Here is a 230,686-nt window from a genome sequence, read left to right as displayed (position 1 = left end):
GCCGCCCGGCCCGAGGGCGGGCGGGGCGCCGCCCCCGCCCGCTCCGCCGGACGCCCCGCGCCCCCGGTCGGGCACGCGAGCGGTCAGCTCTTGCGGCCGATGCCCCCGTACATGTGGACATGGGCGTCCGGCACCTCGGACGCCGCCCGGTCGGGGTGCCACTGGTTCACGAGCACGATGCCCGGGTCGAGGATCTCCAGGCCGCGGAAGAAGCGCTCGACCTCGGGCTTGGTGCGCGCCACCAGCGGGATGCCGTTGGCGTTGTAGGCGGCCACGCCCGCGGCCACCTCTTCCGGGGCGCTCTCGGCGGTGCAGGTCGACAGTGCCAGCATGCTGCCCGGGGCCAGGGGTTCCAGCAGGCGGTCGATGATCCGCTGGACCTCCGCGTCGTCGGGGATGAAATGCACGATCGCGATCAGGCTGAGTGCGACGGGCAGGCTCAGGTCGAGGGTCTCGCGCAGGTGGCCGGAGCCCAGGATCGCGTCGGGGTCCAGGAAGTCGGCGTCCAGGTAGGTGGTCCTGCCCTCCGGAGTGCTCGTGAGCAGGGCGCGGGCGTGCACCAGGACGATCGGGTCGTTGTCCACGTAGACGACCCGCGACTCAGGCGCGACCTCCTGGGCGACCTCGTGCAGGTTGGGAGAGGTGGGCAGCCCGGTCCCGATGTCCAGGAACTGCCGGACGCCGAACTCGCCGGCCAGGTGCCGGGTCATCCGCGCCATGAAGTTCCTGTTGGCGCGCATGGACTTCGGGAGGTTGGGCCAGTCGGCGACGATGTTCCCCGCGGCCGCCCGGTCAGCGGGGTAGTTGTCCTTGCCGCCGAGGATGTAGTCGTAGACCCGAGCGGAATGCGGGATCTCGGTGTTCAGTTCCACCTGGTCTTCGGTCACGTCTGCCCCTCGGATCGTCCGCCTGCCGCCCAAGATCACTCTAGATGGCGCACCGGCCCCCTTCGCAGGGATTCGGCCGCACCGGGGGCCGTTTCCGCGCGCGGGGCGATGCCGGGCGTGCTGTCATGCGGGGCGCCCGGTGGCAGGGCTCCGGCCACGCCCAGCCCGAGCCGCTGAACATCTCGGTCGCGGCCGCGATGAGAGCCGCCGCAGGAGCCTCTTTCAGATCCGTCCGAAAAGACACGTGATGCTTTGGGAAGCCTTAGGTGCAAAGCGGCCAGAGAACGCGGTAATTGAGCGAGAAACAATCTCTGTCTTCGATGATCCAGCCGTCTCGCCCCGGACGCGCCCCTTGATATCGGATCGGCCGAATTTTGTGGAATGTTATGGAGAATGGACCGTGTTCCGTCGAGTCCGGGCGCGGCACACATGTCCTTCCTGCCAGCTCACGAGGATGATTGCGGACGCTCTGATCGATGGTCCTCGACCGCCGCGTGACCGGCGAACCGCGTTCGGTCGGCGGTGCTCCTAGCTCGGGCATACGGAGTAATCGACTCAAATCAAACGCCCTTTTAGGGGTCGGCGGCGGCTTTGCGGCGCACTCGGGTCAGTTTCGGAAGATCTGCGTTTTCGCCTCTTCAAACAATCTACCTGCGTCCAGTAATTGATCGTCAATTCCTGGCTATAAGAAGAGTGTCCGCCCGGCCCCTGGAAGCGGGAAGGCGGCGCCCCCGACCCGCGGCGGCCGATCGGCCGCCTCCAGCAGCCGAGCAGGGCGACCGGAGCCAGGCCGGCCAGGAAGGACGCGACCTTCGATGATCCCCACCCTCACCCCCGGCGCCCTCGACCCGCGCTCCGCCGCCGGCCCGATCCTGACCAGAAGGCGGGGCGAGGCGACGTGACCGCTCTCGAAGCCGTCAAGGTCGGTGCCTGCGACGTCGTGCCGAACCACCGGTTCGGCGGCACCGTCCGGGTGCTCCTGTCGCCCGGCACGGCCCGGACGACGGCGGGCTTCATGGCGCTCCTCGAGCTGGAGCCGGGCGAACGTGTCAGCGAGCACTACCACCCGTACACCGATGAGCACGTCTACGTCTCCTCCGGGCGGCTCACCGTCGCCGTCAACGACGCCGAGCAGACCGTGGACGCCCGGGAGTCGCTGCTGATCCGGAGGGGCGCCCGGCACCGGTACGAGAACCGCGGCGAGCGGACGGTGACGGCCGTGCTGTTCCTCGGGCCGCTGGCACCGAGTCCGGAGATGGGGCATGTGGAGACCGCGGAGCCGCCCGGCGACGGGCCGCCGCCGTCGGTGGACGCGCAGCCGTCGCGAATCGCGGAGCCGCCGGGGGAGACGGTGCCGTCCGCCGCCAGCGCGCGGGAGCCGGCATGAGCGCGTGCTCGGCCCGCCCCGTCGCGATCACCGGGATCGGGGTCCTGACACCGGGCGCTCCGGGCACGGACGGCTTCTGGCAGACCGTCACGGGCGGCAAGCCCGCCTTCCGCACCATCACCGCGTTCGATCCGGGGCCGTACCGCTCCCAGGTGGCGGCGGAGATCGACTTCGACGCCGGCAGGCACGGGCTGACGCCCCGGCAGCGGCGCCGGATGGACCGCGCCGCGCAGTTCGCCGTCGTCACCGCGCGCGAGGCCCTGGGGGCCTGCGGGCTCGGCCCCGGTGACCTCGACCCGGCCCGCACCGCCGTGGTCGTCGGCAGCGCGGTCGGCTGCACCGTCTCGCTCGAACGCGAGTACAGCGTGGTCAGCGACAGCGGCCGCCTCCCCGTGGTGGACCCGTCGTACGGGTCGCCGCACCTGCCCGACTACCTCGTCCCGTCGTCCCTGGTCCGGGAGGTGGCCTGGGACGTCGGCGCGGAGGGGCCCGCCTGCATGGTGTCGACCGGATGCACCTCCGGGCTGGACGCCGTCGCGCACGGGGTGGAGCTCATCCGCGAGCGCGCCGCGGACGTGGTGCTGGCGGGGGCGTGCGAGGCCCCCATCTCCCCGATCACCGTGGCCTGCTTCGACGCGATCCGGGCGACCTCCCCCGACAACGACGACCCCGAGCGCGCCTGCCGCCCCTTCGACGCGACCCGGGCGGGGTTCGTGCTCGGCGAGGGCGCGGCGATGCTGGTGCTGGAGGACCCCGAAGCGGCCCGCGCGCGGGGGGCGCACGTCCACGCGGAGATCCGCGGCTTCGCGTCCCGCTGCAACGCCTACCACATGACCGGGCTGCGGCCCGACGGGGCGGAGATGGCGGCGGCGATCAGGGCCGCGCTGGACGAGGCGGGCGTCCCGCCCGGCGGCGTCGACTACGTCAACGCGCACGGGTCGGGGACCAGGCAGAACGACAGGCACGAGACGGCCGCCTTCAAGCTCGGGCTCGGCGCGGAGCACGCCCACCGGGTGCCGGTCAGCTCCATCAAGTCGGTGGTGGGCCACTCCCTCGGCGCGATCGGCGCGATCGAGGCGGCGGCGTGCGCGCTGGCGATCGAGCACGACCTGGTCCCGCCCACCGCGAACCTGCGGCATCGCGATCCCGAATGCGACCTGGACTACGTCCCGCTGACGGCGCGGGAGCAGCGGGTCGACACGGTGCTCACGGTCGGCAGCGGGTTCGGCGGCTTCCAGAGCGCGATGGTGCTCAGCGCCCCCGGACGGTGGCCGGGATGACCGGGGCCTCGGGGCCCGCGGACGCGGCGGTCGTCACCGGGCTCGGCGTGGTGTCGCCGAGCGGCCTCGGCACCGAGCGGCACTGGGCCGCGACGCTCGCCGGACGCGTCGCGCTCGGCCCCATCACCCGGTTCGACCCGGGCGGGTACCCGCTGCGGCTGTCCGGCGAGGTCCCCGGTTTCGTCCCGGGCGACCACCTGCCCGGGCGGCTGCTGCCGCAGACCGACCGCCTCACCCAGCTGGCCCTGACCGCCGCCGACTGGGCGCTCGCCGACTCGGGGCTGTCTCCGTCCGCGGAGGACTCGATGCGCTACGGCGTCGTGCTGTCCAACTCGGCGGGCGGGTTCGAGTTCGGCGAGAACGAGCTCCGCAAGCTGTGGTCGACGGGGCCGAAGAAGGTCAGCGCGTACCAGTCGTACGCCTGGTTCTACGCGGTCAACACCGGCCAGGTCTCCATCCGGCACGGGCTGCGCGGCCCGTGCGGCGTCCTGGTCAGCGGCCAGGCCGGGGCGCTGGACGCGATCGGGCAGGCCGGACGCGTACTGCGCAAGGGAGCCCACGGAGTCCTGACCGGCGGGTTCGAGGCCCCGCTGTGCTCCTACGCGATGACCGCGATGGCGGCCGGGCGCGGCGCGCCGGCCGCTCCGCACCTGTCCGCGGGCGCGGACCCGGCGACCGCCTACCGGCCGTTCGCCGCCGACGCCTCCGGGCATGTGATCGCCGAGGGCGGAGCGGTCATCGTCGTGGAGCGCGAGGACCGCGCCCGCGCCCGCGGGGCCCGCCACCGCTACGGGCGGATCGCCGGATACGCCGCGACGATGGACCCGCCCCCCGGATCGGGGCGCCCGGCGACGCTGCGCAAGGCCGCGGCGCTCGCGCTCGCCGACGCGGGCCTGGCCCCGGAGCGCGTCGACGTCGTCTTCGCGGACGCGGCGGGCAGCCCGGCGCGCGACCGCGTCGAGGCCGAGGCGCTCACCGGCCTGTTCGGCGCCGGCGGCGTGCCGGTGACGGCGCCCAAGGCGATGACCGGGCGGATGGCGGCGGGCGGCGCCGCCGTCGACGTCGCGACCTGCCTGCTGGCCATGCGCGACGGGCTGATCCCGCCGACCGCCGACGTCCGGCCCGACCCGTCCTACGGGCTCGACCTGGTCACCGGGCGGCCGCGGCCCGCCCGCATCGAGCACGCGCTGATCCTCGCGCGCGGCGAGGGCGGGTTCAACAGCGCCCTCGTCCTGGCCGCCTGCCCGCCCGTGGACCCCTCCGCGGGCGGGCAGGCCGCCGGGGCAGGCGATCGCCGCGCGTCCCGTGCCCCTTCCGGAACCGAGCACTGGAGCTGAGATGGCCCCTGACGGCCCGATATCCCTGACCGACCTGGTGAGCGTGCTGCGCGACTGCGCGGGCGAGACCGACGGCGTCGACCTCGGCGGCGACATCGCCGACCGGGCGTTCACCGACCTCGGCTACGACTCCGTCGCGCTGATGGAGGTCTCCGCGCGGCTGGCCGAGCGCTTCGGCCTGGAACTCGACGAGGACGCGGCGTTCGACCTGGGGACCCCGGCGGAGATGCTGCGCCGCCTCAACCGCGCCGCGGCCGCCGAGGGGGAGGTGCTGTGACCGCGTGCACCGACAACCACATCCTGGTGGACGCCCCCATGGACCTCGTGTGGGAGCACACCAACGACGTGGCGGGGTGGCCGCAGCTGTTCACCGAGTACTCCGCCGCGGAGATCCTCGAACGGGACGGCGCCTCGGTGACGTTCCGGCTCACCACCCACCCGGACGAGCAGGGCAGGGTCTGGTCGTGGGTGTCGCGGCGCACCCCCGACCCGCGGACGCGCACCGTCCGCGCCCACCGGCTGGAGACGGGGCCGTTCGCGTTCATGAACATCCGCTGGGAGTACCGCCAGCAGGCGGCGGGCGTGCTGATGCGGTGGACGCAGGAGTTCGCGATGAAGCCGGACTCGCCGATCAGCGAGGACGCGATGCGCGACCGCATCAACCGCGGCACCGTCGAGCAGATGGCGCACATCAAGGCGGTCCTGGAGGGCCGTGCCCGCGCCGGCGCGAACGGCGCGGGCACGGGCGGCGGGTCCGGCGGGAGCGGGCCCGGCGACCTGCACGCGCAGCGCCTGCTCTACCTGACGTGCGGGATGCGGCTGGCCGCGGTGGTGAGCACGCTGGCGGAGCTGGGGGTCGCGGATCTGATCGCCTCCGGGCCGCGTACGGTCGCCGACCTGGCCGCGGCGACCGGCACCCGGCCGGACGCGCTCTACCGGCTGCTGCGCTGCGCCGCCTCCGTGGGGATCATGGCGGAGGAGCCGGACGGGCGGTTCGCCGGCACCCCGCTGGCCGACGGGCTGCGCGCCGACGACCCCCGCAGCCTGCTGCCGCTGGTCCTGCACAGTTCCCGGTCGTTCGTGACCGAGCCGTTCGGGGCGCTGGCGCACAGCGTCCGCACCGGCGAGCCCGCGACGGTCCCCACGCTGGGCTCCGACATCTGGCGCTATTTCGAGGACAACCCCGAGGACGGCGCGCACTTCGACCGCACCATGACCACGCTCGGCCGCTGGGAGACCGACCGGCACCTGGACGTCGTCGCGCCCGAGCGGTTCGGCCGGATCGCCGACCTCGGCGGCGGGCGGGGCCACTTCCTCGCGGCGGCGCTGCGGCGGGCGCCGGACGCGACGGGCGTGCTGTTCGAACGGCCGGCCGTGGTCAAGGCCGCGGCGGAGGTGCTCGAGGCGCAGGGGGTCGCCGAGCGCGTCGAGAAGGTCGCCGGCGACCTGTTCACCGACCGGCTGCCGGACGACTGCGACGCGTACGTGCTCAAGGCCGTCCTGCACAACTGGCCGGACGAGCGGGCCGCCGAGCTGCTGACCGCCGTGCGCGAGGCCATCGGAGACCGCCGCGAGGCGCGGCTGTTCATCGTCGAGCACGTGGTGGCGGAGGGGAACGGGTGGGACCACGCCAAGTTCCTCGACCTCGACATGCTCGTGCTGTTCGGAGGGCGGGAGCGGCGGCTGGGGGAGTGGCGGCGGCTGCTGGCGGGGTGCGGGTTCGGCCTGGCCGGCCGTCCGGCCGAGGGTCCCTGGACCGTTCTGGAATGCCGCCCGGAGGAGGCCGCCTGACCGGCCGTCCCGCGCCCTCGCCGACGACTCGGCGCCACCGGCCGGCGCCCGCCGGTCCCCGATGCCAAGGAGGACGAGCATGCTCCCGTACGCCCCGGCCCCGACCCACCGCGCGCTCATGGTCCGGAAGATCGCGCCCGGTGCCCGGGACGCCGTGGCGGCGGCGTTCCGCGAGCACGACCGGACCGACCTGCCGCGCCGTATCGGCGTCACGCGCCGTACCCTGCTGACCTACCACGACCTGTACATCCACCTGGTGGAAGGCGACGCGTCGTTCGAGGACGCGCTCTACGCCGCCGCCGGCGACCCGCTGTTCCGCGAGATCGACGCCAGGCTCGCGACGCTGCTCGTCCCGTACGACGAGGAGTGTCCGTCGATGCGCCAGGCAAGGGCCGAGGAGTTCTACCACTGGTCCGACGACCGGCCCCGCGCCACGTACCGGCTGCTGCTGGAGATCCGCGTGGACGAGGCGCGCGGCGCCGAGTTCGAGCGGACCTGGCCCCGGGTCTCGGCCGCCGCCGAACGGCACCCCGGGTTCGTTTCGCAGTCGCTCTCGCGCGACCTCGCGGACCCCGGCGCCTACCACCTGGTCAGCGACTGGATCGACGAGACGGCCCACAGGAGCTTCATCGAGTCGCCCGGGCACCGGGCGGTCGTCGCCGTGTTCCGCGACCTGGACGCCACCGTCCGCGCGACCCGCACGCACATCCACTGCGGCCCCGGCAGCCCGTCCGAAGACCGGACCACCGAGGCGACGGCCGGGGGGCGGCAGGAGCGATGACCCCCGCGACACCGCCGCCGATCAGTGAGGTCCGCACGCCCGGACCGGTCGCGCGCGTGCGGATGCCGACGGGCGACATCGGGTACGTGGTGACCCGGGCGGCCGAGGCGCAGCACGTGCTGTCCGACCCGGCGTTCAGCAGCGCCGCGTCGTTCCTCCCCCGCACGGCCGCCGACCCGGGCGACGACCCGGTCGGCGCCGGCAGGGTCCTGTTCGACATGGACCCGCCCGAGCACACCCGGCTCCGGCGGGTGGTCGCCCGGGCGTTCACCCGGCGCCGCGTCGAGTCCATGCGGGAGGGCATCGCGACCGCCGTCGACGGGCTCCTGGACGAGATGGCCGCGGGCGGGCCGCCGGCCGACCTGGTCCAGGCGCTGTGCGCGCCGCTGCCGCTCACCGACATCTGCGAGCTGCTCGGCGTCCCGCTGGAGGACCGCGCGCCCTTCCGCGCCTGGGCCGAGACGATCGTGGCGGTGCGGGGCCGCACCCAGCAGGAGATCGACCGGGTGCGCGCGGAGATCTACGGCTACATGGTCGGGCTCGTCGCGGCCAGACGCGCCGAGCCCGCTGACGACCTGCTCAGCGAGATGGTGTCGGCGCGCGACCGGGAGGAGCGGATCACCGAGCGGGAGCTGGTCGGCCTCGCGGTCACCCTGCTGATCGCCGGGCACGGGCCCACGATGAACCAGCTCGGCCGATGCCTGCACGCCCTGCTGGCCGACCCGGGGATGTACGCCGCGCTCCGGCGCGACCCAGGGCTGGTGGAGCCGGCGGTCGAGGAGCTGCTGCGGACGGTGCCGTCGGTGCCGGTCCCCACCCCGCGCCTCGCCCTCCGGGACGTGGAGGTGGGCGGTGTGGCGATCCCGGCGGGGAGCGTGGTCGCGGTGTCGGCGGTCGCGGCCAACCGCGATCCCGCCGTGTTCACCGACCCGGAGGTGACGGACCTCGGGCGCCCCGACAACAGGCACCTGACCTTCGGTCACGGCCCGCACTTCTGCATCGGATCCCACCTCGCCCGGACCGAGATGCGGGCGGCCCTCGGCGCCCTGGCGCGGCGCTTCCCCGATCTGCGCCTGGCCGTCGCTCCGGCTGCGGTGGAGTGGCGGGCGGACTCGCTCTTCCACGGCCCCCTGGAACTGCCCGTGACCTGGTGAGGAGATCGCGCCCGCGCCGGAAACGGCGCGGGCGCGAGGAGCCCGCCTCCGCGACGGGGGCGGCGCGGAGGCGGGGTGCCTTGGGGCTGGCCCGCGGAGGGCGGGAGCCTCAGACCCGGGTGCCGGTGACGGCGAACTTCCCGAACACGCCGGTCTTGACCTTGCCGCTCATCGCGTCGTCCGCGAGCGTCGTCCAGAAGGTCAGGGTCATCTTGACCGGCTTGGTGATCTTGAACTTCCAGGTCAGCTCGGTCCCGTCCACGGAGCCCTCGAACAGTTCGGAGTCGATGTCGCCGTCGTCGTCCTGGAACCTGCCGTCCAGGATCTTGCCGTCGGTGCGCAGGGTGAGGTTGCCGTACTGCTTGCCCACGGGTGTCCCGATGGCGAGCCGCCACGTCCCGTCCGCCTTCATATCAACTCCTCGGCCGTAGCCTGTCATCACGCGTGTCAATGCCTCGCCGTCAAAGCTAGGCGCGGGGGGCCGGGGCGGCGACCCCTATTCTCTCCGGCGCGGCGAGGAGCTCGCTGATCAGGCCGATGAGCGCTTCGGCGTGGTCGTTCAGGTAGAAGTGGCCGCCGGGGAAGATCTCCAGCCGGAAGCCGCCGGTCGTGCACTCGCGCCAGGCCGCCGCCTCCTCGCGGGTGACCTGCGGGTCGTCGTCCCCGGTGAGCGCGACCACCGGGCAGGAGAGCACCGTGCCGGGGCGCCTCCGGTAGGTCTCGGCGGCGCGGTAGTCCGCCCGGACGGCCGGCAGGATCATGCGCAGTACCTCGTCGTCGTCGAGCATCTCGGCGCTGGTCCCGCTGAGCCGCCGCAGGTCGGCGATCAGCCGCGCGTCGTCGGCCAGATGCACGCGCTCGTCCCGGTGGCGGGTGGGGGAGCGCCGCCCGGACGCGAGCACCGCGGCCGGGACCGCGCCCTCCCCCTCCAGCCGGGCCGCGACCTCGAAGGCCAGCGTCGCCCCCATGCTGTGGCCGAACAGGGCCAGCGGCCGCCGCGACCAGGGGAGGAGTTCCGCCGCGACGAGGTCGGCGAGCCCGTGCAGGTCGTCGACGGGCGGTTCGGCGCGCCGGTCCTGCCTGCCCGGGTACTGGACGGCCAGCACGTCCACTCCCGGCGAGAGCCGCCGGGAGACCGGGAAGAAGTAGGAGGCGGCGCCGCCCGCGTGGGGCAGGCAGACCAGTCGTGTCGGCGCGCCGTCCGCGGGGTGGAAACGGCGTATCCAGGTGCTCTCGGCCATCGGTGTCCTTTCGGTTCGGCGGCGGGTCCCGGCCTTCCGGCCGGCGGGTGTCAGCCTTCCGGCCAGCGCGGCCTCGACGTCCATGCCCCGGCCGGGCGGTGGCGGCGGACGCCGAGCCGGCGGGCGTCCCGCGCGTCGCCGGCGGGTGCGGCGCGACCCGCCGCCTGTGCCCGGGCCCGCAGCACGGCCGCGAGCGCGGCGATCCCGTCGTCGTCGAGCGCGCCCCGCACGACGGTGAACCAGGGGCCGCCCTCCTGCGCGGTCACGTCGGCGGGTTCCCGTGCTTGCGCGACGGCAGCGCCGCGTGCTTGGCGCGGAGCATCGCCAGCGCCCGCACCAGCGCCGCCCTCGTGTCGGCGGGGTCGATGACGTCGTCCACGAGACCGCGCTCGGCGGCGTAGTAGGGGTGGATCAGCTCCTCGCGGTACTGCTTGACGCGCTGGGCCCTGGCGGCCTCGGGGTCGGGCGCGGCGGCGATCTCCCGGCGGAACACCACGTTCGCCGCGCCCTCCGCGCCCATGACGGCGATCTCGTTGGTGGGCCAGGCGAGCGACAGGTCGCAGCCGATCGAACGGGAGTCCATGACGATGTACGCGCCGCCGTAGGCCTTGCGGAGGATCACCTGGACGCGCGGGACGGTCGCGTCGCAGTAGGCGTACAGCAGCTTCGCCCCGTGCCGGATGATCCCGCCGTGCTCCTGCCGCGTGCCGGGCAGGAAGCCGGGCACGTCCACGAGGGTGACGATGGGGATGCTGAACGCGTCGCACATCTGGACGAACCGCGCGGCCTTCTCCGAGGCGTGGATGTCCAGCGCCCCCGCCATGCTGAGCGGCTGGTTGGCGACGACGCCCACCACGTGGCCGTCGAGCCTGGCGAGCACGCACAGCACGTTCGTCGCCCACGAGGCGTGCAGCTCGAACAGCTCCCCGCGGTCGACGACCTCCTCGATCACCGCGCGCATGTCGTAGGACCGGCCGGTCTCGGTGGGGACCAGGTCCAGCAGGGCCTCGCAGCGCCGGTCGGGCGGGTCGCCGGTCGCGGCGACGGGCGGCAGCTCGCGGTTGTTGGACGGCAGCAGCGACAGCAGGTACCGCACCTCCTGGAGGCATTCGGCCTCGTCGTCGCAGACGACCGACGCCGCGCCCGACACCGCCCCGTGCACCTGCGCGCCGCCGAGCCCCTCGTGCGTCATGGTCTCGCCGGTGACCGCTTGCACCACGTCCGGGCCGGTGACGTACATCTGCGAGATCCCGCGGACCATGAAGACGACGTCGGTCAGCGCCGGCGAGTAGGCTGCGCCGCCCGCGCAGGGGCCGAGGATCACGCTGATCTGGGGGATGACCCCGGACGCGCGCACGTTGCGCCGGAAGATGCCGCCGTAGCCGGCGAGCGCCGTGACGCCCTCCTGGATCCGCGCGCCGGCGCCGTCGCTGAGCCCGACCAGCGGGGCCCCCGCGGACTCGGCCAGGTCCATGATCTTGTGGATCTTCTCGGCGTGCGCGCGGCCCAGCGAGCCGCCGAAGACGCGGAAGTCGTGGGCGTAGGCGAAGACGGTGCGGCCGCCCACCTCGCCCCAGCCGGTGACGACCCCGTCGGTGGCGGGCCTGCGGTCCTCCAGGCCGAAACCGGTGGACTGGTGCCGCCTGAGCTGCTCCACCTCGGTGAACGTGCCGGGGTCGAACAGCAGGTCGAGGCGCTCCCGGACGGTCAGCCTGCCCCGCTCGTGCTGGGCGCGCGTCGCGCGCGCCGACGGGCCGGCCACGGCCTCCTCGCGGGCCGCCAGCAGCTCGGCGACGCGGGCGCGCATGTCGCCCGCGCGCCGCCGCGCGCCGTCGCCGTCGTCCTCCCGGCCGGTGATGGTGTGCTCGGCAGTGGTCACTCTTCCTCGCCTCCCTCCACCGATTAGAGCCGGACCGTGCCCGGAGTCGGAGTGCCGGCGTCCCCTAAGCCCGCCTCCCCACCCCCTATTCGTCCCGGACCCCCAGCTCTGGGGTTGGTGCCGGTCAGAGGCGTGGTTAGCGTTTCCCCCGGTTTCTTGTGGTTCCGGGGAAAGGTCGTCGATGGACAACGAGAAGCGCCTTCTCCAGTACCTCCGGCGGGCGACGAGCGACCTCCGGGAGTCCCGGGCGCGCATCGCCGAACTGGAACGGCTGGGCCCCGGCCGCGACGGCGAGCCGATCGCGATCGTGGGAATGGCCTGCCGCTACCCGGGAGGGGTGAACTCTCCGGAGGACCTGTGGAGGCTCCTGGACGAGGGCGGCGACGCGGTCGGCCCGTTCCCCGCCGACCGGGGCTGGGACCTGGAATCCGTCTACGACCCTGAGCCCGGCCGGGCCGGCCGGACCTACGTGCGCCACGGCGGCTTCCTCGACGGCGCCGGCGACTTCGACGCCGGGTTCTTCGGGATCTCGCCGCGGGAGGCCGTCGAGACCGATCCCCAGCAGCGGCTCCTGCTGGAGGTCGCCTGGGAGGCCTTCGAGCGGGCGGGCATCGACCCCACGTCGGTGAAGGGCAGCCCCACCGGCGTGTTCGTCGGGATGATGTACCACGACTACGTCGACAACTCCAACGTCGGCTCGGTCGCCTCGGGCCGCATCGCCTACACCCTCGGCCTGGAGGGGCCGGCGTTGACGGTCGACACCGCGTGCTCGTCGTCGCTGGTGGCGCTGCACCTCGCGGTGCGGGCGCTGCGGTCGGGGGAGTGCTCGATGGCGCTGGCGGGCGGCGTCGCGGTCATGGGCACGATGCACATGTTCGTGCAGTTCAGCGGGCAGCGGGGCCTCGCGCCCGACGGCCGCTGCAAGTCCTTCGCGGCGGCCGCGGACGGGGCGGGCTGGGCCGAGGGCGCCGGCCTGCTGCTGGTCGAGCGGCTGTCGGACGCCCGCCGCCACGGGCATCCGGTGCTCGCCGTCGTCCGGGGCATCGCCACCAACCAGGACGGCGCGAGCAGCAGCCTCACCGCCCCGAACGGCCCCGCGCAGCAGCGGGTGATCCGGCGCGCGCTCGCCGACGCGGGGCTGGCGCCCGCGAGCGTCGACGCCGTGGAGGCGCACGGCACGGGCACGACCCTCGGCGACCCGATCGAGGCGCAGGCGCTGCTCGCCGCCTACGGCCGGGACCGGCCGGAGGGGCGGCCGCTGTGGCTCGGGTCCGTCAAGTCCAACCTCGCGCACACCCAGGCCGCCGCGGGCGTCGCCGGGATCATCAAGATGGCCATGGCGATGCGGCACGGAACGCTCCCGCGCACCCTGCACGTGGACGAGCCGACCCCGAACGTCGACTGGACGGCGGGCAGTGTCCGGCTGCTGGCCGAAGCACGCCCGTGGCCCGGCGGGAGCGGACCGCGCCGGGCGGGAGTGTCCTCGTTCGGCGCGTCCGGGACGAACGCCCACGTGATCCTGGAGGAGGCCCCGGCCGAGCCGGCTCCCGAGGCGGCGCGGACCGCCGCGCCGCCGCTTCCCTGGGTCCTGTCCGCGAAGACGGCCGAAGCCCTGCGGGACCAGGCGCGGCGGCTCCGGGACTTCACCGCCGAGCGCCCGGACGAGAGCCTCCTGGACATCGGGCACACGCTGCTCACTGGTCGGGCGGCGCTGAACCACCGCGCCGTCGTGCTGGGCGCCGACCGCGACGACTTCCTGGCCGCGTTGGCGAGCGTGGCGGAGGGCGAGCGCGATGCGAACGCCGTGACCGGCGCGTGCACCCCCAGCCGCAAGGCGGCGTTCGTCTTCCCCGGGCAGGGCTCGCAGTGGCCGGGGATGGCCGTCGGGCTCCTGGACGCCGAGCCCCGCTTCGCCGAGCGCATCGACGAATGCGCCAGGGCGCTCGGGCCCTTCGTGGACTGGGACCTGCTGGAGGTGCTCCGCGGAGCGCCGGACGCACCCGACCTCGAGCGGGTGGACGTGCTCCAGCCGGTGCTGTGGGCCGTGATGGTCTCCCTCGCCGCCCTGTGGCGGTCGCGCGGGGTCGAGCCTTCGGCGGTGGTGGGGCACTCGCAGGGCGAGGTCGCGGCCGCGGTCGTCGCCGGCGTGCTGTCGCTGGAGGACGGCGCGCGGATCGTCGCGCTCCGCAGCCGGGCGTTGCGGAGGCTGACCGGCGGGGGCGGCATGGTCTCGGTGGTCCAGCCCGTCGAGCGCGTCCGGGAGTACCTGGAGCCCTATCCGGACCTGATCTCGGTGGCGGCCGTGAACGGCCCGAGATCGGTCGTCGTCTCCGGCGAGCCCGGAGCGCTGCGCTCGTTCGTGACCGATCTGGCGAAGGCGGGGGTGATGCGCTGGGCCGTGCCGGGCGTCGATTTCGCGGCCCACTCCGCCCAGGTCGAGAGCCTGGAGGGCGAGCTGGCGGAGCTGCTCGCGGGCATCGCCCCGCGGGCCGGGAGCGTCCCGTTCTACTCGACGCTCACCGGCGGGATGCTCCCGGGCGAGGAGCTGGACGCCTCGTACTGGTACCGCAACCTCCGCCACCCCGTGGAGTTCGAGGCGGCGACGCGGGCGCTGCTCGCCGACGGCTTCGACATCTTCGTGGAGTGCGGCCCGCACCCGATCCTGCGGCCGGGCCTGGCCGAGACGCTCGAGGACGTCGAGACCGGCGCGGCGCTGGTCGGGTCGATCCTGCGCGAGGACGGCGGCCCGCGCCGGTTCGCGGCCTCGCTCGCCGAGGCCTGGGCCGCCGGGGCGCCGGTGGACTGGTCCGTCCACTACGCCGGGACCGGAGCGGGCCTCGCCGACCTGCCGACCTACGCCTTCCAGCACCGCCGGTACTGGGCCGAGGCGGCCTCGGGCGCGGCGGATCCGTCCGCGCTCGGCCAGACACCGCTGTCCCATCCGCTGCTCGGTACCGCCGTCCCTCTCGCCGACGGCGCCGGTGTGGTGCTCACCGCACGGCTGTCGCGTGCGGCCCATCCCTGGCTCGGCGACCACGGGGCCTTCGGGAAGGTCCTGGTCCCGGCGACGGCGCTGCTGGAGATGGCGGTGTGCGCGGGCGACCAGGTGGGCTGCGAGACGCTGGAGGAGCTGACGCTGCGGGCGCCGCTCGTCCTGCCCGAGCGCGGCGGCCTCCAGGTCCAGGTCGCGGTGGGCGGCCGGGACGGGTCCGGGGGCCGCCCGGTCACCGTCCACGCCCGTCCCGACGAGCCGGACGCGCCGTGGACGCTGAGTGCCGAGGGCCGCCTGGCGCCCGGCGCCGCGGCCCCCGGCTTCGACCTCGCGCAGTGGCCCCCGGCCGGCGCGAGCCCGATGGACGTCCGCGACGCCTACGAGGTCCTCGGCGCGCGCGGGTACGACTACGGCCCGGCCTTCCGGGGTCTGCGGGCCGCGTGGCTGCGCGGCGACGAGGTCTTCGCCGAGGTCGCGCTTCCGGAGGGGGTGAGGGCGGACGCCGAGCGGTTCGGCCTGCACCCCGCCCTGCTGGACGCCGCCGCCCACGCCGCGCTCCTGGCCGGCGACGACCGGGAGACCCGGCTTCCGTTCGCCTTCTCCGGGATCACCCTGCACGCGTCCGGGGCGGCCGAACTGCGGGTGCGGATCACCCGGGGCGCCTCCGACGCGGCGACGATCGAGGCGGCGGACGGCACGGGCGCTCCCGTCCTGGTCGTCCAGAGGACCGCCTCCCGGCCCGTGTCGCCCGACCGGCTCGCGACGGGCGGCGCGGCGTTCCACGACTCGCTCTACGCCGTCGAGTGGTCGCCGATCGCCGGGACGCCCGCCGCAGGGGAGGCCGCCGACGCGGTCGTGCTGGAGGTGACCGGCGGCAACGACGTCGCCGCCGTCCACGACGCCGTCGACCGCGTGCTCACCGTCCTGCGGGAGTGGTCGGAGCAGGACCGGTTCGCCGGCGGCAGGCTGGTCGTGGCGACCAGCGGCGCGGTGGCGCTGCCCGGGGAGCGGGTGGACGACCTCGGCGGCGCCGCCGTCTGGGGCCTGGTCCGCGCCGCGCAGCGGGAGAACCCGGGCCGGATCGTGCTCGCCGACGTGGACGCCTTCGCCGACGTGGACGCGGCGGAGCTGCTCGCGACGGGCGAGCCGCAGGTGGTGTGGCGCGCGGGCGTCCCGCACCGGGCGAGGCTCGCCCGCGTGCCGATGCGCGGGCCGGACGCCGCCGGGCCTCCGGCGACGGTGTTCGACCCGGACGGGACCGTCCTGGTGACGGGGGGCACGGGCATGCTCGGCCGCCTCGCCGCCCGCCACCTCGCCGGGCGGCACGGCGTGCGGCGGCTGCTGCTCACCGCGCACCGGCCGCCCGCGGCCGGGGACGCCGACCGGCTGCGCGCGGAGCTGGCCGAGGCGGGCGCGGAGGCCGTGATCGCGGTGTGCGACGTGGGCGACCGCGACGCCCTCGCCGCGCTGCTCGCCGGGATCGACGGCGAGCACCCGCTGCGGGGCGTCGTCCACACCGCCGGAGCGCTCGCCGACGGCGTGATCGGTTCGCTGACCCCCGAGCGGATGGCCGCGGTGCTGCGCCCCAAGGCCGACGCGGCACTCCACCTGCATGAACTCACGCGTGACCTGGACCTGACGGCGTTCGTGCTGTTCTCCTCCGAGGCGGGCGTCCTCGGCAACGCCGGGCAGGGCAACTACGCCGCCGCCAACACGCTCCTGGACGGTCTCGCCGCCCACCGGCGGGCGGCGGGGCTGCCCGCGCAGTCGCTCGCCTGGGGCATGTGGGAGGGCGCCAGCGGCATGACGGCCGCCATGACCGAGGCCGACGGCGCGCGCCTGCGCCGCTCCGGACTGGTCGCCCTCACCCCCGAACGGGGCCTCGCCCTGTTCGACGCGGCCGCGACCGTGGACGCCGCGCTGCTGCTGCCGATGGGCCTGGACCTGCGCGCCCTCGCGGCCGACGCGGCCGAGCCGCACCCGCTGCTCCGGGGCCTGCTCGGCGGGACGCGCAGGCGCGCCGCCGCGACGGGCGGCGACGCCGCCGAGACCCTGCGCCGGAGGCTGGCATCCCTCTCCGAGACCGAGGGGGACGCGCTGCTGGCCGACCTGGTCCGGACGCGCGTCGCCGCCGTCCTCGGGCACGCCTCCGCCGACGGCGTCCCGGCCGACCGCGCCTTCCAGGACCTCGGCTTCGACTCCCTCACCGCCCTCGAACTGCGCAACGACCTCGCGGCGGTGACCGGGGAGCGGCTGCCCGCCACGCTGGTCTTCGACTACCCGACCGCCCGGGCGGTCGCCGGGCACCTGCGCGAACGCCTCGCCGCGGGCCGCACCGCCGCCGCGCCGCGCGCGGTCCCGGCGAGCGCCGGTCCGGCCGTGGACGGCGAGCCGATCGCCATCGTCGCGACGGCCTGCCGGTTCCCCGGCGGCATCGACTCGCCCGAGGCGCTCTGGCGCGTCCTCGCCGAGGGCCGCGACGTGATCGGCGGCCTGCCCGCCGGGCGGGGCTGGGACGCCGACGCGCTCTACGACCCCGAGCCCGGGAAGGCGGGCCGGATCTGCACCCGCTCCGGCGGGTTCCTCGGCGGCGCCGCCGACTTCGACCCCGGCTTCTTCGGGATCGGCCCGAACGACGCGGCGCAGATGGACCCCCAGCAGCGTCTCCTCCTGGAGACGTCCTGGGAGCTCCTCGAAAGGGCAGGGATCCGGCCCTCCTCCCTCAAGGGCAGCCCGACCGGCGTGTTCGCCGGGATGATGCACTCCGGCTACCCCAACGGCAGCGCGGCGGGCGCGATCGCCTCCGGTCTCATCGCCTACACCTACGGCCTGGAAGGGCCTGCGGTGACGGTGGACACGGCGTGCTCGTCGTCGCTGGTGGCGCTGCATCTGGCGGCGCAGGCGCTGCGGTCGGGGGAGTGCTCGCTGGCCCTGGCGGGCGGCGCGACGGTCATGGCCACCACGGAAGTGCTGAAGTACTTCAGCCACCAGCGCGGGCTCGCCGGGGACGGGCGGTGCCGGTCGTTCGCCGCTTCGGCCGACGGCACAGGCCTCTCCGAAGGCGTAGGGATGCTGCTGCTGGAGCGGCTGTCGGACGCTCGGCGTCACGGGCATCGGGTGCTGGCGGTGGTGCGGGGTTCGGCGGTGAACCAGGACGGCGCGTCGAACGGGCTGACGGCGCCGAACGGTCCCTCGCAGCAGCGGGTCATCGGCCGGGCGCTGGCGAACGCCGGTCTGGACGCGTCCGAGGTGGACGCGGTCGAGGCCCACGGGACGGGGACGCGGCTGGGCGACCCGATCGAGGCGCAGGCGCTGCTCGCGACGTACGGGCAGGGGCGGCCGGAGGACCGTCCGCTGTGGCTCGGGTCGGTGAAGTCGAATCTGGGGCACACGCAGGCGGCGGCGGGCGTGGCCGGGGTGATCAAGATGGTTCAGGCGCTGCGGCACGGGGTGCTGCCCCGGTCGTTGCACATCGACGAGCCGTCGCCGATGGTGGACTGGACGTCGGGCGCGGTGCGGCTGCTGACCGAGGCGCGGGAGTGGCCGGTGGACGGTCGCCCGCGTCGTGCGGGGGTGTCGTCGTTCGGGATCAGCGGGACGAACGCCCACGTCGTCATCGAGGAGTCCGCTGAGGAGCGGCCGCGGGCCGGTACGGCAGAACCCCGGAGGCTTCCGGCGCTTCCGTTCCTGCTGTCGGCGCGGAGCGGCCCGGCGCTCGCCGCGCAGGCCGCGCGGCTCGCGGACGCCGTGGACGCCTCGCTCCTCGACGTCGCGTACTCGCTCGCCGCGAGGACCCCCTTCGAGCACCGGGCGGCGATCGCGGCGGATGATCGCGACGGGCTCCTGACCGCTCTCCGGACCACCACCTCGGGCCTCCGAGCCGGGAACGGAAAGACCGCGTTGCTGTTCTCGGGTCAGGGGTCGCAGCGGTTGGGGATGGGCCGGGAGCTGTATGAGGCGTTTCCGGTGTTCGCGTCGGCCTTCGATGAGGTCTGCGGTGGGCTGGGTGAGCCGGTGCGTGAGGTGGTGTGGGGTGATGGCGCCGGTCGTTTGTCGGAGACGTTCTGGACGCAGACGGGGTTGTTCGCGTTCGAGGTGGCGCTGTTCCGGTTGCTCGAGTCCTGGGGTGTCGTGCCGGATTTCCTGGTGGGGCATTCGGTGGGCGAGATCGCGGCCGCGCATATCGCGGGTGTCCTGTCGCTTGAGGACGCGTGCGTGTTGGTGCGGACGCGTGCGCGGTTGATGCAGGAGTTGCCTTCGGGTGGGGCGATGGTGGCGGTGCAGGCCTCCGAAGAGGAGATCCGGCGGCGGTTGGCCGATGGTGTGGAGGTCGCGGCGGTGAACGGGCCGCGTGCGGTGGTGCTGTCGGGTGACGTGGACGCGGTGCTGAAGGCGGCCGAGGCGTCCGGCGCCAAGACCCGGCGTCTCCAGGTCTCGCACGCCTTCCACTCGCACCTGATGGAGCCGATGCTGGACGCCTTCGCCGAGGCGATCGGCGAACTGGACTTCCACGCTCCGCAGATCCCGGTGATCTCCAACCTCACAGGACAAGCCGAAAGCGACTTGGGTCCGGAGTATTGGGTGCGTCAGGTGCGTGGCACCGTCCGGTTCGGGGACGCGATCGAGTATCTGTCCGGCCAGGGTGTCGGCACGTTCATCGAGGTCGGCCCGGACGCGGCCCTGACCCCGATGGTCGAGGACGGCGCCATCGCGTTGCTGCGGCGCGATCGCGGTGAAGGCGAGCGCCTGGTCGCGGGTGTCGCGCAGGCGTGGGCGCAAGGGACCGCCGTCGACTGGGAGGCGTTCTTCGACGGCACCGGCGCGCGGCTGGTCGACCTGCCCACCTACGCCTTCCAGCACCAGAGCTACTGGCTGATGCCCGAGGCCGGCGCGGATCTCGCGGGCGTCGGGCTGGAACGGACGGGCCATCCGATCCTGCGCGCGATGATCGGCCTTCCGGGGACCGACGAGATCGTCCTGACCGGGCGCCTGTCCACGACCGCGCAGCCCTGGCTCGCGGACCGCGACGTCCACGGGACCGTCATGTTCGCCGAGACCGGACTGGTCGAGATGGCGCTCTACGCGGGCGAGCAGGCGGGCGCTACCGGACTGAGGTCGTTCGAGGTGGGGTCGCCGCTGCCGTGCCCGGAGGACACGGCGGTCGTGGTGCGGGTGACCGTCTCGGCGCCCGACCCGACGACCGGTGACCGCGCCGTGCGCGTCCACTCCCGGGCGGAAGGGACGGACGGGCCCTGGACCCCCAACGCGGAGGGGGCCCTGACGGACGCCGGTCCCGCCGCTCCCGTGCCCGTCCTGCGGAACTGGCCCCCGCCCGGCTCGACCGCCGTCGATCCGTCCGACGTGTACGGCCGGCTGCCGGGCGCCGGCCACGGGCGCGGTCCCGCGTTCCAAGGCGTCGAAGCCGTCTGGCGGTCCGGGGACGACCTGCACGTGGAGGTCGCGCTGCCCGCCGACCTCGGCGCCGAGGGGTTCGTGTTCCACCCGGCCCTGCTGGACGCGGCACTCCAGCCGCTGTGGGCCATGGACGGCCGGACCGGCGCGAACCTGGCCACGAACTGGCGGAACCTGACGATCGAAGGCTCTGTGCCCACGACGCTGCGAGTGAGCCTCACGCGCGCCCCTGGCGGCGACGGCCCAGCCTTGGCGGCCTTCGACGAGATGGGCAGGCCGGTGCTGCGGGCCGAGTCGGTCGAGTCGCGTCCCGTGTCGGCGGACGAGCTGGCGTCCCTCGCCGGTGTCCGGCAGGGCTCGCTGCTCCGCCTGGACTGGGTCCCGGTCACCGCCGAGCCGGCCGCGACCGGATGGACCGTGCACGGAGCAGACTGGTTCGGCCACGACATCCCGGCGAACGACGACGACTCCGGTCCGGTCCTGGTGCCGGTCACGCCTCCCGCCGGGGAGGTCCCGGACGCGGTCGGGGCCGTGCTGGAGAGGACGGCGTCCTTGCTGCGCGACCGGCTCGCGGCCGAGGACACCTCCGCGTCGAGGCTGGTGTTCGTCACCCGGAACGCGGTCGCCCCCGAAGGCGGGCCCGTCGACATCGCGTCCGCTCCCGTGTGGGGGCTCGTCCGGGCGGCCGCGGCCGAGCACCCGGGCCGGTTCGGGCTTCTCGACCTGGACGATCCCGCAGTGCCCCGCGAGGTGCTGGCGGCGGCCCTCGCGTTGGAGGAGGACGAGGCCGCCGTCCGCGGCGGGCGCGTTCTCGTGCCGCGCCTCGCCCCCGCGAGCGAACGGCTCGGGCCGCCCGAGGCGTGGCCCCGGCCCGGCACAGTGCTGATAGCAGGCGACGACCCCGGGACGGGCGCCGCCCTGGCCGAACACCTCGCGGAGAGGCACGGCGTCACCCGCCTGCTGCTGGTGGGGACCGGGGACCTCCAGGCACCGTCCGGCCTGGACGCCGAGGTGGCGGTGGCCTACTGCGACCTCACCGACCCGGACGCGGTCGCGACGGTGCTCAAGGGCGTCCCGCCCGAACAGCCCCTCGTCGGCGTGGTCCACACCGGCGGGGAGCGAGCAGGGCTCTGGTGCCTCCACGAGCAGACGAGAGGACTCTCGCTCGCGGCGTTCGTCGCGGTGTCCTCCTCGGCCGGGGTGATGCACGGGCTGGGGCAGGCGGACGGCGCGGCCTCGGCGGTCTTCGCGGAGGCGCTCGCCGTGTCCAGGCGCGCGGCGGGCCTCCCCGCGACGACGCTCGCGTTCGGCCCGTGGGAGGCCCGGGCGGGCGAGGACGCCGCCTTCCGGGAGCGGATGCGGCGCGCGGGGGTGCCCGCCTTGACCGTCCCCGAAGGGCTGGAGCTGTTCGACCGGGCCATGCGGACCGGGGAGCCGGCGCTGCTGCCGATCCGCCTCGACACGACGGTGCTGCGCTCCCTGCCGGAGCTGGTTCCGGCGAAGCTGCGGGAGGCCGTCCGGGTGCGGGGCGCCCGGACGCCGGACGGCAGGTCGCTGCGCGACGGTCTGGCGAAGCTCTCCGCGGGGGAGCGGGAACGCGCCCTCCTCGACCTGGTGCGCACGCACGTCGCCGCCGTTCTCGGACACGCGTCCGCCGACCCGGTCGAACCCGACCGGGCGTTCCAGGAACTCGGCTTCGACTCGCTGGCGGCGGTGGAGCTGCGCAGGCGGCTCGGCGCGGCGACCGGGCTCGCGCTGCCCGCGACGCTGGTCTTCGACCGGCCGACGGCGCGGGCGACGGCGCTGTTCCTCGCCGAGTCGCTCGCCCCGGCGGAGGCCGACCCCGCCGCACCCGTGCTCGCCGAGGTCGAGCGGCTCGACGCCGCGCTGCGCGGGTTCCCGGACTCCCCGCAGGGACGGGACCGGATCGCGGCACGTCTGGAGGCGGTGCTCCGCAGGCTGCGCATCGAGTCCGGCGCCGGGGCGGACGGCGGCGCGGTCCGCCCCGGAGGCGCGGAGGACGTCGAGGGCTTCGCGACCGCCACCGACGACGAGTTGTTCAGGGCGCTTGACGACGAACTCGGAGCCTCCTGACCGGAGGCCGGGCCACCAGCGAGGTGTGGGGGCGATGGAGACCAACGACAGGCTGCGCGAGTACCTCAGGCGCGCGACCGCCGAGCTGAAGCAGACCCGGCGGCGGCTGGCCGAGAGCGAGGCGCGGCACCACGAGCCGATCGCCATCGTCTCGATGGGCTGCCGGTTCCCCGGCGGCGTCGACACCCCCGAGCGGTTCTGGGACCTGGTCGCCGCCGGCGGCGACGCGATCACCGGGTTCCCCGAGAACCGCGGCTGGGATCTGGACGGCCTCTACGACCCGGCACCGGCGACGCCCGGCCGGACCTACTGCCGCGAGGGCGGCTTCCTGCACGACGCCGACCGCTTCGACGCCGACTTCTTCCGGATCAGCCCGCGCGAGGCCAAGGAGACCGACCCGCAGCAGCGGCTGCTCCTGGAGACGTCCTGGGAGGCGATCGAGGCCGCCCGCATCGACCCGCACTCGCTGCGCGGCTCCCGGACCGGCGTCTTCGTCGGAGTGGTCTACCACGACTACCCGTCCGGCGGCGGCACGGGCGGGCTGGCCAGCGTCGCGTCCGGGCGGATCGCCTACACCCTCGGCCTCGAAGGGCCCGCGGTGACGGTCGACACGGCCTGCTCCTCGGCGCTGGTGGCGCTGCACTGGGCGATCCAGGCGCTCCGCGCCGGAGAGTGCGCGCTCGCGCTGGTCGGCGGAGCGACGATCATGTCCGGCCCGGTCGCCTTCGTCGGGTTCAGCCAGGACCGGGGCCTCGCCCCGGACGGCAGGTGCAAGTCGTTCGCGGCGGCGGCCGACGGGACCGCCTGGGGCGAGGGCGTCGCCATGCTGCTCGTCGAGCGGCTGTCCGACGCCCGGCGCAACGGCCACCCCGTGCTCGCGGTGGTGCGCGGCTCGGCGGTGAACCAGGACGGCGCGTCCAACGGGCTGACCGCTCCGAACGGCCCGTCGCAGCAGCGGGTGATCGGGCAGGCCCTGGCCGACGCCGGGCTGAGCGCGGGCGAGGTCGACGCGGTGGAGGCCCACGGGACCGGCACCACGCTCGGCGACCCGATCGAGGCGCAGGCCCTCCTCGCGACCTACGGCCGGGACCGCCCCGGCGACCGGCCGCTGTGGCTCGGGTCGGTGAAGTCCAACATCGGGCACACCCAGGCCGTCGCGGGCGTCGCGGGAATCGCCAAGATGGTCGGGGCCATGCGGCACGGGCTGCTGCCGCGCACGCTGCACGTGGACGAGCCCACGCCGAACGTCGACTGGACGGCGGGCGACGTCCGGCTGCTCACCGAGCCGGTCGCCTGGCCGCGGACCGGCCGTCCCCGCAGGGCCGCGATCTCCTCGTTCGGGCTGAGCGGCACCAACGCCCATCTCATCCTCGAAGAGGCCCCCACCGTCGAGGAGCCCGCCCGGCAGGACCTCGGGACACCGCCGGCGCCGGTCGTCTGGCCGGTGTCCGGCAGGGACGCCGCCGCGCTCGCCGCGCAGGCGGGCCGGCTCGCCGACCGCCTGGAAGCCGAGCCCGGCGCGCGGCCGGTCGACGTCGGCTATTCGCTGGCCGTGTCGCGGGCGGCGCTGGACCGCCGCGCCGCCGTCGTCGGCGACGACCTGTCCCAGCTCACGGCAGGGCTTCGCGCTCTGGCACTCGACGAGGCCCCCGGCACGGCGGCGTCCGGCGGCCCGCTCGCGTTCCTGTTCTCGGGTCAGGGTTCGCAGCGGTTGGGGATGGGCCGGGAGCTGTATGAGGCGTTTCCGGTGTTCGCGTCGGCCTTCGATGAGCTCTGCGGGGCGCTGGATGAGCCGGTGCGTGAGGTGGTGTGGGGTGATGACCTCGGTCGTTTGACGGAGACGTTCTGGACGCAGATGGGGTTGTTCGCGTTCGAGGTGGCGCTGTTCCGGTTGCTCGAGTCCTGGGGAGTCGTGCCGGATTTCCTGGTGGGGCATTCGGTGGGCGAGATCGCGGCGGCTCATGTGGCTGGGGTGTTGTCGCTTGAGGACGCGTGCGTGTTGGTGCGGACGCGTGCCCGGTTGATGCAGGAGCTGCCTTCGGGCGGGGCGATGGTCGCGGTCCAGGCATCGGAAGAGGAGATCCGGCCGCTGTTCACCGATGGCGTCGAGGTCGCGGCGGTGAACGGCCCGCGTGCGGTGGTGCTGTCGGGTGACGTGGACGCGGTCGTGAAGGCGGCCGAGGCGTCCGGTGCCAAGACCCGGCGTCTCCAGGTGTCGCACGCGTTCCATTCGCACCTGATGGAGCCGATGCTGGAGGCCTTCGCCGAGGCGATCGGCGGGCTGGACTTCCGCGCTCCGCGGATCCCGATCGTCTCGAACGGGACGGGGCGGCCAAGCGACGACTTCGGGCCGCGGTACTGGGTGCGTCAGGTGCGCGGCACCGTCCGATTCGGGGACGCGATCGAGCACCTGTCCGGCCAGGGCGTCGGCACGTTCATCGAGATCGGTCCCGACGCGGCCCTGACCCCGCTGGTCGAGGACGGCGCCATCGCGTTGCAGCGACGCGACCGCCCGGAGGCCGAGCAGCTCGTCACCGGCCTCGCGCAGGCATGGGCACGCGGAACGGCCGTCGACTGGGAGGCCTTCTACGCGGGCACCGGCGCCCAGCTCGTCGACCTGCCCACCTACGCCTTCCAGCGCCGCTCCTACTGGACCGACCATGTCCCGGCCTCCGCCGCCGAGAAGGCGGACGGCCAGGAGGACGGCTCCCTTTGGGCGGTCCTCGACTCCGCGGACATCACGGAGCTGGCCGCGCAGCTGGACGTCGAGCCAGGGGCGCTCGGGTCGGTGCTCCCGGCACTCACCGCATGGCGCGGACGGCTCCAGGAGCAGGCATCCCTGGACGCCTGGCGCTACCGGATCGAGTGGCGGCCGGTCGCCGCCCCCGAGGGGGCGAGGCTGGACGGCCGGTGGCTGGTCGTCCTGCCGGAGGGAACGGCCGCACCTGCCATCTGCGAGGCTCTGATCGACCACGGCGCGCAGGTGGAGACCCTCGAACCGGGCGACGCCGACCGCGCGCGACTGGCAGGACTCCTCCGTGGACGCGGCGACGCGGGCGAGGCCTTCACCGGCGTCCTGTCGCTGCTCGCGCTCGACGAGACCCGCCACCCGGGGCACCGGGCGTTGACGCGCGGTCTCGTGGCCACGGTCGCCCTCGCCCAGGCGCTCGCGGACGCGGGGATCGGCGCACGGCTGTGGTGCGCGACGTCGGGTGCCGTCGCCGTCAAGCCGGACGACGACCTGCCGAGCCCGTGGCAGTCGCCGGTCTGGGGCGTCGGCTCGACCCTGGCGCTCGACGAGCCCGACACCTGGGGCGGCCTGGTCGACCTGCCTCCCGGAGGCACCGACCTCGACGCCGGCACGGCGGTCCGCATCGACGCCGGCACGGCGGTCGACATCGACGCCGGCACGGCGATGCGGCTCTGCGCGCTGCTGGCGGGCGGTACCGGCGAGGACCAGGCGGCCGTCCGTCCCGGCGGGCTGTTCGGCAGGCGGTTGGTGCGCGCCCGTCCCGCCGGGGGACCGGCCGCCGGGGTACGGGTCCCGGCGGGCACGACATTGATCACCGGTGGCACCGGCGGGCTCGGGGCGGCGGTGGCGCGGCGGCTGGCGGCCGCCGGCGCGCGGCGGCTCGTCCTCACCGGACGCCGCGGCCGGGACGCGGCCGGCGCCGACGAGCTCGCCGAGGAACTGCGCGGGCTCGGGGCGGAGGTCACGGTGGCGGCCTGCGACGTGACCGACCGCGACGCCCTCGCCGGGCTGCTGGCCGAGATCGACCGGGACGGGGGGCTCGGCGCGGTCGTGCACGCCGCGGGCGCGGCCCAGGGCATCGCGCCGCTCGCGGAGCTCGCGCCGGAGGACTTCGCCGCCGCGGCCGACGCGAAGGTCCTCGGGGCGGTCCACCTGGACGAGCTGCTCGGGGACCGGCCGCTGACCGCGTTCACGGTGTTCTCGTCCGGCTCGGCGATCTGGGGCAGCTCCGGGCAGGCCGCCTACGGCGCGGCCAACGCCTTCCTCGACGCCTTCGTGCGGAACCGCGTGGCGCGGGGCCGCCCGGCGCAGGCGATGGCATGGGGCCCCTGGGACGCGGGCATGGTCGGCTCCGACCTGGCGGGGATGCTCCGGCGGATCGGCACGCCGCCCATGGCCCCGGAGCGTGCGGCGGAGGTGTTCGCCCAGGCCTTCGGGGGCGGCGAGCCGCAGACCGTGGTGGCCGACTTCGACTGGGCGCGGTTCGCGCCGACCTACGCCCTGGCCCGGCCGCGTCCGCTGCTCGACGCCCTGCCCGAGGCCGGCGAGGCGCTGCGGGAGGACGAGCCCGACCCTGGAGCGTCCCGGCTCGCCGCGGAACTGGCCGGGCGGGACCCGGCCGACCAGCTCCGGGCGCTCCTGGACCTGGTGCGCTCGCACGTGGCGGAGCTGCTCGGATACGACGACCCGGCGGGGCTGGACACCGCGCGCGCCTTCGACGACCTCGGCTTCGACTCGGTCGCGGCCGTCGACCTGCGGACCAGGCTCAGCGCGGCGACCGGCCGCAGGCTGCCGAGCACCATGGTGTTCGACCACGCCACCCCGGCCGCGCTCGCCGGGTTCCTGCGCGGCGAGCTCTGCGGGGGAGACGGGGGCGACCCGGTGCAGACCGCCCTCGCCGACCTGGACCGGCTGGAGACCTCCCTGGCGGCCCTGCCGCCCGGCGAGATCGAGCGCGGGCGGATGGCCGCGCGGCTGAACGCCCTCGCCGCGCGCGTGTCCGAGGCCGACGGCGACGAGGCCGCGGACGGCCGCGGCGGCCAGCGGCTGAGCGACCGGCTGGAGGCGGCCTCGGCCGAGGACGTCTTCGAGTTCATCGACAACGAGCTCAGGCTCTCCTGACCGGCATGCGACCGGCCTTCGGATCTCGACAGACGTGAGGCGGAGATGGCGAACGACGAGAAGCTCCTCGGCTACCTGAAGCGGGTCACCGCCGACCTGGACCGGACCCGCCGCAGGCTCCGCGAGGCCGAGGCGGCGGACCGGGAGCCGATCGCGATCGTGGCCATGGGCTGCCGGTATCCCGGGGGCGTCGCCTCGCCGGACGACCTGTGGCGGCTGGTCGAGGACGGCGCGGACGCGATCTCGGAGTTCCCCGCCGACCGGGGCTGGGACCTCGACGGCTACGGGAGCGGCGCGGACGCGGGAGACCCCGCGTTCGTCCGCACCGGCGGGTTCCTGCACGACGCGGGCGACTTCGACCCGGCGTTCTTCGGGTTCAGCCCCGCCGAGGCGGTGGCGACCGACCCGCAGCAGCGGCTGCTGCTGGAGGTGTGCTGGGAGGCGTTCGAGCGGGCCGGGATCGACCCCGAGGCGCTGCGCGGCCACCGGGTGGGAGTGTTCGCCGGGTCGGGCGCGCAGGACTACCGCGACATCGACGGCGACCCCGCGGTGACCGAGACCTACATGGCGACGGCGACGTCCGGGGCCATCGTGTCCGGCCGCGTCGCCTACACCCTCGGCCTGGAGGGCCCCGCCCTCACCGTGGACACCGCGTGCTCGTCGTCGCTGGTCGCGGTGCACCTCGCGGCGCAGGCGCTGCGGCGCCGCGAGTGCGTGCTGGCGCTCGCGGGCGGGGTGATGGTCATGTCCACCCTCGCGCCGTTCGTCGCGTTCGCCCGCCAGCGCGGGCTCGCCCCCGACGGCCGCTGCAAGGCGTTCTCCGACTCGGCGGACGGCACCTCATGGGCCGAAGGCATCGGAGTGGTCCTGCTGGAGCGCCTTACGGACGCGCGCCGCAACGGGCATGCGGTGTTGGCGGTGGTGCGTGGGAGTGCGGTGAATCAGGACGGTGCGAGTAATGGGTTGACGGCGCCGAGTGGTCCGGCGCAGCAGCGGGTGATCCGGCAGGCGCTGGCGGATGCGGGGGTGTCTGCGGGTGGGGTGGATGTGGTGGAGGGGCATGGGACGGGGACGAGGTTGGGTGATCCGATCGAGGCGCAGGCTCTGTTGGCGACTTATGGGCAGGATCGTCCTGGTGGTCGGCCGTTGTGGTTGGGGTCGTTGAAGTCGAACATCGGGCATGCTCAGGCGGCGGCGGGGGTCGGCGGGATCATCAAGATGGTCATGGCCATGCGCCACGGCGTCCTGCCGAAGACCCTGCACGTGACCCGTCCCAGCACCCACGTGGACTGGTCGGCCGGCGGCGTCCGGCTGCTCACCGAGCCGGTCCCCTGGCCGGACGGCGACCGGCCGCGCCGGGCCGGGGTCTCCTCGTTCGGTGTCAGCGGCACCAACGCCCACGTCATCCTGGAGCAGGCCGACGAGCAGCCCCTCGAGCAGGACGCCGAGCCGGCGGTGTCCGCCCCGGCGCGGGACGACGCGCTCGGCTCGCGCGTCGTCCCGCTGGCGGTGTCCGCCAGGTCGGCCGGGGCACTGAGCGGGCAGGCGGGCCGCCTCGGCGCGCTCCTGCGCGAGGACGACGAAGCCGACCCGCGCGACGTCGGCCGGGCGCTGCTCGCCCGCACCTCCTTCGACCACCGCGCCGTGGTCCTCGGTGAGACCCGCGACGAACTGCTGGAGGGCCTGGACGCGCTCGCCGCGGGCGACCCCGACCCCCGCGTCGTCCAGGGGCTCGCGGCGCGCGACTCCCGCGTGGTGTTCGTCTTCCCCGGCCAGGGGTCGCAGTGGCAGGGCATGGCCGTCGAGCTGCTGGACTCCGCGCCCGCGTTCGCCGAGCGCATGCGCGACTGCGCGCGGGCACTCGCCCCGCACGTGACCTGGGACCTGCTGGACGTGCTGCGCGGACGCGCGGGCGCGCGGGCGCTGGACGAGGTCGACGTCGTCCAGCCCGCGCTCTGGGCCGTGATGGTGTCGCTGGCCGGACTGTGGCGCTCGTTCGGCGTCGAGCCGTCGGCCGTCGTCGGGCACTCCCAGGGCGAGATCGCCGCCGCCTGCGTCGCCGGGGCGCTCACCCTGGAGGAGGGCGCACGCGTGGTCGCGCTCCGCAGCCGCGTCATCCGCGAGGACCTCGCCGGGCGAGGCGGCATGATGTCGGTCGCGCTGCCCGCCGAGCGGCTCGCCGAGCTGCTGCCCGCCTGGGGCGGGCGGCTCCAGCTCGCCGTCGTGAACAGCCCGGTCTCGGCCGTGGTGTGCGGCGACCCGGCCGCGCTCGAGGAGCTGGCGGCCCGGCTGGCGGGCGAGGACGTCCGGGTGCGCCGTATCCCCGTGGACTACGCCTCGCACTCGGTGTTCGTCGAGGAGATCCGGGACCGGCTGCTCGCCGAACTCGACGGCATCGCGCCCCGCGAGTGCGGCGCGGCGTTCTACTCGACCGTGACGGGCGCGCCGCTCGACACGGCCCTGGACGCCGAGTACTGGTACACCAACCTGCGGCGGACCGTCCGGTTCGAGGACACCACCCGGGCGCTGCTGGCTGACGGCCACACGGTGTTCGTCGAGGCCAGCCCGCATCCAGGCCTGCTCAGCGCGATCGGGGAGACGGCCGAGGCGGCGGGGGCCCGGGCCGTCACGGTCCCCTCGCTGCGCCGCGGCGAGGGCGGCCCGGCCCGCTTCCTGCTCTCGCTCGCCGAGGCGCACGCGGGCGGCGCGACCGTGGACTGGACGCCGTTCCTCTCCGGCGGGCGGGGCCGCCGGGTCGAGCTGCCCACCTATGCCTTCCAGCGGGAACGGTACTGGCTCGACCCGCTGCCGGGCGTGGGCGACGTCGCCGCCGCCGGGCTGGAGGCCGCCGGGCACCCGCTGCTCGGCGCCGCGGTGACGCTCGCCGGATCCGACGGGGTGCTGATGACCGGCCTGCTGACCCCGGTGACGCAGCCGTGGCTCGCCGACCACCGCCTGGGCGAGGCGGCGGTGCTGCCCGCCTCCGCCTTCGTGGAGCTCGCCGTGCGCGCGGGCGACCAGGTGGGCTGCCCCGTCCTCGCGGAACTGGCGGTCGAGGCGCCGCTCCGGCTGCCCGAGCGCGGCGGAGTGCGCGTCCAGGTGGACGTCACGGCCCCCGACGGGTCCGGGCGGCGCGCGCTGCGCGTCCACGCGCGCCCGGCCGGGTCCGACGCGCCGTGGACGCTGCACGCCACCGGTGCGCTCGCCGCGGACCCCGAGCCGGCGGCGGCCTTCGACCTGGCAGAGTGGCCGACGGACGGGGCCGCCGCGATGGACGTCGCATCGGCCTACACCGTCCTCGGCGATGCGGGCCTGCGCTACGGGGCGGCCTTCCAGTGCCTCAAGGCCGCCTGGCGCTCGGGACCGGACCTGTACGCCGAGGTGGAGCTCCCGCCCGGCGAACGGGACCGCGCCGACGGCATGGCGGTCCACCCGGCCCTCCTCGACGCCTGCCTGCACGCGGCGACGCTCAGCGGCCTGTTCGGTGACCACCCGGTTCTCCCGCACGCGTGGAGCGGCGTGGCGGTGCACGCGGCGGGGGCGACCTCGCTGCGGGTGAGGATCGGTCGCGGCGGCGAGGACGGGACCGTGACCCTCCAGGCGGCCGACCCCGCCGGTTCGCCCGTCCTGTCCGTGGACGCGCTCACCGTCAAGCCGGTGTCGCCCGACGACCTGGCGGACGCTCAGGCGGATGTGCACGGGTCGCTGTACCGGGTCGACTGGACGCCGGTTCCGCTCACGCAGCCGGTCCGTGACGTCCCCACCGCGGAGTGGGACGCGTTGGGTGAGGGTGATGTGCCTGAGGTGGTGACGTTGGGTGTCGCTGCTGAGGGGGTTGGCCCTGGTGCGGTGCATGGGGCGGTGTGTCGTGTGCTGGGTGTGTTGCAGCGGTGGTTGGGGGAGGAGCGGTTCTCTTCGTCGCGGTTGGTGGTGTTGACGCGGGGTGCGGTGGGTCTGCCGGGCGAGGACGTGACCGATCTGGCGGGCGCGGCGGTCTGGGGGCTGGTCCGCTCGGCCCAGGCCGAAAGCCTCGACCGCATCGTCATCGCCGACGCCGAGCCCGCCGACGTGCCCGTGGTCCTCGCCGCCGGTGAACCGCAAGTGATCGTGCGCGACGGCGCCGTCCGCGCCGCCCGGCTGGTCCGCGCCGAGGTCCCCGCCGACCCGGCCCCCCTCTTCGGTCCGTCTGACTCGGTGTTGGTGTCGGGTGGGACGGGTGCGTTGGGTGCTGTGGTGGCGCGGTATCTGGTGGGTGTGTGTGGGGTTGGCCGGTTGGTGTTGGTGGGTCGTCGGGGTGGGGCGGCTGCGGGTGTGGGGGCGTTGTGTGCTGAGTTGCGGTCGTTGGGTGCGGGGGTGGTGGTGGAGGCGTGTGATGTGGGGGATCGGGAGGCGGTTGCGGGGGTGTTGGGTCGGCATGGGGTGTCGGCGGTGGTGCATGTGGCGGGGGTGCTGGATGACGGTGTGATCGGTTCGTTGACGCCGGAGCGTGTGGGTGGGGTGTTGCGTCCGAAGGTGGATGCGGCGTGGCATCTGCATGAGTTGACGGCCGGGCGGGGGTTGTCGGCGTTTGTGTTGTTCTCGGCGGCTGCGGGTGTGCTGGGTGCGCCGGGGCAGGGGAGTTACGCGGCGGCGAACGCGTTCCTGGATGGTCTGGCGGCTCATCGCCGGGCCAACGGGCTGCCCGCGCAGTCCCTCGCCTGGGGACTCTGGGCCGAGACCGGGACCATGACCGGATCGCTCACCGAGACCGACCTCTCCCGCATCGCCCAGAGCGGCATGGGCGCGCTCGGCAACGACGAGGGCACCGCCCTCTTCGACCTCGCGCTCGCCTCGGACGAGGTCGCTCCAGTCCCGGCGAAGCTCGACCTCGCGGCGCTCCGCGCCCAGGGCCCCGCCATGCCCGACATCTTCCGGGCCCTGGTGCCGACCGTCCGGCGCGGCCGGGCGAGCGGCCCCGCCGAGGCGGGCCTGCTGCGCCGCCGCCTGGCCGCGGCGCCCCGCTCCGAGTGGGAGCCGGCGCTGCTCGACCTCGTCCTCGCGCAGGTCGCCCTCGTCCTCAGGTTCGGCTCGGCGCAGACCCTCGACCCGGAACGCGCCTTCAAGGAACTGGGCTTCGACTCGCTGACCGCCGTCCAGTTCCGCAACCGGCTCGCCGAGGTCACCGGCCTGCGGCTGCCCGCGACACTGGTCTTCGACCGGCCGACCCCGCGGGCCCTGGCGCGGTATCTGCTCGACTCGGTGTCCGGGACGGTCACGCCGGTCGGGGCGACCGCGCCGGCGCGGTCGGCCGCACTCGACGAACCCATCGCGATCATCGGCATGGCCTGCCGCTACCCCGGAGGCATCGCGTCTCCCGAAGACCTGTGGCAGGTCGTCCTCACCGAACGCGACGCGGTCTCCGCGATGCCGGCGGACCGGGGCTGGGACCTCGACCGCCTGGTCGACCTCTCCGGGAATCTCCCCGACACCACCTACACCGACCGGGGCGGCTTCCTCTACGGCGCGGCGGACTTCGACGCCGACTTCTTCGGGATCAGCCCCAACGAGGCGCTGTTCATGGACCCGCAGCAGCGGCTCCTCCTGGAGACCTCCTGGGAGGCGCTCGAACGCGCGGGGATCGACCCGGGCGCGCTGAAGGGGAGCATGACCGGCGTCTTCACCGGGATGGCGTTCCACGACTACGCCGACAACCACAGCACCGGCGCGCTCGCGTCCGGACGGGTGTCGTACGTGCTCGGCCTGGAGGGCCCGGCGGTGACGGTGGACACGGCGTGCTCGTCGTCGCTGGTGGCGCTGCACCTGGCGGCGCAGGCGCTCCGCTCGGGCGAGTGCTCGCTGGCGCTGGCGGGCGGCGTCGCCGTCATGGCCACCCCCGCGATGTTCATCGAGTTCTCCCGGCAGCGGGGCCTGGCACCGGACGGCCGGTGCAAGCCGTTCGCCGCCGCCGCGGACGGCACCGGCTGGGCGGAGGGCGTCGGCGTGCTGCTGGTCGAGCGGCTGTCGGACGCCCGGCGCGACGGTCATCGGGTGCTGGGCGTGGTGCGGGGTTCGGCGGTGAACCAGGACGGCGCGTCCAACGGGTTGACGGCGCCGAACGGCCCGTCGCAGCAGCGGGTCATCCGGCAGGCGCTGGCGAACGCGCGGCTGCGTCCCGACGAGGTCGACGTGCTGGAGGCCCACGGGACGGGGACGCGGCTGGGCGACCCGATCGAGGCGCAGGCGCTGCTGGCGACCTACGGGCGGGACCGTCCGCAGGACCGGCCACTGTGGCTGGGATCGATCAAGTCGAACATCGGGCATCCGCAGACGGCGGCCGGCATGGCCGGTGTGATCAAGATGGTGCAGGCCATGCGCCACGGGATCATGCCCCGGACGCTGCACGTGGACGCCCCGACGCCAGAGGTGGACTGGTCGGCGGGCGCGGTGCGGCTGCTGACCGAGGCACGTGAATGGCCGGTGGACGGCCGTCCGCGCCGCGCCGGGGTGTCGTCGTTCGGCGTGAGCGGCACCAACGCACACGTGATCGTCGAAGCCGCGCCGGAGGAGCCGATCGCGGAACGGCAGAAGGCGCCGGATCCGGTTCTGCCCTTCGTGCTGTCGGCGCGGACGCCTGGGGCGCTGGGGGAGCAGGCCGGCCGGTTGGCGTCGGCTCTGGAGTCGCGGTCCGAGCTCGCGATGGCGGACGTGGCCTGGTCGCTGGCGACCGGCCGCGCGTCGTTCGAGCACCGAGCGGCCGTCACCGCCGACTCCCGCGACGCCTTGTCGAGCGGGCTGCGCGCGCTGGAGCGCGGCGATCGGTCAGTAGCGGCGGCCGGGAACGGCAGGACCGCGTTGCTGTTCTCGGGTCAGGGGTCGCAGCGGTTGGGGATGGGCCGGGAGCTGTACGAGGTCTATCCGGTGTTCGCGTCTGCCTTCGATGAGGTCTGCGGTGTGTTGGGTGAGCCGGTGCGTGAGGTGGTGTGGGGTGATGACGCCGGTCGTTTGACGGAGACGTTCTGGACGCAGACGGGGTTGTTCGCGTTCGAGGTGGCGCTGTTCCGGTTGCTCGAATCCTGGGGTGTCGTGCCGGACTTGGTGGTGGGTCATTCGGTGGGGGAGATCGCGGCCGCGTATGTGGCGGGTGTGTTGTCGCTTGGGGACGCGTGTGTGCTGGTGCGGACGCGTGCCCGCTTGATGCAGGAGCTGCCCTCAGGTGGGGCGATGGTCGCAGTCCAGGCCTCCGAAGAGGAGATCCGGCCGCTGCTGACCGATGGCGTGGAGATCGCGGCGGTGAACGGGCCTCGCTCGGTCGTGCTGTCGGGTGACGAGGGCGCTGTGATCGCGGTGGCGGACGCGATCGGCGGACGGACGCGGCGGTTGCAGGTGTCGCACGCCTTCCACTCGCGGCTGATGGAGCCGATGCTGGAGGCCTTCGCCGAGGCGATCGGCGGGCTGGATTTCCGTGCTCCGCGGATCCCGGTCATCTCGAACGTGACCGGGCGGCCCGAAAACGACTTGGGTCCGGACTACTGGGTGCGTCAGGTGCGCGGCACCGTCCGGTTCGGGGACGCGATCGAGCACCTGTCCGGCCAGGGCGTCGGCACGTTCATCGAGATCGGCCCGGACGCGGCCCTGACCCCGCTGGTCGAGGACGGCGCGATCGCGCTCCTGCGGCGCGAGCGGTCCGAGAGAGGGCAGCTCGTCGCGGGTGTCGCGCAGGCGTGGGCGCAAGGGACCGCCGTCGACTGGGAGGCCTTCTTCGACGGCACGGGCGCCCGGCTCGTCGACCTGCCCACCTACGCCTTCCAGCACCGGCGCTACTGGCAGGACGGCGAGGAGCAGGCGGCGGATGTGGCGACCGCCGGACTCGACGATGCGCGGCATCCGCTGCTCGGCGCGGTCGTGCCCGTGGCGGGGGCGCAGGACGTGATGCTCACCGGGCGGCTGTCCGTCCAGGCGCAGCCGTGGCTGGCCGACCACCGGATCGCGGGCCGGGTGCTGCTGCCCGGCACCGGGTTCGTGGAGCTGGCGGTCCGGGCCGGCGACCAGGTGGGCCGCCCTCTGGTCGAGGAGCTGACGCTGCACGCCCCGCTCGTCCTGCCCGAGCGGGGCGGGGTGCAGGTGCAGGTGCTCGTGGGAGAGGAGGCGGACTCCTATCGGCGCGAGCTCTCGGTGCACTCCCGCCCGGAAGGCACCGAGGCTCCCTGGACCCTGCACGCGACCGGGACCCTCGCCCCGCTCCACGCGGCGGCGGCCGACTTCGACCTGCGGGCATGGCCGCCGCGCGGAGCCGAGCCCGTCGACCTGGACGGCTTCTACGAGGGCCTTGAGGAACTCGGCCTGGGCTACGGGCCCGCCTTCCGCGGCCTGCGCGCGGCGTGGCGAAGCGGCGGCGACGTCTACGCGGAGATCGAGGTTCCCGACCTCGTCGGACACGAGCCGTTCGGGCTGCATCCGGCGCTGCTGGACGGCGCGCTGCACGCCGTCGGGCTCACCGAAGCCGACGAGGCCGGCCTCCCGTTCGCGTGGTCGGGTGTCGCGCTTCACGCGTCGGGCGCCGCCACGCTGCGGGTCCGGCTGACGCGCGGGGAGGGCGGCGCGGTCTCGGTGCGGGCGGCCGACGGTGCGGGCGCTCCGGTGATGACGGTGCGGTCGCTGACCTCCCGGCCGATCTCCACCGAGCAGCTCGACGCCGCGGCGGCCGTGCCGCACGACGCGCTCCACCGCCTGGACTGGACCGCCGCCCCCGGCGTCCGCCCGGCCTACGCCATCGCGACCGGCGACTGGGAGGCGTTGGGTGAGGGTGATGTGCCTGAGGTGGTGACGTTGGGTGTCGCTGCTGAGGGGGTGGGTCCTGGTGCGGTGCATGGGGCGGTGTGTCGTGTGCTGGGTGTGTTGCAGCGGTGGTTGGGGGAGGAGCGGTTCTCTTCGTCGCGGTTGGTGGTGTTGACGCGGGGTGCGGTGGGTCTGCCGGGCGAGGATGTGACCGATCTGGCGGGTGCGGCGGTGTGGGGGCTGGTTCGTTCCGCGCAGAGCGAGGAGCCGGGGCGGTTCGTCCTCGCCGACGCCGGTCCCGAGGACGTGCCGCTGGTGCTCGCCTCGGGCGAGCCGCAAGTGATCGTGCGTGACGGTGTCGTCCACGCCGCGCGCCTTCAGCGGGTACCGCTGCCCGCAGGTCCGACCGAACACGCCCTGGGTCCGTCTGACTCGGTGTTGGTGTCGGGTGGGACGGGTGCGTTGGGTGCTGTGGTGGCGCGGTATCTGGTGGGTGTGTGTGGGGTTGGCCGGTTGGTGTTGGTGGGTCGTCGGGGTGGGGCGGCTGCGGGTGTGGGGGCGTTGTGTGGTGAGTTGCGGTCGTTGGGTGCGGGGGTGGTGGTGGAGGCGTGTGATGTGGGGGATCGGGAGGCGGTTGCGGGGGTGTTGGGTCGGCATGGGGTGTCGGCGGTGGTGCATGTGGCGGGGGTGCTGGATGACGGTGTGATCGGTTCGTTGACGCCGGAGCGTGTGGGTGGGGTGTTGCGTCCGAAGGTGGATGCGGCGTGGCATCTGCATGAGTTGACGGCCGGGCGGGGGTTGTCGGCGTTTGTGTTGTTCTCGGCGGCTGCGGGTGTGCTGGGTGCGCCGGGGCAGGGGAGTTACGCGGCGGCGAACGCGTTCCTGGATGGGCTGGCGGCTCATCGCCGGGCCAACGGGCTGCCCGCACAGTCCCTCGCCTGGGGACTCTGGGACACCGACGGCGGCATGGCGGGCGCGCTAAGCGGGGCCGATCGCGGCCGGATCGAGCGGAACGGCGTCCTGCCGCTCTCTGTCGATGAGGGAATGAACCTCTTCGAGGCCGCCGGGAGGAGCGGCGACCCGGTGCTCGTCCCCGTCCGGCTCAACCTGGACGGTCCATCGGAGGAGCCGGTGCCCGCCCTGCTGAGCGGGCTCGTCCGGTCCGCGCGGCCGCGATCGACGGGAGAGAAGGCCGATGGCGCCGGCCTGCGCGGACGGCTGGCGCCCCTTCCGCAGAGCGAGCGCGAAGGGGTCCTGCTCGATCTCGTCCGGGAGCGGGCGGCCGCGGTCCTCGGCTTCGCCTCCGGCGCCGACGTCCCGTCCGACCGGGTCTTCAAGGACCTCGGGTTCGACTCGCTCACCGCGGTCCAGTTCCGCAACGGCCTGAACGACTCGACGGGCCTTCGGCTGCCCGCGACCCTCGTCTTCGACCTTCCGTCTCCGGCCGTCCTGGCCCGGCACCTGCTCACGGAGCTGATGGGCGGCCTTCCCGAGCGGTCCGAGGTCTCGGCGACCTCCGCCGCCACCGATGAGCCCGTGGCGATCGTCGGGATGGCGTGCCGGTATCCGGGGGGTGTGGCGTCTCCTGAGGATCTCTGGCGGGTGGTGTCGGAGGGTCGTGATGTGGTGTCGGGGTTTCCGGTGGATCGGGGTTGGGATCTGGCGGATGTGGTGGATCGGTCGGGGGAGCGGCCGGAGACCAGTTATGTGGACTGCGGTGGGTTTCTGTATGAGGCGGGGGAGTTCGATGCGGGGTTCTTCGGGATCTCGCCGAACGAGGCCGCCGTCATGGACCCCCAGCAGCGACTGCTGCTGGAGAGCTCCTGGGAGGCGTTCGAACGCGCCGGGATCGACCCGCGCGCGCTGAAGGGCAGCGCCACGGCGGTCTACGCGGGTCTGATGTACCACGATTACGTGCACAGCGGTGCCGCCGGAGGCATCGCCTCCGGCCGGATCTCCTACACCTTCGGATTCCAGGGCCCTGCCATGACGGTGGACACGGCGTGTTCGTCGTCGTTGGTGGCGCTGCATCTGGCGGCGCAGGCGCTGCGGTCGGGGGAGTGTTCGCTGGCGTTGGCGGGTGGCGCGACGGTGATGGCGAGGCCGGACACGTTCATCGAGTTCTCTCGGCAGCGGGGTCTTGCGGCTGATGGGCGGTGCAAGTCGTTCGCGGCGGCCGCTGATGGTACGGGCTGGTCTGAGGGTGTGGGGATGCTGCTTTTGGAGCGGCTGTCGGATGCTCGGCGCAACGGTCATCGGGTTCTGGGGCTGGTGCGGGGTTCGGCGGTGAACCAGGACGGTGCGTCCAACGGGTTGACGGCGCCGAACGGCCCGTCGCAGCAACGGGTCATCCGGCAGGCGGTGGCGAGCGCGGGGCTAGACCTGTCCGACGTCGACGCGGTCGAAGCCCACGGCACCGGGACTCGGTTAGGCGACCCGATCGAGGCGCAGGCGCTGCTGGCGACCTATGGGCGGGACCGTCCGCAGGACCGGCCGTTGTGGCTGGGATCGATCAAGTCGAACATGGGCCACGCGCAGGCCGCCGCGGGCGTCGCCGGCGTGATCAAAATGGTTCAGGCCATGCGCCACGGCGTGCTGCCGCCGACGCTGCACGTGGACGCCCCGACGCCCGAGGTGGACTGGTCGTCCGGCGCGGTGCGGCTGCTGACCGAGGCACGGCAGTGGCCGGTGGACGGCCGTCCCCGCCGCGCGGGGGTGTCATCGTTCGGAATCAGCGGCACCAACGCCCACGTCATCATCGAAGCCGCGCCGGAGGAACTGGTCGCGGAGCGGCAGGAGGCGCCTGGGTCGGTGCTGCCATTCGTGCTGTCGGCGCGGACGCCGGGAGCGTTGGGGGAGCAGGCCGACAGGTTGGCCACGGCTCTGGGGACGCGGTCCGAGCTCGCGATGGTGGACGTGGCCTGGTCGCTGGCGACCGGCCGCGCGTCGTTCGAGCACCGAGCGGCCGTCACCGCCGACTCCCCCGACGCCCTGCTGGCCGGGCTCCGCGCCGTCGCCACCGGCGATCGTCACCGGGGCGTGGTCCGGGACCGCGCCCTGCCGGACGCGAACGGGCGGATCGCGTTCCTGTTCTCGGGTCAGGGTTCGCAGCGGTCGGGGATGGGCCGGGAGCTGTGCGAGGCGTTCCCGGTGTTCGCCTCAGCTTTCGATGAGATCTGCGAGGCGCTGGACGAGCCGGTGCGCGATGTCGTCTGGGGCGATGACCTCGATCGTTTGACGGAGACGTTCTGGACGCAGACGGGGTTGTTCGCGTTCGAGGTGGCGCTGTTCCGGTTGCTCGAGTCCTGGGGTGTCGTGCCGGACTTTGTGGTGGGGCATTCGGTGGGGGAGATCGCGGCGGCTCATGTGGCTGGGGTGTTGTCGCTTGAGGACGCGTGTGTGCTGGTGCGGACGCGTGCGCGGTTGATGCAGGCCCTGCCGTCGGGCGGGGCGATGGTGGCGGTCCAGGCATCGGAAGAGGAGGTCCGGCCGCTGCTGAACGATGGCGTCGAAGTCGCGGCGGTGAACGGCCCTCGCGCGGTGGTGCTGTCGGGTGCCGAGGACGCGGTGGTCAAGGCGGCCGAGGCGTCCGGTGCCAAGACCCGGCGCCTCCAGGTCTCGCACGCCTTCCACTCGCACTTGATGGAGCCGATGCTGGAGGCCTTCGCCGAGGCGATCGGCGGGCTGGACTTCCGCGCTCCGCGGATCCCGGTCATCTCCAACCTCACAGGACAAGCCGAAAGCGACTTGGGGCCGGACTACTGGGTGCGTCAGGTGCGCGGCACCGTCCGGTTCGGGGATGCGATCGAGCACCTGTCCGGCCAGGGCGTCGGCACGTTCATCGAGGTCGGTCCGGACGCGGCCCTGACCCCGCTGGTCGAGGACGGCGCCATCGCGTTGCTGCGGCGCGACCATCAGGAGGACCGCGAGCTCGCCGCCGGTATCGGCCGCCTGTTCACCCGAGGCCACCGCATCGACTGGGAGGCGTTCTACGCGGGCACCGGCGCGCGGCTGGTCGACCTGCCCACCTATGCCTTCCAGCACCGGCGCTACTGGCTGACGGACGAGCGCGCCAAGACCGACCCGGTAGCGATGGGACTGGGCGCGGCCGAGCATCCGATCCTCGGCGCGGTGGTCCGCCTCGCCGAGGCGGACAACGTCGTCCTCACCGGGCGGCTCACACAGGACCGGCTGCCGTGGCTGGCCGACCACGCGGTCCGCGAGGTCGTCGTGCTCCCGGGGACGGCCCTCGCCGAACTCGCCGTGCGAGCGGGCGACCACGTCGACTGCCCGGCCGTGGACGATCTGGTGCTGGAGAGGCCACTGGTACTGCCCGAGAGCGGCGCGGTCCAGGTGCAGGTCGTGGTCGGTGCGGCGGACGACGCGGGGACTCGGCCCGTGGGCGTCCACGCCCGCGCCGGAGAGGACGAGCCCTGGACCCGCCACGCGACCGGCACCCTCGGCCCGGACGCCGGGCCGTCCGACTTCGAGATGGCGGTCTGGCCGCCGCCCGGAGCGGTGCCCCTCGACCTCGGCGGTTTCTACGACGGCATGGCCGAGGCGGGACTGCGCTACGGCCCGGCCTTCCAGGGACTGCGTGCCGCCTGGCAGCGCGATGACGAGGTCTATGCCGAGGTCGAACTACCGTCCGATGAGCAGTCCGAAGCGTCCCGCTACGGACTGCACCCGGCGCTGTGGGACGCCTGCCTGCATGCGGCGGCGCTCCTGCCCGGCACGAGCGGCGAGGCGGCGCTGCCGTTCGCCTGGTCGCGGCTGACCCTGCACGCGGGCGGCGCGTCGAGCGCGCGGGTCCGGATCACGTCCGCCGGTGACGGAGCCCTGGGGCTCCAGGTCGCCGACCCGGCCGGACGGCCGCTCCTGTCGGCGGGCTCGCTCGCCACGCGGCCCGTCGCCGACGAGCGGCCGGGCGGCGGGGCGCCGGAGGCGCGGCTGCGCGATGCGCTGTTCCGACTCGACTGGCTTCCCGTTGGGGCGTCCGCCCCGCGGCCCGTCCCCGACTGGACGACGTGGGACGACCTCCCTGACGGCTCGCCCCCTCCCGAGACGGTGGTGCTCCCCGTGTCCGGCGGTGACGATCCCCGTGAGGCGCTCCATCGGGTCCTTTCCGTCCTGCAACGCTGGCTGGCGGAGGAGCGGTTCTCTTCGTCGCGGTTGGTGGTGTTGACGCGGGGTGCGGTGGGTCTGCCTGGCGAGGATGTGACCGATCTGGCGGGTGCGGCGGTGTGGGGGCTGGTTCGTTCCGCGCAGAGCGAGGAGCCGGGGCGGTTCGTCCTCGCCGACGCCGGTCCCGAGGACGTGCCGCTGGTGCTCGCCTCGGGCGAGCCGCAAGTGATCGTGCGCGACGGTGTCGTCCACGCCGCGCGCCTGGCGAGGGCATCCGCCGACGGCGCGGACCAGGCTTGGGACCCTTCGGGCGCGGTCCTGATCACGGGCGGTACCGGCGCCCTCGGCCTGCTGGTGGCCCGGCACCTCGTGCGCGACCGGGGCGTGCGGCACCTCGTGGTCGCCGGCCGGAGCGGCGCGGACGCCCCCGGAGCCGCGCGGCTGCGCGGGGAGCTGGCCGGACTCGGCGCGGATGTGACGATCACGGCCTGCGACGTGGCTGACCGCTCCGCCGTCGCGCGCATGCTGGCCGACATCACCGCCGAGAGGCGGCTCGCGGGGGTCGTGCACATGGCCGGGGTACTGGCCGACGGCATGCTCGGGACGCTGACCGCCGCGCAGGTGGACGCCGTCGTCGCGCCGAAGGCACTCGGCGCCCTGCACCTCCACGAACTCACCCTCGGCATGGACCTGGACCAGTTCATCCTCTTTTCGTCCGGCGCGGGCGTGCTCGGCGCCGCCGGGCAGGGCAACTACGCGGCGGCCAACGCCTACCTGGACGGACTCGCGGCGCACCGGCGGGCGACCGGGCTCCCGGGCCGATCGCTGGCCTGGGGCCTGTGGGCCGCGGAGAGCGGCATGGCGGGCGGCCTGGCGTCCGCGGACGGGCAGCGGATGCGCCGCAACGGCGTCCTGCCGCTCTCCGAGGACGAGGGGGTCGCGCTTCTCGACGCGGCCGGACGCACGGACGCGCCCGTCGTGGTGCCCCTCCGGCTGGACCTCACGGCCCTGCGCGGCGTCGCCGAACACCTGCCGCCGCTGTTCAGCGGGCTGGTCCGGCGGCCCCGGCCCGCGTCGGCGGGCGGGGCCGCGCGCACCCCCTTCCGCGAACGGCTGGCCGCGCTGGCCCCGGCCGAGCGCCGCGCGACGCTGCTCGAACTCGTGCGCGGCGAGGCGGCCGCCATCCTCGGCCACGACGGCCCCGCCGCCATCGAGCCGGACCTCGCCTTCACCGAACTGGGCTTCGATTCGCTCACCGCCGTGGAGTTCCGCAACAACGTCGGTGAGGCGGTCGGGGCCCGGCTGCCCGCCACCCTGGTCTTCGACCACCCGAACGCCGAGGTCCTCGCCGGCCACCTGCTGACCGAACTCGCCCCCGGGGACGAGGCCGACAGCGAGGAACGCCGCGTCCGGCGGCTCCTCCAGGAACTGCCCCTGGACCGGCTCCGCGAGGCCGGCCTGCTCCGCGGGCTGCTCGACCTGGCCGCCGAACCGGACAACGGCCTCGCCCTGGAGGAACCCCGCGACGCGGAGGCGTCCATCGACGACATGGGGGCCGACGACCTGATCGCCCTCGCCCTCGACCGCCCCGGCCCTGCGGACAGCGACCTGGAGCTGTGACGACATGAGCACGAACGACCCGAAGCTGGTCGAGGCGCTCCGCGCCTCGCTCAAGGAGAACGAGGCCCTGCGCACCCAGAACCGCGGGCTCACCGCCGCAAGGCACGAGCCCGTGGCGATCGTCGGGATGGCGTGCCGGTATCCGGGGGGTGTGGCGTCTCCTGAGGAGCTTTGGCGGGTGGTGTCGGAGGGTCGTGATGTGGTGTCGGGGTTTCCGGTGGATCGGGGTTGGGATCTGGCGGATGTGGTGGATCGGTCGGGGGAGCGGCCGGAGACCAGTTATGTGGACTGCGGTGGGTTTCTGTATGAGGCGGGGGAGTTCGATGCGGGGTTCTTCGGGATCTCGCCGAACGAGGCCGCCGTCATGGACCCCCAGCAGCGGCTGCTGCTCGAAGTGTCCTGGGAGGCCATCGAACGGGCGGGCGTGGCGCCGCTGTCCCTCCGCGGGACGAAGACGGGCGTCTTCGCGGGGGTGATGTACCACGACTACCCGCACAACAACGCGTCCGGTTCCCTCGCCTCAGGCCGGGTGTCGTACGCGCTGGGGCTGGAAGGCCCCGCGGTGACGGTGGACACGGCGTGTTCGTCGTCGTTGGTGGCGTTGCATCTGGCGGCGCAGGCGCTGCGGTCGGGGGAGTGTTCGCTGGCGTTGGCGGGTGGCGCGACGGTGATGGCGAGGCCGGACACGTTCATCGAGTTCTCTCGGCAGCGGGGTCTTGCGGCTGATGGGCGGTGCAAGTCGTTCGCGGCGGCTGCTGATGGTACGGGCTGGTCTGAGGGTGTGGGGATGCTGCTTTTGGAGCGGCTGTCGGATGCTCGGCGCAACGGTCATCGGGTTCTGGGGCTGGTGCGGGGTTCGGCGGTGAACCAGGACGGCGCGTCCAACGGGCTGACGGCTCCGAACGGTCCGTCGCAGCAACGGGTCATCGGGCAGGCGCTGGCGAGCGCGCGGGTGCGGTCCGACGAGGTCGACGCGGTCGAAGCCCACGGCACCGGGACTCGGTTAGGCGACCCGATCGAGGCGCAGGCGCTGCTGGCGACCTATGGGCGGGACCGTCCGCAGGACCGGCCGTTGTGGCTGGGATCGATCAAGTCGAACATGGGCCACGCGCAGGCCGCCGCGGGCGTCGCCGGCGTGATCAAAATGGTCCAGGCCATGCGGCACGGGCTGTTGCCCCGGTCGTTGCACGTGGACGAGCCGTCGCCGATGGTGGACTGGTCGTCCGGCGCGGTGCGGTTGCTCACCGAGGCGCGCGAATGGCCGGCGGAGGGGCGTCCCCGCCGCGCGGGGGTGTCATCGTTCGGGATCAGCGGCACCAACGCCCACGTCATCATCGAGGAGCACCCCGGGGCCCCGGAGCGCGAGGCCGCGGAGAAACCCGCTCGCGTGCCGGTCATCCCGCTGCCGCTGTCGGCGAGGAGCGCCGACGCCCTAACGGGCCAAGCGAAGAAGCTGGCCGACCACCTGCGCGCCCACCCCGACCTGGAACTGCTCGACGTCGCCCGCAGCATGGCGGCCTCGCGAGCCGGTCTGGAACACCGTGCCGTCGTGGTCGGCACCGGACGGTCGGACCTCCTGTCCGCCCTCGACGGCCGGCTCCCCCAGGGCCGTGTCCAGCGAGGAGGCCTGGCGTTCCTGTTCTCGGGTCAGGGTTCGCAGCGGTTGGGGATGGGCCGGGAGCTGTATGAGGCGTTTCCGGTGTTCGCGTCGGCCTTCGATGAGGTCTGCGGTGCGTTGGACGAGCCGGTGCGTGAGGTGGTGTGGGGTGATGACGCCGGTCGTTTGACGGAGACGTTCTGGACGCAGACGGGGTTGTTCGCGTTCGAGGTGGCGCTGTTCCGGTTGCTCGAATCCTGGGGTGTCGTGCCGGACTTCCTGGTCGGGCATTCGGTGGGCGAGATCGCGGCCGCGCATATCGCGGGTGTCCTGTCGCTTGAGGACGCGTGCGTGTTGGTGCGGACGCGTGCGCGGTTGATGCAGGAGTTGCCTTCGGGTGGGGCGATGGTGGCGGTGCAGGCCTCCGAAGAGGAGATCCGGCGGCGGTTGGCCGATGGTGTGGAGGTCGCGGCGGTGAACGGGCCGCGTGCGGTGGTGCTGTCGGGTGACGTGGACGCGGTGCTGAAGGCGGCTGAGGCGTCCGGTGCCAAGACTCGGCGTCTCCAGGTCTCGCACGCGTTCCACTCGCGGCTGATGGAGCCGATGCTGGAGGCTTTCGCCGAGGCGATCGGCGGGCTGGACTTCCGTGCCCCGCGGATCCCGGTCGTCTCGAACGTGACCGGGCGGCCCGAGAGCGACTTGGGGCCGGACTACTGGGTGCGTCAGGTGCGCGGCACCGTCCGGTTCGGGGACGCGATCGAGCACCTGTCCGGCCAGGGTGTCGGCACGTTCATCGAGATCGGCCCCGACGCGGCCCTCACGCCGCTGGTCGAGGACGGTGCCATCGCCCTGCTGCGGCGCGGTCGACCGGAGGCGCGGCAGCTGGCCAGCGGTATCGGACAGGCGTTCACCCGAGGCCACGCCCTCGACTGGGAGGCCTTCTTCGACGGCACGGGCGCCCGGATCGTCGACCTGCCCACCTACGCCTTCCAGCACGAGCGCTACTGGACCGTCCCCGGCGACGGCGGGCGAGATCTCGCCGCGGCCGGTCTGGAGAGCGCCGACCATCCCCTTCTCGCGGCGGTGGTGGCGGTCCCCGGCTCGGAGGTGACCGTGCTGACCGGACGGATGTCCCGCGAGGCGCAGCCGTGGCTGGCCGACCACGTCCTCACCGGGACGGCCCTGCTCCCCGGCGCCGCCTTCGTGGAGCTCGCCTTCCGGGCCGCCGGCCAGGTCGGCTGCGACACGGTGGAGGAGCTGACGCTGCGCGCCCCGCTCGTCCTCCCCGAAGAGGGAGCGCGCTCCGTGCGTCTCACCGTGGAGGAACCGGACGCGTCCGGCCGCCGCGTCCTGCACGTCCACTCCCGGGCCGACACCGCGCCGCCCGACGAGCCCTGGACCCTCCACGCCGAGGCCCTCCTGAACGACCGCGACGAGCCGGGACCGGATGCGGATCTCACCCTGTGGCCGCCGCCGGGCGCGCGGAAGGCCGGGCCCGACGACCCCTACGCGCTCCTCCTGGAACGCGGCTTCGACTACGGCCCCGCCTTCCGCGGGCTGCGCGAGGTCTGGACCTCCGACAAGGAGATCTACGCCGAGGTCGAGCTGCCCGCGACGGAACGCGCGGGCGCCGACCGGTTCGGCGTCCACCCCGCCCTCCTGGACGCCGCCCTCCACGCCGGCCTCCTCTGCGACGATGACGGCGACGGCGGCATGGTGATCCCGTTCGTCTGGACCGGGGCGGCGCTCCACGCGACCGGGGCGACCGCGCTGCGGGTCCGGCTGGCTCCGAAGGACGGCGGCGGCATGGCGATCACGGCCGCCGACCCGGCCGGAAGGCCCGTGCTGACGGTGGAGGCGCTCACCGGCCGTCCCGTGACCGAGGGCGACCTGCGGCGCGCCCGCGCCGGAGGCGGCGCACGGCTCTACCGGATGGACTGGCGACCGGCGGCATCGGCCGGCCCCGCCTCCGGGACGGCGGCGACCTTCGTCTGCCCGGCGGCCTCCGGAGACCTCCCCGCCGACGTCCGGGATCTCTGCGGGCGCACGGTCGCCGCGCTGCGCGCCTTTTTGGAGGCCGAGAACCCTCCCGCGTCCCGGCTCGCGGTGGTCACGCGGGGAGCGGTGGGCCCCGGCTCGGCCACGGCCGTCTCCCCGCAGGCACCGGTCTGGGGGATCGTCCGGGCGGCCCAGGCCGAGAATCCCGGACGCTTCGTCCTGGTCGACCTCGACCCGCGTGAGGAGGGGACCGCGGGCCTCGCCGAGGCACTGGCGACCGGCGAACCCGAGGTCGCCGTCCGCGCCGGGCAGGCCCTCGTCCCCCGGCTGGCTCCGGCGGCGCCCGGACCCGGCGCCCCACCGGAGTTCGGCCCCGAGGGCACCGTGCTCGTCACCGGCGGCACGGGCGGCGTCGGCGCGCACCTCGCACGGCACCTCGTCACCGCGCACGGGGTGCGGCACCTGGTGCTGACGAGCCGTCGCGGCCCGGACGCCCCGGGCGCGGCGGACCTGTGCCGCGAACTGGCGGGTGCGGGAGCCGAAGCGACCGTCGCGGCCTGCGACGTCGCCGACCGGGCGGCCCTCGCGGCGCTGCTGGACGGCATCCCGGCGGACCGGCCCCTGCGAGGCGTCGTGCACGCCGCCGGAACCGCCTCCGGCGGGCTGGCCACGGCGATGACGCCCGGACTGCTGGACGCCGCGCTGCGCGCGAAGGCGGACGGGGCCTGGCACCTGCACGAACTCACCCGGGACCGCGAACTGGACGCGTTCGTCCTGGTGTCGTCGGCGGGCGGGCTGGTCCTCGCCGCGGGCCAGGCCAACTACGCGGCGGCCAACGTCTTCCTCGACGCCCTAGCCGAGCACCGCCGCGACGCCGGGCTGCCCGGCGCGTCCATGGCGTGGGGGCTGTGGGAGGGCGTCGGGATGGCCGGGCGGCTGGGCGAGGCCGACCTCGGCCGGTTGCGCCGCCAGGGCCTGCCGCCCATACCGGTGGCCGAGGCGCCCGCCCTGTTCGACGCCGCGCTGGCCGCCGACGAGGCCCTCACGGTCCCGCTGGCGGTCGACGCGGCCGCGCTCCGGGCCCGCACCGACCAGATCCCCGCGCCGCTGCGCGCCCTCGCCCCGCCGCGCCCGCGCCGGGCGGCCGCCACCGTGCCCGGAGCACGCGAGGCCGGAGCGCTCCGGGACGAGCTGCGCGGCCTGGACGAACCGGCACAGGACGCCCTGCTGCGGGACCTCGTGCTCCGGCACGCGGCCACGCTGCTCGGCCACGCCGCGCCCGGCGCCCTCGACCCCGAACGGGAGTTCCTCGAACTCGGCTTCGACTCGCTGTCGGCGATGGAACTGCGCGGCGCGCTCGGGGAGGCGACCGGCCTGGAACTGCCGCCGATGGTCGTCTTCGACGCCCGCGACCCGGCGGGGCTCGCCCGCCGGCTGCGGGAGGAACTGGCCGCCCCCGGCCCCGGCCGCGAGCCGGACCGCCGCGCCGGGCCCGCGGCCGCCGGGGAGATCGGCGGCCTGTTCCGGGAGGCCGCGCGGACCGGCCGGTTCGGACTCGGGTTCGAACTGCTCAAGGCCGTCGCGGCGCTGCGCCCGGCGTTCGCCTCGCCGGACGCGCTCGACGCCCCGCCCCGCCCCGTGCGGCTCTCCAGCGGACCGGACGGCCCCGTCCTGGTGTGCATCGGCACGCCCGCGGCGACCGGGGGAGTCCACCAGTACGCGCACATCGCGGCCGCGCTGCGCCCCGGGCGGCAGGTCGCGGGCCTGCCGCTGCCGGGCTTCGCGCCGGACGAGCCGCTGCCCGCGTCGGCGGACGCCGCGGTCGAGGTCCTCGCCCGCGCGGCGGCCGGGGCCGCGGACGGGCGGCCGCTCGTGCTGCTCGGCTACTCGGCGGGCGGCCTGGTCGCGGGCGCCGTGGCGGCGCGCCTGGAGCACCGCCACGGCCTGCGGCCCGCGGGCCTGGTGCTGCTCGACACCTACCGGTACCGGGACGGCGACTGGGGCGTCCCGCTGGACCGGCTCGCGGCCGGGCTGTTCGCGACCGAGTCGGAGTTCGGCGCGTTCGACACCGCCCGCTGGTCGGCGATGGCGGGCTGGGGCGAGCTCATCCCCGACCTGGAGCGGGACGACCCCGCGACCCCCGGCCTGTTCGTGCAGTGCACCCGGCGCTTCTACGAGCCGGACGACGGGGACGCCGGCGCCGGGCACGCGACGGGCGACGCCGACGGCTGGCGGGCCGCCCCCTGGAACCCCGCCCACACGCTGCGGACCGTCGACGCCGACCACTTCGGCCTCGTCGAGGCGGGCGCGGCGGACACCGCACGGATCATCGACGACTGGCTCGACACCCTCCAGACCACTCCCGCGAAGGCGAGGCCGTGACCATGACTCCGCGCCCGACCGCGAAGGGCACCGTCCCCTTCGGCGACCACGCGACCTGGTACCGCGTGACCGGCGACCTCGGCGAGGGCGGCCCCCCGCTCGTGGTGCTGCACGGCGGTCCAGGCAGCACCCACGACTACCTCCTGGCGCTCGCCGACCTGGCCCGGCCCGGGCGGCCCGTCGTCCACTACGACCAGCTCGGCAACGGCGGCTCGACCCACCTGCCCGGCAAGGACGCGGACTTCTGGACGGTCCGCCTCTTCCTCGACGAGCTGGACAACCTCCTGCGGCGCCTCGGCATCGCCGACGACTACGTCCTGTACGGGCACTCGTGGGGCGGGGTCCTGGCGGCCGAGCACGCCGCCGCCCGCCCCGCCGGGCTGCGCGGCCTGATCCTGGCGAACGCGCCCGCCTCCTACCCGGTCTGGAACCAGGAGATGAAGGGACTGCGGGACGCGCTTCCCCCCGGCGTCGACGCGACGCTGCGGCGGCACGAGGAGGCCGGGACGACCGACTCCGCCGAGTACCACGCCGCGATGCGGGTGTTCTACGAGCGGCACGTCTGCCGCGTCCTGCCGTGGCCGCGCGACTACCTCGCCTCCTTCTACGAGATCGTCAACGACCCGACCGTGTACGCGGCGATGAACGGGCCCAGCGAGTTCCACGTCATCGGCACGCTGCGGGACTGGTCGGTGGAGGCGCGCTGCCCCGACATCGCCGTCCCCGCGCTGGTGCTGTCGGGACGCCACGACGAGGCCACCCCCGCCGTGGTCCGGCCGTTCGCCGAACTGATCCCGGACGCCCGCTGGGAGGTCTTCGAGGAGTCCAGCCACCTGCCGCACCTGGAGGAGCCGGAGCGGTTCCGCGCCGTCGTCGGCGCCTACCTGGACGGTCTCGCACGGTAGGGGCCGGTTAGGGGTTCTGCGGGCGGGAACGGCGGCCGCACACTTGGGCTCGTCCGAGGAGCCGACGGATGGGGCGACGGATGGAGACCGGCCAGCAGGACACGAGCGCGATCGTCTTCCCGGGCATGGGGCCCGTGCCGTTCGCGGACGTCGGCAGGTTCATGGTGCTCGACCGGTCCGCCCGCAGGCTCGTGGCGGAGGCCGACGCGGTGCTCGGCCGCTCGCTGGTCGACGGGTTCCGCGACACCCCCGGCGACTACTCCGAGTACGCCCAGGTCGCCTTCCTGGTGAACTGCCTCGCGGCGGCGGACCGGGCGCGGACCGAGCTCGGCGCGGACCCGGTCGTCTGCGCCGGGCCAAGCTTCGGGGGCAAGGCCGCCGCGGTCGCCTCGGGCGCGCTCGGGTTCGCCGACGCCGTCACGATGACCCTGCGCTGGGCGCGGCTGCTGGAGGAGTACGCCGCGCGCGAGTGCCCCGACGTGGTGACGCACTCGTTCGCCCGGACCCCCGCCGGCGTCTTCGCCGGGATCCTCGCCGAACTCGGCGGACGCGGCGGCTGGCACGAGACCTCCTGCCAGGTGGACGACGACTTCCACATGGTGACGGTGCGGGAGCGGGACCTGCCGTGGCTGTGCGGGCGCGTCCGCGCGGCGGGCGGCCTGCCGCTCTACGCGATGCGGCCGCCCATGCACACCACGGTGCTCGGACCCCTGCGGGACGAGGTGGAGCGGGAGGTCTTCGCCGAGCTGAGCTTCACCGACCCCCTGCTCCCCGTCATCGCCGACCAGGACGGCCGGACGGTCCGGACGGCAGAGGGCGTCCGCGCGATGCTGCTCGACGGGTTCGTCCGCACCGTCCGGTGGCCCGCCGTGGTGGCGGCGCTCAAGGCCAGGGGCGTCGGGACGCTCTACGTCGCCGGGCCCGACGCGCTCTTCGGCCGGGTCCGGTGCACGACCGACGCGTTCCGGGTGGTGCCGGTGGACCCGAAGGCGCTGACGCGGCCCCGCGGGCGCGGGACCGCCCGGACGGCCGGCGCCGGGACCGGCGCCGCCCGCGGGGCGGTGCCCTCGGCGGGTCAGGCGGTCTCCGCGACCACCCCGGTGAGCGTCCGCCACAGCACCCCGGCGGAGGCGAAGGTCTCGGGCCTCAGCGAATCGTCGACGAAACGCACCCCGTAGGCGCTCTCCAGAGACGCGAGAAGCTCGACGGTGCCCAGCGAGTCGAGCCCGAGATCGCCCAGCGCGGCGTCCGGGGCGAGCGATTCCTCGGGAGCCAGAAAAGGAAGCTGGCGGCGCAGAAGTTCCTCGAACCTATTGTCCCACACGGCGAATACCGAACCTTTCGCTAAGCCCCCCGGGCCTGTCCGTCGGTGACAAGCCCATCCCAGGACGGTTCCCGGGGCAACCCTTCACCGACCCCTAGTCCCAGGGAACTCAAGGATGGACGACAAGACAGATCCGGCGCTTCACGCGCGCTTTCTTCGCGGCCTTGGACGGTCCCCGGGAAGAACGGCGGTCTCCGTGGGGCCCCGAAGCCTCGACTACGCCTCGGTCCACGAACTGGCCCTCAGGCGCGCCGGTGCGCTGCTGGCCCGCCACGGCGGCGTCCCGAAGGCCGTCGGCGTCCTCGCCGGCAAGAGCCTGGACGCCTACGTCGCGGTCCTGGCGGGCCTCTACACGGGTGCGGCGCTGGTGCCACTGCACCCGGGCTTCCCGCCCGCCCGCACGATGGCCATGGTCCGAGCCGCCGGCGTGTCGGCGGTCCTGGCCGACGGGATCGGCGCGGCGGCGCTGGAGCCCCTCGCGCGGGAAGGGTTCGACCTGCCCGTCCTCCTGCCGGAGGGGGCCCCGGACGCCACTCCGCCCGCTCCGCTGGACCGGATGGCGGTCCGCGACCGCGACGCGCTCGCCGAGCCCCGGCCGGTCGGCCCGGACGACGTCGCCTACGTGCTGTTCACCTCCGGCTCCACGGGCCGCCCCAAGGGGGTCCGGATCAGCCACGGCGCGACCCGCCACTACTTCGGGGTGCTGGACGGCCGGTACGACTTCGCGCCCGACGACGTGTTCTCGCAGACGTTCGACCTGAGCTTCGACTGCGCGATCTTCGACCTCTTCTGCGCCTGGGGCGCGGGCGCGACGGTCCGGGCCGTGCCGCCGCACGCCTACCGCGACCTGCCCGGATTCGCCGCCGAGCACGGCCTGACGGTGTGGTTCTCCACCCCGAGCGCGATCGCGCTGGTCCGCCGCACCGGTGCCCTGCGCGAGGCCTCGATGCCGGGCCTGCGCTGGAGCCTGTTCGCCGGAGAGGCGCTGCGCTGCGCCGACGCGGCGGACTGGCTGGCCGCCGCGCCCGAGAGCACCGTGGAGAACCTATACGGGCCCACCGAGCTGACCGTCACCATCAGCGGCCACCGCTTCGACCCTCGGACGTCGCCGGACGCCGCGGTGAACGGGCTGGTCCCCATCGGCGCGGTCCACGAGGGCCACGACCACCTGCTGGCCGGCGACGACGGGCGGGACGCGGTCGATGAGGGCGAGCTGTGCGTCACCGGCCCGCAGATGACGCCCGGATACCTCGACCCCGCGGACGGCGAGGGCCGCTTCCTGCGGCGGGGCGGTCGGCTGTGGTACCGGACCGGCGACCGGGTCCGCCGGCTGCCCGGCGGCGAGCTGGCCTACCTCGGCCGGGGGGACTCCCAGATCCAGGTCCAGGGCTGGCGCGTCGAGCCGAGCGAGGTGGAGCACGCGCTGCGCGCCCACCCCGCGGTCGAGGACGCCGTGGCCGTCGCCCGCCGGGCGCACGGCGCCACCGAGATCCTCGCGTTCTACACCGGGACCCCCACCCCGCCGGCGGAACTGGCGGCCTTCCTCCGCCGCACCCTCCCGCACGGCATGGTGCCCCGCGCGTTCCGGCACACCGGCGCCTTCCCGCTGAACGGCAACCGCAAGATCGACCGGCGGGAACTCGCGCGCCGCGCCGTCCTCTAGGGGTCGGTTAGGGGTGCCCGGGCGAGGGCGCCGAGACCTAGCCTGCGGAAGCAGTATCCGAGAGGAAGCTCCAATGACCGAAACGGCCGACGTCGAATCCGCGAGCACCGGGCATCCGGCTTTTCCGATGGCCCGCAAGTGCCCCTTCTCTCCGCCCGAGGAATACGCGCGGCTGCGGGAGACCGAGCCCATTTCAAAGGTCACTCTCACGCAGAACGGCCGCACCGTCTGGCTGCTCACGAAATACGAGCACGTGCGCGCCGTCCTCGCCGACCCGAGAATGAGCGCCGACATCACCGCCGACGGCTATCCGCTGATGATCCCGGTGCCGATCGAGATCCTCAGGTCGGTGCCGCGCGCCCTGTTCCACCTGGACCCGCCCCAGCACACGGTGCAGCGCCGCCTCCTGATGCCCGAGTTCACCGTGCGCAGGGTCGAGGCGATGCGCGCCCGGACCCAGGAGATCACCGACGAGCGGATCTCGGCGATCCTCGAGCACGGCGGCCCGGTGGACCTGGTGGCCGAGCTGGCGCTGCCGATCCCGTCGCAGGCCATCTGCGAGCTGCTCGGCATCCCCTTCGAGGACCGGCACTTCTTCCACGAGTACACCGCCGGGATCATCGGCAAGAACACCGACCAGGACGCGATCCTCGCCCGCGAGATGGAGATGGCCGCCTACATCGACCGGCTGCTCGACGCGCGCGAGAAGGAGCCCGGCGACGACCTGATCAGCCATCTGCTCATGCGCAACCGCGAGCCCGCCTTCGGCGTCGAGCGCGGCGACATCGGCATCCTGGTCCGCGCGCTCATCGCCGGCGGCCACGAGACGACCGCGAACATGATCTCCCTCGGCGTGCTGGCGCTGCTGGCGAACCCCGACCAGCTCGCCCTCGTGCGGGAGGACCGCGCGCTCGCCGCGCGGGCGGTGGACGAGGCGCTGCGGCTGTTCAGCATCTCCGACTTCGGCACCTCCCGGGTGGCGACCGAGGACATCGAGCTCGACGGCATCGTCATCCGCAAGGGCGAGGGCGTCATCGCCTCGATGGCCGCCGCCGACCACGACCCCTCGGTGTTCGCCGACCCGGGCCGCTTCGACATCCGCCGCGAGGCCGCCAAGCACGTCGCGTTCGGGCACGGCATCCACCAGTGCTCCGGCCAGTCGCTGGTGCGGATGGAGCTGGAGATCGTGTTCACCACGCTGTTCGACCGGATCCCCGGCCTGCGCCTCGCGGTGCCGCTGGAGGAGGTGCCGATGAAGACCGAGTCCCTCATCCACGGCCTCCGCGAGCTGATGGTCACCTGGTGAGGGGCGCCCGATGACCGAACGGACCGAGACGGCGGACGAGGCCGCGGAGAAGGCCGGGGAGGGCGGGTACCTCGTTCGGGCCGACCGGAGCCGCTGCATCGCCTCGGGCTCCTGCGTCCTCACCGAGCCCGCCGTGTTCGACCAGGACCTGACCGACGGCTTCGTCCTGCTGCGCGACCCCCGCCCCGGCCGGGAGCGCCGCCGGGCGGTGCTCCGGGCGGTGGACGGCTGCCCGGCGGGCGCGCTGTCGGTCGTGGAGCCCGCGGGGGAGTAGGCGCCGGCAGTGGGCGGGCGCCGAGAGGGAGGGGCAGTGCGGACTGCGAACAGGGCGGGGGGACCGCCGCGGGAGGCGGGCCTCGTGCACGAGCTGCTGGACGAGGCCGCCCGCGAGGCGGAGGACGCGACGGCCGTCAGGCACGAAGGGCGGGCGTGGAGCTTCCGGCGGCTCGCCGACCGCAGCCACGCCTTCGCCCGGTGGCTGCGCGCCCGCGGCGTCGCGCCGGGGGACCGGGTGGTGACCCGGCTGCCCAACCGGCCGGAGCTGGTCGCCATGCTCTACGGGACGTCGCGGAGCGGCGCCGTCTTCGTCCCGCTCAACCCCGCGATGAGGGAGTTCCACCTGAAGTCGGTGCTGGCCGACGCCGAGCCCGCGCTCGTCCTGGCCCCGGGCGCGGAGCTGCCGCGGCTGCGGGACCTGACGGCCGTCCCGGTGTACGACGCTGACGCCGTCTGGGCCGAGGTGGAGGCCGAGCGCGGCGCGGACCCGTTCGCCGGGCCCGGCATCGACCCGGAGGCGCTCGCGGTCCTGGTCTACACCTCGGGCAGCACCTCCGTCCCCAAGGCGGTGATGTGCCCGCACGCGCCCGTGGTGTTCGCCGGCCGCGCCATCCAGGAGGTGCTGCGCTACCGGCCGGACGACGTGGTGTACTGCCGGTTCCCGATCTCGTGGGACTACGGGCTGTACAAGGTGCTGCTGGCCTGCCTCGGCCGCAGCGAACTCGTCCTTGCGGGCGAGGTGTCCGACCTGGTGATGCTGCGCCGGATGCGGGAGACCGGCACGACCGTCGTCCCGATCGTCCCGTCCTTCGCCTCGATGATCGTCACCATGGCGCGGCGGGAGGCGGGCCCGCTGCCCCCGGTGCGGATGTTCACCAACACCGGCGCCGCGCTGCCGGACGCGACGATCGAGGGGCTGCGCGAGGCGTTCCCCGGTGCGCGGGTGGTCCGCCAGTTCGGGCAGACCGAGTGCAAGCGCATCTCGATCATGCCGCCCGAGCAGGACGGCGAGCGCCCGGGCTCGGTGGGCCTGCCGCTGCCGGGCACCGCCGTGCGGATCCTCGGCCCGGACGGCGAGCCGCTCCCGCCCGGCGAGGTCGGCGAGATCACCGCGGCCGGGCCGCACGTCATGGCCGGGTACTGGCGCTCGCCCGAGCTGACCGCCCGGACCTTCCGCACCGACCCCGAGACCGGCGGGCGCCGCCTGCACACCGGCGACTACGGCTGGTTCGACGGCGAGGGCTACCTGTACTTCGCGGGCCGCCGCGACGACATGTTCAAGCGCAAGGGCATCCGCATGAGCACCCTGGAGATCGAAGCCGCGGCGATGGACGTCCCCGGCGTCCGCGCCGCCGCCGTCCTGCCCCCGGACGGCGGCCGCGACCTGGCCGTCTTCGTGGCCGGCGAGGTCGAGGCGGGCGTGGTGCTGCGCGAGCTGGCCCGCAGGCTGGAGCCCGCCAAGGTGCCGGCGACCTGCCGGGTGCTCCCCGACATCCCGCTCACCGCCCACGGCAAGAACTCGCGCGACGTGCTCGCCCGGCTGCTGGTGGGGGAGGCGCGGTGACCCGCGAACAGGACCTGGCGGAACGCTTCGGCACCCCGCTGTACGTCTACGACCTGGACGAGGTCGCCGCCGCCACCGCCGGGCTGCTCGACGCGCTGCCCGAGGGCGTCGAGCTCTTCTACGCGCTGAAGGCCAACCCGCACCCCGACGTCGTCCGGGCGACCCGGCCGGCACCGGGGCGCCGCTGCCGCGCCGAGATCAGCTCGGCGGGAGAGCTCGCCGCCGCGCTCGACGCCGGCTTCACCGGCGCCGACTGCCTCTACACCGGCCCCGGCAAGACCATGGCGGAACTGCGGCTCGCGATCGCTGCGGGCGTCCGGCTGTTCTCGACGGACTCGGTGGACGACGTCCGCAACGTCGGGGCCGCCGCGCGGGCGGAGGGCGCGCCGGTCCGGTGCCTGCTGCGGGTCAACGGAGCCCCGGGCGGCGCCACCACCGGCATCAGGATGACCGGTACCCCCTCCCAGTTCGGCTTCGACGCCGAGACGCTGCCCGACCTGATGCCCGAGCTGCGCCGGGTGGACGGCGTCGAGCCGGCCGGCCTGCACTTCTTCCCGCTGAGCAACGCGCGGGACGAGGACAGCCTGATCGCCGAGTTCCGGCAGACCGTCGAGACCGCCGCCGCCCTCGGCCGCGACCTCGGTCTGCCACTCGACCTGCTGGACATCGGCGGCGGGTTCGCCGCCCCCTACGCCGTCCCCGGCGAGCGCCCCCGCTACCCGAACCTGCGCCGCGAACTGGAGGCGGCGCTCGACCCGCACCTTCCCGGCTGGCGCGCCGGCCGCCCGCGCGTCGCCTGCGAGTCCGGGCGGCACCTGGTCGGCACGGCCGGCGCGCTGGTCGCCGGCGTGACCGGCGTCAAGTCCAGCCGGGGACGCCGGTACGTGATCCTGGACGTGGGCATCAACGCCTTCGGCGGCATGTCGGGGCTCGGCCGCCTGCTGCCGGTCGCGGTGCGGCCGGACGGCGCCGGTCCGGCCACCGGGCGGGGCAGCCTCGTCGGGCCGCTGTGCACGCCCGGCGACGTCCTCGGCCGCGAGATCGAGCTGCCCGACCTGGCCCCGGGTGACACGGTGGTCATCCCGAACGCCGGGGCCTACGGGCTGACCGCGAGCCTGCTGGCCTTCCTCGGACGCCCGGCGCCGGTGGAGGTCGCCGTCCGGGGCGGGCGGGTCGTCTCGGTGACCCGCCTCGAACACCGCCGCGCCGACGTCCGCGACGCGGTCCCCGCCGGGGGACCGCGATGACCGTGAGTCCGGTGGACGCCACCGGGCGGCCCGCCGCGGCGCGCGGCACCGTCGTGGTCGGCAGCGTGCCCTCCGACGCGCACACCTGGAACCTGGTCTTCCTCCAGCTCCTCATCGAGGAGCTCGGCTACACGGTGGTCAACCTCGGGCCCTGCACCCCCGAGGAGACACTGGTGGAGGCGTGCGAGCGGACCGCCCCGGTGATGGTCGTGATCAGCAGCGTCAACGGCCACGGCGGGCGGGACGGGCTGCGGCTGATCGAACGGCTCCGCGCCCGGGACGCGCTCGCCGCCACGCCGGTGGTGATCGGCGGGCAGCTGGACACCCGGGGCGCCGACACCGCGGGGCAGGTCGCCGAGCTGCTCGCCGCCGGGTACGACGCGGTGTTCGCGGGCGGCGCCGCCGGGACCTCGGAGTTCCGCGACCTCCTGGCCGCCCTGCCCGAACCCGCCCGCACACCGGTGGGACCGGAGGGCGGCGGCCTGTGACGGCGGACCCGCACCCGCCCGGCGCGGACGCTCCGGTGGCCGGCGTGCCGGTGCCGGGCGTCCCGGAGGCGGCACGGCACCGGGCGGCGCACTTCGGCGCGTTCGTTCGGGCCCGGCACGCCGGAGGCGCACTCGTCGTGCAGCCCCGGATGGGCTTCGGCTCGCCCCGCCGGATGCGGGCGGGCCTGGTCGCCACCCGGCGGGCGCGGGCCACCACCGTCGGCACCATCACCCTGGACAGCTACACCCGGGTGGGGGACCCCGGCGCCGCCGCGCGGGCACTGCGGGAGGGCGCGGACCTCAACGGGTACCCGATCGTCGCCCATCCGCCCGCCACCACCGCCCGGGTGCTGGCCGGCGTCGCCGACGCCGGCTTCCCGGTGCAGGTCCGGCACGGGTCGGCCGTCCCCGGCGACATCTTCACCGCGCTCGTCCGGCTGCGGCTGGCCGCCACCGAGGGCGGCCCCGTCTCCTACTGCCTGCCGTACGGGCGGACGCCGCTGGCGGAGTCGGTCCGCAACTGGGCCGACTGCACGCGGCGGTTCGCCGAGCTCGCGGACCTGGGTCTCCAGCCGCATCTGGAGACGTTCGGCGGCTGCATGCTCGGACAATTGTGCCCGCCCGGCCAACTGGTCGCGATCAGTGTTCTGGAAGCGCTGTTCTTCTGCCGCAACGGGATCTCCAGCATATCGGTCAGCTACGCGCAGCAGACCAATGAGGCCCAGGACGTGGAGGCGGTTCACGCATTGCGGCGGCTGTGCGGTGAATTACTGCCGACGAATGATTGGCACACGGTCGTCTACACCTACATGGGGCTGTATCCGCGCAGCGAGGCCGGGGCGCTGCGCCTGCTGTCGGCGGCGGCCCGGCTGGCGGTGGCCGCGGGGGCGGAACGGCTCATCGTCAAGACCGTCGCCGAAGCGCACCGCATCCCGACCATCGAGGAGAACGTGGCCGGGCTCGAACACGCCGCCCGCGCCGCCCGCGGCGCCCCGCGTCCGGCGCACCCGCCCGAGTTCCCCGGATCGGACACCTACCAGGAGGCGTCCGCACTGGTCAGCGCGGTGCTGAACCTCGCGGACGACGTGGGGACGGCGCTGCTGCTGGCGTTCCGGCGCGGCTACCTCGACATCCCGTACTGCCTGCACCCGGACAACCGGGGCCGCACCCGCAGCTACCTCGACCCCGACGGGCGGCTGCGCTGGGCGGTGACGGGCGCGCTGCCGATACCTTCCCGCGCCCGCGCCGCCGCGCCCGCCAGGGTCACCTCCTCCGGCCTGCTGGACGACCTTTCCTACATGCGCCGCAAGTTCGATCGCGAGGCCTCCGAAATCGGCTCGGGACCGGAATTCAAGGAGTTGGCATAGGGGTCCGCTAGGGGTAGGGGGCGGAATCCGGCCGGGTTAGGGTCGGGTGGCATTCAAGGTGAATCCCAATGATGGCCATCGGCCTGTCGGAGAGCGTGCCAATGGGTGAATTCGGAGACCTCGCTGCGGCCGGGGAGAGCGGTGCCGACGAGCCTTTCGAGGGCACGGGCGCGCGGGCGGAGCGGTGGCGGCTGCGGCTCGGCGGGCTGCCGCCGGGCGAGCGGTCGCGGGTGCTGCTGGACCTGGTGGCCGGGCTCGCCGCCCAGGCGTCGCGCCTGGTGGAGCTTGAGGGGACGCCCGAGGCCGGACCGGAGGACGGGGCCGGAGCGGCCGCCGCCGACGCCGCCCGGCCGTTCCGCGACCTCGGCCTGGACTCGCTGGCCCTGGTCGACCTGCACGCGCGGCTCACGGCGGCGACCGGCCTCGCCCTGCCCGTCACCGTCGCCTTCGACCACCCCACGCCCGGCGCGCTCGCCGAGCGTCTGCACGCCGAGCTGCTCGGCCTGGCCCCGGACGAGGCGCCCGTCGCCGCCCGCGACCGGGACGACGACGAGCCGATCGCGATCGTCGGCATCGGCTGCCGGTTCCCCGGGGGCGCGGACACGCCGGAGCGGCTGTGGCGCCTGCTCTCGGACGGCGCGCACGTCGTGTCGGAGTTCCCCGCCGACCGCGGCTGGGACCTGGACCGGCTGTTCTCCGACGACCCCTCCGAACCCGGCACGACCTACGCCCGGCGGGGCGGCTTCCTCGCCGGGGCTGCCGAGTTCGACGCCGGGTTCTTCGGCATCGGGCCGCGCGAGGCCCGCGCGATGGACCCGCAGCAGCGCCTCGTCCTGGAGACCTCATGGGAGGCGCTGGAGGACGCGGGCATCGATCCGCGGTCACTGCGCGGCACCCCGGCCGGGGTGTTCGTCGGCGCGGAGCCGCAGGAGTACGGGCCCCGGCTCCACCAGGCGCCGGACGGCCTCGACGGCTACCTGCTCGCGGGCGCCGCCCCCAGCGTGGTGTCCGGGCGGGTCGCCTACACCCTCGGTCTGGAGGGCCCGGCGCTCACGGTGGACACCGCCTGCTCGGCGTCGCTCGTCGCGCTGCACCTCGCCGTGCGCGCGCTCCGCGCGCACGAGTGCTCGCTCGCGCTCGGCGGGGGCGTCGCGGTGATGGGCTCTCCCGGAACGTTCACGGCCTTCAGCAGGCAGCGCGGCCTCGCCCCGGACGGGCGGGCCAAGTCCTTCGCCGAGGGAGCGGACGGCACGGCGTTCGCCGAGGGCGCCGGCGTGCTCGTGCTGGAGAGGCTCGGCGACGCCCTGGCCCGCGGCCACACGGTGCTGGCGGTCGTGCGGGGCTCCGCGGTCAACTCCGACGGCGCCAGCAACGGGCTGACGGCGCCGAGCGGCCCGGCGCAGCGACGGGTGATCCGCCAGGCGCTCGCCGACGCCGGGCTCACCGCCGCCGACGTACAGGCTGTGGAGGCGCACGGGACCGGGACGAGGCTGGGCGACCCGATCGAGGCGCAGGCGCTGCTCGCCACCTACGGCCGGGACCGTCCGCAGGACGGGCCGCTGCGGCTCGGGTCCATCAAGTCCAACATCGGGCACGCGCAGGCGGCGGCGGGCGTCGCGGGCGTGATCAAGATGGTGCTGGCGATGCGGCACGGCGTGCTCCCGCGCACCCTGCACGTCGACCGGCCCTCCCGGCACGTCGACTGGACGGCGGGCCGGGTCGCCCTGCTCACCGAGCCGGTCGAGTGGAAGCCGGGCGATGCCCCGCGCCGCGCCGGCGTGTCGTCGTTCGGTGTGAGCGGCACCAACGCCCACCTGATCCTTGAGGAGCCGCCGGCCGCCGAGGAGCCCCCGGCGGTCGGGGAGCCCCCGTCCGGGCCGGTTCCGCTGGTGGTGTCGGCGCGCGGCGCGGACGCGCTCGCCGCGCAGGCCGAGCGCCTGATCGAGCGGCTCGACGGCGGCGATCCCGCCGACGCCCGGCTCGTCACCGACCTCGGCTACTCGCTGGCGACCGGCCGGGCCGCCCTCGACCACCGCGCCGTGGTGATCGCCGCCGATCCCGCCGAGGCCGTCGCGGGACTGCGGGCCCTCGCGGCCGGCGGCCCGGCCGAGGGCGGGCCCGAACCGGTGCGCGGCCACGCCGGCGGCGGACGCCTGGCCATGCTGTTCCCCGGGCAGGGCAGCCAGCGCCGAGGCATGGGCGGGGAGCTCCACGGCGCGTATCCGGAGTTCGCGCGGGCGCTGGAGCAGGCCGTCGACCACCTGGACGTGCACTACGACCGCTCGCTCTGGGACGTGCTGTTCGCCGCGGAGGGATCCCCCGAGGCCGCTCTGCTCGACCAGACCGTGTACGCGCAGGGCGCCTTGTTCGCCGTCGGGACGGCCCTCTACCGGCTGCTGGAGTCCTGGGGGCTGCGCCCGGACCACCTCGCCGGGCACTCGGTCGGCGAGGTGACCGCCGCGCACGTCGCGGGCGTCCTGTCGCTGGAGGACGCCGCGGCTCTGGTGGCCGCGCGCGGACGCCTCATGCAGGAGCTCCCCGCGGGCGGCGCGATGGTCGCCGTCGAGGCCACCGAGCGGGAGGCGCTCGCCGCCCTCGCGGGCCACGAGGCCGAGGCCGCCGTCGCCGCCGTCAACGGCCCGGCCGCGGTGGTGCTGTCGGGCTCGCGTGACGTGGTGCTCGGCCTGGCCGCCGGGTTCGAGCGGGACGGCCGCCGCACCCGGCGCCTGCGGGTGTCGCACGCGTTCCACTCGCCGCTCATGGAGCCGATGCTGGAGGAGTTCGGCCGGGTCGCGCGCGTCCTCGACTACGCGCCGCCGAGCATCCCGATCGTCTCGAACCTCACGGGCGCGCTCGCGTCCGAGGAGGAGCTGCGCTCGCCCGGCTACTGGGTCCGGCACGTCCGCGAGGCCGTGCGCTTCCACGACGGCATGCGGTGGCTGGGCGGGCAGGGCACCGGCACGTTCCTGGAGCTGGGGCCCGACCCGGTGCTGTCGGCGATGGGGCCGTCCTGCCTGCCTGACGAGACCGCCGCCTTCGCCGCCGCGCTGCGCCGCGACCGCGACGAGCGGCGTGAACTCCTGGCGGCCGTAGCGCTCGCCCACGCCCGCGGGGCGCGGCTGGACTGGCCGGCGTTCTTCCGCGGCAGCGGCGCGCGGCGCGTCGAGCTGCCGACCTACGCCTTCCAGCGGGAGCACTACTGGCTCGCGGCACGGGAGAGCGGCGATCCCGGCGTCCTCGGCCAGGAGCCGCTGGACCACCCGCTGCTGAGCGCCGCGGTCGGGCTCGGTGAGGACGGCGGCGCCGTCCTCACGGGCCGGATCTCCACGCGCGCCCACCCGTGGCTGGCCGACCACGTGATCGCCGGAGCGACGCTGCTGCCCGGAACGGCCCTGCTCGACCTGGCGCTGCACGCGGCCGGGCTGCTCGGCTGCGCGGCGGTGGACGACCTCACCCTGGAGACGCCGCTCGTCCTGCCCCCGGACGCCGCGGTGGCGCTCCAGGTGGCGGCCGGCCCTGCCGACGGGCAGGGCCGCCGCACGATCCGGATCTACTCCCGCGCCGAAGGCGGCGACGGGCTGTCCGGCGACTCCTGGGTGCGGCACGCGAGCGGCCTGCTCGGCCGGGACGCGCCCGCCCCCGCCGACACGCCCGACCTCGCGGTCTGGCCGCCGCGCGGCGCCGAACCCGTCGACGTCGCGGCCCTCTACGCGGACATGACCGCGCAGGGCTACGAGTACGGACCCGCGTTCCGCGGGCTGCGCGCGGCCTGGCGGCACGGCGCGGACGTCTACGCCGAGATCGCGCTGGACGCCGGCGCCGCGGCCTCCGCCGCCGGGTTCGGCCTCCATCCCGCGCTCCTGGACGCCGCGCTGCACGCCACCGACCTCGCCGCGCCGGACGAGGCCGCCGAGGGGCTCCGGCTGCCGTTCGCCTGGAACGGCGTGCGCCTGCACGCGGTGGACGCGGTGGCGGCGCGGGTCCGCATCAGGGCGCTGGGTCGCGGCGCCGTCGCCCTGGACCTCGCCGACGGCGCGGGCGCCCCGCTCGCGTCCGTCGCGTCCTACGTGGTCCGGCCCGCGAACGCCGCGAGCCTCGGACCGGCCTCGCAGGCCGGGCCGCTGCTCGCGGTGCGGCTGGAGGGACACGGCCCGGCCGGCGGCGGCCCGGCACCGGTCCCCCTCGCGGACATCGGCCCGGGCGCCGCGCCGGAACTCGCCGTCCACCTCGTCCCGGAGGAGGAGGGCACCGTCCCCGAGCGGCTGCGCGCCGCTACCGGCGGCGTGCTGGAGGCCGTCCGATCCTGGCTCGCCGACGAACGCTTCGCGCCGGCGCGCCTGGTGGTGGCGACGCGGAGCCCGGGCGACCCCGTCGCGTCGGCCGTGCACGGTCTGGTCCGCGCGGCGCAGGCCGAGCACCCCGGCCGGTTCGTCCTCGCCGACCTCGACGCCGCCGAGGGGTCCTGGACGGCGCTGCCCGGCGCCGTCGCGACCGGCGAGCCCGAGGTGGTCCTCCGCTCGGGCCGCCTGCGGGTCCCCAGGCTCGCCGCAGTGCCCGCCCCTGATCGGGACGGCGCCGAGCCGGCCTGGCAGGGGAGCGGACCCGTCCTGGTCACCGGCGGAACCGGCGGACTCGGCGGCCGCATCGCGCGCCACCTGGCCGCCGTGCACGGTGTGCGGAGCCTGCTGCTGGTGAGCAGGCGCGGCCCCGACGCCCCCGGCGCGGCCCAGTTGCGCGAGGAGCTGGCCGCCCTCGGCGCGGAGGCCGAGGTGGTCGCCTGCGACGTCGCCGACCGCGCGGCGCTGGCCGCGCTGCTCGCCGGCCGTCCGCCGGCCGCGGTCGTCCACGCGGCGGGCGTCCTGGACGACGGCGTCGTCACCGCGCTCACCCCGGACCGTCTGGGCGCCGTTCTCGCCGCCAAGGCCGACGGGGCGTGGCACCTGCACGAACTCACCCGCGGCCTGCCGGAGACGCGCGCCTTCGTGCTGTTCTCCTCGACCGCCGCGCTCGTGGACGGAGCCGGTCAGGCCAACTACGCCGCCGCCAACGCCTTCCTCGACGGCCTCGCCGCGCTGCGCCGGGCGGAGGGACTGCCCGCCGTCTCGCTCGCCTGGGGCCCGTGGGAGGGCGCCGGGATGGCCGCGGCGCTCGACGAGCCCGCGATGAGCCGGATGGCGCGGCTCGGCATCACGCCGATGCCCGTCTCCGAGGCCCTCGCCCGGTTCGACCTGGCCGTGGCCTCCGGTGAGGCCGCGTGCGTGCCGGTGCGGCTCGACCGCGCCGCGCTCGGTGCGGCGGGCGGCGAGGTTCCCGCACTGCTCCGGGCGCTGGCACCCGCGCCGCGCCGCCGTCCCCGCGCCGCCGCGCCCGCCGCCCGGCAAGCGGCCGGACTGGCCGCGCTGGACGGCACGGACCGCGACGCGGCCCTGCTCGACCTCGTCCGCACCCACGCCGCCGCCGTCCTCGGCCACGGCACGGCCGCCGCCGTCGAACCCGGCCGTCGGTTCCACGACCTCGGCTTCGACTCCCTGGCCGCCGTGGAACTGCGCAACCGCCTCGGCGCGGCCCTCGGCGCCAGGCTCAGCCCGACCCTCACCTTCGACCACCCCACCCCCGAAGCCCTGGCCGCGCACCTGGCGGGCCGGGACGGCACCGCCGTCCCGGCCGCGTCCGCGGCGGCGCCCGCGGAGGAGCCCGTCGCCGTGGTGGGCATGGCCTGCCGCTACCCGGGCGGCGTGCGGTCGCCCGAGGACCTGTGGCGGCTGCTGTCCGACGGCCGCGACGCCATCTCGTCCTTCCCGGCCGATCGCGGCTGGGCGGCGGACCTGTTCGACCCCGAGCCCGGCGTCCCGGGCAAGAGCTACGCGGACAGGGGCGGCTTCCTCTACGACGCGGCCGACTTCGACGCCGGGTTCTTCGGCATCGGACCGCGCGAGGCCCAGGCCATGGACCCGCAGCAGCGGCTGCTGCTGGAAGTGTCATGGGAGACCCTGGAGCGGGCGGGCATCGACCCGCATCGGCTGCGCGGGACGGCCACGGGCGTGTTCGCCGGAGTCATGTACCACGACTGGGGCCTGCGACTGGGCAGGCTCCCGGACGATCTGGCCGCCTACCACGGCAACGGGAGCCTGGCGAGCGTCGTGTCCGGCCGGGTCGCCTACACGCTCGGCCTGGAGGGCCCCGCCGTCACGGTGGACACGGCGTGCTCGTCGTCCCTGGTCGCCATGCACTGGGCCGTCCAAGCCCTCCAGCGCGGCGACTGCACGCTGGCCCTGGCCGGAGGCGTCACGGTCATGTCGACCCCGGACACCTTCGTGGACATGAGCCGCCAGCGGGGCCTCGCGGCGGACGGGCGGTGCAAGTCGTTCGCCGCCTCGGCCGACGGCACCGGCTGGGGCGAAGGCGTGGGGATGCTGCTGCTGGAGCGGCTGTCGGACGCTCGGCGTCACGGGCATCGGGTGCTGGCGGTGGTGCGGGGTTCGGCGGTGAACCAGGACGGCGCGTCGAACGGGCTGACGGCGCCGAACGGTCCCTCGCAGCAGCGGGTCATCCGCCGGGCCCTGGCGACCGCGCGGCTGCGTCCCGACGAGGTCGACGCGGTGGAGGCCCACGGGACGGGGACGCGGCTGGGCGACCCGATCGAGGCGCAGGCGCTGCTGGCGACCTACGGGCGGGAGCGTCCGGAGGACCGGCCTCTCTGGCTGGGGTCGGTCAAGTCGAACATGGGGCACACGCAGGCCGCGGCGGGTGTCGCCGGTGTGATCAAGATGGTGCAGGCCATGCGCCACGGCGTCATGCCGAGGACGCTGCACGCGGACGTGCCGTCGGACCAGGTCGACTGGTCGTCGGGTGCGGTGCGGCTGCTGACCCAGGATCGGGAGTGGGCGGTGGACGGCCGTCCGCGCCGCGCGGGGGTCTCGTCGTTCGGGATCAGCGGGACGAACGCCCACGTCATCCTCGAAGAGGCCCCGGCCGCCGAGCCGGCCTCCGATGATCCGGACGGCCCGCCGGTGATCCCCTGGGTGCTGTCGGCCCGCACGCCGGAGGCGCTGCGGGCCCACGCCGACCGGTTGCGCGCCCACCTCGGCGCGCTCCCCGGCGACCGGCTCGTCCCCACCGCCCGCGCCCTCGTGACGGCCAGGGCGAGCCTGGAGCATCGCGCCGTCGCGATAGGCGCGGACCGGGTCGAACTGGGCCGTTCCCTGGAACGCATCGCGGAAGAGCCTCCCTCCACCCCCGGCAGCCCGGCAGGCCTTGCGTTCCTGTTCTCGGGTCAGGGTTCGCAGCGGTCGGGGATGGGCCGGGAGCTGTACGAGTCGTTCCCGGTGTTCGCCTCAGCCTTCGATGAGGTCTGCGAGGCGCTGGACGAGCCGGTGCGTGAGGTCGTCTGGGGTGATGACCTCGACCGTTTGACGCAGACGTTCTGGACGCAGACGGGCCTGTTCGCGTTCGAGGTCGCGCTGTTCCGGCTGCTCGAATCCTGGGGCGTCGTCCCGGACTTCCTGGTGGGGCATTCGGTCGGCGAGATCGCGGCCGCTCATGTGGCCGGTGTGTTGTCGCTTGAGGACGCGTGTGCGTTGGTGCGGACGCGTGCCCGGTTGATGCAGGGCCTCCCACCAGGTGGGGCGATGGTCGCAGTCCAGGCGTCGGAGGACGAGATCCGGCCGCTGTTGACCGATGGCGTGGAGATCGCGGCGGTGAACGGACCACGGGCGGTCGTGCTGTCCGGGGTGGAGTCCTCCGTCGTCGCGGTGGCGGGCGCGGTGGAGGGCAGGACGCGCCGGTTGCAGGTCTCGCACGCGTTCCACTCGCGGCTGATGGAGCCGATGCTGGACGCTTTCGCCGATGCGATCGGCGGGCTGGACTTCCGTGCCCCGCAGATCCCGGTCGTCTCGAACGTGACCGGGCTGCCCGAGAGCGACTTGGGCCCGGAGTACTGGGTGCGTCAGGTGCGCGGCACCGTCCGGTTCGGGGACGCGATCGAGCACCTGTCCGGCCAGGGTGTCGGCACGTTCATCGAGATCGGCCCCGACGCGGCCCTCACGCCGCTGGTCGACGACGGCGCCATCGCCCTGCTGCGGCGCGACCGGCCCGAGGCGCGCGAACTCCTGACCGGCCTCGGCCAGGCGTTCACCCGGGGCCACCGGGTCGACTGGTCCGCGGTCCTCCCCGAGGGGTCCGGGGCCGAGGGGCCGGAGCTGCCCACCTACCCCTTCCAGCGGCGGCGCTACTGGCTCGACCCCTCGGTCGGGTCCGGTGCGGGGCTCGGCTCGGCGGGGCTGGAGGAGGCGGGGCATCCGCTCCTCACCGCCGTCGTGACGTCCCCGGCCTCCGGCGAGACCGTGCTGACCGGCAGGCTCTCCACCGACACCCGGGCGTGGATCGGCGACCACCGGGTGCTGGGCGCCGTGCTGCTGCCGGGCACCGCGCTGGTCGAGCTGGCGATCAGGGCCGCCGACGAGACGGGCGCCGAGCGGATCGAGGAACTGGCCCTGGAGAACCCGCTCGTCCTCCCCGAGCGGAGCGCGCTCGCGCTGAGGGTCGTGGTGGCCGCGGCGGACGGCACCGGGGCCCGCGCGCTGTCGATCTACTCGCGGCCTGAGGAGCCCGGCGCGGACTGGACGCGCAACGCGGGCGGCACCCTCGGCCCCCGGTCCGGTGAGCCCGCCGAACCCGACGACGAGCTGACGCCGTGGCCGCCGCCCGGAGCCGACCCCGTCGACGTGACCGGCGCGTACTCAGCGCTCGCTGAGCGCGGTTACGGCTACGGTCCCGCCTTCCAGGGCCTGCGCGCCGCCTGGCGGCGCGGGGACGAGGTGTTCGCCGAGGTCGAGCTGCCCGCGGAGACCGCGGCCGAAGCCGGCGACTACGGCCTGCACCCCGCGCTGCTCGACGCCGCCATGCACGCCGACCTCCTGTGCGGGCATGCCGAGGCCCGGGACGCGACACTCCTGCCGTTCAGCTGGAACGGGGTCACGCTGCACGCGGGCGGCGCGGCGGCCGCCCGGGTGCGCATCCGGCGGCTGCGCGGCGAGGAGCTGTCGGCGATCACGGTGGCCGATCCGACCGGCCGGCCCGTCGCCACGGTCGAATCGCTCGTCTCCCGTCCGGTCACCGCCGACCGGCTGCACGCGGCGCGCGGCCTCGCGGCGGCCCTGCACCGGATCGAGTGGCGGCCGCTGCCACTGCCGGAAGGCGCGGGCCGTCCGGCCCCCGAGTCTTTCCGCGCCGCCCCGCCGGAGGGCGCGGACGTCCCGGAGGCGGTACAGGCCGTGACCGCCGAGGCGCTGCACGCTCTCCAGAACCGCCTGCGGGACGGCCGCACCGATGACGAGCCGCTCGTGGTCCTCACGCACGGGGCGGTCCCGTCCGCCCCCGGAGAGGACGTCGACCCGGCGCAGGCCGCGGTGTGGGGCCTGGTCCGCGCCGCGCAGGCCGAGCACCCGGGCCGCTTCGTCCTCGTGGACTGCGACGGCTCCGCCGAATCCGAGGCGCGGCTCGGCGCGGTGGTCGCGACCGGCGAGCCCGAGGCGGCCCTGCGCGCCGGGCACGCGTCGGTGCCCCGCCTGGCGGCCCTCGCCGCCGGGACCGCCGCCCCCGCATGGCCCGACGACGGTCCGGTGCTGGTCACCGGGGGGACCAGCGGGATCGGTGCGGCCATCGCCCGGCACCTGGCCGCGCTCCACGGCGTCCGGCGGCTGGTGCTGGCGAGCAGGCGCGGACCCGCCGCGCCGGGCGTGCCCGAACTGGTCGCGGAGCTGGAAGGGCTCGGCGCGCGGGCCGAGGTCGTCGCGTGCGACGTCGCCGACCGCGGCGCCGTGACCGCGCTCCTCGCCGCGCACCCGCCGCGCGCGGTCGTCCACGCCGCGGGCGCGGTGGACAACGCGCCCGTCGACGCCCTCACCCCCGAGCGGTGCGCCACGGCGCTGCGGCCGAAGGCGGGCGGCGCGTGGCTCCTGCACGAGCTGACGCGCGACCTGGACCTCACCGCCTTCGTCCTCATCTCCTCGGCGGGCGGCCTCGTCCTCGCCTCCGGGCAGGGGGGCTACGCGGCGGCGAACACCTTCCTCGACGCGCTCGCCGCGCACCGCCGGGCGGCGGGGCTCCCGGCCGCATCGCTCGCGTACGGCATGTGGGCCCTCGACACCGGGCTCGGCGGCGCGCTGACCGGCGCCGACCTCGACCGGATGGCGCGGCTCGGCACCCCGGCGCTCCCCGCCGACGAGGCGCTCGCGCTGTTCGACGCGGCCGCGGGCTCCGGCGAGGCCGCCCCGGTCGCGCTGCGGCTGGACGCCGCCGCCCTCGCCGCCCGGACCGACGACCTGCCCGCCCTGCTGCGCGACCGGGCCCACGGCCGAGCGACCGGGCCCGCTCGCAGGAGCGCCGGTGGAGCGTCGGCGGCGCTGCTGCGGCGCCTGGAGGACGCCTCCGGCGCCGAACGCGACCGCGTCCTGCTCGAGCTGGTGCGCGAGCACGTCGCGGCCGTGCTCGGCCACGCGTCCCCCACCGAGGTGGACCCCGACCGCGCCTTCCGCGACATGGGCTTCGACTCGCTCGCCTCCATCGAGCTCCGCAACGCCCTGGCGAAGGCCACCGGGCTGAGGCTCCCGGCCACGCTGGTGTTCGACCACCCGACCACCCGGGCCGTCGCGGAGCTGCTCGGCGAGCGCGGGCCCGGGGCGTCCAGGGGCACCGCCCGGACCGCCGCGCCCGCGACGGCTCCGGCGACCGACGAGCCCATCGCGATCATCGGCATGGCCTGCCGCTTCCCCGGCGGCGTCCGGTCGCCCGAGGACCTCTGGCGGCTGGTCGCGCAGGGCCGCGACGCGGTCGGCGACTTCCCCGCCGACCGGGGCTGGGACACGGCGGGGCTCTACCATCCGGAGCCGGGGACGCCCGGCCGCGCCTACACGCGCAGCGGCGGATTCCTTTACGATGCCGCCGACTTCGACCCCGAGCCCTTCGGCATCATGCCGCGCGAGGCGCTGGCGATGGACCCCCAGCAGCGGCTGCTGCTGGAGACGGCCTGGGAGGCGTTCGAGCGGGCCGGGATCGACCCGGCGTCCGTCCGCGGCAGCAGCACCGGCGTGTACGCGGGGGTCATGTACCACGAGTACGCCTCCCGGCTCCGGGAGGTGCCCGAGGACGTCGCCGCGTACACGGGCAACGGCAGCGCCGGGAGCATCGCCTCGGGCCGCGTCGCCTACGCCCTCGGGCTGGAGGGCCCGGCGATCACGATCGACACGGCGTGCTCGTCGTCCCTGGTCGCGCTGCACATGGCGGGCCAGGCGCTCCGGCGCGGCGAGGTCTCGATGGCCCTCGCGGGCGGCGTGACGGTCATGCCGACCCCGGACATCTTCGTGGAGTTCAGCAGGCAGCGCGGACTCGCCGCGGACGGCCGCTGCAAGGCGTTCGCCGCCGCCGCCGACGGCACCGGCTGGGCGGAGGGCGCGGGCCTGCTGCTGGTCGAGCGGCTGTCGGACGCGCGCCGCAACGGCCATCCCGTCCTCGCCGTCGTGGCAGGCAGCGCGGTCAACCAGGACGGGGCGTCCAACGGGCTCAGCTCCCCGAACGGGCCGTCGCAGCAGCGCGTCATCCGGCAGGCGCTCGCCTCCGCCGGGCTGGCACCCGGGCAGGTGGACGTGATCGAGGGCCACGGTACCGGCACCCGGCTCGGCGACCCGATCGAGGCGCAGGCGCTGCTGGCGACCTACGGGCAGGACCGTCCCGCCGACAGGCCCGCGCTGCTTGGCTCGCTGAAGTCGAACATCGGCCACGCCCAGGCCGCCGCCGGCGTCGGCGGCGTGATCAAGATGGTGATGGCCGTCCGCGCCGGGCTCGCCCCCCGCACCCTGCACGTGGACGAGCCGACACCGCGCGTGGACTGGACGGAGGGCGGCGTCCGCCTGCTCACCGAGGCGGTGGACTGGCCGGAGGGGCCCGAGCCGCGCCGCGCCGCCGTCTCCTCGTTCGGGCTGAGCGGCACCAACGCCCACGTCATCATCGAGGAGGCCCCCGAGTCCGCGCCGGCCGAGCGGCCCGCCGCCGCGCGGCCGCATCCGCCCGTGCCGCTGCCGCTGGCCGCGGCGAGCCCGGCGGCCCTGGCGGCGCAGGCCGGGAGCCTCGCCACCCACCTGCGCGACCGCCCCGGCCAGAGCCTCCCTGACGTCGCCCTGTCGCTGGCCGAGGGCCGCGCGGCCCTCAAGCACCGCGCCGTCGTGGTCGCGCCGGACCGGGACGCGGCGCTGCGCCGCCTGGACGCCCTCGCCGACGCGGACCGGACCGGCGCCCCCGCGGGCGTGCTCACCGGCACCGCCGGAGACGAGGGGCCGACCGCGTTCCTGTTCTCCGGCCAGGGAGCGCAGCGCCCCGGGATGGGCCGGGAGCTGCACGCCGCCCACCCCGCCTTCGCGGCGGCCTTCGACTCCGTCTGCGCCCACCTCGACCCGCTGCTCGACCGCCCCGTACGCGAGATCGCCTTCGCCCCCGAAGGCTCCCCGGAGTCGGAGCTGCTCGACCAGACCCGGTACACCCAGCCCGCCCTCTTCGCGTTCGAGGTCGCGCTGTACCGCCTGCTGGAGTCGTGGGGCCTGGTCCCGGACCACCTGCTCGGCCACTCGGTCGGAGGGATCGCCGCCGCGCACGCCGCCGGCGCCCTGTCCCTGCCTGACGCGTGCGCGCTCGTGGCCGCGCGGGCGCGGCTCATGCAGACCCTCCCGCCCGGCGGCGCGATGGTCGCGGTCCAGGCCACCGAGGACGAGGCGGCCCCGCTGCTCGGACCGGGCGTCGGGATCGCGGCCGTCAACGGCCCGGCCTCCCTCGTCCTGTCCGGTGAGGAGCGGGCCGTCGAGCGGGCCGCCGCGCGGCTGGCCGAACGCGGACGGCGGACCAGGCGGCTCCGGGTCTCGCACGCGTTCCACTCGCCGCTGATGGAGCCGATGCTCGCGGAGTTCGGCCGCGCCGCCGCGGGCCTCACCGCCGCGCCGCTCCGGGACGTCCGGCTGGTGTCCGACCTGACCGGCGAGCCGGTGGACGCGCGGGAGCTCGCCTCGGCCGAGTACTGGACCCGGCACGTCCGGGAGACGGTGCGCTTCGCCGACGGGATGCGCGCGCTCGGCGCGGCGGGCGTGACGCGCTTCGTGGAGATCGGTCCCGGCCGCGCCCTCACCGCGGCGGCCCGCGAGTGCCTCGACGGCCCCGGCATGCTCATGGTCGCGGCCTCGGACGCCGCCATGACCGAGCCCGAGGCGCTCCAGACCGCCGTCGCGGCCCTGCACGTCTCCGGTGCGAGCCCCGACTTCGGCGCCCTGCTGGCCGACCTGCGCCCCGCCCGCGTCGACCTGCCCACCTACGCCTTCGAGCGCCGCAGGTTCTGGCTCGACGCGCCCGCCGCGCCCCCCGGCGACCCCGCCGGCCTCGGCCAGCGCCCGGCCGGGCACCCGCTGCTCGGCGCGGTCGTCGCGGCGGCGGCGACCGGCGGCGCGCTGCTCACCGGGCGGCTCGGCACCGACACCCAGCCCTGGCTGGCCGACCACGACGTGCTCGGCAGCGTCCTGTTCCCCGGCACCGGCTACGTGGAGCTCGCGGTCCGGGCGGGGGAGGAGGTCGGCTGCCCCGTCGTCGAGGAGCTGGCCATCGAGACGCTGATGCCCCTGCCGGAGCGCGGCGGCACCGCCGTGCAGGTCGCCGTGGAGCCCGCCGACGCGTCCGGCCGCCGCTCCTTCGCGGTGTACTCGCGCCGCGAGGACGCCCCCGCCGAGGCGGCGTGGGAGCGCAACGCGTCGGGCGTGCTGCGGGCCGGGGAAGCGGTCCCGGCCGTCCCGGAGACCGCGTGGGCGGCCGCGGCGTGGCCGCCGCCGGACGCCGACCCGGTCGACATAGGCGGGGTGTACGACTACCTCACCAGCCAGGGCTACGGGTACGGGCCGATGTTCCGGGGCCTGCGCGGCATCTGGGTGCGGGGCGGCGAGACCTTCGCCGAGGTGGCCCTCCCGGAGTCCGCGACCGGTGACGCGGCCCGGTTCCGGCTGCACCCCTCGGTGCTGGACGCCGCGCTCAGCGCGACGGACTTCATGGAGGGCCGCAGGCCCCAGGACGTCGGCGGCACGCAGCTCCCGTTCGCCTGGACGGACGTGGCGCTCCACGCGGCGGGCGCGGCCCGGCTGCGGGTCCGGATCACGCGGGTGGAGCGCCCGGTCGCGGAGGGCTCCGACGCCGTCCGGCTGGAGCTCGCCGACGCGGCGGGCCGCCCGGTGGCGACCGTCGGGTCCCTGGTCGTGCGGCCGGTCACCGCCCAGCGCGTCAACGCGGCCGCGGCCGCCGGCGCCGGGCACCGCGAGTCGCTCCTGCGGCTCGGCTGGAACCGGCTGCCGCTCGGCGGCGCGGTCGAGGAGACCGCGGACGGCTGGGCCGTTCTCGGCGCGGGCGTCGAGCTGCCCGGCGCGGCGGTGCTGCCCGACCTCGCCGCGCTCGTCCGGAGCCTGGACGAGGGCGGGAAGGCCCCCGCGGTCGCGGTGCTCGCGCTCGGTGACCCGGACCCCGGCGGCGGCGACGTGCCGGACGCCCTGCGCGCGGCGGCGGGCGGGCTGCTCGACGCGCTGCGCGGCTGGCTCTCCGACGAGCGGTTCGCGGCGTCCCGGCTGATGGTCGTGACACGAGGAGCCATGGCCGTCCGCGACGGGGAGGCGGCCGACCTGGCCCACGCCCCGCTGTGGGGCCTGACGCAGGCGGTCCAGGAGGAGCATCCCGGCCGCTTCCTCTACGCGGACGTGGACGGATCGTCCACAGCGACGGCCCTGCTCCCCGCGCTCGCCCGCGCGGAGGAGCCGGTCGCGGCCGTCCGGGGAGGGGAGGCGTGGGTGCCGCGGCTCGCCCGCGTCGCGCGCGGCGAGGACGGGCCGCCGCCCTGGAGCGCGACGGGCACGGTCCTGGTCACGGGCGGCACGAGCGGGATAGGCGCGGTCCTCGCCCGGCACCTGGTCACCCAGCACGGTGTCCGGCACCTGCTGCTCACCAGCCGCCGGGGCCCGGCCGCGCCGGCCGCGGACGACCTGCGCGCGGAGCTCACCGCGCTCGGCGCCCGGGTGACGGTGGCCGCCTGCGACGTCGCGGACCGCGCGTCGGTGGCCGCGCTGCTCGCGGGCGTCCCGGTCGACGCGCCGCTCGCCGGGGTCGTGCACGCGGCCGGGGTCATGGACAACGCGACGGTGGAGGCGATGACGGGCGACCAGCTCGCCGCCGTCCTCGCCCCCAAGGCCGCCGGAGCCTGGAACCTGCACGAACTCACCCGCGACCTGGACCTCACGGCGTTCGTGATGCTCTCGTCGGCGGCGGGCCTGGTCGCCTCCGCGGGGCAGGGCAACTACGCGGTCGCCAACCGGTTCCTGGACGCGCTCGCCGGGCACCGCCGGGCCGCGGGCCTGCCCGCCGCGTCCCTCGCCTTCGGGCTGTGGGAGCTGCGGACGGAGATGGGCGGCGGCGTCACGGACGCCGACCTGCGGCAGATGGCGCGGCTCGGCGCCCCCGGCATGGCCACCGCCGAGGCGCTCGCGCTCTTCGACGAGGCGACCCGGATCGACGAGCCCGTCCCGGTGCCGATGCGGCTCACCGACCCCGCGCCGGACGCGCCGGTGCCGCCCCTCCTGCGCGACCTGCGGCACGCGCGCCCGGCCCGGCCCGCCCCGGCCAGGCCCCGCGTCGCGGCGGCCGCGGCGGCACCGGCGGAGGACACCGCCCTCGACCTGCGCCTGGCCGCGCTGCCCGCGCAGGAGCGCGGCGGGTTCCTGCTGGACCTCGTCCGGGCGCACGTCGCCGCCGTCCGGCACGACGAGCCGGCGTCCATCGACGTGGACCTCGGCTTCACCCAGCTCGGCCTGGACTCCCTCGCAGCGATCGAACTGCGCAACCGGCTGCAGGAGGCCACCGGCTGCCGGCTGCCCGCCACGCTGATGTTCGACTACCCCAACTCCAGGGCGCTGGCCGACTTCCTGCTGACCGAGCTGCTGCCCGGGGAGGCCGCGGACGACCCCGCTGCGGCCCCCGCCGGAACCCCCGGGCCCGCGCGGGAGGACCGGGAAGACGCGATCAAGAAGATGGCGGTCGAGGACCTGGTGCGCGAGGCGCTCGCCTCCGGGGACGCGACCTGAGCGGAAGGCCCACCCATGGCGGATACCTCTGTCGACCGGATTGTCGAGGCGCTTCGCCGCTCCATGCTGGAGAACGAGCGGCTGCGCAGGGAGAACGACCGGCTCGCCGCGGCGGAGGCGGAACCGGTCGCGGTCGTCGGCATGGCGTGCCGGTATCCGGGGGGCGTCCAGACCCCCGAGGACCTGTGGACCCTCGTCGCCGAAGGCCGCGACGCCGTCACCCCGTTCCCGGCCGGCCGCGGCTGGGACCTCGACGGGCTCCGCACCACCGAACCCGGCGCCCCCGGCAAGAGCATCGCCGCCGAGGGCGGCTTCCTGCACGACGCGGCCGACTTCGATCCCGCGTTCTTCGACATCTCCCCGCGCGAGGCGCTCGGGATGGACCCGCAGCAGCGGCTGCTGCTGGAGGTCGCCTGGGAGGCCGTGGAGAGCGCGGGGATCGTGCCCGGGGCCCTGCGTGGCGGCCCGACCGGGGTGTACGCGGGCCTGATGTACCACGACTACGGTCCGGGCAGCAGCGACGGCAGCCTCGTCACCGGACGGGTGGCCTTCACCCTCGGGCTGGAGGGCCCGGCGGTGACCGTGGACACCGCGTGCTCGTCCTCGCTGGTGGCGATGCACCTGGCCGCGGACGCGCTCCGGCGCGGCGACTGCACGCTCGCGCTCGCCGGCGGGGTCACCGTCATGACCGAACCCGACATGTTCGTGTACTTCAACGAGCAGCGCGGGCTCGCGGCGGACGGCCGCTGCAAGTCGTTCTCCGCCTCGGCCGACGGCACCGGCCTGTCCGAGGGGGCCGCGGTGCTGCTGCTGGAGAAGCTCTCCGACGCCCGGCGCAACGGGCATCGCGTGCTGGCCGTGGTCCGCGGTTCGGCGGTGAACCAGGACGGCGCGTCGAGCGGCCTCACCACGCCCAACGGTCCCGCCCAGCAGCGGGTGATCCGGCAGGCGCTGGCGGACGCCGGTCTGGACGCGTCCGAGGTGGACGCGGTGGAGGCCCACGGGACGGGGACGCGGCTGGGCGACCCGATCGAGGCGCAGGCGCTGCTGGCGACCTACGGTCGCGGCCGTCCCGGCGACCGCCCGCTGTGGCTGGGGTCGGTGAAGTCGAACATGGGGCACACGCAGGCGGCGGCGGGCGTGGCCGGCGTGATCAAGATGATCCTGGCCCTGCGCCACCGGCGGCTCCCCCCGTCCCTGCACGCCGGGGAACCCACGGCCGAGGTGGACTGGTCGTCGGGTGCGGTGCGCCTGCTGACCGGGGCGCGGGAGTGGCCGGCGGACGGCCGTCCGCGCCGTGCGGGGGTGTCGTCGTTCGGGCTCAGCGGAACCAACGCGCACGTGATCATCGAGGAGGCGCCCGAACACGAGGCCCTCGCCGCCCCGGCCCCCGAACGCGATCTTCCGAACGTGCCGCTGGCGCTGTCGGCCAGGGACGCCGCCGCCCTGGCGGCGCAGGCGGGCCGGACGGCCGACCGGCTGGAGGGCGAACCGTCGCCGCGCCCGCTCGACGTCGCCTACTCCCAGGCGTGCCACCGCACGCGTTTCGAGCACCGCGCCACCGTCGTCGGTTCGGACCTGCCGGAACTGGTCGGCGGGCTGCGCGCGCTGGAACGCGGTGAGCGACCTGGGGTCGTGGCGGCCGGGAACGGAAAGACCGCGTTGCTGTTCTCGGGTCAGGGGTCGCAGCGGTTGGGGATGGGCCGGGAGCTGTATGAGGCGTTTCCGGTGTTCGCGTCGGCCTTCGATGAGGTCTGCGGTGCGTTGGACGAGCCGGTGCGTGAGGTGGTGTGGGGTGATGGCGCCGGTCGTTTGACGGAGACGTTCTGGACGCAGACGGGGTTGTTCGCGTTCGAGGTGGCGCTGTTCCGGTTGCTCGAATCCTGGGGTGTCGTGCCGGACTTCCTGGTCGGGCATTCGGTGGGCGAGATCGCGGCCGCGCATATCGCGGGTGTCCTGTCGCTTGAGGACGCGTGCGTGTTGGTGCGGACGCGTGCGCGGTTGATGCAGGAGTTGCCTTCGGGTGGGGCGATGGTGGCGGTGCAGGCCTCCGAAGAGGAGATCCGGCGGCGGTTGGCCGATGGTGTGGAGGTCGCGGCGGTGAACGGGCCGCGTGCGGTGGTGCTGTCGGGTGACGTGGACGCGGTGCTGAAGGCGGCTGAGGCGTCCGGTGCCAAGACTCGGCGTCTCCAGGTGTCGCACGCGTTCCACTCGCACCTGATGGAGCCGATGCTGGAGGCCTTCGCCGAGGCGATCGGCGATCTGGACTTCCACGCTCCGCAGATCCCGATCGTCTCCAACCTCACGGGACAAGCCGAAAGCGACTTGGGTCCGGAGTATTGGGTGCGTCAGGTGCGTGGCACCGTCCGGTTCGGGGACGCGATCGAGTATCTGTCCGGCCAGGGTGTCGGCACGTTCATCGAGGTCGGCCCGGACGCGGCGTTGACGCCGCTGGTGGAGGACGGCGCGATCTCTCTGCTGCGGCGCGACCGGTCCGAGACAGGGCAGCTCGTCGCGGGTGTCGCGCAGGCGTGGGCGCAAGGGACCGCCGTCGACTGGGAGGCCTTCTTCGACGGCACGGGCGCCCAGCTCGTCGACCTGCCCACCTACCCCTTCCAGCGCCGGCGTTTCTGGCTGGAGCCGGAGGCAGGGGCCGACCTGGCGGGGGTGGGTCTGGAACGGACCGGACATCCTGTCCTGGGAGCGGTGGTGGCGCTCCCCGGAACCGACGAGGCGGTGCTGACCGGCCGCTTGTCGGTGGCCGCTCACCCATGGCTGACCGACCACCGGGTGATGGGCCGTCTGGTCTTTCCCGGCGCCGGAATCGTCGAACTGGCGCTTGAAGCAGGGGAGCGGGTCGGCTGCGCCTTCGTGGAGGAGCTGGCCCTGCAGGCGCCGCTCGTGCTGCCGGAGAGGGCCGAAGTCCAGCTCAGGGTCGTGGTCGGCGCGGCCGGGGAGTCCGGGCGGCGCGAACTGACGGTGCATTCCAGGGGCCGGGCGGAGGGCGCGCCCTGGACGCTGCACGCGCAAGGCGTCCTCGCACCGCAGGGACCGGCCCCGGAAGAGACGGCGGAGGCCTGGCCTCCCGAGGGCGCCGCTCCGGTCGAGCTGGACGGACTGTACGGCGAACTGGCCGCGCGCGGATACGGCTACGGTCCGGCGTTCCAATGCGTCCGCGCCGCCTGGGTGCGAGGCGACGAGGTGTTCGCGGAGCTGGCGTCGTCCGAGGCGCGGGACGGCCGGTACGGGCTGCACCCCGCGCTTCTGGATTCCGCGCTGCACGACCCCCGCGTCCTCGACGGCGAGGAGGCGGACGACGAGGCGGTGCGGCTGCCGTTCGTGTGGTCGGGAGTCGCGCTTCACGCCGCCGGGGCGGCGGCGGTCCGGGCACGCGTCCGGAAGGTCGGCGCGGACACGGTGTCGCTGTCGCTGACCGACGAACTGGGGGCCCCAGTGGCCTCCGTGGCGGCCATGAAGGTTCGTCCCGTCCCGCTGGAGGGCCTCGCCCCGGCGGACGGCGCGTTCGACGGCGAATCGCTGTTCCAGGTGGAGTGGACGCCCGCCGAAGCGATACCGGACCGGACCGGCGAGGCGGGCAGGCGCTGGGCGGCGGTCGGGGACGCGAACCCCGCACCCGCCGGAGTCGCCTGCTTCCCTGACATGCGGTCTCTGCGGGACGCGGTGGATGGCGGCTTCCCCGCACCCGACGCGGTGGCCCTGTACGTGGCCGGCACGGCGGAGGGAACCGTCCCGGACCGGGTCCGCGCGCTCGCCCACCGGATGCTGGCCCAACTCCAGGAATGGCTCGCGGACGACCGCACGACGGACACGACCTTGGTCGCGGTGACCCGGGGCGCGGTCCGCGCCGCGCCGACCGACGCCGCCCCTGACCTGGTGACCGCCCCGGTGTGGGGAATGGTCAGGGCGGCCCAGGCGGAGAACCCCGGCAGGTTCGTCCTGGCCGACCTGGGGCCCGGCGCGGACACGTCCCTGCTGGACGACCTGCTCGCCGCGGGGGAGCCCGAGGCGGCGGTGCGCGGGGACGCTCTCCTCGTGCCCCGCTTCGCGCGGGTTCCGGACGAACCGGCCCCGGCGACCGGGGGCCCGTGGGACCCGGACGGCACGGTGCTGGTCACGGGAGGCACCGGAAGCCTCGGCCGCCTCATCGCCAGGCACCTGGTCACCGAGCACGGCGTCCGGCACCTGCTGCTGGCGAGCCGGAGCGGAGCCGGCGCCCCCGGCGTGCCCGAACTGGTCGCGGAGCTGGAAGGACTCGGCGCGCGGGCGGACGTCACCGCGTGCGACGTCGCGGACCGGGCCGCGCTCGGGGCGCTGCTCGCCGCGATCCCGTCCGACCGCCCCCTGACCGGTGTGGTCCACGCGGCGGGCGTCCTCGACGACGGCGTGGTCACGGCGCTGGACGCCGAGCGGACGGACGCCGTGCTGCGGCCCAAGGCGGAGGCCGCCTGGCACCTCCACGAACTGACCCGCGACCTGGACCTGGCGGCGTTCGTGCTGATGTCGTCCATCGGCGGGATCTGGGCCGGCGGAGGCCAGGCCAACTACGCGGCGGCCAACGTCTTCCTCGACGCCCTCGCCGAGCGGCGCGCCGCCGAGGGGCTCCCCGCGACCTCGGTGGCCTCGGGGATGTGGGAGGACGCGGACGGCATGAGCGCGCGGCTGGACCGCGCCGACGTGCTGCGGATGAACAGGACGGGCGTGGGGAGCCTGTCGCCCGCGGGCGGGCTCGCGCTGCTCGACCGGGCGGTGCGCGGCCCCGGGCCGGTGCTGCTGCCGATGCTGTTCGACCCGCGCCCGCTCCGTTCCCGGCCGCGGGACGTCCCGCCGATCCTGCGCGGCCTCGTGCCGGTGCCCCGCGCGAAGGCGGGGGAGGGCCGGGCAGGCGGGGGGGCCGTGCGGGCGCTGCGCGCACGCCTCGCCGGGGTCTCGCGCGCCGAGGCGGACAGGATCCTCACCGAGATGGTCCGCGGTAGAGCGGCGGCGGTGCTGGGCCACGCCTCCGCGGAGGCGGTGCAGGCGGGGCGGGCCTTCAAGGAGCTCGGGTTCGACTCGCTGACCGCCCTGGAACTGCGGAACGAGCTGGCGACAGCCACGGGGCTGCGGCTGCCCGCCACTCTCGTGTTCGACCACCCGAACGCCGGGGCCGTGGCCGCCCTGCTGCACGCGATGCTGGAGGGCGCGCCCGGCCCCGCCGCCCCGGCCGCGGCGCCCGGCACCGGCCCGGCCGACGACGACCCGGTCGCCATCGTCGGCATGGCATGCCGGTATCCCGGGGGCGTCGCCTCGCCGGACGACCTGTGGCGGCTGGTCGAGGACGGCGCGGACGCGATCTCGGAGTTCCCCGCCGACCGGGGCTGGGACGTCGACACGCTGTACGACCCGGAGCCGGGCGCCGACGGCAGGACCTACACCCGTTCGGGCGGCTTCCTTGCCGACGCCGCCGAGTTCGACGCCGGCTTCTTCGGCGTCGCGCCGAACGAGGCGCCGGCCATGGACCCGCAGCAGCGCAAGCTCCTGGAGACCTCCTGGGAGGCGTTCGAACGCGCCGGGATCGACCCCCACTCCCTGCGGGGCAGCCGGACCGGGGTCTTCATGGGCGTGATGTACCACGACTACGTCGACCACAGCGCGGCGGGCTCGGTCGTCTCGGGCCGCGTCTCCTACACGCTGGGCCTTGAGGGGCCGTCGGCCAGCCTGGACACGGCCTGCTCCTCCTCGCTCGTCGCGCTGCACTGGGCCGTCCGGTCGCTGCGTTCTGGGGAGTGCTCGCTCGCCCTCGCCGGAGGAGTGGCGGTGATGGCAACCCCCGGAACGTTCGTGGAGTTCTCCCGGCAGCGCGGCCTCGCGCCCGACGGGCGCTGCAAGGCGTTCGCCGCCGCGGCGGACGGGACCGGCTGGGCGGAGGGAGCCGGGGTCCTCGTCCTCGAACGGCTGTCGGACGCGCGGCGCAACGGGCATGCGGTGTTGGCGGTGGTGCGTGGGAGTGCGGTGAATCAGGACGGTGCGAGTAATGGGTTGACGGCGCCGAGTGGTCCGGCGCAGCAGCGGGTGATCCGGCAGGCGCTGGCGGATGCGGGGGTGTCTGCGGGTGGGGTGGATGTGGTGGAGGGGCATGGGACGGGGACGAGGTTGGGTGATCCGATCGAGGCGCAGGCTCTGTTGGCGACTTATGGGCAGGATCGTCCTGGTGGTCGGCCGTTGTGGTTGGGGTCGTTGAAGTCGAACATCGGGCATGCTCAGGCGGCGGCGGGGGTCGGCGGGATCATCAAGATGGTCATGGCCATGCGCCACGGCGTCCTGCCGAAGACCCTGCACGTCGACGAGCCGACCCCGAAGGTGGACTGGACGGCGGGCGCGGTCGAGCTGCTGACCGAGAACCGCCCCTGGCCGAGGAACGGCGGGCCGCGCCGGGCCGGAGTCTCCTCGTTCGGTGTCAGCGGCACCAACGCCCACGTCATCATCGAAGACCCCGCCGAGGAAGCCGCCGCCCCGGCCATGCCCCCCAATGTGCCTCCCACCGAGCCCCTCGCAGAGGCCCCAGTCCCGGTCGTCCTGTCCGGCCACGGCCCGGACGGGCTGCGCGCGCAGGCGGACCGGCTCGCCTCCTTCGTCGGCCTCCACCCGGAGCTGCGCCCGCTGGACGTGGCGCACGCCCAGCTCACCGGCAGGGCCGCGCTCGACCACAGGGCGGTCGTCATCGCGGCCGGCCGCGACGAGCTGCTCGCCGGGCTGCGCTCCGTGGCGGCCGGAGAGCCGGTGAAGAACGCGGTCACGGGGCGCGCGGGGACCCCGGGGGGCACCGTCTTCGTGTTCCCCGGGCAGGGGTCGCAGTGGGAGGGCATGGCGGCGGAGCTGCTCGACGCCGTGCCCGTCTTCGCCGACCGGGTGACCGCGTGCGCGCGGGAGGTCGAGGCGCTGACCGGATGGTCGCCCCTCGACGTGATCCGGGGCCTGCCCGGCGCGCCCCCGCTCGACCGCGTGGACGTGGTCCAGCCCGTCCTGTTCGCGGTGATGACGGGCCTGGCGGAGCTGTGGCGGACCGCGGGGGTGGTTCCAGAGGCCGTCATCGGTCACTCCCAGGGCGAGATCGCCGCCGCCTGCGTCGCCGGCGGGCTCACGCTCGAGGACGCCGCGCGGGTCGTGACGCTGCGGAGCAGAGCGATCCTGGCGCTCGCGGGCACCGGCGCCATGGCCTCGGTCGCCGCTCCGGCGGCCCGGCTCGCCGAGCGGCTGGAGCGCTGGGACGGGCGGCTCGGCGTGGCGGCCGTCAACGGCCCGGCGGCGACCGTGGTCTCCGGGGACGTGGACGCGCTGGAAAGCTTCCTGGCGGAGTGCGCCGCGGACGGGACGCGGACGCGACGCGTCCCGGTGGACTACGCGTCCCATTCCGCCCACGTCGAGGCGGTCAGGGACGACGTGCTGGCGGCCCTGGAGGGCATCAGCCCCCGGAGCGGCGAGGTCGGCTTCTGCTCCACTCTCACCGGCGGGCCCGTGGACACGGCGGAGCTGGACGCCGGGTACTGGTACCGCAACCTGCGCCGCACCGTCCGGTTCGACGAGGCCGTGCGGTCGGTGCGGCGCGCGGGACGGACCACGTTCATCGAGGTCAGCCCGCACCCGTCGCTGCTCGGCGGCATCGAGGAGGCGGCCGCGGAGGACGGCGCCCCGGCGCTGGCGGTGGGCTCGCTTCGGCGCGGCGAGGGCGGGCTCGAACGGTTCCTGGCCTCCGTCGCGCAGGCCTACGTCGCGGGCGTCGCGGTCGACTGGCGGCCGTTCCTGCCCGAGGGGCGCGCCCGCCGCGTCGAGCTGCCGACCTACCCCTTCCAGCGCCGCCGCTACTGGCTGAAGCAGCGCCCGTCCGGCGAGGCGTCCCGGATCGGGCAGGGGACGGTGGAGCACCCCATGCTCGGCGCCTCGGTCCCGCTGCCGGACACGGGAGGCACGGCCCTGACCGGGCGCCTGTCGGCGGAATCGCTGCCCTGGCTCCCCGACCACGCGGCCCTCGGCACGGTGCTCCTGCCCGGGACCGGCCTCGTGGAGCTGGCGGTCCGCGCCGGGGACCAGGTCGGCTGCGGCACGGTCGAGGAACTGGTGCTGCACGCCCCGCTGACGCTGCCCGCGCAGGGCGGGGTGGCCCTGCACGTCATGGTGGGCGCGGCGGACGGCGACGGACGCCGGAGCCTGCGCGTCTACGCCCGCCGTGAGATCGACGGCGACGACGCCCCATGGACCCTCCACGCCGAGGGGGTCCTGGCATCCGAGGCGGAACGCACGACGTTCGACCTGACACAGTGGCCACCCCAGGGAGCCGTGCCGGAGGACTTGGACGGCGCCTACGCGCGGCTCGCCGAGATGGGATACGGCTACGGTCCGTCGTTCCGAGGCCTCCGGGCCATGTGGCGGCGCGGCGGGGAGCTGTTCGCCGAGGCCGAGCTGCCCGAGCCGGCCGCCGCCGAGGCCGGCCTCTACGGGCTGCATCCGGCTCTCCTGGACGCCGGGCTCCACGCGACCCTGCTGGAGGACGGCCAGGGCGGCACCGTCCTGCCGTTCGCCTGGGCGGGTGTGCGGCTGCACGCGTCCGGGGCGTCCCGGCTGCGCATCCGCATCGCTCCCGGGCAGGGCGGAGCGGTGACCGTGCAGGCCGCCGACGCGGAAGGCGCGCCCGTGCTGTCCGTCGAGTCGCTCGCAGGCCGCCCGGTGACGCCGGACCAGCTGGCGGGCGGCGGGGAGACGCCCTACCGCGTGGTCTGGGAGGACGTGCATCCCGGCGGCGGTGGGCCCGCGGAGGAACGGGTGTCCGTCGGGGCCGCGAGCCCTGACCCGTCCGCCGCGCCCGAGCTCGGGGCCTTCCTCGCCCTCCACCCGGCGGGGGAGCGGCTGCCCGCCGTGGTCGCCCTCCATGCCTCGGCGCCCGCCGGGGACGTACCCGCCGCGATCCGCGCCGCGCTGGCTCGCACGATGGCCGACCTGCGCGCGTGGACGGCCGACGACCGCACGGCGGACAGCACGCTCCTCGTGGTCACCCGGCATGCCGTCGCGGCCGGGCCGGAAGAGGACGTGGACCTCGCGGCGGCTCCGCTCTGGGGCCTGGTCCGAGCCGCCAGGGCCGAGCATCCGGGGCGGATCGTCCTCCTCGACCTCGACGAGGGGACGGTTCCCCCCGAGGCGCCCAGGCTCGACGAACCCGAACTGGCCGTGCGCGACGGCCGCCTCCTCGCCCCCCGGCTGCGTCGCGCCCCCGCCTCCGAGCCGTCCCCCGTCCCCAGCGACGGCACCGTCCTCGTCACCGGCGGTACGGGCGGGCTGGGCGCGCTGGTCGCCCGGCACCTGGCGGCCGGGCACGGCGTGCGGCACCTGCTGCTGCTCAGCCGCCGGGGCCCCGATGCCCCCGGGGCCGAACGGCTCCGCGCCGAACTGCGCGAGATCGGAGCGGCGGCCGACATCATCGCCTGCGACGCGGGCGACCGTGAGGCCCTCGCCGGGGCCCTGGCCGCGATCCCGCCCGACCGCCCCCTGCGCGGCGTCGTGCACGCCGCCGGCGTCGTGGAGAACGGCCTGCTGGCGAGCCAGACGGCCGGGCAGGTAGACCGCGTCCTCGCGGCGAAGGCGGACGCCGCCTGGCACCTGCACGAGCTGACGGCGGAGTCGGACCTGGCGATGTTCGTGCTGTTCTCATCGGCGGGAGGCCTGGTGCTGGCCGCCGGGCAGGCCGCGTACGCGTCGGCCAACGTGTTCCTCGACGCGCTCGCAGCGCACCGCAGGGCCCGCGGCCTCCCGGCCCGCGCGCTGGCCTGGGGCCTCTGGGACGGCCTCGGCATGGAGCGCGGCCTGCTCGACGCGGACAGGCAGCGGATGCGCAGGCAGGGCTTCGTCCCCCTCGGCCCGGACGAGGGCCTCGCGCTGTTCGACGCCGCGCTCGGCGGCCCGGACGCCGTCCTCGTCCCGCTGCGGCTGGACCGGCGGACGCTGCGCGACCACGCCGCCGAGGCGCCCCCGCTGCTGCGCGGACTGGTCGCGGCACCGCGCCGCCGCGCCGCCGGGCCGGGCGGCAGGCGCCGCGACGACCTGCTCGACCGGCTGGCCGGGCTGGCGGGCGCGGAGCGCCGGCGGGCGCTCGTCGAGGCGGTGCGCGGATACGCGGCGGCCGTCCTCGGGCACGACGGACCGCAGGGGGTGGACGTCGAGCGCGGCTTCCTCGACATGGGCTTCGACTCGCTCACCGGCCTGGAGCTGCGCACCAGGCTGGCGGCCGCCACCGGCCGCCGCCTCCCGCCCACCCTCGTCTTCGACCACCCGTCCGTGACGGCGGTCGCGGACCACCTGTTCGAGGAGCTGTTCGGCGCGGAGGAGGCGGGGGAGGACCTCAGCGCCGCGTCCGCGGACGAGCTGTTCGCCATCCTCGACCACGAACTGGGGTTGTCCGGACAGGGATAGGGGTTGGGCGGCGGGCGTCCGCGGCCCCTCGGACCGGACGCCCGCCGCCGTCAGGCCTGCGAGTCCGCCAGGACGGCGATGCCGTCGAGGAAGCGCTCCAGCCCGAACAGGAACTCGGCGTCGGCGCTCTCCTGGCGGTCCATGACCCCGGCCATGATGACCGCCGTCAGCGCGGGGAACCGGGCAGGGGTGACGAGCTTCTCCAGCAGCCGCGCGTAGGCCGACGTCGCCTCCTGGTCGGACTTGCCCTCGGCGGAGGCGAAGTTGGCGACGTCCGTGCTCAGCGCGGCCTGGCTGCGCACGAAGCCGGTGAGCGTGAGCACGGTCGAGAGCCGCTGCCCCGCGTCGAGACCGGTGCCCTCGGCCGAGGCGAGCCCGGCCTCCAGCCACGCGAGCTGGTTCGGCGCGGCGGGATAGCCGTCCACCGGGACGCGCAGCACCCAGGGGTGCGCGCGCAACGCGTCCATCAGCGCCCGTGCCCACGCGGACAGCGCCGCCCGCCAGCCCTCGCGCGGTTCGGCCGCCGGCGGGGGAGGCCCGTACGCGCTGTCGGTCATCAGGATGAGCAGCTCGTCCTTGGAACCGACGTAGCGGTACAGCGCCATGGTGGTCACCCCGAGGTCGGCCGCCACGCGTCCCATCGAGAGCGCGGTGAGCCCGTCGGTGTCCGCGACGTCGATGGCCGTCGCGATGATGCGCTCCAGGCTGAGGCCCCGCTTGGGGCCCCGGCCGGGCCGCTCCTGCAGGCCCCAGGCCATCGCGATGCTCGCCGGCAGGATCTCCTCGCCCGTCTCGTCCACTGTCATCCCTTCATTCTGGAGGGTTGACGGCCTCCCCCGCCATGTATGTATCATAAACTCGTTTGTGTATGCCACAAGCTAATTAGTGTATGTTATAAGCGTTAGATGACGCGGCGTCTTGCCATGGTGCAGAAGGTGCGACGTATATGAGCGAAACCGAAAACAGGGCGGGCCGGCGTGAATGGGTCGGCCTCGCCGTCCTGACCCTGCCGTGCCTGCTCATCTCGATGGACATCGGCGTGCTGTTCTTCGCGCTGCCGTTCATCAGCGCGGCGCTGCGGCCCTCCGCCACCCAGCAGCTGTGGATCATGGACGCCTACGGCTTCGTGCTGGCCGGCATGCTGATCACGATGGGCGCGCTGGGCGACCGGATCGGCCGCCGCAGGCTGCTGCTCATCGGGGCGGCCGCGTTCGGGGCGGCCTCGGCGGGGGCCGCCTACGCGGGAAGCGCGGCGATGCTGATCGCCATGCGCGGGGTGCTCGGGCTGGCCGGGTCCACGCTGATGCCCTCCACCCTCGCCCTGATCCGCAACATGTTCCACGACGAGAAGCAGCGCAAGAGCGCCGTCGGCGTCTGGACCGGCGCGTTCACCGGCGGCGTGGTGCTCGGCCCCGTGGTCGGCGGCTTCCTGCTGAACCACTTCTGGTGGGGCTCGGCCTTCCTGATCAACATCCCGGCGATGGCGCTGCTGCTGCTCCTCGGCCCGCTCCTGCTGCCGGAGTACCGGCCGGCCGATCCCGCCCGCTTCGACATGCTCGGCGCGGTGCTGTCGCTGGCGGCGGTGCTCTGCACCATCTACGGGATCAAGAAGCTCGCGGTGGACGGCTACAGCGCGTCGGCGACCGCCGCCCTGCTCGTCGGGCTGGCGCTGGCCGCGGCGTTCGTGCGGCGGCAGCTCGGCCACGAGAACCCGCTGATCGACCTGCGGCTGTTCTCCAGCCCGGTGTTCAGCTCCTCCGTCCTGATCAAGATCGTGGCGACGTTCGCGCTGACCGGGACGAGCCTGTTCACCAACCAGTACCTCCAGCTCGTCCTGGGGATGCGCCCGCTGACCGCCGCCCTGTGGTCGCTCACCGCGTTCCCCGCGCTGATGGTCGCGATGTCGGCCTCGGTGGCGGTGTCGAACAAGGTGCGACCGGGCCCGATCCTGCTGTCCGGGCTGGCCGTCATCGCGGCCGGGCTGGGGGTGGTCACGCAGGTCGACGCCGACTCCCGGCTGTGGGTGGTCCTGGTCGGTGCGGGCGGGCTCGCCGCCGGCGTGATGATCACCGCGCCGATCGTCGCGGACCTGGTGCTGACGGCCGCCTCGACGGAGCAGGCGGGCGCGGCCTCCGCCGTGGCCGAGACGAGCGACGAGTTCGGCAGCGCCCTCGGCCTCGCCGTCCTCGGCAGCATCGGCGCGTCGGTCTACCACCACCGGATGGCCGACATCGCGGTGCCGGGCGCGCCACACGACGCGGTGCGGTCGGCCCGCGGCACGCTCGCCGCGGCCAAGGCGGTCGCGGAGGCCATGCCCGGCGGCGCCGGTTCGGGACTGCTGCGCCAGGCGCGCGAGGCCTTCACCGCCGGCATGAACATCGCGGCGCTCGCCGGGATCCTCGTGGTGGCCGCTCTGGCGGTCGGCGTGAGCGTGCTGCTGCGCCGGGCGCCCGCCGCGGCACCCGTACCGCGGCCCGACGCGGAACCCGCGCGGAAATGAAACACCGCTCGCCCATTCGGGGGCGGCCGGTGGATCCGGGAAATCCAGCCCCTATTCGGGGCTCAATCTTAGGGGTTGTCGGTGATCATTCGTCTGGTTAGTTTGCGAGAGTCCTGGCGGGAACCGGCCGGCAATGCGGACGCCGCCGGGGTGCGCGCCGGACTCGTGCGGCACGTTCGGGAGGTGCGATGACGACCGCCGGCGGCGCTCACCGGCTGCTCGTGCTCGGCGGCGGGACCATGGGCTCGGGGATCGCGGCGCTGGCCCTGGGCCATGGGGTCCCGGTGACCCTGGTCGAGGTCGACGCGGCCCGCCTCGCGGCGGCGTCGGCCGCCGTCCGGACCAAGGTGCGGCACGCCCAGCTCATGGACGCGTTACCCGAGGGCCGGTCCCCGGCGGAGCTGACCGGGGCCACCGAGATCCCCGCTCCCGCCGCCGCGACCGCGGTCATCGAGGCCGTCACCGAGAACGCCGAGGACAAGGCCAAGGCCCTCACCGCCGCCATGGCGGCGGTCCCGCCGGGGACCCCCGTGATCAGCAACACCTCGGGCATCCCGATCGACGAGATGGCGCGGTGGCTGCCCCGGCCCGCGGACCTGGTGGGCGCCCACTTCATGAACCCGCCCTACCTCATCGGGATGACCGAGGTCGCGCGCGGCCCGCAGACCGGCGGGAGGACGCTCGAGGCCGTCCGCGCGCTGCTGGCCGGGCTCGGGCGCACGCCGGTCGTGGTCCGCGACGCACCGGGCTTCGTCACCAGCAGGCTGCTCCACCCGATGATCAACAGCGCGGCGCGGCTGGTCGGCGAGGGGACCGCGACCGCCGAGCAGGTCGACGCGCTCATGCGCGGGTGCCTCGGGCATCCCACGGGACCGCTGCGGACCGCCGACCTGATCGGCCTGGACAACCTCGCGGACTCGCTCGGCGCCCTGTACGAGCGCACCGGGGACCCGGCCTGCCGGCCCTGCGACGTGCTGCTGGACATGGTCCGCCGCGGCGACCTCGGCCGCAAGAGCGGCCGCGGGTTCTTCGACTACCGAGAGGCATCGTGATGACCACGGACCGGATGACCACGGACCGGACGAGCCCGGACCGGACGACCGCGGACCGGACGACAGCGGGAGGGCAGGCCGGCCCCGCGACCGACGAGGACCTCCAGGAGGAGCTCACGCGGTTCCTGGAGACCCGGACGAAGACGACGGTGGCGATCGACTACGACCTGTTCGCCTCCGGGCTCGTGACGTCGATGTTCGCGATGGAGCTGGTCGTCCACCTGGAGCAGCTCTACGGCGTCGTCATCGTGGGCCCCGACCTCAAGCTGGACAACTTCCGGACCATCGAGCGGATGAGCGCGCTCGTCCGGCGTCTGCGTGGCGATGATGACGGCGACGGCTGAGCGCCTGGCCGACGAGTTCGACCGGCTGGTGATGCTCGTCGGCGACCAGACCGAGGAATGGGACCGGGCCGGCTCGATCCCCCGGAACCTGCTGCGCGACCTCGGCTCCCGGGGAATGCTGTGCCCGCAGGTGGACGCGCGGTACGGCGGCATCGGCGCGGGCAGCCTGGACACCGGTGAGGCCACCGCGCGGATCGGCAGCCTGTGCAGCTCCCTGCGCAGCGTCATGACGTCGCAGGGCATGGCCGCCTGGACGATCGGCCGCCTCGCGGACTCCGGGCAGCGGCAGGCGCTGCTGAGCGACCTCGTCCAGGGCAGGCTGGCGGCCATCGGGTTCAGCGAGGCCGGCGCCGGCAGCGACCTGTCGGCCATGACCACCACGATCCGGCGCGAGGACGGCGAGCTCGTGGTGGACGGGGCGAAGGTCTGGGTGACCGCCGCCTGCTACGCGGACTTCCTCGTCATCGTCGGACACCACGAGGACGGCGCCGGCGCCGTCGTCGTCCCGACGACGGCCCCCGGGGTGCGGGTGCGGCGAGTGGGCGACCCGCTCGGCTGCCGCGCCGCCGGGCACGCCGACGTGACGCTCGACTCGGTGCGGCTGCCTCTGGACGCCCTGCTCGGCGGGACGTCCTACTCGCTTCCCATGCTGGTGACCACCGCCCTGGCCTACGGGCGGATGTCGGTCGCCTGGGGGTGCGTCGGCATCCTGCGCGCGTGCCTGCGCGCGACGACCCGGCATGCCGCCAAGCGCCGGCAGTTCGGCAGGCCGCTGGCCGAACACCAGCTGGTGGCGAGGCATCTGGCGGAGCTGTTCGTCGCGGAGCAGGCGGCCACGCGGATCTGCGAGCACGCGAGCCGCTGCTGGGACGCGGGCTCGGCCGACCTCGTCGTGGCCACGATCCTCGCCAAGCACACCGGTGCGAGCCAGGCGGTGAAGGGGGCCGCGTCCGCCGTCCAGGTGCTGGCGTCGGCCGGGGCCCACGACGGGCACGTGGTGGCCCGCGCGTACCGCGACGCGAAACTGATGGAGATCATCGAGGGCAGCAGCGAGATCTGCCAGCTGATCCTCGCCGAGCACGCCGTGGCGACGGGATGACGGGGGAGCGGCCGTGACCGACGAGCCGACGATGGTGAAGTGCCTGGTCTGGGACCTCGACAACACCCTGTGGAAGGGCACCCTGCTGGAGGGCGACGACCTGCGGGTCGCGGACGAGGTCCGGCGCACCGTCCGGACGCTCGACGAGCACGGCGTCCTGCAGTCGGTCGCGAGCAGGAACGAGCACGACGAGGCGTGGGGGAGGCTCGAGGAATTCGGCCTCGCCGAGTACTTCGTGCTCCCGAAGATCGGCTGGGGGCGCAAGTCGGACTCGGTCCGCGCGATCGCCGACGAGCTGAACTTCGCCTACACGACGGTCGCCTTCGTCGACGACCTGCCCTCCGAGCGCGCGGAGGTGGAACTGCGCCTGCCCGACGTGCGCTGCTACCCGGCCGACCTGGCGGGCTCGCTGGCGAGCCTCCCGGAGTTCAAGCCCCGGGCGGTGACCGCGGACTCGCGGCGCCGCCGCCAGATGTACCAGGCGTCCTTCCGGCGCCAGGCCGACCGCGACGCCTTCCCCGGCCCGGACGAGGAGTTCCTCCGCACGCTGGACCTGGTGATGACGATCGGCCGGGCCGGGGAGGAGGACCTGGCGCGGGTGGAGGAGTTGACCCTGCGGACGAGCCAGATGAACGCGACCGGGGTGTACTACTCCGACGCGCGGCTCCGGGACCTCATCGGTGATCCGGGCCATGCGGTCCTCATCGTCACCATGCGCGACAGGTTCGGTCCGCACGGCGCCGTCGGGGTCGTGCTGCTGGAGTTCCACGAGCCGGTCTGGCATCTGAAGCTGATCGCGACGTCCTGCCGGGTGGTCTCCTTCGGTGCGGGGGCGGTTCTGCTCAACTGGCTGGCGGGCGAGGCGCACCGCGCCGGCGTTCACCTGGCGGCCGATTTCCGGCCCACCGGACGCAATCGGATGATGGAGATCGCCTACCGGTTCGCCGGGTACGGGAATGACGGATGCCAATGCCTCGAGTCGCTCGCGGAAGAGCTTCCGGACCCGGAGGTGGACCGGCTCCACCTCGTTCCCGCCCCGCCTCCCGACCCCGGAACGATGACCTTGGTCGCTCCGGATCTCGCCGGGGCCCGCTGACCGGCCATCCGGTTGGAGATCGGTTCCGTATCCCGGTTCTCTGGGATGCGGAACCGATCATTCAGCGCTTCCGGGCGAGCGTTATCCCGTCGGCGAACGGAAGAAGCGAGATATCTACACGTTCATCTTGAAATAGTTGTTTGTTCAATTTTCTGATCGCCTCGGTGTCGGCGTCGCGGGCGGCCGGATCGAGGACCCTGCCGAAGAAGAGGGTGTTGTCGAAGACGATCAGTCCGCCGGCCCGCGCCAGCGTCAGCGACGCCTCGTAATAGGCCGCGTAATTGACCTTGTCGGCGTCAATGAAGACGACGTCGAACGAGCCCGGCCCGCCGGGCTCGGCGGCCAGTTCGGCGAGCAGCGCGGCCGCCTGCCCGATCCTCTGCTCGATGCGGTCGGCCACGCCCGCCCGCTCCCAGAACGGTGCCGCGATCGAGGTCCATCTGTCGCTGATGTCGCAGGTCAGGAGGCGTCCGCCAGGGGCGAGCGCGCGTGCCATGCACAGCGTGCTGTAACCGGTGAAGGTCCCCAGCTCCAGGACCCTCGACGCACCCGCGAGGCCGACGAGGAGCCCGAGGAACTGGCCTTCCTCCGCCATCACCTGGAGGGCCCCGCCCGCGGGGAGTTCGGCGGTGCAATCGCGCAGTTCGCGCAGCAGGGGATCGTCGCGGAGGGAAACGTCCCGGATGTAGGCGAGTAGTTCGCCGGTGCCGGTGAGTTGGTTGGCCATCGGCTCGCATGGGATGTGATGGGGGTCACATCCCGCCTCCCTTCTCGAGGGCTCCCGGGTCCACGGTGCTCATGCGCCGATCCTTGAGGATTTCCAACTGAACCGGAACCCCTATCGCGGCGACTTGCTTGGTCAAGGGGGGGTAGGCCAGATGCGGACAGAGAAGGTCCGACGCCGCTCACTCAACGTCTCAGGATTGCCTGAGGTTGCGGGCATATCCGCCTCACAGCCTCTGCTGTATATACCTTAAAGTGCCTCGATCGCAACTCTCGGTAGTGGTTTTTATGCTTCCCTGTCGAGGATGTCCGCGGTTATCCTGCGTGCCGGGCGGACAGTGGTGTACGAAGCCGCGCTCTGATTGCGATCTTGGCAAGCACGTCGTGGAGGAAACCGGCTGTGATACGACGGGGGCACGGAAAGGCATTAGAGGTCTTAGTCGACCTTTATGAGAGCGCGGTCGCCGGAGACGGCGCGCTGGCTCTCGTCCGTGGGGGCATGGCCAGCGGCAAGACCGAACTCCTGAGGGAGTTCGTGCGCCTGGCGGGGGAGGCCGGCGCCCTCACCTTCAGCGCGACCGGGTCGCTGTCCGAGCGGCCCCTGCGCGGCGGTGTGATCGATCAGCTGCTCTGCAGCGCCGGGCTGGTGCGCGAGGCCGAGGCCTTCGCCGCCGAGGGCGTCCCGAGCGCGCCGGCCGGGGGCGGTCGCCGCGACGGGATCGCGGAGGCGGCCACCATGACCGACTCGCTCGTCCGGGAGGCCTGCGCCCTGTTCCTGGAACGCGCACGCGAGCGGCCGGTGGTGATCTGCGTGGACGACGTCCAGTTCGCCGACAGCGCCTCTCTGCGGTTCCTGCTCCGCCTGCACCAGCGAATCGGCCGGGCGCCGATCACCGTCGTGCTCAACGTCTGGGACCGGCCGAAGCAGACCCTTTCGGCCTTCTGCGCCGAGCTGGCCCGCAGGCCGTACAAGCAGATCCGGCTCGGCGGCCTGCCCCGGGACGCGGTCGCCCGCATGGCCGCCGAGGCCGTGGGGGCCAAGCAGGCGGCGAGGCTCGTCCCCCGCCTGATGGAGCTGAGCGGCGGCAACCCGATGGTGGTCAGGGCCCTCATCGAGGACTACCGCACCGGCGTGTGCGACGAGCGCGGCCTTCCGGTGCCGGGCCCGGAGACGGGCCGCGCGGCGCTGGCGGTGATGCACCGCTGGGAGCCCCAGCTGCTGGAGGTCGCCCGCGTGCTCGCGATCCTGGGCGAGCACGCCGACCCGTCACTTGCGGCCAGGCTGCTGCGGACCAGGGTCGAGTACACGGGCGAGGTCGTCCAGATCCTCACCGCGGCGGGACTGTACGCGGACGGGCGGTTCGCCCACGAGCCCGTCGCCTCGGCGGTGCGCGAGGGCCTCGCCCCCCGGGAGCTGGCCTGGATGCATCTGCGCGCCGCCGAACTGCTGTACCAGCGCGGCGCGCCGGTGATGGCCGTCGCCGACCACCTCGTCTCGGCCGACAGCGCCCCAGGCGGCTGGGCCATGCAGGTCCTGCGCGACGCCGCGGGCGAGGCGATGGCCGCCGACCGGCCCGAACGCGCCGAGGTCTACCTGGAGCTCGCCTTCAGATCGGGCCGGGACGAGGTCGAACGCGTCGCGCTCGTGCAGTCGCTCGCCGAGGTGACCTGGCGGGTCAACCCGTGCGCCTCCGCGGCGTACCTGGCCGTCGCCCGGACCACGGCGCGGCTGGAGCCGCGCACTCCGCGCGAGGCGAGGACGGAGATCCGCAACGGCCTGTGGCGCGGCGACTCCGACGCGGTGGAGCGCGCCCTGAAGCAGCTCGTGGCCGACGAGGCGATGCTCGACCCCCGCACCGCCGCGGAGCTGCGGCTCGGGCTCGCCTGGTACTACGGCCCCTCGGGGGGCCCGGCCCGGGAGGCGATGCACGAGCTCCTCACCCCCTCGGGCGAGCCCTGGACGGTCGTCGCCGACGCGATGGGCTCGCTGTGGTCCCGCGGAGGAAGCAGAGAGGTCGTGGACGGCGCCGGCCACATCCTCCAGAACTGCCCGCTCAGCGACGTCTCCATCGAGGCGCTGGCGACGGCGCTGGTCGCGCTGGCGCACGGGAACGAGACCAGGCTGGCGGCCGAATGGTGCGACCTGCTGATCGCCGAGGCCGAGCGGCGGCGGGGCACCACCTGGCGGGCCTTCCTGAACGCGGTCCGCTCGGAGATCTCCCTCCTGGCGGGCGACCCGTGCGGCGCCTCGCTCCAGGCGACCGCGGCGCTCTCACTGCTGCGCCCCCAGGAGTGGGGCGTCCTGGTCGGCTACCCGATGGCCTGCCTCCTCGAGGCGGACGGCGCGCGCGGAGAGCACGCGTCCGCCGCCGAGAAGCTGCGGTACCTCGTCCCTGACGGGATGTACGCGACCACGGTCGGGGTCCGCTACCTCTTCGCCCGCGCGCGGTACGCGCTGGCCACCGGGTCGCCGCTGGCCGCCCTCGCCGACCTCCACGCCTGCGAGCGGGCGGTGCGGGACAGGCGGCTGGACGTGTCCGCGCTCGCGCCGATCGAGATCGGGATGGCCGAGGCGAAGCTGAGGCTGGGCAGGGCGGAGGAGGCGCGGGACCTCATGTCGCTCTACCTGGACGACTCGCCCCGCACGCGGTTCCGCGGGGTCGCGCTGCGGGTGTTCGCCGAGGCCGGCGATCCCGCCCGCCGGGCGGACCTCCTGCGGGAGTCGGCCGACGAGCTGGAGCGGGTCGGCGACACCCTGGAGCTGGAACGTACTAAGGCCGTGCTCCACCGCCTGCACGGCGAGCCCGGGACCGGGATCGCCCGGCGCTCCGAGCCGGAGCCCGGCGCCGACCCCCTGGAGCACATCCTCAGCGAGGCGGAACGGCGGGTCGCGGTGCTCGCGGCGTCGGGGCACTCCAACCGGGACATCAGCCGCAAACTGTGGATCACCATCAGCACGGTCGAGCAGCACCTCACGCGGGTGTACCGCAAACTCGGCGTGAGCGGCCGCCGCCAGCTCGCCGACATCGTGGAATCCGGGATCGTCATCGCCATCACCGATCTGGTCAGCAACTCCTGAACGCCGGCCCCGGCTTCACCGGCGGCGCCGCCAGAGCGTCACCGTCCTCGCCTTCGCCCCCGAGCAGCCGGGCGGCCTGGGAGCGGAGCAGGCGGATCATCCGGTCGACATGGCCGGGAAGGTGGCGCGTGCGGGCGTGCTCGGCGACGAGGAGGACGCCCGGCCCCTCGGTCTCCAGGCGGGTGATGACGCCGGTGAGCTCGAGCGGGTCGCCGGCGACGCTGTAGTCGGGCAGCAGCGTGACGCCGAGTCCCTCGGCGATCATGATCTTGCCCATCTCGGCGCCCGTCGACGGAGTAGGCGAACGACGGCTCCCGCCCGTCCAGCAGGCGGTGGACGTAGCGGTGCATGAGGTAGCCCGACCGCAGCCGGCGCTGATCCGGGCTCCGGCGCGATGGCGGTCGAGCAGCGTGACGCCGAGCTCGCGCTCGAGGTCGCTGATCGTCTGGCTCAGCGCCGGCCGGGACAGGTGCAGCGCCTCGCTGGCCCGGCGCATGGAGCCGAGGCGCGTGACGGCGGCGACGCATTCCACTGTTCGATCCGCATCGGGCCTCCGGCGGTGACAGGTTTCCTTATCGCCCCGTCGCGAACGCCACATTGACCGGCGGCGGGACGGCACCTCACAATCCTAACTATGTCTGTAGGGAATATCGACAATAGGCCGCCGAAGTTCGCCTGCCGGGTGCCGAACGTCAGCGGCGGCCTGGTCGTGAGCGGGATCGAGCAGCGCACGGACTGGGGCTACGAGTACAACCGCGAACTCGCCGTCCTAGCCGAGGACAGCCAGCTCTGAACCAGGTCCCACGGCCGGCCCTCCGCGAGGCGGGCCGGGAAGAAGGAAGGCACACCGTGACCCTTACGATGCACTGGTTCCTGCCCACCTACGGCGACTCGCGCTTCGTCGCGGGCGGCGGGCACGGGCAGCCCGCCGGAGCCGCGGCCGGCGACCGGCGCGCCTCGATCGGCCACCTGTCGTCGATCGCCCGCGCCGCCGAGGAGTTCGGCTTCACCGGCGCGCTCACCCCCACCGGCGCGTGGTGCGAGGACGCCTGGCTGACGACGGCGATGCTGGCGCGCGAGTCCGAGCGGCTGGCGTTCCTGGTGGCGTTCCGCCCGGGCCTGGTCAGCCCGACGCTCGCCGCGCAGATGGCCGCCACCTTCTCGGCGCACGCGCCCGGACGGCTCTCGCTGAACGTCGTCACCGGCGGCGAGGCCCACGAGCAGCGCGCCTACGGCGACCGCCTGTCCAAGGAGGAGCGGTACGCGCGCTGTGACGAGTTCCTGTCGGTCGTGCGGCGGCTGTGGGACGGGGAGACCGTCACCCACCGCGGCGCGCACCTCGACATCGAGGCGGCACGCCTGCCGACCCTGCCCGATCCCGTGCCGCCGCTGTACTTCGGCGGATCGTCGCCCGCGGCGGGACCGGTCGCGGCCGAGCATGCCGACGTCCACCTGACCTGGGGAGAGCCGGTGGACGCGGTCGTCCGCAAGGTCGAATGGATCCGGGAGCTCGCGGCCGCCCGGGGCCGCGAGCCGCGCTTCGGCGTCCGGCTGCACGTCATCACCCGCGACACCGCCGAGGAGGCATGGCGGCAGGCGGGCCGGCTCGTCGAAGCGCTCGGCGAGGAGACGGTCGCCGCCGCGCAGGCCGTCCTGGCCCGCAGCGAGTCCACCGGGCAGCGGCGCATGCGCGACCTTCACGAGCACGCCCGCGCCGACGGCACGTGGCGCGACCCGCACGCGCTGGAGGCGGCGCCCAACCTGTGGGCAGGGGTCGGCCTCGTCCGCGGCGGCGCGGGGACGGCCCTCGTCGGCTCGCACGCCGAGGTCGCCGACCGGATCGCCGAGTACGCCGACGCCGGCATCGAGGAGTTCGTGCTGTCCGGGTACCCGCACCTGGAGGAGCTGTACTGGTTCGGGGAGGGAGTGCTTCCCTGCCTCGTCCGGCGCGGACTGTTCCACGGCACCGGCACCACCGGCACCGGGCACGGCGCGTTCCTGCCGGAGGAGGTGCCGGCATGACCGCGGTGGAGCCGGAACTGCGCCGCGTCTACGGCGCCTACCCGACGGGCGTCGCGGTGGTGGCGGGGCTCGTGGACGGCCGTCCGGCCGGGATCGCGGCCAGCTCGTTCGTCCCGGTTTCGCTGGATCCGCCACTGGTGTCGGTGTGCGTCGCGCACACCTCGACCACGTGGCCGCGGCTGCGCGCGCTGCCCCGCATCGGCATCAGCGTGCTCGGTGCCCACCAGGAGCACGTCGGCCGGCGCCTCGGCGGCCGCACCGGCGACCGGTTCGCCGGCGTCGAGTGGCGCTCGACCGCCGACGGCTGCGTGCTCGTCGAGGGCGCGGCGGCGTGGTTCGACTGCACCGTCGAGCAGCGGGTCCGGTCAGGCGACCACGACATCGTCGTGTTCCGGGTCCAGGATCTGGACGCGGCTCCCGAGGTGCCCCCGCTGGTCTTCCACGCCAGTGCCTTCCGCAGGCTCGGCTGAGTCGCGGCCCGCCCGACCCGCGCGTCCACATGGTGGACGGCGGGTCGGACCGTCCGTAGAGGGAGCGTCACGGTCCGTCCGCCACGGGGTTCCCGGGGGGTGTGATCTGCGTAACCGTCTGGCCGGGCGGGCCGGAGGACCGAAACCCGCATATTCCCAGGTAAAACGGTAGGTTTTATCGGAAAATGCCTCCCCGGATGACGTCTGCGCAGGTGAAGGCGACTTTTTGGGGGCTTCCCAGGCGGCGCCGCCGAGTGCATGCTGAGGACATGAACGCAGCGATGGTCTTGGTGGCGAGGCGCCACGTCGACCTGCTTCGCGTGTGCAGCGCATCCTGTTGAGCCGCTCTTTCGTGCGCCGCCGCCACTGACCGGCGAACCTCCCCCTCTTTCCCACCGGCCGTCCTCCCGTGCCGGATTCCCGCCGCCTTCCTTCCGTTCCCCTCTTCCGGAGGTGCCGCATGTCCACCGACCTGCTCGACCCGCCCCGCTCGGCGATCCCCGCGGCGGCGCCGCCCGCGGCCGCCGCCCGCTCGGGGACGGTGCTGCTGTCCCTGCTGCGCCGGGCACGCAAGGTCAGCGGCCTGGTCGTCGTCCTCGCGCTGTGGGAGGCCGGCGCCCGCGCGGGCTGGCTGGGCAGCACGACCCCGCCGCCCAGCGACGTCGCCGTCCGCGGCTGGGAGATGGCCTCCTCGGGCGAGCTCTTCCACAACCTCGGGGTCTCGCTGGTCCGGGTCCTGAAGGGCCTGGCGATCGGACTGCCGACGGGCCTCGTCCTCGGCCTGCTCTCCGGGCTGTTCAGGGTGAGCGAGGACGTCATCGACGCGCCGGTCCAGGCGGTCCGGATGCTCCCGCACCTCGCGCTGGTCCCGCTGTTCATCATCTGGTTCGGGATCGGCGAGACGTCCAAGGTCGGCCTGATCGCGGTCGGTGTCGTGTTCCCGCTCTACATCAACGTGTTCCACGGCATCCGGGGCGTGGACGAGCGGCTGGTGGAGTCGGCCCGCACCTGCGGGCTCGGCCGCCTCGGCCTCATCCGGAAGGTCATCCTGCCCGGCGCGCTCCCGCAGATCCTCGTCGGCCTGCGCCTGTCGCTCGGCGTCGCGTGGCTGACGCTCGTCGTCGTGGAGCAGTCCGCGACGGCCAGCGGGATCGGCTTCGTCATCAACCAGGCCACCCAGTTCCTGCAGATGGACACGGTCTTCCTGGTGCTCGTGGTCTACGCGCTGCTCGGCGTGTCGACGGACCTGCTGGTGCGGCTCATCGAGCGGCGGGCCCTGGCATGGCGCAGGGGACTGGTGGCGCGATGACGACGACGGTGGCGAAGGGGGTGCGCGTCCGCGGCCTCAGGCGGGTGTTCGGCGAGCGCACCGTCCTGGACGGCGTGGACCTCGACATAGCGCCCGGCGAGTTCGTCGCGCTGCTCGGCGCGAGCGGCTCCGGGAAGAGCACGCTGCTGCGCGCGCTGGCCGGTCTGGACGGCGAGGGGAGCGGCGAGATCACCGTCCCGGGCAGGCACGCCGTCGTCTACCAGGAGCACCGCCTGCTCCCGTGGAGCCGGGTGTGGGACAACGTCGTGCTCGGCTTGCGGGGGCGCGGCCTCCGCGATCGGGCCGAGGCGGCGCTGGCCGAGGTCGGGCTGACGGCCCGCGCCGACGCGTGGCCGCTCACCCTGTCCGGCGGCGAGTCGCAGCGCGTCGCGCTGGCCCGCGCGCTGGTGCGGACGCCCGACCTGCTCCTGCTCGACGAGCCGTTCGGGGCGCTGGACGCGCTCACCAGGCTCAACGCCCAGGCGCTCGTCGCCGACCTGTGGGCCGAGCACCGGCCCGCGGTCCTGCTGGTCACCCACGACGTCGAGGAGGCGCTCCTGCTCGCCGACCGCGCGCTGCTGCTCGCGGGCGGCCGGATCGAACGGGAGTACGCCGTCGGCCTTCCCCGCCCCCGGTCGCTGGACGATCCGGGGTTCATCGCGCTGCGGCGCGACCTGCTGGACGGGCTCGGAGTACGACCCGTCCGCTCCGCTCGAAAGACCCCCACTGCCAAGGAGGCACCATGACCGACCTGACCGCCGATGTGCTCGTCGCGGGCGGCGGCCCCGCCGGAGCGTGGGCCGCGATCAAGGCGGCCGAGGCCGGCGCGGACGTCGTCCTCGCCGACAAGGGGTACCTCGGGACGAGCGGCGCCACGGCGTCGGCGGGCACCGGCGTCTGGTACGTCGAGCCGGACCCGGAGGCCCGCGAGGCGGCCATGGTTAGCCGCGAGGGCCTGGGCGGCTACCTCGCCGACCGCGGGTGGATGGCCCGCGTCCTCGACCAGACCTACGCGAACATGAACGAGCTGGCCGAGATCTCCAGGTATCCGTTCCCGGTGGACGAGAACGGCCGCCAGATCCGGCGCGGCCTCCAGGGACCGGAGTACATGCGGCGGATGCGCGTGCGGGTCCGCCGCTCGGGGGTGCGGGTCCTCGACCACAGCCCCGTCACCGAGCTGCTCGCGGACGAGGCCGGCGCCGTCGCCGGTGCCGCCGGGTACCGCCTGCGCGACGACAGGCCGTTCCAGGTCAGGTCGGGAGCGGTCGTGCTCGCCACCGGGGGGTGCGCCTTCCTCAGCAAGGCGCTGGGCTGCGACGTCAACACCGGGGACGGCGCGCTGTTCGCGGCGGAGGCGGGCGCCGAACTGTCCGGCATGGAGTTCTCCAACGCCTACGCGATCGCCCCGGCCTTCACCTCCGTGACCAAGACGGCGTTCTACTCGTTCGCCACCTTCTACCACGCGGACGGGACCGTGCTGGAGGGCGCGGGCAGCCAGCGCGGGCGGTCGGTGATCGCCCGGACGCTGCTCAGCGAGCCCGTCCTGTGCCGGATCGACCGGGCCACGCCCGACCAGCAGCGGGCGATGCGCCTCGCGCAGGCGAACTTCTTCCTCCCGTTCGACCGCCAGGGCATCGACCCGTTCACGGACCTGTTCCCCGTCACGCTGCTCGCCGAGGGGACCGTCCGCGGCACCGGCGGCATCCGGATCACCGGCGCCGACTGCTCCACCTCGGTCGCCGGCCTGTACGCGGCGGGCGACGCCGCCACCCGCGAGCTGGTCTGCGGCGGCTTCACCGGCGGCGGCAGCCACAACGCCGCGTGGGCGATGTCGTCGGGCACCTGGGCGGGGCAGGGCGCCGCCCGGCACGCCGCGGGACTGGGCGGGCGCGCCGGGACGCGGACCGTGCACGCCCTCGGCGAGGCGGGCGTCAGGCCGTCGGGCGGCGCGTCCGGCGGCCACGCCGGCTACGTCGCCGCCGTCCAGGGCGAGGTGCTGCCCTACGAGAAGAACCTGCTGCGGCACGGCGACCGCATCGCGCCCGCGCTGGACGTCCTGGACCGGACGTGGCGCGAACTGCGCGGCACGCTCCGCGAGGAGGGCGGCGGGATCGTCCGGGCGCGCTCGGCGGCCGCGATGACCGCGCACGCCCGCTGGATGTACCGGGCCGCTCTCGCCCGCACCGAGACGCGGGGCATGCACAAGCGCCAGGACCTGCCGGGCCAGGACCCGGCCCAGCACCACCGCCTCGTCACCGGCGGCCTCGACGAGGTCTGGACGCGCCCGGAGTCCGCGGCGGTGGCGTCGTGATCGAGATCGTCTCGCGGGAGCGGTGCATCGCCTGCGACAAGTGCGTCGACGTCTGCCCGACGAACGTCTTCGACCGCGGCCCGGACGGCATCCCCGTCATCGCCCGGCAGGGCGACTGCCAGACCTGCTTCATGTGCGAGGCGTACTGCCCGGTGGACGCCCTGTTCGTCGACCCGCGCTCGCACGCGCTGCCCGAGCCGCCCGACGAGGCGGCGCTGGCCGCGGACGGGACGCTCGGCGCCTACCGCGCGCAGATCGGCTGGGGCCGGGGGCGGACCCCCGGCGCCAGGCTCGCGGTCGGCCCGTCCCTCGGCCGGGCGGGCGCGCCCCTCACCTCCTGAGACACCGCAACAGCTAGATCCCCGTGAAAGGCGACAAAGTGAGACTTCCCAGAGTTCTGGCCGCCGGCCTCCTCGTCCTCGCCGCGGCGGCGTGCGGTTCCTCCGAGGCCGACAGCGGCTCCGGGACGCTCCGCATCGGAGTGATCGGGTCGGGGGTCGGCAACAAGCTGACCCGCGCCGTCGGCTTCCTCGACCAGCGCGGCGAGCTGCTGCCGGAGCTGAAGGCCGCCGGCATCACCAAGATCAAGGTCGCGACGTTCCCGAACGGCCCCGACCTGAACCAGGCCCTCGCGGGCGGCTCCCTCGACATCGGCCAGTACGGGGACACCCCCGCCCTCATCGGCCGGGGCCAGGGCCTGCCGACCCGCCTGCTGTCGCTCAACTCGATCCGCCTGGACGCCGCGATCGTCGCCAAGAAGGACGGCGGCCCCGCGTCCCTCAAGGACCTGGAGGGCAAGCGCATCGGCGTCCAGACCGGCTCCTACATCCACCGCTACCTGCTCGGCGCGCTGGAGCAGGCCGGGGTGAAGCCCAAGGAGATCATCCACATGTACACGCCGGCGATCATCGCGGCGCTGGAGAAGAACTCGATCGACGCGGGCGGCCTCGTCGCCGCCGACCAGGCCGCGCAGGAGAAGAAGGGCTACAAGTCGATCGACATCGCCTCCCGCGACCACCCCGACCTGCTGGGCACGTCCGTCACCGTCGTGACGGAGAAGTACCTGGCCGGGCACAAGGACATCGTCCAGGTGTGGCAGAAGGCCGAGACCAAGGCCGCGCAGGCCGCCAAGGCCGACTGGCCGGGCTACACCGCCTACGTCGCCGAGACCGGCGGGTACGCCGCCGACATCTCGATCAAGACCACGCTGAAGGACCAGCTGCCCGAGGAGCCCTTCCCGGCCGAGGGGCTGAAGCTGCTGGAGGGGACCAAGACGTTCCTCGTCCAGCAGGCGCTCATCAAGAAGGACTACACGCTCGACTCCTGGCTGGCGCCCGGGGCCAGGCCATGACCGTGCTCGACACCGACGTCCTCGTCCTCGGCGGCGGTCCCGCCGGGGCGTGGGCGGCGCTCGCCGCGGCCGGGGCCGGAGCCCGGGTCGTCCTCGCGGACAAGGGCTACTGCGGCACCAGCGGGCCGACCGCATCGGGCGGCAACAACCTCTGGTACGTCCCTCCGGACGCGGCGGCGCGGGCACGGGCGGTCGAGGAGCGCTTCGAACGCGGCGGACGGCTCGCCGACCGCCGCACCATGGCACGGGTCCTCGACGAGACGTACCGCCGCGTCGACGACCTCGCCTCCTTCGGGTACCCGTTCCCCGTCTACGAGGACGGGGTCGAGCGGAGGGGCAGCCTCCAGGGGCCCGAGTACATGAAGCGGATGCGGCGCCGGGTGCACAGGTCGGGGGTGACGATCCTCGACCACCACCCCGCGCTGCGGCTGCTCGTGGACGACGGGGGCGCCGCCGCGGGCGCGTCCGGCGTCGCCCGCCAGAAGGGCGGGGAGGCCTGGACCGTCCGCGCGGCGGCGGTCGTCCTCGCCACCGGCGGCTGCGCGTTCCTGTCCGGCGCGTTCGGCACCAACGTCGACACCGGCGACGGGCACCTGATGGCCGCCGAACTGGGCGCCGAGCTGTCGGGCATGGAGTTCTCCAACGCCTACGCGTTCTCCCCGGCGCACGGCTCGCACACCAAGGGCCTGATGATGCAGTTCGCGACGTACTACGCCGAGGACGGCGGCGTGATCGAGGTGCCGGACCCGCTCGGCGCCAGGCTCCGGGTCGCGGAGCGGCTCGCGGCGGGGGAGAAGGTGTACGCGCGGCTGGACAAGGCGCCCCCGGAGCTGCGCGAGGCGATGCGCCGCGCCCAGCCGAACTACTTCCTGCCGCTGGACAAGGCCGGAATCGATCCGTTCCGCGACCGGTACCGGCTGCGGATGGTGCTGGAGGGCACGGTCCGCGGGACGGGCGGCCTGCGGATCGTCGACGATGACTGCGCCACGACCGTCCCCGGCCTCTACGCCGCCGGTGACGTCGCGACGCGGGAACTGGTGTCCGGGGCCGTCAGCGGGGGAGGCGCGTACAACGGGGCGTGGGCGATCTCCTCGGGGACCTGGGCCGGCCGCGGCGCCGCCGCGTTCGCGGTGGGGCGGGCGCGCCCGCGCGCCGTCCCGGCCGGACGCGCGGGCCTGCGCCCCGGACGGCTCGACGCGCGGGCGGTCATCCGCGCCGTGCAGGCCGAGACGCTGCCGCTCGACCGCAACCTCTTCCGGACGCGGGCCGGGCTCCGCGGCTCCCTCGCCTCGCTGGACGCCCTGTGGGAGCGGATCACCTCCCAGGGCATCGCGGGCACCGGCCGCGAACGGCTCCGCGCGAGGTCGGCCGCGGCGATGACGGCGCACGCCCGGTGGAGCTACCGCGCCGCGCTGGCCCGACCCGAGTCCCGGGGCATGCACCGGCTGGAGGACCTTCCGCGAAGCCGGAGATACGAGCACCGCCGGCTCGTCGGCGGGCTGGACGAGCCGTGGACGGCCGCCGAACCCCGGGAGGCGAAGGCGTGATCGAGGTGGTGAGCGCGGCCCGCTGCGTGCGGTGCGACGTGTGCGTCAAGGTCTGCCCCACGGACGTGTTCGACCGGGGCGCGGACGGCCTCCCGGTGATCGCCCGGCAGAGCGACTGCCAGACGTGCTTCATGTGCGAGGCCCACTGCCCGACGGACGCCCTCTACGTCGCGCCCTTCAGCGGCCCGGCTCCGGAGGGCTCCCCCCACACCGACGAGGAGGCGCTGGCCGGCGCGTTCGGCGACTACCGCCGCATCGTCGGCTGGGGAGGCGGCCGCACCCCGGGCAGCCGCGCGGACCGCAACCACATCTTCACCGAGCGGCTCAGCTCCTCCCCCTGACCCCGGCCCGGGGACGCGGACCCGGTCACGGCTCGGCGGGGCGGCCGAACGCCCTCAGCCTCGGCAACGCCGCCCGGAACCTCTTCCCGGCCGGAGGCGCCGTGCTCGCGACCGCGTCCTCGCCCGCGGGCGTCCACCGTCCCAGCATGAGCCGGAGCGGCCGGTCGAGGGCCCGGTCGATGGTCGTCGCACAGGTCTCGAAATCGCGGGCCGACCGGCCGACCGGGTCGGCGACGTCGTCGTCGCCCGGGGCCGGAGGCGGGACGAGCCCGCGCGTGCGCGACGCCTCCCGGACGAGCCACCGGGCGCGCGGGACGATGCCGTCCGGCGGCGGCTCGGCGGGGTCCAGCGCCCGGACGAGGCGGGCGAACTCCAGGATGGTGAACACCTTGGGGTGCGATCGGGGCAGGCCGGCCACGACCGCCGCCCGGTGCCCGCGTTCGGCGGTGAGCACCAGGTCGGCCGCGTCGGTCAGCCGCCGTGTGAGCGCGCGCGAGGCGAACCCGCCGGGGCTCGCGCCGAACGGTCCGAGCGCGGCGGCCGCGCGCGGATCCATGGAGAGCCCGTCGCGCGCGGCGGTCCCCGCGCTGCCGACCGTGATCTGGCGGGAGTCGGAGCGCTGCGACTCCCTGATCCTCAGCCGCGCGAGTTCGGCGGCGATCGGGGACCTGCAGATGTTGGCGGTGCAGACGAAAAGCAGGTGGAACTGCTCCTGTCCCATGGCGGCCTCACTCGCCCCGGCCCGGCCCACCCCGGGTCGCCACGCTCAGTAAACATCATGTTACGGTCGGCAATCAAGGGAAGTGCCTCGACCGAGAACGGGCGGGAACGTGGAATTTCGGGACTACCTGCTGCTGGCTCGCCGCAAGTGGTGGATCGTACTGGCCGGCGGCGTCCTCGCGGTCGCGCTCGCCGGGGCCGTGACCCTGCGGATGACCCCCCGGTACACCGCGACGATCAAGCTCTTCGTCTCCGCGGAGGGCACGCAGAATCCGATGGCGGTGTACCAGGGCGCCACGTTCAGCGAGCAGCGGGCGAAGTCCTACGCCGACCTCCTCGGCAGCCGGCGCCTCGCTCTCGCGGTCATCGGCGAGCTGCGGCTGCGGACCGGCGCCGAGCGCCTGCGGTCCCAGGTGCGGACCGAGATCGTGCCGGACACGGTCATCATCAAGGCGTCGTACACCGACCCGTCGCCGCGGCGGGCCCAGCTGGTCGCCGACGCCCTCGGCCGGCAGCTCACCCTGCTCGTCTCCGACCTCGAGCGCTCCGGCAGGGGGCGGCCCGCGCCGGTCAAGGTCACCCTCGTCGACCCCGCCGAGCTGCCCCGGGTGCCGTCCTCCCCGCACCTGCTGCTCAATCTGCTCTCGGCGCTCGGGGCGGGGCTCCTGCTCGGCTTCGGCTTCGCCGTCCTGCGCGAGCACCTGGACCGGTCGGTCAAGTCCGCGGACCAGCTGAACGGGCTCACCGGCGCCCCCATGCTCGGTGCCATCTGCCACGACCCCAAGGCCGCCAAGCGCCCGCTGGTCGTCCACCTCGACTCCCACGCCGCCCGCTCGGAGGCGTTCCGGCAGCTCCGCACGAGCCTGCGGTTCGTCGACGTCGGCACCCCCGTCAAGCGCCTCGTCGTCACCAGCTGCCGGCCCGGAGAGGGCAAGTCCACCACCGTGAGCAACCTCGCGATCACCCTCGCCCAGGCCGGCCAGCGGGTGGCCGTCGTGGACGCGGACCTGCGGCGGCCCCGGCTCGGCGAGTACCTCGGCATCGAGGGCGCGGCCGGGCTGACCGACGTGCTCATCGGACGCACCGGGCTCGACACGGTGCTGAGGCGCTGGGGCGACCTTCCGATGTGGGTGCTGCCGAGCGGGCCCGTGCCTCCCAACCCCAGCGAGATCCTCGGGTCGGCCCGGATGAGGACCGTGCTGGAGGAACTCGGCGAGCACGCCGACATCATCCTGTTCGACGCGCCCCCGCTGCTTCCCGTCACCGACGCCGTCGTCCTGTCCCGGCTCTGCGACGGCGCCCTGCTGGTCGCGCGCCACGGTTCGACGCTCCAGGAGCAGCTGCGCCGCGCCGTGGCGATGCTGCGCGACGTGGACGTCCGGATCGTGGGGACGCTGCTGAACATGGTCCCGGGGAAGGGGCACGAGTCCTACCGGTACGGCTACCGGCACTACGGCTACCACGAGCCGTCGGTCGACGCCGAGCTCGACGCGCTGAGCAAGGAGGCGGTGGCCACGGCCGCCCCGTCCGGGGCGGCGGCCGGCGAAGCGGACTGACCGCGCGGTGCGGTCCGTCCTCCGGCGGTCCGCACGCGTGCGAGGTCCCGGTCAGGGCAGCCGAACCTCGGTGAAGAGCGCCCGGTGATCGCTGCCCGGCAGGCGGTGGACGGCCGTGCGCAGCACGGCGCATCTGGCGTCGACGAGCACGTGGTCGATGGTGATCGGCGGCCAGAACGACCTCTGGAAGGTCGGCCTCCAGCCTTCGCCGGCCGCGTCCGCGGCGTCGACGTAGCCCGCCGCGATCAGGCCGCGCAGGCGGGCGTCGTCGAGCGTGCCGTTGAAGTCGCCGGCCAGGATGCGCCGCGTTCCCGGGGGCTCGGTGCCGGAGACCGCGGCGAGCCCCCGCACCCACTGGGCCGCCCCCCTCAGGTTGAGCGGCTTGGCCAGGTGCACGGCCATCACCTCCACCGGGGCCCGGCCGGGGACGCGCATCCGCGCCCGCGGCATGGCCTGGCCCACCACGGCGACATCGGGCATGGGAAATGCCTGGAGCGGAAAGCGCGCGTACAGCGCGGAACCCAGCGCCCCGCCGATCGGCGCCGCGACGCTGAAGGGCAGCACCGTCCTCAACCCCGCCCGGTCGAGTGCGGCGGCGCTCCTCGCCGTGAACTCCTGGAGGCTCAGGACGTCCGCGTCCGATCGGCGCACCAGGCCGACCAGGGTCCGCGGGTCCGCCCGGCCGAAGTGCATGTTGGCGGTCAGGATCCGCAGCGGCGGCCCGCTCGCCGCGGGGGCCGCGTCCACGACGGCCCGCGGGACCAAGGCGATCGCGAACGCGCCGACCGCCCCGAGCGTCACACCGCACGCCACCCAGCGGCGCAGCGCGATCGACCACGGCACCATGAGCACCGCCAGCGCGGCCGCGTACGGCGTGAAGGCGAAGACCGGCGCCAGCGCGATGGCCTGGCGGCCGAACGCGTCCGCTCCCACGAGCCTGCCGATCGACCAGGCCGCCGACACGACGACGAGCGACCAGAACGCGTGCGCCGGCCGGAACACCCGGGACGCGCGTTCGCGTCCGACCAGGTCGCGGGGCAGGAGACCGTCGCTGCCCGCCCGTTCCGTCAGGCCCACAGTTCGAAGAGGAGATTGTCGCGGTTCACGACCCCGAACCTGCGGCCCACCACGTCGCCGATTCGCACCGCTCGCATCGTCCGGCGCTCGCCGGCCAGGGGGATCAGGCGGCGCAGCCCCCTGGTCCAGAACAGATGCTCGACGGCGAACCGCTCGAATCCCGCGGCACGGGCCACCTGCGCCAGCGACTGCGCGTTGTAGGGGCGGACGTGCGTGTAGTCGCTGTAGAAGCCCCGGGTGAGCGATCGGACCGACGGCACGACGAACAACGCGTATCCGCCGGGCCTCAGCACGCGCCGGGCCTCCCGCAGGGCGGGCACGGGATCGGTCAGGTGCTCCAGCAGCCAGCAGGAGTAGAGGGCGTCCATCGACCCGTCCTCGAGCGGCAGATCGTCGGCCGAGCCCAACCGTATGTCGAGCCCTTCCTTCTTGTAGTGGTCCACGAGGGCGGGAGCGTTGTCGACGGCGATGATCCGGTCCGGCGCCGACCGGGTGAAGGCGCAGCGGCCGGGCCCGACCTCGACGATCTCGTCGCGCCCCTGGAACCGGGATCGGCGGATGTAGGCGTGGAACAGCCGTTCCCAGGCTTCATGGCGGCCGGTGTCGAGGATGTAGTCGCCGTAAGTATCGACCATGTCACTCAGGGTACATGGACGCTCGGGAGCGATCGGGTCGACGCCGCCGCACGGGACGGACGGTCTGCCGCCCTGTCACTCGACGCGCAGGTTCCGCGGTACCGGGCGGTCCGCCTGGAGCGCGCTGAAGAGGGCCCGAGTCCCTTCCCACTGCCATACGGCGAGCAGGCCGTCGGAGCCGGGGAGGAGGCCGACCACCGGGAGGGTGGCCACCACCACCCGGTCGGGGACGCCGTGCAGGACGGTCGCCAACCTGATCAGATGGTGCAGGCGGTCACCTCTCCCGGCCGTCGCGAGCCGCGCCTCGTTCCACAGCAGCGGGGCTCCCCGGAAGGGGTCGAGGAGCGTGCGCGGGCTCGTGGCCCGGTCGGCGAGCGCGACCACCAGGGCGCGCTGGCGCGCGATCCGGTCGGGTTCGCCGGTACCGGCGCCGCGAATGTAGGCGAGTGCCCGCGGTCCGCCGAGGGTCCCGCATGCCGGGCCGGAGACGAGCCGCGCCTTCGGGGTCCCGTTCGGCTCGCCGGCGCAGACCCGCACCCCGCCGACGGCGTCGACCAGCCCGGCCAGGTCGAGTTCCAGGTACCGGTCGATGTGCAACCAGCTCAGGCTCTCGACGGTGCGGGTGAGCGCGGGGCGGCCGCCGGCCGAGTAGACCATGCCGAGCGCGCGGCGGCCGCGGCCGGCCCCGGGAACGCCGACCGACAGGTCGGGCGGCAGCAGCACGAGGGTCGGTCTCCCGGTGCGCGCCGGGATGTGCAGCAGCGCGATCACGTCGGCTCGCCGGCCGGGCGCGGCGGGGGCCGGGCCCGCCTCCGGTCCCGCGCCCCCGGTGGCGCCGACGCCCACGAGCAGCCAGTCTTGGGCGGGGGTGTCCCTCGGCCTGTCCTTCCAGGCCTCCAGCGCGTCGACCCGGCGCAGACCCGCGTCGGACAGGAAGTACGCCGCGACGAGGAGGACGACGAGGATGTCGAGGGGGAGGAGCAGCCGGCGGCGGCCGCGTCCGGCGCCCGCCGCCCGGGCGGCCCCCTTGATGGATCGCATGGCATGCTCCCAGGTCGCGAGAAGATCGCCTGCCGGACACTGCTACTCTCCGTAGTTATATCGCTACGTTATGCCCGGGCTCGCGTCGCCGGGTCATGGAGGCCCCGGTCGCCGTGCGGGAAGCCGGTGCGGCGGTGGGCAGGGGGGAGACGACGTGGGGATCGGGCTGACTCCCGCGGCGCCGCGCGAACGGGGAGCGCCCGCGTTCCGGTTCCGGTGGCGGCCCGCGACCGCGGTGACCCTCCTCCTGCGGGCCGGGCTCCTGGCCGCGGTCCCGCTGGCCGTGCTCGTCGGCGGCCTCTCGACCGCGGGCCGGTTCGCCGCCGTGGCGGCCGTCGCGGTGCTCGCGCTCGCCGCCGCGGCCCTCGGCGCCGCGCGCGTCGTGCGGCCGGGGACGTCGCATCTCTGGATCGGGCTCGTGAGCCTCCTGCTCGTCGTGAGCTTCTGCGCGCCGGCCGTGCGGGCGCCGCTGGCCGCGCCGTCCGAACGGCACAGGATCGTTGACCTCGTCGGCCCCCTCGGCGCTCTCGCGCCGGGGCAACTGCTGCGGCTGACGGACCTGGTCGGCTTCCTGGCCGGGCTGGCTCTGCTGGCCGTCGTGGTCGCCGTGCCCCCTCGTCCCCGCGGCATCACGCGGGTCATCGCCCTCACGGGGACGGCCGCGGCCGTCTACGCGCTCTACCGGGGCACGTACGACGAGGGCCGGCTCGAAGCCCTCGGTTGCACCACCAACTACCTCGGGTTGATGCTGGCCCTCCCGCTCGTCGCGTCGATCGGGCTCCTGCGGCGGACCCGGAACGTGAAGTGGCTCGTCCCCGCGGCGGCGTGCTTCCTCGCCATCGCCGACACGCAGTCGCGCGGCGCCTTCGCGGCCGCCGCGTGCGGTACCGCCGTCGTCCTCCTCCAGGGCCTCCCCAGACGGGTGCAGGGCGCCATGGCGGTCGTCCTCGGCGCCGCCGCGGCGGCCGCGCTGATCGGCGGCGGTCACGTCCTCGACGGCCTGGGGGCCGGCGATCGGCGGCCCGCCGATCTGAGCGCCAACAACCTCCTGCGGCTCCAGGCGGCCGAGTTCGCGCTCCGCACGGCGGTCACCCATCCGCTGCGGGGGGTCGGCTACTGGATGTTCCCGACGTATGCCCACTCGTCCCCGGAATTCGGCGTGTACGTCATGACGCACAACGACTACCTGCGGCTGGCGGCCGAAGCGGGCGTCGCGACCCTCGCCGCCTTCGCGGTGCTCCTGGTCCGCGGAGTGAGGCGCAGGGCGACCGGTGACCTGGCGGTGCTGCGCGCGGTGGTGGTGGTCTACGCGGTGGGCATGCTGTTCGCCAATCCGCTCTCGGTCCTCGGGGTCAGCGCACCGTTCTGGCTGGCGCTGGGAAGCCTCCTGGCCGACGCCCCGGACCCGGACCCGGACCCGGAGCCGGATTCGGACTACGCGCCATCCAGCAGCTCCCGGTAGATGCGGAGGTGCCGGTCGACCATGGCGTCGGCCAGGAGGTGCTCGCGGCTCCAGGCACGGGCCCGGCGCCCGAGGCCGCGGGCCAGCGCCGGGTCGGTCAGGAGCCGCTCGATCCCCTCGGCGAGGGCCTCCGGCTCGGCGGGACGGACGAGCAGGCCGCGGCCCCGGAGCAGTTCGCCGGTACCGCCCACGTCGGTCGCGACGATCGGCAGTGCGGCCGCCATGGCCTCCATCACGGCATTGCTCATCCCCTCCTCGAGCGACGGGAGCACCACCACGTCGGCGCGGGCGAGCAACTGATCCACATCGGTACGGATCCCAAGGAAGCGGACATCGATGGCGAGCCGCACGGCGAGGGCTTGAAGGGCTGCCCGAGCGGAGCCCTCCCCGGCCAGGGCGAGGGTGCAGGGCAGCCCGCGGCCCGCGAGCCGCGCGACCGCTTCGAAGAGGTGCGCGTGCCCCTTGTACGGCTTGAGGTTGGCGACACAGAGCACGACGGGGAGCTCGGTCTCCAGCCGCGCGGGCGGCGCCGGCGCGAAGGCGGATTCGGGAAGGCCGTTGTGCACGACGACGACCTTGCCGGTCGGGAGCCTCTCGGTGGTCCGGGCGTTCTCGGCCACCGCGTGCGCGTTGGCGATGAGGAGATCGGTCATGCGGGTCGCCCAGCGTTCGACCGCGAGCAGCAGGCGGCGTCCGAGCTTGCCGTCCGCGAGCCCTCGGCGGCCGGCCACCACCACGGGGACCCCGGCGAGGCGTGCGGCGGGCGCGGCCACGACGTAGCTGTAGAACAGGAACGCGTGCAGGACCTCCGGACGGCGGGTGCGCAGCCAGGCGACCAGCCGCAGGAAGGCCGCCGCGTTCCCCGGCACCATCCGCCAGCCGGCCGACCTGCGCCGGAACCCCAGATGCACGACGGGGATCCCGGCGGCCCGCAGCACCTCCTCGCGCGGTCCGCCCTCGAACATCACGAGGACGGACGTGTCCACCGCCCGGGCGCGCAGCCCGAGGGCCAGCAGGGTGAGCTGCTTCTCGGTCCCGCCGACGCCCAGCTGGCCGATGAGCAGGCACGTCCTGGGCAGGCGGGCGGCGGTGCCCGGGCACCGCTCGGCCGCGAGCGAGAGCGCCTTGTCGTCCCTCGGCATGCCCCATCCGTTCCGTGAGCCCCACGAGCATTGTACAAAGAGTTACGATCAGATACTCTCGGTAGTCTCAGGTGTCCGGCACGGCGAGTTTCGACGGGGCGTCGCGCCCCGGCCCGTCCCGCGGTCGGCCCCTCCGGTGGGAGGGCGGCCTCCACCGGTGCGGCGGGCACGGAATGCGACCAGCGTGACCGGGAGGGCGGCGTGGACGACAGCGACACCGTGCCCGTCGTTTTCGTGGCCGGGAACAGCCGGAGCGGGAGCACCCTGGTGTCCAGGGTGCTGGGCGCGGTCCCGGGGTTCTGTGCCGTCGGCGAACTCTTCTTCCTCTGGGACCATGGCGTGCTTCGCAACGACATGTGCGGATGCGGCGCGCGTTTCCATGACTGCCCCTTCTGGCTGGCCGTCGGCAAGGAGGCGTTCGGCGGCTGGGACCGCGTCGACGCCGCGGAGGTCCTGCGGCTGCGCGCCTCGGTCGCGCGGATGCACTACCTGCCCTTCCTGGCCGCTCCGCGCGCGGCCCCGCGCTTCCGTCGCCGGCTCGACCGCTATGCGGAGATCATGGGCGCGCTCTTCCGCGGGGTGCGCGCGGCCAGCGGCTGCACCTTCGTGATCGATTCGTCCAAGTGGCCCGCCGCCGCCCAGACGGTCCGGCACGCGCCCGGCACGAGCATGCGGATGCTCCATCTGGTCCGCGCGAGTCACGGCGTGTGCTTCTCGTGCACCAAGCGGATCGCGCGCCCCGACCTCGGCGGGGTGCCCATGCCGAGGCAGTCGCCCGCCCGCACCGCCGTCCAGTGGACGGTCTTCAACCTCACCCTCGACCTGTTCGGCGTGCTCGGCATGCCGACGATGACCCTGCGCTACGAGGACTTCGTCGCGCAGCCGCGTGCGCATCTCGAACGCGTGCTCTCGTTCCTCGGCAGCGAGGTCCCGGGAGACCTGCCGTTCCTCGGTGCCGACGCGGTCGAGCTGGGGCGCGACCACCTGGTCGCCGCCAATCCCATGCGCATCCGGGCGGGACGGGAGCCGCTGCGGCTCGACGAGGACTGGCGCTCCGCGCTGCCCGCGGGCTCCAAGCGGCTGGTCAGCGCCCTGACCGCGCCCGGCCTGCTCCGCTACGGCTATCCCGTCTTCCCGGGATAGGCGGGTCGCGCGTCCATGGTCAGGCAGCGGGGGAGCGCAGGAGACGGCGTACGGGCACCGGACCGTCCCCTGGGAGCGGAGGGACGGCTTCCTGGACGGCTGGCGGCGCGGCTGCAGTCGCTCGACGAGGTCTCGAGCCGCATGGTCAGGGGCGCCACCTTCACCGCGGGGAGCGCTCTGCTCGGGCGGTTGACGACCCTCGTGGCGGGGGTGGCGGCGGCGCGCCTCCTCGGCGCCGCGCAGTTCGGCACGTTCGCCCTCTGCCAGTCCACCGCGCTGGTCGCCTCGGCCGTGGGCGGCATGGGGCTGCCCTGGGCCGCGACCAGGACCCTGGCCGCCCACCGCCTGGCGGGCCCCGCCCGAACGCGCCGGCTCTGGTGCGTGTTCGTCCTGCTCTGCCTGGGCGGCGTCGGCGCCGTGGCCCTGCCCGTGCTGGCCGCCGCCGGCACCGTCGCCCGCGTCGTCTTCGGCGCAGGTGCCGACAGCCGGCTGGTCACGGCCTCGGTCCTGGTCTTCGCCGGATGCACCGTCAACAACCTCAGCCAGGCGGTCTTCATGGGCCTGGAGAGGTTCGAGTCGGCGGCCAGGTGGTCCCTGATGCGAAGCGCGGCGTGCGCGGCGGGGGTGATCGGCGGAGTCGTCTGGCCGGGAGGCGTCCTGCCCGCCGTCGTGGGCTACGCGCTGGGGGAGTCGGTCGTCCTCGCTCCCATGCTCCGGCACGGATATCTCCTGGCCAGCAGGCCTGGACAGGCCGCCGTGGCGCCCGCCCGGCCGTCCTCGGCGAAGGACGGCGCCCAGATGGCGCTGGCGGCCTGGGGCTCGACGCTGCTGCTGCAACCCGCGTTCTGGTACGTGCAGGTCCTCCTGACCCACGTCCCCGGCGGGTACGCCTCGCTCGGCGTCTTCGCGCTCGCGCAGCGGGCCGTGCAGGCCGTGGTGATGCTGCCCGGCTGCATCGCCGTCTCCAGCGTTCCGATCCTGACCGCGTGCTGGGCGGAGGGGCGGCACGACGACTTCGTCCGGGCGGCCCGTCGATATGCGGCGGGATACCTGGCCTACGTCGTCCCGACCACCTTCGTCGCGGTGGTGACCGCCCCGCTGACCCTGCGCGCGTTCGGCGAGCAGTACGTCTCGGCCTGGCCGGTCTTCGTCGTGCTCATGATGGCGGCGGTCCCCATGGTGCTCAACAGCCTCCTCAGCTCCGTCGCGGTCGCGATGAACCGGAGCAGGCTGTGGATGTGCAGCGACGTCACCCAGGCGGCGGCGCTCGCCGTGGCGGCGGTGCTGCTGGTACCGGCCCTGGGCGGCGTGGGCGCCTCCCTGTCCTTCCTGGTGGGCGGGATCGCGACATGCCTGGCGCTCGTGCCGGTCGTGGGCGAGCTGAGGAGCCGGTCGTGACGGCGGCCTCCGGACCGCGAACGGTCCAGGCGCCCGCGCCGGCCGGACCGGCCTCCTCCGAGGTGGAGGTCAGGTTCGTCGCCTTCGGCTGGTACCTGCTGACCGCATGCCTCAGCGTGGCCGTGCTGCTGACGGCGGTCCTGAGCGGATGGCGCGGTGGCGACTACTGGGCGGCCCCGATCGGGGCGATCGTGCTGGCCGTCGGCGCCGCGGCCTCCCGGCGCCTCCGCCTCCGGCGGGACCAGTGGCTGACGCCCGGCAACCTCGTCCTGGTCGTCTGGTACCTGGAGCTTGTCGCGCTCCCGACCCTCATCGTCGTGCGGCCGCCGGTGCCCGGGCTCATGCGCGTGCTTCCCCCGGTGCCGGCGATCAATTATGCGATGTGCGTCCAGTCCCTCGCCTTCGCGTCCTTCGCGGTCTGCTTCGCCGTACGGGCGGGGGCGGGGCGCTCCGCCCGGGCCGCGAGCGGGGCCCGCGCGGAGGGACCGGCGGGGGCGCGGCGTCCCGTGCCGGTCCCGGTGGTGCTGGCGTTCCTGGCGGTCGGGACGGCCGGGATGGCCCTGTTCTTTCGTACGCCGGGCGAGGCGTGGGCCTACTACACCGGCCACCCGGCCCTCCTGGAGCCGGGGAGCAGGACGAGCCTCGGGCAGGGGATCAGCGCTCTGACGAGGCCGTTCCTCGGCGTCGGGGGCCTGCTGTGGCTGCAGAGAGGGCTGGCGTCCCGGCCGCCGGGCGCTGCGGCGCCCTCACGCCGGCGGACCACGTGGCGTGCGGTCGTCGCGCTGGCGCTGCTCTTCCTGTCCTATTCGAGCTACCACTACAACCGCCAGGCGGCCGTGACGGCGCTGATCGCTCTGCTCGCGGTGTGCAGCCTTCAAGTGAGGCGGTTGAACCTGCCCGTCCTGCTGGTCACTTTCGTCTTCGTCGGCGTCTGCTCCTCCTATGTGGGAACTTACCGGCTGTTCTACGTGGAGACGCGAGGCGGGGAACTGAGCGCCCGAGAGGTGGGGCTGGATGATTACCGGGCCGACCCGCTGGAGGAACTGGAACGCTATCTCGGTGCGCCGCAGTTCGTGGCGATCGCGGTCGAGGGAAATGGCGGCGGGGCACCCCTGCTCGGGCCCGAGTCCTTGCTGGCATCGGTCCTGCGGCCGGTCCCCATAATAGGAAAACCCTACCGGGACACCGATACGGGCAAGGTCTACAACGAGCGGATCTACGGGAGCCTGGTCGCACACGACCAGCACCCTCCCCTTGTCGTAGACCTCCTTTTCGCCGGCGGCCCGTCCGGCGTCGTCGCCGGCTTCTCGCTGCTGGGAATCGCCTTCGGCGCCCTCGACAGGCGCTACCGGCCCACGGCCGACACGTTGGACGCCTATCTGCACGTCTTCACCTCGATCACCCTCGCCTTCTCCGTGGCGGGCGGCATCGCCGTCCTCTCGCAGACGCTGCTGTATTTCTGCCTGCCGCCCTACCTGGCGCGGGCGTTCTTCCGCGGGGCGAGGAAGGGGCCCGCGGGCAAGGCGGTCCCCGCACTCGACGCCGGCGTCATCGGGAGGTGAGAGGCGCATGCGGATCGCGATGGTCGGAGGCATCTTCGAGTACCGGCCGGACGTCTGGACGAGGCTCCAGGCCACACCCGAGATCAATCTGCTGCGGGGCCTGAGCGCCCGCGGGCACGAGGTGCTCCCCATCGGGATCCGCGACTGGCGCGGGGCGCTGAGCGCCGCATCGTCGGTCGACGTGACGCACGTGCACCAGGCCGGTCCCGCGACGCTCGCACTGGGACTGCGGAGGACGCCCGCTCCGCTCGTCTACACACCGCACTGCGGCTCGGTGCCCGCGCGCGTACGGCAGCGGATCGCGCATCGCAGGATGCTCCGTCGGGCGGACGCCGTCGTGGCGCTGTCCCCGGCCGAGGCCGCACGGTGCGAGGCCGCCACCGGGCGCGGCGGCCGGACCCTCGTCATACCGAACGGCATGGACGGTACGCACTTCACCCCGGTCGCGCGCGCGGCTCCGAGCGGCGGCGAGCGGTTCCGGCTGCTCTACGTCGGGCAGCTCATCCCGCTCAAACAGGTGGATCTGCTCATCCGCGCGGTGGCCGAGCCGGAACTTCGCGGCAGGTGCGAGCTCCGGCTCGTCTACCACATCGACCACCGCGAGACCGAGCTCCGCCGGCTCGCCCGCGACCTCGGAGTCCACGAGCAGGTCGCCTTCGTGGGCCGCCGGTCGGGGCCCGCCCTCGTGCGCGAGTACCACCAGGCCCACATCCACCTGCTCGCGAGCCGGACCGAGGCGATGCCGTCGGTGGTCACCGAGGCGATGCTCACCGGCCTCCCCGTGATCGCTCCCGATGTGGGCGGGATCGCGTGGCAACTCGACGGCTGGGGGCACTGCCTCCGGACGCTCTCGGTGGAGTCCGTGGTGGCGGCGGTTCTGCGCACCATGCGCGACTACGCGGACTACTCGAAGGAGTCGAACCGCGTGGCGGCCGCGGCACGGGCTCGCTTCGCGCTCGCAGCGATGGTCGAAAGTCACGAGGATCTGTATCGGAACGTCAGGAAAGGTGCGGGGGTCGGGGGCCTATGAAGATCGTCCATATCGGAACGTCCACCATGCCGATTCGCCTCCACCGGGGCGGAGCGGTGGAAAGACGCATGATCGAACTGGCCAGGGCGCAAGCGGCCGCCGGGCACGAGGTACAGGTGTTCAGCGGTGAGGACACCGCCGCCAGGCGGACCGCCGACGGAGTGCGCTATGAGGCCGTCAAGCTCAGACTGCCGCGGCCCTATCGCGACTACGAATTCCTGGTCGGCGTCCACGGCAGGCTCGGCGGGCAGCGGCCGGACATCATCCACGCCCACAACGCCCCGGAGATCGGACGCCTGTCGAAAAGGCTGCGCGTTCCGGCGGTCTACTCGTTCGACTACTTCCGCCTCGCCGCCACCCGATGGGCTCTCGGCCGCACGCACTACCGGCGCTCCCTGGCCGCGTATTCGACCCTGCTGCCTGTGTCCGCGGCGTGCGGAAGGGAATTCTCCGAATTCTGGGCGCCGTCACCGGGCCCGATGACCGTCTTCTACAACGGCGTCAATCTCGACCAGTTCCGCCCGGATCCTGACGCCGCCTTCCGGACGAAGGAGAAGCACGGCCTCCTGGGGAGCACGGTCGTCCTCTACGTCGGACGGGTGTGCGAGCAGAAGGGCGCGGACCTCCTCCTGGACGCCTGGGAGAGCGTGCGCCGAGAGCACCCCACCGCGACGCTCGTCTTCGCCGGTCCGATAGGGCAGTTCACCGGCTCCGCCTCCGAGAGTCCGCTGACACTGCGCTTGCGGAGCATGGAGGGGGTCTACCTCGGAGCGGTCCCCGACGAGGAGCTCAACGCCGTCTACAACATGTGCGACGTCTTCGCCATGCCCACCCGGCAGGACGAGATGTTCGGAATGGCGGCCCTGGAGGCGCAGGCCTGCGGCAAGCCGGTGGTCGCCAGCAGGCTGGGCGGCCTGAGCGAATCGGTCGGCGAAGCGAGCGGGGAGTTCTTCACACCGGGGGATCGGGTGGAACTCGCCGCGGCCCTCCGCGCGCTTCTGGAGTCGCCCGAGCGGCGCATCCGGATGGGGAGCGCCGCGCTCGAGCACGCCCGCCGGTTCTGCTGGACCCGGCTCGCACGGCGGTCGCTCGACATCTACGGATCAGCGCTCTCGGCGGCGGACGGCCGGGCTCCCGGACGGCGTCCCGCATGACCGGGCGACCGCTGGTGAGCGTGCTCATGCCGCTGGCGCCCGAGGCGGCCTTCCTCTCCCAGGCCCTCGCCAGCATCCGGGACCAGACCCTGACCGGGTGGGAACTGGTCGCCGTCCTCGACGGGGCCTGCCCGCACAACGAGAAGCTGCTGCGGCGGATCATCCCCGCGACCCGCCTGCGGATCGTCGAACGCTCCGCACCGGTCGGCATCGCGGCGGCGCTCAAGGACGGCCTGCGCCACTGCCGGTCCGACCTGGTCGCCCGGATGGACGCCGACGACGTCTCCCTGCCCGGCCGTCTGCGGCGCCAGCGTGACTTCCTGCTCGGAAATCCCGCAGTGGTGGCCGTGGGCTCCTCCGTCCACATCATCGACGAGCGGGGCCGCCGCAGATACGTGCGCCGCATGTGCGCGACAGCGGATCTACGCCGCCGGCTCCTGCTCCGCAACCAGCTCGTCCACCCGTCGGTGATGTTCCGCCGCGAGGCCGTCGACGCGGTCGGAGGCTACGACGAACGCCTCTCGGGCGGGGAGGACTACGAGTTGTGGCTCCGGCTGTCGACGGCCGGTGTCCTCACCAATCTGGACGACCCGCTCCTGGAGCACCGCGTCTGGGACGACCAGTTCAGCCGGACGGTGGACGTCGCCCCGCTGGTGGTCCACATCCTCCGCGCCCGCAGAGCGGCGGCGGCCCATCTCGGCGTACCCGCCCCGCTGGTGCTGGGCGCGCACGCGGGATGGCGGATCGTCCAGTCGAGGACGGCGCACTGGGCGCTCCGCACCGCCCGGACGGCCGGGCGCGCGGTCCTCACCCCTCCGCAGGCCGCCGTGCGACGATGAAGAGCCCGCTCTCCTCGCGGACGCTCTCCACCGTCAGGCCCGCCGAGTCGAACCACGGCCGGAGTTCCCGCCAGACGTACCGGTGCTCGATCGGCGCGCTGAGCCGGTCGAAGGTGTCGAGCCAAAGGCTGCGCAGGGGCTTGCCGCGGTAGAACCGGAGCGGGAGCGGAAGCAGCCGGTCGAGGCCGTACCGTTCGCTGTGGTGACCGGGGACCACGAGCGTGCAGTAGAGGACCAGCGCCAGCGCCGCGCTCATCGTCCGCAGCAGGCCGTGCGGCATCCGGACGGTGCACCTGCGCAGCAGGGCGGCGGAGGCGAGCGCCATCGCGCGCAGGCCGGGGGCGGCAGGCCGGCTGTACAGGTACAGGAGCAGGACGCCGCCCGGCTCGAGCAGCCGTGCCACCCGCTCGAAACCCGCCCTCGGATCGGAGAGGTGATGCAGTACCCCGAGGCAGGAGACGAGCCCGAAGCCCGCCGGTGCGACGGGCATGGAGTTCAAGGAGGCCTTGACCACGAGTGAGTTCGGCAGGTCCCGCAGGTTGCCGACCGCCGACGTCACGGCGGCCGAGCCGTCCAGCGCCACCATCGCCTTGACGTGACCGGCCGTGAACCGCGTGTACCTGCCCTTGCCGCAGCCGACGTCGATGGCGACACGGTCCCGCAGTTCGTCCAGATCGATATCGGCGAAGTAGCGGCGCCAGAATTCCTCGTCCTCGGGATGGATCGCGTCGAAGGCGGTCCATTCGTAGCCGAAGCTCCTGAGCGTCTGGGCCTCCTGCGCGTCGCGGGGCGGGGAGGCCGCGTCGAGATAGCCGCCGACGAAACGCATGATGTGGCCCTGCTCGCAGGCCAGGCCGCCGTCAAGCGGCCGGACGCTCTCCGCGCAGGTCCCGCAGCGAAGAACACCGGAGATGGCGGCGGGAACGGCCCGCCCGTCCGGGGTTCCTGGCGTTGTCTTCCGCGAGATGCTCTTGTCGCCGATTCCGGAGTTCACGGTGTTCCTTCTTGAAGCGGCATGAAGAGAAAGTTGTTGACATAATCGACATGCCCGAGATCGGGCGCCGCCCCGGCGGCGCGCAGCCAGCGGAGCTGGTCGCGCTCGATGTCGTACTCCTTCCAGGGCACCAGCCTTCTGCCTCTGATCCCGTGGCACGTGTACCCGCGGTCGTTGATCCACTGCACGGTGTCGGCGACCGTCCTCTCGCCGAGATGGCGCTGCTCGATCTCGATCACGAGCGCCGGGCGGTCCCTCGCCAGGAGGTCGGTCGCCCCGCGCAGCACCTCGAGCTCGTGCCCCTCGACGTCGATCTTCAGGACGGACACGGGACGCGCGTCACCGACGATGTCGTCGAGCCGGACGCACCGGATGTCGACCCCGCGTGAGGGCCCCTGGCGGCTCTCCAGGCTCCCCAGCTGCTCCAGCGACCGGCCTGAGCGGTCCATGGGGACGTACATCCGCGCCCGGCCGGACCTGCTCGACGCAGCCAGGTTGAACGGAGAGATCCGGGAGCTCCACGTGCTCCGGACGAGCTCCTGGAACACCTCCGGATTCGCTTCCAGGGCGATGACATGGCCGCCTCTGCCGACCGCCTTGCTCAGGGCCATCGCGTAGTTCCCCACGCTCGCGCCCACGTCGATCGCCAGGGAGCCGGGCCTGGCGACCTCCATGCAGCGGGCCAGGTCGGCGGACCGCTCGGAGCGTCTCATCTGCTGGACACGGAATTCGGTCAGCAGTCGCGCACTGAGCGCCCGGGAGCGCAGGGCTCTGCCGACGTCCTTCTTCTGCACCAGTGATCCCCAACCTCTCTCCCAAATGCCCACGATATTACGTGGAATGACGTGCCGCGCTCTGGTTTTGCCATGTCTTCGACCTCCCATGCGGGTCCGGGGGAGACTTTTTATATTCGTGCCCTGTTTGAGAGGGAAGTCGCTGTGCGGTCGCACTGGACGCTCCAAATGATGATCTCTCTATGAGGAAATCGAGTGTTCCCCGCGAGCGATTGGCCGAAGATGAGAACAAGACGCCGAGTCCGGGGAGCGGCGACGCATAAACTGCCGGTCATGGCGATTGCTGTACGGGCGGCCCGGAAGCGCGGACGATGTGCGGGATAGCGGGCGTGGTCTCGACCGACCGGCCGGACGCCGACCTCGTGCGCCGCATGTGCGAGGTCCTGGTCCACCGGGGGCCGGACGGCTCGGGCCTGTACGAGGACTCCCGCGCCGCGCTCGGCATGCGCAGGCTCGCGATCATCGATGTGCCCGGCGGAGACCAGCCCGTCTACAACGAGGACCGCACCGTGGTCGCGGTCTTCAACGGGGAGCTCTACAACTTCGCCGACCTGCGGCGCGAGCTCCAGGCCAGGGGTCACCGCTTCGCCTCCGCCGGAGACAGCGAGTGCCTGGTGCACCTGTACGAGGAATACGGCGACGCGCTGGTCCACCGGCTGCGGGGAATGTTCGCGTTCGCCATCTGGGACGTCCGCAGGCGGCGCCTGCTGCTCGCCCGCGACCGGGTGGGGAAGAAGCCGCTGTTCTGGCGGGCGACGCACGGATCGCTGTCGTTCGGGTCGGAGCTCAAGGCGCTGCGCCAGGACACGGACTTCAAGGCCGAACTGGATCCGGTGGCCCTGCACCACTACCTGAGCTACCAGTACGTGCCCGCGCCATGGTCCATCTACCGGGGGGTCCGCAAGCTGGCGCCCGGTCACCTCCTCGTCTGGCAGGACGGCGAGGTCGAGGTGAGCCGCTACTGGCGCCTCGACTTCACGCCGCGCGAGATCGGCTCCGAGGAGGAGGCCGCCGAGCGCCTGCGCGGCCACCTGCTGGACGCGACCCGCGCCAGGATGGTGAGCGAACGGCCCCTCGGGGCGTTCCTGTCCGGAGGGCTGGACTCCTCGGCGGTCGTCGCGGCCATGGCCCGGCAGACGGCGGGACCGATCAAGACGTTCAGCATCGGCTTCCGCGACCGCCGCTTCGACGAGCGGCGCTACGCGCGCCTGCTCGCCGCGCACTACGGCACCGACCACCACGAGCTGGTCGTCACCCCGTCCGCGCTGGAGATCCTGCCCACCCTGTCGTGGCACTACGACGAGCCGTTCGCGGACTCGTCGGCCATCCCGAGCTTCTACGTGGCGCGGATGAGCCGGGAGCACGTCGCCGTGATCCTCACCGGCGACGGCGGCGACGAGGCGTTCGGCGGCTACCTCCGCTACGTGGCCATGGCGCGGGCACGGCGGATCCCCGTCCTGCCCCTGCTCGGCCCGGCCTTCGACAGGGCCGGATCGGCGCTGGCGGCCCGTGGCGGCAGGCAGTCCCCGGTGCGCAAGGCGGGCAGGATGCTCGCGCTCCTGGGGCATCCGGCGCCGCGGCGCTACGCCCGGCTCATGTCGTCCTTCTCGCCCGGCGAGAAGGCGGCCCTCTACTCCGGCGCCCTCCGCGACGAGCTCGCCGGGACCGACAGCTACGCCCTGATCGACCAGGCGTTCGCCGGCTCCCGTGCGGGCTGCGACGTGGGCCGCGCCATGGACGCCGACGTCAACACCTACCTTCCCGGGGACCTGCTCGTGAAGGTGGACATCGCCACGATGGCCAACTCGCTCGAAGCCCGTTCGCCGTTCCTGGACCACCACCTGATGGAGTGGGCCGCGGGGCTCCCCTCGCGATGGAAGGTGCGAGGCGGTACGACCAAGTACCTGTTGAAGAAGGCGGTGGCCCCCTGGCTGCCGGAGGAGCTGGTGACCCGCCCGAAGATGGGGTTCGGGGTACCGCTGGCGGCATGGCTCCGGGAGGAGCTCCTCGACCTGTCCTGGGACGTCCTGACCGACCATACGGCGAGGTCGCGGGGGCTGTTCCGCCAGGAGGCGGTGAAGGGACTGCTCAGCCGGCACCGCGAGGGCCAGGACCACGCCGACCGCATCTGGGCGCTCGTCCAGATCGAACTGTGGCACCGCCGCTTCCTCGACCACGCTCCATCGGCCGCTCCCGAGACGGGCCGGCCCGGCTCGCCGGCCGCCTCGCCATGACTCTTTCCGCAAGGAGCCCGGAGGGCTCGACAAACTCTTCTTGGGAGGGGAACCCGTGATCGGTGCGAGATTGCGGTCACCGGCCCTCGTGCTCGGCGGGGTGGTCGCCCTGAGCTCCCCCGCCGCGGCGTCGATCGGCCCCGGCACCGCGCGTGCCGCGTCGGTCCGGGCCGGGACGGCGGCTCCCGCCCTCCCCGCGCCGCCCAGGTACCGGGTGCTGACGAACCGGCCGGGCGCCTCGGCCGGCCTGCTGTTCACCGGACCGGTCAACCTGGAGGACTTCGCGGACCCGCACGGTGCCGAGATCATCGACGGCCTGGGGCGCCCGGTCTGGTTCCGGCGGCTCCGGGACGGGATCATGGCCTCTGACCTGCGCGTCCAGAGCTACCGGGGACGACCGGTGCTGACCTGGTGGGAGGGGACCTACCCGGGAGGCGGCGTCGGCTACGTCGCCGACGAGCACTACCGGGTCGTCGCCGTGATCAAGGGCGTCGCCGCACCCGTCGACGCGCATGAGTTCCGGCTCACCTCGCGCGGCACCGTGCTGATCACCGAGAACCGGAACTCGCCGAGGGACCTGTCGCCGTTCGGCGGTGCCAAGGACGGGACGGTCGTCGGCGGGATCGTCGAGGAGATCGATGTCGCCACCGGCAGGAGCCTGTGGCGGTGGAGCAGCCTGGCCCATGTGGGCCTCGCCGAGAGTTACGGCGCTCCTCACCGGGCGAACGGAAGATCCATCTACGACTACGCCCACCTCAACTCGGTTGACGAGGGCCCGGACGGAAGCCTGCTCATCTCGGCGCGGAACACGTCCGCCATCTACAAGCTCGACCGGCGGACCGGAAGGATCGTCTGGAGGCTGGGCGGGCGCCGCAGCACCTTCAGGCTCGGCCCCGGCGTGCGCCTGTCCGGTCAGCACGACGCGGTCTGGGCCGGCAGGAACCTGATCCGGGTCTTCGAGAACGGGACGATCTCCCCGTGGAAGGGACCGTCCGACGAGCGGGAGTCGCGCGTCCTGTGGGTCCGGATCGATCCCGTGCGCAAGACCGCGAGCCTCGTGAGGCAGGTGATCCATCCGCAGCACCTGTCCGCCGCCCTGAACGGCGGCGCGCAGGACCTGCCGAACGGGCACACCGTGGTGGGCTGGGGGTCCACGGGCCGGATCTCGGAGTTCTCCCGGCAGGGGGACCTGCTGTTCGACGCCTCCCTGCCCGGAGGCTGGACCTCGTACCGCGTCTACCGGTCCCCTTGGAACGGCAGGCCGAGCACTCCGCCGTCCGCGGTCGTCCAGGCCGGCGCCGTCCACGCGGTCTGGAACGGCGCTACCGGTGTCGCCCGCTGGGAGGTCCTCGCCGGTGGGGCGCCCGACGCTCTGAAACCTGTGGCCGCGGCCGCATGGAGCGGGCTGGACACCTCGATCGCTCTTCCGGCCGCCGCCGGATCCGCGCGGTACGTCAAGGTCCGGGCACGGGACGCCGGCGGGAAGGTGCTCGGTACCTCGGGCTTCGCGCGTCGGCCGTGACCCGGCCGCCGGCGGCCCGCGGCCGGGTCGCGGCGAACCGGACGAGCGGTGCGCTCGCGCCCCGTTCGGGCGCGCCGGCCTCCGCTACCTGAGCGGTCCTCCGGCATGCTCGGCCCCGTTGTCGCCCGCTCCCGGGGACGCGGCGCGCTCCTGACGGGCCGGGTAGACCGGGACCCTGAGCAGGAGCCAGATCGTCGCCGCCCCGGTCGTGACGGCGACCGGGAGCACGATGCCGCTCAGCAGCCAGTGCCGGCCGACGAGGAGTCCGCACAGCCCGGCCGCCGCCGCCGCCGCGGGCAGGACCGACGCGACCTGGCGCGGCCGGAGTCCCAGCCGGCGCAGTCGGTGCGCGACGTGGTCGGTGCCCCCGGTGAGGCAGGACCGCCCCGCGCGGCGCCGCGAGACCATGACCAGCGCCGTGTCGACGGTCGCGACGAACGTGACCAGCACCATCCCGGTGATCCGGTCGAGCGGGGCCCGCGGCGCGTCGATCAGCACGGTCGCCGACGCCAGCGAGAAGCCGATGAACAGCGACCCCGCGTCCCCCATGAACATGCGGGCGGGCGGCCAGTTGTGGGCGAGGAAGGCGGCGCAGCTCGCGCCCAGGGCGGCCAGGAAGACCGCGATGCCCGCCTGGCCGGCGAACGCCGCCGCGGCGGCGAGGATCGCCGCCGTCGCCGCTCCCACCCCGGCGGTCACCCCGTCCATGTTGTCGAGCAGGTTGAACGCGTTCGTGACCAGGACGATCCACAGGACGGTCACGACCGTGTCGGGGACGGCGCCCGGCAGGCCCGTCCCCCCGCCGCTCGCGACCACCCCGGCCGCCGCGAGCCCCTCGACCAGTAGCCGGGACGACGGGCTCAGCGGCCGGAGGTCGTCGGCGAGCCCGAGCAGCGCCACCAGGACAGCCCAGCCCGCGAGCACCGGGAGCGCGGCGTCCGAGGGCGCCGCGGCCGTCGTCGCGACGCACGTCCCCGCGGCGATGGCCACCCCGCCCAGGTAGGGCGTCGGGCGCTCGTGCGCCTTCCGGGCGCTCGGCCGGTCCGTGAGGCCCCGGCTCAGCGCCAGCCGCCGCAGCATCTCGCCCAGCGCGAGCGTGAGGAGCAGCGCCGCGCATGCGGCACCGGCCGTCGCGCTGAGCGACGTGGTCACGGCGCGACTAGGTCGACCAGGTCCGGTTTGGACACGGCGTGACGGCGCGACTCGGCGATGGTGTCGCCGAGGATGTCGTCGAGGGTGCGCAGGGGCGCCCATCCCGTCAGGGCGCGCAGCCGCGCCGTGTCGGGGACCCGCCTGCGCATGTCCTCGAAGCCGGGGCCGTAGGCGTCCTCGTAGGGGACGAGCCGGATCGGCGACGCGCTCTCGCACCGGGCGATGACGGCCTCGGCCAGGGCCAGGATGCTGATCTCCTCGGAGGCCCCGACGTTGAACGTGCCGCCGATCGCGCGGTCCTCGCCGAGCAGCCGGAGCAGGGCCGCCACCACGTCGGCGACGTGGGTGAAGCAGCGGGTCTGCCGGCCGTCGCCGAACACCGTGACCGGCTCGTCGCGCAGCGCCTGCCGGACGAGCCGCGGGATCACCATGCCGTAGGCGGGGCTCTGCCGCGGTCCGACAGTGTTGAAGAGCCGGACCACGATCGTCGGCAGGCCGCGCTCCCGGTGGTAGACGTTGGCGAGGATCTCGTCGACGGCCTTGGCGGTGCTGTAGGCCCAGCGGACGATCGTGTTGTCGCCGAGGACGCGGTCGGCCGTCTCGGGCAGCGGGCCGGAGGAGTTCTTCCCGTAGATCTCCGACGTGCTGGCCAGAAGGATCTTGCGCCGGTACCGGTGGGCCGCCTCGATGATGATCTCCGATCCCCGGATGTTGGTGGTCAGCGATCTGAGCGGCTGCTCGATCACGAGCTTGACCCCGACCGCGGCGGCCAGATGGATCACGACGTCGCACTGGTGGACGAGCTCGTCGACCAGTGACTCGTCCAGGACCGAGCCTTGGACGAAGCGCAGGCCGGGCATGGACGGGTCGAGGTTGGACGCGCGCCCCGTCGAGAGGTTGTCGAGCGCGGTGACGTGGTCGCCGCGCGCGAGCAGGGCGTCCACCACGTGCGAACCGATGAATCCCGCGCCGCCGGTCACCAGGTATCTGGTGGGGCCCTCACCGGGCATGACGCACCTCCAGCCTCGTTCGTCATCGACCACACCTCTACTACCCTCAGTAATCAGTCGACTACTCTAAGTCGGACAAAGCCCTGATCAAAAAGCGGACTCGCCCCGTCGAGCTTCTCGGTCGGCGAAGGCGGTCCGGTGGCACCGAGGCGGGCGCGTTGAGCGACAGTGGAACCGAGATCGAGACCGGCCGCAGGTTCGCGTTCGGCGACAACTGGTGGGCCTTCGCCCGGCATGTCGACGACGCCCGGATCGGCCGCGCCCGGGAGTCGCTGGCCGCCGCGCTCGGATCGGACGACCTCTCCGGGCGCACGTTCCTGGACGTCGGGTGCGGCAGCGGGCTCTTCTCGCTGGCCGCCCTCCGGATGGGCGCGCGGGTCCGCTCGTTCGACTTCGACGGCACGGCCGTCGCGGCGGCGGACGGCCTGCGGCGGCGGTTCGCCCCCGAGGCCGCCTGGCCCATCGAGCAGGGCTCCGTGCTCGACAAGGAGTTCACCGCCGGGCTGGGGCGGTTCGACGTCGTCTACGCATGGGGCGTCCTGCACCATACGGGCGCTCTGTGGGACGCGCTCGACGCCACGTGCGACCTGGTCCGGCCGGGAGGGCTGCTCTACGTCTCGGTCTACAACGACCAGGGGCGGGCGAGCCGGCTGTGGTGGCGCGTCAAGCGCCGCTACAACAGGTCGGGGCCGCTGACACGCTGGACGCTGGTCCTGGGCAGCGCCGCGTACCTGGGGCGGCGCCGGGTGCTCAACGGTCTGGCGCGGCGGGTCCGGCGCGGCGGCCGCGCCGGCGGCCCGGGTGCCCGCGCCCGCGGCATGTCCGCCAGGCACGACCTCGTCGACTGGGTCGGGGGGTTCCCCTTCGAGGTCGCGACGCCCGGCGAGGTGTTCTCCTTCGTCCGCCGCCGGGGCTTCGAGCTGCGCTTCCTGAACACGTGCGGGGGCGGGCTCGGTTGCAACGAGTACGTGTTCGAGCGGGTGGCGGCGGGCGGCACGCCGCGCGACCGGAGGCTCACCGCGTGAGCCTCCGGCCGCGCGCCGCGCGGGGTCGCCTTGTGGAAGGTCGGCGCGGTGCCGTCGAACACGGCCATGAGCCGACCGAGCCGTCCTAGCCGCAGCTGGTGCTGGTGGGCGCGCAGTTGTCGGGGATGTTCAGCACGATCGAGGTGAAGGCCCTCGTCACGCTTCCGGGGCCCGCGGCGTTGTAGATCCCGCCCCCGCTGGTGGCCTGGTTGCGAGCGACGGTGGAGCTGGTCAGCGAGACGGTGCCGCCGGTCTGGTTGAAGATCCCGCCGCCCCTGCCCGAGGCGTAGTTCCCGAAGATGGATCCGCTGGTCACGAAGAGCGTGCCGGAGTTGTAGATGCCCCCGCCGTCCGTGGCCGCGGTGTTGAGGGCGACGGTGCTGCTCTGCAGGCGCAGGGTGGACCCGCTCAGGTTGACGATGCCTCCGCCGAACGTGGTCCTTGCCGTGTTCCCTTGGATGACGCTGTTGCGAACGGTGGCGACACCGCCCTGCTCGTTGTAGATGCCTCCGCCGCCGGTGTTCGCGGTGTTGTCGACGATGTTCGAGGACTGCACCAGCAGGCTCCCGTCGTTGTAGACGGCGCCGGCGCCGCCGCCCGTCGTCGTGTTGCCGGTGATCCTGCTGGTCAGCAGCGTCACGTCCGCCGTGTCACCGCTCAGGGCGGCGCCGTTGTCGCCCTGGTTGCCGGTGAAGGTGACGGCCGTGGCCCTGAAGACCGTGCCCCCGTCCACAAGGACGCCTCCGCCTGTGTCGGCGCCGCTGTCGCCGCCCCTGATGGTGAGGTTGCTGAGGGTGAGTCCTCCGCCGAGTACCTCGAGGATGCGGAACGGCGGGCTGCCCACGGTCCGCCGGATCGTCGCTCCGTTGCCCCGGATCTCGATGCTCCGCCTGATGATCGGGAGTCCGTCCGGCCCGCGGGTGCCGGTTTCCGCCGGCGTCGTGAGGGAGTAGACGCAGAGGGGTGTCAGGACGATCGTTGTGGGCCCGCCCGTGTTCGCAGTGTTGATCGCGGCTATCAGCGCCGAGGTGCTGCAGGGCGTGATGACTTGGGCCTGGGCCGTCGCCGGCACCGTGAGTGCCGCTCCCAGAACGCCCACGAAACAGGCACATGCCCGCGCAGTACGAGAAATCATTGTTTCCCCCTGTAGCGTGCGACGGCGGTGCGAATTCGGCCGTGCACCGTCCGGCATCCTATTGGCAACGCCGAGATTACCCGCCCTCGACATCCGCCTCGGTCATTGACGAGTGCCGGTAGGGCAAACAAATACAATGACTGGGAAATCGTGGCCGGATCCCTGGAAGGAGAGCCTCGAAGAAAAGGTTGAAATCCGACCTTTTGTCCTCTATTTCGGTCTATGGTCAACCCTCTGACCTGCTCGGACATGCGGGCGCGTGACCGTGTGTCGATCCCGCGGATCTGCATAGACTGTGATCGGTGCTACGCATTTGGAGGGGTCGATGGTCGGCGAACGCATCAGGGTGATGCGGGTCATCGCCCGCATGAACGTCGGGGGCCCGGCGGTCCAGGTGGCGACGCTCATGCGCGGGCTGGATCCCGAGCGATTCGAGCAGCGGCTCTATTGCGGGCATGTGGGAGAGGACGAGGCCGACTACACGGAAATGTGCGCCCCCGATATCGAGCCGCACCATGTGCCGACCCTGGGGCGCGCCGTACGCCCGGGAGGAGACGTCCGCTCCCTGGCGCACCTCGCCGCCGCGATGCGCGGGTTCCGGCCGCACATCGTCCACACCCACACCGCGAAGGCCGGGGCGCTGGGACGGGTGGCGGCCGTCGCGGCCCGGGTCCCCGCACGCGTCCACACCTTCCACGGCCACCTGCTGCACGGCTACTTCCCGCCGGCGAAGACGAGACTGCTGATCGGGGCCGAACGCGCCTTCGCGCGCCTCAGCCACCGGCTCGTCGCCGTCGGCCCGCAGGTGCGCGACGACCTCCTCGCCGCGGGCATCGGGCGTCCCGAGCAGTACGTGGTGGCCGCCCCGGGCCTGGCCCTCGCCCCTCTTCCGGAGCGGCGCAAGGCCAGGCACGAGCTCGGCCTCCCCGAGAGCGGCCCCGTCGTCGCCTACGTCGGACGGGTGACCGGGATCAAGCGGCCCGACCGGCTGCTGGAGGTGATGGAGGCGGTGCGCCGCGACGTCCCCGCCGTCCGCTTCGCCGTCTGCGGCGGGGGCGACCTCGCCGGGGAGTTCGCCGCCCGGGCGGCGCGGCTCGACGGGGCGGTGCGCATGCTCGGATGGCGGGCCGACGTCGAGACCGTCTACGCGGCTGCGGACCTGGTCCTGCTCACCTCGGACAACGAGGGGACGCCGGTCTCCCTCATCGAGGGCGGCATGGCCGGGCTCCCGGCCGTCGCGACCCGGGTGGGCGGCGTGGCCTCCGTGGTCGAGCACGGCGTGACCGGACTCCTGGCCCCGCCGCGCGCCGACGAACTCGCCCACCGCGTCCTGGAACTGCTGCGCGACGACCATCTGCGGCTGTCGATGGGAGAGCGGGCGCGGGCGCGGACGACCGAGCGGTTCGGCCCGGGCCGGCTGGTCGGCGACATGGAGGCGCTCTACTCCGCTCTCGCCGCGGAACGGGGCCGGTCAGCGGCGGGGGAGGGCGGCCGATGAGGATCGTCGTCACCGGAGGCGCGGGTTTCATCGGCTCGCACGCGTGCCGGGAGCTGGCGGCCCGCCCCGAGGTCACCCGGGTGGTGGCGCTGGACGACTTCAGCACCGGCGACCCCGCGAACCTGGACGGGACGGCGGTGGAGATCGTCCACGGGAGCATCCTGGACGGCGGCCTGCTCGACCGGACCCTCGCCGCGGCCGACGCGGTGGTCCACCTCGCGGCCCGCCCTTCGGTCCCGAGGTCCCTCGCCGACCCGATGGCCAGCCACCAGGTCAACGCCACGGGAACGGTGCGGGTGCTCGAGGCCTGCCGCCGCGGCGGCGTCCACGTGATCGCCGTGTCCTCGTCGTCGGTGTACGGCGCGGTCCGCGAACTGCCCAAGCACGAGGACCTCCCCACGCGCCCGCTCAGCCCCTACGCGGCCAGCAAGCTGGCGACCGAGTCCTACAGCCTGGCGTACGCGGCCGCCTTCGGCCTGCCCGTGCTGGTGCTGCGCTTCTTCAACGTCTACGGGCCGTTCCAGCCCGCGGGCCACGCCTACGCGGCCGTCGTCCCGGCGTTCATCGACGCGGCCCTGCGCGGCCGCCCGTTGCGAGTCCACGGCGACGGCCACCAGACGCGCGACTTCACCTACGTCGGCACCGTCGCGCAGGTGCTCGCCGACGCCGCCGTCCGGAGGGTCGCCCACGACACGCCGGTCAACCTCGCGTTCGGGACCAGGGTCTCGATCCTCGACGTCGCCAAGCTGCTGTCCGATCTCGTCGGCCGGCCGCTCCCGACACGGCATGAGCCGGGCCGGGCCGGCGACGTCCGCGACTCCCAGGCCGACGACCGCCGGCTCCGCACCCTGTTCCCCGATCTCCGCCCCGTGCCCCTGGAGGCCGGCCTGGAGGAGACGGTCAGCTGGTTCCACACCCTGCCCGGCTACCGCTGACCGGTCGCGGTGACGGCGGACCGGACCGCGGGAGCGCCCGGTCCAGCCAGGCGGGCAGCCACCAGTTGGCACGGCCCAGCAGGACCATGGACGAGGGCACCAGGAGCCCGCGCACCACCGTGGCGTCCACGGCGACCGCCACGGCCATGCCCAGCCCGAACATCTTGATCACCGGGTCGTGGTGCGGGAGGAACCCGGCGAACACCCCGACCATGATCAGTGCCGCCGCGCTGATGATCCGGCCGGTGGCGGCCAGCCCGCCGGAGACCGCGCGGCGGTCGTCCCCGTGCCGCAGCCACTCCTCCCGGACGGCGGTCAGCAGGAACACCTCGTAGTCCATCGACAGGCCGAAGAGCACCGCGAACAGCATCATCGGTACGTAGCCCTCGATGGGGACCGGGCCGTCCAGGCCGAGCGCCTCCACTCCCCAGCCCCAGGTGAACACCGCGGTCAGGGCCCCGTAGGCGGCGCCGATCGAGATCAGGTTCATCACGGCGGCCTTGACCGCCACGACCGGGGCGCGGAAGGCCGCCAGCAGCACCGCCCCGCACAGCGCCAGCACGACCCCGATGATCAGCGGCATCCGGGAGGCGGCCCGGTCGGCGAGGTCGGCGTGCGCGGCGACCGGCCCGCCGACGTGGACCTCCGCGCCGGCGGCGGGCAGCGCCCTGATCCGCCGGACGAGATCGGCCGTCGCCGGGTCGGCGGGAGCCGTGGCGGGGGTGACGCGCAGGACCGCCGCCGACCCGTCCGCGCTGAGCCTCGGCGGGGAGACCTCGGCGACCCCCGAGGTCCGGCGGATCGAGTCGGCGAGGCCGGTGATCCTGGCGTCGGCCGGGCCGGCGGCCTTGGGGGCGGGCGCCGCGACCACGGTGAGCGGTCCGTTCGAGCCGGGCCCGAAGCCCTGCGCCATCAGGTCGTAGGAGCGCCGCGGCGCGCTGCCGGCCGGGTCGGATCCCGCGTCGACCTGGCCCAGCCTCATGGCGGTGACCGGCACGGTCAGGACGGCCAGCAGGGCCGCCGAGCCGATGAGCACCCGCCAGGGGCGCGCGGTCACCCACCCGCCGAGCCGCTCCCACACCGCCGACGGCGCCTGCGAGCCGCCACGCCCGCGGAACACCCGCAGTGCGTCGATCCGCCCGCCCAGTACCCGCAGCACCGCCGGCAGCAGCGTCACCGCGACGGCCACGGCGACGGCCACGACGAGCGCCGACGTCCAGGCCAGGGTGCGCAGCACCGGCACGCCGCCGAGCAGGAGCCCGCTGAGCGCGATCACCACGGTGGCCCCGGCGAAGGCCACGGACGCGCCGGAGGACGTGACGGCCGAGCGCACCGCCTGCGGGACCCCCTCGCCCCGCGCCAGCAGCGTCCTGTAGCGGCTGAGCACGAACAGGGAGTAGTCGATGCCGACACCCAGCCCGATCATGGTGGCGAGGGTGGTGGCGACCGGAGGTATCGCGGTCAGATGTCCGAGCAGCCCGACGGCCCCGACCCCGCACACCAGCCCGGCCAGGGCCATCGCGATCGGCAACCCGGCCGCGACGGCGCCGCCCAGCGCCGCCAGCAGCACCACGGCCCCCACCGCCAGGCCGCCGGCCTCCCGCGCGGCGCCGCCCGAGCGTTCGGCGGCCTCCGCCAGCCGCCCGCCGGGCACCGTCTCGACGCCGGTCGCCTCCAGCGGAGCGGCGGCGTCCTCGATCCGGCGGACCAGCGCGCGGTCCACGTCGCGGGCCCGCACGTCGAGCGCGATCGCCAGGTAGCCGGTGCGGCCGTCGGCGGAGACGGTCCCGGCCCGCCGCGAGGCAGGGGTCGCCTTCCGCACGTGCGGGACGGCCTCGATCCGCTCGGCGGCCCGCGCCATCGCGTCGCGCCGGGCGGGGTCCTCCAGCGTCCCGGCGGTGGCGTGCAGCACCAGCGTTCCGGACGCGTCGTCCGCCGCCTCGTCCGGGAAGGCCCTCGCCTGGACGTCGGCCGCCCGCTGGGCGTCGCTGCCGGGAAGGGACAGGGAGTTCTCGGTGGGCCGCCCGAAGACCAGCACGGCCGCCGCGACGGACCCGATCAGGACGAGCCATACGGCGATCACCGTCCAGGGGCGGCGGACGCACAGCGTGCTCACGAGCCTCAGCACGACCGGCCCTCCTTGCTCTTCCCGCCGGCGGTGAGGCTGACGTCGTCGGCGGTCATGCCGATCCGCACCCCGTCCCCGGTCACCCCGGCCGACGAGTAGCGCAGCCCGACAGGCAGCTCCGGCAGCTCCCGGCCCAGGTCGGGTTGTTCGGGCAGGCGCTTCATGAGCTGTTCGGCGGGCACCAGGCGGCCGAGCACCTTCACGTAGCGGGGCCGGAAGTCCAGGCTGCGGCCGCTCAGGCTCGGCTCGGCGAGCACGGTGACCGGCAGCTCCATGCCCGCCCGCGCGACCCGCGTCTCGACCGCGAGCATGCCGTTGTCGTAGCCGAGCCCCTGGACGCGGGGCCCGTCGCCGCCCTTGCCGGCCAGCATGGAGTTCAGCGACGGGAAGGAGACGACCGCGTCCGCGGTGACCCGCTCGACGGCGGCCTTGCCGCCGGGCGCCTGGCGCACCCCGCGCAGGCGGGCGTCCAGACTGCTGACGCTCAGCTCTCCGCGCCGCACGTTCCGCGCGGAGATCCTGACGTCGTCGAGACGGCCGGACAGCCCCTGCGGCAGGAACGGGAAGCCGCCGAGCGCGACCCGCGGCCGGTCGGCGGTGCGCAGGTAGCAGGCGGCCCGGCCGGACAGCCTGCCCGCGGCCCGGTCCGCGGCCAGCCGGTCGGCGGTGCACGCCAGGGCCAGCGGTATGACGGCGGCGGCCGCCACGACGGCCGTCCGGCGGGATGGTCTGGGAATCATGACCCCACCCGACCAGCCGGATCTCAGAACCCGTCGTCAGGAAGATGAGAGATCGTTCAGAGGTCCACGGGAGGGCAAACGCACCCGGACCGTGGTGCCCTCCCCGGGCGTGCTCTCGAGCCCGGCGGAGCCGCCGTGCGACCGGGCGATCGCGGCGACGATCGGCAGCCCGAGACCGCTGCCGGACGACCCGCCGCGCGCGCCGGCGCCCCGGTAGAAGCGGTCGAACGCCCGCGCCGCCGACTCCGGCGGCATGCCCGCCCCCCGGTCGGACACCTCGACCACCGCCGCCCCGGTCTCCGCCAGCACGCGCACCGTCACCGGGGTCCCGGGCGGGGTGTGGGCGCGGGCGTTGCCGAGGAGGTTCGCCAGCACCTGCCGCAGCGCGTCCTCGTCACCGGTGATCTCGCAGGACTCCGGCGCGCGCAGCGTGATCGGGCGTTCGGGCTCCACGGCGAGGGCGTCGGCGACGGCGTCGGCGGCGATCGCCGCGAGGTCCACCGGCCCGGGGCGCGGCATCGGCTCCTGGTCCAGCCGGGCCAGGTACAGCAGCCCGTCGACGATCTTGGACATCCGGGCGGCCTCGTCGTCCGCGCGCCGCACCGCGTCCGGCCGGTCGGCCAGCGTCACCACGCCGTGCCGGAGCATCTGCAGGTAGCCGCGCACCGAGGTCAGCGGCGTGCGCAGCTCGTGGGACGCGTCGGCGACGAACTCCCGCAACCGCTCCTCCGAGCGTGCGCGGGCCTCGATGGCGGCCTGGATGCGGGCCAGCATGCCGTTCACCGCGATCGACAGGCGCCCCGCCTCGGTGCGCGGCGACGAGACCGGCACCCGCCGGTCCAGGTCGCCGCCCGCGATCGCGCCCGCGGTCTCGGTGATCGTCTCCAGCGGGCGGAGCCCGCGCCGGATGAGCAGCCGGGCCGCGCCGGCCAGCAGCGCGAGCACGGCCAGCCCGGCCAGCGCCTCGATCAGCAGCAGCCGCCGCACCGTCTCGCCGACCGGCCGCAGCGGCAGGCCGATCACGGCCGTGGCGCGGCCGTTCGGCGCCGTGAACGACACCACGCGGAACCGGCCCGCGGGCCCGGCGTCGACGCCGGCCGGGGCGGAGACCCCGGTGGCCGGCGCCGGAGGCGCCCGTTCGCCGAGCACCCCGGGGGCGAGCTCCGGCGGTCCGCCGACCCCGCTGATCGTGCCGTTCTCGCGGCGGATCTCCACGACGTACTCGGTGGGCGCCACCGCCGTCCGCAGCTCGTCGCGCGATCCGTTCCGGACCACCGCGTTCTGCCGGGCCACGAGCGCCGCCGCGCGCAACTGGTCGTCGACCCTGCCGACCAGGTACGAGCGCAGCGCCAGCGTGCTGGCGGCCCCGGTGATCACCAGCGCGCCGGCGGTCAGCGCCACGAGGGCGATCAGCAGCCGCGTCCGCAGGGTCACCTGCCGCTCGCTCCGCCCGCGCGCAGGACGTACCCGAATCCCCGCTGCGTGTGGATGAGGGGCGGCCCCAGCGGGTCGAGCTTCCTGCGGAGGTAGCCGACGTAGGTGTCGACGACGTTGGAGGTGCCGCCGAAGTCGTAGTCCCAGACCGCGTCGAGGATCTGGGCGCGCGACAGCACCCGTCCGGGATTGCCCAGGAGGTAGCGCAGCAGCTTGAACTCGGTGGGGGACAGGCGCACGGGGGTGCCGCCGCGCCGCACCTCGCAGAGGTCCTCGTCCAGTTCCACGTCGGCCACCCTGAGGACGGCCCCCGGATGCGACTCCTCGGGGACGACCCGCCGCAGCACCGCCCGCACGCGCGCGAGCAGCTCGTCCAGCGCGAACGGCTTGGTCACGTAGTCGTCGCCGCCGTAGGTCAACCCTGAGACCTTGTCGGCGCGCCCGTCCCGCGCCGTCAGGAACACGATCCCGAACCGGTGCCCCCGGCCGCGCAGCGTACGGCACACCTCCAGGCCGTCGACGTCGGGCAGCATCAGGTCCAGCACGATGAGGTGGGGGTGCTCCGCCTCCGCCCGCTCGACGGCCTCGGCGCCCGTCGACGCGGTGGTCACGTCGAACCCGTGGAAGGCCAGCGCGGTCGCCAGGACGTCGGCGATGTTCGGCTCGTCGTCCACGACGAGAATCTTCTGACCAGGCATGAGGCGCTCATCAAAGCACGCTTCGATGAGAGAACCCTGTGAACCGGGGCGGCGGACGGGGCCGGGCCGGGCACCGGGGCCCAGGGAGCAAATAACTCTATTTTGAGGTGAATTGCTCGAAATTAGAGTGCGACATCCTTTTTGAAGATCACGACATGTTTGACCGGCGGGTGGCCCGGTTCTACATTGGGCCCCATGAGGCGAGCATTGTTGGTAATGGGGGTCGCCGCCGTGACTCTCGCGGGGGCGGCCAATGCAGCCGATGCGGAAGTCCCCGCTTCTCCGGCCGGAACGGCGGCGCATTCGAACTCGGTCACCGGTGACGGCGTCCGCGAGGTCAAGTGCTACGTCCACACCGACAAGAGGCGGGGTTACAAGTTCCGCGTCCGCAAGGAACCTCGGACCAGCGCCGGCGTCGTCGTCCGCTATCACGGCAAGAAGCTTCTCGGCTGGAAGAGCGGGGCCAGTTGCCCGCAGGTCGAGGGGGGAACCTACCGGTGCGCGGCCGCGGAGCCGAAAGACGATCAGTGGCTGGTGGTCAACTACAAGGGCCGCAAGGGCTACATCGCCGCCGCCTGCACCGGCGGAATAGGCGCCTGAACGACGTTCGCCGGGGCGGCGTTGACGGAGGTCATCGCCGCCGCCCGGACCGGGTGCGCGCTTGACGCGCACCCGGTGGTGCGGGTTCAGGGGCCTTCGCGGCGGAGGACGAAGTGCTCCTCCGGATCACCGTTGTCGGTTCCCATGCGAACCGACCCGACCGCCCACAGCGCGCTCGTTCCGGGCACGGCGGTCAGGCGGGACCGATTGACGCGATTGAGGCCGTCTTCTGCGGCGGCGCCGGTCATCAACGGTGGACCGTACTCGCGAGTCCAGGCTTTCCCATCATAGTGCAGGAAAAGCATCTGGTTCCTGTGGTCGAGGTCGACTCCGCCGACCCAAATATCGTTCCGGTCGGTGTCGAGAGCGGTGACTCCCTGCAGTTCCCCGACCTGGATCGGCACCTGAACCCGGGATTATGCCGAGCCGTCCCAGTGCATCCCCACAGGGCGCTCGCAGTTGTCTCCGTAGCAGTGAAGGAAGCCGACCGCCCATACATCGGAGGGTGAAATCTGCCAGATCCCGGTGAGTTCGCCCTGCGGAACGTCCAGGATCTCCTGCCGCGCCGGGCCCTCGCCGTCCGGAACCTCACGCGGCAGCGGAGCCTCGCGCCAGCGCAAACCGTCCCGGCGCAGGAGAACGGCCTTACCCGGGTCGCTCTCAGCGGCGTCCCGGTACCCGACGGCCCACGCGTCCCGCGGCCCGGTCGCGGAAACGCCGATCAGCCCAGAGCCCGCGGACGACTCGGCGCGTCCCGCGGCCCCCCGGGACACGGGCCCACGTGGCCGAGGCCGGAGCCGCGCCGGCCTCCCGGGCCGATCGCGGCGAGGCGGATCCCGACGAGGCCGCACCTGACGGCGCTCAACGCGCGACGGGCCATCGGTGGATCCGGGTCGCCTGGCCGGTTCCGGTCTGAATCCCGGTGCCGTCGCCGAGCGTCTGATCGACAGGGGATGAGCGCTGACAGGACCCGCCCGGCGCGGGCGCTGACGGCTGAGGAGAGTGAGGCGACCGGTGTCGGAGATCGAGCACGTGGCGCGGGCCGCGGTCGACCATCTGGTGCGAGGGCTGGCGAATGAGGGCGGCCCGGCGGAGCGCCCGGCGGACGGGGCGCCGGACGCGGTCCACGACCTGATCGTCGTCAAGCTGGGCGCGGATCCGGCGCTGGCGGCGCTGACCGAGCAGGCCCCGGCCGGCCGGGTCAGCGACCGGACGGTGCGGCGGGTCGCGGACGCGGTCGCCGACGCGGCGGACGGCGACCCGGAGTTCGCCGAACGGCTGCGCCTCCTGGTGCGGGAGTCGCGGCTCCCCCGGGGCGACGTCGTCGCCTCGGGGGAGCGGTCGGTCGCGGTCGGCGGTGACGTCTCCGGGAACGTCTTCACCGGGGACGGCGCCACCTATGTCTCCCAGCGCGCCGAAGCCTCCGGGCACGGCCGGGTCTACCAGGCCGGACGCGACCAGACCATCCACGACCGCTCGTGAGCGTGCCGCCGTCCACGGCCCCGGGTCCAGGGGCCCGGCAGGAGGCCACGGTCTCCGGGACGGCCGGGCGTACCAGGCCGGCCGGGACCTGATCGACTACGAGGGCCGGGGCCCCGTCCGGTGGCCGGGCCGGCCGGGTGAGCGGGACGGCGGGATCGTCCTGGAGGGCCCCCGGCCTCCAGGACGATCACTGGTCGGCGGTCAGGCCGCGGCGGAGTCCGGGACGCCCAGGGAGTGGCCGAACCGGAACATTCCGGCCGGGTCGTAGACGGCCTTCAGCTCCCTCAGCCGCCGGTGGACGTCGGTCGGCCAGACGGCGGCGACCTGCTCGGGCGCCGTGGCCGCCCCCTGGAAGTTGAGGAGCGAGCCGCCGGTCGTCCACGGGCGGACGGCGTCGATGACGCGCTCGCCGAGCGGCCGCACCAGGGCCTCCATGTCCTGCGGGGGCGGCGGGGCGAGCACGAGCAGCGAGTACGCCGCGTCCCGCCCGCCGACCGCGTTCGGGATCCGCGGCGCGCGGGCCACCGCGCCGCCGAGCTGGCGCACCTCGACCATGTGCGGCGGGGACTCGGCGCCCGGCCCGGCCGTCTCCAGCAGCGCCTGGACCGCCTCCACGGTGAGCTCCCGGAACAGCGCGCCCCGCTCCCAGACGGGCATCGGGTCGGTCGGGTCGTTGTGGATGGAGCCGATGGCCGTGTACGGCATCATGCCGACCGTGTCGATGATCGCCGGGGCGACCGAGCGCATCGGCGCGAGCAGCCGCTCGCCCTCGGCCCGGCCGCCGACGTGGGCGACGCGCAGGTGGACGGCGAACCGGCCGCGCAGCGGCGGCGGCAGCTCCTCCACCGGCGGCAGCCGGATCAGCGCGATGGACGTCGTGGTCGACTCGGGCAGGTCGCGGGACCACTCGCGGTAGGCGTGCAGGACCCATGCCGCGTCCTCGCCCGCGTAGAAGATCCCGCCGCCGTACAGGCTCGCGACCGGGAAGAGGTCGATCGTCATGGCGGTCACGATCCCGAAGTCGCCCTTGCCCCCGCGAAGGGCCCAGAAGAGGTCCGGCTCGGTGTCGGCGTCCGCGATGCGCTTCCGTCCGTCGGCGGTCACGACCTCCAGGGACCGGACGTGGTCGGCGGCGAAGCCGTAGGTCCGGGCGATCGGGCCCAGGCCCCCGCCCAGCGTGTAGCCGACGGCGCCGACGGCCGGCGCCGAGCCGCAGAGCGGGGCGAGCCCGAACGGCGCGGCGGCCTCGATCACCTCGCCCCAGGTGGCGCCCGCCTCGACCCGGGCGGTCCGGGTGGCCGCGTCGACGGCGACGCCGCGCATGCGGCCGGTGTTGACGACCAGCGCCCCCACCACGGGGGCGACCGAGCCGTGCCCGGTGGCGTGGACGGCGACGGGCAGCCCGTACCGCCGGGCGAACCCGACCGCCGCCGCCACGTCGGCCGCTCCGGTCGCGCCGACGACGACCGCGGGGCGGTGCCGGACCGCCAGGTTGAACGGCGCGACCTCCCGGTCGAGGCCGGGGTGGCCGGGGGTGAGGACCGGGCCGAGGACCTGCTCGCGAAGGCCGTCGAGGTCCGGGAGGGACATGGTGGTCACGGTGATCTCTCCTGTTCGGGATCTTCTCGGCGGTGCCGAGCGGCGGGAGGTGCCTCTGTTCTCGCAGGCGGCACTTGGGGCGCCCTTCGGGGTGGGTTACATTTGGCCTGTTCGGTGCCGTTAAGGCCGGACACAAGCCGTCCTCAAGCGGCGGCCGGGCGGCCGGCACGGGGGACAACGGGGACCACGGCGGGGGCGGGTGGAAGGCGATTTCGAGCGTGGGTCCGGTGCTGCCGCCGGGATCCCCCGGTTCCGGGTCCTGGGGCCGCTGGAGGTGACCGACGCGGCGGGCGCGCCCGTCGTCGTCGGCTCGGCCAAGCTGCGCGCGCTGCTGACGCTGCTGATCGCGGACGCCAACCGGGTCGTCTCGGTCGACCGGCTGGTCGACCGGTTGTGGGCGGGAGAGCCCCCGGCCTCCGCGGTGGGGACGCTCCAGGTCTACATCTCCCAGGCGCGGCGGCTGCTCGATCCGTCCCGCAGGGCCCGGACCGGCACGGGCGCGATCGTGACCCGCCCGCCCGGGTACCTGCTGAGCGCGGCGGAAGGCGAGGTCGACACCGAGCTGTTCGCCGCCCTGGTCGCCGGCGGCGAGCGGCTGGTGGAGCGGGCGGACCACCCCGCCGCCCTCGAGGCCGCGGACCGCGCCCTCGCGCTGTGGCGCGGGCGCCCCTTCGCCGACGTCGCCGAGGACCCCGACCTGGCCGGGCACGCCGAGGCCCTGGCGGAGCTGCGGCTGCGCGCGCTGGACTGCAGGGCCGCCGCGCTGCTCGGATGCGGCCGCCCGGAGACGGCCGCCGCGACCGCCGAGACGCTCGTCCGCGAGCAGCCGCTCCGGGAGCGGTACTGGGCGCGGCTCATGCTCGCCGCCTACCGCGACGGCAGGCAGGCCGACGCGCTGCAGGCGTACCAGGACTGCCGCCGGCTGCTGGACGAGGAGCTCGGGCTGGTCCCGGGGCCGGAGCTGGCCGACCTGCAGAGCGCGATCCTGCGCCGCGACCCCTCGCTCGGCGAGGTGGCCACCGCCACCCCCGTTCCGGATGCCGTCCCCGCCCGGAAATCCGCTTCCGCCCTGGAGGCGCGGACCCCGCCGGACGTCTCGCGCCCGGTGCCGTCCGGAAGCACGGGACGGACGCCCCGCGCCGCCGGGCAGGCGGCGCCGCAGCAGGACGAGCGGGCCGCGGACGCCGTGCCCGGGCTCGTGGGACGCGAACGCGAGCTCGGCGAGCTGCGGGCCGGGATCGAGGCCGCCCGCCGCGGCACCGGGACGATGGTGCTGCTCGAGGGCGAGGCGGGGATCGGCAAGACCACGCTCGCCGAGGCCGCCGCGCGGCTCGCCCGCGAGCGGCACATGGACGTGGTGTGGGCGCGGGCGGTCGAGGACCTGGGCGCCCCGCCGTTCTGGCTCTGGGAACAGGTGCTCCAGGAGCTGGGCGTGGAGCGGCCCGCCTTCGCGGGCGGCGCACGGGACCGTCCGGCCGGCCGCGCCGGAGACCGCGGGGCCGCGGGCACCCAGGACCTGGCGATCGAGCGTTTCCGCCTGCTGGAGGCCATCGCCCGCGCCGTCGTCGAGGCCGCCCGCACCGGACCGCTGCTCCTCGTCCTGGACGACCTGCAGTGGGCCGACGCGGGGTCACTGCAGGCGCTGCGGCTGCTCATCGGGCGGTTGCGCGGCCTGCCGTGCGGCATCGTGGCGACGTGCAGGTCCACCGACGCGCTCGACCCGGCGGCGCTGGAGGACACGCTGGCCCTGCTCGGACGCGAGCGCGCCGTCCACCGGCTCCCGCTGTCCGGGCTCTCCGTCCCCGAGATCGAGACCCTGCTCGGCGGGCACGGCGACGGCCTGCCGGACGCGGCGGCGGTGCGGGAGCGCACCGGCGGGAACCCCTTCTTCCTCGCCGAGCTGCTCAGGTTCCACGACGACGCGGACGGGCGCTCGCGAGCGCAGGTGCCCGCCACCGTCCGGGACGTCGTGGAGCGCCGGTTCGAGCGGCTGCCCGAGCACACCCGCGTCCTGGTGCGGCTGGCCGCGCTGGCGGGCGCCGAGATCGACGTCGGGATCCTCGCCCACGCCGTCCGGATGGACCCGGCGCAGGTCGTGACCGCGCTGGAGCCCGCGCTGGACAGCGGGCTGCTCCGGCACGACGAGGAGACGTGGAAGTGGCGGTTCGTCCACGACATCTCCCGGGAGGCGCTGTCGGCGCGGCTGGCCCCGGGGGAGCGGACGCAACTGCACGCGCTCCTCGCCGACGCCATCGAGGCCGTCCACGGCGGTGAGGGCCGGCTGGACGACCTGGCGCGGCACCGGTTCCACGCCGCCGGCGGAACCGCGTCCGAGCCCGCCTTCCGGACCTGCTCCCGCGCAGCCGACGAGGCCCGCAGGAAGCTCGCGTTCGACCAGGCCGCCCGGCACCGCGAGCGGGCCCTGGCGGTGCTGCCGCCGGGCGGGGACGGGCAGGACCGCCGCTACCGGACGCTGATCACCCTCGTGGAGGAGCTGCGGCTGTCGGGCGACGTCCGCGGCGCCGACAGGGTGCTGGACGAGGCGGTGGAGATCGCCCGGCGGGCCGGAGACCGGGAACGGCTCGCGGACGCCGTGTCCATCCTCGGCGGCGTGACGCTGTGGAACTGGCGCGCCTACGGGACCGTCGACTCCGGCTTCGCCGCGCTGCTGCGGGAACTGATCGCCGAGACGCGTGATCCGCGCCGGCGGGCGGAGCTGCTGGGCACCCTGGCCGTCGAGCTGTACTACGGTCCCGACCGTCCCGAGGGCGAGCGGCTGGCCGAGGAGGCGGTGGAGATCGCCCGGCGGATCGGCGACCCGGAGCTGCGCGGCCGGACGCTGAACAACTACGTCATCGCCGCCTGGGTCCCGGAGCGGGAGCCCGCCAGGATCGCCGCGCTCGAGGAGTCGCTCGCGCTGGCGGGCGCCGGGCTGCCGGCCGTCACCGAGGTGATCGCGCGCATGCACCTGCTCTCGGCGCACCTGAAGTTCGGCCGGATCGCCGAGTACGAGGACGGCCTCGAACGGTCCGGGCGCATGGTCCAGAGCCTCGGCATCCTCGAACTGGAACTCCAGCACACCTACCAGCAGGCCGGGTACGCGATCCTGCGGGGCGACGACGAGACGGCCCTCGAACTCATCGAGCAGGCGGACCGGCAGCACCGCCGGACCAGCGTGTGGGGCGCGCAGTGGGCCCGCCTCATGCAGCTCACCGTGCTGGACCGGGCGAGGGGGCGGGTCCCCGGCAGGCTCGACGAACTCCTCGCCGCGGCGCCGCACCCGGAGAACGCGGCGCTGCGCCCCACCGCCGTCCTCGCCCTGCTGGACGCGGGCGAGCAGGAGCGCGCCCGGCACCTGCTCCTTCGCTGGAGCCTGGACCGGGTGCCCCGCGAGCAGACGTGGGCCTCGGACTTCGAGCACGGCCAGCTCGGGGAGATCGCCGCCGTCCTCGGCACCCCCGACCCGGCGGCCATGTACCGGTTGCTGTACCCGTACCGGGACCGGCTCCAGGTCGTCGGCTCGGCGCTGGCCTGCGCGGGCTCCAACCACGCCGTCCTGGCGAAGCTCGCCGAGCGGCTCGGCCGCCCGGACGCGGCGGCGGAGCACCTGGCGCGCGCCGCCGAGGCGCCGGGCCTCAGGCCCCGGTGACCCGGCAGGGACGGTGGCCGGCGGCCCCAGGGACGGCGGGGCGGGGGACCGGCGTCCGATTCCGTTCATTTCCGTCCGACGGCTTGTCGGACGGGGCGATCGGAGCCTTCGATGTGCGTGCTGATCTCTTCGGGGGCCGGCGTCGGGGCGGCGTGGGGCCCTGACCGTCGGTCATGGACCTCAGGGGCGATGTGTACGCGCGTAACGGGGAATCGAGTGTCGTGGCCGGGGGAGAACCGGCCGGCCGGAAGCGGGGGGTGCTCTCGGTCGGGCTGCTGGGGCCGCTCTCCGTCTTCGTGGACGGGAGCCCGGTCTCGTTGTCGGCGGGCCGGCTGCGGGTGCTGCTGGCAATGCTCGCGCTGTCGGCGGGCCAAGTGGTGTCGGTCGAGCGCCTGGCCACGGCCGTGTGGGCGGACGAGAGGGCACCGGGCAACGTCCGCCGCAGCGTGCAGACCTATGTCGCGCGGCTGCGCGGCGCGCTCGGTGCGGAGTGGATCGGCTCGGGGCCCATCGGCTATGTCCTGCACGTCGATCCCGAGCACGTCGACGTCCTGCGGTTCGTGAGGGTGCTGAGCGAGGCTTCGAGCGCGTCCGGCACCGCGGACGAGCGGGCGCGGCTCGTGGAGGCGCTCGACCTGTGGCGGGGCAGGCCGCTCGAAGGCGTGCCGTCCAGATGGCTGCAGGAGGCGGAGAGGCCCTGGCTGGTCGAGCGGTACCTCGCCGCGCTGGAGCGCCGCGTCGACCTCGACGTGCGCGCCGGCCGGCACGGGGAGCTCGTGGTGGAGCTGAGCGAACTGACCGCGCGGTACCCGTTGCGCGAGTCGTTGTGGGCGCGGCTCCTCGTCGCGTTGTGCCGCTCGGGCCGCCAGGCCGACGCACTGGCCAGGTACGAGGAGGTCAGAGCCCGGATCGCGGCGGAACTCGGGACGGATCCCCATCCCGCGTTGAAGCGGATCCACGCGGACCTGCTGGCCATGAGGGCGCCCAGCCTCTAGGACGGCGCCCCCGGCGGGGGGCCTTCCCGCCGTTCTCGGGTCGATGCGATTGATCAATACCGCGTCGCCTGACCAGAATGCCGGGTATGAACGAAGGGAGCGAGGGCGGCCCGCCGCACGTCCCCGCGCGGCCGACGGCCTCCGCGGGCCTCGCGCCGCCGTCCGACGGATGCCCCTACCAGGGCCTGGCGCCTTTCAGCACGGACAGATCCGACCTGTTCTTCGGACGCGCGCGGGCGACCGGCGGCCTTCTCTCCCGCCTGGGGGCGCGCCTGGAGAAGGGCGGGTCGATCCTGCTGGTCTCGGGCGCCTCGGGTGTGGGCAAGTCCTCGCTGTTACGGGCGGGGCTGATCCCGGCGCTGGCCGAGGGGGCGCTGCCGGTCGCGGGGTCGCACCGGTGGCCGCGCCTGGTGATCACGCCGACCGCGGAGCCGCTGCGGGCACTGGCCGAGGCGTGGGCCGAGACCTGTGGCGGACCTGTCGAAGCGGTGCACGAGCGGTTGCGGAACGACCCGGGCCAGGTCCCGTCCGCCGGCGGGACCGGCCGCCTCGTGCTGGTGGTCGACCAGTTCGAGGAGCTCTTCACGCTGGTGGCCGACGAGCGGGAGCGCCAGGCGTACGTGCGGGCCCTGCACGCCCTGGCCGACGGGCCCGCCCGCGCCGGAGTGGTCATCGGCGTGCGCGCGGACTACTGGGACCGGTGCGCGGCCTACCCGCGGTTCGCCGAGGCCATCCAGGACGGCCAGGTCATCGTCGAGCCGATGACGGAGTCGGACCTGCGGCTGGCGGTCACCGGTCCGGCGGCCGCGGCGGGCCTGGAGCTCGAGCCCGGCCTGGTCGAGACGATCCTCGCCGATCTGCGCGCCGGCCCGACCGGCGGCGGCCGGTACGAGGCCGGTGCCCTTCCGCTGCTCTCGCAGGCGCTGCGCAACACCTGGGACAGGCGCGAGGACGGCCGCCTGACCATCAGGGGGTACGAGAAGTCCGGCGGGGTCCGCGACTCGGTGCGGCAGACCGCCGACGAGGTCCTCCAGGGGCTGCCGCCGGAGGACCGCAAGACCGCGCTCAGGCTCTTCCGGCGGATGACCGTGATCACGGCGGGAGGGCGGGCGACGCGGCGCAGGGCCACGCTGGCCGAGATCCGCTCCGCCGCGTCCGCGCGCGCGGGGCGGGAGCGCGACCGCGTCGAGGCGCTGCTGTCGGCCTTCGCCGCGAAGCGCCTCCTCACCCTGCACGAGGACACCGCCGAGATCGCCCACGACGCGCTGCTGACCGCCTGGCCGACCCTCCGGCAGTGGCTCGAACCGGATCTGACGGCGCAGGCGGTGTACGACCGGCTCGTCGAGGACGCCGCGGAGTGGGACGGGCACCACCGGGACCCCGCCTTCCTGTACCGGGGCGCCCGGCTGCTCGCCGTCGACGACGTCCGGCCCCGCTGGGAGCGCGACCCCGACAGCTTCCCGCCGCCCGGCCCGACCGTGGAGCGGTTCGTGGGGGCGTCGACCGCGACGGCGCGCAGGGCGGTCCGGCGCCGCCGCTCCGTGCAGGCCGTCCTCGGGGCTCTGGTGGTCCTCGCCCTCGTCGCGGCCGTGGCCGCGGTCGAGGCGGCGGACGACGCCGCCCGCCAGCGCGGCGTGGCGGTCTCGCGCCAGCTCGCCGCGCAGAGCGAGACCACCGGCGACACCGCGCTGTCGGCGATGCTGGCCGTGGCGGCGTGGCGGATCGCCCCCACCGACGAGGCCCGCAACCGCGTCCTGGACGCGGCGACCCGCACCGGCCGGGGGACCCTCACCGGGAACGCCCGAGGCGTCACGGCGGTGGCGTTCAGCCACGACGGCTCGGTCATCGCCACCGGGGGCGACGACGGCACCGCGCGGCTCTGGGACGCGGCCTCGCGGCGGCAGATCGGCGCTCCCATCACGCGCCCGGAGTACGAGTGCTCCGGCGGCGTCGACGTGGCCTTCGCGCCGGACGGCCGTACCCTGGCCACCCGGTGCCTCGACACCGTCTGGTTCTGGGACGTGGCCACCCGCCGCCAGAGGGGCGCTCCGGTCAAGAACGGGGAGGTCGTGTCGGCGCTCGCGTACAACCCGGCCGGCGGGACCCTCGCGACCGGCGATTTCAAGGGGGTCGTCCAGCAGTGGGACGCGACCACGCACCGTCCGCGCGGGCGCCCGATGGGCCGCGCCGAGAAGGGGCCGAGCCTCTCGTCCAGGATCAACGCCGTGGCGTTCAGCCGGGACGGCAGGACCCTGGCCGCCGCGAGCGAGGACAAGTCCGTGCGATTGTGGGACGTCGCCGCCTCCCGGCAACTGGGGAACCCCTTCACGGGGCACACGGCCGGTGTGAAGGACGTCGCCCTCAGCCCCGACGGCGCCACTCTCGCCACGGTGGGTTGGGACAGGACCGCCCGGCTGTGGGACATGGCCACGCGAAGGCAGACGGGCACGCTCAAGGACGGCGTCCACGGATACAACGCGATCGTCTTCAGCCCTGACGGCACTCGGCTGGCGACCGCCGGAGGCGACGGGCGCACCGTCCTGTGGGACAGCGCCGGCCGGCAGCGGCTGCTCGCGCTCTCCGACGGCGCCGGAGGCGTCGAACGCGTGGCGTTCAGCCCGGACGGAGGCCTGCTCGCGGCCGCCGGTGCCGATGGCGTGGTGCGGCTGGCGGACCCGAGGACCCACCTGCAGATCGGGACCTGGATGCCCGCCCGCGGCGCCGTCGCCCTGAGCCCCGACGGACGGACCCTCGCGACCGGCGCGCCCGGCAAGGGCGACCCCGGGATCCGGCTGTGGGACGTGGCGACCCGGCGCCCGAGCGGGCCCCCGCTGGTCCCGGAGGGCTCCCGCGGTTCCGTGTCCGCGATCGACTTCCTGCCGGACGGGCGGACGCTCCTGGCGTCCGGACCGGACGGCCTGCGGCTCTGGGACCTCCCGGGCCGCCGCGAGGTCGCCCACGACGGGACGCTGGACGGCGTGGCCGAGGCCAGCCCCGACGGCAGGTACGCCGCGGTCCACCAGGACGGGGCCATCGCGTTCTGGGACGTCGCGCGCCGCCGGGAGACCGGGCCGCGCATCCGGGTCCCCGGGCACACCGACGTCGTCACGGCCATGGCGATCAGCCCCGACGGCGGGACCCTGGCGGCGACGGGCCTCGACGGCCGGCTCCGGCTCTTCGACGTGGCCGCCCGCCGCGCGCTCCCCGGTCAGCCGCCCGCGGCCGCCGGCGGGTTCGTCGACGACCTGGAGTTCAGCCCCGACGGCCGGACGCTGGCGTACACGGCCGCCGACTCCGCGGTCCGGCTGTGGGACGTGGCCCGCCGCCGCCCGGCGGGCGTCGCCCTGATCGACGGCGGTGCGGTCAGCGCGCTCGCGTTCAGCCCGGACGGCCGGATCCTCGCCACCGGCTCCACCGACCACGGGGTGCGGCTGTGGGACCTGCGGGTCTACCGGCGGCTCGGCGCCCCGATGACCGGCCACACCCGCGGGATCACCGCGATCGCCTACCGGCGGGACGGCCGGGCCGTCGCCACGGTGGCCGGAGACGGCACCGCCCGGCTGTGGAACGCGGCCGCGCCCGCGGACCCGGTGGCCGCGGCGTGCGCCAACGCAGGACGATCCCTCACCCGCGACGAATGGGAGACCCTCGTGCCGCAGGAGGAGTACCGGCGGACGTGTCCATGACAGAGACCCCGCGAGGGTGAGACCGGGCATGTTCCTGCGAGGTTTCCGGCGGCGGACCGGCCGGCCGGCCGGGGAGCTGGACGCGCTCTTCCGGTCCATCGTCGACCAGAGCCGCACGGTGCACCCGGTCGCGGCCGACTTCCTGGACCACTTCATGGACGGTGGCGGAGCGTCCCGCACCCTGTCGCCCCGCTGGCTGCGCTCCTTCCGGGCGATCCGCCGCGCCGAGATGAAGAACCGGCGCAGGTTCGAACGGCAGCTCGCACGGGAGGCCGGGCGACTGCGGGACGGCACGTCCACCTGGCTGAACGACCACTGGGACGCGCGGATCAACGCGTTCATCGGCACGGAGCTGTTCTACGTCAGCAGGATGAGCCTGCTGCGCTCGCAGGGCTCGTTCGTCCTGACCCGAACCGGGCGGGAGGTCAGGATGTCGGGCACGGTCCGCCACCACTGGTTCGACCCCTACGACTGGGACCGCGGACGATGGGTCTACATCCCCCGGCACGGCCTCGTCCCCATCGCCGTCGGCCGTGAGCTGGTCGAAGCCGACGAGGCTCGCAACTTCTTGATGGAGTCGCGCCATGTCCAGACACTGGAGGGCACCTGGCTGGAGGGCCGGCGGCCGCGGCGCGGCAGGGCCGAGTTCGAGTGGGCGGTGGTGAGGACGGAGCGATGAGCGCAGACGACCCGCGTCCGCCGGACCCGGCCGAGGCCCTCAGTGCGGCGGACTTCGTGCGGTCGCTGGTCCGGCTCAGGCAGTGGGCGGGCGAGCCGTCCATGAGCCGGTTGCGGTCCCTCGGCGGCCGGACGGCCGCCTCGGACCGGGCGGCGGTGGACGCGCTGCCCAAGAGCACGGTCTCGCACGTCCTGCGTCAGACCGACAAGCTGCCGCGGTGGGACTTCGTCAAGGCGTTCGTCACCGCCTGCCTGCGCTACTGCGACTACCCGCCCGAGCTCGTCCCCGGCGAGCTCGAGCGCTGGCGGGCGGCGAGAACGGCCCTGGCACGAGCGCGGCAGCCCCTGGCCGCGGACACGATGGACGCACCCGCGCCGGCCCCGGCGGAAGGCGGGCCCGATGCCCCGCCAGACGGCGGTGAGACCGCCGGACGCCCGGAACGCGACCCGGCCGTCGAGCTGCTGGCGCGCCGTGTCGCGGGGGAGGAGGACAGGGCGCGCAAGGGGCTGCTCGGCGGCTACAGCGTCGCGCCGGTGTCCTTCGGACCGCACGCCGAACCGATGCCCGACGACGCCGCCGGCGACCTGCACTCGGTCGGCCGGTTCTTCGGCGGCCTGCGGCCGCGGCGCCTGCTCGTCGTGGGCGAGTCCGGGGCCGGCAAGACGATCCTCGCGATCGAGCTGGTGCTGCAACTGCTCGAGCCCTTCCTGACCGGGGACGGGGGAGCCGGCGGCCCGCGGATGGTGCCGGTGCGTCTCAGCGCGGCCCGCTGGACCCTGGGGAGCCCGTTCGAACCGTGGCTGGCCGAGCAGCTGCGGCGGGAGTTCGGTCTCGCGGCCAAGGACGCGCTGCGGCTGGTGCGGGACCGGCGTGTGCTTCCGGTCGTGGACGGCCTGGACGAGCTGGACCCCGAGCCGTCCCCGGGTCCGCCCGCCCGGGCGATCGGGCTCCTGACCGAGCTGAACCGCTACAGCGACCCGTCCGGGCGGCGGCCCGGGGCGGTGGTGGTGACCTGCCGGGCCGACCGGTACACCGAGCTCTTCGAAGCCCGGTGCGACCTGGACGACGCGGTCCGGATCCATCTCCACGACCTGACGGTCGAGCAGATCGGAGCGTACCTGCGGGCGCGCTGGCCGGACGGCCATCCGTGCGGCGCCCACCGGGACGCCGTCCAACGGGCGCTGGCCGGGCCGTCCGGGACGGCCGTCCACGCCGCGCTGTCCACGCCGTGGCGGCTGCTGCTGCTCGCCACCGCCGTGGAGTCCGGCGCGCAGCCCGCCGGACTGCTGGAGGCCGCCCCCGGCTCCGACCCGCGGGAGGCCGCCGCCGGGATCGCCGGGAGGCTCCTCGACCTCTACGTCCCCGCGGCGACCCGGCTCGCCCCGCGCACCGCCCACGGCACTCCGTACCGGCCGGAACAGGTGCGGGTCTGGCTGGAGCACCTGGCCGGGCACCTGCGGCGGCAGGCCGGGCGGACGCAGGGGCCGCCCGGCCTCACGGCGGTCGACCTGGTCCCGCACCTGCTGTGGCCGGTCGGTGGGCGGCGCCTCGTGCGGGCGTTGCACCTCCTGGGCTGCGTGGTGCTCGCGGTCGTCGCCATGGCGGCGTTCTGGGCGGGGTCGGGCGTCGACCGCCCGGGGGATCTGCGCGACGGCCTCGACGCCGGCGAGGCGCTCACCCTGGCGCTGATGGCGGGCTGGGTCGGCACCGCCGCCGGGCTGTCGCTGTCGCCGTGGCCCGCCGCCGCGGGCGGGCGGGCCTGCGTCCCGCGCGGACGGCGCGTGGTCGGCGGCCTGCTCGGGGTCCTCGCGGGTCTCCCGTTGGGCGCGCTCGGCGGCCTGGCGGGACTGGGCCTGACCGGGGGCAGGGTGTTCGGGGCCGGGTACGCCGTCGCGGCCGGGGCCGCCGGCGGCGCGGTGCTCGGAGCGGTCATCGGGATGACCGCCGCCGGGCGGGCGGGAGCGGACCGCATGACCATCGCCGCGGCGATCCGCGCCGAACCGCTCACGCTGCCCGGCTTCGGGCTGTGCGGCGCGCTCACGGGGCTGCCGCCGCTGCGGCTGGCCCACGCCGGCCCGATCGCCCTGGCGGCGGGGGTCGCGGGGGCGTCCGGCCTGGCCATCGCGCTCGGCCTCGTCTTCAGGATCACCACCGGGGGCTGGAGCAAGGACGCGGAGCTCGTGCATCCGCGAGAGGCCCTGCACCGGGATCCGGTCATCGGAACGGCCTTCGGCCTCATCGGCGGGGTCGCGGCCTTCGCGGTCTTCGCCATGAGCCGGCACGTCCTCGTGTCGGCGGCGTGCGCACTGGTCGGCGGCGTGGCGTTCGGCCTCGCCTTCGGCGCGATCGCCTGGTCCCGCGCCATGGTCGGCTTGATCGTGGCCGCCGCGCGGCGGCTGCTTCCGCTGCGGTTGTGGACCTTTCTGGACTGGGCCTGCGAAGCACGGCTGCTGCGTGTCAGCGGGGCCACCTACCAGTTCCGGCACCGCGAACTCCAGGACCATCTGACCCCTGCCGACCAGGCTCCGGGCAGCGGGCCGGGGCAGGCCTGAGCGGGCGTCCGGATCCCCGCTGCCAGGGCGGGGGAGACGGCGAGCTCGACGGCGCCGGACAGGAAGAGGCCGCGTGTCGACGACGGCGCCACGCGGCCTCTTCGGGCGCTCAGCAGACGGCGCCGGGGCGGGCGGCGAGAACGGTGTGGCTCCGCGCCGCCTGCTGACCGGGCGGCAGGACGTAGTCGTAGGGCCGACTGGTCAGGCAGTAGCTCAGGCGGGTGCTGTTCGTTGCCACGTACACCTGTATCCCGCCGGGGAAGTAGGCTCCCTGGCCCTCCGCGATCCGCACGGTCCGGCCGCCGGTGGCGCTCTCCTGGAAGCAGACGAAGCCGGTCGGGCAGACGGCCTTCGCCCGGGCGGTGCCGGCGGCGGCGCCGAAGGCGGCGCCGCCCACGAGCAGGGCGGCGGCCGTCGCGGTCGCCGCGCGGCGAGTTCTCGCAGTGGTCGGCATGGCGGCTCCTCCGTCCTCAGGGCTCGTAGTGGACGTGGACCGAAGAGATCCGGTCGTTCAGCTGGTCGCCCACGTAGGGGACGGCCGTGTAGTACTTCCACGCCGCGTGCCGGCCGCCGTACGAGGCGTTCTCCCACATGTTCACGTAGTTGCAGCGAGAGTGGCCGATCTTCCACGAGGAGATCTTGTCGTTGATGTTCCAGAGGGTGGTCTCCAGGTCGCGGATTCCGTAGCCCTCCGAGTCGCAGGGCCCGTACTTGCCGTACCAGGCCTTGGTGGATCCCCCGTAGTTGGCGTCCTCGTACATCACGAGCAGAAGGGTGTCGGCCGTAGTGCCCATGGCACCGTCCAGTTCCTTCTTGGAGGGGGCGCAGCCCTTCCGCAGGATCCGCGAGGACGTTTCGCCGGGCCTCAGCCGGTCCAACACGTAGGCGCAGTGGGTCGTGGTGGAGGTCCGGCCCTGCTCGGCCGCAGGGGCGGACGGCCGGTTCTCGGCCGTCGCGGCGCCCGCGGCCGACCCGGTCACCAGAACGGCGGTTCCGAGCGTGGCCGCGGCCTTGGAGAAGATCTTTTGCATGGCTCCCGATCCGTCTCGGTGAGGATTGGAACCGAAGTGAAGCAGCCGGCGGCTTCAGCCCCGCTTCGCGCCGGCTTCATCGCAGGTCTCCCGGCGCAGGGCGGGTGGATGTCGGTGCCTTCGCGTTTAATCGAGGCGTGGACATCGCAGAGCGCATCGCCGAGCTGACCGCCCAGGTCAAGCGGCTGAACGACCTGTACTACGGCACCGGCGACAGCCCGCTGCCGGACGCCGACTACGACGCGTTGAAGGACGAGCTGGCGGCGCTCGTCGCCGAGCACCCGGAGCTCGAACCGGCCGACAGCCCGCTCGGCAAGGTCAACGCCCCGGCGGAGCTGACCGGCCCGACCGTGCGGCACGCGCGCCCGATGCTCTCGCTGGCGAAGGCGACGAGCGAGGAGCAGATCCGCACGTTCTGCGAGCGGTTCGGCGGACAGGTCTTCCGCGTGTCGGAGAAGCTCGACGGCCTGTCCCTCAGCGTCGTCTACACCGGCGGAAGGCTCGACTACGTCGCCACGCGCGGCACCGGCGCGGTCGGCGAACTGGTGACCGAGAAGGTCCGCCACGTGATCCCGGGCCTGCCGGCCGAGATCGAGGAGCCCGGGCGCGTCGAGGTCCGCGGCGAGGCGGTGATGCTGCGGTCGGTGTGGGCGGCCTACAACGAGGCCCATCCTGAGCGGACGCTGACCAACCCGCGCTCGGGCGCCGCCGGAACCCTGGTCCTGAAGGACCCGGAGGCGGCCGCCGAGGCCAGGCGGCTGCTGCGGTTCTACGCCTTCGGCGCCGACCGCGACGGCGTCGTGCTGCCCGTTCCGGCGGGGTTCGAGTCGGTCGCCCAGTACGTCGGCGCCGACGTGGAGGACGTGATCGGGGCGATCCACGAGATCGGCGGCCGCCGCGACGGGCTGGACTACGACATCGACGGGGCGGTGGTGCGGCTGCACGAGCCGGCGGCGTTCGACGCGGCGGGCTTCAACAGCGCCGAGCCGCGCGGAGCGATCGCGTTCAAGTACCCGCCGGAGGAGAAGCTGACGACGCTGCTGGCGGTGCAGTGGCCGGTCGGCAAGATCGGCCGCGTCCCGCCGCGCGCGAAGGTGGCGCCGGTGTTCGTCGGCGGTGTGACGGTGGAGAACATCACCCTGCACAACCCCCGGCTCATCCGCGAGCGCGATCTGCGGATCGGCGACACGGTGGCGGTCGTGCGGCGCGGCGATGTGATCCCGTTCGCGGGCCGCTCGCTGCCGGAGCGGCGCGACGGGAGCGAGGTCGAGATCGTCCCGCCGACGCACTGCCCCTCGTGCGGGTCCGAGCTGGAGGTCCGCGGCACCGGCGAGGAGCGCTGGTGCGTCAACCTGCAGTGCCCGGCGCAGGCGACGCGCCGGCTGATGCACTGGGCCTCGCGCCCGGCGGCCGACATGGAGGGCGTGGGCGACGTCTGGATCGAGAAGCTCGCCGAGGACGGCGTGCTCAGGCGCCGCAGCGACTTCTACGACCTGACGGCCGAGCAGCTGCTCGACTACGAGCGGATGGGCGAGGTCAGCGCCCGGAACATGGTCGACTCGATCGCGGCCTCCAAGAACGTGGGGCTGCGGCGCGCGCTGATCGGGCTGGCGATCCCGATGGCCTCGGAGGGGACGGCCAAGCCACTGTGCCTGGCCGGCTACGAGCGCATCGAGGACGTCGCGGCGGCGACGGCCGATGACCTGGTGGCGATCCGCGACATCGGGCCGAAGGTCGCCGAGAGCATCGTCGCCTTCTTCGCCCGCCCGGAGGTCCGGGAGGAGATCGCGGCGCTGCGCGAGCGCGGCGTCGGCCTCGACGTGCTGCCCGAGGACCGGCCGGTCGACGCGGCGGCCGCCGGCGACTCGCCGCTCAAGGGCGGGTCGGTCGTGATCACCGGGGCGTTCACCGACCCCCGCTCGGGCGCGAAGATCAGCCGGCCGGACGTCACGCGCCTGGTCGAGCAGGCGGGTGCGACGACCGCCTCGTCGGTCTCGGCCAACACCGACTACCTGCTCGCCGGGGACAACGTCGGCGCCGCGAAGACCGGCAAGGCCGAGAAGCTCGGCGTCACGGTCGTCCGCCAGGACGAGCTGTGGCGCTGGCTGGCCGAAGCCGGTGTCGTCTAGTACGCCACGCGCTCCAAGGATGAAGCGTCGGATCCAGCCCATCCCGGAGGCTTGGGGAACCTCGGCACCACACCCCGGTGCCTCGGAGTCAGTCGAGGCGGCCGATGCCGCCGTAGAGCCATTTGCCGACCTGCTCGGCGGGCCTGTCCGTCCCGTCGTCTTCGGGGTTCCAGGCGTCGATGGTGACCAGGCCGGGATCGACGAGTTCGAAGCCGTCGAAGAAGAGCTCGATGTCGGTCTTGTCGCGGAAGTAGATGGGCGTCGGTGTGGCCGCGTAGGCCTTCTCGATCTGCTCGACGGCCGACGGGGCGTGCCCTTCGGTCGTCACGTGCGTCGCGGCGAGATGGCTGCCCGGCGCCAGGGCCTCGCGCAAGGGGGTCATGACGCCCTCCCGCTCCTCCAGGGTGAGGAAGTGGGTCATGGCGATCATCAGGACGCCGACCGGAGCGTCGAAGTCGATCAGCCCGGTCCCGCGAGCGTGGTCGAGGACCTCGGCGGGCCGGCGCATGTCCGCCTGGGCGACCGTGGTGAACTGGTTGGTCGCGAGCAGCGCGCGCCCGTGCACCAGGACGACCGGATCGCTGTCGACGTACACGACGCGTGCGTCCGGGACGATCTCGTGGGCTATCTCGTGGGTGTTGCCCACGGTGGGCAGCCCGGAGCCGATGTCGAGGAACTGCCGGATTCCCCGGCGCGCCATGTACCGCACGGAGCGGCGCAGGAACGAGCGGTTCTCCTTGGCCAGCTCCCCGATCTCCGGCATGGCCCGCGCGACCCGGTCCGCGGCGTCCCGGTCGATCTGGAAGTTGTCCTTCCCGTGCAGGTAGTAGTCGTACATGCGGGCGACGCTCGGCCGACTGAGATCGATCTCCGGGGACAGGTCACCCTCGGCCACGTACGCCTCCGCTTAAGATCGAGTTATCGCCGGAGCGGGGCCCGGCCCGCCTTCGGCAAGGCGGCCGATTCCTCCGGCACGGTCGCTCGCATCCGTCGCAGCACCTGCAACGGACAGCACATAACGGCGACCTGGTGATCGCCGTTAAGGAATATAGCGCGATTCCCTACGAGGACGAGGTATCGGGCGAAGTGAAAGTCCGGATTCCTCCGCCCGAACCGATCCCCCGGTGCCGCAGCGGCCTCCGGGGCCATGGAGCGCAGGGCGCCGACCCCTACATGCGACGCTCAGAGGGCCCGTCTCACACTTCGTTCAGAGAGCCGGACAGGGCGGCTCGCAATCGCCGGCAGACCGCTTCCACTTCGGTCTTGCCGGGCACCGCCCCTTCACGGAACATCGCCATCTGCAGTGCGGGCCCGTAAGCGTCGAAACGGGCCATGTCGGCCCTCACCGCGGGCTGGACCACGAAATGCAGATGGCCCGGCACGCCGTTCGCATGCGACCAGAGGCATACATAGACCTGCTCCGGCCGGAGGACCTCCGTCACCGCGGCGGCCACCCGCCGCAGCAACGGTCCCAAGGCCGCGCTCTCGGCATCGTTCAGCTCGGCGACATGGACGACGTGACGTACCGGCTTGACCACCAACGTCCCCAGACCGAGCGGACCCACCGAGTGCTCGACGACCCAGCCCGCCTCCTCCGCCAGCCTGCCCCCTGGAAGAGGACGGACACCCGCAAGAAGGTCGCATGCTAGACACCCGGTCACGCGTTCCATGGTGGCACCGGCCGGCGGCTCGGACGCGACGTTCAGGAGAGGGCGCGCCAGGCTCGCGCCAGCGCCCGGCGGAACTGCTCCTCCTGCCGCGCCGTCAGGTCGCCGAGCATGCGCGCCTCCAGCAGGCGGACCGGCTCGGCGAGGGCGGCCAGCAGTTCGTGGCCGGCGCCGGTGAGGTGGATGACCAGCTCCCGGCGGTTGGCGGGGTTGCGCCGGCGTTCGATGAATCCGCGGCCTTCGAGGGTGCGCACCATGTCGGCCATCGACTGCGCCGTGACGAACGAGTCGCGGGCGAGCTGGGCGGTGGACAGCCCGTCGTGCCGTTCCAGCACGGTGAGGGCCGTGTACTGCCACGCGGTGATGCCCGCCGGTCGGACGATCTCGTCCAGGCCGGAGCGCACGGCCAGTTCCAACCGCTTGACCATGTAGAGCAGTGACGGGCCCGCCTTGACGCGCGCCGCGGCCCGCCCTCCCTCCCGCCCGTCGGTCACGCGTTCCCCCCGGTTCCACGGCGCCGATCCCCCCGCCGGTCCAGCGTAGACGATTGACAGGAATCCTGTTCGATGTGAGGCTGCGAAACGGCAGGAATCCTGTCGGTGGGAGAGAGGTGACGGCGTGCGGTCGGACGGCGGAACCGCGAGCGCCATCGACGTCGACGAGCTGACCGCGATCGACGTCCACACCCATGCCGAGGTGTCCGGGGACGGGCACCGGTCGCTGAGCCCGGAACTGTTCGGGGCCTCGGAGGAGTACTTCAAGGCGCAGGGGCACAGGCAGCCGACGATCGAGGAGATGGCCGCCCACTACCGCGAGCGGAACATGGCCGCGGTGGTGTTCACCGTGGACGCCGAGCACGCCACCGGGTGGCCGCGCATCTCCAACGAGGAGGTGGCCGACAGCTGCGCCGAGCATCCCGACGTGCTCATCCCGTTCGCGAGCGTCGACCCGCACAGGGGGAAGGCCGGCGTGCGCGAGGCCCGCCGCCTGGTCGGGGAGCACGGCGTGCGCGGGTTCAAGTTCCACCCGAGCATCCAGGGCTTCGCCCCCGACGACCCGCTCGCCTACCCGCTGTACGAGGCGATCGAGGAACTGGGCGTCCCGGCGCTGTTCCACACCGGTCAGACCGGGATCGGCGCCGGGGTGCCGGGCGGCGGCGGCATCCGGCTCAAGTACTCGAACCCGATGCTGGTCGACGACGTCGCGGTGGACTTCCCCGAACTGCGGATCATCCTGGCGCACCCCTCGTTCCCCTGGCAGGACGAGGCCCTCGCGGTGGCCACGCACAAGCCCTACGTGTACATCGACCTGTCGGGGTGGTCGCCGAAGTACTTCCCGCCGCAGCTCGTCCGGTACGCCAACACCCTCCTCAAGGACAAGGTGCTGTTCGGCTCCGACTACCCCGTCATCACCCCGGACCGCTGGCTCGCCGACTTCGGCGCGCTCGACATCAGGCCGGAGGTCCGGCCCAAGATCCTCAAAGGCAACGCCGCACGCCTGCTCGGCCTCGACACCGGCGCGGAGCGCCGATGACCACCGCCACCGGGCCGGACGGGACGGGGGCGCGATGCTGAACCTGGGAACGGGCTCGTGGCCCGCGCGCCGGGCGCGGCGCGCACCGGACCGGGTCGCGCTGCGCCACCGGGACCGGGAGATCACCTACGGCGAGGTCTCGGAACGGTCGACCCGGCTGGCGCACGCCCTGGCGGGACTGGGCGTCCAGAGCGGCGCCCGGGTCGCCTACCTCGGCCGCAACCATCCCGCGTTCGTGGAGTCGATGTTCGCGGCCCACCTGCTGGGAGCGATCTTCGTGCCGCTGAGCTTCCGGCTCGCCGCCCCCGAACTCGACTACATGCTGGGGCAGTCGGGGGCCGAGGTGCTGATCCACGCGCCCGAGTGCGACACGGCGGTCGGCGGGCTGGTGTCGTACACCGGAGCCCGGGTGCCGCTGGCCTCGGCGTACGAGGGCCTGCTCGCCGGCGGCGCGACCGAGCCCATCGACGTCCCGCTCGGGCTCGACGACCCGGCGCTCGTCCTCTACACCTCGGGCACGACCGGCCTGCCGAAGGGGACCGTGCTCACCCACGGCAACCTGGCCTTCAACACCCTCAACATGTTCGTCGACGTCGACATCCGCGAGGACGAGGTCGCGCTCGTGGCCGCGCCCCTCTTCCATGTGGCGGCCCTGAACCAGCTGCTGCTGCCGACCTTCATGAAGGGCGGCACGTCGGTGCTGATGGACGGCTGGGACGTCGACGGCTGCCTCGACGCGATCGAGCGGCACGGCGTCACCTGGGTCTTCGGCGTCGCGGCGATGTTCGCGGGGCTGGCCCGGTCGCCGCGCTGGGACGCGGCCGACCTGTCCTCGCTGCGCCATGTCATGTCGGGCGGCGCGCCGATCCCCACCTCGCTGATCCACCGGTACCAGGAGCGCGGCATCGTGTTCTGCCAGGGGTACGGCCTGACCGAGACGGCGCCGGGCGCCACCTTCCTCGGTGCCGACGGCAGCGTCGAGAAGGCCGGGTCCGCGGGCACCCCGTGCTTCTTCGCCGACGTCAAGGTCGTCCGCCCCGACCTGTCCGAGGCCGCTCCCGGCGAACCGGGCGAAGTCCTGATCAGCGGGCCGAGCGTCACCCCCGGCTACTGGGACGCTCCTGAGGCGACCGCGGCCGCGTTCACCGCCGACGGCTGGTTCCGCTCCGGTGACGTGGCCTTCCGCGACGAGGACGGCCACCTCACGATCGTGGACCGGCTCAAGGACATGTACATCTCCGGTGGTGAGAACGTCTACCCGGCCGAGGCCGAGGCGGTCGCCGCCGGCCACCCGGCCGTCGCGGAGTGCGCGGTGGTCGGCGTCCCGGACGAGAAGTGGGGCGAGGCCGGAGCCGCCTTCGTCGTCGTCCGCCCGGGAGCGTCGCTCGCGCCCGACGACTTCCGCGCCTTCCTGCGCGAGCGCCTGGCGTCCTACAAGGTGCCGGGCCACGTGCACCTGGTCGAGCAACTGCCGCGCACGGGCTCCGGAAAGGTAAGGAAATCCACCCTGCGAGCCCGGTACGCGGCCACCTCCGGTGAACCCGAAGGGCAGCGCACCACGGAGCCCTAGGTGCTCCGGCCTTCACTCCCGGCCGCTGCGGGAGCACCGGTGCGTCATCTGGGGCGACGCGTGAACCTGTGTGGATCTGTTCGCTGAGCACGGGATACTCCAGGAGTGGGATCGGACGTTTTTCCGGATGAGCTGCGGGCGGCGGGGGTGACGGCCCGGGAGCTGGAGATCTTCTGGCTCGTCGGGGAGCGCCTGCACAACCAGGAGATCGCCGACGCCCTGCACGTGTCGGAGCGGACCGTGGAGAGCCACGTGTCGGCCCTCCTCCGCAAGCTCGGCGGGGCGGACCGGCAGGCGGCGCCGAACCGGCAGGTCCTGGTCGCGGCGGCGGAGCGGCTGAAGGCGGTCCGGGACGCCGGCGCCCTGCCGAGGCCGCTCTCCTCGTTCGTCGGGCGGGGCCGGGAGATCGAAGACCTGCGCGGGCTCGTCGGAGCCCGCCGCCTGCTGACGCTGACCGGGCCCGCGGGGACCGGCAAGACCCGGCTGGCGCTGCGGCTGGCGGACCTGGTGACCGATCTGCCGCCCCCCGTCCTGGTCGACTTCGCCCGCCTCGCGCCCGGCCAGGGCGTGGAACGGGAGTTCGCCGACGCCCTCGGGCTCGTCGCCCGGGACGAGGGCGGCTCCCGCGCCCGGATCCGCGCCGCGCTCGCGAAGGGCCGGCACTGGCTCCTCGTCGACAACTGCGAGCACGTGGCCGAGGGCGCGGCGGCGCTGCTCGCGGACCTGCTGGCCACCACCCGCGGCCTTCACGTCCTGGCCACCAGCCACGGGCCGCTGCGGGTCGCGGGGGAGGTCGTCTACGAGATCCCGCCACTCCCGGTCCCCGAGGAGGGCGACGATCCGGCGGCCGTGCTGAGCGCGCCGTCCGCGCGGCTGTTCGCCGACCGCGCCGCCGCGGTCTCACCCGGTTTCGAGGTCACGCCGGACAGCGCCCGGCACGTGGCGGTGATCTGCCGCCGGCTGGACGGCCTGCCGCTGGCGATCGAGCTCGCGGCCGCCCGGACCCGCATGTTCTCCGCGGCGGAGCTGCGGGCCCGGCTGGACGACCGGTTCTCGCTGCTGACCGACGGGGCGCGCGGGGCCCCGGCCAGGCACCGCACCCTGGAGGAGGCGCTGAGCTGGAGCTACGAGCTCCTGAACGGCGAGGAGCGGCTGCTGTTCGAACGTTGCTCGGTGTTCGCGGCCGCGTTCGACTACGACACCGCGGCACGGGTCCTCGGCTACCCGCCGCTGAGCGCGGACGCCCTCGTCCAGATCTTCCCGCGCCTCCTGGACCGCTCCCTGATCTCGCGCCGGCGGCAGGAGCAGGCGACCGAGTACTGGCTGCTCGACAGCGTCCGGCAGTTCGCGCACCGGCGACTCGAGGCGAGCGGGGCCGCCGGCCCGGCACGCGAGCAGCACGCCCGCCACCACCTGGGGCAGGGTGTGGCCGCGCTGAGCGACCTGTGCGGGCGCGACCAGGCGGCCGCGCTCCGCTGGTTCGCACGCCACTGGGCGGACCTGCGGGCCGCGATGCGCTGGGCTCTCGGGCGGCCGGACACGACCGTCGCGTGGGAGTTCCTCGCGGGCATCTGCACCGGATGGGAGGTGCTCGGTGCCCGCGCCGAGCTCTTCGACTGGCTCGACACGCTGCTCGAGCGTCCCCTCCCGCGAGGCTCCCTGGGCGTCCGAGCCGCGATCACCTGCGCGATCCTGCTCGACTACCAGGACACCGAACGTGCGCGGGGGTTCGCCGAGCAGGCGCATGAGCAGGCCGGAGACGCCTCGGCGCACGACCGGGCGCTGGCCCTGCTCGCCCTCGGCTGGACGGCGAGGGCGGCGGTGGTCGAGCAGGGCAGCGAGGTCGAGGTCCTCGAACGGGCCGTCTCCCTTTTCGAACGGCTGGGCGACGACTGGCACCGCGCTCTGGCGCTGTTCCGCCTGGGCTTGTCCATACCGGACGCCCCTGCCGCCCTGACCCGGATGGCGGAGGCCGCCGACCTCTTCGAGCGGCTCCACAACCCGGTCAAGCGCTCCAACTGCCTCTTCCACATGGCCAATCTCGCGATCGAGGAACGCGTCCGCCTCGACGACGCGGCCGCCTGGCTCGCCGAGGCCGGGACGCTGGCCGCGACCAGCGGCAACGAGCACGAGCGCCTGCACGCCGAGATCGCACTCGCCCGCCTCGACCAGGCGCGTGAGGACCACACCGCCGCCGAGCCCCGGTTCGCCGCGCTGCTCCCCGAGTTCCGCCAGATCGGCGACCTGCGCTGCGCGGCACGCTGCCTGCACGGCCTCGGCGGCGCCGCGGCCGCCGCCGGTGACCACGGGCGGGCCCGGGCGCGCCTCGCCGAGGCCCTCGAGATCGCCGTGGGGCTGGGAGACAGGAGCGTGCTCGTGACGAGCCTGCTCCTGCTCGCCGGCTCCGATCACGCGACCGGGCGGCCCGACCGCGCCGCGGTCCTGCTGGGCGCGGCCGAGAACCTCGCCCCGGCCTCTCCCGGGAGCCCGGAGCCGCCGCTCCGGGCCGCCCTCCGCGAACGCCTCGGGCCCGCCGGTCTCGCCGAGGCCCTCGCCGCCGGCCGAGGCACCCCGCTCACCGCGCTGCGCTCGCTCTGAACGGACCGGCGCCGGTCCCTGTCACGGCCTCGTGAGGCGGCCGAGGCACAGGACATAGCCCTCACCGCCGACCTCGCCCTTCCAGAAGGCGCTCGTGGCGCCCTCGAAGGGGCGGCAGATGGTCTCCGAGCCGAGGGAGAACTGGACTCGCGTCTTGTCCTCGACCTTGCCCACCACCTTGAACGCGGCGGTGGAGTCGGTGCACTTCACGACCTTGACGCCGTCACCGTCCCGCGCCACGCAGTCGCCTGCCTGAGCGGTCTCGGGCGCGCTCTTGCCGGCCGCCACCCGGACGAGCACGACGGCACCGACGACCGCGAGGAGGAGCACCAGCCCGGCGATGCGCTTCGCGGCCCTTCCCCGCCGTGCGCGCGGCGGGGCCGGCGGCGGGTACTGGTACGGCTGACCAGGGGAGGGGTAGGGAGTCGTGTGGTTCGCCATCGTGATCACTCTCCGAGTCGCCGGCCGGGCATGGAGGGCTCGTCCTCGATGGGACGCCCGTAGGTCACGGCGCCGAGGACGGCCGGGGGAGCGGTGGTGCGGAAGGCGGCGTCCGGACGTGCGCCGAGGGCGCCGTTGACGGTCGAGAACGCGACGCGCAGCGCCGCGAACACCGTGATCGCGAATATCCGCCGGTCGTCCCAACCGGCGTCGCGCAACTCCTGGACGTCCTCTCCGGTGGTGCCGTGGGGGCCGCCGGCGACCTTCCGCACCCAGCCGGCCAGGGCACGCTCCCGGTCGGTCAGCCCGGTGTCGGCGCCGCGGAGCACGGCGGCGGCGGTGTCCGGCTCGCTCGCCTCCGCCAGCCGGGAGCCCCAGGCCAGTGAGCAGTACGAGTCGCCGCCGGCCGAGGCGCACGCGGCGACGAGGACCCCGCGCTCGCGGGCGTCCAGCGCGGCCGCCGCGCCGGCCTCCCGGAGCAGCTCGAAGAGCCCCGCGACGAGGTCCGGCCGGTAGGCCCACAGCCGTGAGGTGTTCATGACGTGGCCGGCGTCGGCGATGTCCTCGTCGAACATGCGCCGCGCCTCGTCGGTCAGGGGAGGGGCGGCGAGGAAGCCGATCCCGCTCATCGCGGCCGCGCCTCGAAGGTGACCGGGCGGCCCTGCTCCTTCCACGCGGCCAGCCCGCCGTCGAGATGCGCGACGTCGGTGTAGCCGAGCGCCTGCAGCGTCTGCGCGGCCAGGGCCGACCTGCCGCCGGAGGCGCAGTAGAGGATCGTCCGCGCGGAGGGGGCGAACTCCTCGCGGTGGTACGGGCTCGCGGGATCCGCCCAGAACTCCAGCATCCCGCGGGGCGCCGGCACCGCGCCCGGGATGGCGCCCTCGGTCCGGACCTCATCGGGCTCACGGAGATCGACCAGCGTCACCCCGCCGCCTTCGAGCGCGTCGGCGACCTCTGGCACCGACAGGTTGCGCACCTCGTCCCGTGCGCGGGACACCAGTTGCCGGACGGAACCGCTCATTGCCTCACCTCGAACTCTCGGCTGTCGTCACCTCCCATCCGACAGGCGCCGCGCAGGGCGCACATCCGTGCTCAGTACGGAGACGGCGTCCGGGGCGGGTGCACGCGGGATTGGACCTCCCCGTGCCCGGTGGTCCCTTGTCCCGAAAGGACCGCTGGCCGGATCGCGCCATTGACCTGGCATATCGCCAAATAACACGAATGTAACAATCCGAGCCAAAGGCGCAAAAGGGGCGAGTGGTTCGCCATGGTGGGCTACGTTCGGCAGCGCAAAAGTGAGCTGCGTCACAGTGATCAAGCGCGGATCGACGGGACGCGGACGCTGCCGGCGACGGGAGGCGTGATGGCGGGGCGAGCACGTTCGGTCCGGACGAGGATCATCACCCTCCTCGTCCCCCCGATCCTCGCGCTGGCCGCGCTGTGGGGCTTCGCGGCGGCCACCACGCTCGGGGACGCCCTGCGCCAGGCGCGGTCGCGGACCTTCACCGAGAAGGTCGTCCGGCCGACCGACGCGATGATCGGCACGCTGCAGGACGAGCGGCGCATGTCGCTGTCCTACCTCGGAGACGACTCCACCATCGGCCGGTCGGGCTTCGACGCCCAGCGGGCGAAGACGAACCGGACCCGGGCGGCGTTCCGCGCGTCGGCCGCGGACCCGTCGATCCGGGGCGCGGCCGCGCCCGGGACCCGGCGGCGGATGGTCGAGCTGGCCGCCTCCCTGAGCGACCTGGAGAACGTCCGCGCCTCGGTGGACCGGCGGCAGATCAACCGCGCGCAGGCCCTGGCGCGCTACACGGGCTTCATCGACCTGGCGGCCGAGATCTACGACGAGACGCGCTCCTCCGACGAGCGCATCATGCGCGACACCCGGGTCCTCGACCTCCTGGAGCGGGCGAGGGAGAGCCTGTCGCGGGAGGACGCGCTCATCACCGGCGCGCTGACGGCGGGGCGGCTGAGCGAGGACGAGCACCGTTGGCTGGTGGAGCTGGCCGGGACCCGCCGCTTCCTCTACGGCGACTCGACCAGGACCCTGGCCGACGCCGACCGCCGGCGGTACGAGGCGATCATCGCGGGTCCCGAGTTCACCCTGTTCCAGCAGCTGGAGACCCGGTTGATCCAGGTGGGCCCCATCGAGGGGCGCCCGCCGGTGGACGTCGGGGCCTGGCACACCTCCACGGAGTCGGTGGACGTCCAGCTGGCGGGGCTCTCGTCCTCGATCCGCACGGCCACCGCGGCGCGGGCCGCCGACCAGGCGGACTCGGTGCTGCTGCGTCTCGCGCTCGCCGGCGGCGTCGGGCTCCTCGCGGTGGTGGCCGCCATCGTCATCGCGGTCCGGATGGGGCACCGGCTGATCCGGGAGAGCCGCGACATCGCCGACGCGGTCGCCGCCTTCACCCGGGACCGGATCCCGGCCATCGGCGAGCGGGCCCGCCGCGGGGAGCCCGTGCCCGGCGAGGAGCCCGGGCCGGCGCCCGAGTTCACCGTCACCGAGATCGGCAGGATCGACACCGCGTTCACCGAGGCGCGCATGGCCGTCGTCCGGGCGTCGGCGAGCGAGGCGGCCGCGCACAAGCGGCTCAACGACGTGTTCCTCACCCTCGCACGGCGGAACCAGTCCCTGCTGCAGCGCCTGCTCGGCCTCCTGGAGGGGATGGAGCGCGACACCGAGGACCCGGACGCCCTGGCGGCCCTCTTCGAGCTCGACCACCTGGCGACGCGGATGCGCCGGCACGCGGAGGGCCTGGTCATCCTGTCCGGACGGCCGTCCGGGCGGAGCTGGCGCCACCCGGTCCGGCTGATGGACGTGGCACGCGCGGCGGCGTCGGAGGTGGCGGACTACACGCGGGTCGAGGTCGTGCCGATGGGACGCACGGCCCTGTCCGGCCGCGCCGTCGCCGACACCATCCACCTGCTGGCCGAACTGATCGAGAACGCCGCCGTGTTCTCCCCGCCCACCACCAGGATCCGGGTGACCGGCGGGGTGGCCGCGCACGGTTTCGCGATCGAGGTCGAGGACCGCGGGCTCGGGCTCTCGGCCGGGGAACTGGAGCGGTTGAACGGGCTGCTCGCGACCGATCCCGAACTCGACTTCGACGACTCGGTCCGGCTGGGGCTGTTCGTCGTGGCGCGGCTCGCGGCCCGGCACGGCATCAAGGTGGTCCTGCGCTCCTCGCCCTACGGCGGCGTCGTCGCGATCGTGCTCATCCCGCACGACCTCGTCGCCGAACTGCCCGGCATGGGGGAGGGGGGCGCCGGCGACGGCTCCGGCGAGCACAGGTCGCTCGTCGCCGTGTCCGGCATGGCGGAGCGGGCCGGGGACGGGCATCGGCCCCGGCCCGGTCCCGCCTCGTCCCCGGCCGCCGAGGGGGTGCCCGAGGCGGAGCCGCTCGCCCTGCGGAAGGGCCGCGAGGAGAGCGGCGCGGCGGCCGAGCAGGAGGACGGGGGCGAGGACCTGCCAAGGCGGCGGCGGCAGCGGAGCCTCGCCCCGCAGCTGCGTGAGGCACCGCCCGAGCCGGGCGGGGCGGAGCCGGGCCGGCCACCCGAGGCCGCCGGCCACCTGCTGGCGAAGATCCAGAGCGGCTGGCGGCGCGGGCGGGCCGACACCGGTGGCGACACCGGCCCGGCCGTCCCCGGGGCCCAGCCTCCGCCCGGCCCCGGCGGCGAGTAATGCCCGGGGAACCGGACGAACTGTGGGTCGACGAGCAGGCCGGGCCCGTCGTCCGCCCCTTCGCGGTGGCGAGGGGCAGGACGCGGCAGCGCGGCGCGGCGCTGGACCTCATCGCGGTGGTCGTCACCGCCGAGGTGCCGATGCCGGATCCCCGGACGCTCGGCCCGGAGGACGAGCAGATCCTCGAACGCTGCCTGCGGCCCCGGGCGGTCGTCGACCTGGCGGCGGACCTGCTGCTGCCGGTCGGGGTCGTCCGCGTGCTGCTGAGCGACCTGCTGGACCGCGGGCTGGTGACCGTACAGCGGCCGGCGGGGCCCAGGACCGGGCCCACCGACCGGCGTCTTCTGGAGGAAGTGATCAATGGTCTCCGTGCGCTGTGACCTGTCGCGGGTCAAGGCCCTGCTGGCGAGCGCCGTGCTGCTGGCGACGCTGGGGGCCGCCGGGTGCGGCGACTCGGACGGCCTGCTCGAGTCCAGTGCGCCGGGAGTGACCCGCGAGCCCTGCCCCCGCCCGGTCAACAAGGGGCACGGTTGCATCTACCTCGGCACCCTTTCGGACCTGAGCGACGGGCCCTTCAAGTCGCTGGGGGTCCCGGTCACGAGGGCTCAGCGCGCGTTCTGGGACCGCGTCAACCGGCAGGGCGGCATCGCCGGGTACGACATCGACGTGACCACCTACGTCCGCGACAACCACTACGACCCGCGGGTGCAGGCCAGGGCCTACAACGAGATCAAGGGCAAGGTGCTCGCGCTGGCGCAGACGCTCGGATCGCCGGTGACCGACGCCATCCTCGGCTCCCTCCGGGCGGACGCGATGGTCGCGCTGCCGGTCTCCTGGACGTCGAAGTGGGAGTTCGAAGACAACATCCTGGAGTCGGGGGCCTCGTACTGCTTCGAGGCGATGAACGGCGTCGACTACGGCGTCGACCATCTCAGGGCCGAGAGCGTCATGGCGGTCCACTACGCCGGCGACTACGGCGACGACGCGGCCGCCGGGGCGAGGATCGCCGCCGCGGCGCGCGGGCTCTCCTTCACCGACGTGCCGACCGCCCAGGGGCAGCCCGGCAAGAGCAGCGCGGCGCAGGAAGAGGCCGTGCGGGCCATCCTCAGGAAGAAGCCCGACATCGTCATCCTCACCACGAGCCCCGTCGACGCGGCGACCATCATCGGCAGGACCGTCCAGGGCGGCTACCCGGGGCATTTCGTCGGCGACAACCCCACGTGGTCGAAAGGCCTTCTGCAGAGCCCCGCCATCGACGCGATGAAGGAGCGGTACCTCCAGGTCGCACCGTGGAAACCGTTCGCGACCGACTCGCCCGGCCACGCCGCGATGCGGCAGGCGGTCGGCAGGGTCGAGCCGGACGACTCCTACACCACCGGATGGGTCCTGTCCTACCCGCTGAAGGCGGCCCTCCAGCGGGCGATCGAGGACAAGGACCTGAGCCGCGAGGGGCTGCTGAAGGCCGTCCGCTCCATCAGGTTCGTCGACTACGAGGGCATCCTGCCCGCCGAGGCGGGGAACTCCTCCGGCTCCCCGAACTCCTCGGCGTTCCGGCAGACGGTGATCGGCAGGCCGGACCAGCACGAGTTCACCGGAGTCAAGGTGCTCACGGACTTCGCGGCCGGCCCGACCGCCCGGAGCTACCAGCTCGACGCCCCCTGCTACACCACCGGGTGACGGCGTCCTCCTCGGCTGTAGGGAGCCTCGATGGCGGAGATCGGCAATGGCGTGACCGGAGCGGGGTGCGCGCACTTTCTCCGCCGTACGTCCCGCCGGGTATTGACCACATCGGGCCACTCCAAGGAGGCGATCCTCGGAGTCTCTGGCCGCTGGTATAAGGGGGACGCGAATGGATTCATGAAATCTGCGGTCATTCCATCTGATCGGCTATCGATCACCCAATACGCCACATTTATGAAGATCATTTATGTAGGCTGAACGTGGTCGCGGCGGGGCGTGGAGGTGGGGCGAACGTGACTGGGTCCGGTGTGCGGCGAAGGGGGAACGTGGTTCCCGGGACCTCCCCGGCTCTCGTCGGGCGGGGTGCCGAACTGAGCGAGCTCAGGCGGCTGTGCGGCCTCGCGCGCATGGTGACGGTGACCGGGGTCGGCGGCGTCGGCAAGACGCGGGTCGCGCTGGAGGCCGCGGGGGAGTTGGCCGAGGAGTTCCCGAACGGCGCGTGGGTGGTGAACCTGGGGGGACTGCGCGACGGCTCGCTGGTCGGCCACGCGATCGCCCGCGCCCTGCGGGTGGTCGACCAGACCGCGCGGCCGCAACTCGACATCCTGGCCGACCACCTGTCCGGCAGGCGGCTGCTGCTGGTGCTGGACACGTGCGAGCACCTCCTGGGCTCCTGTGCGGGCGTGGCCGAGGTCCTGCTGAGGGCGGCCCCCGGGTTGCGCATCCTGGCCACGAGCAGGCAGGCCCTCGGCGTCGCCGGCGAGCGCGTGCTGAAGATCGCCCCCCTGGAGACGGCCGATCCCGGGACCGGGCCCGCGGACACCGCCGCGCGGCCTTCGGCGATGGTCCTCTTCGAGGAGCGCGCCGCGGCCGCCACGGGCGGCTTCGCCGTCGGCGAGGGGAACTGGCGCACCGTCGCCCACCTGTGCCGTCGCCTGGAAGGGCTCCCGCTCGCCCTGGAACTCGCGGCCGGCCAGCTCCGGCGCCTTTCCCTGGAACAGCTGTCCAGCAGGCTCGACGACCGGTTCGGGACGCTGGTCGACGCGGACGTGGCCATGGACGCGGCCCGGCACAACGCGCTGCGGACGACGGTCGGCTGGAGCCACGAGCTGTGCACGCGGCAGGAGCGGCTGCTGTGGGCCCGGCTCTCGGTCTTCGCCGGGGACTTCGACGAGCGGGCCGTCGCAGAGGTCTGCTGCGACGGCGTGCTTCCCGCGGACCGCCTCGCCCCGACGCTGGCGGGCCTGGTCGGCAAGTCGATCCTGGCGAGGACCGAGGGCGCTGCGGGCGCCCGGTACCACCTGCTCGACACCTTGCGCCAGTACGGCGCGCAATGGCTCGAGGAGCTCGGCGAGCAGCCGGAGGCGCGGCGCCGGCACCGCGACTGGTACCTGCGCCTGGTCGAGGGGTGCGAGCGGGAGTGGTTCGGCGCCGACCAGAAGGGCGTCTTCGAGCGCGTGCTGGGTGAGCACGCCAACGTGAGCGCAGCCCTGGAGTACTGCCTCACCACCCCGGGCGAGGCGCAGACCGGCATGCGCATGGGCGGGGCGCTGTGCTTCTACTGGGTGGGATGCGGCTTCCTCGGCGAGGGACGGCACTGGCTAGACCGGGCGCTGGCCCTCGACGCCGAGCCGACCCGGGCGCGGGCCAAGGCCCTCTGGGTGAACGGCTACATCGCCATCAAGCAGGGCGACACCGGCGCCGCGACCGCGCTGCTGGAGGAAGGCCGTGACCAGGCCCTGCTGGCCGGCGACCGGGTCGCGTCCGCCAACGCGGTCCACCGGCTGGGCTGCGTCGCACTGGTGACCGACGACCACGCGCAGGCGGCCGCCCTCTTCAAGGACGCGCTCGCCGCCTACGACTCCTTCGGCGAGCTGAACACCAGCGTGATCATGGCGCGCGTCGAGTACGCGATGACCGTCGCGTTCCAAGGAGACCTGCCCTACGCCGTCGAGTTGTGCGAGGAGGTCCGCGCGATCGGCGAGGAGCACGGCGAGCGTTGGGTCAGGGCCTACGCGCTCTACGTCCTGGCCTTCGCGGCCTGGACCGGGGGCCGCGTCGAGGAGGCGACCTGCCTCGCCCGGGAGTGCCTGAGCATCAGCCGGACCTTCGGCGACCTGGTGTGCGCCGTGCTGGCCATGGAACTGCTCGCGCTCTTCCAGGCGGCGGGCGGCCGGTCCCGGGACGCGGCGGCCCTGCACGGGGCGGCAGAACGGATATGGCGGACGGTCGGGCTCCCGCTCTTCGGTTCCGCGTACTTCAACGCGCCGCACAACGAAGGGGAGGCGCTCGCGCGGCGGGATCTGGGCGACGAGACGTACCGCCATCTCCTCCAGCAGGGGATGCGCTTGGACCTCGATCAGGCCGTCGCCTTCGCGACGGGCGGGCGTGCCGCGCCCCTCATGCCCACGGACGCCGCGGAGCCGCGCCGGTGAAGCCCATGGAGCGCGCGTTCCGCACCCGCAAGGAGGAGAAGGACCATGACGGAGCCCTCTGAGCACGCCGTCGTCGTGGGCGGCAGCCTGGCCGGGCTGCTGTCGGCGAGGATCCTCGCCGACCACTTCGCCCGGGTCACGCTGATCGAACGCGACCGGTTCACCGAGAACGTCGAGTCCCGGCCCGGCCTGGGGCAGGCCCGCCACCTGCACGTGCTCTGGAGCCGGGGACTGGAGATCGCCGAGGGGCTGTTCCCCGGCCTGGAGGACGAGCTGCGCGTCGCGGGCGTCCCCGAGGTCCGGGTTCCGGCGGACATGCTCTGGCTGACCTCCGCCGGGTGGCGCCGCCGCTTCGAGTCCACCCGGCTGCTGACCTTCAGCCGGGACCTCCTCGACTGGACCGTGCGGTCCCGCCTGGCCAAGGACGAGAAGGTCCGGCTGCTCTCGGGACACGAGGTGACGGGCCTGACCGCCGACGGTGGAACCGTCACCGGTGTGGAGGTGCGCGAGCGCGGGACGACCGCACGGGGGGAGCCGCTCACCGCGGACCTGGTCGTCGATGCCACCGGGCGGGTCTCGAAGACCCCCGCGTGGCTGGAGCGGATCGGCTACCCGGCGCCGCCGCAGACCCGGATCGACCCGCTCCTGGGCTACGCCAGCCGCAACTATGCCGTCCCCTCCGGGTTCGACCCCGGCTGGAAGGCGCTCTACCTCCAGGCCAAGGCGCCCGGCACGCGGACCGGTGCGCTGTTCCCGCAGGAAGGCGGCCGCTGGATCGTCAGCCTGTTCGGGGTCGGGGAGGACTACCCGCCCACCGATGAGGAGGGCTTCCTGGAGTTCGCCAAGAGCCTGCGCAGCCCGGTGCTCTACGAGGCGATCCGCGAAGCCGAGCCGCTCACCCCCGTCGTCAGCTACCGGCGCACCGACAACCACCGCCGCCACTACGAGCGGATGTCGGCGTGGCCGAAGCGGTTCGTGGTCGTGGGCGACGCGCTGTGCGCCTTCAACCCCCTCTACGGCCAGGGGATGACCGTCGCGGCGAAGTCCGCGCTCACGCTGGACGCCTGCCTGAGGGCGGACGGGGACCTCGACCGGCTCGCGGGGCGCTTCCACCGGTGGGCGGTGAAGAACGCCGCGGGCCCGTGGCTGGTGGCCACCGGCGAGGATCTCCGCTACGGCACCACGAAGGGCGCCTCGGCCGGCGTGCGGACCCGGATCCTCAACCGGTACGTGGACCGGGTCCAGGCCCTCGCCAACGTCGACCCGCGGGTGTGCGACCGGTTCGTCGACGTGCTGGCGCTCACCGCCCCGCCCGAGTCCCTGTTCCTGCCCGAGGTGCTCTGGCGCGCGGTGACGAAGCGCACGCCCCAGCCCACCGGCCCCGACGACCTCGCCCCGTGAGCGGGGTGCGTTCCGACGCGCGGAGAGCACGCGATGCCGCCGCACATGTCCTTGGAGGTGGGAGGTGACGGCTGAACGAGCGGGCTCGGGCCCGACGGTGCTCCGCATCCTCCTCGGCGCCCAGCTGCGCCGCCTGCGCGAGGCGTCCGGGCTGACCCGCCATGAGGCCGGCGACAGCATCCGGAGCTCGGAGTCGAAGATCAGCCGGCTGGAGCTCGGCCGCGTGAGCTTCAAGGAGCGGGACGTCGCCGACCTGCTCACTCTGTACGGCGTGACCGACCAGGCGGACCGCGACACGGTGCTGCGGAAGGTGCGCGAGGCCAACACACCGGGCTGGTGGCACCGGTTCAACGACGTGCTGCCCAGCTGGTTCCAGAACTACGTGGGGCTCGAGGAGTCGACCTCGCTCATCCGGACGTACGAGATCCAGTTCGTCCCCGGCCTGCTGCAGACGGCCGACTACGCCCGCGCGGTCATCCGGCTCGGCAATCCGGACGCGTCCGCCGCCGAGATCGCGCATCGGGTGGAGCTGCGGCTGCGCCGCCAGGAGCGGCTCTCGGGCCCGGGCGGCCCCTGGCTGTGGGCCGTCATCGACGAGACGGCGCTGCGCCGGCCGCTCGGCGGTCCCGAGACGATGCGCGGCCAGCTCGAACACCTCATCGCCCTGTGCGGCCGGCCCCGCACCACGATCCAGGTCATGCCGTTCCGCTTCGGGGGGCACGTCGCGGAGGGCGGCGCGTTCAGCATCCTGCGCTTCCCCGAGCCCGAGGTGCCCGACGTGGTCTACCTGGAGAACCTCACCGGCGCGCTCTATCTGGACAAGCCCGACGAGGTCGACCACTATCTCGGCGCGATGGAGATGCTGTGCGTCGACAGCACCACACCGGAGTCCACTCCCGACTTCCTCCTGGACCTCCTTCGCAGGGAGTACGGGACGGGGACGGCGGGAGCCGTCTCCCAGAACGGCGGAGCCGTGCGCACGGAGAGCTGCCGGCTTTCCGCGGCGCCCCGGTCCAGGGGCGATTTCCACGCCGTCGTGCCGACGCCCTTCGGCACCCGGATCCTGATCGGAGACGTGCTGGGCGCGCCCGGGTCCGCCGAGCAGACGGCGGCGGGCGTGCTCGGCAACTTCCGCCAGCTCGCGAGCCACGAGCCGAACCTGCCGGGGGTGGCCGAGCGGCTGAACTCGGTGGTCGTCCCGACGCTGGAGGACGAGCAGTTCGTCACCGCCCTGCTGCTCGGCCTCCGCGGCGACGGCGCCGAGATGGTGTGCTGCGGGAACCCGCCGCCCCTGCTGCTGCGGGACGGGCGGGTGCTCCCGCTCGAACCGCTGCCCGCCTACCCGCCGCTGACCCCGCTCGGCCTCGGCGATCACTGGTGGGAGGCGACGACCGTCCCCCTGCGCCCCGACGACCGGCTGCTGCTGCACACCTACGGACTGACCGAGGCGCGTGACGCCCGCGGCCGCGCCTATCCGCTCGCGGAGCGGTTCGCCGCGACGCCCGCCGGCGACCCGGCGGTGGAACTGGAGAGCATCCGGGACGACCTGCTCGACCACGCCGGAGGCGTTCTCGGCCTCCGGACGACGCTTCTGCTCGCGCTGCCCGAGCGCCAGGGCCCGCGGCCCGGTGCCGAATGGGCGAGACCGCACGGAGCCGGTCACACGGGCGAATGACAGACCTGCTCGTGCGAGCCCGGCAAGGGGAGCGCCCGTAGCTCCGAAAGCCGTACCGTCTGCGAGAATCCACCGGTCCCACCGCCGATCCGTGCGAACGGGGCGGTGCGCACCGGACCGCCGCTTCACGGCAGAGCACGCGGATCCGGGGAGGGCACGGGACGGGAGAGAGGGAGTGGCGGGCATGGAGCCTCTGCGGTCCGGTGATCCTCGGCGGGTCGGCGGCCACCGCCTGCTGGGCAGGATCGGCACCGGCGGCATGGGCCAGGTGTTCCTGGGGCGGTCGCCGGGCGGGGCGCTGGTGGCGGTCAAGGTCGTCCACCCCCAGCTGGTCGAGGATCCGGGCTTCCGGGCGCGGTTCCGCCGCGAGGTCGACGCCGCGCGGGCCGTCAGCGGCGCCTTCACCGCGCCCGTCGTCGACGCGGACCCGGGCGCCGCCCTGCCGTGGCTGGCGACCGCGTACCTGCCGGGCGTCCCGCTGGACCTGGCGGGACCGCTGCCGGCTCCCGCCGTCGCCGCGCTGGGCGCCGGGCTCGCCGAGGCGCTGGTGTCGATCCACCGCGCCGGCGTCGTGCACCGCGACCTCAAACCGTCCAACGTCATCCTGGGGCTCGACGGCCCCAAGGTGATCGACTTCGGCATCGCCCACGCCGCGGACGCCGCCGTCGTCACCCAGGCGGGGTTCACCGCCGGGTCCCCGGGCTTCATCGCGCCGGAGCAGGCCCGCGGAGGATGGACGGGGCCCGCCGCCGACGTCTTCTCCCTCGGCGCGGTCCTGGTCTTCGCCGCGACGGGCGCCGGCCCCTACGGGCAGGGACCGCCCCACGTGCTGATCTACCGCGCCGTGCACGAGCGGCCGCGGCTCGACGCGGTCACGGACCCGGCGCTGCGGGCCGTCGTCGAAGCCTGCCTCGACCCCGACCCGGGGCGGCGGCCCACCCCGGACCAGCTGCTCCACCGGCTCGCCGGACTCATGCCGCAGAGCGCCGACCTGCACGGCGTCGGCTGGCTGCCGGACGCCGTCGCCACGCGCGTCCTCCAGGCCGGAACGGACGTTCCCGAAGTCCCGCCGACGGCGCCCGGGACAGGCGGGGCGCCGGGACGGCGGCGGTTCCTGATCCTGGGCGGGGCGGCCGCGGGCGTCGCGCTGGGCACCGGGGGAGTCGTGGCGCTGGTCCGGTCACTGCGGGAGCCTTCGGACGGGTCCGGCGCGCGGACGCCGTCCGCGTCGCCCGCCGCGTCCTCCGTGCCGGCGCCCGCGGCCATGCGGGACGGCAAGGTGCTCTGGAAGCGCTTCTCCGGCGACGAATACCTTATCTCCACCCCGGCCGTGGCCGGCGGGCGCGTCTTCGTGGGCAGTGAGAAGGGGATCCTGCTGGCATTCGACGCCAGGACCGGCGAACCGCGGTGGAAGTACCGGGCCGCGCAGCGGATCGTCACCGGTCCCGCCGTCGCGTCGGGCCTCGTCTACGCGTTCTCCCAGGACGGTGTCCTGCACGCGGTCGACGCCCGTACGGGCAAGCTGAGATGGCAGCGGACGGTGGGAGGCACCCAGGCGGACCCCATTGTCGCCGGGGGTCTGGTGTACTGCGGCGGCGACGCCCTCAACGCGCTCGACGCGTCCGGGGGAGCGGTCCGATGGCGGCGCGGCGGTGCTGACCGGACCCCCGCCGTTGCCGACGGGGCCGTCTATGTCCCCGGCGGCAAGAGCCTCTCCGCCTATGACGCGTCCACCGGCCGGCCCCGGTGGACGTATCCGTCCCCCAAGGGCGTCCAGGACACCGCGGCGGCGAACGGCATCGTCTGCTTCGCCGACTTCCAGGGCGAGAAGATCCACGCGGTCGATGCCCGTACCGGCAAGCGGCGCTGGACGTTCGACACGGGCGAGACCGCCACCTCCCGGCCGGTGGTGGCGGACGGCGCGGTCTACGTGTGCGACTTCGGCGGGAAGGTCTCCGCTCTGGATCCCGCCACGGGGACGATGCGCTGGCAGGTCCAGTTGGAGGGGGAGATCCACGAGAACCCCGTCCTGACCGGCGGCACCCTGTACGTCCCGAGCGGGGTCTATTCCGACGGAGGCGTGTACGCGATCGAGGCCGGCGCCGGCCGCAAGGTGTGGCGGTTCCGGACCGACGAGGGCATCGAGTCCGGTCCGGCCGTCGGGGACGGGATCGTCTACACCGGCTGCAAGGACGGTTACCTGTACGCTCTCGACGCGCGCGGTGGATCAGGCACCGCGACCGGCTGAGAGACGGAGAGGCGATGCCCGCGACACGCCCGGGAGACCCGCGGCAGGTGGGACCCTACCGCGTCGTGGCCAGGCTGGGCGCGGGCGGCATGGGGCAGGTCTTCCTCGGCCGCTCGCCCGCCGGCCGCACGGTCGCCATCAAGATCATTCATCCCGCGCTGGCGGAGGAGGGCGACTTCCGGACGCGGTTCCGGCGCGAGATCACGGCGGCCCGCGCGGTCGGCGGCGTCTATACCGCCCCGGTGGTGGACGCCGATCCCGACGCCTCGCCCCCGTGGCTGGCCACCACGTTCCTGCGCGGCCTGTCCCTGGAGGCCGCCGTCGCGGCGCACGGGCCGCTGCCTCCCCCCGCGGTCCGCGCGCTCGGCGCGGGGCTCGCCGAGGCGCTGGTGTCGATCCACCGGGCCGGGATCGTGCACCGCGACCTCAAGCCGTCCAACGTGATGCTCACGCCCGAGGGCCCGCGCGTCATCGACTTCGGCATCGCGCGCCCGAACGAGGCCACCGCGCTGACGCGGACCGGGGTGGCCCTCGGCACCCCCGCCTACATGTCCCCCGAGCAGGCCTCCGGCGAGGCGGTCGGGCCGCCGTCGGACGTGTTCTCGTTCGGCGCGGTGCTGACCTACGCCGCCACCGGAACCGGGCCGTTCGGGCGGGGCGCCGTCCACGAGATGGTGTACCGCGTCATGCACCTGCCGCCCTACCTGGACGGTGTCGCCGATCCCGGCCTGCGCGCGCTGATCGCGGCGTGCATGGACAAGGACCCCGCCCGCAGGCCCGGCGCCGACCGGCTGCTGGCGCAGCTGTCCGCCGACCCGGCCGCCGCCGCGCAGGGCACGCACTGGCTGCCGCCGCCCGTCGCGCACGACGTCGCCCGGCGGGGCGAGGCCGCCGTCCCCCGTTCCCCGGGCCGCCGTGCCTTCCTGGCCCTCGGGGCCGGCGGCGTCCTGACGGCCCTGGCCGCGGGCGGGACGGGCGCCTTCCTCCTGCGGCGCGGCGACTCCCCGGTCCGCTGGACGTTCGAGCTGCCCGGCGGCATGTACATCAGGACGCGCCTCGTCGCGTCGGGCGGGAGCGTGTTCGCGTTCGGCTCGGCCGGGCTGGCCGGCCGCACGTTCGCGCTCGACGCCCGGACCGGGCGGAAGAGGTGGCAGGCCGACTTCGTGGCGGATCGGGACTCGTCGCCGGCCCTGCTCGGAGGCAGGGGTTTCCTCTACGACTCGACGGGCCGGGAGGCCGTGGTCGGGTTCGACCAGGCGACGGGCAAGGGCCTGTGGACCCAGCCGCTGAGGAGCCTGGGGCTGGCGCCCGTCCTGGTCGCCGCGTCCGGAGTCGTCTGCCTCACCGGGAGCAGCGGCACCGGGGAGTACGGGCTGTACGGGTACGACGCCGCGAGCGGCCGGCCGCGCTGGCGGTACCGCGTGGACGGCCTGCTCCAGACACAGGCGGTGCTCGCGGGCGGCATGTGCTGCATCGCCACGGAGGAAGGCTTCGTCTACGGGATCGACGTCGTCACCGGCAACGCGCGCTGGCAGGTGCGGGCGGGTGCGGGCTCCACCACGACGCCCATAGTGGCGGGCGACGTGGTGGTGGTCTTCGCCGAGGACGGCTCCGTCCTCGGCCTCGACGCGGCGACCGGCCGGAAGCGCTGGCGCGTCGCCCTGGGCGCCGGTGCGGCGTCCCAGCAGGGCAGGGGATCACCGGCAGGGGTCTCCGGCGGCACGGTGTTCGTCGGCGGCCAGGACGGGACCCTCCACGCCATCGACCCGGTGGCCGGGCGCCTGCGGTGGAAGCGCTCCGTCACGAGCGGGCCGGGCGATGGAGGATCGCGCGACTTCCTGGTCCCCGCCGTGGGCGGAGGCCTCGCGGTGGTCACCGACAACGAGGGCCGGATCGTCGCCCTGGACGCCGCCACCGGCACGCCCCGCTGGGAGCGCGAAGTCGACCAGGGGCTCGGCGAACGGCCGCTGATCCTGGGATCGCTGGTGTACTACGGCGCCGTCGGCGGCCTGTCGGTCCTTGACCTGCCGACAGGCCGCCTGCGGCGCCGCTTCGAGTTCGAAGACGTCCTTCGCGCGGTCGGTTCGGCGCAGTACTACACCGCGATGGACGGCACGGTGTACTGCGCCGTGGACGGCTCCGTCATCCAGGCGATCCGCTCCGACCCGTGACGCCGCCGGAGGGGAGCGCGGTCAGTCGTAGGGCAGGGTCACGACGGACTTGTCGCCGGTGCCGAGGGTGGTGGGGTTGTTCCCGATGGCGTTCCAGACCTCGATCCTGACGGTGCCGCCGTCCAGGTCGCCCAGGGACCCGGTGGCCGACTTCAGACCGGTGCTCTGCGTGTAGTGCTCGTAGCCGGGCTGCGGGTCGGTGGCGTAGTAGTGGAAGGTCTCCACCCTGTCCCACGTCCCGTCCCCGGTGCGGTCGTAGGAGATCCGCACCTGGGGGCCGTTCCCCACCGCGGTTCCGGCGTCGACCGCGAGGTCCAGGCGGGTGGCGCCGCCGTTGTACTCGAGGGTCACCCCCTTGGCGGTGAAGGTCACCGGGTCGGCCGGCGTCCCGTCGTGGTTCTGCCCGCCGGCCGAGGCGAGGGTCGCGGTGCCGGTCGTTCCTGGGGCCGGCAGCACGGTCCCGTCGCCCTGCGGGTACAGCGTCGGCTTCCAGGGCGTCCCCGTGGGCGTCTCCGTGGGCGTGGTCGTCGGTGTGGTCGTCGGCGTCGGCGTCCCGCCGTCGCCGCCTCCGGTCGCGCTGCCGCCGCTCCAGTCGTTCGCCCCGGAGGCGACGGTCTTGCCGGGGGGCACGTCGAGGGCCGTGCCGTCGGAGAAGTGGACGGTCAGGTCCTTCGAGGTGATGTTGGAGGCGACGTACGTCCGGGCGCCGTTCTTGACGAAGACGCTGCTCAGCGGGTTGTCCGCGGTGACGCTCGTGTCGACGTGCCCCAGCGCGGCCAGGTTGCGGATCCAGTGGAAGGTGTGCGCCTTGCTCTCACCCTCCTCGGAGGGGAAGCCGCTGTTCGCGCGGAAGGCGGCCAGCGCCTTGTCCCCGTCTCCGAGGGCGAGGAACTCGTACCAGATGTCGGTCCAGGAGGGGGGCTGGGCCGACCCGCTGTTGGTCAGCATGTCCTGGTAGTCGGTGAGGACGTAGTCCGGGTCGTAGCCGAGGTACAGGTGGCCGCCGGTCACGGGCAGCAGGTTGATTCCCTGGATCTTGGCCGGGTCGGCGGAGAACCAGGTGGAGTACGCCGCGCCGTCGCTCCAGACCATGCCGACCTCGTTGTGGGCGAAGCCGCCCGGGAAGACCTGGTCCCTGGTGTCGAACCAGTAGTCCTGGATCGCCGCCGCCTGCGTCGTGTACATGTAGATGCCCGCGTCGCGGACGGCCTTGTTCCCGGTGGCCTGCCCCCACTGGATCAGTGCGTTGTCGAAGTTCATGCCCTCCGAGGACGACTCCTGGTTGTTGCCGGCCGCGAACGAACCGTGCCCCGACGCCCAGTCGTGGCCGCCGTAGATGTCGAAGTCCCGCAGGTAGGGGAACCGCGTGTCGGTGCGGTCGTAGTTGTTCGCGTCGCGGATCAGCAGGTCCACCATTCCGCCGTACCGCTCCGCGGACGCCCACTCGGGGTCGAACTTGGCCAGGGTGGCCGCCGCGGCGATGTAGTAGCCGTAGTGGAAGTGGTGGTCGTTGAGCTCCTGGTCCGACCCGTAGGAGGCCGGGTAGCCGATGAGGGTGCCCCAGTTCCGGTCATAGTAGAAGACGTGCGCCGTCTTCCCGGGCGAGGCGGTGAACCAGTCGGTGAGCTTGGACCTGATCGCCGACAGGGCGCCGTCCCGTACCGCCGTGTTCCCGGTCTGGTCGGCGATCTCCGCGAGGCGTGCGGCGCGCCCGAGGCCCTTGCCGGTCCAGTACGTGTCGTCGCTGACCTGCTTGGCCGGGTCGGACTTCTCGGCGTCGAGGTAGTTCTGCAGCGTGGCCGCGTCCGATCCGCTGGAGTCGGCGACGGCGGGCACCTCCGGCAGCACCCCGTGGAACCACATCGAGGTGGTGAAGGAGTCGATCCCGGTGAGCACCTTGAGGGCGCCGCGCGGTGAGACGTACGTCTGCGGCAGCGGTGTGCCCGATGCCAGGTACCGCCACTGGTGGGGGAGCAGCGCCGCGACCGTTCCGGTGCCGCCGCCTTCCAAGGCGGTGGTGGTGTACTTGTAGGTCGTCGTCACCGTGCTCTTGCCCTCGTCGTAACGGTAGGAGACCGCCGTGCCGGTGACGTGGTCGTACGCGGATTTCCCGTATGCCGCGGCCAGGCTCTTCCGGTCGGCGTCGCTGCTCGATGCGGTGGTCGGCAGGACGGCGACGGAGAAGTAGTCCTTCCCGGCGAGCGACGAGCCGATCGTCGAGCCGCTGACCGTCCAGGTCGCCCCGGACGGGGCGTAGGCGGCGTAGTCGTGGCCGTTGATCGTGTAACCGATCCAGGATCCGCTGTTGGACCAGACGGTCGGGGCCGCCCCGCCGGAGGCGGTGAGCTGCGCGCTCCCTCCGGACGTGCGGAAGTACGCGAACGGCATGCCCTTGCCGATGGTGGCGCGCAGGGAGCGGGCTCCGTCGCTCAGGTACGGGCTGACCGTCCAGTCGCTCCAGTCGTCGACCTCGACCTCGGGGGCGTTCAGCTGCGCCACTCCGGCGACGAAGTCCTCGCTGTAGGGGAAGTGGTACTCCCCGGGACCGGTCGCGGAGCCGCTGATGGAGGGCGTCGTGCTGTAGGAGAACCCGAGGCCGCCGGCCTGGGCGCGGAAGGACAGCGGGTTGGCGGCCAGCGGTTCGCCGTACGCGCAGTTGGTGCGCTTCCACAGGATGGACGACCACCAGTCGTTGGTGGGCACGGCGCCGGACGGGGCGTTGGCCGTCACCCACCGGCGCGGGTCGGTCGAGATCGAACCGCAGCCCGAGGGCAGCGGGCCGACCTGGGCGGTGGTGTAGCCGCCGGCGCCAACGGTGTCGGCGGCGGCGTCGCCGGGACGGAGGGCCGCCAGAGAGAGGACTCCGGCGATCAGCAGGGCGACGCCGGCGGCGACCAGGGCCCGGTACGGGCGCCTCGCGCCGGCGCCGCCGCGGGCGGTGCCCGGCGGCGGCGCGGAGGCGGGTGCGGGGGAGCGGCCGGCCGGCGCGAGCGCGCCGAGCAGGCGCGCACGGGCACGGCTCGGCCGCCGCCGGCCTGGTGGCCGGGACATGTCGGACGGGGTCATCGTTACGCCTCCCAAGATCTGATCCGCACGGCGTCCGGTGGAAGCGGACGCCGTGCGGAGGGGGGTGGGTTGGAGGGCAGGCGGGCGGGGGGTTCGCGAACGGCGCCACTGAGAGAGCGCTCTCACACAGAAGAGCGCAATCTTGCGGCGCCGTCAACACCGAATCCGAGAAACGTGCGATGGGTCGGCAATCCAGCATTCTTCTAGGCGAACCCGTTGACAGTCGGCGAGTGGACGCTCCACTCTCTCTGGGAGAGCGCTCTCTCATCAGACGCACACTCGGCCCGGGAGGGTTCATGACATCGGCACTGGGCGGCCACCGCGCCCGTTCCCGCATGCGAGGAGGGGCGCCCGCGCGGGCCCTCACCGCGACCATCACCGCCGGCGCGCTGCTCCTCGCCGGAGCCTGCGGCGGATCCGCCGCCTCCGGCAAGGAGGAGGTCACGCTGTCGGTCGGCCTGTTCGGCGACTTCGGGTTCGGGCCCCTCTACCGGCAGTTCGAGCAGGCGCACCCGAACGTCCGGATCAAGGAGCGCCAGGCGACCTACGACGACCACCACACCAACCTGGCCGCGCACATCGCGACCGGCAGCGGCGCGGCCGACGTCGAGGCGATCGAGGTCGGCTTCATCGGCACCTACACCGCGCAGCCGCAGCGCTTCGTGGACCTGCGCAAGTACGGCGCCGCCGGCAGGCAGAGCGAGTACCTGTCCTGGAAGTGGCAGCAGGGCGTCGCCGCGAACGGCGCCGTGATCGGCCTGGGCACCGACGTGGGCGGCCTCGCGCTGTGCTACCGGCGCGACCTGTTCGCCAAGGCCGGGCTGCCGACCGACCGGGAGAAGGTCTCCGCGCTGTGGCCGGACTGGCAGGCGTTCCTGGCCACGGGCCGGCGCTTCGCCGCGAAGGCGCCCTCCGGCGCGAAGTTCGTGGACGGCCCCGGCGAGTTCTTCCGCGCGATGGTGGCCCAGGCCCCGGAGGGCGTGTACGACCGGCAGGACAAGGTCGTGGCGTCCACCAACCCCGCCGTCAAGCAGGCGTGGGACCTGTCGACGCAGATGGTCGCGGACGGCCTGTCGGCCAAGCTGACCTCCTTCACGCCCGCGTGGGACACCGGCTTCGCCAAGAGCTCCTTCGCGACCGTCGCCTGCCCGGCCTGGATGATGGCCTACATCCAGGAGCACTCCCCGGGCTCCTCCGGCCGGTGGGACATCGCCGCGATCCCGGGCGGCGGCGGCAGCGCGGGCGGCACGCACCTCACGGTGCCGACCCAGGGCAAGCACCAGAAGGAGGCCGCGGAACTGGTGCAGTTCCTGTCCGCCGCACCGCAGCAGGAGGCGGTGTTCAAGGCCATCGGCAACTTCCCCTCGCTCCCGGCGCTGTACGCCAAGCCCGAGGTCCGCGACTACACCAACCCGTTCTTCAACGGGGCGCCGGTCGGGAAGATCTACGCCGACTCGGCCAAGAGCCTCGATCCGCAGCACCTGGGCCCGGCCGAAGGCCAGGTCAGGGCCGCCATCAGCAACGGGCTGACCCGGGTGGACCAGGGCAAGCAGTCACCCGACCAGGCCTGGAAGCAGGCACTCGACGACGTGTCGAAGGTCAAGTAGCCCGCCGGCGTGACGGCGCACCGGCGGGTCTCCGGCCCCCAGGGGACCCGCCGGCCGCACGCGCCGAGCCCGGAGGCCGCGCGGCGTCCGGGCAGGCTCCCGAAAGGATCTTTCATGGCCCTGCGCCAGACCGACGAGCTCACCACGGCCCCCGGCCGGAGGCGGGCCGGCCCCACGCACGCCCGGCACAGGCCGGCCGGTTCGCGGTGGGACCGGTTCGACCGCACCGTCAGCCCCTACGCCTACGTCTCGCCGTTCCTTGTGATCTTCGGCCTCTTCGGGCTGTTCCCGCTGCTGTACACGGCCTGGGTCGCGCTGCACGACTGGAGCCTGCTCAAGGGCGACCAGGGCTTCGTCGGCCTCCGCAACTTCCGCACCCTGCTGTCGGACGGCAACTTCTGGAACGCCGCGTTCAACACGGCGTCGATCGGCGTGCTGTCCGCGGTGCCCCAGCTGCTGCTCGCGCTGTGGCTGGCCCACCTGCTCAACCGGCCGCTGAAGGCGCAGACCTTCTACCGCATCACCCTGCTGCTGCCCAACGTCACCAGCGTCGTCGCGGTCGTCGTCATCTTCAGCCAGCTGTTCGGCCGCGACTACGGGCTGATCAACATGGTGCTGACCCACCTCGGCGCCGGCCGGATCGACTGGCAGGCCGGCACCGCCTCCAGCCACGTGGCCATCGCCATGATGATCATCTGGCGCTGGACCGGCTACAACGCCCTCATCTACCTGGCCGCGATGCAGGCCGTCCCGCGGGAGCTGTACGAGGCGGCCACCATCGACGGAGCCTCGCGGCTCAAGCAGCTGCGCTCGATCACCGTGCCGATGATCAAGCCGACCATCCTGTTCACGATGATCGTCTCCACCATCGGCTCGATGCAGATCATGGCCGAGCCGATGCTCTTCGGCGCCCAGGTCGGGCCCGCCGCGATCGCCACCGGCGGCGCGGGCCGCAAGTTCCAGACGCTGTCGCTCTACCTCTACGAGCTGGGTTTCCGCAACTTCGACTTCGGCTACGCGTCGGCCGCCGCCTGGCTGATGCTGCTGCTCGTCCTGGTCGCGGTGGGCGTCAACTTCCTGCTCGCCCGCCGCATGAAGGGAGGGCTGTCATGACCGGACTCACCCCCCGGGGCGTGCTGACCCACAGGCTGACCCACCTCACCCTGATCGGGGTGGCGTTCTTCTCCGCCTTCCCCATCTACTGGAGCGTCATCGTCGCCTCGCAGGACAACAGCGCCATGGCCGAGGTGCCGCCGCCGCTGGTCCCGGGCGGGAACCTGCCGGCCAACATCGCCAAGGTCTTCGACACCGCGCCGTTCGCCTTGGCGCTGCTGAACTCCCTGATCGTGTCCGGCTCCATCACCCTGTCGGTGGTGTTCTTCTCGACGCTGGCCGGCTTCGCGTTCGCCAAGCTGCGCTTCCGCGGGCGGAACCTGCTGCTCGGGCTGACCATCGGGACCATGATGATCCCGACCCAGCTGGGGATCATCCCGCTGTACATGCTGATGATCAAGCTGCACTGGACCGGCACCCTGTACGCGGTCGTCGCCCCCGCCCTGGTCAACGCGTTCGGGGTCTTCTTCATGACCCAGTACCTTTCCCGGGCGCTGCCGACCGAGCTGCTGGAGGCCGCGCGCGTCGACGGCTGCGGCAACTGGCGGCTCTTCTGGCATGTCGTGGCGCCGGTGGCGCGACCCGCCGCCGCCGTCCTCGGCATGCTGACGTTCATGACGGCCTGGAACGACTACTTCTGGCCGCTGGTCGTCCTCACACCGGACGATCCGACCGTCCAGGTCGCGCTGTCCACCCTCGCCAGCGGCTACGTCCAGGACTTCACGCTCGGCCTGGCCGGCACCGCGGTGGCCACGCTGCCACTGGTGCTGGTCTTCGCCCTGCTCGGCAAACGCATCATCGGAGGCATCATGCAGGGGGCGGTCAAGGGATGACCACGCGCACCGACACCGGCGCGTCCGGCCGGACGCTCGCCTTTCCACCCGGGTTCGTGTGGGGCGCCGCCACCGCGGCGTACCAGATCGAGGGCGCGACCGGCGACGACGGGCGCGGCCCATCGATCTGGGACGTCTTCTCGGCCCGGCCCGGCGCCGTCGCCGGAGGCCACACCGGCGAGGTCGCCTGCGACCACTACCGCCGGTACGCCGCCGACGTCGCGCTGATGGCCGAGCTGGGGCTGCCCGCGTACCGCTTCTCGATCGCCTGGCCCCGCGTGCAGCCGGGCGGGTCCGGCCGGGTCAACCCGCGCGGCCTGGACTTCTACGACCGCCTGGTCGACGAACTGCTCGCGCACGGCATCGACCCGTACGCCACCCTCTACCACTGGGATCTCCCCCAGGCGCTGGAGGAGCGCGGCGGATGGGCCGACCGGAGCACCGCCCTCAGGTTCGCCGACTACGCGGCGGCCGTGCACGAGCGGCTCGGTGACCGCGTCACGGTCTGGACCACGCTCAACGAGCCATGGGTCGCGGCGTTCCTCGGGTACGCCTCGGGCCTGCACGCGCCAGGACGCCAGGACCCCGCCGCCGCGTTCCGCGCCGCGCACCACCTGCTGCTCGCCCACGGGCTCGGCACGTCCGCCCTGCGGGCCGGCGGCGCGTCGCAGGTCTGCCTCACCCTCAACCTCTCGCCGGTCATGGGGACGGACGAGGACGCGGTGCGGCTGGTGGACGGCCTGGTCAACCGGCAGTTCCTCGACCCGGTGCTGAAGGGCTCCCTGCCGTCCGACGTGCGGGAGACCGTGGCGAGGCACGCCGGGCTCGGCCACATCGCGGACGGCGACGACGCCGTCATCGCCCAGCCGATCGACCTGCTCGGCGTCAACTACTACAACCCCACCCATGTGGCCGCCGCGCCGGGCTCCCCGGCCGACCCCACCTACCCCGGCAGCGAGGGCATCGCCTTCCTGCCGGCCCAGGGCGTGACCACCGCGATGGGCTGGCCCATCGAACCCACCGGGCTGACCGCGCTGCTGACACGCCTGTCCCGCGACCACCCGCACGTCCCGCTGGTCGTCACGGAGAACGGGGCGGCGTTCCCCGACGAGCCGGACGGCGACCGTGTCGCCGACGCCGACCGGCTGGCCTACCTCAGCGGCCACCTCGCCGCCGCCCACGCGGCCATCGAGGCCGGAGCCGACCTGCGCGGGTACTTCGTCTGGTCGCTCCTGGACAACTTCGAGTGGGCGGAGGGATACCGGCGCAGGTTCGGGATCATCTATGTCGACTACGCTTCTCAGCGCCGCATCGTGAAGGACAGCGCGTTGTGGTTCCGCGATGTGATCCGCAGGAACGGGGTGCGAGATTGAGCCGGCCCACACTGGAGGCGGTGGCCGCGCGCGCGGGCGTGTCCCGGGCCACCGTCTCCCGGGTGGTGAACGGGTCGTCGACCGTCAACCCGCGCATCCGGGAGGTCGTCGAGCAGGCGATCAGGGAGCTGGGGTACGTGCCCAACCCGGCGGCGCGCAGCCTGGTCACCCGGCAGACCAACTCCTACGCCCTGGTCGTGTCCGAGCCGCCCACCCGGGTGTTCTCCGACGACCCGATGTTCTCCACCGTGATCCGCTCGGCCAGCGTCGAACTGGAGGCCGCCGACAAGCAGGTGGTGCTCATGCTGGCCGGGTCGCCGCGCGGGCACGCGCGGGTCGAGCGGTACGTGGCGGGCGGCCACGTCGACGGGGTCATGCTGATGTCGATGCACGGCGCCGACCCGCTGCCCGCCGCCCTCTCGCGGCTGCGCGTCCCGGTCGTGTCCTACGGCAGGCCCACGGTCCCCGTGGACCTGCCGTACGTCGACAACGACAACGCCGGCGGCGCTGCCGCCGCCGTGCGCCACCTCCTGGACGCCGGCCGCCGGCGGATCGCCGCCATCACCGGCCCGCTCGACATGATCGCCGGCCAGGACCGCCTCGCCGGGTACCGCGAGGCGCTGCGCGACGCGGGGCGCCGGCCCCAGATCGCCCTGGGCGACTTCACGCGCGAGTCCGGGGCGGAGGCGATGCGGCAGCTGCTGGACGACGACCCGGAGCTCGACGCGGTGTTCGCCGCCAACGACATGATGGCGATCGGAGCGCTGCGCACGCTGCGCTCCGCCGGCCGCCGGGTGCCGGACGACGTCGCCGTCATCGGGTTCGACGACATCGAGGCCGCGCGTTACTGCGAACCGCCGCTGACCACCGTCCGCCAGCCCGTGAGCGAGCAGACCGCGGCGATGGTCCGCCTGCTGCTGACCCTGGCCGACGGCCGCCGCCCCCCGGACCGGGAACGCTACAAGATCCTCCCCACCGAGCTGATCGTCCGCGACTCCGCCTGACCCCTGCCCGAAGCCCGCCGAGCCGGCGGCCGTCTCACGTCAGGGCGCCGCGGTCGGGAGCGAGCGCGGGCGGGCGGTCCCGGTGCCGGCGGGGTGTCGTGCGCTCTGGCCGCCGGACCGTCCGCCCCGGCAGGTGGGGGAGACCGCGACAAGGGCCGCCCGCCTCGCGCTGGGCGAGACGAGCGGCCCTGTCACTGCGTCGCTGGGGGAGGCCGGGGAGCGGGATCGGGGAATGGCGGTTCAGCGCCGGCCGGGGCCGCCGCGAAGGAGGGGGCCGGTCAGCTCGACGACGCCCAGAGCTGCTCGCCGCCGCTGCCGACGAGCTGGTAGGCGGCGTTGACCGTCGCCGTGGCGGGGCACAGGAAGGAGCCGCTGGCCTTGGACACCACGCCGTTGGTGATCTTGGCCTGGGCCTGGGCGACCGAGGTGTCGGGCCGGTTGGGGTTGTCGGGGTTGTAGCCGCTGCCGGTCAGGGTTCCGGAGTAGACGCAGCTGATGCCGAAGACCGTCGCGCCGACGGAGTAGTTGGCGACGGTGAGGGTGCCGTCCGCTCCGCTGGCGTCGGGAGCGTAGACCACGGAGCCGCCGGTCCAGGGGAGGTTCTGGGCGGTCACGGTCACGCTGCCCAGGCTGCTGGTGCAGCCGCTGAAGCTCGCCGACGTGACGTTCAGGTTGCTGCCGTCGGACTGGATCGTGCCGTTCTGGACGGCGGAGGTGCACGTGGCGTTGCTCAGCGAGGTCACCACGCTGACGTTGCCCAGGTTGGTGGCGGTCACGCCGCCGGCGAAGGCCGGGCCGTCGATGCTGCCGCTGTGGATGGCGGTCGTGGCGGCGGACGCCGGGGAGGACGACAGGGCGAGGGCGGAGGCCGCGGCGGCCCCCATGACGGCGAGATTCCGGATTCGTGGCACCTGTTTCTCCTTTCAGGAGGTTCATTGGGGTGGCAATCAGGTTTATCTCACTACCGCCGAATGATTTCAAGTGTGTTACCAGACTGAGACACTTGTTGGTTTCTAGTGACTTCTCGGCGGTTTTCCAATTTCGCGCACGCCGAATGGCGCGCCCACGAAAAAAGGCGCGTTCGGAACAGGGTCGGGTGATTGTCGAATTCATGTCGGCGAGTCGTGTCGAGCGATGTCCCGCTGAGGGTGCTCGCTCAGGGCGGGCGGCAGGTCACCTCGCTGAGGACAGTCGAGGGAGCTGCCGCGTCAGGGCGGCCCCGGTCCGCGGCGCTGCGGCCCGGCCGCAGGCGTGTCCGGCCTGCGGGCGGCGAAGGCATGCGGAGGATTCATGGGTGCAAGGCGCGCTCCCTCAGGCCCGGTGAAATAACAGAACCACGGAGAGGCCTCGCGCCGTTCAATGCTGCGATTGTCGTTCGGACGCAGCGTTGACGCCTCAAGTGATCACATAATGAGGTGCGAAGTGTGGCCGGTCAAGACCATGTTGCGTTTCTTTTCCAGGCTTAGCTGAATGTGCCCGCCCGTTCGCTGTCCGCAAGGCCCGGGTGCACCCGCGATGGCCGCCGGGCCGGACGGTACGGCCCTTTCGTGAAATTCGGTCGTCCCTATAGAGGACCCGCCCCGTTATTGCTACGACACCCCACTCGCGGACGTCCCGCCAGGAGTCGCTGCCTCCCCCTTCGGTGACGGCGACGGGGCCTGTGACGCCGGCGAGGTCGCTGGGTCCTGCGGCGCGGGGGGCTGGAGGGGCCTGATGGCTCGGCGTGGCTCCGGTCGAACGCGGGGGAGAGGCCGCTTGGCGGATCTGGCGTCTTCCGGTCCCGCGTGAACCGTCCGGGCGGCCCGGGGGCAGCGGTCGGTACGGCCTGCGGCGCGGGCTCGGGGGAGCTGGACGGCTGCGGGACATCCGCCCGTCACACCCTTGACATCTCCCCGGAACGGTGCCAATTTGATCGTTCAAACGACGATTTGAACGATCAAATCGCCGCAAGGGCGACGTGGTGGCGGAACGGTGGGAGTGACGGAAGCGATGCGCGACAGGAGCGGTGTGACCATCTCCGAGGTCGCCGAGGCCGCCGGAGTGTCACGCCAGACGGTGTCGAACGTGCTCAACGCGCCGGACCGGGTCGCGCCGGCGACCGCCGACCGGGTCCGCCGGGCCATCGAGGAACTGGGCTACCGGCCCAACCGGGCCGCGCGCAATCTTCGCGAGCGGTCCAGCCGGTGCATCGGTTTCAAGATCGCCCCGCCGACCGGGCTGAACACCCTGCTCGACCGGTTCCTGCACGCGCTGGCCGACAACGCCGAGAGCGCCGGCCACCACCTGCTGCTGTTCAGCGCGGCGACGGTGGAGGAGGAACTGGCGGCCTACGAGGAGCTGATCGTCACCGGCACGGTCGACGGGTTCGTGCACGCCGACGTCGAGACCATCGACGAGCGGCTCGAGTGGTGCGACCGCAACGGCATCCCGTGCGTCAGTTTCGGCCGTCCGAAGAGCCCCGCCGCGTGCTCGTGGGTGGATGTGGACGGCGCCGCCGGGCTGGCGCAGTCGGTCGACTACCTGGTCGCCCGGGGCCACCGGCGTATCGCCTACCTGGGGTGGCCGGAGGGGCAGCGGGTCGGCGACCAGCGGCTGGCCGGGTGGCGGTCGGCCATGCGCCGCCACCGGCTGGACACCGGCGGTCTGGCGGGCGCCTGTTCCGAGGACGTCGCCGAGGTGGCGGCGGTCGCGCGGCGGCTGCGGGCGCTGCCCGACCCCCCGACCGCGTTCGCCTGCGGCAGCGACACCTTCGCCATCGTGGCCAGGCAGGCCACCGGTACGGGTGCCGACGGGCATCCGGCCATCGAGGTGGTGGGCTACGACGACTCCCCGGTGGCGGCGCTGATGACACCTCCCCTGTCCAGCGTGCGCCAGCCGATCGACGAGGTGGCACGCCATGTGGTCCGGCTTCTGCTCAGGCAGTTCGGCGCGCCGGGCCATGCCCCCGAGGGGGTGATGCTGCGTCCGGAACTGGTGGGCCGGGACCAGGCGGGGCGGGCGCACGGCACCCCCGGAAAGACCGAACCGGCGGCTGAGCAGTGATCCCCCCGAGAGAAGGAAATGACCATGGCAACCCCCCAGACCAGCTCGTTGGGAAAGACGCTCCGCTGCGTGATCGCGGTGGGAGCCGCGGCGGCCCTGGCGGCGGCGTGCGGCGGCGGAGACTCCGGTGACGGCGGATCCGGCTCCGCCCAGCAGCTGACCGGTCGAGGCCCGATCACGTTCGCGCAGGGCAAGGACACCTCCGGCAACCTCAAGAACCAGATCGACGCCTGGAACGCCCAGCACCCGAAGGAGGCGGTGCGGCTGGTCGAGCTGCCCGAGGACGCCGACGCCCAGCGCCAGCAGATGGTCCAGAACGCGCAGGCCAAGTCCGACGCCTACACCGTGCTCGGCCTCGACGTGGTGTGGACGGCCGAGTTCGCGGCCAACCGCTGGGTCACGCCGCTGCCGCAGGACCAGTTCGACCTGCCGTCCTTCCTGCCGCCGGCCGTCCGCACCGGCCAGTACCGGGGCCGCATGTACGCCGCGCCGTGGAAGACCAACGCGGGGATGATCTTCTACCGCACCGACCTGCTGAAGGAGGCCGGCGCGTCCGGGCCTCCCAAGACGTGGGAGGAGATGAAGCAGGTCTGCGACAAGGTCGCCAAGGGCGGCGTGTCCTGCTACGGAGGCCAGTTCGAGAAGTACGAGGGTCTGACCGTCAACTTCTCCGAGGCCGTGCACAGCGCGGGCGGCCTCGTCGTGGACGACCAGGGCAAGCCGAACGTCAACACCCCCCAGGCCAAGCAGGGCCTCGACTTCCTGGCACAGGGCTTCAAGAGCGGCCTCATCCCCAAGCAGGCCATCACCTACAAGGAGGAGGAGGGGCGCCGCGCCTTCGAGAAGGGAAAACTGGTCTTCTACCGCCAGTGGCCCTACCAGTGGGCGCTCTCCGAGAAGTCCGACGTGAAGGGCAAGTACAACGTGGCGCCGCTGCCGGGCCTGGACGGCCCCGGCGCGTCCACGCTCGGCGGCTACAACCTGGCGATCTCGGCGTTCGCGAAGAACAGGGCGACCGCACTGGACTTCATCAAGTTCCTCATCGGCGCCCAGCAGGAGCGCGCCAACATGCTCGCGACCACGGAGCCGCCGACCCTCGCGGGCCTTTACGAGGACGCCGAGCTGAAGAAGAAGTACCCCTACCTCGCGGTCCTGAAGGAGGCGCTCCTCCAGGCCAAGCCCAGGCCCGCGGCGGTGCGCTACGGCGACGTGACCAAGGCGATCCAAGAGAACGCGTATGCCGCCCTCACCGGCACCAAGACCTCCGACCAGGCGCTGGCCGACATGCAGGCCCAGCTCGGACGGCTCACCCAGCAGTAGTGGCCGCTCCCTTGCCGGGACGCGCGTCCCGGCAAGGACCGCTGGAGGCTTCCATGACCACCATCATCTCCGCACCCGGGCAGAGCAGGCCCGAGGCTCCGCGCCGGAGCCGGGACGTCCAGCGTTCGGGCCGCCTGGCCGCCGCGCTCCTGTCGCCGACGTTCCTGGTCCTCGCGCTCGTGGTCGGCTACCCCGTCCTCGCGGCGCTGCGCGAGTCGCTGTACCGCGAGGGCGAGGGGCTCGACGCCCAGGGCTTCGTCGTCCAGGGCGAGAAGTTCGTCGGCCTGTCCAACTACCTCGACGTCTTCTCCGGCTCCGGCGCGCAGGTGTTCTGGGGCGCGGTGTGGAACACCACCTTCTTCACCGTGACCACCGTCGCCGTCGAGACCGTTCTCGGCGTCGCCATGGCGCTCATAATGCAGTGGGCGTTCCGCGGCCGCGCGCTCGTGCGGGCCAGCGTCCTGGTCCCCTGGGCGATCCCGACCGCCGTGTCGGCGCTGCTGTGGCGCTGGGTCTTCCAGGCCGACGGCGTCGCCAACGCCCTGATCGGCCGGCAGGTCCTGTGGACCACCGACGGCGTCCAGGCCAAGGCGGCCGTGATCATCGCCGACACCTGGAAGACCGCCCCGTTCGTCGGGCTGCTGGTGCTGGCCGGGCTGCAGATGATCCCGCGGGACGTGTACGAGGCCGCGCGGGTGGACGGCGCGGGCGCCTGGCACCAGTTCTGGCGGATCACCCTGCCGTTGATCAAGCCGGTGCTGCTGGTCGCCGTGCTGTTCCGGCTACTGGACGTGCTGCGCATGTTCGACCTGCCGTTCGTGCTCGTCGGGGCGCACAAGGAGTCCGTGCAGACGATGTCCATGCTCGCCTTCGACGAGGCGTCCAACCTCCGGTACGGCGCGGCGGCGGCGTACTCCACGGTCTTGTTCGTGTACGTGGCGGTCGTCGCCTACGCCTTCGTCAAGCTGCTCGGCGCCGACATCCTCGGGCAGATGCGCCAGGAGCGGCCGGCCGGGAAACGCCGCACCAGGCTCCACCTGCCCTTCCGCGGGGCGGAGACGGCATCGCCGGCGGGGGAGTCCGCCCGCGTCCCTGAGGAGGCACCATGACCAGTCCGTCCGCCGCGCGCCCGCGGCGCCGCGGGCCCTCGCCGCTCCCACGGGGCTCGCTGCGGTTCGTGGCCGTGGCCGCCGTCGTCGTCTACTGCCTGGCGCCGTTCTACTGGATGGTCGTGTCGGCGCTCCGCCGCCCGCAGGACCAGTTCGACAACGCGCCCCTGCCCGCGCCGTTGTCGGTGCAGAACTTCACCGCCGTGTTCAAGCCCGACGTCGGGTTCGAGCGCTCGCTGCTCAACAGCCTGGCGGTGGCCGGGACGACCACGCTGCTCACCCTGGTCATCGGGACGTTCACCGCCTACGCGCTGGCCCGGCTGCGTTTCCGCGGCAAGAACCTGGCGCTCGGGATCATCGTCACCACCTCGATGTTCCCCGGCATCTCGCTGATCGTCCCGCTGCTCAAGCTGTTCACCCGGATCGGGTGGATCAACAGCTACCAGGCGATGGTCCTGCCGAGCCTGTCGTTCGCGCTGCCGCTGGCGATCTGGAACCTGACGGTGTTCTTCCGGCAGCTGCCGTTCGAGCTGGAGCTCGCGGCGATGGTGGACGGCTGCACCCGCGGCCAGGCGTTCCGCAAGATCATCATTCCGCTGGCCGCGCCCGGGGTGTTCACCACCGCGATCATCACGTTCATCGCGGCCTGGAACGAGTTCATCATCGCGCTGTCCATGGTCAACAAGAAGGAGATGCAGACCGCGACGGTGGCCATCTCCAAGTTCACCGGCGCCCACGGGTTCGACCAGCCGTTCGGCACCCAGATGGCGGCCGGGGTGGTCGTGACCGTGCCGCTGGTCGTCGTGGTGCTGGTCTTCCAGCGGCGGATCATCGCGGGCCTCACCGCCGGAGGCGTGAAGTGACCTCGACCGAAGGAGACTCGACCGTGAGACGCCACATCAGACACGGCATCGCCCTCGCCGCCACGGTCGTCCTGGCCGTCGGAGCGGCCGCCGTCGCCCCCGCGGAGGCGGACCAAGGGCGACAGGCGCCCGCGGACGAACTGACCACGGCGACCAGGCTGGCGGACCGGCGTTCGGTCGTCGTCGGCGACCGGTTCTACTCGATGTCCACCGCCGACGGCCTGTACCCGGCGGCCGGATGGCACACCACGGGGGAGATGGGAGGATTCTGGACGCCCCCGCTGAAGCTGCTCGACGGCCTGTGGTTCGGCGTCGACGGAGCCTGGCTGGGCGAGCAGGCACGTGCCGAAAGCCATACCGCCGGCCACGGGTACACCCGCACCCGCTACGCCGCGCCGGGCGGTGTGCGCGTCGAACGGACCGACGTGGTGCCCGACGGGCTGCGCGCCGGTCTGATCGGCCTGACCTTCCGCTCCGGTACGAAGCGGGACGTACGCCTCGACGTGGACGCCCATTCCGAGTTGATGACCGCCTACCCGTGGGGCTGGACCAGCCCCGACCAGCGCGCCCACAACCTGCGGGACACCGGCGCCTACGAGGACGGCGCGCTCGTCTTCCGCGAGCGCGGGAAGCCGCCGGTGCCGGGCGCGTCCGAGCACGACTTCACCGCCCTCGTCGCCGCAGACCGCGGGGCGGCGTCACACCGGCTCGGCTCCGGGCACCGCGGACCGCGGGACCCGGCCGTGATCTGCCCCGCCACCGGCACCGCACCGGACCGGTGCGACGACTCCGAGTACGGCATGGGCACCGGTGGCCGGCTGACCTACCAGGTGCGGGTCCCCGCCGGACGCGACGTCACGGTCTGGTTGGCGGTCGCCGGCTCCGACCGCGGCGACGCCGAGGCACGCGCGGCTCTGCGTTCGGCTCTGCGTGACCCAGCCCGCCTGCTGGCCCGCAAGAGGGCCGCCCGCCGCACCGTCGCCGCGAACACCGTGGTCGACCTGCCCGGCGACCCGCTGCTCCAGCGGAGCGTCGAGTGGAGCAAGCAGAACCTCGCCGACTCCGTACAGGAGGCTCGCGACCTGCGCGTGCGGGTCACGCGCGAGGGCGAGCAGTACCCGGCCCCCAAGGGCACCGTGCCGCGGGCACGCTGGCTGGGCGCCGGATGGCCCGACTACCCGTGGCTGTTCGGGACCGACGGCGAGTACACCGCGTTCGCGTCCGTCGCGGCCGGGCAGTTCACCGGCGTCGCGGCGCACCTGCGGGCGCTGCGCGACATCAGCGAGATCGCCAACGACCGCAGCGGCAAGGTCGTCCACGAGGTCACCCAGGACGGCTCGGTGTACTTCGGCGCCAACGGCGACGCGGGCAACACCGACGAGACCGCCAAGTTCCCCAGCGCGGTGGCGCTCGCCTGGAGGTGGACGGGCGACCGCCGCTTCCTCGACGAGATGTACGGCTTCACCGTCCGCAACATGCGCTACGTCACCGGGAAGCTGGACGCCGACGGCGACGGCTGGCCGGAGGGGCTCGGCAACGTCGAGCGCTCCGGCATGGGCGCGGAGAAGCTCGACAACGCCGTCTACACCATCCGCGGGCTTCGCGACCTCGCCGACCTGGCCGGCGCCAAGAACGACGCCAAGACCGTCCGCTGGGCCGAGGAGCGCGCCGGCCGCTTGGAGAAGGCCTTCGAGACCACCTGGTGGAAGGGCGGCGACACCGGCCAGTACGCCGACTCCATCGACGACCCGGACGGCCCCGGCAACGACAGCACCAAGGTCTTCCAGCGGCACTGGATCGGCGTGACCCCGATGGACGCCGAACTCGTCCGGCCCGGCCAGGTCACGCGTCCGCTCGCCGACGACCAGCACGCCCGTACCGCCCTGGCCAAGCGAGAGGAGAACTGCTACACCGGCGAGAACGGCCTCTACCACACCGGGACCGGCCCGACCTCCGCAGAGGGCGGCAACAAGGGACCGTCGTGCGATGGCGCGGTCTCGACGGTGCAGAGCGAACGAGTCGTCTACTCGCTCGGCAACGCCATCATGGCCGTCGCCGAAGGCAACTACGGGCGTCTCGGCCAGCAGCGCCGTTACACCGGCGCCAACGCGCGCATCCAGCTCGATCCCGCCCTGTGGGAGATGCCGGGCGCCATGCCCGAGATCGCGGCCAGCCCCGACTTCCAGCCGGCCAACATCGACCGCAAGCTGACCGAGCGGTCCATGGTGCTCCAAGCCTGGGGCGCGTACGGCACGCTGTGGCCGGTCGTCCACCAGCAGCTCGGCGTCAGCCCGGACATGGGGCGCGCGCGGCTGAAGGTCGTCCCGCAGATCCCGCCCGGGCAGCCGCGCGTGGCGGGACGTTCCATCCGCCTCGGCTCGGGCGCCGTCGACGTCACCGCCGAGTCGCGCGGCAGGACCCTGAAAACCGCGGTGCACCTGGCGCGGCTGGACGGCGTCGCCCTGCGACTCGGCCAGGTGCTGCCATCCGGGGCGCGGATCGCCTCCGTGACGCTCGACGGCGCCCCCGTCGCCCACACCGTGCGGCGCACGGCGCGAGGTGACGAAGTGATCGTCGACGGTAAGGCGCGCCGGGCCACCGCCACCCTCGAAATCACCCTCCGCTAGCCCGACGGGAGCTCCCTTGCCTCAGCCCGCGATCCATCGGCACATCACCTGCGTGGCGGCACCGGCGATCTGGCTGTCACCACCGAGCGGCCAGCTGACGGGCGGTGTCGACGGCCTGTACGTCGCCGAGCGGCGCGTGCTGTCGCGCTTCGTGGTGACCGTCGACGGGCGGGAGCCCGAGCCGGTCGAGGCCGGGCCGCTCGGCGCGAACGGTGCGCGCTTCACCGGGTCCGCGGGGGCGCTGGCCGTCGAGCGGGTCCGTACCGTCACACCGGAGGGTGGCACGGAGCAGATCACCCTGCGCAACACCGGGGACACCCCGGCCGCCGCGGTCCTGCGGATCGCGGCGGCCGGAGACCTGGCCTCGATCAGCACCGTGCGGCGCGGGGAGGACCCCGGCCTTCCCCACACACCGCTGGACGACGGCGTCGAATGGACCCGGCCGGAAGGCCAACGGGTGCGCCTCGACGGTCGCACGTACGCCGAGGTGTCGCTGGCGCCGGGCGAGACGTTCAGCACGACCGTCACCGTCCGTGCCACGCCCCCGGACACCCCCGGGTTCCGCCCGGCACCCCCGGCCGGCCGCGCGCCGTGGGCCCGGGCACCGCTGGCCGTCCGGTCGGGCGACGAGCGGCTGGACCGCCTGGTCGCCCAGGGCGTCGACGACCTGGGCGCGCTGCTGCTCGCCTATGAGGGCGACTTCTACTGCGCCGCCGGCAGCCCCTGGTACCTCACGCTGTTCGGCCGCGACGCGCTGTGGACGGCGCGCCTGGCGTTGCCGCTCGGCCACGAACTGGCCGCCGGCACGCTGCGCGTACTCGCCCGCCACCAGGGAGACCGCCACGACCCGGGCACCGAGGAGGAGCCCGGCAAGATCCCGCACGAGCTCCGTCCCGGCGACGCCACCACCTGGTTGCCGCCGCTGTACTACGGCACGGTCGACGCGACGCCCCTGTTCGTCGTCACGCTCGCCGAAGCACGGCGCTGGGGCATGCCGGACGCCGAGGTCGCCGCCCTGATGCCCGCCGTGGAACGCGCGCTGGAGTGGCTCGGCACGTTCGACGGGGGTTTCGTCTCCTACACCGGGAGGGCCGACCGACTGGCCAACCAGGGCTGGAAGGACTCCGACGACGGCGTCCAGCACGCCGACGGCCGCCCGGCCCGCCCGCCGATCGCGCTGTCGGAGGTGCAGGCGTACGCCTACCAGGCCGCCGCCCTCGGCGCCGACCTGCTGGACGCCTTCGGCCGCCCGGGCGGCGCCCGCTGGCGGCGATGGGCCGCCGACCTGGCCGAACGCTTCCGCGCCCGCTTCTGGGTGGACGGCTACCCGGCCATCGCCCTGGACGGCGACGGACGCCCGGTCGACGGAGTGGCCTCCAACCTCGGCCACCTGCTCGGCACCGGCCTGCTCACCCCCGACGAGGAGACCGAGGTCGCCCGGCGACTCATCGAACTGGACTCCGGCTGGGGCCTGCGCACACTGAGCCCGGACGCCGCCGGCTTCGACCCCCTGTCGTACCACCTCGGCTCGGTGTGGCCGCACGACACCGCCATCGCGATCCTCGGGCTCGTCCGCACCGGCCACCACGAGTTCGCGGCCCGGCTGGCCCGGGGCCTCATCGCCGCCGCGCCGTCGTTCGGCCACCGGCTGCCCGAGCTGTTCGGCGGCCACGACTCCTCGACGCCACCGGTGCCGTACCCCACCGCGTGCAGTCCCCAGGCCTGGGCCGCCGCCGTGTCGCCCGCCCTGGTCACCGCACTCCTCGGCCTCGATCCGAACCTCCCCGCCGGACGCATCGCCCTCGCCCCCATGCCCGGCATCGGCGAACTGTCGGTCGACAACATCCGGATCGGCTCGGCCGTCATGTCGGCCCGTCTCACCACCGAAGGCCACGCCACCCTCACCGGCGCCCCGCAGGATGCGGCAGTGAAGGTGACCCCTTAGGCGTCATCTCATTTGGCTAGTCGGCGGTGGCAGATGAGTGTGGCGGCGATGCCGACGAAGGCCAGGAAGTGTTCGGGCTTGCGTTCGTAGCGGCGGTGCAGGCGGCGGCAGCCGCTCAGCCAGGACACCGTCCGTTCCACCACCCAGCGGTGCCGTCCGAGCCGGTCGGAGGACTCGATGCCGCGGCGCGCGATGCGCGGGGTGATGCCTCGCCCGCGTAGCCAGCGCCGCAGGTCGGTGTAGTCGTAGCCTTTGTCGCCGTGCAGTTTTGCCGGGCGGCGCCGGCGCGGCCCGCGCCGGGAGCGGATCGGCGCGATGCCCCGCACCAGCGGCTCCAGAGCGAGCTTGTCGTGGGTGTTGGCCGCCGAGATCCCGACAGACAGCGGCAGTCCGGCACGATCGACCAGCAGATGGATCTTCGACCCACGTTTGCCGCGGTCGACAGGATTCGGGCCCGTCAGCTCCCCCCTTTGCTCGCGCGGACGCTGACGGAGTCGATCGCGCACCGCGACCAGTCGAGCTCGCCGCGCGCACCCAGCTCGTCCAGCACCAGGCGGTGCAGCTTGGCCCACACCCGCGCGGCCGTCCACTCGGTGAAGCGCCGGTGCGCGGTCGGGCCCGACGGCCCGAACACCGGCGGCAACTGCTGCCATGTACAACCGGTGGTCGCCACAAAGATGATTGCCGCCAGCACCTCACGATCTCCGTGCCGACGCCTGCCACCGCCCTGCGGCCGCGTCGGAGCGGGCGGCACCACCCGCTGGAACAGCTCCCACAACTCCTCTGGCACCAGCCGCTCGACCATCTCCACGACCGTAGGCTACTGCCACCAATCCAAATGAGATGACGTCTTAGAGAAAACGCCGGAGCCCACCACCGATCCTCGGCGCTGCCGAACCTGCGGCGCGCCCCAGGCTGTTTCGCCGATTATCCGCTGGCCGGGCGCGACCACGTCACCAACGACAGGGCGGGGGATGCCCACGCCGAGCGAAGGCATGTGCCCGGCCTGCGCGTTCGAGGGCCTAGAAGGCCACCCGCATGCAGCGAAGCAGCGGCCGCATCCTGCCGGCCTGGCTCAGTCTCCGGAGACGGACGCCGTGGGCAAGGGAAGGGTCCTGACGACGCAGCACTCTGCGTTTTGAAGTCGGTTCTCGCATCAGAACAGTGCTCCCTCACTATCGGATGGAACCGCTCTGTCCACGTGCAGCCCCCTCCCCGCGCCGCTTCTTTCCCGCCTCGTGTCAGTCCGGTTCGGAACCGCCGAGCGGACGAGGAGCCGACACAACAGTGTCAGGCCCTATACCTCGGTGACCGAGGGGGCTTCACTGACCCCGTTTCTCCTCGCGCAGGGCCGAATGGCGACAAAGCATGACCACAGTTTGACGGAGTGCCCTCGAATGCAGGAACGCCCCTGGTAGGCGGGTTGATCACTACAACCCGCATGGTGTACCAGGAGTTTCCGCATGCGGTTCCGCCGTGCGGCCGCGGATCTGCCGCGTCCTACGCTGAACGCGGACGCCCAGGACGCAAACCTGGTCAATCAATCGACGAGACTATCCCCAGTCACCACACAGCACCTGTGCATCGTGATCAACTACTGATGATGAGGACCTTTCGGCTGACACATATAACTGATCAGAGCAAGCCGCATAAGGCAGGAAGAGAAGGCGGTAATGTGCCGGGCTCGACAAATGGCTTTAGGCGTGGCGTGAGGTGTTGACTCCTGTGCGGTGACTCAGTTAGAAGCGAATGAAGGCGCTTCACAGGGGTCCCGCATCGGATCGGAGGCTGCACTTGATGACGGTTGTGACCGCCACGGACGGACGGGGGCTTGCCGTGGAGCAGTGCGGAGCACCCGGAGGCCGGCCCGTTTTCCTCCTTCACGGAACGCCCGGGAGCAGACTGGGGCCGATTCCACGGCCCATGGTGCTCTATCAGCTCGGGATCAGGCTCATCTCCTTCGACCGAGCCGGTTACGGCCTTTCAGATCGGAGCTTCGGGCGCACGGTCGCCGATATCGCTGCCGACGTCCGCGCCATAGCCGACTTCCTGGGCCTGGAGGAGTTCGCTGTCCTCGGCCGGTCGGGCGGCGGCCCGCATGCCCTCGCATGTGCGGCGCTGCTGCCCGAGCGCGCCCGACGCGTCGCGGCACTGGTGGCGCTGGCGCCCGCGCAGGCGGAGGGTCTCGACTGGTTCGAGGGAATGGCCGTGTCCAACACCCGGCAGTACCTCGCGGCGCGCGGCCAGGGTCGGCTGATCTCCGCCCGGCTGCGGTCGGCCGCCGACGGCATCCGCGCGGACCCGGCGCGGTATCTGGCTGAGATCCACGCGGAACTGACCCGGTCGGACCGGCGCGTGGTGGCCGACGCCGGGATGCGCAGGATGCTCTACGAGACCTTCGCGGAGGCGTTCCGCAGATCGGCGGACGGCTGGATCGACGACCTGCTGGCCTTCAGCCGTCCGTGGGGATTCGACCCCGGTGACATCGGAGTTCCGACGATGCTCTGGCACGGCGCGGACGACACGTTCTCGCCCGCCGGGCACTCCCGGTGGCTGGCCGGACGGATCCGCACCTCGACCGTCGTGATCCAGTCCGACTCGGCGCACTTCGGCGCGTTCGACGTCATCCCGGACATGCTGGCCTGGCTCGCCGAAGCGGTCCAGCCGTCACAGCGGCTGTAGCTCCAGATCGCGGTTGATCCGGACGCCGTTCCTGACGTTCGCGATGATCGGGTGCGGGTGTTTCTCCGCCAGCACGAGCAGGGCTTCCGCGGCCTGCTCACGCAGCTCGTACGCTTCCGTCGTACGGTTCATGTCCTGCAGGGTCACCGAAAGGTTGGCCCGGCACACATTGGTGTCCGGGTGCCGCTCGCCCACGAGCTCGGTCAGCCTGGCCAGCGCGTCCCGTTCGAGCGCCTCGGCCTCCTCGCACCGGCGGACGTCGCCCAGGCAGTTCGCGTAGTTGATCGTGGCGGACAGTACGAACGGGTGTCCTCGGCCGGGAGGCTGCCCGCCCAGCGCCAGTTCCAGAGCCGGCACGACCTTTGACGCGAGTGCCACCGCCTCTTCTAGATCACCGGCACTCCGGAGATAGCAGCCCAGATTGTTCTCGACGAGCAGGGTGTGCGGGTGCTCTTTGCCCATCTGCCGGGCATGGACGACCAGTGTGGCGCGGGCTCGGTCGCGGGCCCCCAAGTGGTCACCGAGCGCGGACATGCAGGCAGCGACTTCCAGGTCGGCAGGCGCGGAGTCCGGCGAGTCAGGGAAGTAGCGCTGATACCTGGCATAGGTCTCCTCCGCGAGGGCCAGAGCCTCCTCCAGTTGGCCGACCTTGCGCAGCGATATCGCCAGGCTCGTCCCCACACGCAGCGTGTCCAGGATCTGGTCGCCGAGGACCTCCATGTACCTCTGGTAGACACCACGCAGCATCTCGACGGACTCGTCGTAGCGGCCCGCCTCACGTAAGTCCCACGCGAGGCAGGACTCGGTGTAGAGCGTGTAAGGGTGATGCTCCCCGAGAACGTGGCGGCGGCTTTCCAGTGTCTGCAGGTCCTGCCGGTACGCGCTGGCCGATCTGCCGTTCAAGCGGTAGTCGACCCCCAGGTTGTGCGCGGTCATCAGGGTGCGCGGGTGGTCCTCGCCCCAGGTATCGGTGGCGCGCTTGAGGGTCTTCTCATCCATTTCCAGGGCTTCCCGGAACCGGCCGAGCGCGCGCAGGTCCGCGGCGACGCTTCCCGCCGTCATCAGCGTGTGCGGATGGTCGGGCCCCAGCGTCGGTGAGTTCATCTGCCGGTTCATCACATCGATGTCGCGCTGGTACGCGGCTTTGCTGTCGCCGCGCGAGCGCTCCACGTTGGCGATCTGCGCCTGCAGGAACAGCCACTGGAAGTGGTCCTCGCCGAGCTTGCCCGTCCATTCCTTGCTCAGTCCGTCTCCGAGGGCGAGGGCGCTGTCGAAGTTCCCGCGCTTCCACTGGTACCGCACCAGGTCGATGAGCATCTGCCTGACGTCCTCGTCATCGCACAGGGCGGCGCCTGACGGCTTGACGTGCGGCAGGATCTCCTCCAGGTTCGGCCAGCTCCTCGGGTCGTCGGTGTCCCCGTGCTTGGGACGTGCTCCGAGGAGGATCTTGTGCACGGCGTGGCAGGTCTCCTCTGTCCTGGCCGTCGACAACCCGTGCCGGATGACGGACTGGACGAGGGTGTGGACCTGGATGGAGTTGTTGTCCTGGTCGACCCTGGCCAGCGCGAATCGGCTGATCTCCCGCACGTGCTTCCCCAGGACGAGCCGGTCGCGCAGAGTCTCGTCCAGCGGCAGGAGGATGCTCGCCATCTCGTCGCTGTAGACGAGGTCGAGCGAGATCGGTTCCGCGGAGAAGAAGGCCAGCAGTTCCAGCAGCCGCGCCGCGGCGGGAGACGCCTCCCGCAGCTGCCGGAAGGTGACGTTCCAGGTCACCGCGACCGACTGGGGCACGTCTTTGGCGCTCAACTCCAGCGTGGACGCCGTCTCTCGTTCCAGTGCCTCCAGGTACTCGCCGGCCGGCATGAAGGTGGACGCCAGCCAGGCCGCCGCCTGCTCTATGGCGAGCGGCAGGTTGCCGAGCGCCTTGGCGATGTTGTGCGCGTTGTCGTCGGAGATCTTCGGGACTCGGCGCCGCAGGTGCTCGACTGCCTCAGCTTCGGCGAACACGTCCACCATCAGCGCCTGGGCGAGTTGGGTCCAGTCCGGGTCGCGGGAAGTGATGATGACGTGCCCGTCGCCGCCCGGCAGGTATTCCTTCAGTTCCTTGGGATTGTCGGCGTTGTCGAAGATGATCAGCCAGCGAGGGGTGGGTGTGCCGCGGCGCAGCGCGTCCAAGGCGGCGTTCGCGGCGTCAGCGATGCTGTCGCCGACCCGCAGCCCCATGTCCTCGGCCAGGTTGGCGAGCCCGGCCCGGATCGAGTCGGGCTGCTGAGCGTTGATCCACCAGACCAGGTCGTAGTCCGCCTTGAAGCGGTGCGCGTACTCGATGGCGACCTGGGTCTTACCCACCCCGCCGAGACCGTGGAGGGCCTGCGGCTGGACGATCCGCTGCGTGGTGCCCAGCAGGTTGTCGCGAAGCTGCTCCAGCAGCCTGCCGCGACCAGTGAAAACGGCGTTGCGCCGGTCGACGTTCCACGTGGGGGGCGCCGTCCGGGCCGCCCCTGGGAAGCGGGGCACCACCCGCGAGTGCTCGGTCGCCTGGTCGTCCGAGCGCTTGGAGTGGCCGAGCGAGCGCAGCAGCGCCTCGCGGGCCTCCCGCTCCCCTTGCCCGGTGAGGTCGACCGGCATCGGGCCGCCGAAGGCCGTGCCGAGTTGGGCGTCCAGGACGCGTACGGCCGTCAGCCTCCTGTGGGGACCGGCGGTTCGGCTGGTCAGGACGTCCCACTCCTGCTGAGCGGCCTGCGAGGAGACGAAACTGGGGGACAGGAGGACGAGCGTGTGGCCGGACCCGGCGGCCCGTCCCTCGGACGGGTCGTTCTGCCCTGTGTCAACGCTGCGTGTGATCACCCGGTATCCCACGCGTCCCAGGACCAGGCTCATCCAGTCCACCCACGAGCGGTCCTCGGACACATAGCTGATGTAGACGTCGGTGACCTCCGAGGGCCCGCGCCGGGTGAAGCGGTCCAGCGTGGACTTCCTGAGCTCCTCGGGTATCGGCCTGTAGGCTCCCACCCGGCCCTCGGTGATCTCGCCGCAGAGCCGCTCGAAGGCCGCCAGCATCGAGTTCGGCGAGCCCGGCGCGTCACCGAACGTCGCCAGCGTCTCCTCGAAGGCGTAGTACGGGCGGTACGGGATCTCCACCGAGAGCCAGTATCGGGCCGACTCCTCCTGGTTCATGCCACGCGGGAACTGGTCGAACCGTTCGCGCGCGTAAGCCCGGCCCGCCTCGACCTTGGCGTTCTCGCCGTAGTCGATCCGCATCGGCACCGGCAGAATGCGAATGCGACGCTCCCGGTAGCGTTCGTCGATGTGCGCGGCGATGGCGGCCGCGCCGTCGACGCTCTGGTCGCTCAGCGTGAAGCAGTCGACCAGGACGTCCGGGAAGTGAACGGTGCAGATGTCAGCGATGTCGCTGAGCCCCGTGCGGCTGTCGATCAGGACGTAATCGTAGTGCCGCCGCATGTCGGCGCGCAGGGCGTCGAAGAACTGCCCTCCGCCGAGCCGGTCGTAGAAGTTGTCCCAGTCCATGCTGGTGATCAAGGAAGAGTAGTCGCGGTTCTGCCGGCCGGCCGAGACGAAGTCCAGCATCCCGCCGTCCGGGAAGTCCCAGTCGAGCGACACCGCATGCTTCAAGATCTTTGCGTACTTCAGGTGCCAGTCCCGCGCGGCGTCCTCGTGCCTGTGCGTCGCCGCCCACGAGTAGTCGGTGAGCAGTTCGATGACTCCGGGCGTCTCGGCCACGGTCCTCTGGTCCATGAAAGGGTGGAAGAACTTGTGCAGCCCCGGCGACTCCAGATCCCAGTCGACGACGAGCACCCTGTTCCCGGCCATCGCCATGATCCATGCGACGTTGGCCAGCGCGGTCGTACGCCCGGTGCCGCCTTTGTAGGAGTAGAAGGTGACGATGGTGCCGTCGCTGCTCATGATGCCTCCTAGCCCTAGGACTCCGGCCCCTGAAGTGAGGGACGGGACATGGTGGGCGGAGTCTGCGGGGGATGGACTTCCGTGGTCTTGAAGTAGCGGGAGACCGCTTCATGGACGGCCTTGGGCAGTGCGTCGCGGAAGGCGTTGATCGAAGCGAGGCGCGTAGCGGAACCGATCAGGGCCGTGCTGCGGGGAAGCACCTCCGTCAGGCCCTCGGCCAGGTCCGCGGAAGCGGTCATCGTCTCGTGGTCCTCGGAGTTGAACGGCGCGAGGAGGTTGACGGGATCGCGGTCCATCTGCCGCAGGCGTTTGCCGATGACAGGGTCCTTGGCGGCCCACGGGTCGACCACCAGGACGCCCGGTTCCTCTGCGGGGTCCTGCGCCGCGTCATCGATGCCGTCGACGATGGAGCCATGGCCCATCTCCTCGAGGACCTCCTGCGCGTAGGCGCCGATCGGCCCCAGGTGGTCGTGATCGCGGTAGGGCGTCCACTCCAGCGCAGTCCGACCGTAGTAGTAGGCATCACGGCCGCGTGGGAGCTGATCCAGTTGCTGTGCGGCGAGGGTGAGCCGCACGATCGGTCGGTTCCTGGCCCGGGTCGTGTCGGTGAACGGACTCTGCAGTGCCTCCAGAGCAGAGACGGAGCTCGCCATGAGGTCGCATTCAGCCGCACGCTCCTTGATGAGCCGCGCCAGGCGCAGCACCGTCTCCTCGTAGTCCTCCCGGTACCGGCTCAACTTCATGATCCCGTAGAGGCCCTCGGCGGCATAGGCCTCGGGGAAACCTGGGGAAGTGTTCTGTATCGAGTGCACCGAAGATGGCAGCTCGTCCAGTTCCATGGGAACCCAGAAGGCCGGGATGATCGCCGACGGAGGGTTCTGCCCCAGCGCCTGGGCCTGGCAGCGCCGTTGGAAGGCGGCCCACTCCCTCCCGCAGTAGTCGCTCTCGAAGTAGGCGGGAGAGAACAGCGCGACAAAGATCCGGCAGTTCGACAAAGCGATCTTCAGGCGGTCTGACCACTCGACCCCCACCGGGATCTGCCTGTCCATAAATCCCGGATTGGACACGCCCATTGTCTGGCCGACATCCTGGCAGAGATCGTCGAAGAACTGGGTCACCCACCGGCCGGAGACCTCGGGCTGAAAGCGTGACCTGGCATAACTCAGAAAGAACTGCGGGCGCTCGTTCTCCGGTGAGCTCCTTCCGGACATACCACTCCCTTCTGGGACAACTGTATGACCGGACACTCTGATGTGAATATGTACTATGACGCAAATCGCGTCGTGCGTCAGCAGCCGCGCGTGTCCGCGAGCCAGGCGCAGGCGAACTCGACCGCGGCCCTCACTGGAACACGGCAGGAGCCGGCGCGACCGACACGTCCCTTGACCACATGGCGTGTCCGGTCGAGGGCGCGGCCGAGTGCGGCGAAATCCCCGTCGTCCAGGACGACGTCCTCGTACTCCCACCAGACCGGGCGGCCGCCGCGTTCGATCACACAGCGGTATGTGCGGGTCGGTGGGGCGGGCCGATAACGGTACTCCGCGAGGTGGAGCGCCGTGCACCTGTCGTACCCGACACCGATCAGCAGGATGTCGGCCTCGGCCTCGTACAGCTTCGCCAGCGGCGACCTCTCGCCGTAATGGCAGTCCGGCGCGTGCGCCGCGGTCATGTGCGCGGCCTCCGCGCCGAGCGCCGCGAACGACGTCTGGGGGTGGCCGCTCCGGCAGGCGCCGGGAGACGTCCGGATGTGCTCGGCGAGCACGCCCATCCCGGTCGATGGTGTGGACGCGAGGTCGAACGCCGGCATCGACCGGTTGAAACGCTCGCGCTCGGCCGAGGACATGCCCCTCGTCCGTTCCAGGTACGCGCGGGAACTGTCGGAATTCTCGGCCGTTGCCGTGGGCACGACGATCGTTCCTTCGGGACCGAGGACCTCGCCGAGAGCGCCCGCCACCGTGGCCGCGCCACCCTCGACCGGCCCCACGCTGCGCAGCGACGCGTGCACCAGGACGGCGCTTCCGGGCCGTACCCCCAGAGCCCTCAGGTCGTCGGCAAGCGCCGCGCGCCCGACCGCGGCCGGGTGGTCCTCCGAGGTGTCAGTCCGCCGCACCACGCTGCGGACCCCGCGAGGGTGCCGGGGCGGACGGCACCTCAGGAGGCGGCCGCCAGGATTCCAGCGTCGTGCGCATCCCGGCCACGAACTGCTCGCCGAGACCCGTCAGGGCCCCGCTCGCCTCCAGGACGCCCACCGCGGAGAGCGTCTTCGGGTACCACTCGTCGAAGTGCGCGCATGCCTCCACGGCGGTGCCGCTGTCCGGCGACTGGGCTCTGCGACGCCAGAAGTCGGCGACGGCGATGTGCGCGTAAGTGCCCTGGAGCAGTCCTTCGATCGGCCGGAGATCCTCGCGCCAGGGGGCCTGGTACTTGGCGTGGTCGTTCGCGTCATAGAGGTCGACGAAATCGAGTACTGCGCCGAGCTTCACGTGCTGGAACTCGTGCAGCAGCAGCAGGCAGAGCAGAGCCGGAGTCTCGGGAAGTGCGATGCCGACCGATCCGAACGCGTCGCGCGCCGCCGAGCTCACGCTGCGTCCCCCTCCCGGATCCTTGAGCGGAACGATCGTTGACAGGGCGCCGGCGATTCCCTCGGCGTACTCCGCGTAGTCCGCCTCCAGCAACTCCCATGCCTCGCGCAGGAAGATCCGCCACCGGTCGAACTCCTTGTCGCTGAGCCTCCCGGCGGCGGGCCAGTCATGACGGTCGCGGAAGGGGTCCAGGTCCTCCAGCGCGACGGAGAGCCTCCCGGCCCGCACACGCCGGACCTCCTCCGGCTCACCGGCGTCCGGGACGTGGATCCGTCCGTCGGCGACCACCACCGTGGTCACGTCCTTGTCCAGGACCGCGAACCGCCCGACCGTCGGGAAGTACGCCGCGCCGCCCCGAACGGGGATCTGGAGCTCGGCGCTCAGCCCGGCACGTGCGGCGGCCACGCAGGCGACGGCGGCGATCAGGCCGTCGTCGGCGGGATCGGCGCCCCACTCGAGATCTCTGAGCCGCTCGGCCGCCCACACCCGCACGTAGGGGTGGGCGAGTACGGCGTCGAGTGACGCGGGGTCCTCGGCCTCGACCCGTTTCACCAGGTCCCAAGCCGGACCCGGGGTGGTCGCGCGGCCGATCGTCACGAGAAGGCTGAGATTGCCGACCGCCTGGGTGCTCTTCAGGCGGCTGATCGCCGACCGGTCTCCGTGGCCCGCGGCCAGGGAGCGCAGAACGGCGGGAGGCAGCACGTCGGGACGCTCTGCGACGCGCTTCCGAACGTGTTCGACCAGAGTGAACAGGTCATCACAGTAGACGCTGGGGTTGTCGAAGCCGGATCCGTCTCCGCGGTATCGGTGGGCGAACAGTCCGCCGCCGCAGGTGGCCACGACGGGGCATTCCTTGCACTGCGTGCACAGCGCGGCGAGCCCACCTCGACGCGCCGCGACACCGTAATGCTCTCCCGCCTGGTCGACTGAGTTCTGGAAGACGTCGGTTCCGGTACCCGGCGCGCCGTCGTAGGCGGTCTTGAGCGAGTCGACCTGCTCGTACCGTCCGTCGGTCTCCACGACGAGGAGATCGGTCGGCTCGAGGCCGAGGGATTCGGTGAAGCTTCTCCCGCCTTGGCTCGTGCTGGTGATCGAGTCGAACATCCGAATGGCGACCGGGCGCCCGTCGGCGAACCAGCGGTCCGCGATCCTGATCAGCCAGTCGGAATAGGCGGTGGCTGATGGCCGCGGGGGCGGCCGGTCCCAGGTGTGGTGCGGCCAGAGGAAGTCGATCGCCGGGGGCTCATGCGCCAGGAGTTCCTCGTAGACGGCGATCGGATCATTCTTCACGTCGATGGTGCAGAGAAGACCGGAGTACAGGTCGGGATACTCCGTGCGGAGCAGTTCGACGGCTTTGACGACCTTGTCGTAGCTGCTCCGCCCATCTCGGTAGAGGCGGTGCCTGTCGTTGGCGGCCCGATCCCCGTCCAGCGAGATCCCGATCTTGACGCGGTGCTCGCGGAAGAGGTCGCAGAACTCCCGGTCGAGGCGCACGCCGTTGGTATGGAGATGCAGGTCGATGTCGCAGAGACCGCGCAGCGGGCCGCGCAGCGCGATGATGAGGTCGCGCAGATGGTCCGGTCCGGCCAGGAGCGGCTCTCCGCCGTGCAGGACCAGGCAGACCTCGTCCAGACCGTGGGCCCTGACATGGTCGGCGATGCGCTCGGCCGTCCGCGCCATGGTGGCGCCGGTCATCCTCAGAGGCCGCCCGCGCCAACTCTGGTCTGCGTGCTCGTAGACATAGCAGTGATCACATGCCAGGTCGCACCTGCTGTGGACCTTGAGCACGAACTGTCGAAATAGAGCTGACACGGCCATCGATATGGAATGTGGCCTCAGATGAACGAGTTGAATGCGGCTACCCGTACCGGCTCTGCTCCATCCGCTTCCTGCTGGTCCTTTCGAGTGAACCGCGCGACGATCCGAGCCGTCTCGCTGCTCGCCGCCAGTACGTCGAGCCGAGAGCAGCACGGTACGGTGAGGTCTGGCGCGTCACTTTTTGCTAGAACGTCCATTTTAGTCCCATTCGTATTATCATGCACCGACGGTCACGCTCGGCTCCTTCGTCGCTACGGATAGTCGCCAAACTTAGAGGCGCCTAAGCCGATGGCCACGGCGCCGTGGTCATCGGCTTAGGCACTTTTTAGCCTGACATTGCCCCAGGCTCCTGCACCGTTACATCGCAGTCTGGTCGCATCCATAGGAGGAGCAAAACAACCTGCCCGATTGTACGTTGGTCGGCCATCCGTATCTCCGGGACATGAGGCAGGCATAGGGGAAGCGCATCGGGTTCACGCAAGAAGTGGGCATGGAAGACCCCCATCCGCTACGTTGATGGGTTGCCCCCAACGCAGCCGCCTGGCGGCCATCGCGGATTCTTCCAGTTGGCGCATCGTCCTAGCCGCCCGCTACTGCGATCTAAGCCGCCCGCATACCGCCCGGCAACGATCACATGGCCGGATCCGGCCTTCTCTGCTGCGACGGACCGAGCATTTATTCACAGAGGGTTGACAGAAAGCATTACTCTACTTCAACTCGAAGGAGTGGAGGCACTGGCGGATTCGCACTACCCCGCGCTCTTCCGAGCAGCTGACACCAGCGCGATCAGCTGCCAGCAGCGCCTGCTGGCGGCCACGGCACTGCGTCTGGTCGCCCTGCTGCTCGCCGCCGTGCTCGGAAGCTTCGACATCGTCGTGGGGCGGCTCGACGCGGCCGCGGTGGGCGCGGCAGGGACCCTGTGCACCGCGCTCGTCGTCGAGGTGTACCTCCTGACCGAACGGCCCGACCGCCAGTGGTACGAGTCCCGAGCGGCAGCCGAGTCCACCAAGACGCTCGCCTGGCGGTTCGCGGTCGGCGGCCAGCCCTTCGGCAAGGACGCCGGTGACGAGCGGGCGGCCGAGACGCTGTTGCTGCAGAGATTCGCGAAGATCCTGGGCAACCTGCACAGCCTCCCGTCACGAGGAGAGACCTACGGCCTCCAGGTCACCGAGGAGATGCGGGCCCTGCGGGCGCGACCCCTCGACGCCCGCAAACAGGCCTATCGAACAGGACGGATCGAGGATCAGAGCCGTTGGTACTCCATGCGTGCGTGGAAGCACGGGCGCAGCGTCTCCCGCTGGTCAGTGCTACTGGCATCGCTGGAGACGGTCGGCCTGATCGCGGCCGTCCTGAACGCCGTCAGCGTCCTGTCTCTCGACCTGCCCGGCATCGCCGGAGCCATCGCAGCGGGCGGACTGGCGTGGGTACAGACGCGGCAGCACCAGCAGCTGGCCACGGCTTACGGGATCGCGGCACAGGAGCTCGCCGAGATCGCCTCAAGGATCCGGTGGCCGGAAACCGAGGCGGACTGGGCTCACTTCGTGGACGAGGTCGAGGAGGCGATCTCCAGAGAGCACACGCTGTGGTGGGCTTCTCACGTGTGAACCGACGACCGTCCAGGGCCGGCCTAAACCGACGGAGGTAGTTGCATGCGCGTTGCCATGACCGGCCATAGGGACCTCGATGGACGGACCGCTCGCATGGTGGACGCGGGAATTCGGAGACTGCTCGCCCAGCGGACGACGGACATCACCGGTGTCACATGCCTGGCCGAGGGGTCTGACCAGATCTTCGCGCGGGCGATCCTGGCGATGGGCGGGAGACTCGAGGTCATCATTCCCGCGACCGGATACGAGGCAGGATTCGAGGACCGCGCGCGGCGTGATTTCGAGAAACTGGCAGAACGCGCGGCCGCGGTGCGGCGGTTGCCGTACCGGAGCCCTGGTCCGTGCTCCTACCTCCACGCCGGCCTGACGATGCTGGACGGCGTCGAGCGGCTCATCGCGGTATGGGACGGTGCTCCCGCCCGCGGCCGTGGCGGAACGGCCGAAATCGTCGAGCACGCCCGGCGGCGCCGCATAGCCGTGGACGTTTTATGGCCCCATGGAGCAACACGCACAACCTGAATTGAACGGGAATCGTCCGCACCACGTCGTGCGGCCCGTGTCCATACCCGGCCGGGCCTCTGGTGGGAGGTCTTTGGCCATGTTTTGCTTATCGCATCCGACCGTGCCTCTCGCGTTCCCGGCGGCGGCGCTCGGAAGAGCCGTCGGCAAGCGCGCGCAACCTCTCGGCGAACACCTCCACGGGCCCGCCTCCTGGAGGCGCCTGCCACTCAGCCGCACGGACGGCTGCGTCGCGGGCGGCATGCCGCGCGTGGGCGGGAAACCCAACTCCTACAGGCCAGACTCCGGAGCGCCGCTCCCGGAGTCAAGACGCGCAAAGCGCGTAATGCCGTTCAGGCCACACATGGCCTCACGTCGGCCGCCCCACGGTCCGGGCAGCACGATAAAGGCGCGTGCGTAGCGAAGGGAGTCCGCCTAGCTGGTCGTATTGCGTCATCCCTCGGATGTGTCCCAGAACAGGGCGAACGCGACCGCCGGCTCGGCTTCTCCCGGACGAGACGAGTGCAGACGCTCCGGGCGGCGGCCGGTCGGCGCCAAGCTCACCCCCGATCGCGACGAGTTCGCAGGGCTCGTGGCAATTCTGAAGCGCTGACGCCCGGGTACGACACCGAGGAACCCCAGGCCTTCGAGGGACCGGCTGGGGGCGCCGGAATGGAGTGAGGCCTGGGACGTGGGTTCCCGGTGCCTTCCGGGAGCGCACTTACGGCAGCAGACCTGCGGCCAACTCTGCGCGGTGCTGTCTGACCCAGTGATGGGCGGCTCGTACCTCGTCGACGGCCCCGCCCTGGCGAAGACGGACCATCGCCGGGTCGCCTGCCTCGGCGGCGGCGGCGATGCCGCGCCAGCAGCGGTCCTGCCACCACAAGATCACATCCACCAGCTCGCTCCGATCGGCCAGTCCATAGGCGTCGCAGATCAACCGCACCCGCTGAGCCACTGCCGCGACGTCATCGATGCCGGGCCCGAGCCCCAGGTACTGCCAGCACACGTGCGCGACGTCATGGACGCGCCGCCCGGGCGCGGCCAGGTCCCAATCAATGAAGGCCACCGGACGCATCCCCGCACCCGAATCCCGGTACACCGTGTTCTTCGGCGACAGGTCGTTGTGGCAAACCACCTCCTCGCCACCGGCCAGGTCCGTCGCAGCCGTCAGGTCGTGGAACTCCCTGACCAGCTCGGCGACCCGCCTCAGGCAGGCGTCGCTGTCGACCCGGATCGACTGAACCGGCTCCCACGCCACATGGCCGTCAAGGAAATTCAGCACCTCCCGCCCCTGGTCATCAATCCCCAGAAACCGAGGGGCGCCTTCCCAGCCATTCCGTTCCAACAGCCCCAGCAGCCGGTGCACGAACTGAGAACGAGCAGCAGGCCGCCGGCGCACCGTGTCACCTACACGGACGCACCCATTCACGAAACCGCCGGGCAACGAGAACTCAGCCACCGCACCGTCCTCCACCCTGCTGAGACGCCATGTGAGAACGCATTAGCCCTGGGCGGGCACCGGGGGGCGGCTGCACGTCGCGCAGGGCTCTCATTTGGGGTGGTACGAGCAGAGGAGCCCGGTCTGCACGGTGGCGCGCAGCTCGGCGCCGATGCCCGCGTCGGCGTCGGCGATGCGCTGCAGGACACGCCGGATGGCCTTCCCGACGGCGATCCGGGCCCGTTCCTCACTGCCGACGAAGCGCCGCGTCCGGCCGCCGAGGCCCGAAGCGGACGCGAGTTCGGCGATCAGCCAGTCGCGTTCGGCGCTGACGGCGGCGGCGCGCTCGAACCGGCCCGCCGACTCGAGTTCCTCGATCTCGGCGTCCAGCTCCGAGAGCCGCCGCTTGTAGCTGCGTTTGGCCTCGTCGTCCAGGACCGGCTGGGCGGGCGCGGCGTCGCTCGGGGAGGCCGCCGGTCCCATCGCCAGGGTGATCGCCGGTATCTCCTGCCCGGGGTTGTTGATCAGGGTGGCCAGGTGCCGCATGCCCACGCTGTCTCCCACCAGCGCGGTGCGCGAGCCCAGCGCGACGCGCCATTGCCTGCCCTGGCGTTCGCACACGAGCACCGGCGCTCGGTCGCCGGAGCGGCCCGCCTTCGCCGGTCGGCCGGACGCCTCGGCGGGGACCGGCATGCCCAGCTGTGCCGCTTCCTGCGCCGCCAGGTCCAGCGACGCCCGCGCGGCCTCGCTCCGCGGCCCGTCCCGGAGAGTGAGCGCCTCGCTCAGGCGCGTCCGGGACAGGACCACGGCCGGCCAGTGCCACAGCGCCAGGTTGCCGTCGACCGCCTTGACCAGATGTCCCACGGCGGTGTCCGCGTCACCGGTGGTCAGCGAGGCCACTCCCAGGGAGTGGTGCACCGAGCCCAGGCACGCTCCGCCGAGGCCCAGGAGCGTCGGGAGTCCCGCGAACGGGCTCAGCAGTTCGTACGCCTGGGACGCGGCCTCGGCGTCTCCTAGGAGATGCGCGACCTCGACGACCCCGTACATCGCGAACAGCCAGGTGTTGGAGCGCGGTGCTCCGTCCTGCACCCGGCCGCGCAGCCGGGCCAGCGTCCCCGCCGCCAGCCGCCGGTCACCGGAGTGGGCGGCGGCGATCGCGAGGCCCGCGTAACAGGCGTTGTCCAGGGGGCTGAGCACCGGGGAGCCCACCAGGTCCGTCAGCGCCGGGAGGCACTCGGCGATGCGGCCCTGGTACCACCGGATCGTGCCGATCTGCGCCGCGTACCAGCCCGTCGCGGAGACGTCGCCCGTCGCCTCCCCGCGCTCCGCGCAGGCGCCGGCCAGCGCCTCGGCCTCCTCGAACCGGCCCAGCCTGATGCTGAGCATCACTTCGAGCGAGTCGAGGACGCCCCCGGCGGCGAGATGGGGCCGCCGGGCGAGGAGGTCGCGCAGTTCCCGCATGCTGCGCTCGGCGTGCGGGTCGGCGCTGCTGAACAGGTCGACGACATGCCAGAGCAGCCCCATCAGCAGGTCGGCGCGGCGGCCGGTTCTGGACGCCTCGCCGATAAGCTCCTTGGCGAGTTCCAGCCGCAGCGCCCTGTGCTCGGGACCGAGAACGCAGTGGTGGGCGAGGCTCAGCGCTTCGGCCAGCGCTACCGGGTGGCCGGCCCGCCTGGCCTCCGCCACCAGGGCCATGATGGAGGCGTGCTCGCCGGTCGCGTAGTCCTTCTCGGCTGCCAGCCTGACTCGCAGCCGCAGGGCCAGGGAGGACCGCGGGTCGAGCAGCGACAGGGCGGTGCGCTGCCGGGCGCGCACCATCTCCGCGACGGCCGCCATGCGATGCTCGTGCACCCACAGCCCGCCGAGGCCCAACGCCGCCCGCGCCATCCCCTGCCCGTCGCCCCAGCGCTCCGCCTCGCGGTAGGCCGCGTCGAACCGGAGCCGGCTCGTCCGCAGATCCCCCTCGTCGAGCAGGGCGCGCTCCCCGGCCGCCAGAGATAACTCGATGGCGTCGTCACCCCGCGTGGCCAGAGCGACGTACAGTTCTCGTGAAGTCGTCACAGGCCCGTGCACCCCCAGGTCGTCGTCGGCCGTCACGGCCGTGCCGCGCGGTAGCCGGCCCTCGGTCGTGCGGGGGTTTTCGAACCGATGCCGAGCGCGTGCATCGTTCTACACGCAGAGCATGCCTCGCCGGTTCAGTGGATGAGCCTTCAACCCACTGGCCGCAAGTGGCCGCCTCGGGTGTCCGAGGGACCGTGCCGCCCCTCCCGCCCCGCGACGCCACACCGTTTATGGACTGCCACAGTCCGCCATCAGGCGATCTGCCACAAACGCCCAGGTAGAACGATGCAAGCGAAGATCAACCCTAAATGGCCGGGCTAGCGGCCGGGCGTGGACGTGACGGTGCTACGACGCGGTCGGCTCGAGGTCTCCCTTCCGGGCCCGCAGGTGCGGACGGTCGCGTTCGGCCCAGCGGACGACCGGGGGCACGGCCAGGCCGGTCAGGGCGAACAGGCCGCCGACGAGCCACCATCCCGGCACTCCCCATTCGACGCACAGGGTGATGAGCAGGGCGGGGCCGAGCGTGATCCCCAGGCCGAGGCCCATGCCGAACAGGCCCTGGTACTGGCCGACGGCGTGCCGCGGGGCCAGCGCGTAGGACAGTTCGAAGCCGGCCGCGGCCTGCCAGATCTCGCCGACCGTGTGGATGATCACCGCGATCGGCAGCAGCAGCATGGCGGTCCACAGGGGGGCGCCCGCCATGAGCGAGAGCAGCGCGGCGGCGACCAGGAAGGCGAAGCCCGCGCGGCGCAGCGTGCGGCCGCCGAGGGCGGGGGTGGTGATGCCGCGGCTCGCCCGGACCTGGAAGAGGACGACGATGACGGTGTTGATCAGCATCACCACCGTCACCGACCACTTCGGCGCCAGGATTCGGTTCACCAGCCACAGCGGCACGGCCGCGGTCAGCACCCGGTACTGGATCGCCATCACGCCGTCCAGCACGGTCAGGACGAGGAAGGGGCGGTCCCGCAGCGCCGCCCATCGCCGCCCGGCGCCCCGCGGCACCGGCATCAGGTACGGCAGGAACAGCACGACCAGCGCCGACGCCCCGTACGACGCGGCGCTGCCCGCGAGCAGCAGCACGTAGGCGTGCCGGGTGTCGACGGCGACGCCCCAGCCCGCCAGCAGCGCGCCCGCCGAGATCCCGGCGTTGGTGACCGAGCGCAGGTACCCGCGGAACTCGGCGGGTCGCTCCCCGCCGTACTCCTGCACGAGCGGGCCGCGCGCGGCCTGGCCCGCCGACTGCGCGGCGGCGCCGAGGCTCGCGAACAGCAGGAACGTCCAGAAACCGCGCGCCAGGCACAGGCCCGCCATGGACACCGCGCCCAACCCCAGCGTCAGCGCGTACACCGAACGGGCGCCCTTCCGGTCGGCCAGGTGACCGAACGGGATCCCGGCCGCCAGCGACAGCGCGCCCGCGAGGGTCAGCCCGATCCCCACCTGGGCCGCGGGCAGGTGCACCGCCCGAGTGAAGTACAGCACCCCGGCGGTGAGGTAGACGCCGTAGCCGACCGTGCTCACCAGCGTGGCGAACGCGAGCAGGCGGGCGGGGCGGCCGCCCTTCGGAAGCACTCCCGCGACCCGTCGGCGCGCGGCGACGCTGGGGATCATCAGGCCGCCGGCTCCCCGGGCCCGGCCCCGTCTGCCGTCGTCACGAACCGGACCGACAGCGCGAGCTCCTCGGCGATCTCGCGCGCCCGCGTCGAGGTCTCCGCACCGGTGACGATGACCGCGGCCCGGTCGCGGGAGCAGTGCACCGGGGGGATCTCCTCCCCGTGGCCGATCAGGAGTTCCGCGTGCAGTACCGCCGGATGGGCGCGGACCTCATCCCATCCCTCGACCGCCACGAGGGTGCCCGGCGGCGGAGTCAGGAAACGCATCGCCGCTCCGCGGGTGGGCCGGGGCGGGCCGGGTGCGCGCGGCAGGCCCAGCATGTCGTCGATGACCAGCCCGAAGACCTCCAGGCCTGGGATGGCGTACCCGAGCATCAGGTAGAGCCAGTCGCCGCCGAGGCGACCGTGCACCTCGCCGAGCACGACGCCGCCCGGCGTCAGCCAGAACTCGACATGGAAGGCCCCGACGCGCAGGCCCAGGGTGAGGAGCGCCGCGGACACCACCTCCTCGATCTCCTCACGCCGGGACTCGGGCAGGTCCGCGGGCAGGGCGTGCGCGGTCTCGACGAACAGCGGTGGGGAGGTCTTCTCCTTCGTGGTGACGGCCAGGAAGTGCGGCCGGCCGTCCAGGAAGATCCCCTCGATGCTGAACTCCGTCCCGGGCACGAACTCCTCGATCAGGAACGTGCCCGCGTCCGGCAGCAGCGCCAGCGCCGCGGGCAGGTCGGCGGCCGAGGACACCAGGCTCACCCCGATGCTGCCCATGGCGTCGCGCGGCTTGACGATCCACGGGCCCGGGGCGTCCCGCATGAAGTCCTCCGCGTCGGCGGCGTTCGCGCACAGCCGCACGGCGGGCTGGGCGAACCCCGCCTCGGCCAGCGCCGTCCGGCAGGCGTCCTTGGTGCGGATCCGGCGGATCACCTCGGGCGGGTTGCCCGGCACGCCGATGGCCGCCGCCGTCTCGGCCGCCGCGACCTGGGCCATCTCCAGCAGAGCGAACACCGCCGCGATGCGCTCACCGGCCGCGACGCGCCGCCGCGCCCACTCCGCGTTCTTCCGCGGATCGGTGTAGTCCACGACCGAGGCCTCATCGGCCGCGGCGACGATCGAGGGCGTGGCCGCCAGGACGGGCGCGGTGGTGGTGACGATCGTGCGGATCCCGCGCGCGGCGGTCTGCGCGAGCACCGCCTCGGCCATGTTCACGCTGAAGGGAAGGGCGCGGGCGCCGGCGACGAACAACAGGGTCGGCTTCATCACGCCGCCCCCGCCCCGGCCGGCTCGCGCCGCCCCAGGCTGTTGACCAGCCCGCAGAACCCCTCGATCTCCTCGGTCGTCATGTTCGAGCGCAGCATCACGCGCAGGCCCGCCCGGCCCCGGCCGATGACCGGGAAGAAGATCGGCGAAACGAAGTAGCCGGCGCGCATCAGGTCCTGCGCCAGCTCGACGGTCCCCGCCTCGGAGCCGACCTGCACGAACCGGATCGGCAGCCCGTCGCCGCGCTCGGCGGTGTCGACCAGGCCGTCGAAAAGGTCGATGTTGGCCTGCAAGCGGTCCTGCAGCCCGGCCAGCTCGGCGCTCCGGTGCAGCTCGGCCGAGGCGAGCACGGCGCCGAGCCCCGCGGTGTTGATCCGCTGCGACCACATCAGCGGGGCGGCGCTGCGCAGCGCGATGTCGACCCACTCCCGCGCGCCGCGGCGGCCGAGGAAGACCGCGCCGCCGGATGCGCCGAACCCCTTGTTCAGCGAGGTGATGATCAGGGTGCGGTCGTTGAACCCGTCCATCGTCTCCAGCACCACGCCGCGCCCGTTCCGCCCGACGGTGGAGGTGCTGTGCGCCTCGTCGAAGAACAGGAACAGGCCGTACCTCTCCTGCAGGCGCAGCAACTCGGCGATCGGGGCCACGCCGCCGGTGCTGTACACACCGTCGGCCACGTACGCGACCTGCCGGTGCCGGCGGCACAGGTCCTCCAGCGCCTCGACGTCGTTGTGCCGGATCGTGACGATCTCCGCCTCGTCGGCCACGCTCGGCTTCATCGCGTTCATGCAGAAGTGGGCGTTCTTGTCGAACACCATCAGCGGCGGGACCCCGTCGGTGAGCAGACCCGAGGCCACCAGCGGCAGGCTCGTCCAGGCCGCCAGGGCACAGGAGTTGACCGTGACCGCCTCGACGCCGAACAGGTCCGACAGCGCGGCCTCGGCGTCCTGCAGCACGCCGAAATGGAGCCTCAGGCGCGAGGCCGAGCTGTTGAGGGCCCCCTGGGCGAGCACGGCGTCGGCCGCGGCCCGGACGAGCCCGGGGTGCGTGTCGAGGCCGAGATAGGAGTACGACGACATGTTGACGAACTCGTGGCCGTCGGCCAGCACGCGGTGCCTGCCGTCGCCGATCCCGTCCACCGTGACGCCGAACAGTCCTGCCTTCTCTGTGACGTCCCAGAACTCGGTGCTGATGCGCACGGACTTCTTGAGGTTGAGGAACTGATGCATGGTGCTCTTGGTCTCCTTGGATGATGCGGAAGCGGCCGCGCCGGGCGTGCGGGGAGCCCGGCGTGCCCGCGGGTCGGGTGCGGTCACGCCGACCTGGCCAGGGGCCGCAGCGGGGGTTCGGTCATCGCCGGCCGCGGAGTCGTGTGGCGCTTACCGGAGCTGCGGTAGAGGGAGTCGTGGATGCCGTCGGCGAACTGCAGCGCGCCCAGGTCGCGGCGGGCCTTGGCGACCGGCGAGTCGGCCCGGTACCCCGAGGCCCCGAGCAGCTGTGCGAGCTCGGCGGCGGCCTGGCAGGCGGTGTCGACGCCGTGCGCCTTCATCTCCCAGCCCCACTGCTCGGCCCAGTCGGCCTCGGCGTGCGCCAGCCGCGCGGCGACGGCGGTGCCCAGCAGCGCGGTCGTCAGCTGGGCGTGCGTCCGGCCGAGGGCCACCAGTGCGGAGTCGCGCAGTCGAGGGAGGTCCCCGCTGCTTCTCCGGTACATGAGATGGGTGCTGGCTGCGTCGAACACGGCCGCGGCCGCGCCGAGCGCCGTGGCGGTCACCAGCGGCCGGTAGGCGGTGAAATGCCTGCGCAGCAGGGCCATTCCGTCGCCGCGCAGGACGTCGCGATCGGGGTGGACGGGCACGGCGTCCAGGTCCAGAACCCCCCACGTCCACCCGGCCAGGCCCGCCGGCGACACGGGCTCGCGGTACAGGCCCGGCTCGGCGGCGTCGATCGCCGCTGCGACCAGGCCCCCCTCCGGGGCCTGGAAGAACACCACGAACGCCGAGGCCTCGTCGAGTCGGCTGATCCACGTCTTGCGGCCGCTGACCAGCCACGTCCCGTCCGGGCCGGGCGTGGCGCGGGTCCGCGCGGCGGCCGGCCGGGAACCGCCGTGCGGCTCGGTGATGGCGACGCCCACGAGCGCGCCGGCCGCCAGGGACGACCCCCACCGCTGGCGGAGCGCGGCGCGTCCGTGCTGGGTGATCAGCCTGCCGTACCCGAGCGTCACCGCGTCCCGCAGGTCGACGTCCCGGTAGCCGCAGAGGAACTGTGCGAGGACCCCGAACAGGGGCGAGTTCATGGAGTCCAGGAAGCCGCGTTCCACCATCGCCAGCCGGACGGCCATGAGTCGACGCGAGCGCTCGGGTCCGTCAGGCAGGTCGACAGAGTGGATGGCGAGTACCTCGTCCAGTTCGGTCTCCAGGGCCGCCAGTCGGTCCCAGTCGACCTGGTCCGCGGGATCCAGGACCGGACGCACCGGCTGAAGCCAGGTGTCGATCGCCTCACCGGTCATGACCGGCCCTCCTGTCCACGCACGCCGGGCAACCGCTGACGGGCGCAGGGGGGTGATCGTGGGCCTTGTGGCGAGGCCAGGGTCTGCCGGAGCCGTGTGGTCGGTGGCTTCGACCAGCGAGGATGCAGGGGACCCAGGCCATGTCCAGATCCAGGAAGATCTCCCCGATCCGGGCCAAGTCCGTGCTCGGGAGTTCCCGGATGGGACCCCGCATCTTGATCTTGGGGAAGTAGTCGTCGGCAGTCATGCGCAGCGACGGGCCGTGCTGTGCGCGGTCCACCGCGAGGTCTTCCTCGGTGGCCGGGTCATCGAAGGCATCCACAATCGCGACCCTCGGGCCATGTCCGGGGCCGTACGTGGGCGACTTGTAGGCGCCTTTCAGATCGGCCGGCCCGCACCCGGGCGGCGCGGCGCCCGGCGCGGGGTGGGCCCCCTGCCCCATGTGTTCGCTGGACGGCGGCGGACACAAAGCCTCAAGCTTGGACATGTCCGCACTGCCCCCTCGAGGGGCGGCCATCACCGCCGACCTGCACCGTCTCCGTGAACTCCGCATCGGTCCCATCGCGCCCTCCTCGGAGCGATGCCCGGCGGTCGCCGGGCGACCATCGCCCCATACCAAAGGCGTTCCATCCCGTTCCATCTCGTTCCACCCAAGGAACGGGAGTGTCCAGTTACCGGCTCTGTCGCTCTTTCGGCGGTGCCGGAGCCTGAGGCCTATCCGAGGAGGCTCAGGCCGACGATGCTCGAAGAGCCGCCGCGCTTACGCGAGAGGCACGCCCAGCGGGCGGCGCGCCCTCACCTCCGCCGGCCGGCCCGAACGCGCAAGCGCGCCTGGCAATGGCTGACTTCCCGAACGCGTGGGCTCCGCTGCCGCAGGATGCACAAAGCAGATCAGCGCCGTCGGCTCCCACGGGTCCAGTGCGCTCCGGTCGTCGACGTCCGTGATCGAACGGCTCTTCATTGCGCGGCCTGCCAGCACTCGCCGCATGGAGGGGCTCCTCTCGCCGGTCGCTCATTTCCGCTCTTCGAGCTGGAGGAAGGCGCGCTCGAAGGCTTCTGGGTCGGCGGTGTGGAGCAGGTCCATCAACCCGTCCACGTCGGACGCCGAGATCAGGACGCGCCCCGTCGCCCTCCAGATCCCCTCCCGATCCAGCGTGATCGACCATTCAGGGAAGAGATGCTGCAGTAGCAGCAATGTGACTTGCATCGTTTCCTCACACAGAGCGTGGCCCCTGGCTCCTCGGGTCGGGGACATCGCAGCGTCAGGGCAGCCTGGCCCAGACGACCTTGCCGCCGCCGGTGAGGCGCTTGACTCCCCACTCGTCCACGAGCTCCGCCATGAGCTGGAGGCCACGGCCGGAGGTGGCGGCATAGTCCTGAGGCTGGACGGTGGGAAGGCCCGTGCCAGTGTCCGATACCTCGATCACCGGCTGCCCATCGTCCGGGTCGAGGAGGAGCCGGACGATGATCGGGCCTTCGCCGTGCTTGTAGGCGTTCGTGGTTAGCTCGCAGACCACGAGACGGCCCGTGTAGTCGTCGGTGATGCCCCAACTGGCGAACTGTTCGGCGAGGAACCGGCGCGCGAGGCGCGGCGCCTGATCGGTGGAATCGAGGACGATCGTCGGGACTTCAGGAGCTTGCGGTGCTGCGGACATCGGCACGACCTTCGCTGGCCACTGACGGGTTCAGGTAACTCGCTGCACAGCTTCAACTCCGCCGCGTAGCGTTACCACCGAAGCGCCCCAGCACACACGTGGCGCTGTCGATCGCTGGTAGGTGGGTTCCCCTCGCTCACGTGGAGGCGAAGCAGTGGCCGCACGCAAACCGACATCCAAGACCGTCGCCTTCGGCGCAGAGGTCACGCGCCTCCGCGAGGAAGCGGGACTCAATCGGACGGAACTGGCCGCACGGACGGCGGTCACCCGGAGCTACATCTCGCAGGTCGAGTCCGGGCGCACCAAGTGCCGCAGGGACTTCGCCGAACGGATGGACAAGGCGCTGGACTCGGGAACGGCCCTGGTCGACGCATGGGACGAACTCCTACGTTCCAGCAGCTACCCGAAGTTCTTTGCAGACTTCCCCCGTGCCGAGGCGTCCGCTGACGCGCTCCGCGCTTTCGAGATCAGGTTGGTCTACGGGCTTCTGCAGACTGAGGCGTACGCACGTGTGCTCCTGTGCAACGACGATGCCGTCCGCGAGCGGATGCAACGGCAGAGAATTCTCACCAAGCCGAACCCTCCGACCGTGTTCGTCGTACTGGACGAGTCTGTCCTCCTCCGTGAGGTCGGTTCCCGGGAGATCATGCGCGAACAGTTGGAGCATCTGATCGAGATGTCGGAGCGGGAGAACATCACGATTCAGATCGCTCCGATCGGCTACTACCGCGACGCCCGAGCGCCGTTCGTGATCGCGACTCAACCCGATCGGAGCGAGATCGTGTACCTGGAAAGCAACATCGGGGGCGAGACGAGTGCAGAGCCGCGAGACCTGGCGCTCGTCAGCGAGGCTTTCAGTACGCTCCAGGCGGCGGCGCTTTCACCGAAGGCGTCGGTCGAACTGATGCGGAAGGTTGTGGAGGAGCGATGGACGTGACCTGGCGCAAGTCGTCGCGTAGTAGTGAGGCCGGAGACAACTGCGTCGAACTGGCCGACCTCGGCAAGGCCGTAGGCATCCGCGACAGCAAAGACCCGGCCGGCGCCAAGTTCACCCTGCGACGCGACGAGTTCGCGAGCCTCGTGGCGATTCTGAAGCGCTAACGCCCGAACATGGCACCGAAGAAGCCCCGGCCCGAGAGGGACCGGGGCTTCCTTGTTTCGCCTCTGAGGGCGGACGCCGTAGCCAGGCGCTTCGGGGTAAGGCGCCGCGAGGCTCCTTTGCTGATCGACGCACAGAACGGGGGTGTCTCGGCGCCGAGGCAGGGCCAGAAGCAGCCCAGGGCAGGTGGCCGGGCTCCGTGAAGGAGCCCGGCCACCGTTGAGATGACCTTCCGGTGCCGATCGGCGGGGGCAGCTCGTGCTGCGTGATCGGTGGGCTCGCGTCGCGGGTCACCGAGGGGCAGGCAGGCGGGCGTCGGGACGTGTGAACATCCGGTGGGCCGGATCGGGCGGAGGCCGGTCTATCTGGTCCCGTGTGAACCGGTCGAGTGCCGCTGGGGGCGGCCGGGTTCGCTAACGAACGGCTAACTAACGATCAAGAGGCCGGTTCTCCGTGGTGGAGAAACGGCCTCTGAGCTGGTACTTCTTGTCGGGACGGCGGGATTTGAACCCACGACCCCTTGACCCCCAGGCACAGCAGACCAGTCGATCAAGGTCGATGGGAGTCGATCGGGGAGCCTCTCACCTGCGGAAACGTCCGGGGGAGTCGTGGCGAGTCCAGAGGGGGCTGACCACGGTGGCTCCCCGATCGGCTCCCCGCGGCCCCTTACTTCTAGGAGGAAGATCATGGTGCGAGGGCTCTGACCTGGAAGAGCGTGAGAGCTCGTCGGTGCGTGTCGATGGAGTCTCTGCTGCAGCGTGCCGACCGCCATGTCCACCGTGACGATGTCGTGGAGGGGCCGACGGTCCGAGATCCTGCGCAGGCGGGAAAGTGGTGAGCACGGAGGTCATGCGCCTGGATCATCCGCGGCGTTCGGAAAGCTTCCTGGGGCCTCTCTCGGGCTGAAGTCTGGACCGGTGGAGGCGGGAATTTCCTCGATTATTGCAGGCGGCGGGCATCCTGTCGTCTGCCGGATGGTAGGTCGTAACCATGGGGTGCCTGCCGATGTATCCGCCGATGTTGGCCGTGCTGGGGGATCTGCCGACCATGAAAGGCTGGGCGGCCGAGTTGAAGTGGGATGGAGTCCGGGCTGTCGCCTACATCCGCGACGGTCGGTTGAAGCTGATGTCGCGCAACGACAAGGACATCACTGTTGCCTGGCCCGAACTCGCCCCGCTCGCCGCCGCGGTCGACGTGCCGGTGGTGCTGGACGGGGAGATCGTGGCGTTCGGGCCGGACGGCAGGCCGTCGTTCAGGGCGCTCGGCCCACGCATGCACCTTCGCCGGCCACGCCGCATCCAGGCCCTGGCCCAGTCCAACCCCGTCTCTTATGTGATCTTCGATGTGCTGCACCGTGGTGACAAGTCGAAGATCGCCTTGCCCTATGCCGAGAGGCGCCGGGTTCTCCACGGGCTCGGACTGGAGGGGCCGCGCTGGAGGACGACCACTTCCCACGACGACGTCGCGAACGTCTTCGCCGAGTCGTCCCGTCTCGGCATGGAGGGCGTGGTATCCAAGCGCCTCGACTCCCCTTACCGACCAGGGCAACGGCATCGGGACTGGACCAAGACGAAGCACCTTCGGACCCAGGAGGTCATCGTCGTCGGCTGGAAGCCGGGGGAGGGCCGCCGTGCCGAACGGATCGGCGCGCTCCTGCTGGCCGTCAACGACGAGCGAGGGCGGCTGAGATACGCCGGTCATGTCGGTACCGGCTTCACCGAGGCGAGCCTGGACGACCTCGCCGAGCGTCTCACGCCGTTGCGGCAGGACGACCCGCCGGTTCCCGACGTTCCCTCTCAGCATGCGAGGGACGCCCGCTGGGTGCGGCCGGAACGGGTCGGTGAGGTGGCCTTACCGAGTGGACTCGGCGATGACCGACTACGGCACCCGAGCTGGCGTGGTGTCCGCACGGCCGGAACCGGGCGAAGTCCACCGTGAATAGGGCGGCGCGCCCGCCGGTCACTCGGGGTTCTCGTAGCGGACGTCCAGCTCGTCGTTCGCGACGGTGATGTGAATGGTCGCGCCGTCCCGGACATCCCCTGCCAGGAGCGCGCGGCCGAGTCGGGTCTCGACCTCGCGGGCGATGAAGCGGCGGAGCGGACGGGCGCCGTAAACCGGGTCGAAGCCCTGCTCGGCGATCAGCCGCCGGGCGTCTTCGTCGATCGCCAGCCGCATCTGCCGGTCGGCCAGTCGGGCGCGAAGGTCGTTGAACATCAGGTCGACGACCTGTTCGATCTGCGGCAGCGTGAGCGGCTTGAACAGGACGATGTCGTCGACCCGGTTGAGGAACTCGGGACGGAAATGGCGGCGCAACTCGCCCATCACCCGGTCGCGGGCGTCCGGCTCGATCTCACCCTCTGGGGTGACGCCCTGCAGCAGGTGCTCCGACCCGATGTTGGACGTCATGATGATGACGGTGTTGCGGAAGTCGACGGTGCGGCCTTGCGCGTCGGTGAGGCGGCCGTCGTCGAGCACCTGGAGCAGCGTGTTGAAGACGTCGCCGTGCGCCTTCTCGATCTCGTCGAACAGCACGACCGAGTAGGGCTTGCGCCGGACGGCCTCGGTGAGCTGGCCGCCCTCCTCGTATCCCACGTAGCCGGGGGGTGCGCCGACCAGCCGGCTGACGGTGTGGCGCTCCTGGTATTCGCTCATGTCGATGCGGACCATGTTCTCCTCGGTGTCGAACAGGGCCGCGGCGAGGGTGCGGGCCAGTTCGGTCTTGCCGACGCCGGTGGGGCCGAGGAAGACGAACGAGCCGATGGGGCGGCGCGGGTCCTTGATGCCCGAGCGGGCGCGGATGATGGCATCGGACACTAGCTGGACGGCCTCGTCCTGCCCGACCACGCGCTCGTGCAGAACCTTGTCGAGCTTGAGCAGTTTGTCCCGCTCGCCCTCCTGCAGGCGGCTCACCGGGATGCCCGTCCAACGCGACACGATCGCCGCGATCTCCTCCTCGGTCACGACCTCGCGCAGCAGGCGTCCGCCGTCCTGCTTGCCGGCCAACCGCTCCTCCTCAGCGCGCAGCCGCCGCTCCAGGTCGGGCAGCCGGCCGTGCCGCAGCTCGGCGGCACGGTTGAGGTCGTAGTCGCGCTCGGCGCGGGCGGCCTCCTGCCCAAGCTGTTCGATCTCCTGGCGCAGCGCCTGCACCTTGCGGAGCGCCTGGCGCTCGGCCTCCCACTGGGCGCGCATGGAGTCGGCCTCGGCGCGCAGCCCGGTCAGTTCCTTCCGTAGTTTCTCCAGGCGGTCCTTGCTCGCCGCGTCCTCCTCCTTGGACAGTGCGGCCTCCTCGATCTCCAGCCGCATGACGCGGCGGGTGAGTTCGTCCAGCGGCGCCGGCAGGGAGTCGATCTCGGTGCGCAGCATGGCGCACGCCTCGTCGACCAGGTCGATGGCCTTGTCGGGCAGGAACCGGTCGGAGATGTAGCGGTGGCTGAGCGTCACGGCGGCGACGAGGGCGGCGTCCTGGATCTTCACGCCGTGGAAGACCTCAAGGCGTTCGCGCAGGCCGCGCAGAATGGAGACGGTGTCCTCCACGGTGGGCTCGTCGACCAGGACGGGCTGGAAGCGCCGCTCCAGGGCCGCGTCCTTCTCGATGTGCTTGCGGTACTCCTCCACCGTCGTGGCGCCGATCATGTGGAGTTCGCCGCGGGCGAGCATGGGCTTGAGCATGTTGCCGGCGTCCATGGCCCCTTCGGTGGCGCCCGCGCCGACGACGTTGTGCAGCTCGTCGACGAACAGCAGGATCTGGCCCTCTGCCGCCTTGACCTCGTTGAGCACGGCGGTGAGGCGCTCCTCGAACTCGCCCCGGTACTTGGCGCCGGCGACGAGCGAACCCATGTCCATATTGAAGATCGTCTTGTTGCGGAGGCCCTCGGGGACGTCGCCGTTGCTGATGCGCAGGGCGAGCCCTTCGACGATGGCGGTCTTGCCGACGCCGGGGTCGCCGATCAGCACGGGGTTGTTCTTGGACTTGCGGGACAGGATCTGGACGACACGGCGGATCTCGGTGTCCCGGCCGATGACGGGGTCGAGTTTGCCTGCCGCGGCATCGGCCACCAGGTCACGGCCGTACTTTTCCAGCGCCTCGTAGGCGACCTCGGGCATCGCGGACGTCACCCTCTGGTTCCCGCGGATCCGGGTGAGGGCCTCCAGGAAGGAGTCCCTGGTGATGCCCTGGCGTTCCAGCAGCCGTCCCGCCGCCGTCGCCGTGCCCTCCTCCAGCAGTGCGATGACCAGGTGCTCCACGGAGACATAATCGTCCTTCAGCCGTTCGGCCTCCTGCTGGGCGGTGTCGAGCAGGCGGGAGAGCCTCTGGGTCACCAGGACCTGGCCGGGCTCGGTCCCCGGACCGCTCACGCTGGGGCGGTGTCCCAGCTCAGCCTCCAGCGCCTCGCGCAACCGTGCAGGATCGGCCTTCGCCTCGGTGAGCAGCCGCGGGACCAGTCCGTCGGCCTGGTCGAGCAGGGCGAGCAGCAGGTGCTCGCCGTCCACTTCGACGTGGCCGAAGCGCAAGGCCTTGGTCTGGGCGTCGTGCAAGGCCTCCTGGGATTTCTGGGTCAGGCGATTGGGGTCCACGTTGGGCCTCCGGTGTGGTGTTGGATGCGCAGTTCCCGCTCGAGTTCGGCGATGCGGTCGAGTAGTTCGACCACGAGTCCCAGCGCGGCGTAGTTGAGGCAGAGCCCCGTCCGCAGGCGTTCGAGGCGTCCGTATGCGGCGACTTGCCCCGGCGGGAACCAGAGCCGGCCGGAGCGGTCGCGTTCGGGATCGAGCAGCCCGAGACGCACCAGCCGGCGTGCCAGCTCGGGATGGATTCCAGCGGCCTCGGCGAAGGCGTCGAGGTCCATCCGCCGGGAACGGGTCGGGATGATGGCGTAGACCGTGCCGGGCAGCAGCTGTACCATCACGACCTCCTCGGGTCGAACGGTGACGCCGAGGCGAGCTCTTCGAGCAGCCGGCGTTCCGTTTCGGATGGCTCGGGCGGCACCACGATCCGGACTTCGGCGAACAGGTCGCCTGGGGTGCCGCGAGGGTTGGGCAGCCCGCGGCCGCGCAGCCGGAGCCGCCGCCCACTGGACGTGCCGGGGGGCACCTTCACCTTGGCCTCGCCGCCGGGCGTCTGCAGTCCCACCGTCGTGCCGAGGGCGGCCTCCCACGGAGCGAGCGGCAGGTCGGTGTATATGTCGCGACCTTCGACGCGGTAGCGGTGATGCGGGGCGATCCGCACCACCAGGAAAAGGTCGCCGGCGGTGTCGCCGCTCCCGCCCTGCCCGGCCAACCGGATGCGCTGGCCGTCGGTCACACCGGCGGGAACGGTGACGTCGATGGTCTGCCGGCCCCCTGGACGCTCGAGGGTGATGGTGCGTCTGGTCCCCTGGTACGCCTCCTCGACGCTGACCTCGATCTCGGCCTCCTGGTCCGCGCCCTGCGACGGTGACCAGGTCGACCAGCCGCCGCCACGCGCACGGCCACCGAAGATCCCACCGAACAGATCCTCCAGGTCGATGTCCTCGCCGAACCCGCCGGTGCGGCCGCCGCCCGTGGTGGCGTAGGGCCCGGCGCGGCCGGCGCCGGCGGCGGCACCGGCCCGAGAGCGCGCCCACATGTCCGGGTCGACGTCTTCCGGAACCCGCCGGAAGTCGGGCCCGAAGGCGTCATAGCGGCGGCGCTGCTCCGGGTCGGACAGGATGGCGTAGGCCTCGGAGACGTCCTTGAACTTCTCCTCGGCTCCAGGGTCCTTGTTGATGTCCGGGTGGTGGGCCCGGGCGAGCTTGCGGTAGACCCGCTGGATCTCGTCCTGGCCGGCGTCCCGGGAGACCCCGAGCACCTCGTACGGATCTTGGACGGCCATCAGTCACCGGTCCTGGCCGACACCGACACCAGTGCCGGACGCAACTGGTTCTCGTCGTCGCCGTAGCCCGGTTGGTGCACCTCGACCACTGTGCCGGGCGGGACACCGGGGTCGGCGCGCACGGCGACCGCCGAGTGCCGGGCCGGATCGAACGGGACCCCCAGGTCATCGCGACGCGGATAGCCGAGGTCGCGCAAGGTCGCCACGGCCCGGTCCCGGACGCTGCGAACGCCTTCGACGACGCTCGCCGGGTCGGACTCGGCGTGCTGGAGTGCGCGTTCGAGGTCGTCGAGAACCGGCAGCCACGCCCCGGTGACCTCCGCCCGCTGGGCACGGCGCTGCGTCTCCAACTCGCGCGTCAGGCGTTTGCGCAGGTTGTCGAGGTCGGCGGCTGCGCGCCGCCACAGGTCCTCGAGTTCCCCGACCCGCGCCCTGAGCCGTTCGACCTCGCCGGAATCCCGGTCGGCCGCGTCGGCGGCCCCGTCCCGCTCGGGCTCCTGCCCGGCGTGCTCGGGCCGCTCAAGCGGGCGGTCCTGGCCGGCCGGCTGCCCGGTCTGCTCAGTCCGTCGTGAATTCGGCGTCGATGACATCGTCATCCGAGCCTTCCGTCGTGGCACCGGCGGGACGCTGACCCGCGCCCGCTCCGGTGGCCGGTCCCAGTCCGTGCAGGATCTGCTGGAGTTCGGAGGTGAGCGTGCGCAGCCGGTCCAGCGGCGCCTCCTCCTTGATGGCCTGGCGAGCGTCCTCGACGAGCCCCTCGGCCCGCGCCTTCTCATGTACGGGCACCGTGTCACCGAGTTCACCCAGCCGGTGTTCGACCTGGTAGATGGCCGAGTCCAGCTCGTTGCGCGCGTCGACCTGCGCGCGCAGCCGGGCGTCCTCCTGCTGGTTCTGCTCCGCATCGGCGATCATGCGCTCGACCTCGCTCTCGTCGAGATTCGAGCTCTGACTGATGGTGATGTGCTGCTCGGCGCCGGTGTCCTTGTCGCGCGCGGAGACGTTGAGGATGCCGTTGGCGTCGATGTCGAACGTCACCTCGATCTGCGGTTCGCCGCGCGGTGCGGGGCGGATGTTCTCCAGCCGGAAGCGACCCAGCACCCGGTTGTCGGCGGCCCGTTCCCGTTCACCCTGCAGAACCACGATGTCGACCGCGTTCTGGTTGTCCTCGGCGGTGCTGAACGTCTCGGTCCGGCGGGCGGGGATGGTCGTGTTCCGCTCAATGATCTTGGTCATCACTCCGCCCATGGTCTCCACGCCGAGCGAGAGGGGAGTGACATCGAGCAGCAGGACGTCCTTGACCTCGCCCTTGAGGACACCGGCCTGGATCGCGGCGCCCAGCGCCACGACCTCGTCGGGATTGACCGACATGTTGGGGTCCTGGCCGCCGGTCAGCCTTCGGACGAGGCTCTGCACGGCGGGGATCCGGGTGGACCCGCCGACCATGATGACCTCGTCGATGTCGTCTGCGGTGACCTTGGCATCGCTCATCGCCCGTTCCACCGGGCCGACGCAGCGCTCGATCAGGTCCGCTGTGATCTGCTCGAACGCGGAGCGCATCAGCGAGGTGTCGAGGTGTTTCGGGCCACTGGCGTCGGCCGTGATGAACGGCAGACTGATCTGTGTCCGGGTCACCGTGGACAGCTCGACCTTGGCCTTCTCGGCGGCTTCGAACAGCCGCTGCAAAGCCTGCGGGTCCGCGCGGAGGTCGATCCCGTTGTCCCGCTGGAACTCGTCGGCGAGGTGGTCGACGATCCGGCGGTCGAAGTCGTCGCCGCCGAGATGGCCGTCACCGGAGGTGGCGCGGACCTCCACGACGTCGTCGCCGATGTTCAGCAGGCTGACGTCGAACGTGCCGCCGCCCAGGTCGAACACCAGCACGGTCTCGTTCGCCTTCTTGTCGAGACCGTAGGCCAGTGCCGCCGCCGTAGGCTCGTTGATGATGCGCAGGACCTCCAGCCCGGCGATCTTCCCCGCGTCGCTCGTGGCCTGCCGCTGGGCGTCGTTGAAGTAGGCGGGCACGGTGATGACCGCCTCGGTGACCTTCTCACCGAGCGACTTGCCG

142 protein-coding genes and 1 pseudogene (1 of these 143 only partly in view) are annotated in these 230,686 nt (G+C 73.4%); 89 read left to right on the top strand and 54 right to left on the bottom strand.

The window, feature by feature from the left end; genetic code table 11:
- Window positions 1-83: 83 nt before the first annotated feature.
- The gene (locus FKD65_RS07220) at window positions 84-887 is read right to left on the bottom strand and encodes an SAM-dependent methyltransferase (RefSeq protein WP_240810007.1); all 804 of its coding nucleotides are present in this window, start codon (window positions 885-887) and stop codon (window positions 84-86) included.
- Window positions 888-1,785: 898 nt separating this feature from the next.
- Here FKD65_RS07220 and FKD65_RS07215 point away from each other — a divergent pair.
- The 7 genes from FKD65_RS07215 to FKD65_RS07185 all read left to right on the top strand — a co-directional run bounded on the left by FKD65_RS07215 (window position 1,786) and on the right by FKD65_RS07185 (window position 8,617).
- On the top strand, window positions 1,786-2,274 hold the full coding sequence (locus tag FKD65_RS07215; RefSeq protein WP_205718581.1) for a cupin domain-containing protein: 489 nt from the start codon (window positions 1,786-1,788) through the stop codon (window positions 2,272-2,274).
- Entirely contained in the window at window positions 2,271-3,554 is a 1,284-nt protein-coding gene (locus FKD65_RS07210) for a beta-ketoacyl synthase (RefSeq protein WP_141576736.1), read from the top strand. Before FKD65_RS07215 ends, FKD65_RS07210 begins: the two co-directional genes overlap by 4 nt.
- Window positions 3,551-4,891, top strand: coding sequence for a beta-ketoacyl synthase N-terminal-like domain-containing protein (locus FKD65_RS07205; protein ID WP_141576735.1), 1,341 nt, complete (start codon window positions 3,551-3,553; stop codon window positions 4,889-4,891). The genes FKD65_RS07210 and FKD65_RS07205 overlap by 4 nt, the downstream gene beginning before the upstream one ends.
- A gap of 1 nt (window position 4,892) precedes the next feature.
- The gene (locus tag FKD65_RS07200) at window positions 4,893-5,168 is read left to right on the top strand and encodes an acyl carrier protein (RefSeq protein WP_141576734.1); all 276 of its coding nucleotides are present in this window, start codon (window positions 4,893-4,895) and stop codon (window positions 5,166-5,168) included.
- Window positions 5,165-6,682 carry a methyltransferase gene (locus FKD65_RS46565; RefSeq protein ID WP_205718580.1) on the top strand — a complete coding sequence of 506 codons (1,518 nt, stop codon included), beginning with the start codon at window positions 5,165-5,167 and terminating at the stop codon, window positions 6,680-6,682. The genes FKD65_RS07200 and FKD65_RS46565 overlap by 4 nt, the downstream gene beginning before the upstream one ends.
- 79 nt (window positions 6,683-6,761) lie before the next feature.
- Window positions 6,762-7,463 (top strand): TcmI family type II polyketide cyclase, encoded by a 702-nt coding sequence (locus FKD65_RS07190; protein ID WP_168220974.1) that lies wholly within the window; start codon window positions 6,762-6,764, stop codon window positions 7,461-7,463.
- Complete coding sequence (locus FKD65_RS07185) at window positions 7,460-8,617, top strand: cytochrome P450 (protein ID WP_141576732.1); 1,158 nt, start codon at window positions 7,460-7,462, stop codon at window positions 8,615-8,617. The genes FKD65_RS07190 and FKD65_RS07185 overlap by 4 nt, the downstream gene beginning before the upstream one ends.
- Window positions 8,618-8,726: 109 nt before the next feature.
- Here FKD65_RS07185 and FKD65_RS07180 read toward each other — a convergent pair whose 3' ends face one another.
- Genes FKD65_RS07180 through FKD65_RS07165 form a run of 4 tightly spaced genes read right to left on the bottom strand, consistent with a single transcriptional unit; the run spans window position 8,727 to window position 11,665 of the window.
- Window positions 8,727-9,029 carry a hypothetical protein gene (locus FKD65_RS07180; RefSeq protein ID WP_141576731.1) on the bottom strand — a complete coding sequence of 101 codons (303 nt, stop codon included), beginning with the start codon at window positions 9,027-9,029 and terminating at the stop codon, window positions 8,727-8,729.
- A gap of 55 nt (window positions 9,030-9,084) precedes the next feature.
- Complete coding sequence (locus FKD65_RS07175) at window positions 9,085-9,858, bottom strand: thioesterase II family protein (RefSeq protein WP_141576730.1); 774 nt, start codon at window positions 9,856-9,858, stop codon at window positions 9,085-9,087.
- Window positions 9,859-9,908: 50 nt separating this feature from the next.
- Window positions 9,909-10,124: an acyl-CoA carboxylase epsilon subunit gene (locus tag FKD65_RS07170; RefSeq protein WP_141576729.1), complete on the bottom strand. Its 216-nt coding sequence runs from the start codon at window positions 10,122-10,124 to the stop codon at window positions 9,909-9,911.
- Window positions 10,121-11,665 (bottom strand): acyl-CoA carboxylase subunit beta, encoded by a 1,545-nt coding sequence (locus tag FKD65_RS07165; RefSeq protein ID WP_141586504.1) that lies wholly within the window; start codon window positions 11,663-11,665, stop codon window positions 10,121-10,123. The genes FKD65_RS07170 and FKD65_RS07165 overlap by 4 nt, the downstream gene beginning before the upstream one ends.
- A gap of 253 nt (window positions 11,666-11,918) precedes the next feature.
- Between FKD65_RS07165 and FKD65_RS07160 the strand changes: the two genes are divergently transcribed.
- From FKD65_RS07160 to FKD65_RS07135, 6 genes are all read left to right on the top strand, one after another.
- Complete coding sequence (locus FKD65_RS07160; RefSeq protein ID WP_141576728.1) at window positions 11,919-22,235, top strand: type I polyketide synthase; 10,317 nt, start codon at window positions 11,919-11,921, stop codon at window positions 22,233-22,235.
- Between the two features lie 34 nt (window positions 22,236-22,269).
- Window positions 22,270-27,108, top strand: coding sequence for a type I polyketide synthase (locus FKD65_RS46205; RefSeq protein ID WP_141576727.1), 4,839 nt, complete (start codon window positions 22,270-22,272; stop codon window positions 27,106-27,108).
- 45 nt (window positions 27,109-27,153) lie between these two features.
- Window positions 27,154-42,606 (top strand): type I polyketide synthase, encoded by a 15,453-nt coding sequence (locus FKD65_RS07150; RefSeq protein WP_141576726.1) that lies wholly within the window; start codon window positions 27,154-27,156, stop codon window positions 42,604-42,606.
- A gap of 4 nt (window positions 42,607-42,610) precedes the next feature.
- Window positions 42,611-48,583, top strand: coding sequence for a type I polyketide synthase (locus tag FKD65_RS07145; RefSeq protein WP_141576725.1), 5,973 nt, complete (start codon window positions 42,611-42,613; stop codon window positions 48,581-48,583).
- A 2-nt stretch (window positions 48,584-48,585) separates the two neighbouring features.
- On the top strand, window positions 48,586-49,488 hold the full coding sequence (locus tag FKD65_RS07140) for a proline iminopeptidase-family hydrolase (protein ID WP_141586502.1): 903 nt from the start codon (window positions 48,586-48,588) through the stop codon (window positions 49,486-49,488).
- A 68-nt stretch (window positions 49,489-49,556) separates the two neighbouring features.
- A complete protein-coding gene (locus FKD65_RS07135) occupies window positions 49,557-50,666 on the top strand; it encodes a hypothetical protein (protein WP_240810006.1) in 1,110 nt (369 codons plus the stop codon).
- Here the strand turns inward: FKD65_RS07135 and FKD65_RS46560 are convergent.
- Entirely contained in the window at window positions 50,564-50,812 is a 249-nt protein-coding gene (locus FKD65_RS46560; protein ID WP_141576724.1) for a phosphopantetheine-binding protein, read from the bottom strand. The genes FKD65_RS07135 and FKD65_RS46560 overlap by 103 nt on opposite strands.
- A 115-nt stretch (window positions 50,813-50,927) precedes the next feature.
- Here FKD65_RS46560 and FKD65_RS07125 point away from each other — a divergent pair, with 115 nt between their 5' ends.
- The 9 genes from FKD65_RS07125 to FKD65_RS07085 all read left to right on the top strand — a co-directional run bounded on the left by FKD65_RS07125 (window position 50,928) and on the right by FKD65_RS07085 (window position 85,323).
- Entirely contained in the window at window positions 50,928-52,475 is a 1,548-nt protein-coding gene (locus FKD65_RS07125) for an AMP-binding protein (RefSeq protein WP_141576723.1), read from the top strand.
- A gap of 73 nt (window positions 52,476-52,548) precedes the next feature.
- Window positions 52,549-53,781: a cytochrome P450 gene (locus FKD65_RS07120; RefSeq protein ID WP_141576722.1), complete on the top strand. Its 1,233-nt coding sequence runs from the start codon at window positions 52,549-52,551 to the stop codon at window positions 53,779-53,781.
- A 10-nt stretch (window positions 53,782-53,791) separates the two neighbouring features.
- Window positions 53,792-54,055, top strand: a complete 264-nt coding sequence (locus tag FKD65_RS07115; RefSeq protein WP_141576721.1) for a ferredoxin — start codon at window positions 53,792-53,794, stop codon at window positions 54,053-54,055.
- Between the two features lie 36 nt (window positions 54,056-54,091).
- Entirely contained in the window at window positions 54,092-55,621 is a 1,530-nt protein-coding gene (locus FKD65_RS07110; RefSeq protein ID WP_240810004.1) for an AMP-binding protein, read from the top strand.
- On the top strand, window positions 55,618-56,868 hold the full coding sequence (locus tag FKD65_RS07105; RefSeq protein ID WP_141576720.1) for a type III PLP-dependent enzyme: 1,251 nt from the start codon (window positions 55,618-55,620) through the stop codon (window positions 56,866-56,868). The genes FKD65_RS07110 and FKD65_RS07105 overlap by 4 nt, the downstream gene beginning before the upstream one ends.
- Window positions 56,865-57,356 (top strand): cobalamin B12-binding domain-containing protein, encoded by a 492-nt coding sequence (locus FKD65_RS07100; protein ID WP_141576719.1) that lies wholly within the window; start codon window positions 56,865-56,867, stop codon window positions 57,354-57,356. The genes FKD65_RS07105 and FKD65_RS07100 overlap by 4 nt, the downstream gene beginning before the upstream one ends.
- Window positions 57,353-58,723: a methylaspartate mutase gene (locus tag FKD65_RS07095; protein WP_240810003.1), complete on the top strand. Its 1,371-nt coding sequence runs from the start codon at window positions 57,353-57,355 to the stop codon at window positions 58,721-58,723. The genes FKD65_RS07100 and FKD65_RS07095 overlap by 4 nt, the downstream gene beginning before the upstream one ends.
- Window positions 58,724-58,824: 101 nt before the next feature.
- On the top strand, window positions 58,825-74,868 hold the full coding sequence (locus FKD65_RS45395) for a type I polyketide synthase (RefSeq protein WP_141576718.1): 16,044 nt from the start codon (window positions 58,825-58,827) through the stop codon (window positions 74,866-74,868).
- Between the two features lie 15 nt (window positions 74,869-74,883).
- Window positions 74,884-85,323: a type I polyketide synthase gene (locus FKD65_RS07085; protein WP_141576717.1), complete on the top strand. Its 10,440-nt coding sequence runs from the start codon at window positions 74,884-74,886 to the stop codon at window positions 85,321-85,323.
- Window positions 85,324-85,373: 50 nt separating this feature from the next.
- Here the strand turns inward: FKD65_RS07085 and FKD65_RS07080 are convergent, their stop codons facing one another.
- Window positions 85,374-86,129, bottom strand: coding sequence for a TetR/AcrR family transcriptional regulator (locus FKD65_RS07080; protein WP_141576716.1), 756 nt, complete (start codon window positions 86,127-86,129; stop codon window positions 85,374-85,376).
- A gap of 140 nt (window positions 86,130-86,269) precedes the next feature.
- On the opposite strand from FKD65_RS07080, the gene FKD65_RS07075 reads away from it, so the two are divergent.
- The 5 genes from FKD65_RS07075 to FKD65_RS07050 all read left to right on the top strand — a co-directional run bounded on the left by FKD65_RS07075 (window position 86,270) and on the right by FKD65_RS07050 (window position 91,414).
- The gene (locus FKD65_RS07075) at window positions 86,270-87,823 is read left to right on the top strand and encodes an MFS transporter (RefSeq protein ID WP_141576715.1); all 1,554 of its coding nucleotides are present in this window, start codon (window positions 86,270-86,272) and stop codon (window positions 87,821-87,823) included.
- Between the two features lie 188 nt (window positions 87,824-88,011).
- On the top strand, window positions 88,012-88,875 hold the full coding sequence (locus FKD65_RS07070; protein WP_141576714.1) for a 3-hydroxyacyl-CoA dehydrogenase family protein: 864 nt from the start codon (window positions 88,012-88,014) through the stop codon (window positions 88,873-88,875).
- The gene (locus FKD65_RS44785; RefSeq protein ID WP_205718579.1) at window positions 88,875-89,219 is read left to right on the top strand and encodes an acyl carrier protein; all 345 of its coding nucleotides are present in this window, start codon (window positions 88,875-88,877) and stop codon (window positions 89,217-89,219) included. The genes FKD65_RS07070 and FKD65_RS44785 overlap by 1 nt, the downstream gene beginning before the upstream one ends.
- Window positions 89,203-90,318 carry an acyl-CoA dehydrogenase family protein gene (locus FKD65_RS07055; RefSeq protein ID WP_141576713.1) on the top strand — a complete coding sequence of 372 codons (1,116 nt, stop codon included), beginning with the start codon at window positions 89,203-89,205 and terminating at the stop codon, window positions 90,316-90,318. Before FKD65_RS44785 ends, FKD65_RS07055 begins: the two co-directional genes overlap by 17 nt.
- A 13-nt stretch (window positions 90,319-90,331) precedes the next feature.
- Window positions 90,332-91,414: an HAD family hydrolase gene (locus FKD65_RS07050; protein ID WP_205718578.1), complete on the top strand. Its 1,083-nt coding sequence runs from the start codon at window positions 90,332-90,334 to the stop codon at window positions 91,412-91,414.
- Window positions 91,415-91,475: 61 nt separating this feature from the next.
- On the opposite strand, the gene FKD65_RS07045 is transcribed toward FKD65_RS07050, so the two are convergent.
- The gene (locus FKD65_RS07045) at window positions 91,476-92,141 is read right to left on the bottom strand and encodes an O-methyltransferase (RefSeq protein WP_141576712.1); all 666 of its coding nucleotides are present in this window, start codon (window positions 92,139-92,141) and stop codon (window positions 91,476-91,478) included.
- A 396-nt stretch (window positions 92,142-92,537) separates the two neighbouring features.
- Between FKD65_RS07045 and FKD65_RS07040 the strand changes: the two genes are divergently transcribed.
- Window positions 92,538-95,216, top strand: coding sequence for a LuxR family transcriptional regulator (locus tag FKD65_RS07040; protein WP_168220973.1), 2,679 nt, complete (start codon window positions 92,538-92,540; stop codon window positions 95,214-95,216).
- On the opposite strand, the gene FKD65_RS07035 is transcribed toward FKD65_RS07040, so the two are convergent.
- Complete coding sequence (locus tag FKD65_RS07035; protein ID WP_240810002.1) at window positions 95,203-95,748, bottom strand: LysR family transcriptional regulator; 546 nt, start codon at window positions 95,746-95,748, stop codon at window positions 95,203-95,205. The two genes, FKD65_RS07040 and FKD65_RS07035, sit on opposite strands and share 14 nt — an antisense overlap.
- A 102-nt stretch (window positions 95,749-95,850) precedes the next feature.
- On the opposite strand from FKD65_RS07035, the gene FKD65_RS07030 reads away from it, so the two are divergent.
- From FKD65_RS07030 to FKD65_RS06985, 10 genes are all read left to right on the top strand, one after another.
- Window positions 95,851-96,009 (top strand): hypothetical protein, encoded by a 159-nt coding sequence (locus FKD65_RS07030; RefSeq protein WP_205719015.1) that lies wholly within the window; start codon window positions 95,851-95,853, stop codon window positions 96,007-96,009.
- 56 nt (window positions 96,010-96,065) lie between these two features.
- Window positions 96,066-97,238, top strand: a complete 1,173-nt coding sequence (locus FKD65_RS07025; RefSeq protein WP_141586491.1) for an LLM class flavin-dependent oxidoreductase — start codon at window positions 96,066-96,068, stop codon at window positions 97,236-97,238.
- Complete coding sequence (locus FKD65_RS07020; protein ID WP_141576710.1) at window positions 97,235-97,708, top strand: flavin reductase family protein; 474 nt, start codon at window positions 97,235-97,237, stop codon at window positions 97,706-97,708. The genes FKD65_RS07025 and FKD65_RS07020 overlap by 4 nt, the downstream gene beginning before the upstream one ends.
- Window positions 97,709-98,168: 460 nt before the next feature.
- A complete protein-coding gene (locus tag FKD65_RS07015) occupies window positions 98,169-99,017 on the top strand; it encodes an ABC transporter permease (protein ID WP_240810001.1) in 849 nt (282 codons plus the stop codon).
- On the top strand, window positions 99,014-99,763 hold the full coding sequence (locus tag FKD65_RS07010) for an ABC transporter ATP-binding protein (protein WP_205718577.1): 750 nt from the start codon (window positions 99,014-99,016) through the stop codon (window positions 99,761-99,763). The genes FKD65_RS07015 and FKD65_RS07010 overlap by 4 nt, the downstream gene beginning before the upstream one ends.
- A complete protein-coding gene (locus FKD65_RS07005; RefSeq protein WP_141576708.1) occupies window positions 99,760-101,328 on the top strand; it encodes an FAD-dependent oxidoreductase in 1,569 nt (522 codons plus the stop codon). The genes FKD65_RS07010 and FKD65_RS07005 overlap by 4 nt, the downstream gene beginning before the upstream one ends.
- On the top strand, window positions 101,325-101,669 hold the full coding sequence (locus FKD65_RS07000; RefSeq protein WP_141576707.1) for a ferredoxin family protein: 345 nt from the start codon (window positions 101,325-101,327) through the stop codon (window positions 101,667-101,669). Before FKD65_RS07005 ends, FKD65_RS07000 begins: the two co-directional genes overlap by 4 nt.
- Before the next feature lie 38 nt (window positions 101,670-101,707).
- Window positions 101,708-102,679: an ABC transporter substrate-binding protein gene (locus FKD65_RS06995; protein ID WP_168220972.1), complete on the top strand. Its 972-nt coding sequence runs from the start codon at window positions 101,708-101,710 to the stop codon at window positions 102,677-102,679.
- Complete coding sequence (locus tag FKD65_RS06990) at window positions 102,676-104,226, top strand: FAD-binding protein (protein ID WP_141576705.1); 1,551 nt, start codon at window positions 102,676-102,678, stop codon at window positions 104,224-104,226. Before FKD65_RS06995 ends, FKD65_RS06990 begins: the two co-directional genes overlap by 4 nt.
- Window positions 104,223-104,567 carry a ferredoxin family protein gene (locus tag FKD65_RS06985; RefSeq protein WP_141576704.1) on the top strand — a complete coding sequence of 115 codons (345 nt, stop codon included), beginning with the start codon at window positions 104,223-104,225 and terminating at the stop codon, window positions 104,565-104,567. Before FKD65_RS06990 ends, FKD65_RS06985 begins: the two co-directional genes overlap by 4 nt.
- Before the next feature lie 25 nt (window positions 104,568-104,592).
- On the opposite strand, the gene FKD65_RS06980 is transcribed toward FKD65_RS06985, so the two are convergent.
- Window positions 104,593-105,288: a hypothetical protein gene (locus tag FKD65_RS06980; RefSeq protein ID WP_141576703.1), complete on the bottom strand. Its 696-nt coding sequence runs from the start codon at window positions 105,286-105,288 to the stop codon at window positions 104,593-104,595.
- Window positions 105,289-105,397: 109 nt separating this feature from the next.
- On the opposite strand from FKD65_RS06980, the gene FKD65_RS06975 reads away from it, so the two are divergent.
- Window positions 105,398-106,843, top strand: a complete 1,446-nt coding sequence (locus FKD65_RS06975; protein ID WP_141576702.1) for a polysaccharide biosynthesis tyrosine autokinase — start codon at window positions 105,398-105,400, stop codon at window positions 106,841-106,843.
- 51 nt (window positions 106,844-106,894) lie between these two features.
- Here the strand turns inward: FKD65_RS06975 and FKD65_RS06970 are convergent, their stop codons facing one another.
- The 3 genes from FKD65_RS06970 to FKD65_RS06960 form a co-directional block, all read right to left on the bottom strand.
- Window positions 106,895-107,920 carry an endonuclease/exonuclease/phosphatase family protein gene (locus FKD65_RS06970; protein WP_141576701.1) on the bottom strand — a complete coding sequence of 342 codons (1,026 nt, stop codon included), beginning with the start codon at window positions 107,918-107,920 and terminating at the stop codon, window positions 106,895-106,897.
- A complete protein-coding gene (locus tag FKD65_RS06965; protein ID WP_141576700.1) occupies window positions 107,911-108,555 on the bottom strand; it encodes a class I SAM-dependent methyltransferase in 645 nt (214 codons plus the stop codon). The genes FKD65_RS06970 and FKD65_RS06965 overlap by 10 nt, the downstream gene beginning before the upstream one ends.
- A 75-nt stretch (window positions 108,556-108,630) precedes the next feature.
- Window positions 108,631-109,596, bottom strand: a complete 966-nt coding sequence (locus FKD65_RS06960; protein ID WP_141576699.1) for an LCP family protein — start codon at window positions 109,594-109,596, stop codon at window positions 108,631-108,633.
- A 154-nt stretch (window positions 109,597-109,750) separates the two neighbouring features.
- Between FKD65_RS06960 and FKD65_RS06955 the strand changes: the two genes are divergently transcribed.
- Window positions 109,751-111,058, top strand: coding sequence for an O-antigen ligase (locus FKD65_RS06955; RefSeq protein WP_168220971.1), 1,308 nt, complete (start codon window positions 109,751-109,753; stop codon window positions 111,056-111,058).
- On the opposite strand, the gene FKD65_RS06950 is transcribed toward FKD65_RS06955, so the two are convergent.
- The gene (locus tag FKD65_RS06950; protein ID WP_141576697.1) at window positions 111,031-112,200 is read right to left on the bottom strand and encodes a glycosyltransferase; all 1,170 of its coding nucleotides are present in this window, start codon (window positions 112,198-112,200) and stop codon (window positions 111,031-111,033) included. The genes FKD65_RS06955 and FKD65_RS06950 overlap by 28 nt on opposite strands.
- Before the next feature lie 201 nt (window positions 112,201-112,401).
- Between FKD65_RS06950 and FKD65_RS06945 the strand changes: the two genes are divergently transcribed.
- The 6 genes from FKD65_RS06945 to FKD65_RS06920 are packed head-to-tail and all read left to right on the top strand — an operon-like array spanning window position 112,402 to window position 119,326.
- Window positions 112,402-113,343 (top strand): sulfotransferase, encoded by a 942-nt coding sequence (locus tag FKD65_RS06945; protein ID WP_168220970.1) that lies wholly within the window; start codon window positions 112,402-112,404, stop codon window positions 113,341-113,343.
- Between the two features lie 15 nt (window positions 113,344-113,358).
- Window positions 113,359-114,741 carry a lipopolysaccharide biosynthesis protein gene (locus FKD65_RS06940; RefSeq protein WP_141576695.1) on the top strand — a complete coding sequence of 461 codons (1,383 nt, stop codon included), beginning with the start codon at window positions 113,359-113,361 and terminating at the stop codon, window positions 114,739-114,741.
- Entirely contained in the window at window positions 114,738-116,303 is a 1,566-nt protein-coding gene (locus tag FKD65_RS06935; protein WP_141576694.1) for a hypothetical protein, read from the top strand. The genes FKD65_RS06940 and FKD65_RS06935 overlap by 4 nt, the downstream gene beginning before the upstream one ends.
- Window positions 116,304-116,310: 7 nt before the next feature.
- Window positions 116,311-117,333 carry a glycosyltransferase family 4 protein gene (locus tag FKD65_RS06930; RefSeq protein WP_141576693.1) on the top strand — a complete coding sequence of 341 codons (1,023 nt, stop codon included), beginning with the start codon at window positions 116,311-116,313 and terminating at the stop codon, window positions 117,331-117,333.
- Window positions 117,330-118,487 (top strand): glycosyltransferase family 4 protein, encoded by a 1,158-nt coding sequence (locus FKD65_RS06925; protein WP_141576692.1) that lies wholly within the window; start codon window positions 117,330-117,332, stop codon window positions 118,485-118,487. Before FKD65_RS06930 ends, FKD65_RS06925 begins: the two co-directional genes overlap by 4 nt.
- Entirely contained in the window at window positions 118,484-119,326 is an 843-nt protein-coding gene (locus FKD65_RS06920; protein WP_141576691.1) for a glycosyltransferase, read from the top strand. The genes FKD65_RS06925 and FKD65_RS06920 overlap by 4 nt, the downstream gene beginning before the upstream one ends.
- Here the strand turns inward: FKD65_RS06920 and FKD65_RS06915 are convergent.
- Together FKD65_RS06915 and FKD65_RS06910 are read right to left on the bottom strand one after the other, a co-directional pair.
- Complete coding sequence (locus FKD65_RS06915; protein ID WP_141576690.1) at window positions 119,295-120,320, bottom strand: bifunctional 2-polyprenyl-6-hydroxyphenol methylase/3-demethylubiquinol 3-O-methyltransferase UbiG; 1,026 nt, start codon at window positions 120,318-120,320, stop codon at window positions 119,295-119,297. The genes FKD65_RS06920 and FKD65_RS06915 overlap by 32 nt on opposite strands.
- On the bottom strand, window positions 120,317-121,114 hold the full coding sequence (locus FKD65_RS06910) for an FkbM family methyltransferase (RefSeq protein ID WP_168220968.1): 798 nt from the start codon (window positions 121,112-121,114) through the stop codon (window positions 120,317-120,319). The genes FKD65_RS06915 and FKD65_RS06910 overlap by 4 nt, the downstream gene beginning before the upstream one ends.
- Window positions 121,115-121,425: 311 nt before the next feature.
- Here FKD65_RS06910 and asnB point away from each other — a divergent pair, with 311 nt between their 5' ends.
- Both asnB and FKD65_RS06900 read left to right on the top strand, forming a co-directional pair.
- Entirely contained in the window at window positions 121,426-123,348 is a 1,923-nt protein-coding gene (gene asnB, locus FKD65_RS06905) for an asparagine synthase (glutamine-hydrolyzing) (RefSeq protein ID WP_141576688.1), read from the top strand.
- 55 nt (window positions 123,349-123,403) lie between these two features.
- Window positions 123,404-124,870, top strand: a complete 1,467-nt coding sequence (locus tag FKD65_RS06900; protein ID WP_205718576.1) for an arylsulfotransferase family protein — start codon at window positions 123,404-123,406, stop codon at window positions 124,868-124,870.
- 84 nt (window positions 124,871-124,954) lie between these two features.
- Here FKD65_RS06900 and FKD65_RS06895 read toward each other — a convergent pair whose 3' ends face one another.
- Complete coding sequence (locus FKD65_RS06895; RefSeq protein ID WP_168220966.1) at window positions 124,955-126,022, bottom strand: MraY family glycosyltransferase; 1,068 nt, start codon at window positions 126,020-126,022, stop codon at window positions 124,955-124,957.
- Entirely contained in the window at window positions 126,019-127,032 is a 1,014-nt protein-coding gene (locus FKD65_RS06890) for an NAD(P)-dependent oxidoreductase (RefSeq protein ID WP_141576686.1), read from the bottom strand. Before FKD65_RS06890 ends, FKD65_RS06895 begins: the two co-directional genes overlap by 4 nt.
- A 158-nt stretch (window positions 127,033-127,190) precedes the next feature.
- Here FKD65_RS06890 and FKD65_RS06885 point away from each other — a divergent pair, with 158 nt between their 5' ends.
- The gene (locus FKD65_RS06885; protein WP_205718575.1) at window positions 127,191-128,057 is read left to right on the top strand and encodes a bifunctional 2-polyprenyl-6-hydroxyphenol methylase/3-demethylubiquinol 3-O-methyltransferase UbiG; all 867 of its coding nucleotides are present in this window, start codon (window positions 127,191-127,193) and stop codon (window positions 128,055-128,057) included.
- An 85-nt stretch (window positions 128,058-128,142) separates the two neighbouring features.
- Here the strand turns inward: FKD65_RS06885 and FKD65_RS06880 are convergent, their stop codons facing one another.
- Complete coding sequence (locus FKD65_RS06880) at window positions 128,143-129,156, bottom strand: hypothetical protein (RefSeq protein ID WP_168220965.1); 1,014 nt, start codon at window positions 129,154-129,156, stop codon at window positions 128,143-128,145.
- A 361-nt stretch (window positions 129,157-129,517) separates the two neighbouring features.
- Here FKD65_RS06880 and FKD65_RS06875 point away from each other — a divergent pair, with 361 nt between their 5' ends.
- Together FKD65_RS06875 and FKD65_RS06870 are read left to right on the top strand one after the other, a co-directional pair.
- Window positions 129,518-130,690, top strand: a complete 1,173-nt coding sequence (locus FKD65_RS06875) for a glycosyltransferase (RefSeq protein WP_141576684.1) — start codon at window positions 129,518-129,520, stop codon at window positions 130,688-130,690.
- Window positions 130,687-131,625 carry an NAD-dependent epimerase/dehydratase family protein gene (locus FKD65_RS06870; protein ID WP_141576683.1) on the top strand — a complete coding sequence of 313 codons (939 nt, stop codon included), beginning with the start codon at window positions 130,687-130,689 and terminating at the stop codon, window positions 131,623-131,625. The genes FKD65_RS06875 and FKD65_RS06870 overlap by 4 nt, the downstream gene beginning before the upstream one ends.
- Here the strand turns inward: FKD65_RS06870 and FKD65_RS06865 are convergent.
- The 4 genes from FKD65_RS06865 to FKD65_RS06850 are packed head-to-tail and all read right to left on the bottom strand — an operon-like array spanning window position 131,591 to window position 136,625.
- On the bottom strand, window positions 131,591-133,753 hold the full coding sequence (locus FKD65_RS06865; RefSeq protein WP_141576682.1) for an MMPL family transporter: 2,163 nt from the start codon (window positions 133,751-133,753) through the stop codon (window positions 131,591-131,593). The genes FKD65_RS06870 and FKD65_RS06865 overlap by 35 nt on opposite strands.
- Window positions 133,747-134,493, bottom strand: a complete 747-nt coding sequence (locus FKD65_RS06860; protein WP_141576681.1) for a DUF2993 domain-containing protein — start codon at window positions 134,491-134,493, stop codon at window positions 133,747-133,749. Before FKD65_RS06860 ends, FKD65_RS06865 begins: the two co-directional genes overlap by 7 nt.
- 36 nt (window positions 134,494-134,529) lie before the next feature.
- Window positions 134,530-135,927, bottom strand: a complete 1,398-nt coding sequence (locus FKD65_RS06855; protein ID WP_141576680.1) for a HAMP domain-containing sensor histidine kinase — start codon at window positions 135,925-135,927, stop codon at window positions 134,530-134,532.
- Entirely contained in the window at window positions 135,924-136,625 is a 702-nt protein-coding gene (locus FKD65_RS06850) for a response regulator transcription factor (RefSeq protein WP_141576679.1), read from the bottom strand. Before FKD65_RS06850 ends, FKD65_RS06855 begins: the two co-directional genes overlap by 4 nt.
- A gap of 195 nt (window positions 136,626-136,820) precedes the next feature.
- On the opposite strand from FKD65_RS06850, the gene FKD65_RS06845 reads away from it, so the two are divergent.
- The gene (locus FKD65_RS06845; protein WP_141576678.1) at window positions 136,821-137,225 is read left to right on the top strand and encodes a hypothetical protein; all 405 of its coding nucleotides are present in this window, start codon (window positions 136,821-136,823) and stop codon (window positions 137,223-137,225) included.
- Between the two features lie 86 nt (window positions 137,226-137,311).
- Here the strand turns inward: FKD65_RS06845 and FKD65_RS06840 are convergent, their stop codons facing one another.
- Together FKD65_RS06840 and FKD65_RS06835 are read right to left on the bottom strand one after the other, a co-directional pair.
- Entirely contained in the window at window positions 137,312-137,629 is a 318-nt protein-coding gene (locus FKD65_RS06840) for a hypothetical protein (protein ID WP_141576677.1), read from the bottom strand.
- Between the two features lie 12 nt (window positions 137,630-137,641).
- Entirely contained in the window at window positions 137,642-137,998 is a 357-nt protein-coding gene (locus FKD65_RS06835) for a hypothetical protein (protein ID WP_141576676.1), read from the bottom strand.
- Window positions 137,999-138,239: 241 nt separating this feature from the next.
- Between FKD65_RS06835 and FKD65_RS06830 the strand changes: the two genes are divergently transcribed.
- On the top strand, window positions 138,240-138,707 hold the full coding sequence (locus FKD65_RS06830) for a hypothetical protein (RefSeq protein WP_141576675.1): 468 nt from the start codon (window positions 138,240-138,242) through the stop codon (window positions 138,705-138,707).
- Between the two features lie 201 nt (window positions 138,708-138,908).
- Here FKD65_RS06830 and FKD65_RS06825 read toward each other — a convergent pair whose 3' ends face one another.
- Window positions 138,909-140,297: an FAD-binding oxidoreductase gene (locus FKD65_RS06825; protein WP_141586483.1), complete on the bottom strand. Its 1,389-nt coding sequence runs from the start codon at window positions 140,295-140,297 to the stop codon at window positions 138,909-138,911.
- A gap of 208 nt (window positions 140,298-140,505) precedes the next feature.
- On the opposite strand from FKD65_RS06825, the gene FKD65_RS06820 reads away from it, so the two are divergent.
- The 5 genes from FKD65_RS06820 (at window position 140,506) to FKD65_RS06800 (ending at window position 151,867) form a co-directional block, all read left to right on the top strand.
- The gene (locus FKD65_RS06820; RefSeq protein ID WP_141576674.1) at window positions 140,506-143,955 is read left to right on the top strand and encodes an AfsR/SARP family transcriptional regulator; all 3,450 of its coding nucleotides are present in this window, start codon (window positions 140,506-140,508) and stop codon (window positions 143,953-143,955) included.
- Between the two features lie 257 nt (window positions 143,956-144,212).
- Entirely contained in the window at window positions 144,213-144,950 is a 738-nt protein-coding gene (locus FKD65_RS06815) for an AfsR/SARP family transcriptional regulator (protein ID WP_168220964.1), read from the top strand.
- An 86-nt stretch (window positions 144,951-145,036) separates the two neighbouring features.
- Window positions 145,037-148,636 (top strand): DNA-binding protein, encoded by a 3,600-nt coding sequence (locus tag FKD65_RS06810; RefSeq protein ID WP_141576672.1) that lies wholly within the window; start codon window positions 145,037-145,039, stop codon window positions 148,634-148,636.
- A gap of 28 nt (window positions 148,637-148,664) precedes the next feature.
- Window positions 148,665-149,315: a hypothetical protein gene (locus tag FKD65_RS06805; RefSeq protein WP_141576671.1), complete on the top strand. Its 651-nt coding sequence runs from the start codon at window positions 148,665-148,667 to the stop codon at window positions 149,313-149,315.
- Window positions 149,312-151,867, top strand: coding sequence for an NACHT domain-containing NTPase (locus FKD65_RS06800; protein WP_141576670.1), 2,556 nt, complete (start codon window positions 149,312-149,314; stop codon window positions 151,865-151,867). The genes FKD65_RS06805 and FKD65_RS06800 overlap by 4 nt, the downstream gene beginning before the upstream one ends.
- Before the next feature lie 109 nt (window positions 151,868-151,976).
- Here the strand turns inward: FKD65_RS06800 and FKD65_RS06795 are convergent, their stop codons facing one another.
- Complete coding sequence (locus FKD65_RS06795) at window positions 151,977-152,321, bottom strand: hypothetical protein (protein WP_141576669.1); 345 nt, start codon at window positions 152,319-152,321, stop codon at window positions 151,977-151,979.
- A gap of 16 nt (window positions 152,322-152,337) precedes the next feature.
- Window positions 152,338-152,898, bottom strand: coding sequence for a hypothetical protein (locus FKD65_RS06790; protein ID WP_141576668.1), 561 nt, complete (start codon window positions 152,896-152,898; stop codon window positions 152,338-152,340).
- 137 nt (window positions 152,899-153,035) lie between these two features.
- Between FKD65_RS06790 and ligA the strand changes: the two genes are divergently transcribed.
- Window positions 153,036-155,027 (top strand): NAD-dependent DNA ligase LigA, encoded by a 1,992-nt coding sequence (gene ligA, locus FKD65_RS06785; protein WP_141576667.1) that lies wholly within the window; start codon window positions 153,036-153,038, stop codon window positions 155,025-155,027.
- 88 nt (window positions 155,028-155,115) lie between these two features.
- On the opposite strand, the gene FKD65_RS06780 is transcribed toward ligA, so the two are convergent.
- The 3 genes from FKD65_RS06780 to FKD65_RS06770 form a co-directional block, all read right to left on the bottom strand.
- Window positions 155,116-155,922, bottom strand: coding sequence for an SAM-dependent methyltransferase (locus FKD65_RS06780; protein WP_240810000.1), 807 nt, complete (start codon window positions 155,920-155,922; stop codon window positions 155,116-155,118).
- Between the two features lie 301 nt (window positions 155,923-156,223).
- The gene (locus FKD65_RS06775) at window positions 156,224-156,697 is read right to left on the bottom strand and encodes an HIT family protein (protein ID WP_141576666.1); all 474 of its coding nucleotides are present in this window, start codon (window positions 156,695-156,697) and stop codon (window positions 156,224-156,226) included.
- A gap of 32 nt (window positions 156,698-156,729) precedes the next feature.
- Window positions 156,730-157,188, bottom strand: a complete 459-nt coding sequence (locus FKD65_RS06770; protein WP_240809999.1) for a MarR family winged helix-turn-helix transcriptional regulator — start codon at window positions 157,186-157,188, stop codon at window positions 156,730-156,732.
- Between the two features lie 154 nt (window positions 157,189-157,342).
- Between FKD65_RS06770 and FKD65_RS06765 the strand changes: the two genes are divergently transcribed.
- The 3 genes from FKD65_RS06765 (at window position 157,343) to FKD65_RS46200 (ending at window position 162,395) form a co-directional block, all read left to right on the top strand.
- Window positions 157,343-158,227: an amidohydrolase family protein gene (locus FKD65_RS06765; protein WP_141586476.1), complete on the top strand. Its 885-nt coding sequence runs from the start codon at window positions 157,343-157,345 to the stop codon at window positions 158,225-158,227.
- Window positions 158,228-158,261: 34 nt separating this feature from the next.
- Window positions 158,262-159,797: a long-chain fatty acid--CoA ligase gene (locus FKD65_RS06760; RefSeq protein ID WP_141576665.1), complete on the top strand. Its 1,536-nt coding sequence runs from the start codon at window positions 158,262-158,264 to the stop codon at window positions 159,795-159,797.
- 105 nt (window positions 159,798-159,902) lie between these two features.
- The gene (locus FKD65_RS46200; RefSeq protein ID WP_141576664.1) at window positions 159,903-162,395 is read left to right on the top strand and encodes a LuxR C-terminal-related transcriptional regulator; all 2,493 of its coding nucleotides are present in this window, start codon (window positions 159,903-159,905) and stop codon (window positions 162,393-162,395) included.
- A gap of 21 nt (window positions 162,396-162,416) precedes the next feature.
- Here the strand turns inward: FKD65_RS46200 and FKD65_RS06750 are convergent, their stop codons facing one another.
- The 3 genes from FKD65_RS06750 to FKD65_RS06740 are packed head-to-tail and all read right to left on the bottom strand — an operon-like array spanning window position 162,417 to window position 163,857.
- The gene (locus FKD65_RS06750) at window positions 162,417-162,836 is read right to left on the bottom strand and encodes a hypothetical protein (RefSeq protein WP_141576663.1); all 420 of its coding nucleotides are present in this window, start codon (window positions 162,834-162,836) and stop codon (window positions 162,417-162,419) included.
- Window positions 162,837-162,841: 5 nt separating this feature from the next.
- The gene (locus FKD65_RS06745; protein WP_141576662.1) at window positions 162,842-163,465 is read right to left on the bottom strand and encodes a carboxymuconolactone decarboxylase family protein; all 624 of its coding nucleotides are present in this window, start codon (window positions 163,463-163,465) and stop codon (window positions 162,842-162,844) included.
- Window positions 163,462-163,857: a rhodanese-like domain-containing protein gene (locus FKD65_RS06740; protein ID WP_141576661.1), complete on the bottom strand. Its 396-nt coding sequence runs from the start codon at window positions 163,855-163,857 to the stop codon at window positions 163,462-163,464. The genes FKD65_RS06745 and FKD65_RS06740 overlap by 4 nt, the downstream gene beginning before the upstream one ends.
- A gap of 342 nt (window positions 163,858-164,199) precedes the next feature.
- Here FKD65_RS06740 and FKD65_RS06735 point away from each other — a divergent pair, with 342 nt between their 5' ends.
- The 10 genes and pseudogenes from FKD65_RS06735 (at window position 164,200) to FKD65_RS06695 (ending at window position 178,134) form a co-directional block, all read left to right on the top strand.
- Complete coding sequence (locus FKD65_RS06735) at window positions 164,200-166,524, top strand: ATP-binding protein (RefSeq protein WP_168220963.1); 2,325 nt, start codon at window positions 164,200-164,202, stop codon at window positions 166,522-166,524.
- Complete coding sequence (locus FKD65_RS06730) at window positions 166,524-166,904, top strand: DUF742 domain-containing protein (RefSeq protein ID WP_141576659.1); 381 nt, start codon at window positions 166,524-166,526, stop codon at window positions 166,902-166,904. Before FKD65_RS06735 ends, FKD65_RS06730 begins: the two co-directional genes overlap by 1 nt.
- A complete protein-coding gene (locus tag FKD65_RS06725) occupies window positions 166,885-168,201 on the top strand; it encodes an ABC transporter substrate-binding protein (protein WP_141576658.1) in 1,317 nt (438 codons plus the stop codon). The genes FKD65_RS06730 and FKD65_RS06725 overlap by 20 nt, the downstream gene beginning before the upstream one ends.
- Window positions 168,202-168,231: 30 nt before the next feature.
- The gene (locus tag FKD65_RS06720) at window positions 168,232-168,462 is read left to right on the top strand and encodes a hypothetical protein (RefSeq protein WP_141576657.1); all 231 of its coding nucleotides are present in this window, start codon (window positions 168,232-168,234) and stop codon (window positions 168,460-168,462) included.
- Window positions 168,463-168,530: 68 nt separating this feature from the next.
- Window positions 168,531-170,639 (top strand): regulator, encoded by a 2,109-nt coding sequence (locus FKD65_RS06715; RefSeq protein ID WP_141576656.1) that lies wholly within the window; start codon window positions 168,531-168,533, stop codon window positions 170,637-170,639.
- A gap of 45 nt (window positions 170,640-170,684) precedes the next feature.
- Window positions 170,685-172,040 carry an NAD(P)/FAD-dependent oxidoreductase gene (locus FKD65_RS06710; protein ID WP_141576655.1) on the top strand — a complete coding sequence of 452 codons (1,356 nt, stop codon included), beginning with the start codon at window positions 170,685-170,687 and terminating at the stop codon, window positions 172,038-172,040.
- A 64-nt stretch (window positions 172,041-172,104) separates the two neighbouring features.
- Window positions 172,105-172,962, top strand: a pseudogene (locus FKD65_RS45385) (helix-turn-helix domain-containing protein); the annotation flags it as partial.
- Between the two features lie 51 nt (window positions 172,963-173,013).
- A complete protein-coding gene (locus FKD65_RS45380) occupies window positions 173,014-173,715 on the top strand; it encodes a PP2C family protein-serine/threonine phosphatase (RefSeq protein WP_240810297.1) in 702 nt (233 codons plus the stop codon).
- A 184-nt stretch (window positions 173,716-173,899) separates the two neighbouring features.
- Window positions 173,900-175,963: a PQQ-binding-like beta-propeller repeat protein gene (locus FKD65_RS06700; RefSeq protein ID WP_141576653.1), complete on the top strand. Its 2,064-nt coding sequence runs from the start codon at window positions 173,900-173,902 to the stop codon at window positions 175,961-175,963.
- 14 nt (window positions 175,964-175,977) lie between these two features.
- The gene (locus FKD65_RS06695; protein ID WP_141576652.1) at window positions 175,978-178,134 is read left to right on the top strand and encodes a PQQ-binding-like beta-propeller repeat protein; all 2,157 of its coding nucleotides are present in this window, start codon (window positions 175,978-175,980) and stop codon (window positions 178,132-178,134) included.
- A gap of 21 nt (window positions 178,135-178,155) precedes the next feature.
- On the opposite strand, the gene FKD65_RS06690 is transcribed toward FKD65_RS06695, so the two are convergent.
- Window positions 178,156-181,200 carry a glycosyl hydrolase gene (locus tag FKD65_RS06690; RefSeq protein ID WP_240809998.1) on the bottom strand — a complete coding sequence of 1,015 codons (3,045 nt, stop codon included), beginning with the start codon at window positions 181,198-181,200 and terminating at the stop codon, window positions 178,156-178,158.
- A gap of 296 nt (window positions 181,201-181,496) precedes the next feature.
- Here FKD65_RS06690 and FKD65_RS06685 point away from each other — a divergent pair, with 296 nt between their 5' ends.
- The 5 genes from FKD65_RS06685 (at window position 181,497) to FKD65_RS06665 (ending at window position 187,130) form a co-directional block, all read left to right on the top strand.
- On the top strand, window positions 181,497-182,807 hold the full coding sequence (locus tag FKD65_RS06685) for an ABC transporter substrate-binding protein (RefSeq protein WP_240809997.1): 1,311 nt from the start codon (window positions 181,497-181,499) through the stop codon (window positions 182,805-182,807).
- A gap of 114 nt (window positions 182,808-182,921) precedes the next feature.
- A complete protein-coding gene (locus tag FKD65_RS06680; protein WP_141576651.1) occupies window positions 182,922-183,920 on the top strand; it encodes a carbohydrate ABC transporter permease in 999 nt (332 codons plus the stop codon).
- Window positions 183,917-184,753, top strand: coding sequence for a carbohydrate ABC transporter permease (locus tag FKD65_RS06675; RefSeq protein ID WP_141576650.1), 837 nt, complete (start codon window positions 183,917-183,919; stop codon window positions 184,751-184,753). The genes FKD65_RS06680 and FKD65_RS06675 overlap by 4 nt, the downstream gene beginning before the upstream one ends.
- Entirely contained in the window at window positions 184,750-186,126 is a 1,377-nt protein-coding gene (locus tag FKD65_RS06670; RefSeq protein ID WP_141576649.1) for a GH1 family beta-glucosidase, read from the top strand. The genes FKD65_RS06675 and FKD65_RS06670 overlap by 4 nt, the downstream gene beginning before the upstream one ends.
- Window positions 186,123-187,130 carry a LacI family DNA-binding transcriptional regulator gene (locus FKD65_RS06665; protein WP_141576648.1) on the top strand — a complete coding sequence of 336 codons (1,008 nt, stop codon included), beginning with the start codon at window positions 186,123-186,125 and terminating at the stop codon, window positions 187,128-187,130. Before FKD65_RS06670 ends, FKD65_RS06665 begins: the two co-directional genes overlap by 4 nt.
- Window positions 187,131-187,408: 278 nt before the next feature.
- On the opposite strand, the gene FKD65_RS06660 is transcribed toward FKD65_RS06665, so the two are convergent.
- Window positions 187,409-188,041, bottom strand: coding sequence for a hypothetical protein (locus FKD65_RS06660; protein WP_141576647.1), 633 nt, complete (start codon window positions 188,039-188,041; stop codon window positions 187,409-187,411).
- Between the two features lie 1,078 nt (window positions 188,042-189,119).
- Between FKD65_RS06660 and FKD65_RS06655 the strand changes: the two genes are divergently transcribed.
- From FKD65_RS06655 to FKD65_RS06630, 6 genes are read left to right on the top strand one after another with little or no spacing between them, the layout of a single operon-like run.
- The gene (locus tag FKD65_RS06655; RefSeq protein WP_141576646.1) at window positions 189,120-190,172 is read left to right on the top strand and encodes a LacI family DNA-binding transcriptional regulator; all 1,053 of its coding nucleotides are present in this window, start codon (window positions 189,120-189,122) and stop codon (window positions 190,170-190,172) included.
- Window positions 190,173-190,196: 24 nt separating this feature from the next.
- Window positions 190,197-191,492 carry an ABC transporter substrate-binding protein gene (locus tag FKD65_RS06650; RefSeq protein WP_141576645.1) on the top strand — a complete coding sequence of 432 codons (1,296 nt, stop codon included), beginning with the start codon at window positions 190,197-190,199 and terminating at the stop codon, window positions 191,490-191,492.
- Between the two features lie 53 nt (window positions 191,493-191,545).
- Window positions 191,546-192,601: a carbohydrate ABC transporter permease gene (locus FKD65_RS06645; protein ID WP_141576644.1), complete on the top strand. Its 1,056-nt coding sequence runs from the start codon at window positions 191,546-191,548 to the stop codon at window positions 192,599-192,601.
- Complete coding sequence (locus tag FKD65_RS06640) at window positions 192,598-193,464, top strand: carbohydrate ABC transporter permease (protein WP_141576643.1); 867 nt, start codon at window positions 192,598-192,600, stop codon at window positions 193,462-193,464. The genes FKD65_RS06645 and FKD65_RS06640 overlap by 4 nt, the downstream gene beginning before the upstream one ends.
- 23 nt (window positions 193,465-193,487) lie before the next feature.
- Window positions 193,488-196,091, top strand: a complete 2,604-nt coding sequence (locus tag FKD65_RS06635) for a hypothetical protein (protein WP_205718573.1) — start codon at window positions 193,488-193,490, stop codon at window positions 196,089-196,091.
- 16 nt (window positions 196,092-196,107) lie between these two features.
- The gene (locus tag FKD65_RS06630) at window positions 196,108-198,036 is read left to right on the top strand and encodes a glycogen debranching N-terminal domain-containing protein (protein ID WP_141576642.1); all 1,929 of its coding nucleotides are present in this window, start codon (window positions 196,108-196,110) and stop codon (window positions 198,034-198,036) included.
- Window positions 198,037-198,044: 8 nt separating this feature from the next.
- Here FKD65_RS06630 and FKD65_RS06625 read toward each other — a convergent pair.
- Window positions 198,045-198,841, bottom strand: a protein-coding gene (locus FKD65_RS06625; RefSeq protein WP_240810296.1) for an IS5 family transposase whose coding sequence is annotated in 2 segments (ribosomal slippage) — window positions 198,045-198,499 and window positions 198,499-198,841 — 798 coding nt in all. Because the reading frame shifts where the segments join, the coding sequence is not laid out codon by codon here.
- 944 nt (window positions 198,842-199,785) lie between these two features.
- Between FKD65_RS06625 and FKD65_RS06620 the strand changes: the two genes are divergently transcribed.
- Window positions 199,786-200,718 (top strand): alpha/beta fold hydrolase, encoded by a 933-nt coding sequence (locus tag FKD65_RS06620; RefSeq protein ID WP_368367228.1) that lies wholly within the window; start codon window positions 199,786-199,788, stop codon window positions 200,716-200,718.
- On the opposite strand, the gene fxsT is transcribed toward FKD65_RS06620, so the two are convergent.
- The 4 genes from fxsT to FKD65_RS06600 all read right to left on the bottom strand — a co-directional run bounded on the left by fxsT (window position 200,704) and on the right by FKD65_RS06600 (window position 209,042).
- Window positions 200,704-204,642 (bottom strand): FxSxx-COOH system tetratricopeptide repeat protein, encoded by a 3,939-nt coding sequence (gene fxsT / locus FKD65_RS06615; protein ID WP_141576640.1) that lies wholly within the window; start codon window positions 204,640-204,642, stop codon window positions 200,704-200,706. The genes FKD65_RS06620 and fxsT overlap by 15 nt on opposite strands.
- 14 nt (window positions 204,643-204,656) lie before the next feature.
- The gene (locus FKD65_RS06610) at window positions 204,657-205,853 is read right to left on the bottom strand and encodes a TIR-like protein FxsC (protein ID WP_141576639.1); all 1,197 of its coding nucleotides are present in this window, start codon (window positions 205,851-205,853) and stop codon (window positions 204,657-204,659) included.
- A 77-nt stretch (window positions 205,854-205,930) separates the two neighbouring features.
- Window positions 205,931-206,755: an aminoglycoside N(3)-acetyltransferase gene (locus FKD65_RS06605; RefSeq protein ID WP_240809995.1), complete on the bottom strand. Its 825-nt coding sequence runs from the start codon at window positions 206,753-206,755 to the stop codon at window positions 205,931-205,933.
- Window positions 206,739-209,042, bottom strand: a complete 2,304-nt coding sequence (locus FKD65_RS06600) for an FxsB family cyclophane-forming radical SAM/SPASM peptide maturase (protein WP_141576638.1) — start codon at window positions 209,040-209,042, stop codon at window positions 206,739-206,741. The genes FKD65_RS06605 and FKD65_RS06600 overlap by 17 nt, the downstream gene beginning before the upstream one ends.
- A 725-nt stretch (window positions 209,043-209,767) precedes the next feature.
- On the opposite strand from FKD65_RS06600, the gene FKD65_RS06595 reads away from it, so the two are divergent.
- Both FKD65_RS06595 and FKD65_RS06590 read left to right on the top strand, forming a co-directional pair.
- Entirely contained in the window at window positions 209,768-210,646 is an 879-nt protein-coding gene (locus FKD65_RS06595) for a DUF4231 domain-containing protein (RefSeq protein ID WP_168220961.1), read from the top strand.
- Window positions 210,647-210,691: 45 nt separating this feature from the next.
- Window positions 210,692-211,168, top strand: a complete 477-nt coding sequence (locus tag FKD65_RS06590; RefSeq protein ID WP_141576636.1) for a hypothetical protein — start codon at window positions 210,692-210,694, stop codon at window positions 211,166-211,168.
- Window positions 211,169-211,868: 700 nt separating this feature from the next.
- On the opposite strand, the gene FKD65_RS06585 is transcribed toward FKD65_RS06590, so the two are convergent.
- From FKD65_RS06585 to FKD65_RS06550, 8 genes are all read right to left on the bottom strand, one after another.
- Complete coding sequence (locus FKD65_RS06585; protein WP_141576635.1) at window positions 211,869-212,609, bottom strand: phosphotransferase; 741 nt, start codon at window positions 212,607-212,609, stop codon at window positions 211,869-211,871.
- A gap of 90 nt (window positions 212,610-212,699) precedes the next feature.
- On the bottom strand, window positions 212,700-214,649 hold the full coding sequence (locus FKD65_RS06580; RefSeq protein ID WP_141576634.1) for a hypothetical protein: 1,950 nt from the start codon (window positions 214,647-214,649) through the stop codon (window positions 212,700-212,702).
- Between the two features lie 345 nt (window positions 214,650-214,994).
- Window positions 214,995-216,260 carry an MFS transporter gene (locus FKD65_RS06575; protein WP_141576633.1) on the bottom strand — a complete coding sequence of 422 codons (1,266 nt, stop codon included), beginning with the start codon at window positions 216,258-216,260 and terminating at the stop codon, window positions 214,995-214,997.
- Window positions 216,260-217,516 (bottom strand): ATP-grasp domain-containing protein, encoded by a 1,257-nt coding sequence (locus FKD65_RS06570; protein ID WP_141576632.1) that lies wholly within the window; start codon window positions 217,514-217,516, stop codon window positions 216,260-216,262. Before FKD65_RS06570 ends, FKD65_RS06575 begins: the two co-directional genes overlap by 1 nt.
- Window positions 217,516-218,745, bottom strand: coding sequence for an aminotransferase class I/II-fold pyridoxal phosphate-dependent enzyme (locus tag FKD65_RS06565; RefSeq protein WP_141576631.1), 1,230 nt, complete (start codon window positions 218,743-218,745; stop codon window positions 217,516-217,518). Before FKD65_RS06565 ends, FKD65_RS06570 begins: the two co-directional genes overlap by 1 nt.
- A gap of 83 nt (window positions 218,746-218,828) precedes the next feature.
- Window positions 218,829-220,022, bottom strand: a complete 1,194-nt coding sequence (locus FKD65_RS06560; RefSeq protein WP_141576630.1) for an acyl-CoA dehydrogenase family protein — start codon at window positions 220,020-220,022, stop codon at window positions 218,829-218,831.
- Between the two features lie 1,012 nt (window positions 220,023-221,034).
- Window positions 221,035-221,229, bottom strand: coding sequence for a hypothetical protein (locus FKD65_RS06555; RefSeq protein WP_141576629.1), 195 nt, complete (start codon window positions 221,227-221,229; stop codon window positions 221,035-221,037).
- Between the two features lie 55 nt (window positions 221,230-221,284).
- Window positions 221,285-221,677 carry an ATP-binding protein gene (locus FKD65_RS06550; RefSeq protein WP_141576628.1) on the bottom strand — a complete coding sequence of 131 codons (393 nt, stop codon included), beginning with the start codon at window positions 221,675-221,677 and terminating at the stop codon, window positions 221,285-221,287.
- A 154-nt stretch (window positions 221,678-221,831) separates the two neighbouring features.
- Between FKD65_RS06550 and FKD65_RS06545 the strand changes: the two genes are divergently transcribed.
- The 3 genes from FKD65_RS06545 to ligD all read left to right on the top strand — a co-directional run bounded on the left by FKD65_RS06545 (window position 221,832) and on the right by ligD (window position 224,714).
- Entirely contained in the window at window positions 221,832-222,614 is a 783-nt protein-coding gene (locus FKD65_RS06545) for a helix-turn-helix transcriptional regulator (protein ID WP_168220960.1), read from the top strand.
- Window positions 222,605-222,778: a DUF397 domain-containing protein gene (locus FKD65_RS06540; RefSeq protein ID WP_141576626.1), complete on the top strand. Its 174-nt coding sequence runs from the start codon at window positions 222,605-222,607 to the stop codon at window positions 222,776-222,778. The genes FKD65_RS06545 and FKD65_RS06540 overlap by 10 nt, the downstream gene beginning before the upstream one ends.
- Before the next feature lie 1,003 nt (window positions 222,779-223,781).
- Window positions 223,782-224,714: a non-homologous end-joining DNA ligase gene (gene ligD, locus FKD65_RS06535; protein ID WP_205718571.1), complete on the top strand. Its 933-nt coding sequence runs from the start codon at window positions 223,782-223,784 to the stop codon at window positions 224,712-224,714.
- 21 nt (window positions 224,715-224,735) lie between these two features.
- Here the strand turns inward: ligD and clpB are convergent, their stop codons facing one another.
- The 5 genes in view from clpB to dnaK are tightly spaced (each overlapping or abutting the next) and all read right to left on the bottom strand, a layout consistent with a single transcriptional unit that may run on beyond the window.
- The gene (gene clpB, locus FKD65_RS06530; protein ID WP_141576624.1) at window positions 224,736-227,351 is read right to left on the bottom strand and encodes an ATP-dependent chaperone ClpB; all 2,616 of its coding nucleotides are present in this window, start codon (window positions 227,349-227,351) and stop codon (window positions 224,736-224,738) included.
- Window positions 227,333-227,677, bottom strand: a complete 345-nt coding sequence (locus FKD65_RS06525) for a chaperone modulator CbpM (RefSeq protein ID WP_141576623.1) — start codon at window positions 227,675-227,677, stop codon at window positions 227,333-227,335. The genes clpB and FKD65_RS06525 overlap by 19 nt, the downstream gene beginning before the upstream one ends.
- On the bottom strand, window positions 227,677-228,624 hold the full coding sequence (locus FKD65_RS06520) for a DnaJ C-terminal domain-containing protein (protein WP_141576622.1): 948 nt from the start codon (window positions 228,622-228,624) through the stop codon (window positions 227,677-227,679). Before FKD65_RS06520 ends, FKD65_RS06525 begins: the two co-directional genes overlap by 1 nt.
- Window positions 228,624-229,220, bottom strand: a complete 597-nt coding sequence (locus FKD65_RS06515; RefSeq protein WP_240809994.1) for a nucleotide exchange factor GrpE — start codon at window positions 229,218-229,220, stop codon at window positions 228,624-228,626. The genes FKD65_RS06520 and FKD65_RS06515 overlap by 1 nt, the downstream gene beginning before the upstream one ends.
- Window positions 229,183-230,686 carry the 3' portion of a molecular chaperone DnaK gene (gene dnaK / locus FKD65_RS06510; RefSeq protein WP_141576621.1) on the bottom strand. Its footprint extends 374 nt past the window's final position, so only the last 1,504 of its 1,878 coding nucleotides appear in the window; the start codon falls outside the window, past its right edge; the stop codon is at window positions 229,183-229,185. Before dnaK ends, FKD65_RS06515 begins: the two co-directional genes overlap by 38 nt.

It is taken from the genome of Actinomadura sp. WMMA1423 (assembly GCF_006547145.1).
Taxonomy (GTDB): Bacteria; Actinomycetota; Actinomycetes; order Streptosporangiales; family Streptosporangiaceae; genus Spirillospora.
The sequence above is the reverse complement of the archived record's forward strand: the minus strand, read 5'-3'. Positions and strand labels throughout refer to the sequence as shown.

Excerpts from the sequence above, each read along its gene's own strand:
- FKD65_RS07210 (WP_141576736.1), top strand. The coding sequence starts at position 2,271 with ATGAGCGCGTGCTCGGCCCGCCCCGTCGCGATCACCGGGATCGGGGTC.
- FKD65_RS07205 (WP_141576735.1), top strand. The coding sequence starts at position 3,551 with ATGACCGGGGCCTCGGGGCCCGCGGACGCGGCGGTCGTCACCGGGCTC.
- FKD65_RS07200 (WP_141576734.1), top strand. The coding sequence starts at position 4,893 with ATGGCCCCTGACGGCCCGATATCCCTGACCGACCTGGTGAGCGTGCTG.
- FKD65_RS07190 (WP_168220974.1), top strand. The coding sequence starts at position 6,762 with ATGCTCCCGTACGCCCCGGCCCCGACCCACCGCGCGCTCATGGTCCGG.
- FKD65_RS07185 (WP_141576732.1), top strand. The coding sequence starts at position 7,460 with ATGACCCCCGCGACACCGCCGCCGATCAGTGAGGTCCGCACGCCCGGA.
- FKD65_RS07180 (WP_141576731.1), bottom strand. The coding sequence starts at position 9,029 with ATGAAGGCGGACGGGACGTGGCGGCTCGCCATCGGGACACCCGTGGGC.
- FKD65_RS07175 (WP_141576730.1), bottom strand. The coding sequence starts at position 9,858 with ATGGCCGAGAGCACCTGGATACGCCGTTTCCACCCCGCGGACGGCGCG.
- FKD65_RS07165 (WP_141586504.1), bottom strand. The coding sequence starts at position 11,665 with ATGCGCGCCCGCGTCGCCGAGCTGCTGGCGGCCCGCGAGGAGGCCGTG.
- FKD65_RS07160 (WP_141576728.1), top strand. The coding sequence starts at position 11,919 with ATGGACAACGAGAAGCGCCTTCTCCAGTACCTCCGGCGGGCGACGAGC.
- FKD65_RS46205 (WP_141576727.1), top strand. The coding sequence starts at position 22,270 with ATGGAGACCAACGACAGGCTGCGCGAGTACCTCAGGCGCGCGACCGCC.
- FKD65_RS07150 (WP_141576726.1), top strand. The coding sequence starts at position 27,154 with ATGGCGAACGACGAGAAGCTCCTCGGCTACCTGAAGCGGGTCACCGCC.
- FKD65_RS07145 (WP_141576725.1), top strand. The coding sequence starts at position 42,611 with ATGAGCACGAACGACCCGAAGCTGGTCGAGGCGCTCCGCGCCTCGCTC.
- FKD65_RS07140 (WP_141586502.1), top strand. The coding sequence starts at position 48,586 with ATGACTCCGCGCCCGACCGCGAAGGGCACCGTCCCCTTCGGCGACCAC.
- FKD65_RS07135 (WP_240810006.1), top strand. The coding sequence starts at position 49,557 with ATGGGGCGACGGATGGAGACCGGCCAGCAGGACACGAGCGCGATCGTC.
- FKD65_RS07125 (WP_141576723.1), top strand. The coding sequence starts at position 50,928 with ATGGACGACAAGACAGATCCGGCGCTTCACGCGCGCTTTCTTCGCGGC.
- FKD65_RS07120 (WP_141576722.1), top strand. The coding sequence starts at position 52,549 with ATGACCGAAACGGCCGACGTCGAATCCGCGAGCACCGGGCATCCGGCT.
- FKD65_RS07115 (WP_141576721.1), top strand. The coding sequence starts at position 53,792 with ATGACCGAACGGACCGAGACGGCGGACGAGGCCGCGGAGAAGGCCGGG.
- FKD65_RS07100 (WP_141576719.1), top strand. The coding sequence starts at position 56,865 with ATGACCGTGAGTCCGGTGGACGCCACCGGGCGGCCCGCCGCGGCGCGC.
- FKD65_RS45395 (WP_141576718.1), top strand. The coding sequence starts at position 58,825 with ATGGGTGAATTCGGAGACCTCGCTGCGGCCGGGGAGAGCGGTGCCGAC.
- FKD65_RS07085 (WP_141576717.1), top strand. The coding sequence starts at position 74,884 with ATGGCGGATACCTCTGTCGACCGGATTGTCGAGGCGCTTCGCCGCTCC.
- FKD65_RS07080 (WP_141576716.1), bottom strand. The coding sequence starts at position 86,129 with ATGACAGTGGACGAGACGGGCGAGGAGATCCTGCCGGCGAGCATCGCG.
- FKD65_RS07075 (WP_141576715.1), top strand. The coding sequence starts at position 86,270 with ATGAGCGAAACCGAAAACAGGGCGGGCCGGCGTGAATGGGTCGGCCTC.
- FKD65_RS07070 (WP_141576714.1), top strand. The coding sequence starts at position 88,012 with ATGACGACCGCCGGCGGCGCTCACCGGCTGCTCGTGCTCGGCGGCGGG.
- FKD65_RS44785 (WP_205718579.1), top strand. The coding sequence starts at position 88,875 with ATGACCACGGACCGGATGACCACGGACCGGACGAGCCCGGACCGGACG.
- FKD65_RS07055 (WP_141576713.1), top strand. The coding sequence starts at position 89,203 with ATGACGGCGACGGCTGAGCGCCTGGCCGACGAGTTCGACCGGCTGGTG.
- FKD65_RS07045 (WP_141576712.1), bottom strand. The coding sequence starts at position 92,141 with ATGGCCAACCAACTCACCGGCACCGGCGAACTACTCGCCTACATCCGG.
- FKD65_RS07030 (WP_205719015.1), top strand. The coding sequence starts at position 95,851 with ATGTCTGTAGGGAATATCGACAATAGGCCGCCGAAGTTCGCCTGCCGG.
- FKD65_RS07020 (WP_141576710.1), top strand. The coding sequence starts at position 97,235 with ATGACCGCGGTGGAGCCGGAACTGCGCCGCGTCTACGGCGCCTACCCG.
- FKD65_RS07015 (WP_240810001.1), top strand. The coding sequence starts at position 98,169 with ATGTCCACCGACCTGCTCGACCCGCCCCGCTCGGCGATCCCCGCGGCG.
- FKD65_RS07010 (WP_205718577.1), top strand. The coding sequence starts at position 99,014 with ATGACGACGACGGTGGCGAAGGGGGTGCGCGTCCGCGGCCTCAGGCGG.
- FKD65_RS07005 (WP_141576708.1), top strand. The coding sequence starts at position 99,760 with ATGACCGACCTGACCGCCGATGTGCTCGTCGCGGGCGGCGGCCCCGCC.
- FKD65_RS06990 (WP_141576705.1), top strand. The coding sequence starts at position 102,676 with ATGACCGTGCTCGACACCGACGTCCTCGTCCTCGGCGGCGGTCCCGCC.
- FKD65_RS06980 (WP_141576703.1), bottom strand. The coding sequence starts at position 105,288 with ATGGGACAGGAGCAGTTCCACCTGCTTTTCGTCTGCACCGCCAACATC.
- FKD65_RS06965 (WP_141576700.1), bottom strand. The coding sequence starts at position 108,555 with ATGGTCGATACTTACGGCGACTACATCCTCGACACCGGCCGCCATGAA.
- FKD65_RS06960 (WP_141576699.1), bottom strand. The coding sequence starts at position 109,596 with ATGCGATCCATCAAGGGGGCCGCCCGGGCGGCGGGCGCCGGACGCGGC.
- FKD65_RS06950 (WP_141576697.1), bottom strand. The coding sequence starts at position 112,200 with ATGCCGAGGGACGACAAGGCGCTCTCGCTCGCGGCCGAGCGGTGCCCG.
- FKD65_RS06940 (WP_141576695.1), top strand. The coding sequence starts at position 113,359 with ATGGTCAGGCAGCGGGGGAGCGCAGGAGACGGCGTACGGGCACCGGAC.
- FKD65_RS06930 (WP_141576693.1), top strand. The coding sequence starts at position 116,311 with ATGCGGATCGCGATGGTCGGAGGCATCTTCGAGTACCGGCCGGACGTC.
- FKD65_RS06925 (WP_141576692.1), top strand. The coding sequence starts at position 117,330 with ATGAAGATCGTCCATATCGGAACGTCCACCATGCCGATTCGCCTCCAC.
- FKD65_RS06920 (WP_141576691.1), top strand. The coding sequence starts at position 118,484 with ATGACCGGGCGACCGCTGGTGAGCGTGCTCATGCCGCTGGCGCCCGAG.
- asnB (WP_141576688.1), top strand. The coding sequence starts at position 121,426 with ATGTGCGGGATAGCGGGCGTGGTCTCGACCGACCGGCCGGACGCCGAC.
- FKD65_RS06890 (WP_141576686.1), bottom strand. The coding sequence starts at position 127,032 with ATGCCCGGTGAGGGCCCCACCAGATACCTGGTGACCGGCGGCGCGGGA.
- FKD65_RS06875 (WP_141576684.1), top strand. The coding sequence starts at position 129,518 with ATGGTCGGCGAACGCATCAGGGTGATGCGGGTCATCGCCCGCATGAAC.
- FKD65_RS06870 (WP_141576683.1), top strand. The coding sequence starts at position 130,687 with ATGAGGATCGTCGTCACCGGAGGCGCGGGTTTCATCGGCTCGCACGCG.
- FKD65_RS06860 (WP_141576681.1), bottom strand. The coding sequence starts at position 134,493 with ATGATTCCCAGACCATCCCGCCGGACGGCCGTCGTGGCGGCCGCCGCC.
- FKD65_RS06850 (WP_141576679.1), bottom strand. The coding sequence starts at position 136,625 with ATGCCTGGTCAGAAGATTCTCGTCGTGGACGACGAGCCGAACATCGCC.
- FKD65_RS06845 (WP_141576678.1), top strand. The coding sequence starts at position 136,821 with ATGAGGCGAGCATTGTTGGTAATGGGGGTCGCCGCCGTGACTCTCGCG.
- FKD65_RS06825 (WP_141586483.1), bottom strand. The coding sequence starts at position 140,297 with ATGTCCCTCCCGGACCTCGACGGCCTTCGCGAGCAGGTCCTCGGCCCG.
- FKD65_RS06810 (WP_141576672.1), top strand. The coding sequence starts at position 145,037 with ATGAACGAAGGGAGCGAGGGCGGCCCGCCGCACGTCCCCGCGCGGCCG.
- FKD65_RS06805 (WP_141576671.1), top strand. The coding sequence starts at position 148,665 with ATGTTCCTGCGAGGTTTCCGGCGGCGGACCGGCCGGCCGGCCGGGGAG.
- FKD65_RS06800 (WP_141576670.1), top strand. The coding sequence starts at position 149,312 with ATGAGCGCAGACGACCCGCGTCCGCCGGACCCGGCCGAGGCCCTCAGT.
- FKD65_RS06795 (WP_141576669.1), bottom strand. The coding sequence starts at position 152,321 with ATGCCGACCACTGCGAGAACTCGCCGCGCGGCGACCGCGACGGCCGCC.
- FKD65_RS06790 (WP_141576668.1), bottom strand. The coding sequence starts at position 152,898 with ATGCAAAAGATCTTCTCCAAGGCCGCGGCCACGCTCGGAACCGCCGTT.
- FKD65_RS06775 (WP_141576666.1), bottom strand. The coding sequence starts at position 156,697 with ATGGAACGCGTGACCGGGTGTCTAGCATGCGACCTTCTTGCGGGTGTC.
- FKD65_RS06760 (WP_141576665.1), top strand. The coding sequence starts at position 158,262 with ATGCTGAACCTGGGAACGGGCTCGTGGCCCGCGCGCCGGGCGCGGCGC.
- FKD65_RS06750 (WP_141576663.1), bottom strand. The coding sequence starts at position 162,836 with ATGGCGAACCACACGACTCCCTACCCCTCCCCTGGTCAGCCGTACCAG.
- FKD65_RS06745 (WP_141576662.1), bottom strand. The coding sequence starts at position 163,465 with ATGAGCGGGATCGGCTTCCTCGCCGCCCCTCCCCTGACCGACGAGGCG.
- FKD65_RS06740 (WP_141576661.1), bottom strand. The coding sequence starts at position 163,857 with ATGAGCGGTTCCGTCCGGCAACTGGTGTCCCGCGCACGGGACGAGGTG.
- FKD65_RS06735 (WP_168220963.1), top strand. The coding sequence starts at position 164,200 with ATGGCGGGGCGAGCACGTTCGGTCCGGACGAGGATCATCACCCTCCTC.
- FKD65_RS06730 (WP_141576659.1), top strand. The coding sequence starts at position 166,524 with ATGCCCGGGGAACCGGACGAACTGTGGGTCGACGAGCAGGCCGGGCCC.
- FKD65_RS06725 (WP_141576658.1), top strand. The coding sequence starts at position 166,885 with ATGGTCTCCGTGCGCTGTGACCTGTCGCGGGTCAAGGCCCTGCTGGCG.
- FKD65_RS06720 (WP_141576657.1), top strand. The coding sequence starts at position 168,232 with ATGGCGGAGATCGGCAATGGCGTGACCGGAGCGGGGTGCGCGCACTTT.
- FKD65_RS06710 (WP_141576655.1), top strand. The coding sequence starts at position 170,685 with ATGACGGAGCCCTCTGAGCACGCCGTCGTCGTGGGCGGCAGCCTGGCC.
- FKD65_RS06700 (WP_141576653.1), top strand. The coding sequence starts at position 173,900 with ATGGAGCCTCTGCGGTCCGGTGATCCTCGGCGGGTCGGCGGCCACCGC.
- FKD65_RS06695 (WP_141576652.1), top strand. The coding sequence starts at position 175,978 with ATGCCCGCGACACGCCCGGGAGACCCGCGGCAGGTGGGACCCTACCGC.
- FKD65_RS06690 (WP_240809998.1), bottom strand. The coding sequence starts at position 181,200 with ATGACCCCGTCCGACATGTCCCGGCCACCAGGCCGGCGGCGGCCGAGC.
- FKD65_RS06685 (WP_240809997.1), top strand. The coding sequence starts at position 181,497 with ATGACATCGGCACTGGGCGGCCACCGCGCCCGTTCCCGCATGCGAGGA.
- FKD65_RS06680 (WP_141576651.1), top strand. The coding sequence starts at position 182,922 with ATGGCCCTGCGCCAGACCGACGAGCTCACCACGGCCCCCGGCCGGAGG.
- FKD65_RS06675 (WP_141576650.1), top strand. The coding sequence starts at position 183,917 with ATGACCGGACTCACCCCCCGGGGCGTGCTGACCCACAGGCTGACCCAC.
- FKD65_RS06670 (WP_141576649.1), top strand. The coding sequence starts at position 184,750 with ATGACCACGCGCACCGACACCGGCGCGTCCGGCCGGACGCTCGCCTTT.
- FKD65_RS06655 (WP_141576646.1), top strand. The coding sequence starts at position 189,120 with ATGCGCGACAGGAGCGGTGTGACCATCTCCGAGGTCGCCGAGGCCGCC.
- FKD65_RS06650 (WP_141576645.1), top strand. The coding sequence starts at position 190,197 with ATGGCAACCCCCCAGACCAGCTCGTTGGGAAAGACGCTCCGCTGCGTG.
- FKD65_RS06645 (WP_141576644.1), top strand. The coding sequence starts at position 191,546 with ATGACCACCATCATCTCCGCACCCGGGCAGAGCAGGCCCGAGGCTCCG.
- FKD65_RS06640 (WP_141576643.1), top strand. The coding sequence starts at position 192,598 with ATGACCAGTCCGTCCGCCGCGCGCCCGCGGCGCCGCGGGCCCTCGCCG.
- FKD65_RS06620 (WP_368367228.1), top strand. The coding sequence starts at position 199,786 with ATGAAGGCGCTTCACAGGGGTCCCGCATCGGATCGGAGGCTGCACTTG.
- fxsT (WP_141576640.1), bottom strand. The coding sequence starts at position 204,642 with ATGAGCAGCGACGGCACCATCGTCACCTTCTACTCCTACAAAGGCGGC.
- FKD65_RS06610 (WP_141576639.1), bottom strand. The coding sequence starts at position 205,853 with ATGTCCGGAAGGAGCTCACCGGAGAACGAGCGCCCGCAGTTCTTTCTG.
- FKD65_RS06600 (WP_141576638.1), bottom strand. The coding sequence starts at position 209,042 with ATGGCCGTGTCAGCTCTATTTCGACAGTTCGTGCTCAAGGTCCACAGC.
- FKD65_RS06590 (WP_141576636.1), top strand. The coding sequence starts at position 210,692 with ATGCGCGTTGCCATGACCGGCCATAGGGACCTCGATGGACGGACCGCT.
- FKD65_RS06575 (WP_141576633.1), bottom strand. The coding sequence starts at position 216,260 with ATGATCCCCAGCGTCGCCGCGCGCCGACGGGTCGCGGGAGTGCTTCCG.
- FKD65_RS06570 (WP_141576632.1), bottom strand. The coding sequence starts at position 217,516 with ATGAAGCCGACCCTGTTGTTCGTCGCCGGCGCCCGCGCCCTTCCCTTC.
- FKD65_RS06565 (WP_141576631.1), bottom strand. The coding sequence starts at position 218,745 with ATGCATCAGTTCCTCAACCTCAAGAAGTCCGTGCGCATCAGCACCGAG.
- FKD65_RS06560 (WP_141576630.1), bottom strand. The coding sequence starts at position 220,022 with ATGACCGGTGAGGCGATCGACACCTGGCTTCAGCCGGTGCGTCCGGTC.
- FKD65_RS06555 (WP_141576629.1), bottom strand. The coding sequence starts at position 221,229 with ATGCAAGTCACATTGCTGCTACTGCAGCATCTCTTCCCTGAATGGTCG.
- FKD65_RS06550 (WP_141576628.1), bottom strand. The coding sequence starts at position 221,677 with ATGTCCGCAGCACCGCAAGCTCCTGAAGTCCCGACGATCGTCCTCGAT.
- FKD65_RS06540 (WP_141576626.1), top strand. The coding sequence starts at position 222,605 with ATGGACGTGACCTGGCGCAAGTCGTCGCGTAGTAGTGAGGCCGGAGAC.
- ligD (WP_205718571.1), top strand. The coding sequence starts at position 223,782 with ATGTATCCGCCGATGTTGGCCGTGCTGGGGGATCTGCCGACCATGAAA.
- FKD65_RS06525 (WP_141576623.1), bottom strand. The coding sequence starts at position 227,677 with ATGGTACAGCTGCTGCCCGGCACGGTCTACGCCATCATCCCGACCCGT.
- FKD65_RS06520 (WP_141576622.1), bottom strand. The coding sequence starts at position 228,624 with ATGGCCGTCCAAGATCCGTACGAGGTGCTCGGGGTCTCCCGGGACGCC.
- FKD65_RS06515 (WP_240809994.1), bottom strand. The coding sequence starts at position 229,220 with ATGACGATGTCATCGACGCCGAATTCACGACGGACTGAGCAGACCGGG.